The 216518-nt window shown below is 66.2% G+C and carries 221 protein-coding genes, 1 tRNA gene, 2 pseudogenes and 1 riboswitch; of the genes and pseudogenes, 107 read left to right on the forward strand and 117 right to left on the reverse strand.

The window, feature by feature from the left end:
- From ACED67_RS17120 to ACED67_RS17135, 4 genes and pseudogenes are all read left to right on the forward strand, one after another.
- A pseudogene (locus ACED67_RS17120) lies at positions 1–114 on the forward strand (S-(hydroxymethyl)glutathione dehydrogenase); the annotation flags it as partial.
- Between the two features lie 40 nt (positions 115–154).
- Positions 155–625 (forward strand): YbaK/EbsC family protein, encoded by a 471-nt coding sequence (locus ACED67_RS17125; RefSeq protein ID WP_395542935.1) that lies wholly within the window; start codon positions 155–157, stop codon positions 623–625.
- Positions 626–679: 54 nt separating this feature from the next.
- On the forward strand, positions 680–1438 hold the full coding sequence (locus ACED67_RS17130) for an NYN domain-containing protein (protein WP_395542936.1): 759 nt from the start codon (positions 680–682) through the stop codon (positions 1436–1438).
- A 93-nt stretch (positions 1439–1531) separates the two neighbouring features.
- The gene (locus tag ACED67_RS17135; RefSeq protein ID WP_395542937.1) at positions 1532–2557 is read left to right on the forward strand and encodes an LLM class flavin-dependent oxidoreductase; all 1026 of its coding nucleotides are present in this window, start codon (positions 1532–1534) and stop codon (positions 2555–2557) included.
- A 75-nt stretch (positions 2558–2632) separates the two neighbouring features.
- Here ACED67_RS17135 and trhO read toward each other — a convergent pair whose 3' ends face one another.
- Entirely contained in the window at positions 2633–3544 is a 912-nt protein-coding gene (gene trhO, locus ACED67_RS17140; protein ID WP_395543145.1) for an oxygen-dependent tRNA uridine(34) hydroxylase TrhO, read from the reverse strand.
- Between the two features lie 100 nt (positions 3545–3644).
- On the opposite strand from trhO, the gene pncA reads away from it, so the two are divergent.
- Both pncA and pncB read left to right on the forward strand, forming a co-directional pair.
- Positions 3645–4253: a bifunctional nicotinamidase/pyrazinamidase gene (pncA, locus tag ACED67_RS17145; protein ID WP_395542938.1), complete on the forward strand. Its 609-nt coding sequence runs from the start codon at positions 3645–3647 to the stop codon at positions 4251–4253.
- 4 nt (positions 4254–4257) lie between these two features.
- Positions 4258–5550, forward strand: a complete 1293-nt coding sequence (gene pncB / locus ACED67_RS17150; protein WP_395542939.1) for a nicotinate phosphoribosyltransferase — start codon at positions 4258–4260, stop codon at positions 5548–5550.
- A gap of 7 nt (positions 5551–5557) precedes the next feature.
- Here pncB and ACED67_RS17155 read toward each other — a convergent pair whose 3' ends face one another.
- The 7 genes from ACED67_RS17155 to ACED67_RS17185 all read right to left on the reverse strand — a co-directional run bounded on the left by ACED67_RS17155 (position 5558) and on the right by ACED67_RS17185 (position 12419).
- Positions 5558–7036, reverse strand: coding sequence for an inorganic phosphate transporter (locus ACED67_RS17155; protein ID WP_395542940.1), 1479 nt, complete (start codon positions 7034–7036; stop codon positions 5558–5560).
- A 108-nt stretch (positions 7037–7144) separates the two neighbouring features.
- Positions 7145–7567, reverse strand: coding sequence for an alternative ribosome rescue aminoacyl-tRNA hydrolase ArfB (gene arfB, locus ACED67_RS17160; protein WP_395542941.1), 423 nt, complete (start codon positions 7565–7567; stop codon positions 7145–7147).
- A 278-nt stretch (positions 7568–7845) separates the two neighbouring features.
- Entirely contained in the window at positions 7846–8478 is a 633-nt protein-coding gene (locus tag ACED67_RS17165; RefSeq protein ID WP_395542942.1) for a queuosine precursor transporter, read from the reverse strand.
- Positions 8479–8587: 109 nt separating this feature from the next.
- A complete protein-coding gene (locus tag ACED67_RS17170; protein ID WP_395542943.1) occupies positions 8588–9487 on the reverse strand; it encodes an esterase-like activity of phytase family protein in 900 nt (299 codons plus the stop codon).
- Positions 9460–10353 carry a penicillin-insensitive murein endopeptidase gene (mepA, locus tag ACED67_RS17175; protein WP_395542944.1) on the reverse strand — a complete coding sequence of 298 codons (894 nt, stop codon included), beginning with the start codon at positions 10351–10353 and terminating at the stop codon, positions 9460–9462. The genes ACED67_RS17170 and mepA overlap by 28 nt, the downstream gene beginning before the upstream one ends.
- A complete protein-coding gene (locus ACED67_RS17180; RefSeq protein WP_395542945.1) occupies positions 10350–11714 on the reverse strand; it encodes an MFS transporter in 1365 nt (454 codons plus the stop codon). The genes mepA and ACED67_RS17180 overlap by 4 nt, the downstream gene beginning before the upstream one ends.
- A gap of 174 nt (positions 11715–11888) precedes the next feature.
- Positions 11889–12419 carry an acyl-CoA thioesterase gene (locus ACED67_RS17185; protein ID WP_395542946.1) on the reverse strand — a complete coding sequence of 177 codons (531 nt, stop codon included), beginning with the start codon at positions 12417–12419 and terminating at the stop codon, positions 11889–11891.
- A gap of 126 nt (positions 12420–12545) precedes the next feature.
- Here ACED67_RS17185 and ACED67_RS17190 point away from each other — a divergent pair, with 126 nt between their 5' ends.
- From ACED67_RS17190 to ACED67_RS17200, 3 genes are all read left to right on the forward strand, one after another.
- Positions 12546–12833, forward strand: a complete 288-nt coding sequence (locus ACED67_RS17190) for a YggT family protein (RefSeq protein ID WP_395542947.1) — start codon at positions 12546–12548, stop codon at positions 12831–12833.
- Positions 12833–14878: a DNA helicase RecQ gene (recQ, locus tag ACED67_RS17195; protein ID WP_395542948.1), complete on the forward strand. Its 2046-nt coding sequence runs from the start codon at positions 12833–12835 to the stop codon at positions 14876–14878. The genes ACED67_RS17190 and recQ overlap by 1 nt, the downstream gene beginning before the upstream one ends.
- Before the next feature lie 81 nt (positions 14879–14959).
- Positions 14960–15565 (forward strand): dimethylsulfonioproprionate lyase family protein, encoded by a 606-nt coding sequence (locus ACED67_RS17200; RefSeq protein ID WP_395542949.1) that lies wholly within the window; start codon positions 14960–14962, stop codon positions 15563–15565.
- On the opposite strand, the gene ACED67_RS17205 is transcribed toward ACED67_RS17200, so the two are convergent.
- Both ACED67_RS17205 and ACED67_RS17210 read right to left on the reverse strand, forming a co-directional pair.
- Complete coding sequence (locus ACED67_RS17205; protein ID WP_395542950.1) at positions 15532–15951, reverse strand: GtrA family protein; 420 nt, start codon at positions 15949–15951, stop codon at positions 15532–15534. The genes ACED67_RS17200 and ACED67_RS17205 overlap by 34 nt on opposite strands.
- The gene (locus tag ACED67_RS17210) at positions 15948–17822 is read right to left on the reverse strand and encodes a hypothetical protein (RefSeq protein WP_395542951.1); all 1875 of its coding nucleotides are present in this window, start codon (positions 17820–17822) and stop codon (positions 15948–15950) included. The genes ACED67_RS17205 and ACED67_RS17210 overlap by 4 nt, the downstream gene beginning before the upstream one ends.
- 194 nt (positions 17823–18016) lie before the next feature.
- On the opposite strand from ACED67_RS17210, the gene ACED67_RS17215 reads away from it, so the two are divergent.
- Complete coding sequence (locus tag ACED67_RS17215; protein WP_395542952.1) at positions 18017–19213, forward strand: glycosyltransferase family 2 protein; 1197 nt, start codon at positions 18017–18019, stop codon at positions 19211–19213.
- A 3-nt stretch (positions 19214–19216) separates the two neighbouring features.
- Here ACED67_RS17215 and gnd read toward each other — a convergent pair whose 3' ends face one another.
- Complete coding sequence (gene gnd, locus ACED67_RS17220; protein ID WP_395542953.1) at positions 19217–20623, reverse strand: NADP-dependent phosphogluconate dehydrogenase; 1407 nt, start codon at positions 20621–20623, stop codon at positions 19217–19219.
- Positions 20624–20731: 108 nt separating this feature from the next.
- Here gnd and ACED67_RS17225 point away from each other — a divergent pair, with 108 nt between their 5' ends.
- Positions 20732–21469, forward strand: coding sequence for a metallophosphoesterase (locus ACED67_RS17225; RefSeq protein ID WP_395542954.1), 738 nt, complete (start codon positions 20732–20734; stop codon positions 21467–21469).
- Here ACED67_RS17225 and ACED67_RS17230 read toward each other — a convergent pair.
- On the reverse strand, positions 21466–21987 hold the full coding sequence (locus tag ACED67_RS17230; protein WP_395542955.1) for a DinB family protein: 522 nt from the start codon (positions 21985–21987) through the stop codon (positions 21466–21468). The two genes, ACED67_RS17225 and ACED67_RS17230, sit on opposite strands and share 4 nt — an antisense overlap.
- Before the next feature lie 89 nt (positions 21988–22076).
- Here ACED67_RS17230 and ACED67_RS17235 point away from each other — a divergent pair, with 89 nt between their 5' ends.
- Positions 22077–22646: a DUF2585 domain-containing protein gene (locus ACED67_RS17235; RefSeq protein WP_395542956.1), complete on the forward strand. Its 570-nt coding sequence runs from the start codon at positions 22077–22079 to the stop codon at positions 22644–22646.
- On the opposite strand, the gene ACED67_RS17240 is transcribed toward ACED67_RS17235, so the two are convergent.
- Positions 22643–23716 (reverse strand): MFS transporter, encoded by a 1074-nt coding sequence (locus ACED67_RS17240; RefSeq protein ID WP_395542957.1) that lies wholly within the window; start codon positions 23714–23716, stop codon positions 22643–22645. The genes ACED67_RS17235 and ACED67_RS17240 overlap by 4 nt on opposite strands.
- A 161-nt stretch (positions 23717–23877) precedes the next feature.
- On the opposite strand from ACED67_RS17240, the gene ACED67_RS17245 reads away from it, so the two are divergent.
- Together ACED67_RS17245 and bktB are read left to right on the forward strand one after the other, a co-directional pair.
- Positions 23878–24309 carry a MarR family winged helix-turn-helix transcriptional regulator gene (locus ACED67_RS17245; RefSeq protein WP_395542958.1) on the forward strand — a complete coding sequence of 144 codons (432 nt, stop codon included), beginning with the start codon at positions 23878–23880 and terminating at the stop codon, positions 24307–24309.
- A gap of 105 nt (positions 24310–24414) precedes the next feature.
- Positions 24415–25584: a beta-ketothiolase BktB gene (gene bktB / locus ACED67_RS17250; protein WP_395542959.1), complete on the forward strand. Its 1170-nt coding sequence runs from the start codon at positions 24415–24417 to the stop codon at positions 25582–25584.
- Positions 25585–25590: 6 nt separating this feature from the next.
- Here the strand turns inward: bktB and pbpC are convergent, their stop codons facing one another.
- Both pbpC and ACED67_RS17260 read right to left on the reverse strand, forming a co-directional pair.
- Positions 25591–27630 carry a penicillin-binding protein 1C gene (gene pbpC / locus ACED67_RS17255; RefSeq protein WP_395542960.1) on the reverse strand — a complete coding sequence of 680 codons (2040 nt, stop codon included), beginning with the start codon at positions 27628–27630 and terminating at the stop codon, positions 25591–25593.
- A gap of 1 nt (position 27631) precedes the next feature.
- Positions 27632–33085, reverse strand: a complete 5454-nt coding sequence (locus ACED67_RS17260) for an alpha-2-macroglobulin family protein (RefSeq protein ID WP_395542961.1) — start codon at positions 33083–33085, stop codon at positions 27632–27634.
- A gap of 194 nt (positions 33086–33279) precedes the next feature.
- Between ACED67_RS17260 and ACED67_RS17265 the strand changes: the two genes are divergently transcribed.
- Positions 33280–35841 carry a hybrid sensor histidine kinase/response regulator gene (locus ACED67_RS17265; protein ID WP_395542962.1) on the forward strand — a complete coding sequence of 854 codons (2562 nt, stop codon included), beginning with the start codon at positions 33280–33282 and terminating at the stop codon, positions 35839–35841.
- Between the two features lie 59 nt (positions 35842–35900).
- Here the strand turns inward: ACED67_RS17265 and serA are convergent, their stop codons facing one another.
- The 4 genes from serA to ACED67_RS17285 all read right to left on the reverse strand — a co-directional run bounded on the left by serA (position 35901) and on the right by ACED67_RS17285 (position 40955).
- Complete coding sequence (gene serA / locus ACED67_RS17270; protein WP_395542963.1) at positions 35901–37496, reverse strand: phosphoglycerate dehydrogenase; 1596 nt, start codon at positions 37494–37496, stop codon at positions 35901–35903.
- A gap of 86 nt (positions 37497–37582) precedes the next feature.
- The gene (locus ACED67_RS17275) at positions 37583–38737 is read right to left on the reverse strand and encodes a phosphoserine transaminase (RefSeq protein WP_395542964.1); all 1155 of its coding nucleotides are present in this window, start codon (positions 38735–38737) and stop codon (positions 37583–37585) included.
- A gap of 146 nt (positions 38738–38883) precedes the next feature.
- Positions 38884–39477 (reverse strand): hypothetical protein, encoded by a 594-nt coding sequence (locus ACED67_RS17280; RefSeq protein WP_395542965.1) that lies wholly within the window; start codon positions 39475–39477, stop codon positions 38884–38886.
- A 248-nt stretch (positions 39478–39725) separates the two neighbouring features.
- Positions 39726–40955: a zinc-binding metallopeptidase family protein gene (locus ACED67_RS17285; RefSeq protein WP_395542966.1), complete on the reverse strand. Its 1230-nt coding sequence runs from the start codon at positions 40953–40955 to the stop codon at positions 39726–39728.
- Here ACED67_RS17285 and serB point away from each other — a divergent pair.
- The gene (gene serB / locus ACED67_RS17290) at positions 40948–41823 is read left to right on the forward strand and encodes a phosphoserine phosphatase SerB (RefSeq protein WP_395542967.1); all 876 of its coding nucleotides are present in this window, start codon (positions 40948–40950) and stop codon (positions 41821–41823) included. The two genes, ACED67_RS17285 and serB, sit on opposite strands and share 8 nt — an antisense overlap.
- The gene (locus ACED67_RS17295) at positions 41820–42299 is read left to right on the forward strand and encodes a GNAT family N-acetyltransferase (protein WP_395542968.1); all 480 of its coding nucleotides are present in this window, start codon (positions 41820–41822) and stop codon (positions 42297–42299) included. Before serB ends, ACED67_RS17295 begins: the two co-directional genes overlap by 4 nt.
- A gap of 34 nt (positions 42300–42333) precedes the next feature.
- Here ACED67_RS17295 and zapE read toward each other — a convergent pair whose 3' ends face one another.
- Positions 42334–43410 (reverse strand): cell division protein ZapE, encoded by a 1077-nt coding sequence (gene zapE / locus ACED67_RS17300; protein ID WP_395542969.1) that lies wholly within the window; start codon positions 43408–43410, stop codon positions 42334–42336.
- Positions 43411–43571: 161 nt separating this feature from the next.
- Here zapE and ACED67_RS17305 point away from each other — a divergent pair, with 161 nt between their 5' ends.
- Positions 43572–45491, forward strand: coding sequence for a methyl-accepting chemotaxis protein (locus ACED67_RS17305; RefSeq protein ID WP_395542970.1), 1920 nt, complete (start codon positions 43572–43574; stop codon positions 45489–45491).
- Between the two features lie 54 nt (positions 45492–45545).
- Here ACED67_RS17305 and ACED67_RS17310 read toward each other — a convergent pair whose 3' ends face one another.
- From ACED67_RS17310 to ACED67_RS17320, 3 genes are all read right to left on the reverse strand, one after another.
- Positions 45546–46748, reverse strand: a complete 1203-nt coding sequence (locus ACED67_RS17310) for a winged helix-turn-helix domain-containing protein (protein ID WP_395542971.1) — start codon at positions 46746–46748, stop codon at positions 45546–45548.
- A gap of 43 nt (positions 46749–46791) precedes the next feature.
- On the reverse strand, positions 46792–47973 hold the full coding sequence (gene rlmN, locus ACED67_RS17315; RefSeq protein WP_395542972.1) for a dual-specificity RNA methyltransferase RlmN: 1182 nt from the start codon (positions 47971–47973) through the stop codon (positions 46792–46794).
- 119 nt (positions 47974–48092) lie between these two features.
- Positions 48093–48620 carry an invasion associated locus B family protein gene (locus ACED67_RS17320; RefSeq protein ID WP_395542973.1) on the reverse strand — a complete coding sequence of 176 codons (528 nt, stop codon included), beginning with the start codon at positions 48618–48620 and terminating at the stop codon, positions 48093–48095.
- A gap of 169 nt (positions 48621–48789) precedes the next feature.
- Here ACED67_RS17320 and ACED67_RS17325 point away from each other — a divergent pair, with 169 nt between their 5' ends.
- Both ACED67_RS17325 and ACED67_RS17330 read left to right on the forward strand, forming a co-directional pair.
- Positions 48790–49803 carry an asparaginase gene (locus tag ACED67_RS17325; RefSeq protein ID WP_395542974.1) on the forward strand — a complete coding sequence of 338 codons (1014 nt, stop codon included), beginning with the start codon at positions 48790–48792 and terminating at the stop codon, positions 49801–49803.
- Between the two features lie 54 nt (positions 49804–49857).
- The gene (locus ACED67_RS17330) at positions 49858–50205 is read left to right on the forward strand and encodes a DUF2794 domain-containing protein (RefSeq protein ID WP_395542975.1); all 348 of its coding nucleotides are present in this window, start codon (positions 49858–49860) and stop codon (positions 50203–50205) included.
- A 63-nt stretch (positions 50206–50268) separates the two neighbouring features.
- Here ACED67_RS17330 and ACED67_RS17335 read toward each other — a convergent pair whose 3' ends face one another.
- From ACED67_RS17335 to ACED67_RS17345, 3 genes are all read right to left on the reverse strand, one after another.
- Entirely contained in the window at positions 50269–51084 is an 816-nt protein-coding gene (locus ACED67_RS17335; protein ID WP_395542976.1) for a C40 family peptidase, read from the reverse strand.
- A 2-nt stretch (positions 51085–51086) separates the two neighbouring features.
- Positions 51087–52490, reverse strand: a complete 1404-nt coding sequence (locus ACED67_RS17340) for a leucyl aminopeptidase family protein (protein WP_395542977.1) — start codon at positions 52488–52490, stop codon at positions 51087–51089.
- 77 nt (positions 52491–52567) lie between these two features.
- A complete protein-coding gene (locus ACED67_RS17345; RefSeq protein ID WP_395542978.1) occupies positions 52568–52948 on the reverse strand; it encodes a hypothetical protein in 381 nt (126 codons plus the stop codon).
- Positions 52949–53107: 159 nt separating this feature from the next.
- Here ACED67_RS17345 and ACED67_RS17350 point away from each other — a divergent pair, with 159 nt between their 5' ends.
- The 6 genes from ACED67_RS17350 (at position 53108) to ACED67_RS17375 (ending at position 59290) form a co-directional block, all read left to right on the forward strand.
- Positions 53108–53758, forward strand: coding sequence for a carbonic anhydrase (locus ACED67_RS17350; RefSeq protein WP_395542979.1), 651 nt, complete (start codon positions 53108–53110; stop codon positions 53756–53758).
- An 89-nt stretch (positions 53759–53847) separates the two neighbouring features.
- Positions 53848–54735 carry a DMT family transporter gene (locus ACED67_RS17355; RefSeq protein ID WP_395542980.1) on the forward strand — a complete coding sequence of 296 codons (888 nt, stop codon included), beginning with the start codon at positions 53848–53850 and terminating at the stop codon, positions 54733–54735.
- A gap of 60 nt (positions 54736–54795) precedes the next feature.
- The gene (gene gpmI / locus ACED67_RS17360) at positions 54796–56319 is read left to right on the forward strand and encodes a 2,3-bisphosphoglycerate-independent phosphoglycerate mutase (protein WP_395542981.1); all 1524 of its coding nucleotides are present in this window, start codon (positions 54796–54798) and stop codon (positions 56317–56319) included.
- Positions 56319–57452 carry a murein hydrolase activator EnvC family protein gene (locus tag ACED67_RS17365; protein WP_395543146.1) on the forward strand — a complete coding sequence of 378 codons (1134 nt, stop codon included), beginning with the start codon at positions 56319–56321 and terminating at the stop codon, positions 57450–57452. Before gpmI ends, ACED67_RS17365 begins: the two co-directional genes overlap by 1 nt.
- A gap of 7 nt (positions 57453–57459) precedes the next feature.
- Positions 57460–58809, forward strand: a complete 1350-nt coding sequence (locus ACED67_RS17370; protein WP_395542982.1) for a S41 family peptidase — start codon at positions 57460–57462, stop codon at positions 58807–58809.
- Positions 58810–58816: 7 nt separating this feature from the next.
- The gene (locus ACED67_RS17375; RefSeq protein WP_395542983.1) at positions 58817–59290 is read left to right on the forward strand and encodes an RNA pyrophosphohydrolase; all 474 of its coding nucleotides are present in this window, start codon (positions 58817–58819) and stop codon (positions 59288–59290) included.
- Positions 59291–59293: 3 nt separating this feature from the next.
- Here ACED67_RS17375 and ACED67_RS17380 read toward each other — a convergent pair whose 3' ends face one another.
- Genes ACED67_RS17380 through ACED67_RS17395 form a run of 4 tightly spaced genes read right to left on the reverse strand, consistent with a single transcriptional unit; the run spans position 59294 to position 63057 of the window.
- Entirely contained in the window at positions 59294–60310 is a 1017-nt protein-coding gene (locus tag ACED67_RS17380; protein ID WP_395542984.1) for a histone deacetylase family protein, read from the reverse strand.
- A complete protein-coding gene (locus ACED67_RS17385) occupies positions 60307–60783 on the reverse strand; it encodes a GNAT family N-acetyltransferase (RefSeq protein ID WP_395542985.1) in 477 nt (158 codons plus the stop codon). Before ACED67_RS17385 ends, ACED67_RS17380 begins: the two co-directional genes overlap by 4 nt.
- Complete coding sequence (gene kce, locus ACED67_RS17390; RefSeq protein WP_395542986.1) at positions 60780–61706, reverse strand: 3,5-dioxohexanoate:acetyl-CoA acetone transferase; 927 nt, start codon at positions 61704–61706, stop codon at positions 60780–60782. Before kce ends, ACED67_RS17385 begins: the two co-directional genes overlap by 4 nt.
- Position 61707: 1 nt before the next feature.
- Positions 61708–63057, reverse strand: coding sequence for an aminotransferase family protein (locus ACED67_RS17395; RefSeq protein ID WP_395542987.1), 1350 nt, complete (start codon positions 63055–63057; stop codon positions 61708–61710).
- 162 nt (positions 63058–63219) lie between these two features.
- Positions 63220–63322, forward strand: a riboswitch (TPP riboswitch).
- A 37-nt stretch (positions 63323–63359) separates the two neighbouring features.
- Between ACED67_RS17395 and thiB the strand changes: the two genes are divergently transcribed.
- From thiB to ACED67_RS17410, 3 genes are read left to right on the forward strand one after another with little or no spacing between them, the layout of a single operon-like run.
- A complete protein-coding gene (gene thiB / locus ACED67_RS17400) occupies positions 63360–64340 on the forward strand; it encodes a thiamine ABC transporter substrate binding subunit (protein WP_395542988.1) in 981 nt (326 codons plus the stop codon).
- A complete protein-coding gene (locus tag ACED67_RS17405) occupies positions 64316–65833 on the forward strand; it encodes an ABC transporter permease family protein (RefSeq protein ID WP_395542989.1) in 1518 nt (505 codons plus the stop codon). The genes thiB and ACED67_RS17405 overlap by 25 nt, the downstream gene beginning before the upstream one ends.
- Positions 65820–66533 (forward strand): thiamine ABC transporter ATP-binding protein, encoded by a 714-nt coding sequence (locus ACED67_RS17410; RefSeq protein WP_395542990.1) that lies wholly within the window; start codon positions 65820–65822, stop codon positions 66531–66533. The genes ACED67_RS17405 and ACED67_RS17410 overlap by 14 nt, the downstream gene beginning before the upstream one ends.
- Positions 66534–66567: 34 nt before the next feature.
- On the opposite strand, the gene ACED67_RS17415 is transcribed toward ACED67_RS17410, so the two are convergent.
- From ACED67_RS17415 to ACED67_RS17450, 8 genes are all read right to left on the reverse strand, one after another.
- Positions 66568–67419, reverse strand: coding sequence for a cytochrome c1 (locus tag ACED67_RS17415; protein ID WP_395542991.1), 852 nt, complete (start codon positions 67417–67419; stop codon positions 66568–66570).
- A 14-nt stretch (positions 67420–67433) separates the two neighbouring features.
- Positions 67434–68747, reverse strand: a complete 1314-nt coding sequence (petB, locus tag ACED67_RS17420; protein ID WP_395542992.1) for a cytochrome b — start codon at positions 68745–68747, stop codon at positions 67434–67436.
- A 13-nt stretch (positions 68748–68760) separates the two neighbouring features.
- Positions 68761–69327, reverse strand: a complete 567-nt coding sequence (petA, locus tag ACED67_RS17425; protein ID WP_395542993.1) for a ubiquinol-cytochrome c reductase iron-sulfur subunit — start codon at positions 69325–69327, stop codon at positions 68761–68763.
- A gap of 533 nt (positions 69328–69860) precedes the next feature.
- Entirely contained in the window at positions 69861–70466 is a 606-nt protein-coding gene (locus tag ACED67_RS17430) for a glutathione S-transferase (protein ID WP_395542994.1), read from the reverse strand.
- Positions 70463–70768, reverse strand: coding sequence for a hypothetical protein (locus tag ACED67_RS17435; RefSeq protein WP_395542995.1), 306 nt, complete (start codon positions 70766–70768; stop codon positions 70463–70465). The genes ACED67_RS17430 and ACED67_RS17435 overlap by 4 nt, the downstream gene beginning before the upstream one ends.
- A gap of 152 nt (positions 70769–70920) precedes the next feature.
- Complete coding sequence (locus ACED67_RS17440) at positions 70921–71559, reverse strand: FMN-binding negative transcriptional regulator (RefSeq protein ID WP_395542996.1); 639 nt, start codon at positions 71557–71559, stop codon at positions 70921–70923.
- A gap of 81 nt (positions 71560–71640) precedes the next feature.
- Positions 71641–71766: a type B 50S ribosomal protein L36 gene (gene ykgO, locus ACED67_RS17445; RefSeq protein ID WP_202686358.1), complete on the reverse strand. Its 126-nt coding sequence runs from the start codon at positions 71764–71766 to the stop codon at positions 71641–71643.
- A 79-nt stretch (positions 71767–71845) separates the two neighbouring features.
- Positions 71846–71920 (reverse strand) — tRNA-Val (locus tag ACED67_RS17450).
- 218 nt (positions 71921–72138) lie between these two features.
- Between ACED67_RS17450 and ACED67_RS17455 the strand changes: the two genes are divergently transcribed.
- Positions 72139–73011 (forward strand): N-formylglutamate amidohydrolase, encoded by an 873-nt coding sequence (locus ACED67_RS17455; protein WP_395542997.1) that lies wholly within the window; start codon positions 72139–72141, stop codon positions 73009–73011.
- Between the two features lie 69 nt (positions 73012–73080).
- Positions 73081–73914 carry an alpha/beta fold hydrolase gene (locus ACED67_RS17460; RefSeq protein WP_395542998.1) on the forward strand — a complete coding sequence of 278 codons (834 nt, stop codon included), beginning with the start codon at positions 73081–73083 and terminating at the stop codon, positions 73912–73914.
- Here the strand turns inward: ACED67_RS17460 and ACED67_RS17465 are convergent.
- Together ACED67_RS17465 and ACED67_RS17470 are read right to left on the reverse strand one after the other, a co-directional pair.
- The gene (locus ACED67_RS17465) at positions 73911–75164 is read right to left on the reverse strand and encodes a DNA polymerase IV (protein ID WP_395543147.1); all 1254 of its coding nucleotides are present in this window, start codon (positions 75162–75164) and stop codon (positions 73911–73913) included. The two genes, ACED67_RS17460 and ACED67_RS17465, sit on opposite strands and share 4 nt — an antisense overlap.
- Before the next feature lie 163 nt (positions 75165–75327).
- Positions 75328–75510, reverse strand: a complete 183-nt coding sequence (locus ACED67_RS17470; protein WP_395542999.1) for a hypothetical protein — start codon at positions 75508–75510, stop codon at positions 75328–75330.
- A gap of 510 nt (positions 75511–76020) precedes the next feature.
- Between ACED67_RS17470 and ACED67_RS21670 the strand changes: the two genes are divergently transcribed.
- Positions 76021–78351: a DEAD/DEAH box helicase gene (locus ACED67_RS21670; protein WP_508436224.1), complete on the forward strand. Its 2331-nt coding sequence runs from the start codon at positions 76021–76023 to the stop codon at positions 78349–78351.
- 57 nt (positions 78352–78408) lie between these two features.
- Here the strand turns inward: ACED67_RS21670 and ACED67_RS17480 are convergent, their stop codons facing one another.
- From ACED67_RS17480 to ACED67_RS17495, 4 genes are all read right to left on the reverse strand, one after another.
- Entirely contained in the window at positions 78409–79212 is an 804-nt protein-coding gene (locus ACED67_RS17480; protein WP_395543000.1) for an inositol monophosphatase family protein, read from the reverse strand.
- Entirely contained in the window at positions 79199–80545 is a 1347-nt protein-coding gene (locus ACED67_RS17485; RefSeq protein WP_395543001.1) for a TldD/PmbA family protein, read from the reverse strand. Before ACED67_RS17485 ends, ACED67_RS17480 begins: the two co-directional genes overlap by 14 nt.
- 65 nt (positions 80546–80610) lie before the next feature.
- Complete coding sequence (locus ACED67_RS17490) at positions 80611–82170, reverse strand: hypothetical protein (RefSeq protein WP_395543002.1); 1560 nt, start codon at positions 82168–82170, stop codon at positions 80611–80613.
- A 100-nt stretch (positions 82171–82270) separates the two neighbouring features.
- Positions 82271–83785 (reverse strand): DUF2125 domain-containing protein, encoded by a 1515-nt coding sequence (locus tag ACED67_RS17495; RefSeq protein ID WP_395543003.1) that lies wholly within the window; start codon positions 83783–83785, stop codon positions 82271–82273.
- A gap of 147 nt (positions 83786–83932) precedes the next feature.
- Between ACED67_RS17495 and ACED67_RS17500 the strand changes: the two genes are divergently transcribed.
- The 4 genes from ACED67_RS17500 (at position 83933) to ACED67_RS17515 (ending at position 87574) form a co-directional block, all read left to right on the forward strand.
- Entirely contained in the window at positions 83933–84559 is a 627-nt protein-coding gene (locus tag ACED67_RS17500) for an enoyl-CoA hydratase/isomerase family protein (protein ID WP_395543004.1), read from the forward strand.
- 80 nt (positions 84560–84639) lie between these two features.
- The gene (locus ACED67_RS17505; protein WP_395543005.1) at positions 84640–85959 is read left to right on the forward strand and encodes a mechanosensitive ion channel family protein; all 1320 of its coding nucleotides are present in this window, start codon (positions 84640–84642) and stop codon (positions 85957–85959) included.
- A gap of 5 nt (positions 85960–85964) precedes the next feature.
- Positions 85965–87143, forward strand: a complete 1179-nt coding sequence (locus ACED67_RS17510) for a BaiN/RdsA family NAD(P)/FAD-dependent oxidoreductase (protein WP_395543006.1) — start codon at positions 85965–85967, stop codon at positions 87141–87143.
- A gap of 20 nt (positions 87144–87163) precedes the next feature.
- Entirely contained in the window at positions 87164–87574 is a 411-nt protein-coding gene (locus tag ACED67_RS17515; RefSeq protein WP_395543007.1) for a DUF1801 domain-containing protein, read from the forward strand.
- Here ACED67_RS17515 and ACED67_RS17520 read toward each other — a convergent pair.
- The 10 genes and pseudogenes from ACED67_RS17520 to pyk form a co-directional block, all read right to left on the reverse strand.
- Positions 87571–87933 (reverse strand): cupin domain-containing protein, encoded by a 363-nt coding sequence (locus ACED67_RS17520; RefSeq protein ID WP_395543008.1) that lies wholly within the window; start codon positions 87931–87933, stop codon positions 87571–87573. The two genes, ACED67_RS17515 and ACED67_RS17520, sit on opposite strands and share 4 nt — an antisense overlap.
- Positions 87930–89009, reverse strand: coding sequence for a phenylalanine--tRNA ligase subunit alpha (gene pheS, locus ACED67_RS17525; protein WP_395543009.1), 1080 nt, complete (start codon positions 89007–89009; stop codon positions 87930–87932). The genes ACED67_RS17520 and pheS overlap by 4 nt, the downstream gene beginning before the upstream one ends.
- A 68-nt stretch (positions 89010–89077) precedes the next feature.
- Entirely contained in the window at positions 89078–89584 is a 507-nt protein-coding gene (locus ACED67_RS17530; RefSeq protein WP_395543010.1) for a hypothetical protein, read from the reverse strand.
- Positions 89585–89779: 195 nt separating this feature from the next.
- On the reverse strand, positions 89780–90262 hold the full coding sequence (gene dps / locus ACED67_RS17535; RefSeq protein WP_395543011.1) for a DNA starvation/stationary phase protection protein Dps: 483 nt from the start codon (positions 90260–90262) through the stop codon (positions 89780–89782).
- An 89-nt stretch (positions 90263–90351) separates the two neighbouring features.
- Positions 90352–91817, reverse strand: a pseudogene (locus ACED67_RS17540) (alanine/glycine:cation symporter family protein).
- Positions 91818–91915: 98 nt separating this feature from the next.
- Positions 91916–92317: a hypothetical protein gene (locus tag ACED67_RS17545; RefSeq protein WP_395543012.1), complete on the reverse strand. Its 402-nt coding sequence runs from the start codon at positions 92315–92317 to the stop codon at positions 91916–91918.
- A gap of 115 nt (positions 92318–92432) precedes the next feature.
- Positions 92433–92798, reverse strand: coding sequence for a 50S ribosomal protein L20 (gene rplT, locus ACED67_RS17550; protein ID WP_395543013.1), 366 nt, complete (start codon positions 92796–92798; stop codon positions 92433–92435).
- A gap of 12 nt (positions 92799–92810) precedes the next feature.
- On the reverse strand, positions 92811–93011 hold the full coding sequence (gene rpmI / locus ACED67_RS17555; protein WP_395543014.1) for a 50S ribosomal protein L35: 201 nt from the start codon (positions 93009–93011) through the stop codon (positions 92811–92813).
- A gap of 139 nt (positions 93012–93150) precedes the next feature.
- The gene (locus ACED67_RS17560) at positions 93151–93375 is read right to left on the reverse strand and encodes a hypothetical protein (RefSeq protein WP_395543015.1); all 225 of its coding nucleotides are present in this window, start codon (positions 93373–93375) and stop codon (positions 93151–93153) included.
- Between the two features lie 38 nt (positions 93376–93413).
- On the reverse strand, positions 93414–94859 hold the full coding sequence (gene pyk / locus ACED67_RS17565) for a pyruvate kinase (protein ID WP_395543016.1): 1446 nt from the start codon (positions 94857–94859) through the stop codon (positions 93414–93416).
- Positions 94860–95085: 226 nt separating this feature from the next.
- On the opposite strand from pyk, the gene ACED67_RS17570 reads away from it, so the two are divergent.
- Positions 95086–95832 carry an N-formylglutamate amidohydrolase gene (locus ACED67_RS17570; protein ID WP_395543017.1) on the forward strand — a complete coding sequence of 249 codons (747 nt, stop codon included), beginning with the start codon at positions 95086–95088 and terminating at the stop codon, positions 95830–95832.
- Positions 95829–96161, forward strand: a complete 333-nt coding sequence (locus ACED67_RS17575; RefSeq protein WP_395543018.1) for a DUF1244 domain-containing protein — start codon at positions 95829–95831, stop codon at positions 96159–96161. The genes ACED67_RS17570 and ACED67_RS17575 overlap by 4 nt, the downstream gene beginning before the upstream one ends.
- Before the next feature lie 69 nt (positions 96162–96230).
- Here the strand turns inward: ACED67_RS17575 and ACED67_RS17580 are convergent, their stop codons facing one another.
- From ACED67_RS17580 to dgcA, 4 genes are read right to left on the reverse strand one after another with little or no spacing between them, the layout of a single operon-like run.
- Positions 96231–96527, reverse strand: coding sequence for an AzlD domain-containing protein (locus ACED67_RS17580; RefSeq protein WP_395543019.1), 297 nt, complete (start codon positions 96525–96527; stop codon positions 96231–96233).
- Positions 96527–97228 carry an AzlC family ABC transporter permease gene (locus ACED67_RS17585; protein ID WP_395543020.1) on the reverse strand — a complete coding sequence of 234 codons (702 nt, stop codon included), beginning with the start codon at positions 97226–97228 and terminating at the stop codon, positions 96527–96529. The genes ACED67_RS17580 and ACED67_RS17585 overlap by 1 nt, the downstream gene beginning before the upstream one ends.
- 6 nt (positions 97229–97234) lie before the next feature.
- Complete coding sequence (locus ACED67_RS17590) at positions 97235–98092, reverse strand: D-amino-acid transaminase (RefSeq protein ID WP_395543021.1); 858 nt, start codon at positions 98090–98092, stop codon at positions 97235–97237.
- 3 nt (positions 98093–98095) lie between these two features.
- Positions 98096–99058, reverse strand: a complete 963-nt coding sequence (gene dgcA / locus ACED67_RS17595; RefSeq protein WP_395543022.1) for an N-acetyl-D-Glu racemase DgcA — start codon at positions 99056–99058, stop codon at positions 98096–98098.
- A gap of 138 nt (positions 99059–99196) precedes the next feature.
- Between dgcA and ACED67_RS17600 the strand changes: the two genes are divergently transcribed.
- The 3 genes from ACED67_RS17600 to ACED67_RS17610 all read left to right on the forward strand — a co-directional run bounded on the left by ACED67_RS17600 (position 99197) and on the right by ACED67_RS17610 (position 101929).
- Complete coding sequence (locus ACED67_RS17600) at positions 99197–100156, forward strand: L-malyl-CoA/beta-methylmalyl-CoA lyase (RefSeq protein WP_395543023.1); 960 nt, start codon at positions 99197–99199, stop codon at positions 100154–100156.
- 319 nt (positions 100157–100475) lie between these two features.
- Positions 100476–101435: an acetyl-CoA carboxylase carboxyltransferase subunit alpha gene (locus tag ACED67_RS17605; protein WP_395543024.1), complete on the forward strand. Its 960-nt coding sequence runs from the start codon at positions 100476–100478 to the stop codon at positions 101433–101435.
- Complete coding sequence (locus tag ACED67_RS17610) at positions 101432–101929, forward strand: hypothetical protein (RefSeq protein WP_395543025.1); 498 nt, start codon at positions 101432–101434, stop codon at positions 101927–101929. Before ACED67_RS17605 ends, ACED67_RS17610 begins: the two co-directional genes overlap by 4 nt.
- A gap of 6 nt (positions 101930–101935) precedes the next feature.
- Here ACED67_RS17610 and ACED67_RS17615 read toward each other — a convergent pair whose 3' ends face one another.
- From ACED67_RS17615 to ACED67_RS17640, 6 genes are read right to left on the reverse strand one after another with little or no spacing between them, the layout of a single operon-like run.
- Complete coding sequence (locus ACED67_RS17615) at positions 101936–102487, reverse strand: hypothetical protein (RefSeq protein ID WP_395543026.1); 552 nt, start codon at positions 102485–102487, stop codon at positions 101936–101938.
- Entirely contained in the window at positions 102484–103089 is a 606-nt protein-coding gene (locus ACED67_RS17620) for a pyridoxamine 5'-phosphate oxidase family protein (protein WP_395543027.1), read from the reverse strand. The genes ACED67_RS17615 and ACED67_RS17620 overlap by 4 nt, the downstream gene beginning before the upstream one ends.
- Complete coding sequence (locus ACED67_RS17625) at positions 103089–103412, reverse strand: TfoX/Sxy family protein (protein ID WP_395543028.1); 324 nt, start codon at positions 103410–103412, stop codon at positions 103089–103091. Before ACED67_RS17625 ends, ACED67_RS17620 begins: the two co-directional genes overlap by 1 nt.
- 4 nt (positions 103413–103416) lie before the next feature.
- Positions 103417–104142 (reverse strand): lysophospholipid acyltransferase family protein, encoded by a 726-nt coding sequence (locus tag ACED67_RS17630; RefSeq protein ID WP_395543029.1) that lies wholly within the window; start codon positions 104140–104142, stop codon positions 103417–103419.
- A 1-nt stretch (position 104143) separates the two neighbouring features.
- A complete protein-coding gene (locus ACED67_RS17635; protein WP_395543030.1) occupies positions 104144–105046 on the reverse strand; it encodes a cell division protein FtsX in 903 nt (300 codons plus the stop codon).
- Positions 105043–105714: a cell division ATP-binding protein FtsE gene (locus tag ACED67_RS17640; RefSeq protein ID WP_395543031.1), complete on the reverse strand. Its 672-nt coding sequence runs from the start codon at positions 105712–105714 to the stop codon at positions 105043–105045. The genes ACED67_RS17635 and ACED67_RS17640 overlap by 4 nt, the downstream gene beginning before the upstream one ends.
- Before the next feature lie 167 nt (positions 105715–105881).
- Between ACED67_RS17640 and ACED67_RS17645 the strand changes: the two genes are divergently transcribed.
- Complete coding sequence (locus tag ACED67_RS17645) at positions 105882–106886, forward strand: zinc-ribbon domain-containing protein (protein ID WP_395543032.1); 1005 nt, start codon at positions 105882–105884, stop codon at positions 106884–106886.
- Between the two features lie 36 nt (positions 106887–106922).
- On the opposite strand, the gene ACED67_RS17650 is transcribed toward ACED67_RS17645, so the two are convergent.
- The 5 genes from ACED67_RS17650 to argH form a co-directional block, all read right to left on the reverse strand.
- Positions 106923–109391 carry a DUF4175 domain-containing protein gene (locus tag ACED67_RS17650; protein WP_395543033.1) on the reverse strand — a complete coding sequence of 823 codons (2469 nt, stop codon included), beginning with the start codon at positions 109389–109391 and terminating at the stop codon, positions 106923–106925.
- Between the two features lie 27 nt (positions 109392–109418).
- The gene (lysA, locus tag ACED67_RS17655) at positions 109419–110687 is read right to left on the reverse strand and encodes a diaminopimelate decarboxylase (RefSeq protein WP_395543034.1); all 1269 of its coding nucleotides are present in this window, start codon (positions 110685–110687) and stop codon (positions 109419–109421) included.
- Positions 110688–110828: 141 nt separating this feature from the next.
- Positions 110829–110981 (reverse strand): argininosuccinate lyase, encoded by a 153-nt coding sequence (locus tag ACED67_RS17660; RefSeq protein WP_395543035.1) that lies wholly within the window; start codon positions 110979–110981, stop codon positions 110829–110831.
- A gap of 7 nt (positions 110982–110988) precedes the next feature.
- A complete protein-coding gene (locus ACED67_RS17665) occupies positions 110989–111117 on the reverse strand; it encodes a hypothetical protein (RefSeq protein WP_395543036.1) in 129 nt (42 codons plus the stop codon).
- Positions 111118–111148: 31 nt separating this feature from the next.
- The gene (gene argH, locus ACED67_RS17670; protein WP_395543037.1) at positions 111149–112552 is read right to left on the reverse strand and encodes an argininosuccinate lyase; all 1404 of its coding nucleotides are present in this window, start codon (positions 112550–112552) and stop codon (positions 111149–111151) included.
- Positions 112553–112556: 4 nt separating this feature from the next.
- On the opposite strand from argH, the gene ACED67_RS17675 reads away from it, so the two are divergent.
- Entirely contained in the window at positions 112557–113117 is a 561-nt protein-coding gene (locus tag ACED67_RS17675; RefSeq protein ID WP_395543148.1) for a TlpA family protein disulfide reductase, read from the forward strand.
- 48 nt (positions 113118–113165) lie between these two features.
- On the opposite strand, the gene ACED67_RS17680 is transcribed toward ACED67_RS17675, so the two are convergent.
- A complete protein-coding gene (locus ACED67_RS17680) occupies positions 113166–113954 on the reverse strand; it encodes an exodeoxyribonuclease III (protein WP_395543038.1) in 789 nt (262 codons plus the stop codon).
- A gap of 405 nt (positions 113955–114359) precedes the next feature.
- Positions 114360–115046, reverse strand: a complete 687-nt coding sequence (locus ACED67_RS17685) for a response regulator transcription factor (protein ID WP_395543039.1) — start codon at positions 115044–115046, stop codon at positions 114360–114362.
- 180 nt (positions 115047–115226) lie between these two features.
- On the opposite strand from ACED67_RS17685, the gene ribA reads away from it, so the two are divergent.
- The gene (gene ribA, locus ACED67_RS17690) at positions 115227–116315 is read left to right on the forward strand and encodes a GTP cyclohydrolase II (protein ID WP_395543040.1); all 1089 of its coding nucleotides are present in this window, start codon (positions 115227–115229) and stop codon (positions 116313–116315) included.
- On the opposite strand, the gene ACED67_RS17695 is transcribed toward ribA, so the two are convergent.
- From ACED67_RS17695 to ACED67_RS17710, 4 genes are all read right to left on the reverse strand, one after another.
- Positions 116312–116707: a nuclear transport factor 2 family protein gene (locus ACED67_RS17695; RefSeq protein WP_395543041.1), complete on the reverse strand. Its 396-nt coding sequence runs from the start codon at positions 116705–116707 to the stop codon at positions 116312–116314. The two genes, ribA and ACED67_RS17695, sit on opposite strands and share 4 nt — an antisense overlap.
- 71 nt (positions 116708–116778) lie before the next feature.
- Positions 116779–117432: a YggS family pyridoxal phosphate-dependent enzyme gene (locus tag ACED67_RS17700; protein ID WP_395543042.1), complete on the reverse strand. Its 654-nt coding sequence runs from the start codon at positions 117430–117432 to the stop codon at positions 116779–116781.
- 2 nt (positions 117433–117434) lie between these two features.
- On the reverse strand, positions 117435–119609 hold the full coding sequence (locus tag ACED67_RS17705) for a tetratricopeptide repeat-containing sulfotransferase family protein (RefSeq protein ID WP_395543043.1): 2175 nt from the start codon (positions 119607–119609) through the stop codon (positions 117435–117437).
- A 128-nt stretch (positions 119610–119737) separates the two neighbouring features.
- Positions 119738–120688, reverse strand: coding sequence for a porin (locus ACED67_RS17710; protein WP_395543044.1), 951 nt, complete (start codon positions 120686–120688; stop codon positions 119738–119740).
- A 267-nt stretch (positions 120689–120955) separates the two neighbouring features.
- Here ACED67_RS17710 and ACED67_RS17715 point away from each other — a divergent pair, with 267 nt between their 5' ends.
- The 4 genes from ACED67_RS17715 (at position 120956) to holA (ending at position 125694) form a co-directional block, all read left to right on the forward strand.
- Positions 120956–121513 carry a DUF3576 domain-containing protein gene (locus ACED67_RS17715; RefSeq protein WP_395543045.1) on the forward strand — a complete coding sequence of 186 codons (558 nt, stop codon included), beginning with the start codon at positions 120956–120958 and terminating at the stop codon, positions 121511–121513.
- Between the two features lie 77 nt (positions 121514–121590).
- Positions 121591–124221 (forward strand): leucine--tRNA ligase, encoded by a 2631-nt coding sequence (gene leuS / locus ACED67_RS17720; RefSeq protein ID WP_395543046.1) that lies wholly within the window; start codon positions 121591–121593, stop codon positions 124219–124221.
- On the forward strand, positions 124208–124696 hold the full coding sequence (gene lptE, locus ACED67_RS17725; protein WP_395543047.1) for an LPS assembly lipoprotein LptE: 489 nt from the start codon (positions 124208–124210) through the stop codon (positions 124694–124696). The genes leuS and lptE overlap by 14 nt, the downstream gene beginning before the upstream one ends.
- Entirely contained in the window at positions 124693–125694 is a 1002-nt protein-coding gene (gene holA / locus ACED67_RS17730; RefSeq protein WP_395543048.1) for a DNA polymerase III subunit delta, read from the forward strand. Before lptE ends, holA begins: the two co-directional genes overlap by 4 nt.
- An 18-nt stretch (positions 125695–125712) precedes the next feature.
- Here the strand turns inward: holA and ACED67_RS17735 are convergent, their stop codons facing one another.
- Positions 125713–127407 carry an acyl-CoA dehydrogenase family protein gene (locus tag ACED67_RS17735; RefSeq protein ID WP_395543049.1) on the reverse strand — a complete coding sequence of 565 codons (1695 nt, stop codon included), beginning with the start codon at positions 127405–127407 and terminating at the stop codon, positions 125713–125715.
- Between the two features lie 113 nt (positions 127408–127520).
- Here ACED67_RS17735 and ACED67_RS17740 point away from each other — a divergent pair, with 113 nt between their 5' ends.
- On the forward strand, positions 127521–128468 hold the full coding sequence (locus ACED67_RS17740) for an L-threonylcarbamoyladenylate synthase (RefSeq protein WP_395543050.1): 948 nt from the start codon (positions 127521–127523) through the stop codon (positions 128466–128468).
- 1 nt (position 128469) lies between these two features.
- Here the strand turns inward: ACED67_RS17740 and ACED67_RS17745 are convergent, their stop codons facing one another.
- Positions 128470–129165, reverse strand: coding sequence for a glutathione S-transferase N-terminal domain-containing protein (locus tag ACED67_RS17745; protein ID WP_395543051.1), 696 nt, complete (start codon positions 129163–129165; stop codon positions 128470–128472).
- Positions 129166–129315: 150 nt separating this feature from the next.
- Here ACED67_RS17745 and mscL point away from each other — a divergent pair, with 150 nt between their 5' ends.
- Positions 129316–129687, forward strand: a complete 372-nt coding sequence (gene mscL / locus ACED67_RS17750) for a large conductance mechanosensitive channel protein MscL (RefSeq protein ID WP_395543052.1) — start codon at positions 129316–129318, stop codon at positions 129685–129687.
- A 47-nt stretch (positions 129688–129734) separates the two neighbouring features.
- Here the strand turns inward: mscL and ald are convergent, their stop codons facing one another.
- Complete coding sequence (gene ald, locus ACED67_RS17755; protein WP_395543053.1) at positions 129735–130853, reverse strand: alanine dehydrogenase; 1119 nt, start codon at positions 130851–130853, stop codon at positions 129735–129737.
- 153 nt (positions 130854–131006) lie between these two features.
- Between ald and ACED67_RS17760 the strand changes: the two genes are divergently transcribed.
- The 5 genes from ACED67_RS17760 (at position 131007) to ACED67_RS17780 (ending at position 134967) form a co-directional block, all read left to right on the forward strand.
- Positions 131007–131471 carry an Lrp/AsnC family transcriptional regulator gene (locus ACED67_RS17760; protein ID WP_395543054.1) on the forward strand — a complete coding sequence of 155 codons (465 nt, stop codon included), beginning with the start codon at positions 131007–131009 and terminating at the stop codon, positions 131469–131471.
- A 106-nt stretch (positions 131472–131577) separates the two neighbouring features.
- Entirely contained in the window at positions 131578–131946 is a 369-nt protein-coding gene (locus ACED67_RS17765) for an ArsR/SmtB family transcription factor (RefSeq protein WP_395543055.1), read from the forward strand.
- A 9-nt stretch (positions 131947–131955) separates the two neighbouring features.
- Positions 131956–132447, forward strand: a complete 492-nt coding sequence (locus ACED67_RS17770; protein WP_395543056.1) for an arsenate reductase ArsC — start codon at positions 131956–131958, stop codon at positions 132445–132447.
- Positions 132444–133106 (forward strand): aquaporin, encoded by a 663-nt coding sequence (locus ACED67_RS17775; RefSeq protein WP_395543057.1) that lies wholly within the window; start codon positions 132444–132446, stop codon positions 133104–133106. The genes ACED67_RS17770 and ACED67_RS17775 overlap by 4 nt, the downstream gene beginning before the upstream one ends.
- A gap of 70 nt (positions 133107–133176) precedes the next feature.
- Entirely contained in the window at positions 133177–134967 is a 1791-nt protein-coding gene (locus ACED67_RS17780) for a monovalent cation:proton antiporter-2 (CPA2) family protein (RefSeq protein WP_395543058.1), read from the forward strand.
- Here the strand turns inward: ACED67_RS17780 and ACED67_RS17785 are convergent.
- Together ACED67_RS17785 and rpsU are read right to left on the reverse strand one after the other, a co-directional pair.
- Positions 134964–135614, reverse strand: coding sequence for a DUF2161 domain-containing phosphodiesterase (locus tag ACED67_RS17785; protein WP_395543059.1), 651 nt, complete (start codon positions 135612–135614; stop codon positions 134964–134966). The genes ACED67_RS17780 and ACED67_RS17785 overlap by 4 nt on opposite strands.
- A gap of 99 nt (positions 135615–135713) precedes the next feature.
- Positions 135714–135920, reverse strand: coding sequence for a 30S ribosomal protein S21 (rpsU, locus tag ACED67_RS17790; RefSeq protein WP_023666753.1), 207 nt, complete (start codon positions 135918–135920; stop codon positions 135714–135716).
- A gap of 112 nt (positions 135921–136032) precedes the next feature.
- On the opposite strand from rpsU, the gene ACED67_RS17795 reads away from it, so the two are divergent.
- Both ACED67_RS17795 and ACED67_RS17800 read left to right on the forward strand, forming a co-directional pair.
- Entirely contained in the window at positions 136033–136740 is a 708-nt protein-coding gene (locus ACED67_RS17795; protein WP_395543060.1) for a COQ9 family protein, read from the forward strand.
- Between the two features lie 15 nt (positions 136741–136755).
- Complete coding sequence (locus ACED67_RS17800) at positions 136756–137748, forward strand: NAD(P)H-quinone oxidoreductase (RefSeq protein WP_395543061.1); 993 nt, start codon at positions 136756–136758, stop codon at positions 137746–137748.
- Between the two features lie 270 nt (positions 137749–138018).
- On the opposite strand, the gene ACED67_RS17805 is transcribed toward ACED67_RS17800, so the two are convergent.
- Positions 138019–138660, reverse strand: a complete 642-nt coding sequence (locus tag ACED67_RS17805) for a ribonuclease T2 family protein (RefSeq protein WP_395543062.1) — start codon at positions 138658–138660, stop codon at positions 138019–138021.
- A gap of 124 nt (positions 138661–138784) precedes the next feature.
- On the opposite strand from ACED67_RS17805, the gene ACED67_RS17810 reads away from it, so the two are divergent.
- From ACED67_RS17810 to ACED67_RS17820, 3 genes are all read left to right on the forward strand, one after another.
- Complete coding sequence (locus tag ACED67_RS17810) at positions 138785–139543, forward strand: DUF1013 domain-containing protein (protein WP_395543063.1); 759 nt, start codon at positions 138785–138787, stop codon at positions 139541–139543.
- Positions 139544–139751: 208 nt separating this feature from the next.
- The gene (locus tag ACED67_RS17815; RefSeq protein ID WP_395543064.1) at positions 139752–139910 is read left to right on the forward strand and encodes a hypothetical protein; all 159 of its coding nucleotides are present in this window, start codon (positions 139752–139754) and stop codon (positions 139908–139910) included.
- A 168-nt stretch (positions 139911–140078) separates the two neighbouring features.
- Complete coding sequence (locus tag ACED67_RS17820) at positions 140079–140411, forward strand: type II toxin-antitoxin system HicB family antitoxin (RefSeq protein WP_395543065.1); 333 nt, start codon at positions 140079–140081, stop codon at positions 140409–140411.
- A gap of 45 nt (positions 140412–140456) precedes the next feature.
- On the opposite strand, the gene ACED67_RS17825 is transcribed toward ACED67_RS17820, so the two are convergent.
- The 6 genes from ACED67_RS17825 to ACED67_RS17850 all read right to left on the reverse strand — a co-directional run bounded on the left by ACED67_RS17825 (position 140457) and on the right by ACED67_RS17850 (position 146483).
- Positions 140457–140933: an ester cyclase gene (locus tag ACED67_RS17825; protein WP_395543066.1), complete on the reverse strand. Its 477-nt coding sequence runs from the start codon at positions 140931–140933 to the stop codon at positions 140457–140459.
- Between the two features lie 27 nt (positions 140934–140960).
- Positions 140961–142382 carry a gamma-aminobutyraldehyde dehydrogenase gene (locus ACED67_RS17830; RefSeq protein ID WP_395543149.1) on the reverse strand — a complete coding sequence of 474 codons (1422 nt, stop codon included), beginning with the start codon at positions 142380–142382 and terminating at the stop codon, positions 140961–140963.
- 29 nt (positions 142383–142411) lie between these two features.
- The gene (locus tag ACED67_RS17835) at positions 142412–143233 is read right to left on the reverse strand and encodes an ABC transporter permease (RefSeq protein WP_395543067.1); all 822 of its coding nucleotides are present in this window, start codon (positions 143231–143233) and stop codon (positions 142412–142414) included.
- Positions 143223–144158 carry an ABC transporter permease gene (locus tag ACED67_RS17840; protein ID WP_395543068.1) on the reverse strand — a complete coding sequence of 312 codons (936 nt, stop codon included), beginning with the start codon at positions 144156–144158 and terminating at the stop codon, positions 143223–143225. The genes ACED67_RS17835 and ACED67_RS17840 overlap by 11 nt, the downstream gene beginning before the upstream one ends.
- 76 nt (positions 144159–144234) lie before the next feature.
- Positions 144235–145224 (reverse strand): ABC transporter ATP-binding protein, encoded by a 990-nt coding sequence (locus ACED67_RS17845; RefSeq protein ID WP_395543069.1) that lies wholly within the window; start codon positions 145222–145224, stop codon positions 144235–144237.
- 92 nt (positions 145225–145316) lie between these two features.
- Positions 145317–146483 carry an ABC transporter substrate-binding protein gene (locus ACED67_RS17850; RefSeq protein ID WP_395543070.1) on the reverse strand — a complete coding sequence of 389 codons (1167 nt, stop codon included), beginning with the start codon at positions 146481–146483 and terminating at the stop codon, positions 145317–145319.
- Between the two features lie 268 nt (positions 146484–146751).
- Between ACED67_RS17850 and ACED67_RS17855 the strand changes: the two genes are divergently transcribed.
- Positions 146752–147207, forward strand: coding sequence for a CAP domain-containing protein (locus ACED67_RS17855; protein ID WP_395543071.1), 456 nt, complete (start codon positions 146752–146754; stop codon positions 147205–147207).
- Between the two features lies 1 nt (position 147208).
- Here ACED67_RS17855 and ACED67_RS17860 read toward each other — a convergent pair whose 3' ends face one another.
- From ACED67_RS17860 to ACED67_RS17875, 4 genes are read right to left on the reverse strand one after another with little or no spacing between them, the layout of a single operon-like run.
- Positions 147209–148111, reverse strand: a complete 903-nt coding sequence (locus ACED67_RS17860; protein ID WP_395543072.1) for a LysR substrate-binding domain-containing protein — start codon at positions 148109–148111, stop codon at positions 147209–147211.
- 3 nt (positions 148112–148114) lie between these two features.
- Positions 148115–148564, reverse strand: a complete 450-nt coding sequence (locus tag ACED67_RS17865) for a GAF domain-containing protein (RefSeq protein ID WP_395543073.1) — start codon at positions 148562–148564, stop codon at positions 148115–148117.
- 4 nt (positions 148565–148568) lie between these two features.
- Positions 148569–149093 (reverse strand): HPP family protein, encoded by a 525-nt coding sequence (locus tag ACED67_RS17870; RefSeq protein ID WP_395543074.1) that lies wholly within the window; start codon positions 149091–149093, stop codon positions 148569–148571.
- Positions 149090–149425, reverse strand: a complete 336-nt coding sequence (locus ACED67_RS17875; RefSeq protein ID WP_395543075.1) for a hypothetical protein — start codon at positions 149423–149425, stop codon at positions 149090–149092. Before ACED67_RS17875 ends, ACED67_RS17870 begins: the two co-directional genes overlap by 4 nt.
- Before the next feature lie 135 nt (positions 149426–149560).
- On the opposite strand from ACED67_RS17875, the gene ACED67_RS17880 reads away from it, so the two are divergent.
- Genes ACED67_RS17880 through ACED67_RS17915 form a run of 8 tightly spaced genes read left to right on the forward strand, consistent with a single transcriptional unit; the run spans position 149561 to position 154441 of the window.
- Complete coding sequence (locus ACED67_RS17880; protein ID WP_395543150.1) at positions 149561–150595, forward strand: MBL fold metallo-hydrolase; 1035 nt, start codon at positions 149561–149563, stop codon at positions 150593–150595.
- 5 nt (positions 150596–150600) lie between these two features.
- Positions 150601–151011, forward strand: a complete 411-nt coding sequence (locus ACED67_RS17885; RefSeq protein ID WP_395543076.1) for a DUF6173 family protein — start codon at positions 150601–150603, stop codon at positions 151009–151011.
- 60 nt (positions 151012–151071) lie between these two features.
- On the forward strand, positions 151072–151221 hold the full coding sequence (locus tag ACED67_RS17890) for an aa3-type cytochrome c oxidase subunit IV (RefSeq protein WP_395543077.1): 150 nt from the start codon (positions 151072–151074) through the stop codon (positions 151219–151221).
- Between the two features lie 28 nt (positions 151222–151249).
- Positions 151250–151873, forward strand: a complete 624-nt coding sequence (locus ACED67_RS17895) for a hypothetical protein (protein WP_395543078.1) — start codon at positions 151250–151252, stop codon at positions 151871–151873.
- Positions 151874–151922: 49 nt separating this feature from the next.
- On the forward strand, positions 151923–152495 hold the full coding sequence (gene mobA / locus ACED67_RS17900) for a molybdenum cofactor guanylyltransferase MobA (protein WP_395543079.1): 573 nt from the start codon (positions 151923–151925) through the stop codon (positions 152493–152495).
- Positions 152492–152992 (forward strand): molybdopterin-guanine dinucleotide biosynthesis protein B, encoded by a 501-nt coding sequence (gene mobB, locus ACED67_RS17905; protein ID WP_395543080.1) that lies wholly within the window; start codon positions 152492–152494, stop codon positions 152990–152992. Before mobA ends, mobB begins: the two co-directional genes overlap by 4 nt.
- Positions 152982–153869, forward strand: coding sequence for a molybdopterin guanine dinucleotide synthesis (locus tag ACED67_RS17910; protein WP_395543081.1), 888 nt, complete (start codon positions 152982–152984; stop codon positions 153867–153869). The genes mobB and ACED67_RS17910 overlap by 11 nt, the downstream gene beginning before the upstream one ends.
- Positions 153857–154441 (forward strand): GNAT family N-acetyltransferase, encoded by a 585-nt coding sequence (locus tag ACED67_RS17915; RefSeq protein WP_395543082.1) that lies wholly within the window; start codon positions 153857–153859, stop codon positions 154439–154441. Before ACED67_RS17910 ends, ACED67_RS17915 begins: the two co-directional genes overlap by 13 nt.
- 43 nt (positions 154442–154484) lie before the next feature.
- On the opposite strand, the gene ACED67_RS17920 is transcribed toward ACED67_RS17915, so the two are convergent.
- The gene (locus ACED67_RS17920) at positions 154485–155501 is read right to left on the reverse strand and encodes a hypothetical protein (protein WP_395543083.1); all 1017 of its coding nucleotides are present in this window, start codon (positions 155499–155501) and stop codon (positions 154485–154487) included.
- A 4-nt stretch (positions 155502–155505) separates the two neighbouring features.
- A complete protein-coding gene (gene greA / locus ACED67_RS17925) occupies positions 155506–155976 on the reverse strand; it encodes a transcription elongation factor GreA (RefSeq protein WP_395543084.1) in 471 nt (156 codons plus the stop codon).
- Positions 155977–156234: 258 nt separating this feature from the next.
- Here greA and ACED67_RS17930 point away from each other — a divergent pair, with 258 nt between their 5' ends.
- The 3 genes from ACED67_RS17930 to ACED67_RS17940 all read left to right on the forward strand — a co-directional run bounded on the left by ACED67_RS17930 (position 156235) and on the right by ACED67_RS17940 (position 160604).
- Positions 156235–157881, forward strand: a complete 1647-nt coding sequence (locus tag ACED67_RS17930) for an electron transfer flavoprotein-ubiquinone oxidoreductase (RefSeq protein ID WP_395543085.1) — start codon at positions 156235–156237, stop codon at positions 157879–157881.
- 130 nt (positions 157882–158011) lie between these two features.
- Complete coding sequence (locus ACED67_RS17935; RefSeq protein ID WP_395543086.1) at positions 158012–159781, forward strand: tetratricopeptide repeat protein; 1770 nt, start codon at positions 158012–158014, stop codon at positions 159779–159781.
- Complete coding sequence (locus ACED67_RS17940) at positions 159771–160604, forward strand: 4-(cytidine 5'-diphospho)-2-C-methyl-D-erythritol kinase (RefSeq protein ID WP_395543087.1); 834 nt, start codon at positions 159771–159773, stop codon at positions 160602–160604. Before ACED67_RS17935 ends, ACED67_RS17940 begins: the two co-directional genes overlap by 11 nt.
- On the opposite strand, the gene ACED67_RS17945 is transcribed toward ACED67_RS17940, so the two are convergent.
- Positions 160601–161608 (reverse strand): polyprenyl synthetase family protein, encoded by a 1008-nt coding sequence (locus ACED67_RS17945; RefSeq protein ID WP_395543088.1) that lies wholly within the window; start codon positions 161606–161608, stop codon positions 160601–160603. The genes ACED67_RS17940 and ACED67_RS17945 overlap by 4 nt on opposite strands.
- A 60-nt stretch (positions 161609–161668) precedes the next feature.
- On the opposite strand from ACED67_RS17945, the gene ACED67_RS17950 reads away from it, so the two are divergent.
- The 3 genes from ACED67_RS17950 to ACED67_RS17960 all read left to right on the forward strand — a co-directional run bounded on the left by ACED67_RS17950 (position 161669) and on the right by ACED67_RS17960 (position 162927).
- Entirely contained in the window at positions 161669–161890 is a 222-nt protein-coding gene (locus ACED67_RS17950; RefSeq protein WP_395543089.1) for a putative signal transducing protein, read from the forward strand.
- 3 nt (positions 161891–161893) lie between these two features.
- The gene (locus tag ACED67_RS17955) at positions 161894–162655 is read left to right on the forward strand and encodes a tRNA1(Val) (adenine(37)-N6)-methyltransferase (protein ID WP_395543090.1); all 762 of its coding nucleotides are present in this window, start codon (positions 161894–161896) and stop codon (positions 162653–162655) included.
- Between the two features lie 101 nt (positions 162656–162756).
- Complete coding sequence (locus ACED67_RS17960; RefSeq protein WP_395543091.1) at positions 162757–162927, forward strand: YdcH family protein; 171 nt, start codon at positions 162757–162759, stop codon at positions 162925–162927.
- On the opposite strand, the gene yddG is transcribed toward ACED67_RS17960, so the two are convergent.
- The 5 genes from yddG to ACED67_RS17985 all read right to left on the reverse strand — a co-directional run bounded on the left by yddG (position 162924) and on the right by ACED67_RS17985 (position 168075).
- Positions 162924–163808, reverse strand: a complete 885-nt coding sequence (gene yddG / locus ACED67_RS17965; RefSeq protein WP_395543092.1) for an aromatic amino acid exporter YddG — start codon at positions 163806–163808, stop codon at positions 162924–162926. The genes ACED67_RS17960 and yddG overlap by 4 nt on opposite strands.
- The gene (locus ACED67_RS17970; protein ID WP_395543093.1) at positions 163805–164920 is read right to left on the reverse strand and encodes a sugar-transfer associated ATP-grasp domain-containing protein; all 1116 of its coding nucleotides are present in this window, start codon (positions 164918–164920) and stop codon (positions 163805–163807) included. Before ACED67_RS17970 ends, yddG begins: the two co-directional genes overlap by 4 nt.
- Before the next feature lie 130 nt (positions 164921–165050).
- Positions 165051–165776, reverse strand: coding sequence for a beta-ketoacyl-ACP reductase (locus tag ACED67_RS17975; protein ID WP_395543094.1), 726 nt, complete (start codon positions 165774–165776; stop codon positions 165051–165053).
- Positions 165777–165908: 132 nt separating this feature from the next.
- Complete coding sequence (locus tag ACED67_RS17980; RefSeq protein ID WP_395543095.1) at positions 165909–167084, reverse strand: acetyl-CoA C-acetyltransferase; 1176 nt, start codon at positions 167082–167084, stop codon at positions 165909–165911.
- Between the two features lie 136 nt (positions 167085–167220).
- Positions 167221–168075, reverse strand: coding sequence for an EAL domain-containing protein (locus ACED67_RS17985; RefSeq protein WP_395543096.1), 855 nt, complete (start codon positions 168073–168075; stop codon positions 167221–167223).
- A gap of 102 nt (positions 168076–168177) precedes the next feature.
- On the opposite strand from ACED67_RS17985, the gene ACED67_RS17990 reads away from it, so the two are divergent.
- From ACED67_RS17990 to ACED67_RS18005, 4 genes are all read left to right on the forward strand, one after another.
- Positions 168178–168750 (forward strand): DNA-3-methyladenine glycosylase I, encoded by a 573-nt coding sequence (locus ACED67_RS17990; protein ID WP_395543097.1) that lies wholly within the window; start codon positions 168178–168180, stop codon positions 168748–168750.
- Positions 168751–168823: 73 nt separating this feature from the next.
- Complete coding sequence (gene trxA, locus ACED67_RS17995; RefSeq protein ID WP_395543098.1) at positions 168824–169732, forward strand: thioredoxin; 909 nt, start codon at positions 168824–168826, stop codon at positions 169730–169732.
- 14 nt (positions 169733–169746) lie between these two features.
- Positions 169747–170400: an LON peptidase substrate-binding domain-containing protein gene (locus tag ACED67_RS18000; protein WP_395543099.1), complete on the forward strand. Its 654-nt coding sequence runs from the start codon at positions 169747–169749 to the stop codon at positions 170398–170400.
- Positions 170397–170588 (forward strand): Trm112 family protein, encoded by a 192-nt coding sequence (locus tag ACED67_RS18005; protein ID WP_395543100.1) that lies wholly within the window; start codon positions 170397–170399, stop codon positions 170586–170588. Before ACED67_RS18000 ends, ACED67_RS18005 begins: the two co-directional genes overlap by 4 nt.
- On the opposite strand, the gene ACED67_RS18010 is transcribed toward ACED67_RS18005, so the two are convergent.
- Both ACED67_RS18010 and ACED67_RS18015 read right to left on the reverse strand, forming a co-directional pair.
- Complete coding sequence (locus tag ACED67_RS18010) at positions 170576–171226, reverse strand: 5-formyltetrahydrofolate cyclo-ligase (RefSeq protein ID WP_395543101.1); 651 nt, start codon at positions 171224–171226, stop codon at positions 170576–170578. The genes ACED67_RS18005 and ACED67_RS18010 overlap by 13 nt on opposite strands.
- A gap of 2 nt (positions 171227–171228) precedes the next feature.
- Entirely contained in the window at positions 171229–172452 is a 1224-nt protein-coding gene (locus tag ACED67_RS18015; RefSeq protein WP_395543102.1) for a UbiH/UbiF/VisC/COQ6 family ubiquinone biosynthesis hydroxylase, read from the reverse strand.
- An 86-nt stretch (positions 172453–172538) separates the two neighbouring features.
- Here ACED67_RS18015 and ACED67_RS18020 point away from each other — a divergent pair, with 86 nt between their 5' ends.
- The 3 genes from ACED67_RS18020 (at position 172539) to ACED67_RS18030 (ending at position 178371) form a co-directional block, all read left to right on the forward strand.
- On the forward strand, positions 172539–173870 hold the full coding sequence (locus tag ACED67_RS18020; protein ID WP_395543103.1) for an amidase: 1332 nt from the start codon (positions 172539–172541) through the stop codon (positions 173868–173870).
- Between the two features lie 223 nt (positions 173871–174093).
- A complete protein-coding gene (locus ACED67_RS18025) occupies positions 174094–175272 on the forward strand; it encodes an aminotransferase class I/II-fold pyridoxal phosphate-dependent enzyme (protein ID WP_395543104.1) in 1179 nt (392 codons plus the stop codon).
- A 12-nt stretch (positions 175273–175284) separates the two neighbouring features.
- Positions 175285–178371 (forward strand): DNA translocase FtsK, encoded by a 3087-nt coding sequence (locus ACED67_RS18030; protein ID WP_395543105.1) that lies wholly within the window; start codon positions 175285–175287, stop codon positions 178369–178371.
- Between the two features lie 23 nt (positions 178372–178394).
- Here ACED67_RS18030 and ACED67_RS18035 read toward each other — a convergent pair whose 3' ends face one another.
- Both ACED67_RS18035 and ACED67_RS18040 read right to left on the reverse strand, forming a co-directional pair.
- Positions 178395–179006 carry a class I SAM-dependent methyltransferase gene (locus ACED67_RS18035; RefSeq protein WP_395543106.1) on the reverse strand — a complete coding sequence of 204 codons (612 nt, stop codon included), beginning with the start codon at positions 179004–179006 and terminating at the stop codon, positions 178395–178397.
- A gap of 147 nt (positions 179007–179153) precedes the next feature.
- Positions 179154–179714, reverse strand: a complete 561-nt coding sequence (locus ACED67_RS18040) for an SIS domain-containing protein (RefSeq protein ID WP_395543107.1) — start codon at positions 179712–179714, stop codon at positions 179154–179156.
- A gap of 150 nt (positions 179715–179864) precedes the next feature.
- Between ACED67_RS18040 and ACED67_RS18045 the strand changes: the two genes are divergently transcribed.
- Complete coding sequence (locus ACED67_RS18045) at positions 179865–180470, forward strand: LolA family protein (RefSeq protein ID WP_395543108.1); 606 nt, start codon at positions 179865–179867, stop codon at positions 180468–180470.
- A gap of 30 nt (positions 180471–180500) precedes the next feature.
- Here the strand turns inward: ACED67_RS18045 and ACED67_RS18050 are convergent, their stop codons facing one another.
- Positions 180501–181085 carry a transglycosylase SLT domain-containing protein gene (locus ACED67_RS18050; protein ID WP_395543109.1) on the reverse strand — a complete coding sequence of 195 codons (585 nt, stop codon included), beginning with the start codon at positions 181083–181085 and terminating at the stop codon, positions 180501–180503.
- Positions 181086–181375: 290 nt separating this feature from the next.
- On the opposite strand from ACED67_RS18050, the gene hspQ reads away from it, so the two are divergent.
- From hspQ to ACED67_RS18095, 9 genes are all read left to right on the forward strand, one after another.
- Entirely contained in the window at positions 181376–181702 is a 327-nt protein-coding gene (hspQ, locus tag ACED67_RS18055) for a heat shock protein HspQ (protein ID WP_395543151.1), read from the forward strand.
- A gap of 96 nt (positions 181703–181798) precedes the next feature.
- On the forward strand, positions 181799–182134 hold the full coding sequence (locus tag ACED67_RS18060) for an STAS domain-containing protein (protein WP_395543110.1): 336 nt from the start codon (positions 181799–181801) through the stop codon (positions 182132–182134).
- Positions 182135–182237: 103 nt separating this feature from the next.
- Positions 182238–182660: an ATP-binding protein gene (locus ACED67_RS18065; protein ID WP_395543111.1), complete on the forward strand. Its 423-nt coding sequence runs from the start codon at positions 182238–182240 to the stop codon at positions 182658–182660.
- Between the two features lie 284 nt (positions 182661–182944).
- Positions 182945–184519, forward strand: coding sequence for a gamma-glutamyltransferase family protein (locus ACED67_RS18070; protein WP_395543112.1), 1575 nt, complete (start codon positions 182945–182947; stop codon positions 184517–184519).
- 15 nt (positions 184520–184534) lie between these two features.
- A complete protein-coding gene (gene msrC, locus ACED67_RS18075; protein WP_395543113.1) occupies positions 184535–184987 on the forward strand; it encodes a free L-methionine (R)-S-oxide reductase MsrC in 453 nt (150 codons plus the stop codon).
- The gene (locus ACED67_RS18080; RefSeq protein WP_395543114.1) at positions 184987–185751 is read left to right on the forward strand and encodes a GFA family protein; all 765 of its coding nucleotides are present in this window, start codon (positions 184987–184989) and stop codon (positions 185749–185751) included. The genes msrC and ACED67_RS18080 overlap by 1 nt, the downstream gene beginning before the upstream one ends.
- 57 nt (positions 185752–185808) lie before the next feature.
- Entirely contained in the window at positions 185809–186708 is a 900-nt protein-coding gene (locus ACED67_RS18085; RefSeq protein WP_395543115.1) for a homocysteine S-methyltransferase family protein, read from the forward strand.
- The gene (locus tag ACED67_RS18090) at positions 186705–187358 is read left to right on the forward strand and encodes an RluA family pseudouridine synthase (RefSeq protein ID WP_395543116.1); all 654 of its coding nucleotides are present in this window, start codon (positions 186705–186707) and stop codon (positions 187356–187358) included. The genes ACED67_RS18085 and ACED67_RS18090 overlap by 4 nt, the downstream gene beginning before the upstream one ends.
- Before the next feature lie 78 nt (positions 187359–187436).
- Positions 187437–189065: an FMN-binding glutamate synthase family protein gene (locus tag ACED67_RS18095; RefSeq protein WP_395543117.1), complete on the forward strand. Its 1629-nt coding sequence runs from the start codon at positions 187437–187439 to the stop codon at positions 189063–189065.
- Here the strand turns inward: ACED67_RS18095 and ACED67_RS18100 are convergent.
- Complete coding sequence (locus ACED67_RS18100; protein WP_395543118.1) at positions 189062–189823, reverse strand: DeoR/GlpR family DNA-binding transcription regulator; 762 nt, start codon at positions 189821–189823, stop codon at positions 189062–189064. The two genes, ACED67_RS18095 and ACED67_RS18100, sit on opposite strands and share 4 nt — an antisense overlap.
- A gap of 180 nt (positions 189824–190003) precedes the next feature.
- On the opposite strand from ACED67_RS18100, the gene ACED67_RS18105 reads away from it, so the two are divergent.
- The 5 genes from ACED67_RS18105 (at position 190004) to ACED67_RS18125 (ending at position 197299) form a co-directional block, all read left to right on the forward strand.
- On the forward strand, positions 190004–190945 hold the full coding sequence (locus ACED67_RS18105; RefSeq protein ID WP_395543119.1) for an ABC transporter substrate-binding protein: 942 nt from the start codon (positions 190004–190006) through the stop codon (positions 190943–190945).
- Positions 190946–191014: 69 nt separating this feature from the next.
- On the forward strand, positions 191015–192028 hold the full coding sequence (locus ACED67_RS18110) for a quaternary amine ABC transporter ATP-binding protein (protein WP_395543120.1): 1014 nt from the start codon (positions 191015–191017) through the stop codon (positions 192026–192028).
- Positions 192025–193989 carry an ABC transporter permease gene (locus ACED67_RS18115; RefSeq protein WP_395543121.1) on the forward strand — a complete coding sequence of 655 codons (1965 nt, stop codon included), beginning with the start codon at positions 192025–192027 and terminating at the stop codon, positions 193987–193989. Before ACED67_RS18110 ends, ACED67_RS18115 begins: the two co-directional genes overlap by 4 nt.
- Positions 193986–194858, forward strand: coding sequence for a phosphotransferase (locus ACED67_RS18120; RefSeq protein WP_395543122.1), 873 nt, complete (start codon positions 193986–193988; stop codon positions 194856–194858). The genes ACED67_RS18115 and ACED67_RS18120 overlap by 4 nt, the downstream gene beginning before the upstream one ends.
- Positions 194858–197299, forward strand: coding sequence for a GcvT family protein (locus ACED67_RS18125; RefSeq protein WP_395543123.1), 2442 nt, complete (start codon positions 194858–194860; stop codon positions 197297–197299). The genes ACED67_RS18120 and ACED67_RS18125 overlap by 1 nt, the downstream gene beginning before the upstream one ends.
- A 55-nt stretch (positions 197300–197354) precedes the next feature.
- On the opposite strand, the gene ACED67_RS18130 is transcribed toward ACED67_RS18125, so the two are convergent.
- The gene (locus ACED67_RS18130) at positions 197355–197903 is read right to left on the reverse strand and encodes an NADPH-dependent FMN reductase (RefSeq protein WP_395543124.1); all 549 of its coding nucleotides are present in this window, start codon (positions 197901–197903) and stop codon (positions 197355–197357) included.
- Positions 197904–198003: 100 nt separating this feature from the next.
- Here ACED67_RS18130 and ACED67_RS18135 point away from each other — a divergent pair, with 100 nt between their 5' ends.
- The gene (locus ACED67_RS18135; RefSeq protein ID WP_395543125.1) at positions 198004–199662 is read left to right on the forward strand and encodes a thiamine pyrophosphate-binding protein; all 1659 of its coding nucleotides are present in this window, start codon (positions 198004–198006) and stop codon (positions 199660–199662) included.
- On the opposite strand, the gene ACED67_RS18140 is transcribed toward ACED67_RS18135, so the two are convergent.
- Genes ACED67_RS18140 through ACED67_RS18155 form a run of 4 tightly spaced genes read right to left on the reverse strand, consistent with a single transcriptional unit; the run spans position 199649 to position 201595 of the window.
- Positions 199649–200353, reverse strand: a complete 705-nt coding sequence (locus ACED67_RS18140) for an LrgB family protein (RefSeq protein WP_395543126.1) — start codon at positions 200351–200353, stop codon at positions 199649–199651. The genes ACED67_RS18135 and ACED67_RS18140 overlap by 14 nt on opposite strands.
- Positions 200350–200712 (reverse strand): CidA/LrgA family protein, encoded by a 363-nt coding sequence (locus tag ACED67_RS18145; protein ID WP_395543127.1) that lies wholly within the window; start codon positions 200710–200712, stop codon positions 200350–200352. The genes ACED67_RS18140 and ACED67_RS18145 overlap by 4 nt, the downstream gene beginning before the upstream one ends.
- The gene (locus ACED67_RS18150; RefSeq protein ID WP_395543128.1) at positions 200709–201179 is read right to left on the reverse strand and encodes a GNAT family N-acetyltransferase; all 471 of its coding nucleotides are present in this window, start codon (positions 201177–201179) and stop codon (positions 200709–200711) included. Before ACED67_RS18150 ends, ACED67_RS18145 begins: the two co-directional genes overlap by 4 nt.
- Complete coding sequence (locus tag ACED67_RS18155; RefSeq protein ID WP_395543129.1) at positions 201176–201595, reverse strand: GFA family protein; 420 nt, start codon at positions 201593–201595, stop codon at positions 201176–201178. The genes ACED67_RS18150 and ACED67_RS18155 overlap by 4 nt, the downstream gene beginning before the upstream one ends.
- 151 nt (positions 201596–201746) lie before the next feature.
- On the opposite strand from ACED67_RS18155, the gene ACED67_RS18160 reads away from it, so the two are divergent.
- The gene (locus ACED67_RS18160; RefSeq protein WP_395543130.1) at positions 201747–205202 is read left to right on the forward strand and encodes a chromosome segregation SMC family protein; all 3456 of its coding nucleotides are present in this window, start codon (positions 201747–201749) and stop codon (positions 205200–205202) included.
- Here ACED67_RS18160 and ACED67_RS18165 read toward each other — a convergent pair.
- The 4 genes from ACED67_RS18165 to cbiB are packed head-to-tail and all read right to left on the reverse strand — an operon-like array spanning position 205199 to position 207799.
- On the reverse strand, positions 205199–205750 hold the full coding sequence (locus ACED67_RS18165; RefSeq protein ID WP_395543131.1) for a hypothetical protein: 552 nt from the start codon (positions 205748–205750) through the stop codon (positions 205199–205201). The two genes, ACED67_RS18160 and ACED67_RS18165, sit on opposite strands and share 4 nt — an antisense overlap.
- Before the next feature lie 32 nt (positions 205751–205782).
- Positions 205783–206667, reverse strand: a complete 885-nt coding sequence (locus tag ACED67_RS18170; protein WP_395543132.1) for a glycosyltransferase family 2 protein — start codon at positions 206665–206667, stop codon at positions 205783–205785.
- Positions 206664–206894: a hypothetical protein gene (locus ACED67_RS18175; RefSeq protein WP_395543133.1), complete on the reverse strand. Its 231-nt coding sequence runs from the start codon at positions 206892–206894 to the stop codon at positions 206664–206666. The genes ACED67_RS18170 and ACED67_RS18175 overlap by 4 nt, the downstream gene beginning before the upstream one ends.
- Positions 206873–207799: an adenosylcobinamide-phosphate synthase CbiB gene (cbiB, locus tag ACED67_RS18180; protein ID WP_395543134.1), complete on the reverse strand. Its 927-nt coding sequence runs from the start codon at positions 207797–207799 to the stop codon at positions 206873–206875. The genes ACED67_RS18175 and cbiB overlap by 22 nt, the downstream gene beginning before the upstream one ends.
- 214 nt (positions 207800–208013) lie before the next feature.
- Here cbiB and ACED67_RS18185 point away from each other — a divergent pair, with 214 nt between their 5' ends.
- Positions 208014–208367, forward strand: a complete 354-nt coding sequence (locus ACED67_RS18185) for a hypothetical protein (protein WP_395543135.1) — start codon at positions 208014–208016, stop codon at positions 208365–208367.
- 84 nt (positions 208368–208451) lie between these two features.
- Here the strand turns inward: ACED67_RS18185 and ACED67_RS18190 are convergent, their stop codons facing one another.
- Positions 208452–210050, reverse strand: coding sequence for a phosphoenolpyruvate carboxykinase (locus ACED67_RS18190; RefSeq protein WP_395543136.1), 1599 nt, complete (start codon positions 210048–210050; stop codon positions 208452–208454).
- 349 nt (positions 210051–210399) lie between these two features.
- On the opposite strand from ACED67_RS18190, the gene ACED67_RS18195 reads away from it, so the two are divergent.
- From ACED67_RS18195 to ACED67_RS18225, 7 genes are read left to right on the forward strand one after another with little or no spacing between them, the layout of a single operon-like run.
- Positions 210400–211101 (forward strand): response regulator transcription factor, encoded by a 702-nt coding sequence (locus ACED67_RS18195; RefSeq protein WP_395543137.1) that lies wholly within the window; start codon positions 210400–210402, stop codon positions 211099–211101.
- A gap of 40 nt (positions 211102–211141) precedes the next feature.
- Complete coding sequence (locus ACED67_RS18200) at positions 211142–212836, forward strand: sensor histidine kinase (RefSeq protein WP_395543138.1); 1695 nt, start codon at positions 211142–211144, stop codon at positions 212834–212836.
- Between the two features lie 2 nt (positions 212837–212838).
- Positions 212839–213270, forward strand: coding sequence for an HPr kinase/phosphorylase (locus tag ACED67_RS18205; RefSeq protein WP_395543152.1), 432 nt, complete (start codon positions 212839–212841; stop codon positions 213268–213270).
- Between the two features lie 3 nt (positions 213271–213273).
- Positions 213274–214182, forward strand: a complete 909-nt coding sequence (gene rapZ / locus ACED67_RS18210) for an RNase adapter RapZ (protein ID WP_395543139.1) — start codon at positions 213274–213276, stop codon at positions 214180–214182.
- Positions 214179–214574 carry a PTS sugar transporter subunit IIA gene (locus ACED67_RS18215; RefSeq protein ID WP_395543140.1) on the forward strand — a complete coding sequence of 132 codons (396 nt, stop codon included), beginning with the start codon at positions 214179–214181 and terminating at the stop codon, positions 214572–214574. Before rapZ ends, ACED67_RS18215 begins: the two co-directional genes overlap by 4 nt.
- 20 nt (positions 214575–214594) lie before the next feature.
- Positions 214595–214864, forward strand: a complete 270-nt coding sequence (locus ACED67_RS18220; RefSeq protein WP_395543141.1) for an HPr family phosphocarrier protein — start codon at positions 214595–214597, stop codon at positions 214862–214864.
- 49 nt (positions 214865–214913) lie between these two features.
- On the forward strand, positions 214914–215795 hold the full coding sequence (locus tag ACED67_RS18225) for a lysophospholipid acyltransferase family protein (RefSeq protein ID WP_395543142.1): 882 nt from the start codon (positions 214914–214916) through the stop codon (positions 215793–215795).
- Between the two features lie 50 nt (positions 215796–215845).
- Here ACED67_RS18225 and ACED67_RS18230 read toward each other — a convergent pair whose 3' ends face one another.
- Both ACED67_RS18230 and ACED67_RS18235 read right to left on the reverse strand, forming a co-directional pair.
- Positions 215846–216214 (reverse strand): DUF6188 family protein, encoded by a 369-nt coding sequence (locus ACED67_RS18230; RefSeq protein WP_395543143.1) that lies wholly within the window; start codon positions 216212–216214, stop codon positions 215846–215848.
- A 58-nt stretch (positions 216215–216272) separates the two neighbouring features.
- Positions 216273–216518: 3-hydroxyacyl-CoA dehydrogenase family protein (locus ACED67_RS18235; protein ID WP_395543144.1), on the reverse strand; the 246-nt coding region annotated here is incomplete at its 5' end.

Genomic DNA, 216518 nt, shown 5'->3' on the forward strand with positions numbered 1-216518 from the left:
GGCAAGATCGAGATCGATTCGATGATCACCCACACGCTGAAGCTCGAGGACATCAACAAGGGCTTCGACCTGATGCATGAGGGCAAGTCCATCCGCGCCGTCGTCGTGTATTAGAGACGTTTCTAGAAGGAGTGGGGGTGACCCCCGCCCGCGCATGGCATCAACCCAAGGGCTGAAATTTCTGGCGGATCAGGGCGTGGCGGTGACGCTGCATCCGTATGACTACGACCCCAATGCCGATGCGGTGGGCCTGGCCGCTGCGGCAGCCCTGGGGCTGGACCCCGCGCTGACCTTGAAGACCTTGATGGTCGAGGTGGACGGCATGCCCGGCTGCTGCGTGCTGCCGTCGGACCGGCAGTTGTCGATGAAGAAAGTGGCGGCCGGGTTCGCGGCCAAGGCGGCGGCGATGATGCCGCCCGCCAAGGCCGAGAAGCTGACAGGCTATCGCGTCGGTGGCATCTCTCCCTTCGGCCAGAAGCGTGGGGTGCCGACCCTGTTCGATGCTGCGTCGATGGGCGCGCCAAAAGTCTGGATCAATGCTGGCCAGCGCGGGCTTCTTCTGGGGATCGCCCCGACCGAGGCTTTGCGCATCCTGCGGGCCCGTGCGCTGACTCTGACCGCCTGAGCCTTTCCGATTCCGGCGGAACCTGCGAGACTGTGGGCCAGAATGGAGGCCCCGATGCCCGACACCACCCGCGCGCCGCGCCTTTGCGTGCTGATCGACGCCGACAATGTGCCCGCCGCCTATGCCGAGGCAATCTTCAAGGAAATCGCCGCGCTGGGCGAGGCCTCGGTCCGCCGCATCTATGGCGACTGGTCGGCCCTGCGGTTGAACGCCTGGGCGCGCAAGGTGGCGGCGCTGGGCATGGTGGCCGACCAGCAATTCGCTAATACCAAGGGCAAGAATGCCAGCGACATCGGCCTTGTCATCGCGGCGATGGACTTCCTGCATTCCGGGCTGTTCGACGGGTTCGTGCTGGTCAGTTCCGACAGCGATTTCACCCGCCTGGCCGCGCGCATCCGCGAGCAGGGGCTGGATGTCTATGGCATCGGCGAGAAGAAGACGCCCGAGGCCTTCCGCATGGCCTGCAAGCGCTTCATCTATGTCGAGAACCTTGGCGCTGCTACCGACGAGCCGCGCCCGGATAAGACCACCCGCGACATGCCCGACCCCGAACCCAGCGAACCCGGTCCCCGGGCGAACACGAAAGAGGCGCCGACCGGGGCGATCCCGCTGATCGCTGCCGCCATGCGCGCCATCGACCCGGAAGGCGAATGGTATTCCCTGGGCCAGATCGGCCAGTTCATCACCCAGGCCAATCCCGATTTCGACACCCGCACCTATGGCAGCGCGAAACTGTCAGACCTGATCCGCAAGCTGCCCCGCTTCGAGGTGCGCCAGGACGGCACCCAGCTTGTCGCCCGCGACAAGGCCTGATCCCACCCTGCGCCGCCGCGCAGAACCCCTCTCGGAATCGGCGTTTGCCTGTGCGCGCCGCACCCCTATCTTGGCGTCGAACAGGAGGCGACCATGACCCTATCCCTTGGCCTTGATACATTCGGCGATGTGACCCATGGCGCCGACGGCGCGCCCCAGCCGCAGGATCAGGTCCTGCGCGATGTGGTGGAACAGGCCGTTCTGGCCGATCAGGTGGGCGTCGATTTCATCGGCCTGGGCGAGCATCACCGCCCCGATTTCGCGATTTCCGCCCCGGAAATCGTGCTCGCCACCATCGCGGGCCGCACCAGCCGCATCCGTCTTGGCACTGCCGTCACCGTCCTGTCGACCGACGATCCCGTGCGCGTCTTCCAGCGGTTTTCCACCCTCAACGCCCTGTCGAATGGCCGGGCCGAGGTGATTCTGGGCCGCGGCTCCTTTACCGAAAGCTACCCGCTCTTCGGCTATGAGCTGGAAGCCTATGAACAGTTGTTCGAGGAGAAGCTGGATCTCTTCGCCCGCCTTGTGCGCGACGAGACCGTCACCTGGTCGGGTGAAACCCGCACGGGCCTGATCGACCAGCGCGTCTATCCGCCACTAGGCCCCGAGGGTCTGACCGTCTGGGTGGGCGTCGGGGGCAGCCCGGAATCGGTGGTGCGCGTGGTGCGGCAGGATCTGCAACTGATGCTGGCGATCATCGGTGGCGATGCCCGCCGCTTCCTGCCCTATATCGATCTTTACAAACGCGCCTGCGCGCAACTCGGCCGCAAGGAAAAGCCTGTCGGCGTGCATTCCCCCGGCTTCGTGGCCGAAACGGACGAACAGGCGCGCGAGATCGCCTTCCCGGCCCACGCCGAGATGTTCGGCCGCATCGGCCGCGAACGCGGCTGGCCGCCAGTGACCAAAGAGCGCTTTCTTGATGAGGTCGAGAATGGCGCGCTCTATGTCGGCAGCCCCGAGACGGTCGCCCGCAAGATCGCGGCCACGGTGCGCGACCTGGGCCTCGACCGTTTCGACATGAAATACACCACCGGCCCGATCCCGCATGCGGCGCAGCTGGAATGTATCCGGCTGTATGGCGAAAAGGTCATTCCGCGGGTGCGGGACCTGCTGGCCTAGGGCTTGCCCCCGGCCCCGGGGGTTTCCCCCCCCCGGCCCCCGGAGTTATCTTCACCAAGATGAAGCGGCGCGGGCTTACTGCGGCCCCTGACTCAGATGGCTTTCGCCCCTTGCGGCGGCAAGTTGCATCTGGCGCTGCCGTTCGCGGAACCGGGCGCGATCGGCCTGGGAATATTCGCCCGCGCAGGCAGCGCAGCAGACGCCTTCTTCATAATCGGGATGGGTGCGGCCTTCCGGCGTGACCGGACGGCGGCAGGCGCCGCAGCTTGAATTCCGGCCGGGCGTCAGGCCGTGGCCGACCGAGACGCGCCCGTCGAAGACATAGCATTCGCCCTGCCACATCGACTGCTCGACGGGCACGTCCTCGAGATATTTCAGGATGCCGCCCTTGAGATGGAAGACATCCTCGACCCCTTGCGAGAGCAGGAAATTGGTCGATTTCTCGCAGCGGATGCCGCCGGTGCAGAACATGGCGATGCGCTTGCCGGCGAAACGGTCACGGTTGGCCGCCCACCAGGCGGGAAAGTCGCGGAAGGCGCGGGTCTGCGGGTCTACCGCACCCTGGAACGTGCCCAGCGACACTTCGTAATCGTTGCGCGTGTCGATCACCGCCACATCCGGCGCGGCGATCAGGGCGTTCCAGTCTTTCGCCTGAACGTAGCGCCCCACGGCGGCGCGGGGATCGACGCCCGCGACGCCCATCGTCACGATCTCGCGCTTGAGCTTGACCTTCATCCGTCCGAAGGGCTGGGCCGCATCGTAGGACGTCTTCCACTCCAGCGCCTCAAAGCCCGGCCAGGCGCGCAGATGGCCGATCACCGCGGCGATCCCGTCAGCGGGGCCGGCAATCGTGCCATTCAGCCCTTCCTGTGCAAGAAGGAGAGAGCCCTTCACCCCCTGCGCCAGACACAGATCCAGCAGCGGCGCGCGCCGGGCGGCCGGATCGGGCAGGGGGGAGAAATGGTAGAGCGCGGCGACGGTCAGCATGGCCGGGTGAATGACGCCGATCCTGCGGGATTTCAAGCGCTTCGCTTGACGCCCCCCGGGCCGGGACTTACGCAAGGGTATCCGGGACAGGAGAAAGCCGATGCGCAACCCCACCGAGGCGCTGATCGTGATCGACGTGCAGAATGATTTCTGCCCGGGCGGCGCGCTGGCCGTGCAGGGCGGCGATCAGATCATCCCCGCAATCAATGCGCTGATGGATGATTTCCCCTGTGTGGTGCTGACCCAGGACTGGCATCCGAAGGACCACGCCTCCTTCGCCGCCAATCACAAGGGCGCCGAACCCTTCTCGGTCACCGAGATGCCCTATGGCATGCAGGTCCTCTGGCCCACCCATTGCGTCATCGGCAGCAAGGGCGCCGATTTCCACAAGGATCTGCGCAGCGATCCCGCGCATCTGGTGATCCGCAAAGGCTTTCGCCCGCAGATCGACAGCTATTCGGCCTTCTTCGAGAATGACCGTACCACCCCGACCGGGCTGGAGGGCTATCTGCGCGCCCGCGGCATCACCACGCTGACCTTTGTCGGATTGGCCACCGATTACTGCGTGGCCTATTCAGCGATGGATGCGGTGCGGCTGGGCTTTGATGCGGTGGTGCTGCGCAGCGCCAGCCGGGCGATCGACCTAAATGGCAGCCTGATCGAGGCCGAAACTGCGATGATCGACGCCGGCGTCGTGCTGGAGGGCTGATCCGATGGTCGATATCGCCACCCGCGTGCACAACCACAATTGGAAGATCGATCCGATCGTCCGGTCGCTGATCGACACTGACTTTTACAAGCTGTTGATGTGCCAGTCGATCTTCCGCAACAAGCCGGACACGAATGTCACCTTCAGCCTGATCAACCGCACGAAATCGGTGCGGCTCGCCGATCTGATCGACGAGGGAGAGTTGCGCGAACAGCTTGACCATGTCCGGTCGCTGTCGCTTAAACGCGGCGAAAGCACCTGGCTGCGCGGCAATACCTTCTACGGCAAGCGCCAGATGTTCCGTTCGGATTTCATGGAATGGTTCGAGGCCCTGCGCCTGCCCGCCTATCATCTGGAAAAGCGCGACGGGCAATATGAGCTGACCTTCGAAGGCAAATGGCCCGAGGTCATGCTCTGGGAAATTCCGGCGCTGGCCGTGCTGATGGAGCTGCGCTCGCGCGCGGTCTTGCACGACATGGGCAAGTTCGAATTGCAGGTGCTTTACGCCCGCGCCATGACCCGGGTCTGGGAAAAGCTGGAACGCCTGCGCCAGATCCCGGATTTGAAGCTGGCCGATTTCGGCACGCGGCGGCGGCACAGCTACCTGTGGCAGGACTGGTGCGTGCAGGCGCTGATGGAGGGGCTGGGGACGAAATTCACCGGCACGTCCAACTGCCTGATCGCGATGAAGCGTGACATCGAGGCGATTGGCACCAATGCGCATGAACTGCCCATGGTCTATTCGGCCCTGGCCAACTCCGATGCCGAACTGGCGCAGGCGCCGTATCAGGTTCTGGCCGACTGGCATGAGGAACATGACGGCAATCTGCGCGTCATCTTGCCCGATACATACGGAACCGAAGGCTTCCTGAAGCGCGCGCCCGACTGGCTGGCAAGCTGGACCGGCATCCGCATCGACAGCGGCGATCCGGCGGCGGCGACCGAAATCGCCATCAAATGGTGGAAAGAGCGCGGCGAAGACCCGACGAAGAAGCTGGTGATCTTTTCGGACGGGCTGGATGTCGCGGAAATCGAGCGCCTCTACGCCCAGTTCCACGGCCGCGTCCGCGTGTCCTTTGGCTGGGGCACCATGCTGACCAACGATTTCCGCGGCCTCGTGCCCGGCGATGCGCTGGCGCCTTTCTCGCTCGTCTGCAAGGCGGTGTCGGCCAATGGACGGCCCACGGTCAAACTGTCGGACAACCCGAACAAGGCGATGGGCCCCGCGACCGAGATCGCGCGCTACAAGCGCGTCTTCGGCGTGGGCAAGCAGGTGGCCGAAGAGCTTCTGGTCTGAAGCGGTCCTAGAAGGCCGCGTTCATCGCCAGGAACAGCAGGGCGGAAAGGCCGGCAGACACCGGCACCGTCACCACCCAGGCCGCGCCGATGCCCAGGACATGCGCCCGCCGGACCAGTTTGCGACGGCGGCGTTCCTCGGCGGTGAGCGGCTTGCCCTTTTGCAGCTTCAACTGCCGCGCCCGCCGTTCGGCATGCCATTCGCGGTAGAAGCCCACACCGAACACGGCCCCCACGGCGATATGCGTGGACGAGACCGGCAGCCCCAGCCAGGACGCCACGATCACCGTGATCGAGGCCGAAAGCGCGACGCAGAAGGCACGCATTTGGTTCAGCTTGGTGATTTCCTGCCCGACCATGCGGATCAGCTTTGGTCCGAACAGCAGCAGGCCAAACGAGATTCCGGCCGCCCCGATCATCATCACCCAAAGCGGGATCGTCACCTTTTCCGCCGTGCCCGCATCCTGTACGGCATGGACGATGGCGGCCAGAGGGCCGACCGCATTGGCCACGTCATTCGCGCCATGGGCAAAGGACAGAAGGGCCGCCGAGATGATCAGCGGCACGCTGAAAAGCTTCTTGAGCGACCGCTTGCGGTTCTCCATCCCTGCCGACTGGCGGCGCACCACGGGGCGCATCGCGAAAGTCACCGCCAGGCCGACGATCAGGCCCAGCAGCATGGCCTGGCCAAGGCTGACCTCGAACAGCTTCTTCAGCCCCTTCAGAGACAGATAGGCGGCGAAGGCCCCGGCCATCACGCCGACCAGCACCGGCACCCAGCGCCGCGCTGCGCCAAGCTTGTCCGGCACGTCGTTGATATAGGCCTTGATGAAGGCCAGGAACAACGCCGCGATTGCGCCGCCCAGCAGCGGCGAGATCACCCAGGACGCCGCGATCTGGCCCATTGTCGGCCAGTTCACGGCCGAGAAGCCTGCGGCAACGATGCCGGCCCCCATGACGCCGCCGACGATGGAATGGGTGGTGGAAACCGGCGCGCCCAGCCAGGTCGCAAGGTTCAGCCACAGCGCCGAGGCGATCAGCGCCGCCATCATCGCCCAGATGAACGTGTTCGGATCGGCCACTGCCTCGGGCGCGACGATCCCGCCCGAGATGGTGGTGACCACATCACCGCCCGCGATCAGCGCGCCCGCCGTCTCGAAAACGGCGGCGATGACCAGCGCGCCCCCCATCGACAGGGCGTTCGCCCCCACTGCCGGGCCCATATTGTTTGCCACGTCATTGGCGCCGATGTTCAGCGCCATATAGGCACCGAAGACGGCAGCGGCGACGATGATCGCCGTGCCGCTGCCCTGCCCGGTCAGCCCCAGCGCGGCCAGGCCGCAGATCAGGATGAAGACAAGGGAAATGCCGATGGCAACCGTGGGTTTCGAGATGGCCGCCGCCGCCTGTTCCAGAAGGACGATGCGGTCAAGGTCCTTGTCCAGCGTCTTCCAGCGGTTGATCGGCCCGGTCGGTTGGTCGGTCATGGCATGCCTGTCGCTAAACTGTCGCCGCTTCGTCACCAAAGCGTCATGTCCCGCGCTGGCTAGCCTGTCATCCGCCCCGACGCAAACGATTCCCCCCCGCAGAACGGGCTATTCGCCGTCGTCCACCTTGCCGCGCAGCGCCTTGACCTCGCCGCGCACCGCTTTGGCGACCAGCCTGCGTTTCTGGCTGCCGAGCGTCGGCTTGGTGGCGATCCGCCGCTTGGGCGCGACCAGCGCCGCACGGATCAATTCGACCAGCCGCTCGCGCGCGATCTCGCGGTTGCGGGCCTGGCTGCGCGTCTCGTCGACCTGTAACACCAGCGCGCCTTCCTGGGTCCAGCGCCGCCCCGCCAGTCGCTTCAACCGCGCCTTCACCGGCGCGGGCAGATGCGGAGAGCGTTCCGCCTCAAAGCGCAATTCGACGGCGGTGGAGACCTTGTTCACATTCTGCCCGCCCGGCCCCGAGGCACGCATGAAGCTTTCGGTCAGCTCCCAGTCGGCAAGGGCGATGGTTTCGGTCACATGCAGCATGGCGGGCAGGTTCGCATCGGCGCGGCCTGTTCACAAGCCCTTGCGCCACAAGAGAAAGGGCCGCCCTTTGGGCGACCCTTTCCGAGTTCCAAGGAGATGGGCCAGTTAGGGAAAGGCCCAATCGGTGGTCTGTTTCACCAGGGGGCTGCCCCTAGAAAACACTCCTCCCGACTGTCCGGACACCTCTCTCCAATATCACTCTAGACACTGGATCACCTCCTTTCAAAAGATTGCCGATAAGGCGAGCGTGACACAGATTTTGTGTTCGTCAACAAAAATCACGCAACCCTTGCGACGAGTTTTCCAACGATGATGCGAAAAGGAACAAGCGCGATCACGGCGAGCGCAATCTTCACGCACCAGTCCGCCGTGGCGAGCGAAATCCACAGCGGTACGACCGGACCCTGACCCAGCAGCGGCACCGCTTCGGTTGCCCAGGATGTGTCATTGCCCGGCTCGAGAAAGGTCAGGAAGCCCGCGAAGGCGGTGGTGAAGAACAGGCAGGTGTCCAGTGTCGCGCCCACCAGTGTCGAGACGAAAGGCGCGCGCCACCAGCTTCCATCGCGCAGCCGGTTGAAGACATGCACATCCATCAGCTGTGCCACAAGGAAGGCCAGGCCCGAGCCCAGCGCGATACGCAGGGTCACGGCCGGATAGTCATAGCCATCGCCGTGCAACATGATCTGCGTGCCGATGAGCGAGCAGATTACCCCCACGACAAAGCCCGCGATCACCACGATGCGGGCGGCGCGGGCACCTTGCAGGCGGTTGGTCAGGTCGGTGACCAGAAAGGCGAAAGGATAGGTGAAGGCACCCCAGGTCAGCCACTGACCGTAAAGGAACTGCACAAGGATGTTCGAGGCCACGACGATGATGGCCATGGCAAGGATGCCAGGGAGAAGACGGGTCATTGATCGGTTCCGTTTTGACAAGGTAGCGGACACTTGGCCCCGTTCGTCAGGGGACGGCGCGCTTTAGCGGCAGCGTGGCAACAGGTCAACGGCTTCCTTGGCCCAAGGGTTACTGGGGCAGCCGGTATTCGACGATCTCCGTCCGTAGCAGGAAGCTGAAATTGTCATCTGACACCATGGTCAGCCGGATCGCGCCCGCGCCGTCGCGCCACACCGCAAGCCCTTCCAGATTGTCATGCAGGCCGGGAGGGGTTTCCAGAACGGTCTGGACCTCTGGCGCACCCCCCGGTTCGGGGATGTAAAGCGCGCGCACGCGGCTGGCAAATCCGCCCAGTCCCAGAAATCGGCGCTCAAGGATGTACAGCCGTCCGTCCGGCCCGAAATCCGCGCCAACCGGCAGGAAATTGCCCTCGCGGGGCAGCCGGAAGATCTGGATCCACTTGCTGCCGTCAAAGCGCAGCACAGGAAAGGGGAGGGTCTGGCTGTCGGTGGTCTCGGGCAGGGTATAGAGGCGACCCTGATCGTCAATCGCCAGCGCCTCGAGCGATCCGTTGAACGGGAACTGCGCGAAAGAACGATGCAGGGGCAGGTCGATTCCGGGCCCGTCCAGCCGTTCATACCGCATCACCCGTGTCTCGGCCTCGAAGGACACATAGGCTGTGCCATCTGCCGCGATGGCCAGACCTTCGCTGTCCATGCGCGGCCATTTCAGGGGCCGTCCCTTTGGGCCTTTCAAAGGCCCCATCTGCCCCTGTCCGATCTCGGTGATCTTGCCTTCCGCATCCCGTGTGATCTTCGCGGTCAGCCAGTTGGCGCTGTCGGAAATCGCGGTCAGGTTCAAGCCGTCACCGGAAAGTTCAAGGCCAGACAGGCCACCGAAGCGGCGGTCGTCCATGCGCCAGCGATAGGCCGAGATGAAGCCCACCGGTTCTTGCGGCGACGCAGCCCCCTGCAAGCCGCAGAGCAGCGCGAAAAGCGCGGTCAGTCCGAGGCGAGCACGGATTTGCATTGGCCCGGCAGGTCCGCCATCGTGTATTCGCGGGGCCCCTTCTTGCGCGGCGCATCAGGGTCTTTCGGTTTGCCGCTGCCCTTGGGCGGGTTCAGGTAATCGGTCACCCACCACATCAACGTATCATCGCAGCCATTGCCACCCTTGGACAGCTCGGCCACCGTGGGGGTCTGCGTCTCGCACAGGCGTGAGCCCTTGGGGCATTTCAGCCGCACATGGAAATGGGTGTCATGCCCGGCCACGGGGCGCAGCTTCTGCAACCATTTCTTGTCGCTGTTCTTGGCGGTCTTGCAGATTTCGATCTTGATCGCCGCCGCCACGAAGATCCGGTCCACCCGCGGATCGCTGGCCGCCACTTTCAGCAGCGCCCGCGCCTTAGGCCCCCAGCTCTTGGTGACCGAAAGCTGGTCGGCGGACCGCATCGGGATGGACGAGATATTCTCGCGCTCCTTCACGCTCAGGTTCAGCCGCTTGGGCGCCAGCCACCAGATATCGGCATCCAAGCCGATTTGATGGCTGGCATGTCCGCTGGTCATCGGCCCGCCGCGCGGCTGGCTGATATCGCCAATATACAGGCCCTTGCCCCAGCCCAGCGCCTTGGCCTCTTGCGACAGGTCGACCAGGAATTGCACCATCACGGGCTGCCCGTAATGGCGGTTGCGCGACAGCCGCATCGCCTGCCAGGTCGGCCCGGTCTCGGGCAGCTCCATCAGCCCCGCCGCGCAGCCCCGGGCATAGGATCCGATCGGCATCGCATCCTGCCGGCTGGGCGCCTGCGCCGCCCCGAACAGCTTGTTGGCCAGCGTCTCGGCCATGGCGGGGGCGGGCAACAGAAGGGCAGCGCAAAAGAGGGCGCGGAAGATCATCTTGCGGTCTCGCCTTTGGGATGGACCCAGACTAGCAGGACAAGCCCCAGAAGGAAGAGCCCGATCAGCGGCGCGATGCCGATGCGCGCCGAGCCGCTTGCCAGCGTCGCCAGCGTGATCAGCCCGGGGGCCAGGAAGGCCGTGGCCTTGCCCGACATGCCGTAAAGCCCGAAGCCGCTAGCCGCCGTCTCGGGCGTGACGTGATAGACCATCAGCGTCCGGCTGGCCGCCTGCACCGTGCCGCCCGCCGCCCCGATCACCGCGCCGCAGATGTAGAAAATCACGTTCGGCAGGGCCGAGCCGGGGGCGAAAGCCATGCCGTAGAACTGATCCGGCGTCAGCCCGACCATCACCACGATCACCGCCGTCAAGGCCAGGATCGACCAGACGATCACCGCCTTCGGCCCATAGCGCGCGTCGAACCGCCCGCCCAGCCAGGAAAACACCGCCGCCGTGATGGCGGCCAGGATGCCGAAGATGCCGCTCTGCACCACCGACCAGCCCATGACGTTCGAGGCATAGGCCCCGCCCAGGCCGTAGACCGCGTTCAGCGAGTCCCGATACAGCATCGAGGACAGCAGGAATGCCGCCAGGCTGCGCCGCGCCCGCAGCGCCTTGATCGACTGCCACAGCCCGCGCAGCGATTGCGCCACATTCTGCCGCGCCCCGCGCAGCACCGGCTCGCGCACCCACAGGAAGAAGGGGATCATGAAGACCGCATACCAGATCGCGGTGAACGGCCCGACCGACCGCGTCCCCTCGCGCGCGGCGGCATCCAGCCCGAACAGCGGCGACAGGCCGATGAAGGTCTTTCCGGTCGCGCCATCCTCGGCGAAGAACAACAGAACGATGAACAGCGCCAGAACGCCGCCGGCATAGCCGAAGGCAAAGCCCGTGCCGGAGATTTTGCCCATCTCGTCCTGCCCGGTCAGGTCGGGCATCAGCGCATTGGTGAAATTCGTCGCCATCTCCATGCCGATGAAGCCCAGCGAGAACCAGAAGACCGGCCAGAACAGGCCCGGCACTTGCGGAAAGGTCCACCACAGCATCCAGGCCCCGGCGAAATACATCACCGAGAAGATCCAGATCCACAGCAACCGCCGCCCCGACCCATCGGCGATGGCGCCCAGGATGGGCGACAGGACGGCGATCAATAGGCCGGTGACGGTCTGGCCCGTGGTCCAATAGGCCTGCGAATGGGCGGCGGCGGTTTCGGCATCGGCGCCCCCGGCGGCGAAATAGCCACGCGCCACCTCGGCGAAATAGGGACCGAAGATGAAGGTCAGAAGAAGCGTGTTGTAGGGCTGGCTGGCCCAGTCAAAGAAGTACCAGCCCCAGATGCGTTTCTTTGCGCTGACCATTGCCCGCCCCATCTGCCCGCCCCGTCTTTGGCGCGGAGTGAACCCCGAAACCCGGCGACAGGCAACCCGCCTTGGCCGCGCCCAAAGGCGTCCTCGCCCCTTCTTCTGTTCTCAAATATCCCGCGGGGGTCCGGGGGCGCGAAGCCCCCGGGAGGCGGCCAGCAGGCCCCCCCGTTACCGAACAGGCGGCCAGGGCCGCTCGGCATCGGCCGCGATCCAGGCCTGCACCCAGCCGGGCAGGGCGGGGCTTTCCGGCGGCAAGCCCATGGCCTGCACCAGCTCGGCGGGCGGCAATATGCCGGTCCGCCCCCGCGTCGCCGCCATGCGGATCAGCGCCTGCGAGGCACAGTCGCCGCCGCGCCACATGCTTTGTTCGAAATAGACGAAGCGCGCATCCCAGCCCAGCATCCGCGTCTTCATGGTGAAGGCCTGGAAGGCGGTGATCCGCTTGCGATAGCGCACCGAAACCCCCGCCACCGCCATGCCCCAGCCCCGCGCCTTGACCACCTGATTGACCCCGGTGCGATAGCCAAAGGGCAGGCGGCCCAGGTCATAGAGCGTCAGGGTGCGCCCGTTGTTCAGCTCCAGGAACGGGTCGATGTCCCAGGGCCAGCAGCGATGGGTGCTGACATGGGTGTCGAAAGCGCCAAGCGTGGTCTTGCGGAACTTCCACAATTCCTTGGCCATGCGGAACCAGGGATACATGCGCCTCTCCTTTGCGCCTTGGCTGCAATCTTGCGCAATGAAGGTCAAGCGTGACCCTGCGTAGGGATTGCCCTTGGACCGGCCCCGCGCTACCTCAGGTCAATTGCCATACAGACCGGGGGACCCATGCAGTCGCTGTTCCAGATCCTGATGCTGATCCTGAACATCATCTACTATGTGATCCTCGTGCATGTGATCATGTCCTGGCTGATCAACTTCCAGGTCCTGAACCTGCGCCAGCCGCTGGTCGCCCAGATTTGGTACGGGCTGAACCGCGTGCTCGACCCGATCTACAGCCGCGTCCGCCGCATCCTGCCCGCGATGAGCGGCATCGATTTCGCTCCTCTTGTCGTGCTGATCGTCGTCATCGCCCTGCGCATCATCCTTGCCAACAACGTGGCCTATTTCCTCTGATGTCCACGCCGCAGGCGCTTCTGGCCCGGGTCTTCGGATTCCCGGGGTTCCGGCCGGGGCAGGAAGAGATCGTCGCCTCGGTTACCGCCGGAACGAATACCCTTGCCATCATGCCCACCGGCGGCGGCAAGTCGCTGTGCTTCCAGCTTCCCGCCCTGTGCCGTCAGGGCGTCACGGTTGTCATCAGCCCCCTGATCGCGCTGATGCGCGACCAGGTTCGCGCGCTGCGGGCAGCCGGGGTCGAGGCCGGGGCGCTGACCTCGGGCAATACCGATCAGGAGACCGAAGAGGTCTTTTCGGCGCTGGATGACGGGCGACTGAAACTTCTCTACATCGCGCCCGAACGGCTGGCTGCTGCCGCCACGCTGCCGATGCTGCGCCGCATCGGCGTGTCGCTGATCGCGGTGGACGAGGCGCATTGCGTCTCGCAATGGGGCCATGATTTCCGCCCCGATTACCTGCGCATCGGCGCCCTGCGCCGCATGCTGGACGTGCCGCTCGCCGCCTTCACCGCCACGGCGGATGAGGAGACGCGGGCCGAGATCGTCACCCGCCTGTTTGACGGCAGCGTGCCTGCCACTTTCCTGCGCGGCTTTGACCGGCCCAACATCCACCTCGCCTTCGCCGCCAAGGATGCCCCGCGCGAGCAGATCCTGCGCTTCGCCGCTGCCCGCAAGGGCCAGTCGGGCATCGTCTATTGCGGCACAAGGTCAAAGACCGAGGTTCTGGCCCAGGCCCTCTGCGCGGCGGGCCACCACGCGCTGGCCTATCATGCGGGGCTTGACCCCGATCAGCGCCGCGAGGTGGAAACCCGCTTCCAGCGCGATGACGGGCTGATCGTGGTGGCGACGGTCGCCTTTGGCATGGGCATCGACAAGCCTGACATCCGCTGGGTCGCCCATGCCGACCTGCCCAAATCGATCGAAGGTTATTACCAGGAAATCGGCCGCGCCGGGCGCGATGGCAGCCCCGCCGAAACGCTCACCCTGTTCGGCGCCGATGACATCCGCTTCCGCCGCCAGCAGATCGACGAAAGTGCCGCGCCCATCGAACGCAAGCAGGCCGACCATGGCCGCTTGAACGCGCTTCTGGGGCTGGCCGAGGCCATTTCCTGCCGCCGACAGGTCCTTCTGCGCTATTTCGGCGAAACGCCCGAGCCTTGCGGCAATTGCGACCTCTGCGACCGACCGGCCGAAGTCTTTGACGCCACCGATGCCGTGCGCAAGGCGCTGTCGGCGGCGCTGCGCACCGATGAAAGCTTCGGCAAGGGCCATCTGATTGACATCCTTGTCGGCAATGCCACCGAAAAGGTCCGTGACCGTCGCCATGACACCCTGCCAACCTTCGGCGTCGGGCGCGACTTTTCCAAGGGGCAATGGGATGCGGTCTTCCGCCAGATGATGGGGCGTGACCTGCTGCGTCCCGATCCCGAACGCCATGGCGCCCTGCGCATGACCGAAGCCGCCCTCCCGGTGCTGCGCGGCGAGGTGCAGGTGGTGCTGCGCAAGGATGCCATGCAGGCCACGGGCAAGACACCTCTGAAGACTCTGGTCTCGGAAGAGGACGCGCCGCTTCTGTCGGCGCTCAAGGCCAAGCGCCGCGCCTTGGCCGAGGCCGCCGCTGTGCCCGCCTATGTCATCTTCGCCGACCGCACCCTGATCGAGATGGCCGAGAAGCGGCCGCAGACCTTGGACCAGATGGCGGGGATCACCGGTGTGGGCGCGAAGAAGCTGGAAAGCTACGGGCGTGAGTTCCTCTCGGTCATCCTGGGCGCCAGCGCGCCCGAACTCCACCCCGCCCGACGCGCATTGGCGGGCCGGGCCGAGGGCGCGGTCTATGACCGTCTGGCTGAAGCGCAACTGGCCCTGCAACGCGGGCCGGAGGGAATCGACAAGCCGCTCTCCTGCACCCAATCCACCCTGCGCCAGATCGCCGAGCGCCGCCCGCGCAGCCTGGCCGAATTGCAGCGCGTTCAGGGTATGGATGCGCAAAAGGCCGACCGGTTCGGTGCGGTCTTCCTGGCCATTCTGGCCGAGGCGGGCTGATCGGGCCGCGACCGGCCCTTCGCCCCCTTTCCTTTTGTGCCGCGCTGCGAAATTCTGCGGCGAAACGAATGGGGGGGCGATATGCGCGATCAGGCGATGGACCGGCTGCTGGCGGCGCTGGCCGACCTTTATGGGACCGAGGGGCGGGCCGAAGCGATCCGCACGGCCACCCTTTTGCGCGGCGGGCTGGGCGGCGATCTCTGGGCGGCCCAGCCCGCCCCTGGCTTTGGCGCGGCCTTGGTGGCGCTGGCGGGGGCAGAGGGCGCGCATCCCCTGGCCGCCCTGGTCGCGGCGGCGCTGCCCGTCCTGCCCTGGGGAACCAATCCCGCGGATGGCAGGATGAGCGCGGATGCCGCCAAAGCCACCGCCTCGGCCACGCTTCTGGGACCGACAGACCCGATCCGCTGCGACAATCTGCTTCTGGGGCTGTTCTGGCAGAGGCCCGATACCTATTACGCCCTGCACAACCATGATGCTGACGAGACCTATGTGATCCTTGCGGGCGGGGCAGAGTGGCAGGCAGGCGAGGACAAGCGCTGGCGCGGGCCAGGCGAGATGATCCACCACCCCTCGCTGATGCCCCATGCCTTCCGCGCCGGGCCGCAGGGATTGCTGGCGGCCTGGCGCTGGTCGGGCGACGTGAATTTCCAGTCCTACAAGATGTTGCCTGACCCCGAAGCCGGGTGATCGCGGAAGACGAGCAGGTGGTTCAGCGCATAGCTGGTGATGGCGGCAAGGGCCGAGGCGGCAAGGTAAAGCCCGGTGTCGAGCAGCATATCGCGGGTCACGAACAGCGCGCCCGCTGCTGAGACGATGGTCAGGCTTATCCCCTGCGTCAGCGCGTAAAGGCCCAGCGCGCCACGGCGCGGGGCGCGGGCGCGGAAGGTGAAGCGGCAGTGGCACCAGAAGACCGGCGGGATGAAGGCCAGCCAGACCAGCGCCGAGGTCAGCGCGGGCGGCAGCGGCAGGCGCGAAACCAGCGCCGCCGTCACCAGCGCATAGGCCAGGGCCGCCGTGCCTCCGACGATCAGAAAGCGGAAAAGGCCCCCGGCATGGTCGCCCTTCTTGCTCATTGTGTGACCTGGGCGGCGGCTTCGCCTTCCGGCGTGGCAGGCAGGGTGGCGAGGTCGGGCTTGTCGACCTTCAGAAGCAGGACCTCCTGCGCGTTGCCTTGTGGCGCGGACAGCCAGGCCGGCAGATCGCCCGCAAGAAGCTCTGCGCCAAAGCGGCCGCTTCCGCCGCCCGCGCGGCAGACCATGACGTAATCTGCGCCGGTCTTGCGCAGCATGCGGATCATGCCCTCCGCGCGCTGGAAGGGGATCACCCCGGCGACGAAGGCATCGCCGCTGCGGTGATACCCCGCCGAGGTCGCGCCAAAGGGGGTATAGGCAAGGATCATCGAGCCGAAATTCAGCTCGCTCAGGATAATCGAGCCGGTCGGCAGCTGCGACGACAGCGCGGCCAGTTGATCGCGCACGCCCTGGGTGCGGCAGGAACCGGAAAGGGGTTGCCAGGCATCGGGGTCGTTCGGCTCGGTCGAGCCTTTGTCGGGAAGCCAGCCGGTTGCCAGTATGCCGAAGGCAAGCGGAACCTGCGGCACGGCGATGAACAGGACGGCAAGAAGCGCCGAAAGCGCCGCCGTGCGGCTGCGGCCGCCGCTGAAAAGCGCGGCGATGCGCCACAGGACGAAGCCCGCGAGGAAGGGAATGGCCGGGGCCGAAACGGCCAGCGCGCGGATTTGCACCATGCTGATCACAAGGCCGGTCACCGAGATCGCCAGAAGGATGGTCAGCGCCTGACGCTGAGCTGCGGTCAGCGCGCGGCGGGACGACCAGCCCAGCGCTGCCGCCAGAAGCGTGACCGCTATGGCCGGGGTCATCAGCGCGTTGACACCGAAGGGCAGGATCTGGAACGAGCGCCAGGCGGGCTGTGCCTCGGCGATGCGTTCCTCGATGATGCGGCGGGCCTCTTCCGGCATCGCGCCATAGGGGCCGTTCAGGCAGGCGGCGGTCAGCGGGGCAGAGAGCCAGAGGCCGATCCCGGCAATGGCGGCCATGATCGCGAAAAGCGCGAGGGGCGAGGAGATGCGGCGGGCGGCGGCCACGCCCGCCAGCGAGGCCGCGATGCCGGCCGCGATCACGGCCAGAAGCGGTGGGGCAAGCTCGTCGCACCAGGGCAAAAGCCATTCGGCGGGCGCGGTCTGCCCGATCATCAGCAGGGGCGCCGAGAGGCCGAGCGAGAGCGAGAAGCCGGTCAGCCAGGGTGCGCTGCCCGGTGTGCCGAAAGCAAGGCGCAGCGCGGCAAGGCCCCAGAGCAGGAAGAGCATCGGCAGCATTTCCAGCCCGACGGCAAGGGCGAAGGCGGTGGCCGCGCCGGCCAGCGCCCCCATCAGCGCAGCGCCGCGGCGCAGATCGCGCGGCGGCACGATGGCCAGGGCCAGCGCGATGGTCGAGAACAGGACCTGGACATTGTGATGGTCAAGATTGCCGGGACCGAACTTGCCCGGGCCGATCTTGGCCCAGAACACCGCCATCAGCCCGGCGCCGATCGCCGCCGCAGGCCCGAGCAGCCGGTTGCCGCCCCAGGCGACCACGACGCAAAGCGCGACAAGAAGAAGCGAGGGCCAGAGCACCTGGGTCAGCATCTCGGCCGTGGCCATGGGAAAGATCCAGGACAGCGGCACCAGAAGGGCGGCGATGCCCGCATCGACATAGCGCGACCAGTGCATCGACACGCCGCCGGGCGGCAGCAGCCGGTGCTGCATCAGATCCGCCCAGCCCTGTCCGCCCAGCCAGTCGCGTACCTCGACCAGACGCATCAGATTGTCCGAGAAGCCGGAATTCAGTTTGTCGAGCGAGTTCACCGCCTGCGCCGCCACGAGGATGCACAGAAGAAGAACGATATGGGCGAGGCGCGGGGTGGCACCGGAAATTTTCAGCTTCACGTCGTTTCCGCCTTCGTATCAAATCGTCACCAATTGCTGGATAGCGCTAAGGGTGGAAACGGTCAGGATCATGACAATTTCGCGCATCTTCCGGGGCCATGCGGGGCTTGCGCCGCCAAACCTTCCCGCTTCCGCCCCAATTCCGGCCCAATCCGCCGGAAGAGTGCAGCGAAAGAGTTTCCGGGGGGTTTCCCATGACCGAGTTGACGATTCTGATGCCCTGCCTCAACGAGGCCGAGACGCTGGCCGCCTGCATCGTGAAGGCGCGCGGCTATCTGGAACGCTCGGGCGTGTCGGGGGAGATCGTCATCGCCGACAATGGCTCGACCGATGGCAGCCAGGCGATTGCCGAGGGGCTGGGCGCCCGCGTCGTGCCCGTGCCGCGCCGCGGTTACGGTGCGGCGCTGATCGCCGGGATCGAGGCCGCCGAGGGCCGCTATGTCATCATGGGCGACAGCGATGACAGCTATGATTTCTCGCGGCTCGACGGTTTTGTCGAGGCGCTGCGCGGCGGCGCCGATCTGGTGATGGGCAACCGCTTCAAGGGCGGGATCGCGAAGGGCGCCATGCCGCCTTTGCACCGCTATCTGGGCAATCCGGTTCTGTCGACCATCGGCCGGGTGCTGTATCGTACGCCGGTGGGCGATTTCCATTGCGGGTTGCGCGGCTTTTCCCGCGCCTCGGTGCTGCGGCTGGGCCTCTCCTCGCCGGGGATGGAGTTTGCCTCGGAAATGGTGATCAAGGCCTCGCTGGCGGGGCTGCGCATTGAAGAAGTGCCGACGACGCTGTCGCCCGACGGCCGGTCGCGTCCGCCGCATCTGCGCAGCTTCCCCGATGGCTGGCGCCATCTGAAACTGCTGCTGACCTTTGCCCCGTTCAGCCTGTTCCTGTTGCCGGGTCTGGTGCTTCTGGCCACCGGCGGCGCGGGCTTTGCCGCGCTGATGTTCGGGCCTTTGACGCTTGGTGGCGTGACCTTCGACATCGGCGCGGTGATCCTGGCCGCCATGGCGGCGCTGACAGGCGCGCAGATGGTGTGGTTCCATGTGCTGGCGCGGACCTTCGCGGTGCGCTTCGGCCTTCTGCCCACCTCCGAGCGCTACGAGCGGCTGCAGGGCCGCCTGTCGGTGGACCGCGCCTGTCAGGCTGGCGGCGTTCTGTTCCTGCTGGGCCTTGGCGTGGCGGCGGCAAGCCTGACCTATTGGGGCCTGCATGACTTTGGCGATCTGAATCCCTCAATCATCGCGCGATCGACCTCGCTGGCGGCGGTTCTGGCGGCGCTGGGCGCGCAGGCGGTGGCCAATGGCTTCCTCTGGGGCCTGCTGAACCAGAACCTCACCGCGAAACCCGCGCCCGAGGCTGCGCTGCGCCCGGCCTATGCGCTGGCGCGCTAGGGGCTACGCCCCCTGCCCGGCCCAGGGGCCATGCGGCAGGGGTTTTCCATCCAGACGCTGAAAGCCATGGGCGCCGAAATAGTCGCGCTGGCCCTGGATCATGTTCGCTGTGCCGCGCGCGGTGCGCATGGTGTCGAACCAGGCGAGACCCGCTGACAAAGCCGGCAGGGCATGACCCCGCAGCGCGGCTTCGGCCACCACGCGGCGCAGGGCGCCGTGATGCTGGCGCAGCAGATCCGCAAAGGCCGGGGCGAAGATCAGGTTGCGCGCCGGATCGTCGGTCAGGGCCTGGGCCATGTCATCCAGCATGGCCGAGCGGATGATGCAGCCCGCCCGCCAGACCTTGGCGCATTCCGGCAGCGGCACGCCCCAGCCATAGCTTTCAGAGGCGGCCGCCAGCATGGTGAAGCCCTGCGCGTAGCACAGGATCTTGCCTGCGATCAGGGCCCCTTCGATGTCCTCGAGCGGTAAGGACAAGGGCTGCGGTCCGGCACCGAAGGCCGCCTGCCCCGCCGCACGCTCCTCGCGCCGGGCCGAGATGTTGCGCGCGGCCACCGCCGCCTCGATCACCGGGATGGGGGCGGCCAGATGCTGCGCCTCGATGGCGGTCCACCGGCCGGTGCCCTTCTGTCCCGCCGCATCGACGATGACATCCAGCATGGCTGTGCCGGTTTCCGGGTCTGTCGCGGCGGCGACCGCGGCGGAAATCTCGATCAGATAGGATTTGAGGATGCCGCCGTTCCAGCGGGCGAAGACCGGGGCGATCTGCGCGGCGGTAAGGCCAAGCCCGTCGCGCATCAAACCATAGGCCTCGGCGATCATCTGCATGTCGGCATATTCGATGCCGTTATGCACGGTCTTGACGAAATGCCCGGCCCCGCGCGGCCCCATCCAAGTGGCGCAGGGCGCGCCCTGATGCCGGGCGGCGATACTCTCCAGCACCGGGGCCACGCGGTCCCAGGCGGCGCGTGGCCCGCCGCCCATGATCGAGGGGCCATGGCGCGCGCCTTCCTCTCCCCCGGAAACGCCCATGCCAAGGAAAGCCTCGCCCGCCGCTTCGGCCGCGGCCGCCCGGCGCTCGGTGTCGTGGAAATTGGCATTGCCCGCATCGATGATCAGGTCTTCAGGGGCAAGAAGCGGTCGCAGGGCGGCAATCTGGTCATCGACCACCGGGCCCGCCGGAACCATCAGGATGATGGCGCGGGGCGGCGCAAGCGCGGCAACCAGATCGGCCAGCGACTCGGTCGGAACGATCTGGGGGGCCAGCGCGCCCGCGCCCGCGTGGAACTCGCGCGTGACCTGCGAGGTACGGTTCCAAACGGCGATGCGGTGGCCCTTTTCCGCGATGTTCAGGGCCAGCGCCGCGCCCATTGTGCCAAGGCCGATCAATCCGATGCGGGCTAGGGTCATCATGGGCCTCCTGTCTGTGATGTTTGCGCTGACATAGCACTCGGGCCGCGCCATCGGAACCGCTGCATTGCCCTTGTCACGCCTTTGGCACCGGGCTAGGCAGGCGGCATGCACATTTACGCCATTGGCGATATTCACGGCCATCTTGACCTGCTGGAAGCCGCCCATGCCCGGATCGCGGCGGATGCGGCGGTGCATGGCCCCGCCACGGTGGTGCATGTCGGCGATCTGGTGGATCGCGGGCCGGACAGCCGGGGCGTGATCGACCATCTGATGCGCGGGATTGCGCGCGGCGAAGACTGGGTGGTGCTCAAGGGCAATCACGACCGCATGTTCAGCCGCTTCCTGCGCGCGCCTGACGAGCCCGAGCCGGGATTGCGGCCCGATCTGTCCTGGCTGCATCCGCGTCTGGGCGGGGCCGAGACGCTGGCCTCCTACGGGGTGCGCAGCGCGGGCGACCGTCCGGTGAAGGCGGTGCATGACGAGGCGCTGGAGAAGGTGTCGCAGGCCCATCGCGATTTTCTGGCGGCAAGTCCGACCTGGCACCGCATCGGCGCGACAGTGTTCGTCCATGCGGGCATCCGCCCCGGCTTTGCGATGGAAAAGCAGACCGAGACCGACCTTGTGTGGATCCGCCAGCCCTTTCTTGAGGATACGCGCGACCATGGATTTCTGGTCGTCCACGGCCATACCGCCATTCCCGCCCCGCATCACCATGGCAACCGGGTGAACATCGACAGTTCCGCCGCCTATGGCGGGCCGCTGACGGCAGTGGCGATCGAGGGGCGCGATGTGTTTCACCTGACCGAAGCCGGGCGCGTGCCGCTGTTGCCCGACCCGGGTTAAGCGCCGCGCCAATGGGTCGCCCGGGGAACCCGCCCGAAGGCGAGATGGAAATCGTCAAGCTGTGGCGGGGCGATTCCGAGGTGGTGCAGCTGCACATGGGCCTGGCCGCGATGGTGGACCTGATGCTGGAAGAGATGCAGCAGCAGACCGTCCACCCGTTCGGGCACCCGGTCGTCGCGCCGGATCGTGTCGATGCTCGCGGCAAGTCGTGCCGGGTCGAGACCGCGGCAGAGGCCGATCAGCCGCAGATCCTCGGCCTGTTGCGCCGCGGCAAGGGTGGTGGGGTCGGTCAGGTCGGGCTGTTCCAGCATCGCATAGGGCAAGGGGCGGCCTTGCAGCGCGGCAAGGTAATAGCGGTCCACCGTCAGGATATGGTTCAGGGTTTGCGCCAGCGATGGGAAGAAGCCCACATTCGGCGCGGTAAAGCCGCCAGGCGGCAGCCCGGCAAGGGCTGCGTGCAGCGTCTCGTTCGCCCAGGCATTGTTCTGCGCCATCCGCAGGAAGGCGGTTTCCGTCATGCTCTCTCCTGTCGCGCGGGTCAGGGCTTCCGCACCTGCCCGTCATTTCGCTTTACCAAATCCCTCACGCGTGATTCCGTGCGGCCATGATGACCCATGCCCGCCGCGCCTGGCTGCCCTATCTTGTGACTGCGCTGGTCATCGCCGCCGCGGCGGTCTGGCTCTGGGCCGATGGCCGGGTGCTGATCTGCAAATGCGGCACGGTGAAACTGTGGCATGGCGCGGTCGTCAGCTCGGAAAACAGCCAGCATATTGCCGATTGGTACACGCCCAGCCATATCATCCACGGCTTCCTGTTCTTTGGTGCACTGTGGCTGGTGGCGCGGCGGCTTTCGCTGGGATGGCGGCTGGCGATCGCCACGCTGGTCGAAAGCGCCTGGGAACTGGTCGAGAACTCGGATGCCGTGATCGAGCGCTATCGGTCGGTCACGATCAGCCTGGATTACTTTGGCGATTCGGTGATCAATTCGGTCAGCGACATTCTGGCCATGGTTCTGGGCTTCTGGCTGGCGGCGCGCCTGCCGGTCTGGGCTACGGTCGTGATCGCCCTGGCCTTCGAGGCGACCACGATCTGGCTGATCCGCGACGGGCTGGCGCTGAATGTGCTGATGCTCTTGTGGCCGATCCCCGAAGTTGCGGCCTGGCAGGCCGGACGCTAAGGGGCCGCGCCCGCAGGGCGCAGCATCGGGCGCAGGGTCACAAGGCCCGCGAGCGCCGCCACTCCGGCCAGACCGGCCACCAGCCAGAAAAAACCCCTGTCCCCCAGCCGCGCCATCAGGGGCGACAGGATCAGCGGCAGGAAGATGCCGCCCACCAGCCCGGCGCCGATGATCGTTGGCGGCACGCGCGGATCGGCGCCCATATGCTGGCTGGCCGTCACGAAATAGCTGGGGAAGAACACACCCGCCGAGGCCCCCATGGCGACGAAGGCCCAGGCCGCTGAGACCGTGGCACCCAGAAGCGCAAAGCATGAGACGGCGCAGATCGCCGCCAGAAAGAGCATGAAGCTGGGCACCAGATGGGCGGTGAAGGTCAGCACGATCCGGGCGGCCAGGAAGACCACGAAGAAGATCGAAAGAAATTCTGCCGCGTGCGTCTCGCTCTCGCCCGCCGCGATCAGTGCGGTGGGGCCAAGGCCGATCAGGCTCGCCTCGATGCCGATGGCGGCGGCGCCAAAGGCCAGAATGGGCAGGCGGGGGCGAAAGCCGCGCGCGCTGCCGGGGGCGGGGGCAGGGGCCGCGCCGCCCGACCCGGGCAGGAACCAGATCGCCAGGGCAAGACCGGCAGTGACCAGGAAGGCCAGGCGCGGATCCTGGCCGAAGCGCACGAAGGCGAGGGGCGCAAGAATCGCGCCGATGCCGAAACAGGCGTTCAGGAGGCTCAGCATCGAGGCGCCGCGCGGCCCGAAGGCCGCAAGGACGCGCGGATTGAAGACGGCGGTGGCCATGGCATAGCCAGTGCCAAAGACGAAAGCAGAGGCAAGCGTCGCCCACCAGCCTGCCAGACTGGCCAATCCTGCTGCCCCCATGGCCATGATCGCCAGGGCGTGGCGCGGCGAGATGCGGCCGCCAAAGGCGAACATCGCCGCGATGCCCAGCGCGCATCCCGTCCAATGCGCCGAGATGAGAAGGCCGGTCTCGGCCTGCGGCACCCCAAACATGCGCCCGAAAACCGGCAATGTGGGCCCATAGAGCGACTGACCGACCCCCATCATGGCGAAACAGGCCACTCCGGCGATCAATAACCCCCGTCGGGCCTGCGGCAAATCGCTCAATTCGGTCTCCTGATATTCTGTTGCCGGATGTGCCGTCTGCTTGCGGGAAATGCGTCTCAGCGCTTGCAGCTGCTGGGCTTTCGTGCAGTCATTGGTTTCGTGGTGGGGTGCCTGGAATGAAATACGAGTCTTTTGAGCTTAATGGTTTTCTGCCGTATCAGCTTTCGGTCATGTCTGAAAGGATACGCAAGGAGCTAACAAGCCGTTTCGTGTCCGAGTTCCAGCTTTCGATCCCGGAATGGCGCGTCTTGGCGCAATTGTGGGGACGCGAAGGCATATCGGTTCGCGAATTGCATGCGGCGGTTGCAATGGATAAGTCCAAGGTCAGCCGGGCGGCGAGCCGGCTTGAAAGCGCCGGGCTGGTCGAAAAGCGCGAGAATGCCGATGATCGAAGGCTTCTGCAAATCCGTCTGACGCAAAGTGGCAATGCGTTGGCTGTACGGCTTTTCCCGATCGCCCATGCCTTCGAGAGCGAGCTTGCCGATCGTCTGGGTGAGGATGCGCCGGCTTTCCGCCGCGCCATTGAGCGATTGATGGCCTGGGAATGACGCTGCGGTGCAGGGCGGCCTGACGGCTTGCGCCGCGCGCCGTGAAAGCCAAGACTGTCTCCTGATCCTGCGGCACCGCCGCAGCACGAACAGGAGATTCCACCCATGACCGATATCTACATTCTCTCGGCCGCCCGCACGGCAATTGGCGGCTTTGGCGGGGCGCTTGCGGCGCTGCCGCCGATCGAAACTGCGACCGTCGCCGCCAAAGCGGCGCTGGCCCGCGCGGGCGTCGAGGGCGGACAGATCGGCACGGTGGTCTTTGGTCATGTCATCAACACCGAACCCCGCGACATGTATCTGTCCCGGGTCGCCGCGATGCAGGCGGGCGTGCCGGAAACCGCCCCGGCAATGAACGTGAACCGGCTCTGTGGTTCGGGTGCGCAAGCGATCGTCTCGGCGGCGCAAGCCTTGATGCTGGGCGATGCCGATCTCGCGCTGGCGGGCGGGGCGGAAAGCATGAGCCGCTCGCCCTATGCGCTGACCAATGCGCGTTGGGGGCAGAAGATGGGGGACACCAAGGCGTTGGACATGATGACCGGCGCGCTGACCTGCCCCTTCGGCACCGGCCATATGGGGGTGACGGCGGAAAACGTGGCGGCGCGCGACGGGATCACCCGCGCGACCCAGGATGAATTCGCGCTGGAAAGCCAGCGCCGGGCGGCGGCGGCGATCGCCGAGGGGCGTTTTGCCGAGCAGATCGTGCCGGTCGAGATCGCCAGCCGCAAGGGGCCGGTCAGTTTCGCGCTGGACGAGCATCCCAAGGCCACCACCGCCGAAGGCCTCGCGGGTCTGCGCCCGGCCTTCCAGAAGGACGGTACCGTCACGGCCGGCAATGCCAGCGGGCTGAACGATGGCGCGGCGGCGCTGGTTCTGGCGCGCGGCGATGCGCTGGGCGGGCTCAAACCGCGGGCGCGGATCATGGGCTATGCCGTGGCGGGGGTGGACCCGAAGGTGATGGGCATCGGGCCGATCCCGGCGGTGCAGGCCCTGTGCCGCAAGCTGGGCGTGACGCCGCAGTCTTTTGACCTGGTGGAATCGAACGAGGCATTCGCGGCCCAGGCGCTGGCGGTGACGCGGGCGCTCGATCTGGACCCGGCCAGGGTCAACCCCAATGGCGGCGCGATTGCGCTGGGCCATCCGGTGGGCGCGACCGGGGCCATCCTCACCACCAAGGCGCTCTATGAGCTGGAGCGGACAGGGGGGAAAACGGCGCTGGTCACGATGTGCATCGGCGGCGGTCAGGGCATTGCCCTGGCGATCGAAAGGGTCTGAATCCCCTTACCAGAGGCGGACGGTGGCGCGGGCCGAACGGCCTGCGGCATCGATCACCGACAGGGTGACAAAGCCGATGCCGGGGCTGGGCAGCATCGCCTCGCGCTCGCGCATCGCGACGGCGACGGGCATGCCGTCAAGCAGCCAGGTGAAGGGCGCGGTGCCGCCGCGGACAGAAACCTTCAAGCCCGAAGGCAGCAGTTCGACCTCGGACCCGTCGGGCGGGAAGGCCACGGCGGGTGCGTCCGGCGCGGCGGCAAAGACCGCGCCGCGCGGGCGGAAACGTTGCAGCGGCAGGGGAAGCTGCGGGTTCGACACCAGAAGCGTCGCGGCGGGGGCGGGGGGCTGCGGGTCAAGCTGCGGCTTCAGCCGGTTGAAGGCCTGGAACAGCACCGGCGCAGCAACTTCGGCGCCAAAGGCGCCCGGGACCGGCGTGCCATCGGCCCGCCCCATCCAGACCCCGATCACATGCCTGCCGTCAAAGCCGATGGCCCAGGCATCGCGATGGCCATAGGACGTGCCGGTCTTGTAGGCCAGCCGGTTCGACGGCGCGCCGGGCGGCGGGGCAAGACCGGCCAGGATGTCGCCCACTTCCCAGGCAGCGACGGCGGAGATCAGTCTTTGCCCCTCAGCCCGCTCGCCATCCTTGCGCCAGGTCAGCGGCAGGGCAACGCCGCCGCGCGCGATGGCGGCGTAAAGCTGCACCATGTCCTGCAATGTGACGCCCACGCCCCCCAGCGCCACGGCCAGACCGGGCTGGTCGCCGGGAATCTTGTAGGCCACGCCTGCCTTGCCCAGAGCCGACAGCAGCTTGGCCGGCCCCAGCGCATCGGTCAGTGCGACGGCGGGAATGTTCAGCGACATCTGCAACGCCTCGCGCAGACGGATCTCGCCATGGAAGAGCTTGTCGAAATTCTGCGGCGCGTAAGTGCCGAAGACCATGGGCCGGTCGTCGATCATGGTTTCGGGATGGGCGAGGCCCTGGTCGAAGGCGAGGCCGTAGACCAGGGGCTTCAGCGTCGATCCCGGGCTGCGCAGCGCGATGGTCATGTCGACATAGCCCTGCCGGGCATCGGCGGTGAAGGCGGCGGAACCGACCGAGGCCAGGATCTCGCCCGAGGCATGGTCGGCCACGACGATGGCGATCTGCAACTGGTCGCCGCGCCCCTGCACCGATTGCAGCGCCAGCTTTTCCAGCTTCTTCTGCAGGTCAAGATCGATGGTCAGATCCTGCGTGGCGCGCGCGGGGTCTTCGGCCCGCGCCCGGTCGGCCAGATGCGGGGCATAGGCCGGAAAGGGCTGCCGCGTGCCGGGGATATGCTCGGACAGGGCCGCCGTCGCTTCGTCTTCGTCGATCAGGTGAAAGCGCACGGCCCGGGCCAGAACGCGGTCGCGCGCCGCCTCGGCCCGATCGGCGGCCCGGTCGGGGCGGCGGGTTTCCGGCGATTGCGGAATGGCGACCAGCAGCGCCGATTCCGCCGGGGTCAGGCGGCGGGGCTCCTTGCCGAAATAGGAAAGCGACGCCGCCCGCACGCCTTCCAGATTGCCGCCGAACGGCGCGAGCTGCAGGTACAGCGACAGGATCTGGTCCTTGCTCAGCCGCCGCTCCAGCGCCAGCGCCACCCGCATCTGGCGCAGCTTGCCGCCGACCTCTCCGGTGGTGCCTTCCTCCAGAAGGCGCGCCACCTGCATGGTCAGGGTCGACCCGCCCGACACGATTCGGCCCGATGTCGCCGCTTGCCACAAGGCCCGCGCCATCGACCGCAGGTCCACCCCGGCATGGTCGTAGAACCGCCGGTCCTCATAGGTCAGCAGCATGTCGATATAGCGCGGATCGACATCGTCCAGATCGACCGCCAGCCGCCATCGGCCATCGGCAACCGTATAGGCCCGCAGAAGCGCGCCCTTGCGGTCAAGCACCTGCACCGAAGTCTCGACATGCAGGGATGGCAGGTCGGTCGCGTCGACCCAAGCTTCGAACTGGTCACGGCCCGTCGCGGCCAGCCAGAGGCCGGCCGCAAGGGCGATGAACCAGCGCGCGCGCATCCTACTTCGCGGCGATGGTGACCGTGCCCACATCGCTGCGGGCGCGGTAATCGGGGCGGTACATGTCCTCGACCGAGGCCGCCGGATGATGGAAGGTGCCGGGGCTGATGGCCCGCACGATATAGGCCAGACGGAAGCTTTCCGCCGAGGACCAGTCCACCGCCGCCACAAAGCGCTCTTGGCGGAATTCGGCATGGGCAATGTCGCTCATCGCATCCAGCCAGCCCAGCTGCGAGGTCGAACCCGAGGCCATGAGGTTCGGATTGTCGATCTCGAACCCGGCGGGCAGCGGATCGGTGACCAGAAGCCGCCCCTCGGAATAGGCGAAGGGCGTGACCTCGACCACCACGACCAGCCGGTCCCCGGCGGTCACGTGATCCAGCGTCACCTCTTCGCCATCCATCGTGTAATAGGTCCGCTTGATCGCATAGCCATTGCCGCCTGCCGGTTCGGGTTCGGCCGGCACGCCATAGGTGGTGATGGTGACGAAGGTGTCCTGCCCGTCATTCTTCACCGCCACGGGCGTACCGCCATCGGCCAGGACCTTGACCAGCGGGCCGGTCGCTGGCTGTCCGTCGATCAGCACCCCGGCACTGTCGGGCCGGTCGATCAGGGCATTGGTCGCCATCAGCGCCCAGGTCGCCTCTTGCGTCGACAACCGTCCGTTCGCCGTGGCCAGCCGGTCGACCAGCGCCTCACGGTCCACCGCGTTCGATCCGGCCTCGACCGCCAGCGTCAAAAGCGCCGCCACATCGCGATAGGCGGTGCCGTAATCGGCGCGCCAGACCTGCGCCTCGGTCCCGAAAGCCGCCGGAACCCGGGCGGCGGCCTTGCGGAACATCGCATCGGCCCGGGCCTGGTCGCCATAGGCGGCCAGCGCCGCGCCAAGCTGCGCCTGCGCCAGGGGCGAACCGAAATCATCGCCCTTCACATCGACATAATAGCGCAGATCGCCCACCGCCGCCGCGCCTTCGCGTGCCAGAACCATCAGCGCATAGGCCAGCGCGGTTCCGCCGCCATTGGTGCTGGCGTCGAAATCGGGCGCGTAATTCACCTGGTTGCGCAGGTTCGCCAGCGCGTTCTTGAAGGCCAGATCGGGCACCGCATAGCCCTGCGCGCGGGCACGGCTCAGGAAATCGGTGACATAGGCATCCAGCCACAGATCGCCCGAATAGGGGCCCCAAAGACCGAAGCCGCCATCGCTCGCCTGATTGCCCAGGATTTCCGCCACCGCCTGGTCGATGCGGGTCTGGATATTCTCGGCCCCCTTCAGCTCCATCACCCGCGCCACTTCGTCGAAGTAAAGCAGCGGCAGGGCCTTGGATGTCATCTGCTCGGTGCAGCCATAGGGATAGCGGTCCAGGCTGGCCAGAAGCCCCGGCGCGTTCAGCCGAGCGATGGGGCCGATGGCCATGACCGATTTGCCGGTGCCGGGGATCATGTCGGCAAAGACCGACTGGTCAAAGGTCAGGGTCTGGCCCTTGGCCAGATCGAGACGGCTGATCTTGGCAATCTCGGGATCGTTGACCTCGATCGGCAGGTTCAGCGATTTCTTCAGCTGCTTTCCATCGGGCGTGGTCAGCGCGACCTCGATGGTCGCCAGACCCGCCGCGCCCGCCGTCACCGGCACTTCAAGCACGGCCTTGCCCTTGTCGGCCAGATCCACGCCCGAGGCGACCTGCCCCAGCGTGACGCCCTGGCCGGTGATGTCCAGCCCCATCCGGCCCGAAGGCCCGGTGGCATGGACGATCTCCAGCAGAACGCGGCTCTGGTCTCCCGGCGCCATGAAGCGCGGCAGGCTGGCCGTCACCACCACCGGGTCGCGCACCAGCACCTCTTTGTCGGCCTGGCCCACGCCGGTCTTCGACCAGGCGACAGCCATCACCTTCACCGTCCCGTTGAAGGACGGAATGTCGAACGAAGTGCGGGCATAGCCGTCTGCGCCCACCGCCAGCGGTCCCGAGAAATACGCCACCAGTTCTTCCGTGGGCGGCGGCGATTGCAGCCGCGCCTGCGCGCCCGCATCGCCGCCCGAGCGGACCTCGCCCTGCGCGCCGTTCAGCCCGTCGATCAGGCGACCATAGACATCGCGGATGCCGACGCCCAGTTTGCGCTGGCCGAAGAAATGGCCCTGCGGATCGGGCGACTTGAACCCGGTCAGGTTCAGGATGCCCACATCCACGGCGGCAACGGTCACATAGGCGGTCTCGCCCGCCTCGATGCCCTCGACCTTCACCGCCACGTCCATCGGGCCGCGCGGGGCGGATTCATCCGCCGTCTCGACCGTGGCTTTCAGCGCATGCTTGCCCGGGTCGATGCTGGCATAGGCCAGGCCCAGCGCGCGGGCCGGGTTGCGCCCGGCCGCCACATCCATCGGCCGCAGCACGGATGCCGTGACATAGACGCCCGCGCCCCAATCATCGGTGACGGTCAGGGGAATGGTGTTCTCGCCTTCCTTCACCTCGATCGCCTGCATCGTGACCAGCCGGTTCGACAGCACGGTGATCAGCGCGGTTCCCGCCGCACGCGGCACGATGCGCAGCGTCGCGGTATCGCCCGACTTGTAGGCGGGCTTGTCCAGCGACAGGTCCAGCGTATCGGGGCTTGAGACGGTATCGGCGGGCGCATACCAGCCCGACCAGAATTTCGCCGAGGAAACCGCCAGCGTGCCATCGGTCGATTCCACCACCAGCTCATACTGGCCCCAATCGACCGAAGCGCCCAGCTCCACCGGCGCGCTGCCCAGGGTGGCCTCACCCTCGGCCACAAGGCTGCGATAGGTCACCGGCTCCCAGCTCCAGGTGCCATAGCTCTGATACCATTGGTAATCGGTCTCGATCCGGTTGACCTTCCATTTGACCGGCATGTCGGCCACGGGCGCCAGATCGGGGCCAAGGGCGATGACCTGGAAACGCGCCTCGGTGTTCATCGGCACGACATCGCCCTCGAACAGCGGCTTGAGGCCGATCATCGATTCATTCGGCACCACAAGCTGGCTGGCGCGACGTTCGACCGGGCGGCCCGAGCCTTCGGCGACACGCACCGTCACCACCGCCTCAAGCGGGCGACCGACCGGGCCAGGATCGGGCAGCGCCACGTCCAGCGTGGCATTGCCCTCCGCATCCGTCTCGGTCCCCGGCAGCGAATTCATCAGTGCCGAAAAGGCCTGATCATGCCGACCGAAGACATAGCCGGGGAAATCGGGCAGGGCTTGCGCAGCCCGCAACAGAACCTCACCCTCGACTTGCAACCCAGCGCCAGGCGCGCCGAACAGGTATTTGGCGGCAAGGCTGACCATCGGGGCCTCTTCCGCCAGCTTGATCGGGCCGGTGCCGAAATCGAGGGTAAAGTCGATGCGTTCGGGCAGGAAATCCTCGACCAGGAAGGTCTTGGTGGTCAGGGGGGCGGCGTCCAGATCGGCCAGGATCTGCACCGTCCAGACCCCGCGCGGCGCGGTGTCGGCGACCGGCATCTGGAAGACATGGCCGCCCGCGCCGGAATCGGCGACAAGCTGGCGGGAATATTCCACCCCGTCGGGCCGCAGCAGGATGGCGGTCAGCGGCACGCCTTCCACCGCATCGGCGGCAGGATCGCGCGACAGCGCCGTGGCATAGACCGTTTCGCCAGCACGATAGGCGCCGCGATCGGTGGTCAGGAACATGTCGATCGGCGGGGCAGGCTCGCGCCCCTCGACGCCACGGTCGGACAGGTCGAATTCCGGGTCGGTCAGCGACAGGAAGGTGATGTCGCTGTCACCATTCTTCACCACGACCATTGCCGGGGCAGCGGCCCCCGTGCCGCGCGTTAGACCGGCATCGAACCGGGCATAGCCCTGATCGTCGGTCGTGGCGGTGCCCAGAATGGCATTGGCGCGGTTCAGAAGCTCCACCGTCAGCCCCGGCATGGCCTTGGCCTCGCCCAGGCTGCGGGCAAAGACATGCAGCCCGTCAACGCCCGACATGGTGGTCAGGCCGATATCCGACACCACGAACCATTGCCAGCCCGAGGGCACGACATAGGGGTCCACGCCCGGCACGGCGGCCTTGAGCACATAGATGCCGGCCTCCTGTCCGGCCAGCGCCTCGGCCATGGGCAGGCGGGTGGTGACATCCTTGTTCACCTCTTGCGCGACCTTGGCCGTGCCTTGCCAGATCTTCTCGCCGATCTCGTCGGTGAAATAGCTTTCGTCATAGTCCTGCAGCGGCCAGCCGAAATAATTGTTCTGGATCGAGCGCAGCATGTTGCGGTCGGTGACCTTGAACAGCGTGAGATCCAGCTTCTCGGTGTTGACGGTCTGCACCGGCAGGGCGGCATCGGCCATCTTGGGCAGCACATAACCCCGACCGGCAAAGCTGACGCCGGGGTTGCGGTCGCGGATGTAAGAGGTGATCGCCACATCCTTGGCCAGCACCTGGCCATCCGCCGAGGGCAGGCCCTCGCGGAAGGTGATTGTGCTGCGCGAGCCGTGGGTCAGCCCCACGATGCAAAGCCGGTTGAAATCGGCGATCTCGACCGCAAGATCGGCCTGCGGCAGCTTCACATAGGTCGAATAGTCGACGCCCGAGGGCACCAGGTTTTCCGAGAAGGCGGCGCAGATGCGCGGGCGAGCCAGATCCGCCTCGACCGTGTTGTCGGTCAGGCGGAAGCCGTATTTGCCGATGGCCACGTCCAGCAGCGCCGCCGTATCGTCGCGCGGCTGCAACTGCTGCGCCAGCCGCAGCGCCTGCACCATGTCGCGGCCCCGGCCCATCTGTTCCTGGACCTCGCTCATCTGCACCAGGATCGAATGGCGCAGGGCGGGGCTGTCTGCCCGCAGATAGGCGTTCACCGTCGCCAGATAGGCCCGGTTCTCATACCAGTAGCGGTCATTGCCATTCTGACGCGAGGCCGCCAGCGCCCGGCGGGCATATTCCAGCCAGGTCCCGGCATCGTCGGTGATGTTCAGCGCGGCGCCGGTAAAGGCCGTGGCCATCACCCAATTGCCCTGCGCCTCGTTCTCGGACGCGGCCTGAAGATGTTCCGCAGCACTCCAGGCCCCCGAGGTATGGGTCCGGCCCATCGTGGCCGCCATGTCGACGGCATTGGTGATCTCGTAATCATAGACGAAGGTCAGGTCGCGCCGCCGTTCGGCCGCCGCCGCCCGCATCGCCGGATCGCCCGCCACCACCACGCCCGACATGGCGCCCTGGAAAAAGGCCGGCGCGCCGGGATCGGCCTTCAGGAAGCACGACCCGTTCTTGGTGTTGAACGTATAGGCCTCGCAGCGGCTATTGGTCAGGCAGGCGCGTTCGCAGGCCTCCTGGCTCGTGTCGAAGATCGAGGCAATGTCGCCCCCCGGCAGGTCGGCATCCTGGGTCACGATGGAGCGCTTCTCGGGAATCAGATCCTGCGCGGCGGCAAGACCCGGAATCGCAAGAAACAGGGTCGCGGCGGCGACCTTGGCAAAACGGACCATCGAAATATCCTCCTGTCTTATGGCCGGAAGCGTCGCACGCAGCAAAGATTCCAGCAAGGCGTGTCGCCACCCTTTCCCGTTAAGTCTTGGTTCACCCAGCCCGGGGAAAATAGTCGTGAAAACCGGACGTGGCGGGCATTTGCGTGTCTTTCGGCGCGCCGGCGGGCGGGCGGAAGGTCGGCGCAGGGCGCGGAATGGATCTGACGGAACGGTTGGCCAAGGAAAGGCGGGCAAGGCTGGCGGCGGAACGGCTGCTGGAACAGAAGACGCGCGAACTGTTCGCCGCGAACGAAAAGCTCGCCCTGCACGCGCGGTCGCTGTCGGACCAGATCGTCGAACAGCGCGAGGTCGTGCGGACCGCCAAGACCGAGGCCGAGACCCTGAAAGGCCAGAACCACCGCTTCCTGCACGATCTGGAACGCGCCCATACCGCCGCCGTCATGGCCGAACGGCGCCTGTGGGATTCGATCAACACCATCCGCGACGGCTTTGCCGTCTATGACGGCAATCTTCGTCTTGTCACTGCCAACCACGCCTATAAGGCGATTTTCACCGCCCATGGCATCAACGCGGGCGACAGCTATGCCGACCTGATCGCCATGGCCGCGCGCGACGGGATCATCGACCTCCAGGGTGAGGATCAGTCCGCCTGGACCGCCCGCATGATGGCGCGGCTTGAGGATGATCCCGTCGAAACCGAAACCGCGCGGCTGGCCAACGGCACCTGGATCCGCGTCGTCGACCGCCGCGCCCGCGACGGCGACATGGTCAGCCTTGTCTTCGACATCACCGAACAGATGCGCATCTGGGCCGCGATCGAGGCCCTGCCCGATGCCTTCGTCCTTTTCGACCGGGAGGAACGTCTTTTGACCTGCAACCAGCGCTACCGCGACATGTTTCCCGATTCCGCCCATAACATGGTGCCCGGCACGCCCTTCGAGGCGCTTCTGCGCCAGGGGCTTGCGGCGGGCCATGTCCCCGAAGCCAAGGGGCACGAGGAGGACTGGCTGGCCAGGCGCCTCGCCCAGTTCCGCAAGGCCGGGGTCAGCGAATGCCGCCTCTCCGACGGGCGCTGGATCCGCGAGACCGACCATGTCACCCCCGATGGCGGCCGAGTCGGGCTCCGCACCGACATCACCCAGTTGCGCGACCAGCAGACCGCGCTGGAAGCCGCCCGTCGCGCCGCCGAGGCCGCGAACCGCGCCAAATCGGCCTTCCTGGCCAATATGAGCCACGAAATCCGCACGCCGATGAATGGCGTTGTCGGCATGGCCGAGCTTTTGTGCGACACCACCCTGTCCGATGAGCAAAGGCTTTTCGCCGAAACGATCCGCTCTTCGGGCGAGGCGCTTCTCGTCATCATCAACGACATCCTCGACTATTCCAAGCTCGAGGCCGAGCGGATGACGCTGCATCCCGAACCCTTCGATCTGGAACGCACCATCCATGAGGTGACCATGCTCTTGCAGCCCCGCGCGCGGGCCAAGGGCATCGACATGATGATCGACTACGACATGTTCCTGCCCACCCGCTTTGTCGGCGATCCGGGGCGGCTGCGCCAGGTGCTGACCAACCTGATCGGCAATGCGGTGAAATTCACCGAGCAGGGCCATGTGCTGACCCGCGTCGTGGGGATCGAGACCGAGGATGGCCGGGAACAGCTGCACGTCACGGTCGAAGACACCGGCATCGGCATCGCCCCCGAACACCTTGACCACATCTTCGGCGAGTTCAACCAGGTCGAGGATGAACAGAACCGCAAATACGAAGGCACCGGCCTGGGCCTGGCCATCACCCGCCGCCTGATCGAACGCATGGGCGGCGCGGTCTGGGTCGACAGCGAAACCGGCAAGGGATCGGCCTTCGGTTTCCGCGTCACGCTGCCCGTGGCCGAGGCCGGGCAGGCCGTGCGCCCGCCGGTCAGCCTGCGCCGGGCGCTGGTGGTGGATGACAAGTTCATCAACCGCACCATCCTGGAACGCCAGCTTGCCCCCTGCGGCATCGAGGTGACGCTCTGCCGGTCGGGGGCCGAGGCCTTGGCCGCGGTCGAGGCTGCGGGGGCCACGCCCTTCGACGTGATCCTGACCGACCATGATATGCCGGAAATGGATGGTGTGACGCTTGCCCTGCGGCTGCGGCAGGCGGGGCATCTGATGCCGATTCTTCTGCTGTCCTCCAGCCCCTCGCTGGCACGGGAACGCGAAGGCGTGGTGGCGCTGGACGCGATCCTGCAAAAGCCGGTCCTGCGGGCCGAGCTCTATCGCCGCCTGCACGACCTGTCCGCCCCGCCCGAGGAAGAGGCCGAGGTGACCGCCCCGCCGCCTCCGCCGCCCGCGGCGGAACTGCGCCAGATGCGGGTTCTGGCGGCCGAGGACAACAAGACCAACCAGCTTGTCTTTCAAAAGATGGTGCGCGGCCTCGATATCGACCTGGTCTTCGCCAATAACGGGCGCGAGGCGCTGGATCTCTGGCGCAGCTTCGCGCCCGATCTGATTTTCATGGATATTTCCATGCCCGAGATGGACGGCAAAGAGGCCGCAACCGCCATTCGCGGTGGAGAACCGCCGGGCCGACACACGCCCATCGTCGCGATGACCGCCCATGCGATGGAAGGCGATGCCGATGCGATCCTGGCCTCGGGCATCGACCGCTATCTGACCAAACCCCTGCGCAAGGCCGCCATCACCGAAGCCCTGGCCGAGTTCTGCCCGCCGGACGCGCGCCCGCTCGGCACGCTGGCCGAGGATGCGGCCTAGACAGCCGCATCCCGAAGCCTGCTTGGTCCGCCCCGGCGCCGGGGCTTCCCTTGCGGCGCCTATGCGCCTTCGAAATGCAGCGACTTGACCTGCTGGAACATGCCCGTCGCATTCAGCGTCTCGACCACTTTCGGGTCGATCTGCTGGTCCAGATACAGGATCGCGATCGCATCCTGCCCCACGCCCGACCGGCCCAGGGTAAAGTTCGCGATGTTCACTCCGTTCTTGCCCATGGTCATGCCCAGAAGACCGATGATCCCCGGCACGTCCTCATTGGTGGTGTAGAGCATATGCTCACCCACTTCGGCGTCGATATTGATGCCCTTGATCTGGATGAAGCGCGGCTTGCCATCCGAGAAACACGTCCCCGCGACCGAACGTTCGCGCTTGTCGGTCACCATCGTCACCTTGATATAGGCGTCGAAGACCCCGGTCTTGTCCTGACGCGTGGTCGAGATCTGGATGCCCTTGTCCTTGGCCACGACCGGGGCCGAGACCAGGTTCACATCCGGGTTCTGCGCCTTCAACACGCCCGCGATCACCGCCTGATTCAGCGCGGCAATGTTCATGTCGGCGACCTTGCCGTCATAAAGGATGTTGATCGCGCGGATCGGCTCATCCGTCATTTGGCCGATGAAGCTGCCCAGATGGCCGGCCAGCTTGATCCAGGGCCCCATCACGGCCGCCTCTTCCGCCGTCACATTCGGCATGTTCAGCGCGTTCTGCACCGCACCCGTCAGCAGATAATCCGACATCTGCTCGGCCACTTGCAGCGCCACGTTTTCCTGCGCTTCGGTGGTGGACGCGCCCAGATGCGGCGTCACCACCACATTCGGCAGGCCGAACAGCGGGCTTTCCGTCGCCGGCTCCACCTCGAACACGTCAAAGGCCGCGCCCGCGACATGGCCCGATTTCAGCGCCTCGGCCAGCGCCGCCTCATCGACCAGCCCGCCCCGGGCGCAGTTGATGATCCGCACGCCCGCCTTGGTCTTGGCGATGTTTTCCGCATTCAGCACGCCGCGCGTCTTGTCGGTCAGCGGCACATGCAGCGTGATGAAATCGGCCCGGGCCAGCAGCTCGTCCAGCTCTACCTTCTGCACGCCCAATTGCTTGGCGCGCTCTTCCGACAGGAAGGGGTCATAGGCCACGACCTTCATATGCAGGCCCACCGCGCGGTCGCAGACGATGCCGCCGATATTCCCCGCCCCGATCACGCCAAGCGTCTTGTTGTAGAGCTCGACCCCCATGAACTTCGACTTTTCCCATTTTCCGGCATGGGTGGAGGCCGAAGCCTCGGGAAGCTGACGCGCCACGGCGAACATCATCGCGATGGCATGTTCGGCGGTCGTCACCGAATTGCCGAAAGGCGTGTTCATCACGATCACGCCCTTTTTCGACGCCGCCGGAATATCGACATTGTCGACGCCAATCCCGGCGCGGCCCACCACCTTCAGATGGGCGGCCTTCTCCAGCAGCTTCTCGGTGACCTTGGTCGCGGATCGGATCGCAAGCCCGTCATATTGGCCGATGATCTCGGCCAGCTTTTCCTTGTCTTTGCCCAGTTTCGGCAGGTAATCGACCTCGACGCCACGGTCGCGGAAGATCTGGACGGCGGTTTCACTCAATTCGTCGGAAACGAGAACGCGGGGGGCCATCATGGGGCTCCATTCTTGAATGGGGGGAAAGCGTCGGGGCTGGGCCCCGGGCTATGAAGGTCGGGGTTCGCCCCGACCCCTGTTGCTCAAGCGGCTTGTGCCAGCGCCGCGATCTCGGCATCGAACGCATATTCGACCCAGGGCATCAGCGCCTGCACGTCCGAGGTTTCGACCGTCGCCCCGCACCAGATCCGCAGGCCGGGGGGGGCGTCGCGATAGGCGCCCGCATCCAGCGCCACGCCCTCTTTCTCCAGCCGCTTGGCCACCGCCTTGGCGAAAGCCGCCCCGTCGGTGATGCGCGGATCGGTGAATTTCAGACAGACCGAGGTGCAGGAGGCCGTCGCCGGGTCCACCGCCAGATTGGCGATCCAGTCCTTGCCCTTGATGAAATCGGCAATCGCCTTGGCATTGGCTTCCGACCGGGCGATCAGCCCCTTCAGCCCGCCGATGGTCTTGGCCCATTTCAGCGCGACCAGGTAATCCTCGACGCACAGCATCGACGGCGTGTTGATCGTCTCGCCCACGAAGATCCCTTCGGAAATCTTGCCCTTCGAGGTCAGGCGAAAGATCTTCGGCAGCGGCCAGGCTGGCGTATAGGTCTCCAGCCGTTCCACGGCGCGCTGGCTCAGGATCAGGACACCATGCCCGCCCTCGCCGCCCAGCACCTTCTGCCACGAGAAGGTAACGACATCGAGCTTCGCCCAGTCCATCTCCATCGCGAAGGCGGCCGAGGTCGCATCGCAGATCGTCAGCCCCTTGCGGTCGGCCGGGATCGCATCGGCATTGGGCAACCGCACGCCACTGGTCGTGCCGTTCCAGGTGAAGACCACATCCTTGTCGAAATCGACCGTCGCGAAATCCACGATCTCGCCATAGGGGGCCTTCTTCACGGTGGCATCCAGCTTCAGCTGCTTGACCACATCGGTCACCCAGCCTTCGCCGAAAGATTCCCAGGCCAGCATTTCCACCGGGCGCGCGCCCAGAAGCGACCACAGCGCCATCTCGACAGCGCCGGTATCCGAAGCAGGAACGATGCCGATGCGGTACTCCGCCGGCACGCCCAGAATGTCACGGGTCAGGTCGATCGCCTCTTTCAGCTTGGCCTTGCCCACCGCAGCGCGGTGCGACCGCCCCAGGGGCGCGTCAGCCAGCATGTCAAGGGAATAACCGGGGATCTTCGCGCAAGGGCCCGAAGAAAAACGCGGGTTTGCCGGCCGCGTTGCCGGAGCGGTATTCGCCATATCTGGTATCCTTACAGATATATGCCCTTCGTTGGGGAAGGGTGTCCCGCCGCCGCAGATACAGCCGCTCGCGACGCTTTGCAATCGGATTCCGACAGGCCGGGCTTCGACCTTGGTCGGTCCCCGGGGTCCCCCTGCGTCCCGCGCTAGCTCCCCACTACCCCTGCCACCAGCACCAGCGACAGGCAGCCCAGCCAGAGGGCGGCCACCCTCTGCACCAGGAAGACCGGATCGTTCAGAGCCCCCTGCGCCGCCGTCGCCTTGCCGATGCGGCCCAGCACGCGACCCGCGCCGCCCCAGATCAGTGCCACGGTCACGACGCAGGCCAGGAACAGCGCCAGCCGGGCCGGGAAGGCCGGATCGGCGGGGGCGGGCAGCAGGACAAGGCCGAAGACCAGCGCCTTGGGGTTCAGAAGCGTGGTGACGAAGACCCGCCGCGCTGTCACCGGCATGTCCTCTCCAGCCGCCGGGCGCCGCCACAGCCGCAGGGCCAGGCTCAGCACCCACAGCGCCGCCACCAGCTTAAGCCCCGGGGCCAGTGCGGGCAGACGCTCCACCAGCCCCGCGCCCATCCAGGCCAGCGGCAATACGGCCAGAGCATAGCCCGCCAGTTCAGCCGGGATCAGCCGCACCACCCGGCGCAGGCCGGATCCGGCCCCGGCCAGCCCCATCAGCGTATTGGTCGGGCCGGGTGCCAGCAGCAGCGTCAGCACCGCCGAGAGGAAAAGGGAAAGCGCCATCACGACTCCACGATCTGTCTGTTCATCCCGTCCGCTCTAGTCCGGGGCGGGTCGTGCCGCCTTGATGCCGATCAACTGCCGCCGGCGGAAGCAGACGCTTTGTCACCCCGATTCGCAAACAGGGTAAATCGCTCTCCGGCGGGCTTGCCGCAAGACGTTCGGAAGACAAAGGGAAGACGTTGGGAAGACGTGCCAAACGCCCCGGATGCCAAAAATTAACCCAGCGTTCCCAATCCCTTGTACGCGCCTTACCCCTCGCGCCCGGCCCGCACCACCTCATGCACGAAATGCAGCTTCGCGATCACCGCTTCGGTCAGCGAGAACGGATACAGATCGGGCTGGCCCATCGAGCGGTTCATCGTGTTCAAGGCCACGGTCAGCGGCGGCCAGGCATGGATCAGCCGCCCCATTCGACGCGCACGGTAGGGGTCGAAATCGACCTCGGTGGTCAATTCGCCCTCGTCGTCGATGCCCGGATCGATCCGCATCCCCAAAGCCGCCGCCGTCTCCAGCGTATCGACCATATGCAGGTAATGCGCCCAGGTCTCGGCCCAGTCCTCCCAGGGGTGCATCGTGGCATAGGCCGACACATGTCCCGCCTCCCAGCCCGTCGGCGCGCCCTCGGCATAGTGGCGCTGGAGCGCGGCGGAATAATCCGCACTCTCATCGCCGAACAGGTCGCGGAACGGCTGAAGGCGATCGCTGCCGCCCACCAGCAAGTCCCAGTAATAATGGCCGATTTCATGGCGGAAATGGCCCAGAAGCGTGCGATAGGCCTCGCCCATGTCGCTGCGCATCCGCTCGCGCACGGCATCATCGGCCTCGGTCAGGGCGATCGTCACCACGCCATCGGCATGACCCGTCAACACCCGACTTGCCGCACCTGGATCATCGGCCAGGAAATCGAAGACCAGCGGCTCGGCATGGCCTTCGCCGGGCCGGGGCATCGGCAGGCCCAGCCGCATCAATGTGTAGATCAGCCGCCGCTTCGCCACCTCGATCTTCTGCCAGCGCAGATGGTTCAACGGGTCCGAAAGATCGGGCACGAACCGGTTATGCGCACAGGCCGGGCAAAAGCCCGTTCCGTCATTCTCGACCGGAATCAACCAGTTGCAGGCCGACAGCTCCCAGTTGCGGCAGAACCGCCAGCGGTCCGGCCCATCCTCTCCACCCTCGGGCTGGGCACGCAGCCAGACCGCGCCTTCGGGTTCGACCGCGGCCATTTCCGCCCGCTCCGGCAGATAGCCGACCGCCCGGCCACAGCGCAGGCAGACCGTGTTCTCGAAATGCAGGACCTGCCCGCAGCACTGGCATTTGAAGATCTTCATTCCGGTCCCCAGAGGTCTTTGGCCAGTCAACGCCTCGCCATCCTGCTTGTTCCCTGCGGCAGAGGCCAGCATGACGCGCACTAGCGCGGCCCGCAGAAATTCCGTATCCCCTGCCGAACCGCCCCCAACGTCCCGGTCGCCCATGTTCATCGCCACACTTCTGACCAATCCCGAAACGCCGGTGCTTGACCGCGCCACCGTGGAATCGCTGCGCAATGCCTGGGGCGGCGGCGCGGCGCGTTGGCTCGATCCCGGCGTCGCGGCCGAGTTCGAGCTGGCCCAGGCGCCCGAGAATCTCTGGCAGGTCTGGCAGGATCTGCAGGGCCTGCGCATCGACCTTGCCCTACAGCCCGCCGAGGGCCGCCGGAAGCGCCTGCTGATCGCCGATATGGACAGCACGATGATCCGGCAGGAATGCATCGACGAGCTGGCCGACGAAGCGGGCGTCGGCGCGCATGTGGCGGGCATCACGGCGCGGGCGATGAATGGCGAGCTGGATTTCGAAGAGGCCCTGCGTGAAAGGGTCAATCTGTTGAAAGGCTTGCCGGAAACGACAATCTCCAGCGTGCTGCGCGACCGCATCACCCTGATGCCCGGCGGCCCTGTCCTGTTGGCCACGATGCGGGCGCAGGGGGCCTATGCGGCGCTTGTCTCGGGCGGCTTCACCGCCTTCACCTCGGCCATCGCGGCGAAGCTGGGGTTTGACGAGAACCGTGCCAACACGCTTCTTGCCGAAGCCGGCCGGCTGACCGGCACCGTCGCCGATCCGATCCTGGGCAAAGAGGCCAAGCTTCAGGCGCTGGAGGAGATCACCGCCCGTCTGGGGCTTGTGCCCCAGGATGCCATCGCCGTGGGCGACGGCGCGAATGATCTGCCCATGCTCCTGCGCGCGGGTATGGGCGTGGCGCTGCACGCCAAGCCAAGGGTGCAGGAACACTGTGCCCTGCGGGTGAATCATGGCGACCTTTCCGCCCTTCTCTACCTTCAGGGCTATAGCCGTGACGAGTTCGCCGCATGATCGTGCGTTCCGCCAGCCCGCAGGATGCGCCCGCGATGGCGTCCCTCTTGAACCGCATCATCCGCATCGGCGGCACCACCGCGCATCAGCATGAAAAAACGCCGCAAAAGGTGCGGACCGACTATATCGACGGCCCCGATGCCCTGTGCTGCCATGTGGCGGAAGAGGCCGGGCAGGTGATCGGCTTTCAGGCACTGGGCCGCCATGACGGCCTGCCTGCGGGCTGGGGCGATATCGGCACTTTCGTCACGCCGGATTCGCAGGCGCGCGGCACCGGTGCGGCGCTTTTCGCTGCCACCTCTGCTGCGGCACGGGGGCTGGGCCTGACCACGATCAACGCCACCATTCGCGCCGACAACGTGCCGGGCCTTGCCTATTACGCCCGGATCGGCTTCACCGATTACGCCCATGAACCGGACTGGGCGCTGCAAGACGGCACCGTCACCGGCCGCATCAGCCGTCGCTTCGACCTCTGACCGGTCGGCCGCGCAGGCCCCCCTGCCGACCCGCCTAGCCCCAGTCCGCGCCCTGCATCTCGCGCAGGCGGCTGGCGGTGCGCTCGAATTCGAACGACCCCTCGCCCTCGATATACAGCCGTTCCGGCTCATCGGCAGCCGAGCAGATCAGCCGCACCCGTGCCTCATACAGCGCGTCGATCAGGGTGACGAAGCGCTTGGCTTCATTGAAGTTCGACGAGGAAAGCTGCGGAATGTCCTCAAGAATCAGCACGCGCACCGCTTGGGCGATGGCCAGGAAATCCGCCGGGCCAAGCGGACGGGCGCATAATTCCCAGAACGTCGCCCGCCCGACGCCATTGGCAAAGCGTGGCAGCACGATCTCGCGCCCGTTCACCGGCAGTTTCAGCGGCTGGCCGGGCGCCGTGCCGGTCAGATCGTCCCAGATCGCCTGGATCTGCCCGCGCGCGCGGCCGGCCGGGTGGAAATAGGCCTGCGCTCCTTCCAGCCTGTGCTGGCGATAGTCCGTGGGGCTTTCCAGCGCCAGGACCTGCATCTTCTCGTTCAGCATGGCGATGAACGGCAGGAACAGCGCCCGGTTCAGCCCGTTCTTGTACAGATCCTCGGGCGGCCGGTTCGAGGTGGTCACGATCACCACGCCCCCCGCGATCAGCTTTTCGAACAGCCGCCCCACGATCATCGCATCGGTGATGTCGGTGATCTGCATCTCGTCAAAGGCAAGAAGCCGGACCTCTCGAAGCACCGCTTCTGCCACCGGCTCCAGGGCATCCTCGACGCCCTGCTTGCGGGCCTCGTGCATGCCGTGATGGATTTCCTGCATGAAGGCGTGGAAATGCACCCGCCGCTTGGCCACGCCCCCGCAGGACGCGACGAACAGATCCATCAGCATCGACTTGCCGCGCCCGACGCCGCCCCAAAGATACAGACCCTTCGGCGCGGCGGCGGGCCGGGCGAACAGGCCTGCGAAAAGGCCGACCTTGCGGGTCGGATTGGCCTCAAGCCAGCGGCGCAGCTCTTCCAGCCTGGGCAGGACGCCGCGCTGCGCCGCATCGGGCCGCAGCGTCCCGGCCTGCACGCGGGCGTCGTAAATCTCGGTCAGCGTCTGTCGCATGCCTGCGTATCGGGTCTCGGCGTATCGGGGGGAAGCGGGGCGCGATTGTCGCGCATTGAACGGAAATCGAAGGATCGGCGGCGGGGCAGGGCGGGCCTGCTAACCGAATCTATACGCGGCCACGGCAGAGTGCCGCAACCCATGCCCATGATGAGGCCGCTATGTCGTTCTTCCGATCGCTGAAACTCTCTGCAAAACTTTCGGTCCTTTCGATCCTTATGTTCCTTGCAGTCGATGTCGCCGGGTTCCTCGTGGCAAGCCATTTCCTCGCGAAATTTGCTGAGGGCCAGTATGACCAGCAACTCTACAGCGCAGCGCGGACTTCCGCCGACATCACGCAGGATGTCTTCCCCGGCATGACCTATGCCTTCTCGGACGCGGGTGATCTCGATGTCGTGCACATGAACGCCATTCCCGATGTGATCGACCAGTCCATCGCCGACCAGATCCTCAGGGTTTCGGAACAGGATTTCACCCTGTTCAAATTCGATGCCGCCAATCAGGATTTCCTGCGCGTGGCCACATCGATCCGCGAAAACGGCCAGCCGATCCTTGGCACCCATCTCGGCAAGGATCATCCGGGCTATCCCCATCTGATCAAGGGCGAATCCTATGTCGGGCCCGCGGTGGTCGATCGCGTGAGGCATCTCGTCGACATGACGGTGATCAAGAACGATGCCGGCCAGGTGATCGGGGCCTATGCCTCGGCCGTGTCTCAGGACGAAATGTATGCCAGCCTGGGCCAGGCGCGGCTGGCCATCGGCCTTGCCCTCGGCGGTCTGACCCTGGCGGGGGGAATCGCGCTTTTCCTGATCAACCGGTCGTTCCTGCGCCCGCTCGGCGGCCTGAGCGCGGTGATCGCCCGGGTCCGCCAAGGCGATCTCGACGGCGATGTGCCGGGGTCGGCCCGCCAGGACGAGATCGGCGGCTTCGCCCGCGGGGTGACCGACTGGCGCGAATCGATCCAGAAATCCGCCGAACTGGCGGAAACCGCCCGGACCATCGAAGCCGAACAGGCGCGTGTGGTCGAGAATCTGTCGGGCGGGCTGGCCGCCCTTGCGGCGCTGGATCTGACCACCAAGATCCAAAGCCCGCCGGACGATCCCTTCCCGGCGCGCTACGAGGAATTGCGTCACAATTTCAATGGTGTGGTCGATACGTTGGCGGAAACCATGCGGATGATCCGCGAAATCGCCACCTCGATCGACGAAGGCGCCTCGGCCTTCAACGGCATCGCGCAGGACATGTCGAACCGCACCGAGACCCAGGCAGCCACGCTAGAGGAAACTGCCGCTGCGCTGGATGAGCTGACAGCCTCGGTGCAATCCACGGCCGAGAATGCGGCGAATGCCGATCGCCAGATGGCCGAAAACGGGCGTCAGGCGCAGGAAAGCGGCGAGGTGGTGCATCGCGCCATTTCCGCCATGGAACAGATCGAACAGAGCTCGCGCCAGATCACCCGCATCACCGATGTGATCGATGACATCGCCTTCCAGACCAATCTTCTGGCCCTGAATGCCGGGGTCGAGGCAGCACGGGCGGGCGAGGCCGGCAAGGGCTTTGCCGTCGTCGCTTCCGAGGTGCGGTCCCTAGCACAGCGTGCATCAGAATCTGCAAAGGAAATCAAGCGCTTGATCAGTCAATCCAGCCAGCAGGTCGAAGCGGGCAGCGCCCTTGTGCATGAAACCGGCGATGCACTGAGCAAGATGATCGAGCGGATCGGCGGCGTCACCGCCATGATCGGCGACATCGCCGGTTCGGCCAGGGAACAGTCGCTCGGCCTGTCCGAAATAAACACTGGCGTGAAGCAGCTTGACGAGGTGACCCAGCGCAATGCCGCAGTGGTCGTGCAATCCTCGACTTCGGCCGATGCGCTGCACAATGATGCCGGGCGGCTGAGCGAGAGCCTGTCCCGTTTCACCGTGCCGGGCCTCACGGCGGCGGCGCGCGGCAGGCCAGCCGCAGCGGCGCCGTTCGCGGCAGAGCCTGTTGCCGCCTCCGCTTCGGGCGGGCTTGGCTTCCAACCGCTTCCCGTGCGCGCAACCGGCACCGACTCCTCCGCCGGATGGGAGGATTTCTAACTCGGGACCAGGCGGGTGGGGTCGTGCGCCTCCTTCGCCGCCTTTCGCCACCGCTCAGGCGGCGTCTCGCTGCCAGCCCGGCAGGAATTCCACCGCGCTGCACCCGGAAAACCGCGCCAGGCGGTCCAGCTCGGCCTCGAGCCGCGCCTGGCGCCCGGCGCCGAACCTGACACCGGCCTCGGGCCACAGCGCCCGCACCCGCAGCACCTTCGCATCGCGATGCGCTTTGGCATCCAGCCGCCCGACCAGCCGGTCGCCTTCCAGCAGCGGAAAGACGTAATAGCCATATTGCCGCTTCGGCTCGGGCACGAAGACCTCGATCCGGTAGAAGAACCCGAAAAGATGCTCGGCCCGCTTGCGGTCGCGCAGGGCCGGGTCAAAGGGCGACAGCACGCGCAACCGTGCAGGCGGGGCGGGCGGCACCTCCTCCAGCAGGTCGGGACGGCAGAACATCTTGCGCCGTGTGCCGGCCCAACCTTCGACTTCTGCCTCGACCACAACCCCCCGCGCCAGAGCCGCGCGGCACCATTCCTTGGCCGCCTCGGGTCCGATCAGCGCCCAATAGGCCGCCAGTTCGCCCGAGGTCGCAAAGCCCAGCCGGTCCAGCGCCGAGGAACAGGCCCAGTCCAGCGTCTCTTCCGCCGAAGGATCGGGGCGCCGCGCCGTCTCGGGGATCACCCGTTCCGACAGGTCATAGACCTTCTTGAACCCGTCGCGGCGGCAGACCGCCAGCTCGCCCACATGCCACAGGTATTCCAGAGCGGCCTTGGACGGATGCCAGTCCCACCAGCCGCCCTTGCCGCGTTCCTCGCCCTCGCCCACATCGCTGGACGAAACCGGCCCGCCCTCTTGCACCCGCTTCAGCACATCGTCGAATTTCTCGTGAAATCCGTCGCGCTGCCAGCCGGTCCAGCGGTCGACCAGCCGCGCCCGCTGACGGGCGAAACGATGCTTCCAATGGCCATAGACCGAGACCGGCAGGATCGAGGCGTCATGCGTCCAATGTTCCCATAGCTGCCGGTCCCGCTCCAACAGCCGCTTCAGCGACGCCGGATCATAGCTTTGCCGCCGCGACCACAGGATCATCTGATGCGCGCGTTCCACGGTGTTTATGCTGTCGACCTGCACGAAACCGATCCGGTCGATCAGCCCGGCCAGCGCCTCGCCCCTGGCCGGGCCGGTGGGCGGCTCGGCCAGGGCATGGCGGTCCAGGAACAGGCGGCGGGCGGTCTGGTTGGGGATCAGGGGCAAGGACATGCGCCATCCTTGCCTCAGTCGGGTTTGTTCGTCAAACGTTCCGTCAGAGTCCCGCTTCGGCGGCGATCTCGGCCCGCGATTTCCGCGCCCGTTCGGTGGCCGATTTCAGCTGGCCACAGGCCGCCATGATATCCTCGCCGCGCGGGGTGCGGATCGGGCTGGCGTAACCGGCCTTGTAGATGATGTCGGCGAAAGCTTCGATCCGCTCCCAGTCCGACCGCTGATAGGGGCTGCCGGGCCATTCGTTGAAGGGGATCAGGTTGATCTTGGCCGGGATGCCCGCGATCAGCTTGACCAGGCGGCGGGCATCGGCGTCGCTGTCATTCACGCCTTTCAGCATGACATATTCAAAGGTGATCCGTTCGGAATTCGACAGGCGGGGATAGTCGCGCAATTCGCCCAGCAGCGTGGCGATGTTCCAGCGCTTGTTGATCGGCACCAGCATGTCGCGCACCGCATCGGTGGTGGCATGGAAGGAAATCGCCAGCTGGCAGCCGATCTCGGTCGCGGCGCGGGCAATCTCGGGCACCACACCCGAGGTCGACAGGGTGATCCGGCGGCGGCCAAGGGCGATGCCTTCGCCATCCATCACAATCAGCATCGCGTCGCGCACGGCATCGAAATTGTACAGCGGCTCGCCCATGCCCATCAGCACGATGTTCGACACCAGCCGCCCGGCCTCGGCGCCTTCGCCCGGCTGCGGCCATTCGTCCAGGTCGTCGCGCGCCAGCATGACCTGGCCGACGATTTCCCCGGCGGTCAGGTTGCGCACCAATTTCTGCGTCCCGGTATGGCAGAAGGAACAGGTCAGCGTGCAGCCGACCTGGCTGGAGATGCACAGCGTCCCGCGCCCCTCCTCGGGGATATAGACCACCTCGACCTCATGCCCGCCGGCGATCCGCACCAGATATTTGCGCGTGCCATCGGCCGAGATCTGGCGGCTGACCACTTCGGGCACTGCGATCTCGAACCTGTCGGCCAGAAGCGCGCGGAAATCCTTGGCCAGGTTGGTCATCGCCGCGAAATCGCGCACGCCCCAGTAATAGACCCATTGCCAGATCTGCCCGACCCGCATCTTGGCCTGCTTTTCCGGCGTTCCGGCGGCAATCAGCGCCTCGCGCAGCTGCGCGCGGGTCAGGCCGACGATATTGGTGCGGGCGGTTTCGGGCAGTTTGCGCGGGATGGTCAGGACATCCTGCGTCACAGGGGAAAGCGGCGTATCCATGGGCAGATCCTTGGGTGGGGCCTTGTCACAGGCGATCTGAGTCTGGCGGCGATATAGTCGATCGCGCCGCAAAAGAAAACGCCCCGGAGAACCGGGGCGTCCGTCGACGGGCGCGGCGCTTACTTGCAGCGCGCGCCGGCGTCTTCCATCGCGGCGGTGAAGCCGCGCAGCGAGAAAGTGTCCTTGGTCTGGGTGCCCTTGCCCGAGCGTGCGGTGATCACCGCATCCGACCCGGCCTTGAGCGCGGCCAGCAGGGCGGCGTCATCCTGGGCGGAACCCGGCCAGGCCCATTCGCCATCGGTGAAAAGATCGAAGGACTTGCCGCCCACATCCACCTTGACGGTCGAGCCACCCGCAAAGGGGTAGCCGCCGGTAAAGCTGATCTCGCCCGGCTTGCCTGGGCGGAAGGTCACGAAAAGCAGGATATCGCCCCGGCGCACCGAGACCGGCTTGCCATCGCGCGAATTCACCGTCTCTTTCGGCTTGGACACGCCCCAGCATTCCTTGGGGCTTTCCTCGACGAAGACGTTCCAGTCGGTGATCGTCGCGACGCGGTTGGTCGATTCCTGCGCATGGGCGGGAAGAGCGGTCATGGTGGCAAGGGCCACCGCGGCAGCCCAGGGGGCGCGGCGAGAGAGGAAAGTCATGTCAGCGCAGCCTCCAAGCTGTCTTTTGCCTCGGCCCCTTGCCGCCACGGGTTTTGGCCTTTTTCGGCTGGAAGGGGCGCTCTGAACTCGATACTCCAGCTTTACGCAAAAACGCCATTCCGCGAAAGCCCTCTGGGCAGAAAATCGCACATCTGTGAGGGAGGATGCCATGGCACGGGTTGATGAGGGTGCGGTTCCGCTGGCCGAATTGTGGCGCGGCGGTGTGGTGGAAAGCACCCATCTGGGTCACGCGGTGATCTGCGATGCCAAGGGAATTGTCGCCGCCTGGGGCAATCCGGCGGCGGTGATCTTCCCGCGCTCCTCCTGCAAGATGATCCAGGCGCTGCCATTGCTAGAAACGGGTGCGGCCGATGCGCGCGGCCTGTCCGAGGCGCATCTGGCCCTGTCCTGCGCCAGCCACCAGGGCGCGCATCTGCATGTCGATATGGCCGGGCGCTGGCTGGCCGATCTGGGTCTGGGCGAGGCCGACCTGCGCTGCGGCGCGCATGAGCCGCTGGACCATGGCGAACGCGACCGCCTGATCGAAGCCCATGAAAAGCCCTGCCAGTTGCACAACAATTGCTCCGGCAAGCATTCCGGCTTCCTGACCGTGGTGCAGCACCTCAAGGCCGGGCCGGAATATGTCGAGATGGATCATCCCTTGCAAAAGGCCATCCTTGCCGCGACCGAGGAAGTGACCGGCGAAAGCATTTCGGGCTGGGGGATCGACGGCTGTTCGGCGCCGAATTTCGCGGTTTCCGTCGTCGGCCTGGCCGGGGCGATGGCGAAATTCGCTGCCGCCAAGCCGGGGGCCGGGGCGCGCGAGGATGCGATGGCTCGTTTGGCCCGCGCGATGGCGCGCTACCCGGAACTGGTTGCGGGCGAGGGCCGGGCCTGCACCGAGTTGATGCGGGCCATGGACGGACGCGTCGCGATCAAGACCGGGGCCGAAGCAGTGTTTGTGGCGATCATCCCCGAAAAGGGCCTGGGCATCGCGCTCAAGGTGCTGGACGGCAATTCCCGCGCGTCGGAAGCCGCGATTGCCGGACTTCTGGTCAAGCTGGGCGTGCTGGAGGCGGCGCATCCCGCCACCGTCAAGCGTCTCAATCCGGTGCAGAAGAACTGGCGCGGGCTCGTTACGGGCGAGGTCAGGCTTGCCCCCGGTTTCGCAGCCAGCCTGTAACGCCCGCGCAACGCCGCGCTTGATTTGGGCGGCGTTCTGCCGCAGGCTTGTCCCATGAACATGGAAGCGCCTGTCCCTTTTCCGGCGGGGCAGGGGGGCCTTGAGCAGGTGGCCTTCGACCGCCGGGAACTATCTCTGATCCTGCGGCTTTATGGCCAGATGGTCGCCGCGGGCGAATGGCGCGATTACGGCTTGTCGCATGGCCGCGAGGCCGCGACTTTCGCCGTGTTCCGCCGCACGGCCGAAGTGCCGCTCTACCGGATCGAAAAGCGCCCCAAGCTTCGCGGCAAGCAGGGGATTTACGCCGTGCTTGGCGCGGCGGGTCAGGTGCTGCGCCGCGGGCATGACCTGGCCGCCGTGCTGAAGGTGCTGGAGCGCAAGCTGATCCGCCCGGTCGACTAGGCTGATCGCGGCGGAGGGCACACCCCCGCACCCGTGTGGGGTATTGGGACCAAGAGGAAGGGATCAGGGGCGACGCCGCGCCGTGACCGGGCCTTCCCCTTTGGAAAGGATTCGGGCAATGGCGGCGTCGAGCGGTTCGGTGATCACCCGCATCCTGTGCGCGGTGGCGTGGATCATGGTCATGCCGTCCAGCATCATCGCGACATGGCCCTTCCAGAAGATCAGGTCGCCGCGTTGCAGCGGGGCGTCTTCCGCCAGCGCGCGGCCCAAGGCCTGTTGCAGGTCGCTGTCGCCGGGACAGGGGCGGCCCGCCGCCAGCATCGAAAGCTGGACAAGGCCGGAACAATCCAGCCCGGAAATCGCATTGCCGCCCCAAAGATAGGGGGCGCCAAGAAACATCTGCGCGACCGAGGCCGGATCGGCGGCGGGCTGGGGCAGGGGCGCAAGATGGGTCGCCGGCACGAAGCCCAGCGCTGTCTCGGCCCAGGTGCCGTCATCGGCCAGAACCTGCACCATACTGTTGAGATAGAGCGGATGGCGCATCTCGGCCTGTACTTTCGGCCCGGCATAAAGATGGGTCGCAGGCGTGGCGACGCGGTGGGTGACCGGGCTGTCCGGGCCGAGCGTGGTTTCCTCGACCCAGCCGCAATAGCCATCTTTCGCCGCTTGTACGAAGGCATGGCCCTGATCGTGGTCGATCACCGTCACGGCATCGCCGAACAGAAGCGTGCGGTCCAGCGCCCCGCCGGGGCTGCGCAACAGGGGGACAAGGGGGCGGGTCAGGCGGGCGGCCTTCCCCTCGGTCAGGGGCGCGTCGATCTGGCCGCGCAGCGAAACATGCGCGATGCGACCTGAAAACGGGGTAAGACGGCGGTCCACTGTCACAACCCCAGCATCTGCGGCAGCGCGTTCAGGATCGCCCGCGCGCCTTGCCCGCTGCCGCCCTTGGGCCGGGCGGGCGCATCGCTGGGCACATGACCATAGATGTCGAAATGCATGTAGCGCGGATGATCGGCAAAGCGGCGCAGGAACAGCGCGGCGGTGATCGCCCCGGCAAAGCCGAAGCCCGGAGAATTGTCGAGATCGGCGATGCCCGGTTCGATCACCGGGTCATAGGCGTCATGGAAGGGCAGGCGCCAGACCGGATCGAAACCCTGCACCGCCCCGGCCTCCAGCGCCGCCGCCAGGGCGGGATCATCGGTCCAATAGGGGGCGAGGTCGGGGCCGACGGCAACGCGCGCCGCCCCGGTCAGCGTTGCCATCGAGATCAAGAGGTCGGTCTCTTCCTCGGTCGCATAGGCCAGCGCGTCGCCCAGTACCAGGCGGCCCTCGGCATCGGTGTCATTGACCTCGACCGTCAATCCCTTGCGGCTGGTCAGGATGTCTTTGGGCTTTTGCGCATTGCCCGCGATCACATTCTCCACCGCCGGGACCAGCACCCGCAGCTGGAGCGGCAGATCCAGTTGCATGATCATCTGGGCGAGGCCGAGCACCGTGGCTGAGCCCCCCATATCCTTCTTCATCAGGCTCATGCCATTGCTGGGCTTGATGTTCAGCCCGCCCGTATCGAAACAGACGCCCTTGCCCACCAGCGTGACGCGCGGCCCGGCGGTGCCCCAGTGCATGTCCAGAAGGCGCGGCGCGCGCGGGCTGGCGCGGCCCACGGCATGGATCATCGGAAAATTCTGCGCCAGCAGGTCCTCGCCCTTCACCACCTGCGCCTTTGCGCCAAACCGGGCGGCAAGGTCCAGGAAAGCGGCTTCCAGCTCGTCCGGCCCCATATCCTGTGCGGGCGTGTTGATGAGATCGCGGGTCAGAAACTCGCCCGCCGCCATAGCCTCGACCCGCATGGCCGCGACGCCGCTGGGGGGCACAAGCAGCGGCTGGGCCGACGCGGTCTTGCCGGGGCGGTAGCGGTCGAAACGGTACAGCGACAAAAGCCAGGCGAGCGCCGCCTCCTCCAGCAGCGCCTGGGGCTGATCGCCGGTCAGCGCCCAGGCCCCGGCAGGCAGGCCCGCCACCGCCTTGGCGATGCCAAAGCGGGTCCGCGCGCGGCTTTTCGCGCTGCCAAGCCCTGCCACAGCACCGGCAACCTCGCCCGCCTCTCCGGGCAGAAGCCGCAGCTCTCCCAGAGCGGCCTCAAAGCCGGTCGCCTTCAACCAGGCCGCATCGCGGGCGGGAAGGCTGTCGAGGAAGCCGGCCAGGTCCGCTGACTGCACCAGATGCAGGGGCAGGGCTTTCGCATCATCGGGCGCGAAATGCGGGGCGGTCGGGGAAGGGGTCATGGCAGGGTTCCGCATAAGGCAGGTTTCCTGGAACCCTAGCCCTTGCATCCGCGACCGCAAGGGGGCGCGGATGTGCCTTAGCGCGACAGACCCGCGGTGCCTTGATCGGGTGCCAGAGAGCATTCCGCCACCCGCAACAGCCGCGCCCAGACCGCGGCAAAACTGGTCGCATCGCCGCGTTCAAGGCAATCACGTGCGTCCTGGCCCACGGTGCCAAGGCTGACCATGCCCAGCCCTTCGGCCATGCGTTGCAGCTTTTTCAATTGCCGCGACAGATCGGCAAGCTCATGCGCACGCACTTGCGCGGCGATTCCGGCCATGGCCAACGCCAGCTCTCCCAGGGCCCGCGCGACCATCTGCTCGGCCACGGCAGGGCCGAGGTTGCGATAGATCGCGGCGATGGCCTCGCCATCCTGCCGAACCCGCTCGCGCGGGGTCAGCACGTCGAGAGTGGACATTCGATCACCCACACGTTTCACACCCGGCACGATCCTGACCTCTCCGTGCTTTCCACTTCGCTAAGTCGGGTGTCTTTCGGCCCCAAATTGCCTCTCGCATTTTCTGCGAATGCATCGTACCTCTGCGCGACCGCAAGACAGCGCAATGGAGCCCGCCCGATGATCCATGCCCGCCCGCTTCCCGCCTATCTGATCCAGCGTTTCCATGGCTGGCGCGCCACCGCCTATCAGGACAACCGCGCCTGGTATCGCCGTTTGGCCGCCTCGGGGCAGCATCCGCGCGCGATGGTGATTTCCTGCTGCGACTCGCGCGTTCACGTGACCTCGATCTTCGGTGCGGACGAGGGCGAGTTCTTCATCCATCGCAATATCGCGGGCCTCGTGCCGCCCTATACGCCAGATGGCAAGAATCACGGCACTTCGGCGGCGGTGGAATATGCTGTCACCTCGCTGGGCGTCGCGCATATCGTGGTGCTGGGTCATTCCAATTGCGGCGGGGTCAAGGGCTGCCATGACATGTGCACCGGCCATGCCCCGCAACTTGAGGAAAAGACCAGCTTCGTGGGCCGCTGGATGGACATCCTGCGCCCGGGCTTTGAAAAGGTCGCCCATATGCCGGCCGACACGATCCTGCCCGCGCTGGAAAAGCAGGCCGTGCTGACCAGCCTTGAGAACCTGATGACCTTCCCCTTCGTTGCCGATGCGGTGAAGGACGAGACGCTGACTCTGCATGGCTTGTGGAACAACACCGGCGAGGGCGAGCTGGAGCATTACGACGCCACGCGCGACGCTTTCGTTCCGGTTGGCTGATCCGGTTTGCCGGGGACGGGCAGAAGCGCCCCTGTTCCCCACCCGCGGCCCATGCTAGGCGGACGTGTCACGCCCTTTGAGCCGCAGCCATGACCAGCCCGCAGAATACCCGCCTTGGCATCTGGCTGATGATCGCCACTTCGGCCGTCTTCGCTCTGCAGGACGGCTTGTCGCGCCATCTGGGCGAGGCGACGAATGTCTATATGGTCGTGGCCATCCGCTTCTGGTTCATGGCGATCTTCGTCACCGCCCTGGCCCTGCGCAGCCCGGGCGGCTTGCGCGCCGCCTTTGCCAGCGCCCATCCTGTGATCCAGTCGGTCCGCGGCCTTCTGCTGATCGCCGAGATCTGCCTGATGGTGGTCGCTTTCGTGAAATTGGGCCTGATCGAGACCCATGCGGTCTTTGCCTGCTATCCGCTGCTGGTCTCGATGCTCTCGGGTCCGATCCTGGGCGAGAAGGTGGGCTGGCGGCGCTGGATGGCGGTCGGGGTCGGTTTCATCGGCATGCTCGTCATCCTGAATCCCGGCAGCGGGGTCTTTTCGGTCTGGGCGCTGTTCCCCTTTGCTGCGGCCTTGATGTTCGCCGTCTATGGCCTGCTCACCCGCTATGTGGCGCGGCGCGACAAGGCCTCGATCAGCCTGTTCTGGACCGGGATCGTTGGCGCCATCGGCATGACGCCCTTTGGCCTGATGCATTGGCAACCGATGTCGGCGACCGATTGGGGCATGATGGCGATGCTGTGCTGCACCGCCGTGCTGGGCCATGCCCTGCTGATCAAGGCCTATGACCTGGCCGAGGCCTCGGCCATCCAGCCCTTCGCCTATTTCCAGCTTCCCTTCGTCTCGCTGCTTGGCTTCCTGCTCTTCTCGGAAACCCTGCGGCTGAACGTGGTCATCGGTGCGGCCATCGTGGTCGGCGCTGGGCTCTTCACCCTGTGGCGTCAACGTCTGCGTGAAAAGCAGGGGCGCGCGGGATAGCGGCGTTGCCGTGGCAGGCCGGGCGGCGTAGAACCGCCCCGGAACCGCAAGGAGACCCCCATGCCCGCGCCGAAACCTGTCGTGCTCTGTATTCTCGACGGCTGGGGCATCGGGCCTGACCCCAAGGTCTCGGCCCCGGCTCAGGCGCAGGTGCCAACCTTCAACCGGCTGTGGCGGGACTGCCCGCATGAGACGCTGACCACCTTCGGCCCCGATGTCGGCCTTCCGACCGGGCAGATGGGCAATTCCGAAGTGGGCCATACCAATATCGGCGCAGGCCGGGTGGTGGCGATGGATCTGGGTCAGATCGACCTCGCGATCGAGGATGGCAGCTTTGCCATCAACCCCGCCTTGCGCCAATTCATCGCGGCTTTGGAGGCGTCAGGCGGCACCGCACATCTGGCCGGGCTCACCTCGCCCGGCGGGGTCCACGCCCACCAGGCGCATATGATCGAGGCGGCACGGGTGATCGCGGCCGAGGGCGTGCCGGTGGTGATCCATGCCATCACCGACGGGCGCGACGTTCCGCCGAAATCCGCCGCAGGGCAGGTGGCGGCGCTTGAGGCCGCGCTGCCGCCGGGGGTGAAGATCGTCACCGTGACCGGGCGCTATTACGCGATGGACCGTGACAACCGCTGGGAGCGGGTGGAACAGGCCTTCCGCGCCATGGTGCAGGGCCGCGGTCAGGCCAGGGCCGACAGCGCGCAAGCGGCCATCGCCGCGGGCTATGCTTCGGACAAGACCGATGAATTCCTGCCCGCCACGGTGATCGGCGATTATGCGGGGATGCAGGATGGCGACGGGCTGTATTTCCTGAACTTCCGCGCTGACCGCGCGCGAGAATTGCTGGCGGCCATAGGCGATCCGGCTTTCGATGCCTTCCCTCCTGGCCCGCGCCCGCTGCTGGCGGCGCGGCTGGGCATGGTCGATTATTCCGAGGCGCATAATGCCTATATGACCACGATGTTCCCCAAGCAGGACATCGTGAACACGATCGGCGAATGGGTGGCCAAGCAAGGCCTGACCCAGTTCCGCCTGGCCGAGACCGAGAAATATCCGCATGTCACCTTCTTCCTCAACGGTGGCCGCGAGGCGCCTTTCGTGGGCGAAGACCGTTTCATGCCGAAATCGCCCAAGGTCGCGACCTATGACCTGCAACCCGAGATGAGCGCCGCCGAGGTCTCGGACCAGTTCGTCGCCGCCATCGAGAAGGGCTATGACCTGATCGTGGTGAATTACGCCAATCCCGACATGGTGGGGCATACCGGCAGCCTGCCCGCGGCGATCAAGGCCTGCGAGGCGGTGGATGCCGGGCTGACCCGCGCGGTCGCCGCGCTGGAACAGGCGGGGGGGGCGATGCTGGTCTGCGCCGACCATGGCAACTGCGAGGTCATGGTCGATCCCGTGACCGGGGCGCCGCATACCGCTCATACGATCAATCCCGTGCCGGTGATCCTGGTCGGCGGGCCGCAGGGCGCGCGGCTGCGGCCGGGTGGCAGGCTGGCCGATCTTGCCCCCACGCTTCTGGCGCTGATGGGCCTGCCGCAGCCGTCCGAGATGACCGGGAAAAGCCTGCTGGCATGATCCTGCGCACGGCCCTTCTTGCCTTCGTCCTGCTCGCGCCCATGGCGCAGGCCCAGGATGTTGCGGCCCAGGCGGCAAAGGCCTCGGCCGATCTGACCGCCGCCATTGCCGCGCTGCAAGAGGCGGGCGGCGCGCGCGACCGGGTTTCGGCCCTGACCGGCACGATCCGCGCCTATGAAGAAGGCCTTGCCGCCCTGCGCGAAGCGATGCGCCAGGCCGAGCTGCGCGAGGCGACGCTGAAGATGTCCTTCACCGCGAAGCGCGACCGTATCGCCCAATTGGTTACCGTGCTGGCGGGGATGGAAAAGAATCCCGGCCCCCTCCTGCTGCTGCATCCCGATGGCCCCCTGGGGACGGCGCGGTCGGGAATGATCCTGGCCGATGTCGCTCCGGCGCTTCAGGCCGAGACCGAGGCGCTCAAGGCCGAATTGCAAGAGCTTTCCGACCTGCGCGCCCTGCAGCTGTCCACGGCCAAGACGCTGTCTTCGGGGTTGCAAGCTGCGCAGGATGCGCGCACGGCGCTGTCCAAGGCGATCTCGGACCGCACCGATCTGCCGAAGAAGTTCACCGAAGACCCCGATGTGATGAACGCAATCCTGCAATCGGCGGCGACATTGGATGATTTTGCGGCCCTTCTGTCCACCGATGGCGGCATCGACAGCGGCGCGGTCAGCCAACCCTTCGCCGGGGCCATGGGCGCATTGCCGCTGCCTGTCCTTGGCACGCTGATCCGCCGCCCCGACGAGGCCGATGCCGCGGGCGTCCGCCGCCCCGGCATAACTTTGGCCACCCGCCCTCGCGCGCTGGTCACCGCGCCCTGGCCCGCGACCATCCGCTATCTCGGCCCGTTGCTTGACTACGGAAATGTGATCGTTCTCGAACCCGGCGACGGCTATCTTCTGGTTCTCGCCGGGCTTGGAACGCTTTACGGCGAGGTTGGAGACATCGTGCCTGCGGGCGCACCCTTGGGGCTGATGGGGGGGGCCGAAGCCGCAGACCCCGATCTTGCCGTTTCGACAGAAGGCGCCACTGGCGCTTCCGATACGGAAACGCTTTACTTGGAACTCAGACTGGGCGCTTCGCCCGTGGACCCCTCGGAATGGTTCGCCGCGACCGCCACGACCGGAGAATGAGATCGCAATGAAGAAACTCGTCTTGGCCGCCCTGGGCGGTTCGCTTGCCGGCGTGATCCTGACCACCCAGGTCGGCCCGCTGATCGCCGAAACCGCCAGCAATGACAGTACCGTCTATGAGCAGCTTGATCTGTTCGGCGATATCTTCGAGCGCATCCGCGCCCAATATGTCGAGCCGGTCGAGACCCAGAAGCTGGTCGAGGCGGCGATCAACGGGATGCTCACCTCGCTTGACCCGCATTCCTCATATCTCTCCGCCAAGGATTTTGAGGATATGCAGGTCCAGACCAAGGGCGAGTTTGGCGGGCTTGGGATCGAGGTCACCCAGCAGGATGGTTTCGTCAAGGTCATCTCGCCGATGGACGGCACACCGGCCGACAAGGCGGGCATAAAGGCCGGCGACTACATCACCCATGTCAATGGCGAGGCGATCCTTGGCCTGACGCTGGACCAGGCGGTCGACATGATGCGTGGTCCGATCGGCAGCGAGATCGTCGTCACCGTGGTCCGCGAAGGCGTGCAGGATCCGTTCGATGTCTCGATCATCCGCGACAAGATCAAGCTGACGGCGGTCAAGGGCCGCGTGGTGGGCAAGGTTGCCGTGCTGCGGATCACCACCTTCAACGACCAGACCACGCCCGGAATGCGGGACGAGCTGAACAAGGCGATCGAGCAGCTTGGCGGCAAGGAAAACCTGGAAGGCGTGGTCATCGACCTGCGCAACAACCCGGGCGGCCTGCTGAACGAGGCGATCTCGGTCTCGGATGATTTCCTTGAATCCGGCGAAATCGTCTCGACCCGCGGCCGCAATCCGCAGGATGGCGAACGTTTCAACGCCAAGCCGGGCGACCTGATCGACGGCAAGCCGATCGTCATCCTGATCAATGGCGGCTCGGCCTCGGCGTCGGAAATCGTCACCGGCGCGCTGCAAGACCATCACCGCGCGATCGTGGTCGGAACCAAGAGCTTTGGCAAAGGCTCGGTCCAGACCCTGATCCCGCTGAAGGGCGATGGCGCGATGCGTCTCACCACGGCGCGCTATTACACGCCCTCGGGCCGGTCGATCCAGGCGCTGGGCATTTCGCCCGACATCGTGGTCAAGCAGCCCGACAAGCCCCCGGTCGATCCGAACGCCGCGGAGCCGGCCAGCGAGAGCGCGGCCAAGACCCGCAGCGAGGCCGATCTGCGCGGCGCGATCAGCAACGATTCGATGACCGAGGACGAGAAGAAGCTCTATCTCGAAGAACAGGCCGCCGCCGAGGAATCGGCCAAGCTGCGGGATGAGGATTATCAGCTCGCCTATGCCGTCGATATCCTGAAGGGCCTGTCCACCCTGGCCCCGGCCGAGGCGCCCTGAGGCGCTGATGGCCGAAGACCTTCCCTATCGCCCCTGCGTGGGCGTCATGCTGATGAACCGCGAAGGCCGTGTCTTCGCGGGGCGTCGCATCGACAATCCCGGTCCCGCCTGGCAGATGCCGCAAGGCGGGATCGACCCGGGAGAGAAGCCGTCCGAGGCGGCCTATCGCGAGCTGTGGGAGGAAACCGGAGTCACCCGGGATCTGGTCGAAAAGGTCGCCAAGACCCATGGCTGGGTGACCTATGACCTGCCGCCGGAACTGCTGGGCAAGGTCTGGGGCGGCAAATATCGCGGGCAGAAGCAGAAATGGTTCCTGTTCCGTTATCTGGGCCGCGACGACCAGATCGCCATCGCGACCGAGCATCCCGAGTTTTCGGAATGGTGCTGGATCGACGTCGACGAGATGGTCGCCGCCATCGTGCCCTTCAAGCGCGCGGTCTATGAAGAGGTTGTCCGCAGTTTCCGCGCCTATCTGGCCTGACGGCTACATGAACTCGGCCAGAACGGCGGCCAGGTTGTCACCCAGCTCGGGGCAAAGATAGCCGCCTTCCTGCACGATCAGCGTGGGCAGACCCAGCCCCGCCACGGCGCGGGCGATCTGGCTGAAGCCCGGCGTCGTGACCGCCAGCCCGGCGAACGGGTCGCCGACAAAAGCGTCCAGCCCCAGAGCGAGCACCAGCGTATCCGCGCCCCAAAGCGTGATCCGGTCCAGCGCGCGGTCCAGCGCCGCCAGGAAAGGCGCGTCGCCCGCCCCGCGCTCAAGACACAGGTTCAGGTTGGTGCCTTCGCCGTCTCCCGCGCCGGTCTCGCCCTCATAGCCCCAGAAGAACGGGTAGAAGCGTTCGGGATGGCAATGCAGCGACACGGTCAAGACACTCGGGTCCTCGTAGAACACCCCCTGCGTGCCGTTGCCGTGGTGCAGGTCCACGTCCAGAACGGCCACCTTGCGCCCCGCCTGTTGCAGCAGCCGCGCCGCGATGGCGCTGTTGGCCAGATAGCAGAACCCGCCCGCCAGTTCCGGGAAACAGTGATGGCCCGGCGGGCGGCACAGCGCATAGGCCACCTTGTCGCCTCCCAGCACCAGCCCGGCGCCATGGATCGCCGTCTGGGCCGAGGCGTAGGCTGATCCCCAGGTCGGACCGGAAATCGGGCAGGAGGTGTCGGTCATATGGAACCCGGCCTGGCCCACCGCCGATTTCGGATAGCCGTCCAGCCGGCTGCCGGGATGGATATTCGGAATGACTTCGGGCGAGGCACCGTCGATCAGGCGCCAGCGGTCGTGGATGTTCTGCAGGAAGGTCAGGTAGCGCGCCGGATGAACCGCAGCGATCGGCGCCATCCCGGCGTCCTCCGGCGCGATCACCGGCAGGTCCAGCTTGCGCACCCCCGACAGCAGCGCCTCGATCCGCGCCGGTTTTTCCGGGCAGGGTTTCGGCGCCCCTGAGGACAGGAACATCTGCGGGTCATGGGCCCGCTGGGTGTCGCTGAATACGACCTTCATTCTTTCAGCGCCTCCAGCGCCTTGCCTTCCAGGATCAGATACTGGCAGTCCTCGCGCAGGACAAAGCCCATGGCCTCATAGAAGCCGCGCCCGCCATCGTTGTCGCTATGAACGTTCAGCGATACGAAAACCGCGCCCCAGCGCCGCCGCGCCTCGGCCTCGGTGGCGCGGATCAGCCCTCGGCCAAGACGCAGCCCGCGCGCTTCGGGGCGGATGTAAAGATCAGCGATATAGGTGCCGACCACGGCGCGATAGGCCGAGAAATCCGGCGTGAAGGTGGAAATTCCCAGAACCTCGTCCGTGTCCCGCACCGCCAGCAGCACCCCGAGCCAGCCCTGCGGATCGCTGCCAAGCGCCGCCAGCAGCGCCTCGTTGCGGGGTGAGGCGAGGCCGCCATCCGCCGCCGCGAGATCGCAGAGAAGATCCTGCGCCAGGGACCATTCATGTGGCCGGGGGGCACGATAGGCGATCAAATCGCTGTCTCCTTCCGGCCCTTGAGGCCCAGCATCGCCCGTGCTTCGTTGGGTGTCGCGATCTCGCGCCCCAGCCCCTCGACAATGCCGCGGATCAACCGCACCTGGCTTGCATTCGACTCCGCCAGCACGCCTTTGGCGATATAGAGATTGTCCTCTAGCCCGACGCGCACATGCCCGCCCATCGCCGCGGCCATCGTGGCCATCGGCACCTGCGCCCGACCCGCGGCCAGAACCGAAAACTGGTAATCCGAGCCGAACATCCGGTCTGCCGTGCGCTTGAGATGGGTCAAGGTGTCGGGTTCCGCGGCCATGCCCCCCAGGACACCAAAAACGAATTGCAGGAAATAGGGCGGCTTCACCGCGCCGCGCGCGATGAAATGCTGAAGCATCGTCAGGTGACCGATGTCATAGCATTCGAATTCGAACCGCGCGCCGCGCTCGGCGCCCATGACCTGCAAGACCTGCGCGATGTCGCGCGGCGTGTTCTTGAAGATCATGTCCTCGGTGCCCTCGAGGAAGGGCTTCTCCCAATCGTGTTTCCAGGCCTTTATGCGCTGCACCATCGGGTAGAGCGCGAAGTTCATGCTGCCCATGTTCAGGCTGCACATCTCGGGCCGGAACTCCTTGGGTGCCGCCAACCGCTGCTCCAGCGTCATGATGGCCGATCCGCCGGTTGTCATGTTGATCACGGCATCCGTCGCCGCCGCGATCCGGGGCAGAAAGCCACGCCAATGTGCCGAATCGGCCGAGGGCCGCCCGTTCGCCGGGTCTCGGGCGTGCAGATGCAGGATGGCCGCCCCGGCTTCTGCCGCGCCGATGGCGCTTTGGGCGATCTCCTCAGCCGTCACAGGCAGATGCGGCGACATGGACGGTGTGTGGATCGACCCGGTGACGGCGCAGGAAAGGATGATCTTCGACATCTCAGCCCGCCATCCGCGCCAGCGCCTCGGGCGCAAAGGCCCGCAGCGCGCCCGTCAGTTTCTCGATGATTTCGTCGACCTGCGCGGGGGTGGTGATCATCGGCGGCGCGACAAGGTAATGGTCGCCCGCATATCCCCCGCGCGACCGGCGCGGATAGATGATCAGGCCACGGGCATAGGCCTCTTCGGTCAGCCGGTCATAGGCCTTGAAGGCCGGATCAAAGGGGGCCTTGGTCTTGCGGTCGGCCACCACTTCGAAGGCAAGGAGCATCCCGATCCCGCGCACCTCGCCGATGAAGGGAAATTCGTCCATCAGGCCGGTCAGCCGCGCCTTCAAGAGATCGCCGGTCGAGACTGCGTTCTGCATCATCCCATGCCGCTCGATCTCTTCCAGCACCGCCAGCCCCGCCGCGCAGGCCAGCGGGTTGCCCGCATAGGTGAAGCCATGCGCGAAGGGGCCCTTCTTCAGCACCGCCTCGACGATCTCGCCCCGCGCGATCATCGCGCCCAGGGGCACATATCCCGCGCCGAAACCCTTGGAGATGGCGATGATGTCCGGTGCGTCGCCCCAGTTCTGGCCGGCGAACATATGGCCCGTGCGCCCGCCGCCGGACAGGACTTCGTCATGGATCAGCAGGATGCCATGCCGGGTACAGACTTCGCGCACCGCCTCCATATAGCCCTTTGGCGGCACCAGCGCCCCGGTCGAGGCGCCGCCCACCGGTTCCATGATGAAGGCCAGCACAGAATCCGCGCCTTCCTCAAGGATCTGCGCCTCCAACATCTGCGCGTAATGCGCGCCCGTGGCCGGATCATCGGGGTCCAGCCCGTCCAGCCACCAGCGCGGGGCAGGGACCTTGGGCATCTGCACCATCATCGGCAGATAGGGGTCGGTCAGCGCGTCATAGCCGGAAACCGACAGCGCCCCCAGCGTGCAGCCGTGATAGGATGGGTAGCGTGAAATCACCTTCCACCGGCTTGGCTGCGCGGTCGCCACGGCCCATTCGCGGGCCAGCTTGATCGCCGATTCCACCGCCTCGGACCCGCCCGAGACGAAGAAGACCCGGTCCATTCCCGGCCAGGCCAGTTCCGACACCTTGGCGGCCAGCGCCTCGGACGCCTCTGTCACGAAATGCAGCCGGTAGCCGAAGGTCGATTTCTCCATCTGCCTGCGCATCGCCTCAAGCACATGCGGGTTGGAATGGCCGATATTGCAGACCATGGCGCCCGACGATCCGTCGATGAAACGGTTGCCCTCGATGTCCCACATGTAGATCCCCTCGGCGCGGTCTAGCACCGGACGGGGATGGTCGGTCTGGTAGAAAAGATGCGAGCGGCTGTTTTGCAGCATCGGCGGCACTCCGGTTTTTTCCGGACCATAGAAGCCCGGCGCCGGAAATTGATCAAATGGATTATTTCCTGGACTTGCCGATTGCGCAGCGACCCTGTCGGGCAGATGTGGAAAGCGATGACAGGGCCCCCTTGCGCCGGCTGGCCAACCTGCCTAGTCTCCGGCCTCACCTCGGGGTGCCCTGCCAAGGGCTGAGATGCAGCGATGCGAACCCGTCGAACCTGAACCGGATCATACCGGCGGAGGGAAGGTGCATCGGTTCCCCTATGCCCGACCATCCGTCGCATCATTGGAGGACCAAGATGAAAGCCCCCCTGATCGCGACCGGACTTCTTGCCTTTTCGGCCCTTGCGGCCCGGGCGGAACTTCCTGTCCTGACAGTGCTGACCTATGACAGCTTCACTTCGGAATGGGGCCCTGGCCCCCAGGTGGAAAAGGCCTTTGAAGAGGCCTGCGCCTGCGACCTGCGCTTTGTCGCGGCGGGCGATGGAGCAGCCCTTCTGGCCCGCGTGCAGCTGGAAGGCGCGTCTTCCGAGGCCGATATCGTCCTGGGTCTTGACACCAACCTGACCGCCAAGGCCGCCGCCACCGGGCTTTTCGCGCCGCATGGCCAGCCCGCCGCCACCGCCCTGCCCGTGGCCTATGACGATCCGTTGTTCCTGCCCTATGACTGGGGCTGGTTCGCCTTTGTCTATGACAAGACCAAGATGCCCAAGCCTCCCGCGTCTTTCGAGGAGCTTGCCGCCAGCGGTGCCAAGGTGGTGATCCAGGACCCGCGTTCCTCGACCCCCGGCCTCGGTCTTCTGATGTGGGTCAAGGCGGCCTATGGCGAACGCGCGGCCGAGATCTGGAAGGGATTGGCCGACAATATCGTCACCGTGACCCCCGGCTGGTCCGAGGCCTATGGCATGTTCCTGGCCGGCGAGGCCGACATGGTCCTGTCCTACACCACCTCGCCCGCTTATCACCGCATCGCCGAACAGGACGACAGCAAAGACTGGGCGCCATTCTCGGAAGGACATTATCTGCAGGTCGAGGTCACCGGCATCCTTGCCGCGACCGACCAGCCCGAACTGGCGAAGCAGTTCCTCGCCTTCACCCAAAGCCCGGCCTTCCAGGCGGTGATTCCCGAGACCAACTGGATGTACCCGGCCAGTGCCACCAAGCTGCCGGACGGTTTCGAGGATAGGCGGCCCGAAAAATCCCTTCTCTTGACCGCTGATGAGGCCGAGGCCGCCCGCGGCCCGGCGCTGGAAGAATGGCAATCGGCGCTCGCGCGCTAGCCGCGCTGATCCTCCTCTTGGTTGCGGCGCCCCTGGGCGCCGTAGCCTGGCGGGCCGAGGGACTTTCCCTCTCCGCCGCCGATCTGGCGGCGCTGCGCTTCACGCTCATGCAGGCGGCGCTTTCGGCGCTGATCTCCTGCGCGCTGGCGGTGCCTTTGGCCCGAGCGTTGGCGCGGAGGCGCTTTGCCGGCCGGGGGGCGCTGATCACTCTTCTCGGCGCGCCTTTCCTTTTGCCGGTGATCGTGGCGATCATGGGTCTTCTGACCATCTTCGGCCGCGCCGGTCTGGTGAACATGGCTCTGCGGCCGTTGGGACTGCCCGAGGTGTCGATCTATGGCTTGCAAGGCGTCCTGCTGGCCCATGTCTTCCTGAATCTGCCGCTGGCGACGCGTATGGTGCTGCAAGGATGGCAAGCCATTCCGGCCGAGCGGCTGCGCCTGGGCGAAAGCCTGGGCTTCGCGCCCGCCGACCTTGCCCGCCATCTGGAACGTCCGATGCTGCGAGAGGTTCTGCCCGGCGCACTGGCGACCGTTTTCGCCATCTGCCTGACGTCTTTCGCTGTCGCGCTGACGCTGGGTGGCGGGCCGCGCGCCACCACGCTGGAACTGGCGATCTATCAGGCGATCCGCTTTGATTTCGACCTGTCGCACGCCGCCGGGCTGGCACTGACCCAGACGGCTTTCGGCGGAATTGCCGCCCTTTTCGCCTGGCGGCTGACCTCGCCCGCAGGCTTTGGCGCGGGGTTGGACCGGCCCTGGCCCATCGTCGCGCCCGGCGGCTGGCGCTGGGGGCTGGATAGCGCGCTGATCGCCCTTGCGGCGGCTTTCCTTCTTTTGCCGATGACGGCCATCGCCCTTACCGGCCTGCCTGGCTTTGCCGATCTGCCTGTTTCGGTCTGGGCCGCAACGGGGCGCTCGCTTTCGGTGGCGCTACTGTCGACCGCCGTGACCCTTGCACTCGCCCTGGCGCTCGTGCTGACCCGCTGCCCGCCGCCGTGGCTGGGCCTTGCCGCCGTGCTGCCGCTGGCCACATCCAGCCTCGCGCTCGGCACGGGTCTTTTCCTTTTGCTGCATCCGCTCGTCGCGCCGGGCCGCCTGGCGCTGCCCGTCACCGTTCTGGTCAACGCGCTGATGACCCTGCCTTTCGCGTACCGCCTGCTTCTGCCCGAGGCACGGGCGCTGAATGCCGACTATGGCCGTCTGGCCGACAGTCTGGGCCTGTCCGGCCTGTCACGCCTGCGCCTGCTGATCCTGCCACGCCTTGCCCGTCCGCTGGGCTTCTCGGCCGGTCTGTCGGCGGCGCTGTCGATGGGCGATCTGGGCGTGATCGCGCTTTTCGCGGGGGAACGCGAGGCGACGTTGCCATTGTTGATCCAGCGCCTGACGGCAGCCTACCGGATCGAAACCGCCGCCAGTGCCTCGCTTCTTCTGGTGGTGATCAGCTTTGCCCTGTTCTGGGCCTTTGACGCAGGGGGCCGTCGTGCTGCAGCTTGACCGAGTGGTGCTGGAACAGGACGGCTTCCGTCTGACTGCCGACTGGACCCTTCCACTAGGCGCCCGGGCGGCGGTGATCGGGCCATCTGGCGCGGGGAAATCGACGCTCCTTTCAGCCATCGCGGGCTTTCTCGCCCCCGCTTCGGGTCGCATTCTCTGGCATGGACAGGATATCGGCCTTTTGCCCCCAGGGCGCCGCCCGATCTCGGTCCTGTTCCAGGACCAGAACCTGTTTCCCCACCTGACCGTCGCGCAGAATATAGGCCTTGGCCTGCGCCCCGATCTGCGCCTGTCGCCAGACGACCGCGCGCGGGTCGAGGCCGCGCTTGCCCGCACCGGCCTTGCCGGGCTTGGCGATCGCAAGCCCGCGCAACTGTCGGGCGGCCAGGCCAGCCGCGCCGCGCTGGCGCGCGTTCTTCTGCGTGCCCGGCCGCTGCTGCTGCTGGATGAGCCCTTCGCCGCGCTTGGCCCGGCGCTCAAGGTCGAGATGCTCGATCTGGTCGCCACGGTCGCCGGAGAAACCGGCGCGACCGTCCTGATGGTGACGCACGACCCCGACGACGCCCTGCGCCTGACCGACCAGACCGTGCTGGTGGCTGATGGCCGGGCCGATCCGCCCGTGCCGACGCAGGCGCTGTTCGCCGCCCCGCCCCCAGCTCTGCGTGCCTATCTGGGAGAAACGAAAAACCCCGCCCGGTAAGGGGCGGGGTTGTCGATTTCAGCGAAGGCCGGGATCAGGCTTCGAAGGCTTTGCCCTTCACGCCCGACCACAGCTTCTTGTTGGTCAGATAGAGCAGCGCCGAGAGCACGATCAGGAAGGTCACGGCAACGAAGCCGGCCTGCTTGCGCGCCATCATCTTCGGCTCAGCCGCCCACATCAGGAAGGACGCGACGTCCTCGGAAATGTGGTGCTTGCTGTTGTCATGGCCGTCCTGATACTCGACCGAGCCGTCGTCGATCGGCGGCGGCATGGCGATCCAGCTTCCCGGCACGGTCGACAGGCCATGCTCGTCCTTGCAGCTGGCCGGCACGCCGCCCGCGGCGAAGGCGGTGTTGTAATAGTAGCCGTCAATGCCATCGGGCGCGCAATCCGGGTTCGGCGCATAGCCGTTCAGGATCGAGACGATGTATTCCGGCCCGCCGATGCCCTTCATCAACTGGTTGATGCCGGTGCCATAGGGCCCGTGGAAGGCGGCGCGCGCCTTGGCCATCAGCGACAGGTCCGGTCCCATCCCCTCGCCCGAACGGGCGGGGAACTTGTCGGTCCATTCGCGCGGACGCTCGGTGCCGTCGGGGTTGACCACCGGGTCAAGCGAGGCCGCGTAGGCGCGGACCTGGTCGCCCGGAAGCTCGGGCCCGCCCTCATCCGCGAGGGTACGGATCGGGACGAATTTCAGCCCGTGACAGGCCGAGCAGACCTCGGTAAAGACCTGGAGGCCGCGCTGCAGCTGGTGCTGGTCGAACTTGCCGAACGGGCCTTCATGGGCGAAGGCCACGTCCTCGATATGGGCGGCCGCGCCTTCGGCATGGGCCGCGCCAGCCAAGGCCAGCACCGAAGCCGCGGTGAGTGCGATCTTCTTGAACATCTCTTGTTCCTCTCTCACTCGGCCGCGTTCGGGTAGTGGGACTTGAAGTCTTCTTCGATGGTCGCCGGTTGCGGCAGCGGTTTCTCGATCACGCCCAGAAGCGGCAGGATCACCAGGAAATAGGCGAACCAATAGGCCGAGGCGATCAGCGAGATCGTGGCATAGGGCTCTTCCGCCGGCATCGCGCCACACCACATCAGCACGACGAAGTCGATCACCAAGAGGGCGAACCACCATTTGAACATCGGGCGATACTTGCCCGAACGCACCGACGAGGTGTCCAGCCAGGGCACCAGCGCCATGCAGAGGATGGCGCCGAACATCGCGACCACGCCGAAGAACTTGGCGTCGATGATGCCGAACGAGATCCAGCTGGCAAATTGCACCACCCAGACATCGGCGGTGAAGGCGCGCAGGATGGCGTAGAAGGGCAGGAAGTACCATTCCGGCACGATATGCGCGGGCGTTGCCAGCGGGTTCGCCTCGATATAGTTGTCGGGGTGGCCCAGGTAGTTGGGCATGAAGCCCACGATCGCGAAGAACACGGCCACGATCACGGCAAGGGCGAACAGATCCTTGATGACGTAATAGGGCCAGAAGGGAACGGTATCCTTCTTCACCTCTTCCTTGCTGCCACGGCGCACTTCAACACCCGTGGGGTTGTTGTTGCCGGTGGTGTGGAAGGCCCAGATGTGAACGGCGACCAGCGCGGCGATCACGAAGGGCAGCAGGTAATGCAGCGAGAAGAAGCGGTTCAGCGTGGCGTTGTCGACCGCCGGTCCGCCCAGAAGCCAGGTCTGGATATCCGGGCCGATGCCCGGAATGGCGCCGAACAGGCCGGTGATCACAGTCGCGCCCCAGAAGGACATCTGACCCCAAGGCAGAACATAGCCCATGAAGCCCGTGCCCATCATCATGAGGTAGATGAGCATGCCGACGATCCAGGTCACTTCGCGCGGCGCCTTGTAGCTGCCGTAATAGAGGCCGCGGAAGATGTGCATATAGACGGCAAAGAAGAACAGCGAGGCGCCGTTGGCATGCAGGTAACGCAGCATCGCGCCGCCATTCACGTCGCGCATGATATGCTCGACCGAGGCGAAGGCCAGGTCCACATGCGGCGTGTAATGCATCACAAGGACGACGCCGGTGGCGATTTGCAGCACCAGGCAGAAGGCCAGGACGATGCCCCAGATCCACATCCAGTTCAGGTTCTTGGGCGTGGGGATCATCAGCGTGTCATAGACAAGGCTCACCACCGGCAGGCGGCTGTGAAGCCATTTCTCGAAGCCCGACTTGGGCTCATAATGGTCGTGCGGAATTCCGGCCATGTTGTTTCTTCCCTCAGCCCAGCAGGATCGTGGTCTTGGATTCGTCGGTGAATTGCGTCAGCGGCACTTCGAGGTTGCGCGGCGCAGGCCCTTTGCGGATGCGGCCGGCAGTGTCGTAATGCGAGCCGTGGCAGGGGCAGAACCAGCCGCCGAAATCACCCGAGCCATTGCCGATCGGCACGCAGCCCAGATGGGTGCAGACGCCGATCATCACCAACCATTCGCCTTCGGCGTCCATGGTGCGGTTCTCGTCCTTGGCGTCGGCGTCGGGCTTGTTCTCGTTCTCGGCATGCTGGTCGATCAGGTCGGTCACCGCAACGGCACGCGCGGCCTCGATCTCGTCGGGGCTGCGGCGGCGGATGAAGACCGGCTTGCCGCGCCATTTCACCGTAAGCTGCGTGCCGACTTGAACGCCCGACACATCGACATAGATCGAGGCCAGGGCGCGCGTATCGGCCGAGGGGTTCATTTGGTTGACCAGCGGCCAGACAGCGGCGCCCGTGGCAACCGCGCCGGCCCCGGCCGTGGCGTAATACAGGAAATCGCGGCGGGTGCCTGCGGGGTTTTCAGCGTGGGACACGAGTTCCTCTCCCTGGCCTGGCCACCGGCACGGCGGCCAAATTGACTTGGGGGCACTGGCGGTTTCCCGCCGGCCCAGCACGAGGCGCTTTTAGACAAGCCCCGCGCGCCAGTCCAGCGGACAAACGCGCGCAGGGCAAGGCTCTTACGCGACTGAAGCAGCTTGGCCACCGAAGCGCACCTTGGAAAGGCCCGACGGAGGTTTCGTGACCTCTGCCAGGGCACTTGGGCGCCGGGAAGTCTTTCAGCCTGCCTGGGCGGTGGATCACGCCAAGGGTCCTGTGCCATTGGTGCTGGCCGCGTCCTTGGCCCTGCCAATCCTTCGGGGTGCCCTGACGACAACAGCTTCAAGCGGCGCCAGCCTGCCCGGACCGGGGCAGAACGGCGGCCCGAGGGTGCGGTGTGGCGTTCGCGCGGCAGGGGCGGCAATCGGAGCACCCGCCTGACAGCATGGCGATTCTCGTCTCTGCCATCCTGGCGGCGCTGCAGCGACGGCTCGTCCGAAAGGGAAAGCCTGCGCGTTTTCTCGCAGACCTATGCGACCGGCGCAGTGGCCTGCATCGCGGTCCGGGCCGCGAAGCCCTGTTCCCAGGCCGTCAGCTTAGGATGCCCTGCCCGCCAGCCCCGCGCCTCATGCCGGAAATCCAGATAGCCAAGCGCGCAGCCGACCGCGATCTGGCCCATGTCCAGCGGACCGGCCAGATGGTCAATCCAGCGGCTTTCCAGCGCGTCAAGCGCGCGGGCGACCTTGGCCCATTGCCCCTCGACCCAAGCTTGGTGGCGGCGATCCTCCGGGCGGACGCGCGTCTCATAGACCATGAGAACTGCGGCCTCCATGATCCCGTCTGCGGTCGCCTCGACCACCAGCGTATCCCACAGGCGCGGCGCGGCGGGGTAAAGCCCGGCCCCGGCCAGCGAATCGAGATAGCGGCAGATCACCCGGCTGTCATATAGCGCCGGCCCGTCATCGGGCAGCAGGCAGGGGATCTTGCCCAGCGGGTTCTGGTCCACGGGCATCGTGCCGGGATCGACCGGCGTGCCGCCAACGGGCAGGAAGTCGATGCCGGTCAGCCCGACCTCATGGATCAGGGTCGTCACCTTGCGCACGAAGGGCGAGGTGGCCGAAGAAAACAGCTTCATTCCGTAACGTCCTTCAGGCGAAAGCGCGCCAGAAGGCCCGCGTCGAGTTCATAGGCCTTACCGCGAAAGCGGATCACCCGGCGCAGGCGGGCGCCCGCATTGGTCTGGCGGGTCTCGGCGCGGTCGGCCGGGCGATGAAGCGACAGGCCCTCGCCCAGATCGTCCAGCGCATCCTCGGCGCGCTGGTCGGTGCGGCCCGGATGGCTGCGCCGCGCGACCCATATCTTGGCAGCAAGGCCCACGGCGGCAACGGCGCCCAGACGCAGGGCGATGGGAACAAGCGGCGCAAGGGGCAGGGGCATGGCGACCTCCGAAGGGACAAAGCCGGAGAGGATGCTAGGACGCGCATTGGCGGCTGTAAATCGCCTGCCGCGCCCGGCATGGATGTCTCACGCAGGGACAGGGGGCGAAGAGACGTGAAATCAAAGGCTTGTCGTTTTTTGTTCACCTTTCCTTAAGGGTTTCCCGACCCCTCAAGGCCTTCGCGCATCAGCGTCGCGATGCCCCGCGCCCCACCATTCCCGGTCGCCAGCGCCCGCACCACGCCCGCGCGCATCGCGACCTCCTTGTTCTGGTTCAGCTTCCAGGTGCCGTCCACCGCCTCGACCCGGAAGCGGAAGGGCAGGATCATTCGCATCAGGCGCTCGATCGCGCCATCGGTCATCTTGGCGCTGGTCCAGGGCTGCTTGCCCGCGATCCGGCCCTCATGCTCGGCCGACAGGGCGTCGACATGGGGCCGCAGCGCCTCGGGCGGCAGCGGCTCCAGCACACCGCGCAGATGCACGGCGACATAGTTCCAGGTCGGCACCTGATCGGGCACCTGCTCATGCGGGCCATACCAGTCGGGCGAGATATAGGCGTCCGGGCCGGAGACCGCGATCACCGCGGGCGCTGGCAGCGCCGCCCGGCAGATCGGATTGCCGCGTGACAGGTGCAGTTCGGCCACCGCCCCCTCGGCATCAAGAAGGAAGGGCACATGCGCGACCAGCGGCCCCGCCTCGCCATTCAGCATCAGAAGGCCAAAGCTGCGCGTCCGGGCGAAGGCCAGGCTGTTGGCCGCGGGCGTCTGGCGGAAGGCGGGGTTCGGGTGCATGGCAAAGGCCTTGTGCAGGAATGGAAAAGGCCGCCCCGGTTTCCCTTGGGCGGCCCTATGATCCGGCTTGCTGAAAGCAACTCAACCCTGGCGGGCCTTGAAGCGCTTTTGCGTCTTGTTGATCACGTAGACCCGGCCTTTGCGGCGCACGACCTGGCAATCGCGGTGACGCGTCTTCAGCGAGCGGAGCGAGTTCGCAACCTTCATGGTGGTCCCCTTTCCTGTTCGCGGCGCATCACGCGCCAGATTGCATCATGCCCCGGGGCTGGCCCCGAAAGCGGTGGAATGGTGGGCGGTACTGGGATCGAACCAGTGGCCACTACGATGTCAACGTAGTGCTCTACCGCTGAGCTAACCGCCCCCCTGTCCGTCGCGATTCGCCCCCGGCATCCTTCTCAAAAGAAAAGGACGCGGAACAAGCCGCGTCGGCGTGGGCGGGTCTATACTCAGAGTCGCAGGGGGCCGCAAGGGGTTTCGGCTTGTCTGCGAATAGGCTTATATCTTTCCGACGCCGATCCGTCATCGCCCTGTCACCTGGTTCTGCCGATCCCCGATCTGCCCCATTCGCCCGAGGTGCCCTTGTCCCAGACCGCCCGGACCGAGACCTATATATTGGCGCGGCCCGCCCGGCAGACCGTGGCGGCGGTGTTTTCCTCGCCCCATTCCGGGCGGGACTATCCGGCGGAGTTCCTGTCGCGTTCGGCGCTGGATGCCCGCGCGATCAGATCGTCGGAAGATGCTTTCGTCGAGCGGCTTTACGACATGGCCCCGGGCATGGGGGCGCCGCTTCTGTCGGCGCTTGTGCCGCGCGCCTATATCGACCTCAACCGCGCGGCGGATGAACTGGACCCCGGTGTGATCGAGGGGGTGATGCGGGTGCCGCATAATCCGCGCGTGTCGTCGGGCCTGGGCGTGATTCCCCGCGTCGTCGCCGGGGGGCGGGCGATCTACAGCGGCAAGCTGCCTCTGGCCGAGGCGGAAGACCGTATCCGCCGCTGCTGGCATCCCTATCACGAAGCGCTGCGTGGCTTGGTCGAAGAGACGCGCGCCACCTTTGGCGAAGTGCTGCTGATCGACTGCCATTCCATGCCGCATGAGGCGATCGACGCCCATGCGAGGCCGGGCCAGCCCCGGCCCGAAGTGGTGCTGGGCGACCGTTTCGGGGCTTCGGCGCGGCGCGATCTGATCGAGGCGGTCGAGGCGGCGTTTTCGGCGGCGGGCCTGCGCACCGTGCGCAACGCGCCTTTCGCCGGCGCCCATATCACCCAGGCCTATGGCCGCCCCTCGCGCGGGATGAGCGTGATCCAGGTCGAGATCGACCGTTCGCTTTACATGGACGAGGCGAGGATCGAGCCGCGCGCCGATTTCGACGCCTTCCGAGCGCTGATGGCGGGTGTGGTGGGCGAGATCACCGGGCTGATGCGCCGCGACGCGGCGCTGGCGGCGGAATAGAACGCGCGCCGCTTGACAGCCCGCCGCGCGCGGCAGCAGCCTTGCCGCATCCAAAACCAGGAGGTCTCGATGCGTGCCTGTGCTGTCTCGCTCCTTGTTCTTCTTGCCGGTCCCGCCCTTGCCGAGGATCGCTGGATGTCGATCCCCCATCCGCCCGCCATGCCGCAGGCCGTGGCCTCGGGCCTGGCGCCGGTGAACGGGATTGAAATGTATTACGCCACCTATGGCGCGGGCGACCCGGTGCTGCTGATCCATGGCGGTTTGGGCAATGCCGATATCTGGGCCAATCAGGTGGCCGATCTGATGAAGGACCATCTGGTGATCGTGGCCGACAGCCGGGGCCATGGCCGCTCGACCCGGACCGAGGCACCGTTCGGCTATGACCTGATGGCCGAGGATTATCTGGCGCTGCTGGATTATCTCAAGATCGACAAGGTCGATTTGGTGGGCTGGTCCGATGGCGGGATCATCGGGCTGGACATCGCGATGACCCACCCTGAGCGGCTGGACCATCTGTTCGCGCAGGCCGCTAATATCACCACGGACGGGGTGGACCCGGCGGTTGCCACCAATGAGGTCTTTGGCAGCTATATCGGCTGGATGTCTGAGGATTACGCCCGGCTCTCGCCCACGCCCGATCAGTTCGATGCCTTCGTCACCCAGATTTCCGGCATGTGGGCCAGCCAACCCAACTGGACCGATGCGCAGGTGGCCGCGATCACCGTGCCCACGGCCATCGTCGCGGGTGACCATGACGAGGCAATCCTGCGCGCGCATACCGAGAAGATGGCGGCGCTGATCCCGGGCGCGACGCTGGTGATCCTGCCGGATGCCAGCCATTTCGCCATGCTGCAGGCGCCGGAAGACTATACCGCGGCCGTGCGGGCCTTTATCGACGGCTAGCGCAGGGCGCGGCCCTTGATGATCGCGTCCTGGCCGAACCGGGCGCGGATCGCGTCGGTGGCGCGTTCCGCGCCTTCGCGCTTGCGGGCATCGGGGTCCAAGAGATCGGCGGTCGCATCCGCATCGGCCCCGCGCGTCAGTTCGGCGATGCCCACGCCGATCAGGCGGAACGGCCCCTTCGCACCCGCCTGGTCGAACAGCGCGCGGGCGGCGCGGTAGATGCGGTCGGCCAGTTGCGTTGGCCCTGTCAGCGCGTGGCGGCGGCTGATCAGCTGGAAATCGCCGCGCTTGAGCTTCAGCACCACGACCCGGCCTGACAGATCCTTGGCCTTGGCCCGGTCCGACACCTGTTCCGACAGCCGCCACAGATGGCCGTCCAGCAGGTCGGGGTCCGAGGTGTCCTCGAAAAAGGTCGTTTCCTTCGAGATCGACTTGGGCATTTCGTCGCGCATCACGCGGCGACGGTCCTCGCCGCGTGCCAGGGCGTGAAGCCTGTCGCCCATGCTGCCGAAGCGGGCCACCAGATCGGCGCGGTCCCAGCGCAGCAGATCGGCAATGGTGCGGATGCCCGCAGCCTCCAGCGCGGCTTGCGTCGCTGTGCCGACGCCCCAGATGATCCGCACCGGCTTTTTCGCCAGGAAAGCCTGGGTCTCGGCGCGGCCAATCACCGAAAATCCGCGTGGCTTGTCCAGGTCGCTGGCGATCTTGGCCAGGAACTTGTTATGCGACAGGCCGATGCTGCCGGTCAGGCCCAGCTCGTCCTCCATGCGCCTGACCAGCCGCGCCAGAACCACGGCGGGTGGCGCGCCATGCAGGCGGTCCGTTCCGGTCAGGTCGAGAAAGGCCTCGTCCAGCGACAGGGGTTCGATGGCGGGCGTCAGCGCCTCCATCATGGCGCGGATGGCGCGGCTCGCCTCGACATAAGCCGCCATGCGCGGCTTCACCACCGTCGCCTCGGGGCACAGTTTCAGCGCCTGGAACATCGGCATGGCTGAGCGCACGCCCTTGATCCGCGCCAGATAGCAGCAGGTCGAGACCACCCCGCGCGTGCCGCCGCCGACGATCACGGGCAGATCGCGCAGGGCCGGGTTGTCGCGTTTTTCGACGCTGGCATAGAAGGCGTCGCAATCCATATGCGCGATGGACAGGCTGTCCAGCGCCGCATGGGCCAGCACGCGCGGCGACCGGCAGGCCGGGCAGCGGGTGCCGGTCTCGAAACGGGTCAGGCAGTCGCGGCAAAGGGCGGGCATGATGGGTCCATGATAGGCCCGCGCCGCCCGGAACTCCACGTCCAGCTTGATTGCCCTGTCAGGCACGGGCGCTACCTGTCGCGGGCACAATCCGGAAGACCGCATCTGCCCGGTGATGCGCAGCCCGGCCCCGTTGAGAGCGGAACAGAAGCTGCGCCTATGATCACTCTTTCGGCGCGGCGGGCGGCTGGTCGTTCTCAGGGTATTCCGTTGCATCCGCCTCTGCCACCGCCTGCGACCCAAGACGGATATTGGCGGGGAATCTGCGCTTGGTGACGCGGCGCGTCGCCTTCTGGCTCAGGAATTCGGCAAGGTTGAACGGGGGTTTGGCGACGTTGTAGCCCATGAGGGACCCTTTCCATTTGGGAAGGCCACGAGGCGATCATCACCGCACCAGGCGGCGGAGAACTCGGGCCGTGATGCAGCAAGGCGTTGCAAAGGGCGTTGCCTTTGCCTTTTCGGGCCGGACAGGGCGCTTCACTGCGCGCGGGACGAGGAGCGGGTGGCAATCGAAGGCCGGGTCCGCCGGCTGGCCGCTATCCCTCCGGGTGATCCTCTGGGCATGGGCCATACCACCCCCTCAGGTCAACGTAATTCTGCGCATTTGCGCACAAATCGCCAACAGGTCACGGAATTCTGTGCCGCTGATCGCAGATTGAACCCTGCGTCAGCCGCAGGTCCGTCGCGACGCATGGCCTGTACAGCGGCTGCAGAACCGTGTAGGGGCCTGCGGATGGCCTGAGGATTCCCAGGATCGCGCCCGTATGGGAGGGGCGCGTTGGGGGCGATGAGGCCTGATTTTGGCTTTATCGCAGGGGCGGCCGATCTGGTCGCGCGCGCCCCGGACAGGAAAATGATGAACGATCTGGCATTGGCCGGGCCGCTGCAAGCGGCTTTGGCGGACAAGGGCTATGCGACACTGACCCCCGTGCAGGAGGCAGTGATCAAGGAAGACACGGCAGGCCGCGACCTTCTGGTCTCGGCGCAGACCGGCTCGGGCAAGACGGTGGCCTTTGGCCTTGCGATCTCGCCCGAGGTTCTGGGCGGCGTGGACCGGCTTCTCCCGGCTGAAAAGCCCATCGCCCTGGTCGTCGCGCCGACGCGCGAGCTGGCCTTGCAGGTCAAGGCCGAATTCGAATGGCTTTATGGCCCTGCCGGGGTGCAGTTGGCATCCTGCGTCGGCGGCATGGACTATCGCACCGAACGCCGGGCGCTGGATCGCGGCGCGCATATCGTTGTCGGCACGCCGGGCCGTCTGCGCGACCATATCGAGCGCGGCTCGCTTGACCTGACCGAGGCCCGCGCCGTGGTTCTGGACGAGGCGGATGAGATGCTGGATCTGGGCTTTGCCGAAGATCTGGAATTCATCCTTGGCTCGGCCCCGGAAACCCGCCGCACGCTGATGTTCAGCGCCACCGTGCCCAAGGAAATCGAAAAGCTCGCCCGCACTTTCCAGCGCGATGCGCTGCGTCTTGTGGTGCAGGGCGAGGCGCGCCAGCATGCCGACATCGCCTATCAGGCGCTTTCGGTGCAGGCGCGCGACAAGGAACACGCGATTTTCAACGTGCTGCGCTTTCACGAGGCGCAGACCGCCATCGTCTTCGCCAAGACGCGGGCCAATGTGAACCACCTCTTCGCCCGCATGATCAACCGCGGCTTCCAGGCCGTCGCCCTGTCGGGCGAGCTGACCCAGTCGGAACGGATGCACGCGCTTCAGGCGCTGCGCGATGGTCGCGCCCGCGTCTGCATCGCGACCGATGTCGCCGCGCGCGGCATCGACCTGCCGGGTCTGGAACTGGTGATCCATGCCGATCTTCCGACCAATTCGGAAACCCTGCTGCACCGCTCGGGCCGGACGGGCCGTGCGGGGCGGAAGGGCACCTCGGTCCTGATCGTGCCGCCGGCCGAATACCGCAAGGCGCAGCGCATCCTGCAAGGCGCCAAGGTCGAGGCGGCCTGGGGTTCGCCCCCCGGCGCCGATGATGTTCAGGCGCGCGAGGATGAGCGGCTGATGGAACATCCGATGCTGGCCGAAGGCGCAGGCGATGAGGCCGAGATGGCCGGGGCGCTCTTGGAGCGCTGGGGCGCCGAAGCGGTTTCTGCGGCTTTCGTGCGGCTTTGGCGCTCGGGCCGCAGCGCGCCCGAAGTTCTGTCGGATGCGCTTCCCCCCGCCGCGCCGCAGCCGCCGCGCGAACGCGGCGCCTTTGGCCCGGCGGTCTGGTTCCGCCTGACCGTGGGCCATACCGGCCGCGCCGAGGCGCGCTGGCTTTTGCCGAAGATCTGTGATGCCGGCGGCATCACCAAGGACGGCATCGGTGCCATCCGCGTGCAGCAGGACGAAACCTTCGTGCAGATCGCCGAAAACCAGGCCGGGCGCTTTGGCGCCGGGCTGGAGATCGAGCCGGGCCTCAGCATGGAAAAGCTGGATGGCGAACCGGATATGAGCCGCCCGCAGCGCAGCTATGAGCCGCGCAGCCCTCGCATGGGGGCCGCCTCGGAAGGCCGCGCGCCCGAGCGGCGGGAGAAGGCCCCTTACAAGCCCAAGCCCGCGCGCATCGTCGAGGATGAGGGCGGTGAGCCCGATGAGGCCCCGGCCCGCAAGGCCTGGCCGCGCCCGTCCGAACGCGAGGCGCGCAAACCCTATGCCGCCCGCGAAGACGCCCCGCGCAAGCCCTGGGCCGAACGCGAGGCAGGCGATGCGCCGAAGAAGCCCTGGCGCAAGGCCGAAGACGCCGCCCCGCGCGAAGGCGGCTACAAGCCTCGCGCGGAAGGTGGCTACAAGCCGCGTGCCGAAGGCGAATACAAACCACGCGCGCCGCGAGGCGACGGGGAATATAAGCCGCGCACTCCGCGCGCCGAAGGAGAAAGCGGCAAGCCCGCCTATCGTTCCGCCGGGTTCAAGTCGCATGGCGGCAAGGAAGGCCAAAGCCGCGCAACGGGCTATAAGAGCCACGCTGCCGAAGGCACGGCCGTGCGTGGCGAGGGCCGTCCCTACACCCCGCGTGACGGCAAGCCCGCCGGGGCACGGCCGGAAGGCGGCAAAAGCTGGGGATCGAAGTCGCAGGGTGACAAGCCCTATGGCGCGAAATCCTATGGGGCCAAGCCCGCGGGCAAGCCGCCCCGCCCGGCCGGCGATGCCAAGGACACCTCCAAGCGCTTCACCCCGCCGAAAAAGCCGCGCGGCTGACGTGATGTGAGCGAAAGACGGAAAAGGCCCCTCGCCCCTGGCGCGGGGCCTTTTCTGTTACGGCAGCAGGGCCGCCAGGATCTGCCTGTGCAACGCGGGCGGTGCGCAGATCGTGCCATCGGCCTCGGGGATCGGCGCGTTGAACGCGATTGTCTCGCCGTGCCGGTCGCTCAGCACGGCCCCCGCCCGTTCAGCGATCAGCGCCCCTGCCGCGATGTCCCATTCCCGCGCCCCGCGCAGCGTAATCATCGCATCGAAGCGCCCCTCGGCCACCAGGCACAGCCGCCAGGCCAGCGAGGCGCGGAAGCTGCGCTTCACCTCGGGTACCCCCTTCGGCCAAAGCTCGGGTGCCATGGTCGGTCGGGTTGCCAGCACATCGGCACCCGCAAGTTCTGATCGATCCGAAACCGCCAGCACCGCCCCGTCGCGCCGGGCCGGACCCTGGGCAGTGGCGCTGTAGGTGCGTCCCATCGCAGGAAGATGCACTACGCCCGCCAGCACGCGCCCGCCTTCGACCAGCGCCAGCGAAACGGCAAAGGCCTCTTCCCCGGCCAGAAAGGCGCGTGTGCCGTCGATCGGGTCAAGGATGAACACGCGCCGCGCCGCCGCCCGCGCCGCCTGTTCCGCGGCCCCGTCCGGGCTTTCCTCGGACAGCCAGCCATAGTCTGGCCGTTCCGCCGCCAGCAGCACGCGCATGGCCGCGTCCACCGCCAGATCGGCCTCGGAAACCGGGCTGGCATCCGCCTTGTCCCAGGCCTTGGGGTCGCGCCGCCAGAAGCCAAGCGCGATCTTGCCCGCGGCTTCCGCCGCTTGCACCAGCAGCGTCAGTTCTTTCTCGGGTGAAGGATCAGGCCCCGGCAAGGGTCATCCCGTCGATCAGCAGGCTGGGCACGCGCATCGCCAAATGGGGGCGCGCGTCATTGGCGGGCACGATCCGGCGCAGCATGTCGCGCAGGTTCCCCGCGATGGTGCACTCATTGACCGGGTGGCTGATCCGGCCGTCCTGGACCCAGAACCCTGAGGCCCCGCGCGAATAATCCCCTGTCGTGGCGCTGATCGTCGATCCGATCATCGAAGTGACCAGAAGCCCCGTCCCCATCTGCGCGATCAGGTCCTCGCGGCTGGCGGTGCCTTGCGTCAGTTCGACATTGGTGATCCCGGGCGAGGGCGGGGCCGACGGCCCGCGCGCCGCATTCGCCGTCGAGCGCAGCCCCAGCCGCCGCGCGGTGGCAAGGTCCAGAACCCAGCTTGCCAGGCGTCCGTCCTGCACCAGCGCCTTGGCCTGCGTAGGCAGGCCCTCCGCATCGAATGGGCGCGAGGCGGAACTGCGCAGCCGCAGCGGATCTTCGACCAGAGACAGCCCGTCGGACAGCACCGGCCTGTCCATCAGATCGCGCGCCCAGGACGCGCCGCGCGCGATGGCGGCGCCGTTGATCGCACCCAGAAGATGGCCGATCAGCGAGGCCGCGACCCTTTCGTCATATAGAACCGCGTAGGTTCCGGTCGGCGGCTTGACCGCACCCAGCCGCTCCAGCGCCCGTGTCGCCGCACGCTGGCCGATGTCCTCAAGCCCCGGCAGGTCGGCGGCGAAGATACGCGCCTCGCCCGCGTAATCCCGCTCCATCGCCGTGCCGCTGCCGCAAAAGGCGGTGACCGAGCGGGAATGCGACGTGCGCCCGTAGCTGCCGGAAAACCCGTTCGACTGGGCGATGGCGATGGCCCGGCGCGAAAAGGCGGCCGAAGCCTCGGCCTGGGTGATGCCCTGCGCCGACAGGGCCGCCGCTTCCAGCGCCCGCGCCGCCGCTTCCAGCGCGCCTGCTGCCGGATCGGGGCCGCCATCTTCAAGTTCCAGCGCCGCCATATCCCAGCTCTGCGCCAGCTGCGCCGGATCGGCCAGCCCGGCGCTGGGGTCTTCCGGGGCCTCGCGCGCCATGGCGACGGCCCGTTCCGCCAGCGCCGCCAGCGTGGCCGGCGATGTGTCCGAGGCCGAAACGCAGGCCTGGCGTCCGCCGATCAGCACGCGCAGGCCCAGATCGGTGCCCTCGGCGCGCTCGGCCTGTTCCAGCTTGCCCTGCCGGATGTCGATCGACAGCGACGTGCCCGCGACCGCCATGGCATCGGCGGCTTCGGCCCCGGCTTTCAGGGCGGCCTGCATCAGGGCCTGGGCAAGGGCGGGCAGGGCGGTGTCGGTCATCATCTTCCTTCCGGGGTCTGCCGGTCAGAGGTAGCCCTGCCCCGGGCCCTGTGCAAGGCGCGGCGCTATTTTATGCTCTGGCCGTTCAGGCTGAAGCTGCCGCCCTTGCCGAACTCCATCGTCGTTTCCAGCGTGTCGGGCGCGGCTCCGGCGCGGCCGATGAACAACAGGCCGAAGCGCAGGCTTTGCAGCTCATCCGCGCCGAGAAGGCCCGAGGCCGACAGCCGCTCAAGCAAAGCGTTGGCCCCTTTGGTCAGCATCGATACGCTGCCGACGGGTTCGGGCGGATCGGCAGGGGTTTTCACGGCCGAAAAATCCAGATCAAGCGCGCCATCGGCGGTGATTTCGACCCCCAGGGCCGACAAGAGCACCTTGTCCAGCGCGATCGACAGCGCCGAGAGCGGCATATCCTCTCCCGTCTGCCAACCGCCCGGTGCCAGGGCCTTGCGGTCGGCGGCATACTGGCCCGACAGGTTCACGATCAGCGTCGCTGGATCATGCGGCAGGGCGGATTTCGGATCGGCCAGCCCCCAGAGCTGGTCCGACAGTGACACGCCCAGCAGGTCCAGGCCCAGGCTCCAGGGCTGCGGATCGACCATCGTACCCAGACCCATGCGCAGGCTGCTGCGATAGCCATCCCAGGACAGGCCAACATCATCCAGCGGCTGATCGGGGATCTTGCCGCTGATCCTGAGCCGGCCCTTGCCCAGCGAAGAGGCGTAGTCGATCGCCTGGGCATCGATGCCAAGGCGCGCGTCCGAGCTTTCGGCCTGCGCCTCGAATCGGATCGGCCCGCCGTCCGGCGCGCCTGACGGTTCCTCGACCGATCCCGTCAGCGCGAAGGCCCGGGTTGCGGCCGAGAGGTCAACATTGGTGCCAAGACCCAGCACATGCAGGAACTCTGCCGCGTCGCGGCCTACGGTCGAGCTGGGCCCGATCAACTCGGGCGGCAGGGCGACGTCCACCCCGGCGGTCAGCCCGGCCAGATCAAAGGCGATCTCGCCGCGCGACCGGCCCTTTGCGGGGTCAAGAAACAGATAGGACAGATCGGCATGGACCGTGCCCAGATCGGCGCGGGCGGCAAGCCGCTCCATCCCGCCGCGCGGTGCCTGATCCCAGACCAATGCCAGATCGGCGGCGGCAAGGGCGAAGCTCAGGCTCTGACCCGCGGGAAGCGCAGGCTCCACCCTGTCCAGTGTGACCGAGACGGAGGCGGCCTCGACCTCGATCCCCGTATCCTTGGGGGCAAGGCTGCGGATGCGGGCCTGGAAGCCCGGCATGGCGATGGTCAGAACGATCTGCTTGACCGCGCCGGGCGCAAGCTGCGGGGCGGGCAGCACGGTCAGGTCGAAGCGTTCGGGCAGGGTGACGACCACCGCACGGTCCGGGGTTTCCGTCAGCCTGACCGGGCCGAAGACGACGCGGGTTCCGTCGCGATGGGTGAAGGTCAGCTCGTGAAGCACCAGCTTTCCCGGGCTGGCCTGTTCCCGCGCCGACAGCGTGCCCTCGGCGGCGCGCGCCAGCCCATCCAGGGCTGCGTAAAGCTCGGGCGCGGTGATTTCGGCCGCGACCGGCGTGGCGGCCCACAAAAGCGCGCAAAGGGGCAGGGCAGGGACAAGACGCATGGGATGCCTCGCTTGTCTGGGGACTATACAGATCAAAAGATCGGGGGCGCGGCCAGCCTTGCGGATCGCCGCGCCCCCCGTTTGTATCACCGCGCGGCGGTTACATCGGCATCGGCTGACCGTTCACGAGAATTGCCTTGTCCTTGAACTCGATCTCCGAGATCAGCTCATCGGGGCCAGCGCCGGGCTTGGCGAACATGGCCAGCATCATCCGCGCGCCCATGACCTGATCTTCCGGCACCAGACCCATGCTGACCAGCGCGTCGATCAGTGCGTTGACGCCCTTCATCGTGACGGTGATCTTGCCGGTCGGCGCCGGAATCCCGCCGAAGGTGAACAGGTCGCTGTTGTCGAAGGTCAGCCCGCCCGTTGCGCCGATCTCGGTGCCGACGGCCTTGGCCAGCACCTCTTTGAGATCCAGCGAGAACAGCTGCGCCGGCATGTTCGAGCTTTCCAGCGCGCCCGGCTCAAGAATATCCACCGTCCAGGCCATGCCACCGGCAAGGTCAAGGATCAGCGTGACCGGATCATGTTTCAGCGCCGCACCCGGATCGAACATCGACCAGATCGCCTCGTCCACCGTCACATCCACCAGCTTGACGGTGGCGGCATAATCCTGCGGATCGGTCGTCTGGGCGATGGGCAGCGCCAGATGCATGCTGGTCTCACCCCAGCCCGCCTTGACCGGCATCGGCAAGTCGGGCACCGAGGCGTCAATCGCAGCGCCAATCAAGCCGAACCCGTAATCGACCCGGTCCTTGTCAAGCTGCAGGCCGAAATTGCTGCCGGCGAAGCTGGCTTTCACGCTGACCGGCCCCTGCGGATCGCTGCCCGACAGGTTGAAGTCGATCTTGCCCGTCGACAGCGCAGATTTCATCATGAACCCGGCCTTGAGCGCGGCGCTGATGTCCTTCATCGCCTCGCTGCCCAGCATCACGGTGTTGCTGTCCGCCTTGAGATCGGCGACCGAGCCGGTGATCGCCACATTGCCCGCACCCTGCGGATCGCTGCCGCTGATCTCGTAGCTCACGCCCTCGATCGTCGCCGTGCTTGTCACGCTGGTCTTGCCGTCTGCGGTGGCGACGACGTAATGGCCGACCATATTGGTGCCCGTGCCCTTGGCCTTGAAATCCGACGGAGTCGGTTCATCCGGCACCTTGAGGCTTGTCACTTCGAAGGCAAAGGTCGGCGCGCTGAAATCATAGGTGGTTTCGGCCGCCGTGCCCGAAGCGATGATCGACATGCCCGGCTGGCTGATCGTCATGCCGACCTCGACCGGGGCCTTGCCCGGCTCCGGCACGATGGTCAGCACGAAGGGCACCGCATCCGAAGCCTTCACCTCGACCGTGCCATCGCCCTTGTCGGTGAAGGTCATCTTGTCGACCGTGGCGGTATAGCCGCCCTCGTCCATCGGCGCCTTGAAGGCGACGCTGATGCCGCTGACTTCAAGCGTGGGGCCATTCGTGACGGTGCTGGCCGCGGTGATCGTCGCCCCGGTGGTGGCCGACATGGCCTGCCAATTGGCCCAGACCTCGTCAGGGGTCAGGGCGAAGGCGGCGGGGGCAGAGAGGGAAATCGCAAGGAACGAAGCGCCGAAGAGATGACGGTGTTTCATAATGAAGCCTTTCGGGTGAAATCTGCGCCGCATGGTTCCCCTTGGCGACGAGGGCGTCAAGGGGGCAGAACCTGCCCTTTTGCATGGGCTTTCGCCCTGGGTCCGGGCGGGGTATTGGCGGAAGGGCCGGGCAGATGGAGGGGCAGCATGATCAGCGTCGAGGATGAGGGCGCGGCAGGGGCGCGGGCGCGGGTGATCCGGCTGGATCGGCCTGACAAGGCCAATGCGCTGACGCGCGAGATGTTGCAGTCCGTGGCCGATGCGGCGGCGGGGGCCTGGGCGGCGGGGGCCAAGGTCCTGATCCTGACCGGCAGCGGCAAGGTCTTTTCCGCCGGCGCCGATCTTGAGGCCGCCAAGGCCGGCCTGGCCACCGATCCGGTCTGGGACATCGCGTCCAACGCCGTGGCCGCCTTTCCGGGCCTGTCCATCGCCGCGCTGAACGGCACCCTGGCGGGCGGCGCCTTCGGCATTGCCCTGGCCTGCGATTGCCGCATCGCGGTGGACGGCGCGAATTTCTTCTACCCGGTCATGCGGCTGGGCTACCGCCCGCAACCGGCCGATCCCGCGCGGCTGAAGGCGCTGATCGGCCCGGCCCGCGCCAAGATGATCCTGATGGGCGGCGCGCGCATTGCCGCCGCCGAGGCGCTGGCCTGGGGGCTGGTCGACCGGTTGGTCCCGCCGGGCGAGGCGCTCGCGGCGGCCCGGGCGCTGGCGGCAGATGCGCTGGCGGCCGACCCCGCCCATGTCGCGGCGATCCGCGCCATGCTGGGCTAGGCTTCCGCGGTCCTGCGCCCTTGTGCGCGCGGCGGTTCCTTGGCACGAGAGTGCCAGAGGAACAGTGGTGCAGGTGTATGATGGACGGGCATTCCGAATTTGCCGGGCGTGTGCTGTCTTGGCTGGAGCAGGGGCTGGCGATTGCCGAAGGCTGGTTGCGCTCGCCGGCTGCCTGGTCGCAATTCGCGCTGCTCGCCGCCGCCTATCTGGTGGCGCGGCTGATCGCGCGACGGCTTCAACCCCGGCTTGTCACGATCATCACTCCGAAGGCGGCGAGCGAGGGCCTTCTTCCCGACCTGCGCCGCTTCCTCCTGCGCTTCCTGCCGCTTTTGCTGCCGCTTCTGGCCTATGGGTTGACCGCGCTCGGCGAGAGCCTGACCCGCGCGACCTTCGGCTCGGGCGAGGTCATCGCCTTCGGCAAGCGGGTCTTCCTCTTCCTGGCCGCCCGCACGCTGGTGCGCGACGTCGTGACCGACGCCTTCCTGCGGCTGCTTGGCCGCTATGTCCTGGTCCCTGCCGCCGCCCTATACGCGCTCGGCCTGCTGGACCCCGCGATGGAACGGCTGGCGGCGGCCGAGGTCGTGCTTGGCAATATCCGTTTCTCGCTGCTGACCCTGATCCGCGGCGCCATTGCGGGTTCGCTTCTCTTCTGGCTGGGCGCTTGGTCGAACCGGCAATCGGCCGATTACATCAAGGCCCAGCAGGAGCTGCGCCCTGCCACGCGTGAACTCGCGGTCAAAGCGGCGGAAATCGCGATTTTCGGCGCGGCCTTCCTGCTCTTGATGTCGATCCTGGGCATCGACCTGACCGCCGTCGCCGTTCTGGGCGGCGCGCTGGGCGTGGGAATCGGTCTGGGCTTGCAGCAGATCGCGGCGAATTTCGTCTCGGGCATCATCCTTTTGCTCGAGGGCCAGACCACGGTGGGCGATTACGTCGAACTGGATGGCGGCGAGAAGGGCACGATCGTCAAGATGACCGCTCGGGCCTGCATCCTGGAAACCTTCGACGGCAAGTGGATTGTCGTCCCGAACGAGGATTTCATCACCTCGCGCGTCGTCAACTACTCCGACCAGGGCAGCGCCAACCGCTATGAGGCGGCTTTCTCCGTCAGCTACGAGACCGATATCAACCTTGTGCCAGGGATCATCGAGGCGGCGGTGGCCGCATTGCCCTTTGTCCTGAAAGCGCCGGACGGGCCCGATTGCGAATTGCGCGGCTTCGGCGAATCAAGCGTGGATTTTGCCGTGGAATTCTGGGTGAACGGCATTGACGACGGCAAGAACCGCTATGGCTCGCCGGTCCTTTTTGCGATCTGGAACGCGCTCAAGGTGGCCGAGATCGAGATGCCCTATCCGCAGCGCGTGGTCCATCTGCGTCCCGCCGCGCCGGCCCCGGCGTGACAGCCATGCCCGAGGCGCTGGTGATCGGGGCCGGGCCGGCCGGGCTGATGGCGGCCGAGGTTCTGGCGCAGGCGGGCCATGCGGTGCTGGTGGCCGAGGGCAAGCCCAGCCCGGCGCGGAAATTCCTGATGGCGGGCAAGTCCGGCCTGAACTTGACCAAGGCCGAGGACCAGGCCTGCTTCGAAGCCGTCTATCGCGCGCCCTTTCTGCTGCCAGCCCTGCGCGCCTTTGGCCCCGATGCCGTGCAGGATTGGGCGCGGGGCCTGGGGCAAGAGGTTTTCACCGGCTCCTCCGGCCGCGTCTTCCCCAAGGCGATGAAGGGCTCGCCCCTGCTGCGGGCCTGGCTGGCGCGGCTGTCGGGCCTGGGGGTGGAGCTGCGCAGCCGCTGGCGCTGGGCGGGGTTCGAGGGCACAGCGCTGCGCTTCGAGACGCCCGAGGGTGCGCGGCTGCTGGCGCCGCGGACAACGGTGCTGGCGCTGGGTGGCGCAAGCTGGGCGCGGCTGGGCAGCGACGGGGCCTGGGTGCCTTGGTTGACGGCGAAGGGCGTGCAGATCGCGCCTTGGCAGCCCGCCAATATGGGCTTTCGCATCGACTGGTCGCCGCAGATGGCGCGGCAGTTCGGCCAGCCGGTGAAGGGCGGATTGCTACGGGTTCTGGACGTCGGCTCGGACAGGCCGCTCGACGCGCAGCGCGGCGAATTCGTGATTTCAGCGCGGGGGTTGGAAGGCGGCGGCATCTATGCCGTTTCGCGCGCGCTGCGCGATGGCGGGCGGCTTGAGATCGACCTTCTGCCCGATCTGAACGACGAGGCAATCACCACGCGCCTGGCGCGGATGAAGCCGGGGGAAAGCACGGCGAACCGCCTGCGCAAGCTGGGCCTTGGCGCCGCCGCTGTCGCGCTGGTGATGGAATTCGCCCGCAGCACCCCCTTCGCCGCGCTCAAGCACCTGCACATCCCGCTGCAAGGCCCCCGCCCGCTGGACGAGGCGATCTCGGTCGCGGGGGGCATCGCGGCGGCCAGCCTGACCGAAACTATGGAATTGCGCGCGCTGCCCGGCATCTTCGCCGCGGGAGAAATGCTCGACTGGGAAGCGCCGACCGGGGGCTATCTGTTGACCGGTTGCCTTGCCACCGGGCGCTGGGCCGGGCAGGCTGCGGCACGGTATCTGGCGCAGATGGGGTGATCACGCCCTTGGGAGGGCAAATGACCGAGGTGAAACTTCTGTCAGGCGGCAATCCGCAGATCGCCAAGGGCGACGGGCCGGGACCCGTCAAGGCCTGGCTTGACGCGGCCCCCGATTGGCGCGGAGATCACGCCAGAAGGGTAGATGAGCTGGTATCAGAGCTTGTGCCGGGTGTGCAAAGGGCTGTGCGCTGGAACTCGCCCTTCTACGGGGTCAGCGGCAGGGGCTGGGTCCTTTCGTTGCATTGCTTCACCCGCTTCCTGCGGCTGACCTTCCTGAATGGCGCGCATCTGTCGCCCCCGCCGCCCGGCCCCTCGAAAGACCCCAATACCCGCTATCTGGACATTCCCGAGATGGGTATCGCCGATCTGGCCCAACTGAAGGACTGGATCACCCAGGCCGCAGCCCGCCCCGGCTGGGAAGGGTTCTAGATCCGAATCTTGGCCGTGGCCGTGGCTTCATTGCCGGTGTTCGGCGTGCCTTCCGGCTCGATCAGCAGCAGGCAGGCCTCTTCCGCCGCCATCGGGCAATGCTCGACACCCTTGGGCACCACGAACAACTCGCCGGGATTCAGGAGGACATCGCCCTCGCGCAGCTGGATCGTCACCTGCCCCGACAGGCACAGGAAGAAATCGTCGGTCTCGGCATGTGAATGCCAGACGAATTCGCCCTTCACCTTGACGACGAAGATGTCATGCCCGTTGAACTCGGCCACGATCTTCGGCGACCAGTGTTCGGAGAACAGGGCCAGCTTCTCGGACAGGTTGACCTTGGCTGGCAGGCCGCTCACCGCGACAGCCCGCCCGGCAGGCCCGGCACGTCCAGCGCGCTGAAGCCGTAATGGCGCAGCCAGCGCAGATCGGCCTCGAAGAAGGCGCGCAGATCGGGGATGCCGTATTTCAGCATGGCGATGCGGTCGATGCCCATGCCGAAGGCAAAGCCCTGCCATTGCTCGGGGTCCACGCCGGCCGCGGCCAGCACCTTCGGATGCACCATGCCCGAACCGAGGATCTCCATCCACTTGTCGCCTTCGCCGATGCGCAGCTGCCCACCCACGTTGGAATAGCGGATATCCACTTCGGCCGAAGGTTCCGTGAAGGGGAAATGCGAGGCGCGGAAGCGCAGCTCGACGCGGTCGACCTCGAAGAAGGACCGGCAGAATTCCTCAAGGCACCATTTCAGATTCGCCATCGAGATGTCGCGGTCGATCGCCAGACCCTCGACCTGATGGAACATCGGCGTATGGGTCTGGTCCATGTCCATCCGGTAGACGCGGCCCGGCGCGATGATGCGGATCGGCGCGCCATTGGCCTGCAAGGACCGGATCTGCACCGGCGACGTATGGGTGCGCAACACATGCGGCGGGCGGTTGTCACCCTCGGCCCGCGCCATGAAGAACGTGTCATGCTCCTGCCGGGCGGGATGTTCCGGCGGAATGTTCAGCGCGTCGAAATTGTACCAGTCGCTTTCGACCTGCGGGCCTTCGGCGACCGAGAAGCCCATATCGGCGAAGATCGCGGTCAGCTCGTCCCAGACCTGCGAAATCGGATGGATCGTGCCCTGGCGGCGCGGGCGGCCCGGCAGTGTCACATCCAGCCATTCCGATTTCAGCCGCTCGTCCAGCGCGGCATCCGCCAAGGCGGTCTTGCGGGCGCGCAGCGCGGCGTCGATCTCGTCCTTCAGCACGTTCAGCCGGGCGCCGGTGGCCTTGCGCTCTTCCGGGTCCATCTTGCCCAGCGTCGCCATCAGGGCGGAAATCTCGCCCTTCTTGCCCAGGGCCGCGACGCGCACGTCTTCCAGTGCCGCCTCGCCCGAGGCTTTTGCCACGGCTTCGATATACTTGTTCCGAATGTCGCCCAGATCCATCGCCGCGCCTCTTGCCGATGCGTCCCGGGGTTACCGGGGCGGGGGCGCGATTGCAAGAGCGCGGGCGTTCAGGCCGCGCACCGGCCCAGGGCGCTGCGCAGATGGGGGCGCAGCCCGGCAAAGCCATAGGGCGGGTCATGGGGCGCCTGACCCAGCGCCGGCGGGGGCAGAGCCAGCGGGCCGCGTGACCCGGCCAGAAGGGCAAGGCGGCGGTCGTCCTGCGGCGGCAGGGCAAAGCGGGCGGCGGCATAGCGGCCCTCGCGCAGCGCCTTGGCCAGACCGAAGGTGAAATCCCGCGCCGCATAGGCATCGAAGCCCGGCGGCACAACGCCGCGATGGAGACCCGCCGACACCGCGCGGGCCAGGATCAGCGCTGCGGTCGCGCGGTCGCATTCCGGCCGGGCGCAGATGCGGTCGGCCGCAAGGAGAAGGTCGATCGTCACGCCGGACGCCCGGAAATCCAGACCAAGTGCGAATTCGTGCCACATCGCCGGCCCTTGGGCGATCAGGAAGGCGGTCAATCCCTCGGGCAGCGCGACCAGGGCAGCGGGGGCGGGAAACGAGCTGTGGATCATGACGATACCGGAAAGCTGGATGATTGTTCCGGTTTCATCGACAATTCGGGCGGGATTGCGGCCCGTTCCGGGCCTGTTCCCGGCTTGGAAACATAAGTTTCGCGAATGGCGTGCCCCTCGCGGAAAGGCGGCGCAGGGCGGAGGCAAGGACCAGCCCCGCGCCCTGCGCCTCTCGCATCGGGCGAAACGGCGGCTTCAGCGCAGATGCGATTCCAGGAAGTACAGCTGCTTGTCGAGATCGCCCGACACGCCGGTCAACAGGTCCGAGGTCACCATGTCCTTCTCTTCCTCGGCGGTCTCGATCCCCTCGCGCGCGGCGTTGGACACGATGGCCAGCGCTTCGGCCAATGCCTTCACCACGGCCATGCCTTCGCGGGCGGATTGCGGAAATTCGGGCAGGCGCGTGGCCTTGGCGGCATCCGACAGGCGGCCCGGAACGAACCCGCCCAGGGCGGCGGCGCGTTCGGCCACGGCATCGACATGGCCCTGCAACACGTCATAGAGCCCGTCGAAATGTTCGTGCAGCGCAATGAAATGCGGCCCCGTCACATTCCAATGCGCATGCTTGGTGCGCAGCGCCATATCGGTCAGGTCGGCGAGCATCTGGTTCAGCAGCGTCTCGACCTTTTGACGGTTGGGGCGGGAAATATCGATGCGGGTGGCGGATGTCGCGGCCATGTCATGTTCTCCGGCAAAGGGAATATCGTTGCCGGAAGAACGCCCGGGGCGACGGGACGGTTCCGTCGACGCCCCGGGACAGGCGGAAATCAGCGCCAGATCTCGGGATCGACGCCGCGCGCGATTCCCGGATGCTCGCCCAGGTGGAAGACCGGCTGCTCGCCCGCCTTGCGCTGGTCGAAATAGTTCCGGGTCAGCGCGACCACCGTGCCCGACAGCGCGACGATGGCGATCAGGTTGATCGTCGCCATCAGCCCCATCGAGGCATCGGCCAGATTGAAGACCGTGGAAACCGCCTGCAAGGCGCCCCAGATCACCATCGCGATCACCGCAAACCGCAGCACCATCAGGCCGGTGCGGCTGCCCACGCCCAGGAAGGCCATGGCCATTTCCGAATAGGCGTAATTGCCGATGATCGAAGTGAAGGCGAAGAAGAAGATCGCCACCGCCACGAACCAGGGCCCGAAGCTTCCGACATGATCGGCCAGCGCGGCCTGGGTCAGCTGCGTGCCCGTAACCTCGCCTCCCGGCACATAGACGCCCGACAGAAGGATCATCATCGCGGTGCAGGTGCAGATCAGGATAGTGTCGATGAATACGCCCAGCGCCTGCACGAAACCCTGCGACGAAGGATGATGCGGATTGGGCGTGGCGGCGGCGGCGATGTTCGGGGCCGAGCCCATGCCGGCCTCGTTCGAGAACAGGCCGCGCTTGACGCCATTAAGCATGGCGGCGGTGATCCCGCCTGCCACGCCGCCCGTCGCTTCGGCCAGACCAAAGGCATTCGCGACGATGTTCCAGAGCATGGTCGGAACTTCAGTGATGTTCAGCACGACGACGATGATCGCCATCAAAAGATAGACGCCCGCCATGAAGGGCACCACATATTCGGCCACAGTGGCGATCTGGCGGATGCCGCCAAAGATGACCACGCCGGTCAGCACGGCCAGGCCCAGCCCCGTGGCCAGTTTTGGAATCCCGAAGGCGCCAACCATGGCATCGGCGATGGAATTGGCCTGCACCGCGTTGAAGACCAGCCCGAAGGACAGGATCAGGCAAAACGAGAAAACCGCGCCCAGCCAGGGCAGGCCAAGCCCGCGCGCGATGTGGAAGGCCGGGCCACCACGATAGACGGCGCTGGAATCGCTGTCATCCTTGACCTTGTATAGCTGCGCGAGGGTGGATTCCGCATAGGCCGTCGCCATGCCCAGGAAGGCCACGACCCACATCCAGAAGATCGCGCCCGGCCCCCCAACACCAGGGCCACCGCGACCCCGGCGATATTTCCGGTGCTCACGCGCGAGGCAAGGCTGGTGCACAGGGCCTGAAACGGCGAAATCCCCTGCCGGTCGGTGGCAGGCGCGCTGGTGACGGAGCGCACCATTTCGCCGAAATGCAGGATCTGCTGGAACTTCAGCCGCAGGGTAAAGAAGACGCCCACGGCCAGAAGGCCGTAGATAAGCACATAGCCCCAGAAGACGGTGTTCAGGAAATCGATGATCGCAGTCACGCCAGAACTCCTTTGTCGCAAGGTTTCCGGGGCCTGGCGGCCCATGCCCGGAACCGTGTCACGAGGAGTTTCCGGCGGGCAATCTTAAATATTGATCTCGGAGATCCGTTTCGCGCGGCGCGCGATATCCCGGCTTCTGCGTCTCAGTCCAGCAGGTCCGAGATGTCGTTGCTGTTCCAGGGATCGGGCAGCGCGTTCTGCGGGCAATAGGCCATTGTGACCTCCCAACCCTCGCCGAAAAGACGAAAGCGATCTTCGGCCAAAAGCTCGATATCGCCTTCATTGTCATAGGCCTCGCCCGAGGTGATGTCGGTGCAGCGCTCGGTATAGTGATAGATGTTGTGCCCGGTCGCGGTGAAGCCGGTAAAGGCGCAATCCGTGCGCGCGCTGTTCAGGCCGGTCTTGTGCAAAAGCCCCAGTGTGGCGTTCGAGGCATTGGCGCAGCCGACGCTGACATCGACGTAAAAGCCCAGCGTCAGATTGCCCTGCGCCAAGGCGGGCAGGGCGGTCAGCGCAAGAACGGCGGGAACGAGGGCGGCTTTCATGCGCTATATTGGCGACCGATCGCGGCGCCGGTCAACGGTGCAGCCGCGCCAGAAAGGAAAAACCCCGAACCTTGCGGTCCGAGGTTTCCGAAGCTTGCCGAAAATTCGGTCTGGCTCAGGCGGCCAGCGCGTCGCGGGCCTTGCCGGCGATGGCGTTGAACGCTTCGGGCTCATGCACCGCCAGATCGGCCAGAACCTTGCGGTCCACTTCGATCCCGGCTTTCGCCAGGCCGTTGATCAGGCGCGAATAGGTGAAGGCCGGGTCGAACAGGCGGACGGCAGCGTTGATGCGCTGGATCCACAGGGCACGGAATTGGCCCTTCTTGGCCTTGCGGTCGCGGGTCGCGTATTGCTGGGCCTTGTCGACGGCCTGGGTCGCGGTGCGGAAGTTGGTCGAGCGGGCGGCATAGTAGCCGGACGCCTTGGCAATCACCTTGCGGTGGCGGGCGTGGGTAACCTTGCCGGATTTGACGCGGGACATCTCTGGCTCTCCTTAGCGGTTATACGGCATGTATTTCTTGACGATCTTCGCGTCCGAGTCGTCGAGCAGCATGGTGCCCGTCGCCTGGCGCGTGAATTTCGTCGTGCGCTTGATCATGCCGTGGCGCTTGCCGGCCACGCCGGCCTTCACATGGCCATTGGCCGTGAAGGAGAACCGCTTCTTCGCAGCGGATTTGGTCTTCATCTTGGGCATTTCACTCTCCAGTGTTCATCGCGCGCCAAGGCATGCCACTGATCGCCCAGCGCGCGGGTCTTTCCGAAGCCCGCCCTATAGGGGGCGCATGGCGAAGGTGCAAGTGGATTCGCGTCGGTGGCTGTCTGGCGCGCCTGCCCTAATGCGTATAGCGGCCCGCGACCGACATCATCACCCGCGGGATATCCGCGAACGCATAACCGCCGGGTTTCTTCAGCAGCGCCGTTGTCACCAGCACCGCCGCGGCCAGCAGCATGATCGCCCCCAGCCTGGGTGGCCTGCCCTCGGTCCAGGCGGACAGAAGCGAGGGCAGGGTGAGGATGGCAAGGATGATCCCGATCGTCAGAAGCAGGTCAGTGTCCATGGCGCACCCGGAACCGCAAGGGGTTGGCTGAGCAGACGTTAACCGGGGTCGACGCGGGAAATCAACTTTTCATTGCAGGGCGCCACGCGAAGGATGTTGGTCGTCCCCTGCACGTTGAAGGGCACGCCCGCGGTCACCACGATATGGTCGGTCTCTTCGGCGAAACCATCCGTGCGCGCGGCGCGGATGGCCGACAGCACCGCGCCCTTGAAGCGCTCCTGCTCGGGCACGATCACGCAATGCACGCCCCAGGTCAGCGCCATCCGCCGCGCGGTTTCCACCAGCGGCGTCAGGCCCAGGATCGCGACATGCGGCCGCTCGCGCGCCACCAGGCTCATCGTGGTGCCCGACTGGCTGAAGCAGACGATGGCCTTGATGTCGGTCGCCTCGGCGATCTCGCGCGCGGCGGCGACGATGCCGTCGGCCACGGTCTCGCGCTTGACCACGCGACTGGCGTCGATGACCTGAATATAGGTCGGGTCGCTCTCGACCGACTTGGCCACATTGTCCATCGTGGTCACGGCCTCGACCGGGAACTTGCCCGCCGCCGATTCCGCCGAAAGCATCACCGCATCGGCGCCCTCATAGATCGCCGTCGCCACGTCGGACACTTCGGCCCGGGTCGGCATCGGGTTCTCGATCATCGATTCCAGCATCTGCGTCGCCACGATCACCGGCTTGGCCGCCGCCCGCGCCTTGCGCACCAGCCGTTTCTGGATCGGCGGCACCGAATGGACCGGCAGTTCCACGCCCAGATCGCCCCGCGCCACCATGATCCCGTCCGAGACCTTGAGGATCTCGTCATAGGCCTTCACGGCGGCGGGTTTCTCGATCTTCGACAGGATCGCGGCACGGCCATTGGCCAGGGCGCGGGCCTCGATCACATCCTCGGGGCGCTGCACGAAGGACAGGGCCAGCCAGTCGACCCCCATCTCGCAGGCGAATTCAAGATCCTTGCGGTCCTTGGCCGACAGCGCCTTCACCGGCAGCACCACATCGGGCACGTTCACGCCCTTGCGGTTGGAAATCGTGCCGCCCACGATCACGGTGCAATCGGCGAAATCGGCGCCGCAGGCCTCGACCCGAAGGCGGATCTTGCCGTCATTGACCAGAAGCGTCGAGCCGACCTCGAGAGCCGCGAAAATCTCGGGATGCGGCAGCTGCACACGGCTGCTGTCCCCTTCGACGGGGCTCAGATCCAGCCGGAAGCTGTCACCATCCTCAAGGTCATGCGCGCCGGCGGCAAAGCTGCCCACGCGCAGCTTGGGCCCCTGAAGATCGGCCAGAATGCCGATCGGACGGCCAAGGTCTTCCTCGACCTTGCGGATGATGCTGTGGCGGGCGCGGATGTCATCATGGGTGCCATGCGACATGTTCAGGCGGAACACGTCGGCCCCGGCGATGAACAGCGCCCGGATCATGTCATAGTCGCTGGATGAGGGGCCCAGAGTGGCCACGATCTTCACGTTGCGGTGGCGGCGCATAGGCCATCCTCCTTCTAAGATTTCGTGTTCGCGGTGGGCCGCCTGCCTTATGGCGCAAAGCCATTGGGCAGGCAACTGCCACATTGACAAACTTCTGCGACAGAACCGGGCCGTCTGGGCCCGCCACGGCCCTGCCCGGTTTTTTGGCAGATGACACGGATTTGGCCCAAGCGGTCGCCTGCGGCCATGGACGCCGCCCGGCCGATGCGCTAACTCCGGGCCTGCAATGCAAGGTGATGACACGGCTTTCCTGATCGAGGGTGCGGCGCGGCCTGGCCGGTGGCTGGTGACCTGCGACCACGCCTCGAACGCGGTGCCGCCCTGGGTGGCGGGCGGCGATCTTGGACTTCCCGCTGCCGATATGGCCCGCCACATCGCCTGGGATCCGGGCGCCGCGGGTGTCGCCCGCGCTCTGGGGCGGTCGCTCGACAGCCCGGTCATCCTGTCCACCTTCTCGCGCCTGGTGATCGACCCCAACCGGGGCGAGGATGATCCGACGCTGGTGATGCGGCTTTATGATGGCTCGATCATCCCGGCCAACCGCCGCATCGATTGCGCCGGCATCGGCGAAAGGCTGGACCGGCTCTATCGCCCCTATCACGACGCTTACGAGACGCTGGCCGCCCGACGCCCGGATACCGTGGTGCTGGCGATCCATTCCTTCACCCGTTGCCTGAACGGTCGCCAACCCCGGCCCTGGCATGTCGGCGTGCTCTATTCCCATCTCGACGCGCGGCTCTCGCGCCCGCTTGTGGTGCGGCTGATGGCCGAGGCGGATCTGTGCATCGGCGACAACGAACCCTATTCCGGCCATCTTCCCGGCGATGCGATTGACCGCCATGCCCTTGAACCGGGGCGGTTGAATACCCTCATCGAGGTCAGGAATGATCTGATCGGCGATGAGGCCGCGCAAGAGGCTTGGGCCGCGCGGCTGGCGCCGATTCTGACCGAGGTTCTGGAGGATCTGGAATGACCAGGGAAATCGACCCCGCGACGCAGGTGGAACTGGAGGCTGCGGCCTTCCGTGCGCTGATGCATCATTTGCTGCAAAAGCGGCCCGAGGTGCAGAATATCGACCTGATGAACCTGGCCGGCTTCTGCCGCAACTGCCTGTCGCGCTGGTATCAGGAAGCAGCGGCCGAACGCGGGATCGGCTTGTCGAAGGACGAGGCGCGCGAGATCGTCTATGGCATGCCCTATGCGGATTGGGTGGCCCAGAATCAGACCGAGGCCGACGCCGCCAAGCAGGCGGCCTTCAAGACCGCCTTCGCGCAGAATGTCGGGGACGCGGCAAAAGGTTAACCCCGGGTTAATTCGGCAGGGTCAAGTCCTTGAAACCATTCAGGCGGGCATTTGTCCCGGCGTGGGACATCACAGCCCCAGCCAGCGCAGCCCCGCCGCCACCGCGACGCCCGCGATGGCCGCGCCCACGTCGTTGCGGGTCAGAAGCGACAGGCCGACCGCCGCGCCCAGGGCCAGCGCCTCGACCATCCCGCCCGCCGCCAGCGCCTGCGCGGTGATCCCCGCCATCACCGCCAGCGGGGTCGCCTTGAGCGCCGCGTCTAGGCGGGCCGAGGGCGGCAGGAAACGCATGGCGAGATAGCCTGCCATCCGGCAGAACAGCGCCGCCGCCGCCATCACCAGAAGCATCGCGGTCATCGAAGGCATCAGCGCAGCCCCCCCGGTCGCGCGGTCAGCGCCGCGACCGCCCCGCCCGCAAGCCCCGCCGCCACGATCCCCCAGCCCGACCCGGCCAGCTTGCCCACCGCCAGCGCGGCCAGCGCCCCCACCGCCACCGGCACGAGCGCCGCTTTCGACCGGATCATCACCGCCATCATCGCCGCGGCAAAGGCGGGCAGCATCAGGTCGGCACCGAGGGCGCGCGGATCGGGCAGCACCGCCCCGAACAAGACACCCACCAATGTGCCGCCCAGCCAGGCCCCCACCAGCGGTACGCCGGTGCCGATCAGGAAGGCGCGGTCCTCCTCGCCCTTTTCGGCTGCCCGCATCGTCGCGATCCAATTGGCGTCGCCGATCAGAAGAAGGCTTGAGATTCCCCGCAACGGCCCCGCTTGCGACAGCCAGGGCTGGATCGTGGCCCCGAACAGCAGGTAGCGGGCATTCATCACCAGGACCGTCGCCGCCAGCGTCAAGAGTGTTGCCTCGCCCGCCTGGATCAGGGAAAGGGCGGCAAGCTGGGCCGAACCGGAAAAGACCGTGACGCTCAACGCCAGGGCCCAGCCCCAGCTCAGGCCCGCCTGCGCCGCGACCAGGCCGAAGGCGAGCCCATAGATGAAGATCGCCGCCCCCAGCGCCAGCCCGACACGGGCGCCGCGGCGAAATCCGGCAAGGCCGAAGGGCGCGCGCATGCCGCTTTAGACAGCCGCCTTGCGCATCTCGTCGAGATAGATCTCGCGCAGTCGTGCGGTGAGGGGGCCGGGCTTGCCATTGCCCAGCGCCGCGCCGTCGATTTCCACCACCGGCATCACGAAGGCCGAGGCCGAGGTGATGAAGGCCTCATCGGCCGCCTTCGCCTCATCCACGGTGAAATTGCGCTCTTCGACTTCCATCTGCGCCTCGCGGGCGAAGCGCAGCACCGCGGCGCGGGTGATGCCGTGGAGAATGTCCGAGGACAGGGCGCGGGTGATGATCTTGTTGCCCTTGACGATATAGGCGTTGTTCGAAGTGCCTTCGGTGACAAAGCCATCCTCGACCAGCCAGGCATCGTCGACACCCGCCTTCTTGGCCATCATCTTGCCCATCGACGGGTACAGCAGCTGCACCGTCTTGATGTCGCGGCGTCCCCAGCGGATGTCGGGCACGGTGATGATCTTGATGCCGGTCTTGGCGACGGGGTTGTCGGCCAGCCCGCTCTTGGCCTGGGTGAACAGCACCACCGTCGGCGCCACGTCATCGGCCGGATAGGCAAAATCGCGGTCGCCCGGATTGCCACGCGTGACCTGCAGATAGACCATCCCCTCTTCCACCGCATTGCGCGCGACGAGTTGGCGATGAACCTCAAGCCATTCCTCGGCTGAAAGCGGGTTTTTCATTTCCAGCGCATCAAGGCTGCGCTGCAGCCGCGTCAGGTGGCCGCCAAAGTCGATGAGCTTGCCGCCCAGCACCGAAGTCACTTCATAGACCCCGTCGGCCATCACGAAGCCCCGGTCGAAGATCGAGACCTTGGCCTCGGTTTCAGGCAGATAGTCGCCGTTCAGATAGACGGTGCGCATGGATCATCCCCAAAGCTGCGGGCTGGCTGGATGGATATGGCGGTCGTCATAAACCACCGCAGGGTTGCGGTCTTCGGCCATATCGGCCGGACCGTCAAGGTCCGACCACGCCGCCCCCTGCGCCACAAGCACCGCCGGTGCCATGGCGAGACTTGTCGAGATCATGCAGCCGACCATCAGTTTCAGGCCCAGCCGCCGCGCTTCGTCGCGGGCGCGCAGGGCCTCGGTCAGCCCGCCGGTCTTGTCGAGTTTCAGGTTCACCACGTCATAACGCCCCAGAAGGCCGGGCAGCGAGGCCGCGTCATGCGCGCTTTCATCGGCGCAGACCGGCAGCGGGCGGGCGATTTCGGACAACATCTCGTCGGCGCCCTGGGGCAGGGGCTGTTCCACCATCTCGACGCCAAGGCGGAGCAGATGCGGCGCGAGGTCGGTATAGATCTCGGGCGTCCAACCTTCATTGGCATCGACGATCAGCCGCACTTGCGGCGCGCCCTGACGCACGGCCTCGATCCGGGCCATGTCTTCCGGCGTCCCAAGCTTGACCTTCAGCACGGCACGATGGGCGTTGCACGCGGCTGCCGCGCGCATCTTTTCGGGCGTGTCCAGCGACAGGGTGAAGGCGATTTCCACCGGCTGCGGGCGGGCCAGTCCGGCCAATTGCCAGACCGGGTGGCCCGAAGCCTTGGCCTCGAGATCCCACAGCGCGCAATCGACAGCATTACGCGCCGCGCCTGGCGGCAGGGCCTTTTGCAGCGCCTTCCGCGTGATGCCTTCGGGCAGCGACAGGATCGCGGCGACAGTGTCCTCGACCGTTGCGCCATAGCGCGGATAGGGCAAGCCCTCGCCCCAGCCGCGATGGCCGGCGCGGGATATCGTGCAGGTCACGACCCGGGCTTCGGTCTTGGACCCACGGGAAATGGTGAAGGGATTGCGGAGGGGAAAGGTTTCGGAGATGGCAGTGATCATGCGGGAATTGGTAGCAGGGCGCCGGGCCTTCTGGAAGCCGCGGGTCATGCTGCGACTGCAAAGGGATGTTGCGCTGCGGCGCGCAATAATCTAACTCTGCGGCGAAGAGTCGTGAAATATCCTTGCCGAGAGGTCCAGATGAGCTTCCGCATCCAGCCCGCCGCCCCCGCCCGCCCCAACCGCTGCCAGCTGTTCGGCCCGGGCTCTCGCCCGGCCTTGTTCGAAAAGATGGCGGCAAGCGCTGCGGATGTGATCAACCTGGACCTGGAAGATTCGGTGGCTCCGGGCGACAAGCCGCAGGCGCGGGCCAATATCATCCAGGCGATCAATGAGATCGACTGGGGCAAAAAGCATTTGTCAGTGCGGATCAACGGGCTGGACACGCCCTATTGGTATCGCGACGTGGTCGAGGTGCTGGAACAGGCCGGGCCTCGCATCGACCAGATAATGATCCCCAAGGTCGGCTGCGCTGCCGATGTTTATGCGGTCGATGCGCTGGTGACGGCGGTTGAACGTGCCACCGGACGGCAAAAGCCCATCGCGCTGGAAGTGATCATTGAGACGGCGGCGGGCATCGCCCATGTCGAGGAAATAGCGGCCTCGTCCCCCCGGCTTCAGGCGATGAGCCTGGGGGCGGCGGATTTCGCGGCCTCGATGGGGATGCAGACGACCGGGATCGGCGGGACGCAGGAGAACTACTACATGCATCGCGAGGGCCAGAAATACTGGACCGATCCCTGGCACTGGGCGCAGGCGGCCATCGTCGCGGCCTGCCGGACGCATGGCGTACTGCCGGTCGACGGGCCATTCGGCGATTTTTCGGATGACGAAGGCTTCAAGGCGCAGGCGCTTCGCTCGGCCACGCTGGGCATGGTTGGCAAATGGGCGATTCACCCCAAGCAGGTGGCGCTGGCGAACGAGGTCTTCACGCCTTCGGAAACCGCTGTGGCCGAGGCCCGCGAGATTCTGGCGGCGATGGAGGCGGCCAAAGCCGCCGGGCAGGGCGCCGCGACCTACAAGGGTCGTCTGATCGACATTGCCTCGATGCGTCAGGCCGAAGTGATCGTGCGTCAGGCCGAGATCATCGGCGGAGAATGACAAATGCGTGACGGGAATCGTTGACAAGCTGCTTGTCGATTGGTCAGGTTTGACGCAAGGGAAGCCTGTATTTCAGGCGATCTGCGAATGTACCCGGCCGTGACACATGGGGAGAGGAGGCCCCGCACGGCATATCGGGAGGACGCGCGCCCCGTAGCCCAGGCTGCGGGGCGTTGCTGTTTTCGGGTCGGCTTTCGCCAGTGACTTGTCGGGTGCTTGATGCCCTTGGCGCGGGAGCGGCGCCTGAGTCCTGTGTGGCGAGTTGCATCTTGCCCCCCGCCCGGCCATATAGAAGCCGATCCGCAGAAGGGGCGACCCGATGAACTACCTCGAATTCGAAAAGCCCCTGGCCGAGATCGAAGGCAAGGCCGAAGAGCTGCGCGCGCTGGCCCGCACCGACACCGGCATGGATGTCACGCGCGAGGCCGAACAGCTGGACCGCAAGGCCGAAGCTGCGCTGCGCGACCTCTACAAGAACCTGAGCCCCTGGCAGAAATGTCAGGTGGCGCGCCACCCCGACCGGCCGCATTGCAAGGATTATGTCGAGGGGCTGTTCACCGAATTCACGCCGCTGGCCGGCGACCGCGCCTTTGCCGATGACCATGCTGTCATGGGCGGCCTCGCGCGCTTCAACGACAAACCTGTCGTGGTGATCGGCCATGAAAAGGGTCATGACACCAAGACGCGTATCCAGCACAATTTCGGCATGGCGCGGCCCGAGGGTTATCGCAAGGCGATCCGCCTGATGGATCTGGCGGACAGGTTCCGCCTGCCGGTCATCACCCTGATCGACACGCCCGGCGCCTATCCCGGCAAGGGCGCGGAAGAGCGCGGTCAGGCCGAGGCCATTGCGCGGTCGACCGAGAAATGCCTGTCGCTGGGCGTGCCGTTGATCTCGGTGGTGATCGGCGAGGGCGGCTCGGGCGGGGCGGTGGCCTTTGCCACCGCGAACCGCATCGCCATGCTGGAGCATTCGGTTTACTCGGTGATCTCGCCCGAGGGCTGCGCTTCGATCCTGTGGAAAGATGCCGAGAAAATGCGCGAAGCGGCCGAGGCGCTGCGCCTGACCGCGCAGGATCTGCAGAAGCTGGGCCTGATCGACCGGATCGTGGCCGAGCCGGTGGGCGGCGCGCAACGCGCCCCGCAGGATGCGGTGGCGGCGGTGGGCAAGGCGATCGAGACCATGCTCAAGGAACTGGGCTCGAAAAAGCCCGAGGCGCTGATCCGTGACCGGCGGCAGAAATTCCTCGACATGGGGTCGAAGGGCCTGGCGGCGTGATCCGTGCCGCCCTTGCGGCCCTGCTGATCGCTGCCCCGGCGGCGGCGGGCACGCTGGAGGGGCGGCTTGTAACCTTTACCGTGATGACCTGGGACGATCCGGCCCAGCCCTACCTTCAGGCGCGCGGCAAGACCGTGACCGTGGGCGAGGGCGTGGAGTTCGGCCTTGGCCCCGAGGGCCTGACCGGCGGGCTGGATGTGGTGCCGGTCGAGGTCGAGATCGCCCCGCAGCGGGTGGAGATCACCTATCCCATTGTCGCCGGTCAGGGCCAGTTCTACACGGCGGGTTTCAATGGCTATGTGCTGCGCTTCGAGACGGAATGCGCCCTTTTCGCCGGCTATCGGCTGGACGAAGCCTTCACAACGCTGCCGGTGAAGAATGCCGACATCTTCACCGACAAAGGCGCGCTTTACATCAATGTCTCGGGCATGACCTATGGCCCCGAGGCGCGACTGGCCATCGATCTGGATGTGACGGACTGTCCGCTCAGTTAAGGCCGATCAGTTAGCCAGCAACACCGGACCGCTTGCACCAAGCGCCAGGACATGTTCGGTTTCGCTGCCCAACGGGCCGACCGAGACCGACAGAACGATCCCCTTCTGCGGGTCCTCGGCAAAGCGCGGCTCGATCCAGCGCCCGTCGCGGCGGGAATAGGCCTCGTGCACCATCTCGTTGGCCAAGCCCTCAGCCTGCGCGCGGGCGGTCACGCGATCCGTGAAATCGGGGCCAGTGCGCATTCCGTCCGGGGCGTCCTGATCAGCCTCGATCAAGGCGCAGAACCGCTTGCCGCCCTCGGTGCCCCAGAAGCCAAGATAGGCCCAGTCGTTCAGGCGCATCGCATGGGAGCTTGCCGGAAACCAGGGAGCAAGCGCCGCCAGCGCGGCATCCCTGGGGGCGGGGGCGGCAATGCCCGTGAAAGGCGTTGTCCCGTCGCGCACGAAGGCGAGGCAATGGTCAAAGATCAGCGCCAGCGCAAAGTCCTCGTCCCGCCCCGCCTCCTCGGCGCGGGCGGGCAGGGCGAGGGCAAGGACCAGAAGGGCGGCGCGGATCACCACATCGTCCCTGCGGCGCGGGCGGGCCAGGCCGCGTCATAGGCGGCGCCGTCGATGCGGCCTTCCGTGATCTCGCGCAGCATGTCGCCCACGCTGGGCAGACCTGCCGACTGGTCGCCCCCCGTCCAAAGAGCCGAGCGGATCAGGGCGCGGGCGCATTGGGAATAGACCTCTTCCACCGCGATCACGATGACCGTCCGGGGCAGTTTGCCCGCGCGCTCGAACCGGCGGCGCAGGCCCGGATCGGCTGTGATGCGGGCGCGGCCATTCACCCGCATCGCGGTGTTCGATCCGGGGATCAGGAACATCAGGCTGACCCGCCCGTCCCGCAGGATGTTGCGCAGGGAATCGATCCGCTCATTGCCCTTCCAGTCGGGCAGGGCCAGGGTTCGGGCGTCCAGCACCGTCACTAACGGCCCCTCATCACCGCGCGGGCTGCCATCGGTGCCTTCCGGGCCGACGGTCGATAGAACGCAGAACCGCGCCCGTTCGATATGGGCGCGATAGGCCGCGGTCAGGACAGGCGTGACCTTGACCTGGGCCGCCTCGCCCGGCGTGCCGTAATGCGCGTGCAACTCGTCCAGCGTGGTCAGGAAATCCATCAGCTTTTCCGCTTTTTCGGTTTGGGGGGCGGGCGCTCGCGGGAAATGCGGCGCAGGATGTCGATGGCCTGCTCGGGTTCGTCCAGCAGCGCATCGGCGTTGCGATAGCGTTTCGCGCCGGGAAAGGGATCTCCCGGGGGGCAGACCTCAAGATCGGCCTCGGTGCCTGGCGTCGGCTTGATCCACAGCATGTCATCGCAGACCAGCGCCACGACCACTCCATCCAGATACAGCGCCCATTCGCCGAACATCTTGCGGGCAGAAAGCGCAAGCGGCGCCAGAGTGTCGATCAGGTGGTCTACCGTCTGCTTCTGGCTGCCCATCGCCCTATCTCCTGTGGCCGGCCTCTTCCATCAGCCGGGTCGAGCTGGTCTCGACCGCGGTTTCCATCCGTTTCATGAATTCGCCCATCGGCAGGCCGGGCGGGATTTCCGGCAGGAACTCGACCACGGCGGTGCCGGGATGGCGCAGGATGCCGCGCTTGGGCCAGAACAGCCCGACATTCGTGCCCACCGGCACGCAGGGCTGGCCAAGCTGTTCATACAGAACCCCGGTGCCCTGCTTGTAGGGCCGCTTTTCGCCCGGCGGCACGCGGGTGCCTTGCGGATAGATGATCAACTGGCCCGGCCAGGCGGCGCCACGCGCCACATCTTCCTTCATCTTCACGATGGCCGCACCGCGCTTGCCCCGATCGACCGGGATGCAGCCGATCTTCAGCGCATATTGCCCCAGGAAGGGCGTGAAGATCAGCTCGCGTTTCATGATGAACTTGCCGTGGGGAACGGCGTGGAAGATCGCGATGATGTCGAGAAAGCTCTGATGCTTGGCCGCGATCATCACCTCGCCCTGGGGTGGTGTGCCGCGCAGGTCGACACGCAAGCCGCACAGAAGCCGCAGGGTCATCAGGACCCAGGCGCAATAGGCATGGCAGGCGACCGAGGCCCCGCGCCGCGAAAACAGCGCCCAGGGCGCGAAGATCACCGCGATCACGGCCATCGCCAGATACATCTGGACGATGAAGATCAGGGACAGCACCCAGCGGATCGCAATCATGTCAGGTCAGCTCCTGCAATTTGCGCAGCGCGGCGCGGCGGGTGGCGGCAAAGGCAACGGCGCCCGCCAGAGGGGGTAGGACAAAGGGCCAGAGCCAACCCGCGCCCTGGAAGCCGAGGCCGGTCAGAAAGCCCCCGGCGGCATCCGCACTGGGCAGGAGGAGGACGCCGAAAATCCCCGCAAGTGCCCCTGCAGCCGCCCCACCCAATGCGCGCAGGGTAAAGCGGCGCACGAAGGCGCGGGCGATATAGCTGTCGCGCGCCCCGACCAGCCGCAGCACCTTGATCACCTGGGCATTGGCCGCCAACGAGGCATTCGCGGCCAACGTGATCATCGCGGCCATGGTGGTGCCGATCAGCACGATCGACAAAAGACCCAGAAGCCGCAGCCGCCCCGCCGCTTCGGCCAAGGGGCGGCGCCAGCGGGTATGGTCGTCCAGCATCGCGCCGGGCGCCTCGGCGGCAAGGCGCTGGCGCAGGCCCTCGCCATCATATCCCGGATCGCCCTCGACGATCTCGATCAGCCGGGGCAGGGGCAGGTCGGCGATGGGCAGGTCGGGACCGAACCAGGGTTCCAGCAGTTTGCGGTTTTCCTCATCGCTCAGCGCGCGCGAGGATTCGACGCCCGGCGTGGTGGACAAAAGCGCCAGCACGGCCTTGGTTTGCAGGTCAAGTTGTTCGGGCGGCGCGGACAGGCGGATGGTGGCGGTGCGCGCCAGCGCATCCGACCAGCGGCTGGCCAGCCGGCCCGAGGCCAGCGACAGCGCCAGCGCGAAGACGCAGAGAAAGGTCATCGCTCCGGCGGTGAAGGTGGTCAGCCAGGCGGTGTGGCCGGACGGCGGCACCACGCGGTCGGCATGGCGGGAATTGTCGAAGAAGGCGGCGATGGCGGGGGGCAGAGTCACAGGTCGGCCCCCGCAAGCTGGATGCGCCGCCTGGAGATCCGCAAGACGCGGGCGGCGATCTGAGCCTTGGCCTGACGGATCAGGTTCAGGTCATGGGTGGCGACGACGATGGTCTTGCCCATCCGGTTCAACTCGACCAGCAGCGCCAGAAGCCGCAGCGACATTTCCCAATCCACATTGCCGGTGGGTTCGTCGGCCAGGATCACATCCGGCCCCATGATGATCGCGCGCGCCAGCGCTGCCCGCTGCCGCTCTCCGCCCGAAAGCGAGGGCGGCCGGGCATCGGCCAGATGGCCAAGCCCCACCCAGCCCAGAAGATCGGTCAGATCCTGCGCGCTGCCCTTGCGGCCCGAGACGGTCAGCGGAAGCTGCACATTGGCGGCAAGCGGCAGGTGGTCGAGGAATTGCACATCCTGATGAACGACGCCGATCCGCCGCCGCGTGTGGGCGATATCGTCGCGTGACAGGCTTTTCACCTCGCGGTCGAAGATCGTCACATGGCCGCTTGTCGGCATCAGCTCGGCATAGGCCATCTTGAGGAATGTCGTCTTGCCCGCCCCGGAAGGCCCGGTCAGGAAATGGAAAGACCCTGGTGCGAGGCGCAACGTCACTTCCGACAGAAGCTCGCCCCCGCCGTAGTTATAGGCCGCATTTTCGAAGGCGATCACGCAATCGGTCCTGTTTTTTCACCTGCCGCGCGGCAGAATGACCCGTTGTTGTTGCGCTTTCAATCGCATGAGGGTTAACCATTGCACAAGGGCGGGACACAAAGCATTGGAGAAAGCCGGTTTCGTTGCTAAGAAGCAGGGAACCGGCACCCGGAAGGAGTTCAGGAATGCGGCTGGCATGCCCGAATTGCGATGCCAAGTACGAGGTGCCGGATGACGCGATCCCCGAGGCCGGGCGCGATGTCCAGTGTTCGAACTGTGGCCACACCTGGTTCCAGCTTCACCCGGCTGCCGAAGAGGCGGCCGAGGCCGAGGCCGATCTCTATGGCGATGACCTGTCGCCCGAGCCCGAACTTACCGCTCCTGCACCCGTGTCGGCATCGGCGCCGGTGGCCGGTCCTGCTGCGTCAACGCCCCTCAGCGATGCCGATCTGAATGCGGCTCTGGCCGCTGCCCTGGCCGATCCAGCCCCGGTTTCGCCTGCACCACCCGCACCGCCTGCGGCAGCCGCACCGGCCTTCTTCCCCGAAGAGGAGGAAGACGAGGCTTCCGCCCCCCCGCCCCCCGCCGCTCCGCCGCGCCGCGAGTTGGACGATGCGGTGCTGAACGTGCTGCGGGAAGAGGCCGAGCGCGAGGCCGAGGCCCGCCGTGCCGAAGCCCGGCACGAGGCGCAGCGCGCCGAGACCCGCCGCGCCGATGCCGAAGAACAGATGCAGATCCAGCCCGACCTGGGCATGGATGACGCCCCGGTGGCAGGTGCGGCTCTGACCCCGACACAGCGCCGCCTGGCGATGCTCAAGGGCGAGGATCCCGACGCCCCGCCGCCCGAGCCGCCCCGGCCCGCCGCCCGCCGCGACCTATTGCCCGATGTCGAAGAGATCAACTCGACGCTGCAACCGGGCGACGATGGTCCTGATCCCGATGCGATGGTCGATCAACTGCCAGACCTGACCCGGGGAGGTTCCGGCTTCCGCACCGGTTTCCTGCTGATGATCTTCCTTTTGATCGTCGCGGCGGTGGTCTATGTCGCAGCTCCAAGCCTTTCGGCCGCCATACCGGCGCTTGAGGCCCCGCTTGCGGCCTATGTCACCTTTGTCGACGGGCTGCGGACCTGGCTTGACGGGGTGATGAATCAGGCGACCCGGGCGCTGACTGGCCCAGCGGCCGAATAGGCCCCGCCCGGCCTCTGCCGTCTTGCCAAACCTTCGCTAGAAGAAGTCCAGCAGCCGCTTGAGGTAATCCAGCTCTTCGGTGGGGCGCTGTGCCTCGCCCGACCGGCGGCGCAGTTCTTCAAGCAGGTCTTGCGCCCGCTTGTCGGGGTCGTTCTGAACCATGTTCTGATCCGATCCGATCCGGGCGGAATCCCCGGGTTCCCGGCCCAGCGGGTCCTTGCCATTGGGATCGGCGCGGCCGGCCTCTTGCGTGCCGCCGTTCTTTTCGCCCTCTTGTCGCTGCTCCTCGGCCAGGGCATCGCCGAAATCCTTCATTCCGTCGCGCATGGCTTCCAAGGCATCGGCCTGATGGTCCAGCGCGCCATCGAGATCGCCCTCTTCCAGCGACTTCTCGGCCTGGCGCATCGCCTCTTCGGCGCTGCCCAGCTTGTCGCGGCCCGATTCGCCTTTTTCCGTGCCATCGCCCGGCAGCTGGCCGTCCTGCAACTGGCCAAGGCGGTCGCGCAATTCCTGCTGGCGATCGGCCAGCTCGCCCGGGTCCTGCCCCGGCTGTTCGCCATTGCGGCCCTTCTGCATGTCGCGATAGGCGTCGTCCGACAGGTCCTGCTGGTCGCGCAGCGTATCGCCCAGTTCCTGCATCGACTGTTCGCCCGGGCTGCCCTGCCCCTTGCCGCCCTGGCCCTGGGTGACCTGCATGTTCTCCATCAGCTGGCGCAGCTGTTCCATCAGCGCCATCGCCTCGGCGGTCTTGCCCTCTTCCATCAGGCGCTGGATCTCGTCCAGCATCTGCTGCAGCTGGTCGCCGGTGATTTCCTGGCCCTCGCCCGATTGCGGCATGCCTTCGGGGTTGCGCTGCGCCTCTTCGGCAAGTTCGCGCGTGTAGTCGCGCATCGCCTGCTGCATGTCCTTCATCAGTTCCTGGATTTCCTCGGGCGAGGCACCGTTCTTGATCGCCTCCTGCAGCCGGTCCTGCGCGCGCTGCAGCCGGTCCAGGGCCGAATTCAGATCGCCCGTCTCGAAGATCAGGGCGATCTGCCACAGTTCCTCGGCCACCTCGTCGCGCTTTTCGGTCGTGATCGGCCCGGCCAGCTTGTCAAGGTCGCGCACCAGGACCCGCAGCCGCCGCACCGCGGATTCCGACCGCGACAGGTCTTCGGGCCGGTAGAGCATGGCCTTCAGGATCTCGGTGGCGCGGGTCAGGTTGCTGCGGTTCCACAGGATGTCGCGGCGCATCTCGACCACCGCCGCCGCCATCGGGTCGAAGAAGCGCAATCCGGGCAAGGTCACGGCATAGGGCGCGGCGCTGCCCGACTGGCCGGGTGCATCCGACACTTCGAACAGCATCGTCACCGGCATGTTGGCGAGGATCGACTTCGACACGTCATCGACCAGCAGTTCGGTGAAGTCGGCGCGGCTGCCCTTGACCGGCATCGGCAGGTCGAGCACCACCGGCGCGATCGGCTCGGGGTCGACGGCAAGGCCGTGGTCACGGGTCACCTTGGCCAGATCGAGGCTGATCGTCACCCGCCCGCCGGTCACGCCGTAATCGTCGCTGGCCTTGAAATTCTGCTTGAAGCGGCCATCCGCCTCGCGTCCTATCTCGCCCGAAACCTCAACAGCGGGAAGCCCGTCGGGCAGCGCGGTGATCTGCCATTCGCGCCCACCCGGGCCGGTGATCGCCAGCTTGCCCGACTGGCTGATCACAAGATCCGTCACGCCGGGCGTGCCCTGCGGAAGCGCGGTCTCGCCCGGCGCGGGCGGCGGGGCGACCTGGGCGACGGTCTGCTCGACCGTCACGCCGGTCTCGCCATAGGACCGGATCTGGAGGCGGGTGCCGACGGGAACTTCAAAGGATTCGGCGGTGATCTCGTTCAGATAGAGCGTGGGCTTGCCGGTATAGGCGGGCGGCTGCGCCCAGCCTTCCCAGACCGGGCCGCCGGGCATGGCCTCGGCTGGGCCGGGGGCGATGCCCGCAACCTCGGTCACGCGCCACAGGCTGCCGAACAGGGCCGCCATCACCGCAGCGGTCAGCGCGACATAGCGAAGGGAATAGGGGTCGCGGCTCGACAGCCGCAGGTCGGGCGAAACGGGCCTGGCCTCGGCGGCGCGGCGGGCCATGCGGGCCCGATGCACCTGCCAGACGCCCTGTGCCCCGGCATCCTCTTGGCCAATCGCCATCGCGTCCTGAAGCGCAGCGATCGGTCGGCCCGGCATGGTGGCGTCCAGCCGCGCCAGCGCCTCGGCCTGGGTCGGCCTGCGGAAGCGCATCAGCCCCCAGACCACGGCGGCCAGCGCCGCAAGCCCGGTGACGCCCGCGCCGATTTGCGTCCAAAGCAGCGGACCAAGCTCATGCACGCCAAAGGCCGCGGCAGAAAAGGCCAGCAGAAGGATCGTCCACAAGGGCCAGAAGGCACGGCACAAACGTTCGGCCCAAAGGCCAAGCTGCGTCAGCCGCCGGGCAAGGGCGAGACGTTCAAGGGCCTTGTCCGGGGTGTCTGCGGCCATCCGGCTCTCCCGCAAGGGCTGCGCAAGTCACAGCCAGGGTGGAAGTCTATCGCGGGAAAGGATTTCGTCAAAGGTCGGCCTTTCCCGAATGACGGCATAGTGATCCCCATGGACCAGCACTTCGGGAATAAGAGGCCGCGAATTGTATTCGCTGGCCATCACCGCGCCATAGGCCCCGGCGCTGCGGAAGGCGACAAGGTCGCCCTCGCCCAGCCCCGCTGCCATTTCGCGGCCGCGTGCGAAAGTGTCGCCCGTCTCGCAGACCGGGCCGACCACGTCGAAGGTCTGGGTCGCGGTGCCGGGGGCAGGTTCGGTCACCGGCAGGATGTCGTGATGCGCGTCATACATGGACGGGCGCACCAGATCGTTCATCGCAGCATCGAGGATCAGGAAATCCCGCCCCTCGCCCTGCTTGAGATAGATTACGGAAGCAACCATCAGACCGGAATTGCCGGAGATCAGGCGGCCCGGCTCGATCTCGATCTCGCAGCCCAGATCACCCAGGATGCGCTGGATCATCGCGCCATATTCCACGGGCAGGGGCGGCGCCTCGTTCGAGCGGGTGTAGGGAATCCCAAGCCCGCCGCCCAGATCCAGCCGTTCGATCTGGTGGCCATCTTCGCGCAGCGCCAGCGTCAGCTCGCGCACCTTCTGGAAGGCGGCCTCGAAGGGGGCAAGCTCGGTCAACTGGCTGCCGATATGCACGTCGACGCCAATGACCTGAAGCCCCGGCAGGCGGGCGGCCTCAGCATAGACGGCGCGGGCCTTGGCAATGGGGATGCCGAACTTGTTCTCGGACTTGCCGGTCGCGATCTTGGCATGGGTCTTGGCGTCGACATCGGGGTTCACCCGCAGGGCGATGGGGGCCTTGGTGCCAAGCGCGGTGGCGATCTCGGAAATCGCCCGCAGCTCGGGTTCCGATTCGACGTTGAACTGGCGGATGCCCCCTTCCAGCGCCGCGCGGATTTCCGCGCGCGTCTTGCCGACGCCGGAAAAGACGATGCGAGTGCCGGGTACGCCCGCCGCCTTGGCGCGGAGATATTCTCCCAAGGACACCACATCCATCCCGGCGCCCAGATCGCCCAGCGTCTTCAGCACCGCAACGTTCGACAGCGACTTGATCGCGAAGCAGACGAGATGGGGCAGGGGCGACAGCGCCTCGGTGAACAGGCGGAAATGCCGGGTCAGCGTGGCGGTGGAATAGACATAGAAGGGGGTGCCGACCTTGGCTGCGATCTCGGGGATGGCCACGTCCTCGGCATGAAGAATGCCGTTGCGGTAGAGGAAATGGTCCATGGTCTTTCCTTTGCGGGCGCCTTTGCGTCGGCAGGGGTATAGACCCGCTGCCGCGCTGCTGCAAAGTACCGATTTCTTCGAGGAAATCGGGCCGAAGACTTGGAATACTGTGCCGCGGAGTTTTGAAAACCCCGCCCGCGCTCAGCTTCCGACGATGCCGACCGAGGCCTTGCCCTCGATGGTGACGCCGGGCTGGGTGGAGGATTGGCTGGGGGCCACGGGGGTGCCGTCGGCGCCGCAAGCGGCAAGGACGGGAAGGGAAAGCAGAACGAAGGTCACGCGCAGAAGCATCATCTATACCTCAAAACGACAGGGAAAGCTCTGACCCGCCATCCTCACCCAAGCCGACCGTCATCCCCGCATTCGGCGAAGGGTCGGAACAGGCCGCCAGCAGCAAGGCCAGCGCAAGAAGAGCGGGTCTCAGCGTCATACCGCCCTGATGCCCCAGCCGAAACCGCGCGTCACGTCACGATTTCTTTCCAACGTGCAATCTGCGCCCGCACCTGCGCAGGCGCCGTACCGCCATAGCTCTGGCGCGAGTTGACCGAATTCTCGACCCCCAACACCGCATAGACCGACTGGTTGATGCCGGAATGGATCGAATTCATCTCGGCCATCGAAAGGTCGGGCAGGTCGCAGCCTTTCTTCTCGGCCAGCGCGACCAGCGATCCGGTCACATGATGCGCCTCGCGGAAGGGCAGGCCCAGTTCGCGCACCAGCCAGTCGGCCAGATCGGTGGCGGTCGAGAACCCGCTGGCGGCGGCGGCCTTCAGCACCTCGCGGTTGGCGGTCATGTCGCCGACCATGCCGGTCATCGCGGCCAGGCCCAGCATCAGGCTGTCGGCCGCGTCGAAGACCTGTTCCTTGTCTTCCTGCATGTCCTTGGAATAGGTCAGCGGCAGGCCCTTCATCACCGTGAACAGCGCTACCGTCGCGCCCAGGATGCGGCCGATCTTGGCCCGCAGCAGTTCCGCCGCATCGGGGTTCTTCTTCTGCGGCATGATGCTGGAGCCGGTCGTCCATTTGTCCGAGAGGCGCACGAAGCGGAACTGCGCCGATGACCAGATCACCAGCTCTTCGGCGAAACGCGACAGGTGCATGGCGCAGATCGAGGCGGCAGACAGGAATTCCAGCGCGAAATCGCGGTCGGAAACCGAATCAAGGCTGTTCGCGGTCGGCCGGTCGAAGCCCAAGGCCGCCGCCGTCATGTGCCGGTCGATCGGGAAGCCGGTGCCGGCCAGCGCCGCCGCGCCCAGCGGGCATTCGTTCATCCGCTTGCGCGCATCTTCAAAGCGCGCGCGGTCGCGGGCGAACATTTCCACATAGGCCAGCATGTGATGGCCCCAGGTCACCGGCTGGGCGGTCTGCAGATGGGTGAAGCCCGGCATCACCCATTCGGCGCCGGCTTCGGCCTGCGCGACGAAGGCCCGGATCAGCGCCGTCAGGCCGGAAATCGCCGCATCGCATTGATCGCGCACCCAAAGCCGGAAATCCACTGCGACCTGGTCATTGCGGCTCCGCGCCGTATGCAGCCGCTTGCCCGCCTCGCCCGCGATCTCGGTCAACCGGCTTTCGATGTTGAGATGGATATCCTCCAGCTCGACCCGGAACGGGAACTGGCCCGCCTCGATCTCTGACAAGACCGTGAGCAGCCCTTCCCCGATGGCTTCGGCGTCTTTACTGCTAAGGATGCCCGTTGCCGCCAACATGGCAGCATGGGCGCGCGAACCTGCGATATCCTGCGCGTATAGCCGCTTGTCGAACCCGATCGAGGCATTGATCGCCTGCATGATCGCGTCCGGCCCCTCGGCGAAACGCCCGCCCCACATCTGGTTGGCGGCCTGGGTCTTGGGGTCAGCGGTCATGGGGATGCCTGTCGGAGGAAGTTTCGTGCGTCTGGTTCATGCGGTGCTTTATACGGCCTTGGCTTTCGGCGCAAATATGGGCCATGCGCAGGACGTGTCGGCCCTGCTGACCGGCGACATGAAGAAACTGACGTTGTCGGAACCCGCAGACCTGCCCGCCGCCGATCTGGTGACGCTGGAGGACAAGCCCGCCTCGCTGGCCGACTATCGGGGCCAATGGGTGGTGCTGAACTTCTGGGCGACCTGGTGCGCGCCCTGCCGGGCCGAGATGCCCTCGCTCGACGCACTCGCGGGGTCGATGCCCGGGCTGGCCGTCGTGCCGGTGGCGACGGGCCGCAACGCGCCCGAGGCGATCAGCCGGTTTTATGACGAGCTGGGCGTGAAGCACCTGCCGATCCTGCGCGATCCAAAGTCGGCCTTGTCGCGCCAGATGGGCATTGCGGGCCTGCCGGTGACGGTGATCCTGAACCCCGAAGGGCAAGAGGTTGGCCGACTGATCGGCGATGCCGATTGGAACGCGCCTGAAGCCCGGGCCGTCCTTGAGGCGCTGATGGCCGGCGGCTGACCGGCGCATGCCCTTGGACAGAGGGCACGCGCAGGCCACTCTGCGCGCCTACAGATCGAAACTCGCAAAGACTGGCGCATGGTCGCTGGGTTGTTCCCAGCCGCGCGCATTGCGCAGGATGCGGCTGCCATGGGCGGCACTGGAAATGTCGGGCGTGGCCCAGATATGGTCCAACCTGCGGCCCTTGTCGGCGGCGTCCCAATCGGCGGCGCGATAGGACCACCAACTGTAGAGCAGGCCGGACGGAATATCCTGACGGGTGATGTCGACCCAGCGCCCCGCATCCTGCGCCGCGCCGAGATGTTCGACCTCGATCGGCGTGTGGCTGACGATCTTCAACAATTGCTTGTGTGACCACACGTCATCCTCGCGCGGGGCGATGTTCAGATCGCCGACCAGAATGGCCTTTTGCGGCGCATCGGCGTGAAAGGCGTCGCGCATCTCGGTCAGGAAATCGAGCTTCTGGCCGAATTTCACATTCTCGTTGCGGTCGGGAATGTCGCCCCCGGCGGGGACGTAGAAATTGTGGATCGTGACGCCATTCTCAAGTCGCGCCGCGACATGGCGGGCATGACCGAGCTTGGCATAGTCGCGGTCGCCGGCATCCTCGATTGGCAATTTCGACAGGATCGCCACGCCATTATAGCCCTTCTGCCCGCGCGCCACCATGTGGCGGTAACCCAAGGCGGCAAAGCCCTCGCTCGGGAACTTGTCGAGCGGTGTCTTGATCTCTTGCAGGCACAGGATGTCGGGCGCTTCTTCGGAAAGAAGCTTCTGCACGATGGGCTCACGCAGGCGGATCGAGTTGATGTTCCAGGTGGCGATGGTGAAGGGCATGGTCGGCCTGCGCGTCGGGGAGGGGGAAGGACGACCCTAGGCAAGCCGGCGACAAAAAGAAAGCCCGGGCGGAACCCAAAGCCCGGGCCGAAGTCCAACAGGGAGGTAAATCTTGTTTATCATACTCTGGCCGGCTTCTCGCCGATTGCCGCACCCGCGATCGTTCAAAAACCGAGAGCATGGCTTTTTCGTCACAACCCGGGATTGAGCCGCCGTGGCGCCAACAGAACAAAAAAAGGCCGGGCGCGTTGCCCGGCCAGTCCAACAGGGAGGAAGCCGTGTCATGACCCCGACACGACAAGGGGAACTCTACACCGTCAATCTGGCCTTACGGTGTTAATACCGCGTGAATCTGGCGGCAATTGGACCTTTGGCTGACATCCGGCAGGCGATTGCCCGCGCGATTTACGCAACCAGCCGGTATCCGCCGCTTTCGGTGACCAGAAGCCGCGCATTTCCGGGATCGGGTTCGATCTTTTGGCGCAAGCGGTAGATATGGGTTTCCAAGGTATGGGTGGTGACCCCCGCATTATAGCCCCAGACCTCGTGCAGCAGCACATCCCGCGCCACCACGCCGGTCTGGGCGCGATAAAGGAATTTCAGGATATTGGTCTCTTTTTCGGTCAGGCGGATCTTCTTTTCCTTCTCGTCCAGCAACAGCTTTTGTGCCGGGCGGAACGTGTAGGGGCCAAGCTGGAAGATCGCGTCTTCCGACTGTTCGTGGGTGCGAAGCTGGGCGCGGATGCGAGCCAAGAGGACCGGGAACTTGAACGGCTTGGTCACATAGTCGTTCGCACCCGAATCAAGGCCAAGAATTGTATCGGCATCGGTGTCATGGCCGGTCAGGATCATGATGGGGCATTTGACGCCCTGCTTGCGCATCCGGCGGCACAATTCGCGCCCGTCGGTATCGGGCAGGCCCACGTCCAGAATCACCAGATCGTAGATCGCGGCCTTGGCCTTCTCCATGCCCTCGGCCCCGGTGCGGGCTTCGAAGACATCGAAATCCTCGGTCATCACCAGCTGTTCCGACAGCGCCTCGCGCAGGTCGTCATCGTCATCCACCAGCAGGATCTTGCGAAGTTGCGCCATGGTCAGGCCTCCTCGTTTCGCTCTTGCCCTCCGAGATGCGCCCCGATCACGAAGCCCGCAAGATTTGCGACAGGCTTTTCACAGGCTCGTGTCGCCGGGCGGGCATATGTTTCAGACCTGTCATCGGGAGAGCTGCGCATGGCCGCTTCCGCCGCCACGAAATGCAGCCTAGATAGGGGCATGGCCCTGGGATTGAACATCGTCGAGCGATTGGCCCGGGCGCGGGGCGACCTGCGCATGGGCGTGCCCATCGTGCTGGCGGGCGAGGGGGGCGGGGCGTTGGCCGTAGCCGTCGAGGCGCTGGACCCCACGCGCCTGGCCGATCTGCGCGCTCTGGGGCCTGTCGAACTTGCCCTGACCGCGCGCCGGGCGGAGACGCTGAAGACCCCGCCCTATGACGGCGATGCGCTGCGCGTGTCAGTGCCGGTCGAGGCGGGCGTCGACTGGCTGACCGCTTTGGCCGATCCGGTCGATGATCTGCGCGTGCCGCTGAAGGGTCCCTTGCGCCCGATCCGCGGCGGCGGTGCAGGTCTGCACCGCGCCGCGCTGGCGCTGGCCAAATCGGCACGCCTTCTGCCCGCGGCCGTGCTGGTGCGGATCGACGTGCCGATGCTGGTGTCGGTCGAACACAGCCTGACTTTCCTGTCGCTGGATGAGATCGCGCCGGAACTCGCCCGCCTGTCGCCGCTGGACGAGGTGGTCGCGGCGCGCCTGCCCATGGCGCTGGCCGGGGCGGGGCGGGTGCATATCTTCCGCCCCGAAGACGGCGGCGACGAGCATTACGCCATCGAGGTCGGCAATCCCGACCGGGCGCAACCCGTGCTGGCGCGGCTGCATTCCGCCTGCTTCACCGGAGACGTTCTGGGCAGCTTGAAATGCGATTGCGGCCCGCAGCTTCATGCCGCTCTGGCGCAAATGGGCGAGGAAGGGGGCGGCATCCTGCTCTATCTCAACCAGGAAGGCCGCGGCATCGGCCTTGCCAACAAGATGCGGGCCTATTCCTTGCAGGATCAGGGCTTCGACACGGTCGAAGCCAACCATCGTCTCGGCTTCGAGGATGACGAGCGCGACTTCCGCATCGGCGCCGACCTCCTGCGCCGCCTGGGGTTTTCATCGGTCCGCCTGCTGACCAACAACCCGCGCAAGGTGGCGATGCTGGAAAGCTGCGGGCTATCCGTGGTCGAGCGGGTGCCGCTCAGGGTGGGTCTGACGGCCGAGAATGCGAATTATCTGGCGGTCAAGGCCCGCAAGTCAGGCCATCTGCTTTAGGTCTTTCCCAGCACCACTTCGCTATGGGCATGGCATTCCCAGCCTGCCGCACCCAGCACCCAGGTCGAGCAATCCGCCGCTTCGAAGCTGCGGGTCTTGCCGCCCATTGTCACCGTCTGCCGCGCCCTGTAGGCAATGATTGCCACATCCGGCGCGGGCAGCGCGATCTGAACATCGTCAAGGCTGTAATCCTCCAGCGTCCAGCTGCTATCCTCGGTCATCGCGCCCATCTTTTCCTTGGCGATGGCCGAGACACCGTGACTGTTGGTGACAAGGCTGGTCGCGCCCGACAATTCGGCCGAGCGTTTGCCGTCCTTGCGTTTCATCGCCTCCCAATAGTCCTTTTCAAGACCCAGGATGATTTCCTCGCGGGTGTTCCTCACGCGTGTCATGGCGGCCCTCCGGTCCGTGGCTGATCGACCGGGGAACGCGTGGCAGCGCGGCGGGGTTCCAGGCGAGTGCCTCAGGCGTAGCTGCGTGCGCCGAAAATCGCGCTGCCGACGCGGACATGGGTGGCGCCGGCTGCAACCGCTGCCTCGAAATCGGAACTCATGCCCATCGACAGGCCGCTCAGTCCGTTCCGCGCTGCCATGTCGCGCAGGGTGGCGAAATGGGGGGCGGGGTCTTCGGCTTCGGGCGGGATGCACATCAGGCCCTGCACCGGCAGCGACAGGCCGCGGCACTGGCCGACGAAGGCGTCAAGATCGGCAGGCAGGATTCCGGCCTTCTGCTCCTCTTCGCCGGTGTTCACCTGGATGAAAAGCTGCGGGCAGACCCCCTGCACCTCGGCGAGACGGGCGAGCTTTTCTGCCAGCGACAGCCGGTCGACAGTATGGATCGCATCGAACAGCTCGACTGCGAGTTTGGCCTTGTTGGTTTGCAAGGGGCCGATCATATGCAACTCCACCCCCGGAAAGGCAGCCTTCCATACGGGCCATTTTCCGGCAGCCTCCTGCACGTAATTCTCGCCAAAGACGCGATGGCCCTCGGCCAGAACTGCCTTGACCCGATCGACGGGCTGCACCTTGGAGACGGCGATCAGCGTGACCGCGCCTTCCGGCCTTCCGGCCGCCTTTTCCGCCTCGCGCAGCCGCGCGGTGATCTCTGCCAGTGCCATGGTCAATCCTTGATATGCCCGTCGCGGCGCAGCTGGTCGAGCATGGGTGCCAGCCTGTCGCCATAGCGTGCCCAGGCCTTGACCGAGCCTGTCGAGATCGGCTGGCGGACCTGAAAGACGCTCAGCGTCTCCACCTTGCGGGTGTTCTGGTGAAAGTTCAGACAGGCCTCTTCCCAGTCCAGCCCGCAGGCCGCGATCAGCGCCCGGCTTTGTGGTTCGGGATCGGAGACCAGCTCCTCATACTGGATTTCATGGAACCAGTCCGGCACCAGGCTGCGCCAGAAGTCGATCATCCGCACGAAGGTGGTGTAGTGGCGGGCGAGGTCGACCTGGTCATAGGCATATAGATGCGTGCCGGTCGGGAAGACGTTCTTGTAGATCGACAGCAGTGTGTCGCGGGGATCGCGGCGCACCACGATGAAGCGGGCATTTGGCATGGCCAGCTTGGCAAGACCCAGCGTCAGATAGGTCTGGATCGACTTGTCGGTGATCCGTTCTGCGCCCGGAAAGCGGCTGCGGATCATCGCGGCATAATCCTGCCCCAATGTCGCGAAATCGGTCGGGGGGATCGAGCTGGCCTTGCGGAACCCCTTGGGCGCGATCAGCAGGCGCAGGGCCGAGACAGTGCCATCGGCCAGCTCTCCCGCGCCGGTCACCGTGGAATGGCTGGCGATGATCTGTTCGACCAGCGTCGTGCCCGAGCGCGGCATCCCCGTGACAAAGATCGGTGCGGCCTCGGTCGCATCGGGCACCTGGACCCCGCGCCAGTCCATGCCGGCCAGCGCCTCCATCAACCGCGCGACCTGATCCTCGCGTTCGGCGATGTCATAGGGGTTGGCTTTGCGCATCAGCACATTCGCCGGGTCGAGATAGTCGAAGACGTGGGCGTGATCCTTCACATCTTCCAGCGCCTTGGCCAGCGCGAAGCCGAAGGCCATCCGGTCGCGCTCTCCCGTGGCGGGGTCGGCGAAGCGCCGCTCCATCTCGGCGATCAATGGCTCGCCCGGCTTGGCCTTATGCGAGGCATAATAGAGTCTGTAATTCTCGCCCACTGCGGGGGCTGCCTTGATGGCGGCAAGGAAGGCCGACTCGGCATCGGCAAAACGTCCGAGTCCTTGCAGGAAAACCCCTTTCGCGCCCAGGATTGCCGCATTCGCCGGCGCAAGTGTCAGCGCGGCATTGAAATGGGCCTCGGCCTTGTCATCCAGGCCGAGATGGGCCTCGGCCTGGGCCAGCATCATCAACGGCATGGGCGCGCGGCCGCCCGCCACCTTTACCGCGGTGTCGAAGGCCGCGCGCGCGCCTTCATAGTCGCGCAGGGCGGTCAGCGCATTGCCGCGCGCCTGGTGCAGCTCGGCCCTTTTCGGCGCCAGAGCGGCGGCACGGTCCAGCCAGTGCAGCGCCTGTTTCGGTTGGGATTCCGCCAGAAGCTGGGTGCCAAGCCCCGCCAGCGCCGGGATCAGGTCGGGGGCCAGCGCGATGGCGGCGCGCCAGGCGGTCTTTGCCTCATCGGTCCGGCCCAGCCGCAACAGCACCGGGGCCAGATTGGCCTGCGCTTCGGCATAGGCGGGATCGGTGGCTATGGCGCTGCGGAAGGCAGCGACTGCTTCCTCCATGCGGTCCTGGGCGGCGAGGGCCGAGCCAAGGACATTGGCGGCAAGCGCACAGCCGCGATGGCTGCTGAGGATACGTATTGCCGCGGCTTCGGCCTCGGCCTGCTTGCCCGCGGCAGCCAGCGCCAACAGGGATTTCAACGCAGCGGGCGCCGCGCCGCCCGTCGCTGGGCGGGTTTCGCCCGACCGGGCGCCGAAACGGTCGATCAGCGGTTGCTTCTGGCCGGGGGGCAGCGGGCTGGCGCGGAGTGCGGCAACAAAGGCGGCACGGACAGCGGGAGTGCCTTCAAGGGCGGTGGCGTCGGCATAGGTGGCCCAGACCGCGGCTTGCGCTGGGGCCAGCCGGGCAGCGGCGGCGGCATGGTGCAGCGCACGATCCAAGCGGTCGGTGCGGGCAAAGATGCGGGCGATCTGGTACTCGACTTCCGCGATGTTCGGGTTGGTCTCGTGAATGCCGCCGAAGATTTCCAGCGCGCGCGCGGTCTGGCCTGCATTCAGCGCGGCAAGACCCTTGGCATAGGCTTCTTTGACGCCAATGGGGCCGGGCGCGGTTTCGGTCGCCATGCTGATCTGCCTTCTGCCGGTTGCGCGCCGACCCTAACCGGCGCGGCGGGGGAAGGAAAGAATCCGTGCGCACCAAAGGAAAAGGGCAGGCCACTGGCCCGCCCTTTCCTGATCCGGGGATCGTTCGATTAGAACGACATCCCGATACCCAGCGACCACTGGTCGTCGCCGAGGCCGTTCACGTCCGAGCCGTAGCCGAACTCAACCTTGGCGCCGCCGCCGAGGTCGTAGTTCGCAACAGCGCCCCACGAGTCGTAGGAGTCGCCAACGACTTGCTCGACCTTACCGTAGTTGACGCCAACACCGATCGGGCCCGACACGTAGGTCAGCTCAGCACCGATGTGGCTGTCGAGGTTGCGCGAGCTGTCGTCGAACGAGATGTAGCCGATCTTACCGGTGAAGGCGCCGCCGAAGGTCGCAGCAGCCGACACACCGATGGCCGAACCATCACGGTCGCCCGAGTCTTGGTAGCCGAGGCCCAGGTTGACGTCGGTGCCACCGAGGTTGGCGGTATACTTCACACCGATGCCGAAGGTGTCATCGACAAGGCCTTCGCCTTCATCGGCCTGCTCCAGCGACACCGCGAAGCCGAAGGCACCAAAGGTGTTTTCGTAGCGCAGGATCTGGCCATCAGCGCCAGCCTTGCCGTCCATGTCCGAACCGCCGAACCAAGCCACGTGGGTGGTGTGGTCATCGGTGATCGAGGTCAGGCCGTTGTCCATGTCGGCCAGAGCCCAATCCAGAGCGCCGTCAGTGTCGCCCAGGGTCAGCTTACCAAACGAGCCCGAGATGTAGACCGAGGTCCCCGAGTCGTCATTGTACGCGCTCGGGTAATCTTGGCCCGAAGCGGCATCGACATTGGTCTCGTCCAGATCGATCACGGCGCCGAATTCCAGGCCGCCATCGGTGGTGCCCGACATCGTGAATTTCACTTCGACGTCTTGCCAGAATTGCAGGTCGCCGTAAGCGTCGGACCAGATGCCCATTTCGGCCGAGCCGGAAAGCGCCACAGCACCTTCAGCGGCGGCGAAACCAGCGGTGCCAGCCAGCATGGTGGTGGCGAGAAGAATCTTTTTCATCGTTTTCCCTCGTTGTCTCAAGGATGGCCCAACTCAGGGGAATCCGAATTGGGTATGAAGTGTATTTCGTCGGATGTGGCCGGGATTGCAACGCTTCCGGGCGGCAGGTAGGCAAAGCGCGGGGCAATGGTGCAGCGAAGACACAGTGCGGTTCGCCCCACCCATCTGGCCCCGCCCCTGCGCGGAAGCGGGCGCAGGCGCGGGGAAAAACCTTGTTCAGCCCAAGGCGCTCGGCTACAGAACCCCTATGAAAGACCGGAGAGCCTGATGCCCCCGACCCTGACCGCGCGCCTTGTGCTTGCCGCGAGCCTTCCTTTCTTCCTCGCGGCCTGCGGTGGCCTTGCCTCGGGTGATTCCGGGCTGTTCAAGCGCGGCGGACGCGATGGCGTGGTCACAGCGGACGAATTCGAAAGCCGGCAAGCCGCGGATGAGAAGCGGGCCGCGCTGGACGCGCTGAACGATGACGGGCGGCGCAACCGGGGCACGATCTGGGATCTGTTCAGCAATTCCAAGGACCCGAACACCACGGTCGAGGTGAACAAATATCTCTGGCAGGCCAGCCTTGAAGTGCTGAATTTCCTGCCGATCGAATCGGTCGATCCCTTCACCGGCGTCATCGTGACCGGCTATGGCACGCCTCCCGGCGGCGGCCGCGCCTATCGCGCCACGATCTATGTGCAGGACCCGGCGCTGGATGCGCGCAGCCTCAAGGTCTCGTTGCAGACCAAGGGCGGCGGTGCGGTCTCGGCCGATACGCTGCGCGCGGTCGAGGATGCGATCTTGACCCGCGCCCGCCAATTGCGGATCCGCGACAGCAAGCTCTGATCCCTTCTTGCGCGAGGGGTGGACCTTTCCGTCCGCGCGGGTGTAATTCCGCGCGGAACGGTGAATGAGGCCCCCTGATGTCGCGCTATGACCCTTCGGTGATCGAACCCAAATGGCAACAGGCCTGGGACGCAGCGGGGGCCTTCACCGCGCGGCATGACCCCGCGAAGCCCAAATATTACGTGCTCGAGATGTTCCCCTATCCGTCGGGGCGCATCCATATGGGCCATGTCCGCAATTACACGATGGGCGACGTGGTGGCGCGGTTCATGGCGGCCAGGGGCCATTCCGTGCTGCACCCGATGGGCTGGGACGCCTTCGGAATGCCGGCCGAAAACGCCGCGATGGAACGCGGCGGCCATCCAAAAGACTGGACCTACGGCAATATCGCCGACATGAAGGCGCAGATGAAGCCGCTGGGCCTGTCGATCGACTGGTCGCGCGAATTCGCCACCTGCGACCCGGAATATTACGGCCAGCAGCAGGCCATGTTCCTCGACATGATGGAAAAGGGCCTGGTCTATCGCAAGGCGGCGATGGTCAATTGGGACCCGGTCGACATGACGGTTCTGGCCAATGAGCAGGTGATCGACGGCAAGGGCTGGCGGTCCGGCGCGGCGGTGGAGCGCAAGGAACTGACCCAGTGGTTCTTCAAGATCTCGGACTATTCCGAAGACCTGCTGAACGCCTTGGACGGGCTGAAGGACTGGCCCGAGAAGGTGCGGCTGATGCAGGCCAACTGGATCGGTCGTTCGCGCGGCCTGCAATTCGCCTTTGAAACTGTTGACGCGCCGCAAGGGTTCGAGACGCTCGAAGTCTACACGACCCGGCCCGACACGCTGATGGGCGCGTCTTTCGCGGCGATCTCGCCCGATCACCCCTTGGCGAAAGAGCTGGAGCGGGACCCGAAAGTCGCCGATTTCATCGCCGAATGCCGTCGGGGCGGGACCAGCGCCGAAGAGATCGAGACGGCCGAGAAGATCGGCTTCGACACGGGCATAAGGGTGCGGCATCCGCTGGATCCCACTTGGGAACTGCCTGTCTGGATCGCGAATTTCATCCTGATGGATTACGGCACAGGCGCGATCTTCGGCTGCCCGGCCCATGACCAGCGCGATTTCGATTTCGCCACCAAATATGCCTTGCCGATCCAGCAGGTCTTCGTGGCCGAAGGCGCCGAAGAAGAGGGCCTGGACGCCGCTTTCGTGCCGATGAAATCGGAAAAGGTCCGCTATGTCCGCGGCTTCGCCGGCGCCGAAACCCAGACCGGCGACGAAGGCGTGGCCGCCGCCATCGCCCATGCCGAGGCGCAGGGCTATGGCCGAGGGGTCACCAAATACCGCCTGCGCGACTGGGGCGTCTCGCGCCAGCGCTATTGGGGCGCGCCGATTCCGGTTATTCACTGTGCCAAATGCGGCGTGGTGCCCGAGAAGAAGGAAAACCTGCCGGTCGAGCTGCCCTATGATGTCAGCTTCGACAAGCCCGGCAATCCCTTGGATCGTCACCCGACCTGGCGCGACGTGCCTTGCCCCGCCTGCGGCGAACCGGCGCGGCGCGAGACGGACACGATGGACACGTTCGTCGATTCGTCCTGGTATTTCGCCCGCTTCACGGCGCCCCGCGCGGCCACGCCGACCGACCTGGCCGAGGCCGAGTACTGGATGAATGTCGACCAGTATATCGGCGGCATTGAACACGCGATCCTGCACCTGCTTTACTCGCGTTTCTTCGCCCGGGCGATGAACGCCACAGGCCATCTGCCGGAAAAAGCCCGCGAGCCGTTCAATGCGCTGTTCACCCAGGGCATGGTCACGCATGAGATCTACAAGACCACCGATGACAAGGGGCGCCCGGTCTATCATCTGCCCGAGGATGTGACCGTCTTCACCATCGCCGACCGCCGGATCGTCGTTCTGGGCGATGTCGAGCCGCCCTTGGATATGGTGGACGATGTCGATGCCTGGATCCGCGCCCTTGCCGATGAAGGCTTGCTGGTCGAGGTGATTCCTTCGGCCAAGATGTCGAAATCGAAGAAGAATGTTGTCGATCCGATGAACATCATCGCCCAGTTCGGTGCCGATACGGCGCGCTGGTTCGTGATGTCCGACAGCCCGCCCGAGCGGGATGTCGAATGGACCGCCTCGGGCGCCGAAGCCGCCTTCAAGCACCTTTCGCGCGTGTGGTCCCTGTGTTCGCGCATCGGCGAGATGCCCGCCGATCACAAGGGCGAAGGCGATGCCGACCTGGCCCGCGCCACCGCCCGCGCCATTGACGAGGTCACCAAGGGCATCGAGGGCTTCGCCTTCAACAAGGCCATCGCCGCGCTCTACGGCTTCACCAACACCCTGTCGCGCGCCAATGCCTCGACCCCGGCGATGAAGGAGGCGATCCGCACCCTGGCCAAGCTGATGTCGCCAATGGTGCCGCATATCGCCGAATCGATCTGGACCTATCAGGGCGGCGCGGGCCTTTGCGTTCAGGCGCCCTGGCCCAAGGCGGATCCGGCGCTTCTGGTCGATGACACCGTGACTCTGCCGATCCAGATCAACGGCAAGCGTCGCGCGGAAATCAGCGTGGCCAAAGACATGCCCGCGCCAGAGGTTGAAAAGCTGGCGCTGGCGCATGAGGATGTGATCAAGTTCCTGGCTGGTCAGCCGGTCAAGAAGATCATCGTCGTGCCGGGCCGCATCATCAATGTCGTCGTGTAACCGCCGCCTGTTCCTGCTCTCGCCGCTGGCGCTTGCCGCCTGCGGCTTCACCCCCGCCTATGCGCCAGGGGGCGCGGCGACGCTGTTGACCAACACAGTGCGCGCCGCCGATCCGACCGACCGCAACGGTTTCGATTTCGTCGAGAGGATCGAGGAACGCATCGGCCGCCCGCAGGATCACCGCTATGATCTGGCCTATCGCATTCAGACCGAGGCGATCGGCGTCGGCCTGACTGCGGACAACAAGATCACCCGCTACAATCTCAAGGGCGTGATCGACTACACGCTGACCCGTGCCGGATCAGGCGAGAAAATCGCCTCGGGCCGGGTGCAAAGCTTTACCGCCTATGCCGCCACCGGATCGACCGTGGCGGGGCTGGCTGCCGAGGAAGACGCCGCCACGCGGCTGATGCGCATTCTCGCCGACCAGATCGTCGCGCGTCTGATCGCCGAGGTTTCGGCGGCGCAGCAATGATCCTGCGCGGGGCCGATGCCAACCGCTATCTGGCCAAGCCCGACCCGGCCCGCCCGGGCCTGCTGATCTTTGGCGCCGATGCGATGCGGGTGGCGCTGAAGCGGCAGGATGCGATTCTGGCGCTGGCGGGCCCCGATGCCGAGGCCGAGATGCGCCTGTCGCGCATCGCCGCGGGCGATCTGCGCCGCGATGGCTCGCTTCTCGCCGATGCAATCAAGGAAGTGGGCTTCTTTCCCGGGCCGCGCGTCGCCTTTGCCGAAGACGCGACCGACGGGCTCGCCCCGGCCATCGCCACGGCGCTTGAGGCCTGGAAACCGGGCGATGCGACGATTGTGGTGACGGCGGGCGAGCTGAAGGGCAAGTCCGCGCTGAAGACCCTGTTCGAAAAGCATCCGGCTGCGGTCTGCATCGGCTTCTATGACGAGCCCCCCTCGCGCGAAGAGATCGAAGCCGAGCTGAAAAAGGCGGGGCTGACCCAGATCTCGCCCGAGGCGTTGGCCGATCTGCACACCCTTGGCCGCGCGCTGGACCCCGGCGATTTCCGCCAGACATTGCAAAAGCTGGCGCTCTACAAATGGCAGGATGCCACGCCCCTGCAACCTGCCGAAGTGACGGCGCTGGCGCCGTCTTCCATCGAGGCCGAGACCGATGACCTGACGCATGCGGTTGCAGAACGCAGCGCCGCGGCCGTTGGCGGGCTGATGCGACGGCTGGAAGGGCAGGGCGTGGGCGCGGTGGAAATCTGCATCGCGGCGACACGGCATTTCCGCGCCCTGCATACGGCCAAGGCCGATCCGGGCGGTCTGGCGAAGGCCCGCGTCTTCGGCACCCGACGCGACCGGATGCAGCGCCAGCTTGGCCAATGGCAGCTGCGCGCCCTGGAACAGGCGCTGGCAACGCTGGTGCAGACCGACCTTACGCTACGCTCCGCCTCACGCGCGCCCGGCCATGCGCTGATCGAACGCGCCCTGATCCGCATCGCGATGACGCGGGGCTGATCCGTTCCGGCGCGCGGCTTACAGCGCCAGCGCCTCGGGCGTCAGCGCATACAGCCCCTCGGCCCCTTCGCGCGCTTCGGCCAGATACGCCGCATGGCGCGGCAGCAAGCGGCGGATCATCACCCGCGCCAGCGGCAGGCGGGCCGGATCGGCCAGCGCGGCCTTCAGATGGGCATGGCCGCCCAGAACCAGCGCGAACCCGGCCAGATAGGGCACGGCCCCGGCGAAACGGTCGTTCATCCCGGCGCCCAGCAGCGCCTCGGTTGTCCCGCGCAGCGTCTCGACCGCCTGCCAGATTTCTTCCGCCAGATCGGGCAGCGCCGCGCGGGCGGCGCGGGCATCCTGCTCGATCTCGCCGATCAGCCGGAAGGCCGCCTCGCCGCCATCGGCCAGCTTGCGGCCGACAAGGTCCATGGCCTGAATGCCGTTGGTGCCTTCATAGATCGCGGTGATCCGCACATCGCGCAGATATTGTGCGGCGCCGGTTTCCTCGATGAAGCCCATGCCGCCATGGACCTGCACGCCCGTATCGGCAACGCGGATGCCGACATCGGTGCCATAGGCCTTGGCGATGGGGGTCAAAAGCGCCGCCCGGGCCTGCCAATGGGCATCGCCGGTCGCAGTGGCCATGTCGCCGGCCTTGGCGCAGGCCAGCGCGATGGCGCGGGCGGCAAAGACCTCGGCCCGCGCCTCGGCCAGCATCCGCCGCACATCGGCATGGCCGATGATGCCGGGCACGCCTTCGGCTGTTGGCCCCTGCACCCGGTCCGCCGCGAAAGCCACCGCCTTTTGCAGCGCCGCCTCGGCCACGCCCACACCCTGCACCCCCACACCAAGGCGGGCGTTGTTCATCATGGTGAACATAGCCGCCATCCCCTTATGCGGCGCGCCGACCAGCCAACCCTTCGCCCCGTCGAACTGCATCACGCAGGTGGGGCTGCCGTGGATGCCCAGCTTGTGCTCAAGGCTCACCACCTTCAGGCTGTTGGCGACACCCGGATTGCCCTGATCGTCGGGCAGGAATTTCGGCACCAGGAACAGAGAGATACCCCGCGTTCCCGCCGCCCCGTCGGGCAGGCGTGCCAGCACAAGATGGCAGACATTGGACACAAGGTCATTGTCGCCCCAGGTGATGAAGATCTTCTGCCCGGTGACGGCATAGCTGCCATCCTCCAGCGCCTCTGCCCGCGCCTTCAGCGCCCCCACATCGCTGCCCGCCTGCGGCTCGGTCAGGTTCATCGTGCCCGACCATTCGCCCGAAATCAGCCGGGGCAGATACAGCGCCTTGAGCGCGTCGCTGGCATGATGCTCCAGCGCCTCGATCTGGCCCTGGGTCAGAAGCGGGTTCAGTTGCAGCGACAGGCAAGCGCCTGCGAGCATCTCGTTGACGCAGGTTGCCAGCACATGCGGCAGGCCCATGCCGCCATATGCGGGGTTAGAGGACACGCCGATCCAGCCGCCCTCGGCGATCGCGCGATAGGCCTTGTCGAAACCGGGCGAAGACCGCACCACCCCGTTTTCCAGCCGTGCCGGGGTCAGGTCGCCCGCGCGGTTCACCGGGGCCACCACATCGTCGCACATCCGCGCCGCCTCGGTCAGGATCGCCGTCACGGTATCCCCGGTCGCTTCAGAGAAGCGGTCGGTCGCGGTGACATCGGCGAAGCCGACCACATGGTCCAGGATGAAGCGTTGGTCAGCGGCGGGGGCGGGCATGGTCAACCTCTGGTCGTGGCAGCAATTGGGCGCGGGCTTGTGAACCGATGGCGGCTCGACTAAGGGGCAGGCTAGCCCAGATCGCAACCCCTTCAAGCCGGACGCTGCGTCAGATGGACAGAACCGAGACCTTGGTGGCAGACGATTCCGGCGTTGCTCGGGCAGCCGCGCTGCTGCGTGCTGGCGCGTTGGTCGCCTTTCCGACCGAGACGGTCTATGGCCTGGGCGGCGATGCAAGAAACGACACGGCGGTCGCGCACATCTTCGAGGCCAAGGGGCGGCCCCGCTTCAACCCCTTGATTGCGCATGTCGCCGATCTGGACGGGGCCGAGGTGCTGGCGGTGTTCGACCCGCAGGCCCGCGCCATTGCCCAGGCCTTCTGGCCCGGCCCGCTGACACTGGTTCTGCCGCTGCGGCCCGAGGCCGGGGTGTCGCCCTTGGTCACGGCGGGGCATGAGACAATTGCCGTCCGCCTGCCCGCGCATCCTTTGGCCCGCGCGCTGCTGCGCGCCTTCGGCGGGCCGCTGGCCGCCCCTTCGGCCAATCCTTCGGGCCGCGTCTCGCCCACGCGGGCCGAGCATGTTCTGGCGGGCCTGTCGGGCCGGATCGCCGCTGTGCTGGATGGCGGGCCCTGCGCGGTGGGGGTGGAAAGCACGATCCTGTCGCTGGGGCCAGAGCCACGCCTGCTGAGACCGGGCGGCATTCCGGCCGAGGTGCTGGAAGAGGCCCTGGGCCGCCCGCTGCCCCTGGGCGGCAGCGAGACCGCGCCCAACGCGCCGGGGCAGCTTGCCTCGCATTACGCGCCGGGGGCGGCAGTGCGGCTGGGCGCCCATGCGGCGGAGACGGGCGAAATCCTGATCGGCTTCGGGCCGGTGAGAGGAGATCTGACGCTTTCCGCCACTGGCGATCTGGTCGAGGCGGCGGCGAGCCTGTTCCACATCCTGCGCGAAGCCGATGTTCTAGCCGGGCCAGAGGGACGCATCGCCTTTGCGCCCGTGCCGGAGCGGGGCCTGGGCCGGGCGATCAACGACCGGCTGCGCCGGGCCGCCGCCCCGCGCTGAGTTAGGTCCGCGACGGAATGTTGATCGCGCGCTGCACTGCAGGGCGGGCGAGGAAGCGGTCAAGATAGCCGGGCACGTTCTTGAGGCTGCCCCAGCCCGCGATATCCGCCGCCTTGTAGAAATCGCGCAGGCCGCGCAGCCAGGGGCCGATGGCCATATCGGCGATGGAATAGTCGCCGGCCACCCAGTCGCGCCCTTCCAGCGCGCCGTCCAGCACTTTCAGCAGACGCTCGGCCTCGGCGCGGTAGCGCTCCTTCGGGCGCGGGTCCTCGATCTCTTTCCCGGCGAAGTGGTGGAAAAAGCCCAGCTGGCCGAACATCGGCCCGATGCCGCCCATCTGGAACATCAGCCATTGGATCACCTCCCAGCGGTTGTCTTGCGGCAGGAATTTCCCTGATTTTTCGGCCAGATACATCAGGATCGCGCCGCTTTCGAACAGGGTCAGCGGCTTGCCGCCCGGACCCTGCGGATCAAGGATGGCGGGGATCTTGTTGTTGGGATTCAGCGACAGGAATTCCGGGCTGAACTGGTCACTCGTCGCGAAACTGATGAGATGGGCGTCGTAGGGCAGCCCCGTCTCTTCCAGCATCAGCGAAACCTTGATGCCGTTCGGCGTGGGCAGTGAGTAAAGCTGGATCGCACCGGGTGTGCGCGGCGCCCAGCGGCTGGTGATCGGAAAATCGGCAAGCGCGTTCATGGCGGGTCCCTCGCATGGCACAGGTCTCAGATAAGCAGAATTTCCCCGTTAAGAAGTGGCTAAACCTGTGCGATATTAAGGGCGCGCCTGTGCGACGGCGCATGGGACAGCGCGTCCGGGTAGAGGCCGGGCCGTCAAGGGGACAGTAGAATGATAAATGAATTCAAGGCTTTCATCGCAAAGGGCAATGTGCTTGACCTTGCCGTCGGGATCATCATCGGGGCGGCCTTCACCGCCATCGTGACCTCGCTGGTGGACGATCTGGTCAATCCGCTTCTGGGCCTGGTCATCGGCGGCATCGACTTCAGCTCGATCAGCTTCGGTCTGGGCGATGCCCAGTTCATGATCGGCAACTTCATCAATGCCGTGATCAAGTTCCTGATCATCGCCTGGGTCGTGTTCCTGCTGGTCAAGGCCGTGAACCGCATGATGCCGAAGAAGGTCGAACAACCCGCGCCGCCGCCCGGCCCGACCGAGACGCAGCTTCTCCAGGAAATCCTGCTCGAGCTTAAGAAGAAGTGAAGAGCAAGGCCCGCCGCAGTCCCGGCGGGCCTTTTTCCTCGAGGCGGTCAGAGGTTCAGCGCCTCGGCGGCGGGGATCGACGGCAGGCCCAGCGCGGCGCCGACCGCCGCATAGGTCAGCTTGCCCGCATGGACATTCAATCCGTTCAAGAGGTGCCGGTCCTCGGCGCAGGCGCGTTTCCAGCCCTTGTTCGCCAAGGCGATCATGAAGGGAAGCGTCGCGTTTCCAAGGGCTTGGGTCGAGGTGCGCGCTACGGCGCCGGGCATGTTCGCGACGCAATAGTGCAGGATGCCGTCGACTTCGTAGATCGGGTCCTGGTGGGTGGTGGCGCGGCTGGTCTCGAAACACCCGCCCTGGTCGATGGCAACGTCGACCAAGGCCGCGCCGGGCTTCAACTCCTTGAGCTGGGCCTTCGAGATCAGCTTGGGCGCCGCGGCGCCAGGGATCAGAACCGCGCCGATGATCATGTCGGACTCGCGCGCCAGCGCGATGGTGGTGGCGGCGCTGGCATAGGCGTTCTTGAAGGTGCCGCCATAGACATCGTCCAGATATTTCAAACGGTTGATCGAGCGGTCGATGACGGTGACATCTGCGCCCATCCCCGCTGCGACGCGGCCTGCATGGGTGCCGACGACGCCGCCGCCGATGACAAGGACCTTGGCCGGCAGCACGCCCGGCACGCCGCCCAGAAGGACGCCGCGGCCGCCATTGGCCTTTTGCAGCGTCCAGGCGCCGACTTGCGGGGCAAGCTTGCCGGCCACTTCGGACATCGGGGCCAGCAGCGGCAACCCGCCGCGGTCATCGGTGACGGTTTCATAGGCGATGCAGGTGGCGCCGCTGGCGAGCAGATCCTTGGTCTGGGCCGGATCGGGGGCGAGGTGCAGATATGTGAAGAGAACCTGGCCCGGCCGCAACATCTTGCGTTCGCCAGCCTGGGGTTCCTTGACCTTCACGATCATGTCGGCCTGGGCGAAGACCTCTTCCGCCGTGCCAAGGATCTTGGCCCCGGCCGCCGTGTAGTCGGCGTCGGTGAAGCCCGCGCCAAGACCCGCACCGGACTGGATTACCACGTCATGCCCGTGGGTTACGGCCTCGCGGGCGGCGTCGGGGATCATGCCGACGCGGAATTCCTGCGGTTTGATTTCTTTTGGACAACCGATTTTCATGCGTTCCTCCCTGCGGGCCGCACGGGTGACCGGGGCCCCTGTGGCGATCATCCTGATCGCTTTGCGGCGCCGATGCTTTGAAATCTTGCTGGCGTGGCGGGCATCTGTTCGAATATTCTTCGACAAAATGGCTAAGCAGTCGAAGGAAACGCCGTGTCTTCCGATCTGGACGCAACCGACCGCCGCATTCTTGCTGCATTGCAGAATGATGGGCGCATGACCAACGCCGATCTGGCCGAACGGGTGAACCTGTCACCCTCGGCCTGTCACAGGCGGGTGCAGCGGCTGGAGGAAGAGGGGTTCATCGCCGGATATGTGGCGCTGCTGGACCCGCGCCGCATGGGCCTTCAGACAACGGTTTTTGTCGAGATCACATTGGAATCACAGGCAGAAGATCTGCTCGACGCGTTCGAGCAGCAGGTGGCGCGGGTGCCGGAAGTGCTGGAATGCCACCTTACGGCGGGGACGGCGGATTACCTGCTGAAAGTCGCGGTGGGCGATACGGAAGACTTTGCGCGGCTGCACCGTCGGTTCCTGTCGCGGCTGCCGGGGGTGGCAAAGATGCAGTCGAGTTTCTCGCTCAAGACCGTCGTCAAGACCACGGCGCTGCCGGTCTGACCAAGGTCCGAGAGGCGTCTTCCAAAGGTCTTCCGAACGTCTTCCAAACGTCTTCCGCTTTGTCTTCCGCCGCGCGGCATTTTCCGACCCCATATTGCGCCCTGTCATGCGCCTGTCACATCGCTTCGATATTTCCCGAATCATGGAAACGATCCGCGCCCTGTCCTGTCTGTCCGCCCTGTCGCATGCCTCGCGGCTGGAGGTGTTCCGCCTGCTGGTCCAGACCGGACCCGGGGGCCTTGCGGCGGGCGAGATCGCGCGGCGGCTGGATCTGCCACCCTCGACCCTGTCCACCCACCTGGCGCTGCTGGAAGGGGCTGGGCTGCTGGCCGCCGCGCGTGAAGGCCGGGTGATCCGCTATTCTGCCGATCTGGAGGGCATCCGTGCCCTGGTCGGCTGGCTGTTGCAGGATTGCTGCGGCGGCGCCCCGGAAACCTGCGCGCCGATCCTGGAGAAGATCGGCTGCGCCTGCTGAGAGACCTTGATGAGCGAACCCTTGAACGTCCTGTTCCTGTGCACCGGAAATTCGGCACGCTCGATCCTGGCCGAGGCGCTGATGAACCGCGCCGGAGAGGGCAAGATCCGGGCCTATTCGGCAGGGTCGCGCCCGACGGGTGCCCCCAACCCCTACGCGCTGGACCTTTTGCGGCGCGAAGGGTTCGACACGAGCTTTGCCCGGTCGAAAAGCTGGGACGAGTTTGCCGGGCCGGATGCGCCGAAAATGGACTTCGTCTTTACCGTCTGCGATTCCGCCGCCGCCGAGGAATGTCCGTTCTGGCCGGGCCAGCCGATGACGGCGCATTGGGGCCTGCCCGATCCGGCGGCGATCGAAGGCAGCGAGGTGGAAAAGGCGCTGGCCTTCGCCGAGACCTATCGCGCGCTGTCGCGCCGGATCGGCGCATTCACCGCGCTTCCCCTTGCCGCGCTGGACGCGATGTCGCTTCAGCGCAAGCTGCGCGAGATCGGGCAGCAATGAGCGCGCGCAGGATCACGGCCGAGGCGCTGGCGACCGGGATGCTGGTCCTGGCGGTGGTCGGGTCGGGCATCATGGCCGACCGGCTGACGCAGGATACGGGCCTGGCGCTTCTGGCCAATACGATCGCCACGGGGGCGGTGCTGTATGTGCTGATCTCGGTCTTCGGGCCGGTTTCGGGGGCGCAGATGAACCCGGCGGTGACGCTGGTCTTCGCGCTGCGCGGCGAGATCGCGCCGGGGCTGGCGCTGGCTTATATGCTGGCGCAAGGCGCGGGGGGCGTGGCGGGCACGCTTCTGGCCCATGCCATGTTCGAGCTGCCCCTGGCGCAGGTGTCGCAGACGGTGCGCACGGGCGCGGCGCAGGGCCTGGCAGAAGGAGTGGCGACTTTCGGGCTGGTGCTGGTGGTGCTGGGTGCGCTGCGCGGCGGTGCGCAGGTCGCGGCTGTGGTGGCCTGCTATATCACCGCGGCCTATTGGTTCACCGCCTCGACCAGTTTCGCCAATCCGGCGGTGGCGCTGGCCCGCGCCTTCACCGACACATTCGCCGGCATCCGGCCCGCCGATCTGCCGCTTTTCTGGGCGGCGCAGGGTGCAGGCGCACTTTTGGCGGCGGCGGTGGCGGGCTGGTTCTGGCCGCGGACCGCGAAATCGGCGGGCTGAGCGCGGCGGCGATCTTGCGCCTGTCACGGGCCGGGCCGCATGATGGCGACAGGGCAGTGAAAGGTGCAGCATGGCAGACCCGGTTTCCCACGCGGCCGAGGCCGCGCATCACGGCGTGGACCTTGTGCCGGTCGTGGTGCTTCTGGCGGGGGCCGTGCTGGCCGTGCCGCTGTTCCGCCGCGCGGGGCTGGGCACAGTTCTGGGCTATCTGGCGGCGGGGCTGGCGATCGGGCCCTACGGCCTTGGCGTCTTTCAGGATGCGAACACCATCCTGCCGGTGGCGGAACTGGGCGTGGTTCTGTTCCTGTTCATCATCGGGCTGGAGATGCAGCCGAGCCGCCTTTGGGCGATGCGGGGCGAAATCTTCGGTCTGGGCGCCGTTCAGGTTGGTCTGGCGATCTTTGCCCTGATCTGGGTGGGCATCCTGCTGGGATATCCGTTGGCGGCCAGTTTCGTGTCGGGCACCGGCTTTGTTTTGACCTCGACCGCCATCGTCATGCAGATGCTGGAGGAGCGGGGCGAGCTGGGCCAGCCCAAGGGGCGGCGGATCGTGGCGATCCTGCTGTTCGAGGATCTGGCCATCGTGCCGCTGCTGGCGCTGGTGGCCTTTCTGGCACCGAGTGGGCAGGACAGCACGCTGGCGGACCGTTTCCTTGGCATCGGGCTGGGGCTGGCGGTGATCGTGGCGCTGGTGGTGGCGGGCCGCTATCTGCTGAACCCGATGTTCCGGCTTCTGGCGCGGTTCGGCGCGCGCGAGGTGATGACGGCGGCGGCGCTGCTGGTGGTGCTGGGCGCCGCGCTGATGATGCAGCTGGGCGGGCTGTCGATGGCGATGGGGGCTTTCCTCGCCGGGGTTCTGCTGTCGGAATCGAGTTTTCGCCATCAGCTTGAGGCGGATATCGAGCCGTTCCGCGGCCTGCTTCTGGGCCTGTTCTTCATCGGTGTCGGCATGGCGCTGGACCTGAAGATCATCGCCGCCAACTGGCAGGTGATCGTGATTTCGGTGCCGGCTTTCATGGCGTTGAAGATGCTGGTGATCTTTGCCGTGGCGCGGCTGTTCAAGGCCGGTCGGCAGGAGGCGATGGAACGCGCCGTGCTGATGGCGCAGGGCGGCGAGTTCGCCTTCGTGCTGTATGCGGCGGCGGTGCAATTCGGCATTCTGGAAGCCGAATGGAATGCCAATCTGACGGCGATCATCATCATCTCCATGGTGCTGACGCCCTTGATGGTCATTCTGATGGACCGGCTGCGCCCGGCGCCTGCGCCGGACATGGAGGGTGTCGAGGACGTGGCGGCCGCGGGAGGGCTGCGCGGCAATGTGCTGCTGATCGGCTTTGGCCGGGTGGGGCAGATCGTCAGCCAGCCCCTCCTGGCGCGGGGGCACAGCATCTCGGCCATCGACAATGATACCGAGATGATCCAGGCGGCGGCGAGTTTCGGCTTCAAGGTCTGGTATGGCGATGGCGCGCGGCTGGACATCCTGCATGCGGCGGGGGCGGGCAATGCCGATCTGGTGGTGGTGGCGACCGACAAGCCTGCGGTCACGACGCGGATCGTCGAGATGCTGAAGCACGAGTTTCCGCTGGTGCCGGTGATGGCGCGGGCCTTTGACCGGGGGCATGCGATTGAGCTGATGGCGAAAGGGGTGGAGTTCCAGCTGCGCGAAACCTTTGAAAGCGCGCTGGTCATGGGGCGCAAGGCGCTGCTGCAGATGGGGGCGAGCGAGGAAGAGGCGGACGAGTTGCTGGACGCCGTGCGCAGCCGCGACCGTGAGCGGCTGGCGGTGCAGTCGGTCGAGGGGATCTATGCCGGGCGGGATCTTCTTCTGGGCAATCGGGGCGCGCAGGCGCCGGGGCATTAGGCCAGATCGGCAAGGGCCGCGCGGCCCTGTGGCGTCAGGCCGTAAAGCCCGCGTTCGATCCTCTCGAACCAGCCGTAGTGATCGTCGCGCAGCATGTCGCCGGCGCGGGGGATGGTCAGGGATTTGGCGAGGGTGGCGGGCTTTTGCGGGCCATCCGCCAAGGCCTGCGCCAGCCGGATCGCGTCTTGCCGATAGGCGGTCATGCGCTTGACCCGGGTGGAGCCGCCCAGGTTGGGGTCGCCGACCCGGCGGTCGAATTCGCGCAACAGCCGCCCGGCGCGGGCCGTGTTGCGGCGGGGCTGGTAGGGGCCGGGGTCGAGATGGGCCTCGACCGTCGCTTCGCGACCGATCCGCACCGCCAGCAGGCCAAGGCCCAGGCGGCGGCACAAGGCCAGAACATCGCGGTAGCGCGGGCCCCAGCCGGATGTTTTCAGCGGCACGGCAAGATAGACATGTTCGAACAGGCCCTGCCGGGCCACGCCCTGCAAGACCAGAGCCAGCGAGAAGCTGGTCTTCAGCTCGACGATCACGGGCGCTTCGTCGCCGCGCCGGGCCATCAGGTCGCAGGCGCCGATCTCGGCCTTGACCTCATAGCCCTGGGCTTCGAGGAAGGCTTTCACCGGCAGATAGAGATCGGTCTCGCGCATGGTCCCTTGAACCACGGCCCGGGCCAATGAAAAACCCCCGGCCTTGCGGACGGGGGCTGATCTTGGCGGGGCTTGCGCCCCCAGTGTCGGAAGAACGTCTTAGAGAGCGCCTTCGCGTTGCGCCTTCTTGCGCGCGAGTTTGCGCGCACGGCGGACGGCTTCGGCTTGCTCGCGCGCTTTTTTGACGGAGGGCTTCTCGAAATGCTGCTTGAGCTTCATTTCCCGAAACACGCCTTCGCGCTGGAGCTTTTTCTTCAGGGCCCGGAGGGCCTGTTCGACGTTATTGTCACGAACGCTGACCTGCATGTGGTTGTCACCACCTTCCTAAGCTAGAGTTGCACTGATGTGCAGGCGGGGCAGCCCATAACAGGCGGGAGACCACTTGTCCACCTGCGGCACCGAAAGGAAGGCCCGAGCGATGGAAGACGACGCGAAAACCCGGATTCTGGCGGCGGCGCTGCCGCATGTGCCCTTTGAAGGCTGGTCCGAGGCGACGCTGCGCGAGGCGATCGCCGATTCGGGCGTGGCGCCGGGGCTGGCGCGCGCGCTTTACCCGCGCGGCGGGGTGGATCTGGCGCTGGCCTATCACCGGCAGGGCGATGCGGCCATGGTCACAGCGCTGGCCGCATCCGATCTGTCGGCACTGAAATTCCGCGAGAAGGTGGCGCTGGCGATCAAGCTGCGCCTGCAAGCGGTGGACCGTGAACTGGTGCGGCGCGGGGCGGTGCTGTTCGCCCTGCCGCAGCATGCGGCCGATGGTGCGGCGGCGGTCTGGCATACGGCGGATGCGGTCTGGACGGCGCTGGGCGATACGTCGCAGGATATCAACTGGTATTCCAAGCGCGCCACGCTCTCGGCCGTTCATGCGGCGACGGTTCTGTTCTGGCTGGGCGATGACAGCCCCGAACATGAGGCGAGCTGGGCCTTCCTTGATCGCCGGATCGAGGGTGTGATGGCCTTTGAAAAGGCGAAAGCCGCTTTTGCGGGCAACCCGATCGGAAAGGCGCTTCTTGCCGGGCCTTTCAAGATGTTGGAAAGGATTCGTGCGCCAAAACGGCAGGATGACCTTCCGGGCCGCGATGCCGCGCCGGGGGGCGCATCCGAGGCCCCGCCGCGCGCGTTCTGAGGACAGGAAACAAGTATGACGCTTTCCCATTCGATGCTGGCGATGGAAATCTCGGCCCCCGGCGGGCCGGATGTGCTGAAACCCGTCTCGATGCCGGTGCCGGTGCCGGGCCATGCGCAGATCGTGATCCGCATCGCCTGGGCCGGGGTGAACCGGCCCGATGCGCTGCAGCGCGCCGGGGCCTATGCGCCGCCGCCCGATGCCTCGCCCATTCCCGGTCTGGAATGTTCCGGCACCGTGGTCGAGGCCGGGCCGGGCGTCACCCGCTGGCAGATCGGTGACAAGGTCTGCGCTCTGCTGCCGGGGGGCGGCTATTCGGAATATGCCATCTGCCACGAGGCCCATGCCCTGCCGATACCGCCGGGGCTGTCGATGCGCGAGGCGGCCTGCCTGCCGGAAACCTGCTTCACGGTCTGGACCAATGTCGTCATGCGCGGGAAGCTGAAGGCCGGGCAGACCCTGTTGGTGCACGGCGGCACATCCGGCATCGGCACGACGGCGATCCAGATCGCCAAGGCGCTGGGCGCGCGGGTCTTTGCCACAGCCGGGACAGATGAGAAATGCCAGGTCTGCACCGATCTGGGCGCCGATCTGGCCTTCAACTACCGCTCGCAGGACTGGTCCAAGCTGGTGCGCGGGCAGGGCGGCGCGGATGTGATTCTCGACATGGTGGGCGGGTCCTATATCGAGAAGAACATCAAGGCGCTGGCCGATGACGGGCGGCTGGTGCAGATCGCGTTCCTGCAAGGGGCAAAGGCAGAGGTGAATTTCGCAGAAGTGATGATGCGGCGGCTGACCATCACCGGATCGACCCTGCGCCCGCAGTCGGAAAACGAGAAGGCGCGGATCGCGGCGGCGGTGGAAACCCATGTCTGGCCGATGATCGAGCGGGGGGCCTTCAAGGTGGTGATGGACAGCGAATATGCCCTGCCCGACGCGCCCTCGGCCCACTGGCGGATCGAGACGCCGGGCCATGTCGGCAAGATCGTGCTGAAGGTCGAGGAATAGGCCGCGGGGCGCCCCGCCGCCTTGCGCCGGCAGGCAACGCGAATCTGACGCTGCGTCAGAAGATTGACGGTTCTTTCACGCGCAAGCGTGAGAAGCATTTGTTAACAAGGGCTTCAGGCGGGGCCGGATTTTTCATCCTCCCCTTTTTTGCCGGCAGGTGTCGATCCCCAGTTGTGCCGACCGGAACATGTATTGTGCCAAGGTTTTTCTGTTCGATCTTCCCCTTGATCGCCTTTTTCAGCCCTGGTCCCGCCGCCTTCTCCCTGTCCCTTATCTGACCGCATCCAGAATGGCGTCTGTCAGGCGGCAATCGCGGATCGTGTCATCGCCGCAGCGCCGGGGTTCAAGGTCTTTGGTCAGGCAGAGCCGGACCTCCTGGATGCGGCCCTTGTCGCAGGTCACGGTGATCTGGTCACGGACGAGGCCGGTATTGGCTTCGAGGAACGCCCCTTCGACGACCTCGGCGGGAACCTTGAGCGTTTTCGACATCTTGGCGAAGACAGGTGGGATTGTGACCGAGGCAAAGGCCCGCCGCGCCGTGGCGTAATAGTCGGTCGGCGACAGGCCCGCGCAGCGCCCATGTTTCTTCCATTGGTAGAAGGCCAGACCGGCGCCGCCCATGATATCGGCCATGGCGGCGGTTTCGGCCCGGGTCGGGTCGCGCGCGACGGTGCGGCAATAGCTGGGCCAGCCCCGTTCATATTGCGGCCAAAGCCCGTGCAGCACGAAGGTCAGCCCGCGCCCGACATCGCATTGCGGATCGTCGCGGGCATCGCCTTCCAGCGCGCACCAGCCCGAGGACCAGGACAGCGACATCACGTAATAGTCGAAATCGCCCGCCTTCTCGCCCTCGGCCCGGGCGACGGAGACCGCCAGAAAAAGGGCCAGCAGGGCCGCGAAAGCCTGTCTCATTTGCACTTCCCCTGGGCGGTGAAAGGGTCTATACGGGCGCCCAATTCCCCGACATCGGAGAACCGCGGGCAAGGGTCCGCAGCCGTTTTCCCGGCACGGGAGAGATTTGTAAAGGAGCCGGATGATGAACAAGCCGATCATGGCCCGCGCCACCGCCGTTTGGCTCGTGGACAATACGACGCTGACCTTCAGGCAGATCGCGGATTTCTGCGGCATGCATGAGCTGGAAGTGCAGGGCATCGCCGATGGTGATGTCGGCGGTGGCGTGAAGGGTTTCGACCCGATCGCAAACAACCAGCTCGAGCCCATCGAGATCGAGCGCGGCCAGGCCGATCCGCTGTACAAGCTGAAGCTCAAGTTCAACGCCGCCGCCGTGGGCGAGGAAAAGCGCCGCGGCCCGCGCTACACGCCGCTGTCGAAGCGCCAGGACCGCCCGGCGGCGATCCTGTGGCTGGTCAAGTTCCATCCCGAACTGTCGGATGGCGCGATCGGCAAGCTGGTCGGCACCACCAAGCCGACGATCCAGGCGATCCGCGAACGGACCCACTGGAACATCCAGAACATCGCGCCGGTCGATCCGGTCGCGCTGGGCCTGTGCCGCCAGTCGGAACTGGACAGCGCGGTGCAGGCCGCGGTGCGCAAGAAGGCGGCCGAGGGCGGCGTGATGAGCGATGACGAGCGGCGCAAGCTGGTCTCGACCGAGCAGTCGCTGGGCATGGATGCCGAGGCGCCCAAGCAATCGACCGGGCTGACCGGGCTGGAAGTCTTTGGCGACGAGGAGAAGGACGAGGTTTCGGCCCGCGACTTCTCGGATGCGGAGAGCTTCTTCTCGCTGCCCGCCGCCGACGAGGATGACGAGGACGAGGAAGACAGCCGCCGCTGAGGCAGGCTGCCTTTTCAGGATCTCGGCCCCGGAGGTGAAAGCCTCCGGGGCTTTTTCTTGCATGACAGGCTTTGTCATTGGACCGCAAGGCGGGATCGCGGCATAGTCACTTCATCGAAACGGACAAGACAAGATACTGATTTCATTGGAGTGTATGATGACTTCCCCGCAATCCCCCCGCGCCGCTTTTCACGGTCTTGCGGCGGAGATGTCCCAAGGCTTCACGCAGGGCGCCTATCTTTTGGCCCGTGCGACCGAGGGGCGCCTGTCGGGCGCGGGGATCGCGCTTTTCCTGTTTGCGGCCGCCCATACCGCGCTTTTCACCCTGTTCCTTGGCGAGACATTGCTGCGCCGCATCACCGGCTGACACTTCCCCTGTTCCGGTCAGCCGTCTGACCCCCCGGTCCGCTTCCTCTCCCGGACCGGGGGTATTCTTTTGCCGGTGGGGTCGTCGGGGAACTTCTCCCGTGTCGTGCGCTTGCAAAATCTGCAAGCAGTCATAGCATGAAGCAGGAAGCCCTGGCGGGGTAAGGCCATGACCAATGCGATGAGTTACCGGGGCTATGCGGCCCGGATCGATTATGACGACGCGGACGGCATCTTCACCGGCCGGATCGCGGGCATCCGCGACGGCGTGGGGTTTCACGCCGACACGGTGGAAGGGCTGCGCGAGGCGTTCCGCGAGGCGGTGGAGGATTATCTAGAAACCTGCGCGCGGATCGGCAAAGAGCCGCAGAAGACCTATTCCGGCCAGATGATGTTCCGGGTGGACCCGGAGGTGCATCGCAAGGCGGCGCTGGCGGCGGAACTCGCCGGCAAAAGCCTGAACGCCTGGGCGGAAGAGGTGTTGGAGAAGGCGGCGGGGTGAAGCCCCGGCCCGCCAGCAGGGTCGGGCCGGGGCCTTTCTGAACCGTCACATCAGCCCAAGCTGTTTGTAAAAGCCGAGCGCGTCGTAATAATCGCTCTGATGGGTGATCTTGCCGCCCTCGACCACGAAGACCGAGGCGCCGGTAAAGCTGAAGGCCTTGCCTGTCGCGGCGGTGCCATCGGCCCAGGGGCCGGTATTGGTGCCCGAGAAGGTCCATTCAAAGGCGACCTTGCCATCCTGCACCACAGGCGAGCCTTCCATTTTCCAGACCGCATCCGGGGCGGCGGTCAGGAAATTGTCGATCACGCCGGTCTTGGCGGCTTCGGCCCCGGTGATCGGCGTGCCGACAGAGGCGTCGTAATAGACCACTTCGGGGGCGAACTGGCTGGCGGCGGCGGCGCTGTCATGGGCGTTCCAGCCCGCAAGATAGGCCTCGACCACTGACAGCGCATCGTCGGCGGCGAAAGCGGGCAGGGGCAGGACGGCCAGAAGCGGCAGGGAAAGAAGGACGCGGCGGTTCATCGAAGGTCTCCTTTCAGGGGTTAAAGATCAGTGCTTCACCATCACATGCCGGACCACGGTGTAATCCTCGAGCGCATAGGCGCTCATGTCCTTGCCATAGCCCGACTGTTTCAGCCCGCCATGCGGCATCTCGTTGACCAGCATGAAATGGGTGTTGATCCAGGTGCAGCCATAGCGCAGCCGTGCGGCGGTCGACATGGCGCGGCCGACATCGCGGGTCCAGACCGATGAGGCGAGGCCGTAATCGCTGTCATTGGCCCAGCCCACCACGTCATCCGCATCCGAGAAGGGTGTGACCGAGACGACCGGGCCAAAGACCTCGCGCCGGACGATCTCGTCTTCCTGTCTCGCACCCGCGACCACGGTGGGGCGGTAGTAGAAGCCCTGGTCCATGGTCTCGCCACCCGTCGTCACCTCGACATGGGAAAGCTCGCGGGCGCGGTTGACGAAGCTGGCGACGCGGTCGCGCTGGCGCTGGCTGATCAGGGGGCCGATCTCGTTCAGGCCGTCATCGGCATCGGCAAGGGTGATGCTGGCGGCGGCGGCGGTCAGGTCTGCGACGAGGTTTTCATAGACTTTCCGGCCCGCATAGACGCGGCAGGCGGCGGTGCAATCCTGGCCGGCATTGTAGAAGCTGAAAGCGCGCAGCCCTTCGACGACCGCCGGAATATCGGCATCGTCGAACACCAGCACGGGGGCCTTGCCGCCCAGTTCCAGATGGGTGCGCTTCACCGTCTTGGCGGCGGCGTCGAGCATTTTGCGGCCGGTCGCCACATCGCCGGTCAGGCTGATCATGTCGACGCCCGGATGGTTGATCAGGTAATTGCCGACGGTCTGGCCGCGCCCGGTGATGATCGAGACCACGCCTTCGGGCAGTTCCTCGGCCAGAATCCGCGCCAGTTTCAGGGCGGTCAGCGGCGTCTGCTCGCTGGGCTTGAACACGACGGTATTGCCGCCCCCCACCGCCGGGGCCAGTTTCCAGGCCATCATCATCAGCGGATAGTTCCAGGGGGCGATGCTGGCGACCACGCCCACCGGATCGCGGCGGATCATGCTGGTATGGCCGGCAAGGTATTCGCCCGCGACCTGGCCGTGCTGGGTGCGCACCGCGCCCGCGAAGAAGCGGAAGCAATCGACCACCGCGGGAATTTCGTCATTCAAGGCGGCGTTGATCGGCTTGCCGCAGTTCAATGCCTCGAGCGCGGCAAACTCCTGCGCCTCACGCTCGATCCGGTCGGCGATGCGCAGAAGCGCGGCAGCGCGTTCGGAAGGCGTGCTGTGCGACCAGCTGTCAAAGGCAAGGCGGGCGGCGGCAAGGGCGCGGTCGACCTGCGCCGTCGAGGCTTCGGGCACATCAAGGATCAGCCCGCCGGTGCGGGGGTTGAGGATGGCTTCCTTCGCCTCCTGGCCCGCCTCGAAGGCGGAACCGATCAGGAGCGCGGTGTCGATGGTGGTGCGGGTGTCCATATCTCTCTCCCTCATTTCCCCATGCCGGCGGTCTCGGAACCGCCGCGGGTCAGGTAATAGGCGGCCAGGATGGGCAGGAAGGTCGCGGCGAAGACGACGATGGCGACCACATTGGTGACCGGGCGCTGACGCGGGCGCACCAGCTCGTTCAGCATCCAGATCGGCAGGGTGGATTGCTGGCCCGCGGTGAAGGTGGTGACGATGACCTCGTCGAAACTCAGCGCGAAGGCCAGCATCCCGCCCGCCAGAAGCGCAGAGCCGAGATTGGGCAGCAGCACATGGCGGAAGGTCTGGAAGCTGTTGGCGCCCAGATCGGCCGAGGCCTCAAGGATGCCGCCCGACAGGCGGCGGAAGCGGGCGACGGCATTGTTGTAGACGATGACGATGCAGAAGGTGGCGTGACCCAGGACGATGGTCCAGGTCGAGAAGGGGATGTCCATGATCCCGAAGGCCGAGCGCAGCGACATGCCGGTGATGACGCCGGGCAGCGCGATGGGCAGAAGGACGAGAAGGGTGATCTGGTCGCGCCCGAAGAAGCGCGCGCGCGCCATGGCGGCGGCGCAGAGCGTGCCAAGGATCATGGCCAGCAAGGTCGAGATCGCGGCGACCTTGAGCGACAGGTAGAGCGGTGGCCAGATGTCGGGCCGGTCGAACCAGGCCACGGCGAACCATTTCGTGGTCAGGCCGGGGGGCGGGAACTGATAGCTGCGCTCCTCGGTCGTGAAGGCGTAGAGGAAGATCAGAAGGATCGGCAGGTGAAGGAACAGAAGCCCGCCCAGGGCCGCGAGCTTCAGCGACAGCGGGGGCCGATCCGACCGGGTCTCAGAGCGCATCGAAAGCCCCCGCGCGTTTGGCCAGCCAGAGATAGACCAGCATGATCAGGATCGGCACCACGGCGAAGGCCGCGGCGAGCGGGATATTCCCGGCGGTGCCCTGCAGCTGATAGACCGCCATGCCGATGAAATTCGCCGAATTGCCGACGATCTGCGGGATGATGTAATCGCCCAGCGTCAGCGAGAAGGTGAAGATCGACCCGGCGATGACACCCGGCAGGGCCAGGGGCAGGATCACGGTGCGGAAGGCCTGGGCGCGGGTGGCGCCAAGGTCGGCGCTGGCCTCGAGCATGGCGGTCGGCACCCGCTCCAGCGCGGCCTGCATCGGCAGGATCATATAGGGCAGCCAGACATAGACGAAGACGAGGAAGGTGCCGATGGGCGAGGTGGAAAGGCTTGATCCCTGCAGTCCCGGCAGCGACAGAAGCCCGTCAAGGACGAAGGTCGTGTGCGTGCGTTCCGCCGCCCAGCCGAGGATGCCTTCCTTGGCAAGGATCAGCTTCCAGGCATAGACCTTGACCAGATAGCTGGACCACAAAGGCAGCATGACGCCCAGGTAGAAGGCAGCCTTCCAATGCCCCTTGGCATAGCGCGCGGCGTAATAGGCGACGGGAAAGGCCAGAACCGCGCAGGCCAGCGTGACGGCGCCGGCCATCCAGACGGTGCGCAGGATGATGTCGAGATTCTGGGCGCGGAACAGCTCGGCATAGGTCTTGAGCGTGAATTCCGGCACGACGACGCCGGAAAATTCGTCGATCGCATAGAAGCTTTGCAGCAGGAGCGCCGCCAGCGAGCCCAGATAGACCACGCCCAGCCACAACAGCGGCGGCGCGATCAGCAGGAGAAGCAGGAGCCAAGGCCAGCGCCAGAACAGGCCGGTCAGCCGGTCGGCCGGGCCACGCGGGGAAAGGACCGCGCCGCTCATGCCGGGGTCCTCATGGCGGGCGCGGCAGGGGGGCTGTCTGTCCCCCTCGCGGCTGGCATTCGTGGGTGGCGCGCAGTCATTTCGCGTCCCCCATCACGTGCAGGGCGGCCGGATCGAAGGCGATGGCGGCGGTCTCGCCCTCGGCGGGCAAGGGCTGTCCGGCCGGGATCAGGGCGGCGACCTCGGTCTCGCCCAGGCGCAGGGCGACGCGGGTGCCGGCGCCAAGATAGCGCAGGGCGGTGACGGGGCCGCTGACCGGGCCGGTTGCGGCCAGGCGCACCGCCTCGGGGCGCAGCGAGGCCCAGGCCTCGGGGCCGCCCAGCGCGCGGGTCAGGGCCGGGGGCAGGACATTGGAAGAGCCGACGAAATCGGCCACGAAGCGGGTGGCGGGGCGGTCGTAGATATCCTGCGGCGTACCGATCTGGGCGATTTTCCCTTCGTTGAAGACGGCAAGGTGATCGGCCATGGACAGAGCTTCGTGCTGGTCATGGGTGACGAAGACGAAGGTCAGGCCAAGGCGGTGTTGCAGCGCCTTCAGCTCGTCCTGCATCGCCTCGCGCAGCTTGAGGTCCAGGGCGCCCAGGGGTTCGTCGAGAAGAAGGACGCGGGGTTTGTTCACGAGCGCCCGCGCGAGCGCCACGCGCTGGCGCTGGCCGCCGGAAAGCTGGGCGGGCTTGCGGTCGCCATAGCCGTCAAGCTTGACGAGGGACAGCATCTCTTCGGCCTGGGCATGGCGCTGGCTGCGGCCCATGCCCTTGACCATCAGCCCGTAGGCGACGTTGTCGCGCACGTTCATATGCGGAAACAGCGCATAGTCCTGAAAGACCGTGTTCACGTTGCGCAGATGCGGCGGCACGGCCGAGACATCCTCGCCGAAGATGCGGATCTGTCCGGCGCTGGGCTGTTCAAAGCCCGAGATCAGCCGCAGGCAGGTGGTCTTGCCCGAGCCGGAGGGGCCGAGCATGGCGAAGAACGATCCTTCGGCGATGGCGAGATCCACGCCGTCCACCGCCTTGACGGGGCCGAAATGGCGGGAGACGGCGCGGAATTCGACGGCTGGGGGCATGGCAGATCATATCCGTAGGGTGCGCCGTCACGGGCGCACCGCTCGTTGAAGAAGGGCGGGTGCGCCCCGGAGGCGCACCCTGGAAGTTGTTGTCAGCGGCCGCCGATCACGCCGATATAGTCGGATACCCAGCGGTAATAGGGCACGCAGGCGCCGTCGCCCTGGCTGCAATTGGCGACCGGGGTGGTCCAGAAGCGGATCTTCTCGAAATCGTCCATGCCATTGGCGGTGCAGCTTTCGGCGGTGGACATGCCCGATCCGTCGGTACAGGCGGCGGGAACGCTGGGATTGGCGCCGAACCAGACCGCAAGGTCGGATTGCAGGTTCGAGGACAGCGTGTGCTCCATCCACATATAGGCGCAGTTCGGATGCTCGGCCTCGACATGCATCATCGTCGTGTCGGCCCAGCCAGTCGCGCCTTCCTCGGGGATCGTGCTGGCGATCGGCAGGCCCTCGGATTTCAGCAGGCCGACCTGGAAGGGCCAGGAGCCCGAGGCGACGACGCCCTCGTTCTTGAAGTCGTCCATCTGGATGAAGGCGTCATGCCAGTAACGGGCGACAAGGGTGCGCTGGGCGCGCAACAGGTCGAGCGCGGCCTTGTACTGATCCTCGTTCAGCTCATAGGGGTTGGTGATCTTCAGCTCGGGCTTGTGGAACATCAGATATTGCGCAGCATCGGCGATGTGGATCGGGCCGTCATAGGCCTGCACCCGGCCTTCGTTCGACTTGCCATCGGGCAGGTCCATCTTCTCGAAGACGACGTTCCAGGATTTTGGCGGCTCCTTGAAGACCTCGGTATTGTACATCAGCACGTTCGGGCCCCACATATAGGGCACGCCGTAATGGACGCCGTCGACCGTGTGCCAGCCGGCATCCTTGAGCCGGTCATCCACCTTGGACCAGGAGGGGATCAGGTCGACATTGATCGGCTGCACACGCTTGCCCGCGACCAGGCGCAGCGAGGCGTCGCCCGAGGCGGTGACAAGATCGAAGCCGCCTTCGTTCATCAGGGCGACCATCTCGTCCGAGGTATTCGCGGTCTTGACCTTGACCTTGCAGCCTGTCGCGGTTTCGAACTTGGTGACCCAGTCGAAGGCCTTGTCGGTTTCGCCGCGCTCGATATAGCCGGGCCAGGCGACGATGTTCACCTGGCCTTCGCCCGCACCCAGTTCGGTGACCTGGGCAAGCACGGGGCTGACGGCGGTGGCCAGACAGAGCGCGCTGGTGGCCATGAGCTTCATGGTCGTCTTCTTGGTCATCTGGAACTCCCTGTGGATGGCCCGCCGGACGGGCGGGGTGCCGGTGGTCCGGTCATGGCAAAAGCCTGAGCCGCGGCGCAGGACTTCGCAATAACAAAACGCGGATGCGTGATATCGGTAAAGCCGATAGGTCGGCGGCGCCGATCCGCCAAACCACCACATGTTGTTTGCGACTTTCCGCCCGCCCCAAGGCGGCCGTCTTGCAAGGCCGAATCGCGCGTTGCAGGATTCCCGGCAAGGCAGAAAAACAAGCGGACCGAGGGGCAGGATGCGGAAATTTCTGACGATTGCGGCTTGCGCCGCATGGCCATTTGTCGGCGGTGCCGGGCAGGCCATGGCCTGCAGCACGCCGATGGGGGCGCAGGGGATCGAGACAGCCTTGCTGGGATGGATCAATGCCGAACGCGACAAGAAGGGGCTGGCGGCATTGGCCCCGATCTCGTCGCTGGAGACGGCGGCCGGGCGTCATGCCTGTGCTTTGGCCAGCCAGGGCAAGCTGTCGCATCGCAATTTCGCCCAGCGCATGCATGGCGCGGGCTTTGGCGAGGGCGTCGAGAATGTCGCCATGTCGACCGAAAGTTCGGCGGCCGCGGCGGCGCGGATCTGGAAGCGGTCAGGCGGGCATTGGGCCAATATCCTGAACCGCAACATCAGGCAGATCGGCCTGGGCACGGCCACGGCCGAGGGGCGGACCTATTACGTCCTGATGGCGGGCGCGCCGTAAGCTAGCGTTCCGCGATGGCCCCCTGGGCCGAGCGGATGAAATTATGTGCGGGCTGCGACAGGGGCGCCCCGCGCCGCCAGGCCAGACCCACCTGCACCGAGGGCAGATCGCCCGAGACGTCGCGGATCTCGATCCGGTCGCCTTCCAGCGACCAGGGCCGGTAGACAAGGCTGGGCAGGATCGCCAGGCCCGCGCCGGTGGCGACCAGCGAGCGGACCGCCTCGACGCTGCGGGTGCGGAAGGCGACCTGCGGTTTCACCGGCAGGGCGGCGGTCAGGCGGCGGGTGGATTCCTCAATCTCGTCCACCATCAGCTGGATCAGCGGCTGGCCGGCCAGTTCCTCAAGCGCGATCGCCTCTTGATCCGCCAGCGGATGGCCGAGTGGCAGCCAGAGCCGGTAGGGCGAGACGACCAGCGTTTCCACATTCAGCGCCATGCGGTCCTTGACCGAGGAGGTCAGCAGCACGGCCACGTCCAGTTCCCCGCCGATCAGCAAGTGCTGGAGATAATCGCCATTGTCCTCGGTCACGTTCAGATCGACGCGCGGATGGGCGCGGCGGTAGCGCGACAGGATGTCGGAGAGGACATAGCCCGCGACCAGCGAGGTCACGCCCAGCGACAGGCGGCCCGGCGGGCTTTCCGCCTCGTCGCGGAAGGCGGCGCGGGCGCTGGCCACATCGGCCAGGATGGTGCGCGCATGGCGCAGGAAGGCGCTGCCCTTGTGGGTGATCAAAAGGCCGCGCGCCTGCCGGTCGAACAGCATCACGCCCAAATCGTCCTCGAGGGCGCGGATTGCCTCGGTGATCGAGGATTGGCTGATCGACAGGGCGCGCGCGGCGCCGGTCACCGATCCGGCCTCGGCCGCCGCGACGAAGAACTGCAACTGTCGCAGCGTGAAGGCCATGGTTCAGACGAGGCGGGGCAGAGCGGCCAGCAGCGCCTCGCGATGCGCTTCGACAAGGGCGTGATAGGCGGCAAGTATTGGTGGCGTGAAATGGCCAGGCCCCGCCAGCAGGTTGACCGTGGCCGTGACCGGCGCGTCGGGTGTGGCGGAAAGCGGGATGTTGACGGCGGAGCCCAGCCCCATGCTTTCGATCAGCGCATGGTCGAAGAAATGGGCGCGGAAACCTTCAGGCGTGTTGGCGACGAATGTCCGGCGGCCCGCGACGCAATGGGCAAACCAGGCGTCATGCTCCATCGGCTTGGTGCCCTGGGCGGGATATTCCACCGGATGCGAGGTATAGGCCCGGCGCGAGACGCCAGCGGCGGGGTCCAGCACCGAGACGGTGAAGAGGATGGTTCCAAGCTCGGCGCAGGCGGCATGCAGGTCGCGCAGGACGGTCGGGGTGTCGGTCATCTGATCAGCTTTTCATCGGATAGCGGTTGCCAAGAAGAAGGTGCCAGACCAGAGCCAGTGCCACCAGAAGGGCGGAGGCGGCTCCGATCTGCAGCAGAAGGTAGGCCGTGTCGGCGGCGCGGCCGGCCGAGCCGGCGCCAGCCAGGGCCAGGGCCAGAATTCCGGCGGGCGCATGGATCGCGCGGGCGCCCGCCATCAGGGCTGTCGCAAGCGCCAGGGCGACAAGGCCCGACCATTGCGCCAGCGCGGCAGGGGCAAGATGCAGCACCAGTTCCGCCGCCCCCGCCGCCAGCACCGTGCCAAGCACCACGGACCAGGGCTGGGATTGCGGGCTTTGCGGCAGGGCGGCCAACATGAGCGCGCTTGCGCCCAGCGGCGCAAGCAGCGCGGGCGGGACCGCCATGCCGGTGGCCCGCGGCAGGAGCCACAGCGTCGCCGCCAGCAAAAGCGCCGCGCCCAGGCCAGAGGTCAGGACCGCCCGCAGGTCCATCTGCGGATGGGCCGGGCCGAAGCCCCTGAGGAAATTCATGCCGGGTGCCTTTTCCCGTCGATCACGGCCCAGCCCAGCCCGTCCTCGGGGGGCGTCTCGGACCCGTCTTCCCAGACGAAGATGCGCAGATGGTCGGGCTGGCCAGGGGTTTCGGCCAGCGCCAGAAGGCGCCATTCCAGCCGGAAGCCCTCGTCCAAGAGGCCTTCGAGATAAAAGATGATCTCTTCGGGCTCAAGAATCTCGGCCGGGTCTTCCGGCCAGCCCTCGCTTTCCCAGAACACCGCCGCCTCAAGCTGGCGCAGCTTGGCCAGACGCGCGGTCAGCGGGGCGAGAAAGGCGTCGGTATCGGGGCCTTGCGCGGGGCGGGTCATCGCTTGTCCTTGCCTGACGGCCCTTGTCACAGGGCGCGGCGGGTGCCGAGTCTGGCCCTCTGCGGGGCCAAGGTCAAGCGGCGACGAAGCGTCGGACCCCTTGCCCTTGCCGCCGCTCTCGCCCATCCCTGTGGCATGAGCGATGCGATCGACCACCCCTATGCCGAGCCGCCCGCCGAGGGCTGCGCCACCGAAATCGCGCCCGGCCTGTTGTGGATGCGCCTGCCGCTGCCCTGGGGCCTGGACCATGTGAATGTCTATGCGTTGGAGGGCCCCGGCGGCTGGACGCTGGTCGATACCGGGATCGACAGCCGCCGGACCCGGGCAATCTGGGAGACACTGCTGGCCGGTCCTTTGCGCGGCAAGCCGGTCGAACGGCTGATCGTGACCCATCACCACCCCGACCACGTCGGTCTTGCGGGCTGGTTCCAGGCGCGGGGGGCCGAATTGTGCATGACGCGCACGGCCTGGATCATGGCGCGGATGCTGGTGCTGGATGTGCAGGAAACGCCCAGCCCGCAGGCCATGATCCTGTGGCAACGCGCCGGGCTGCCGCCCGAGGCACTGGCGCGCCGCGCGGGAGAACGGCCCTACAACTCGGCCGATGTCGTGCACGCGATGCCGCCGGGGTTCAGCCGGATCACCGAAGGCCAGCGCCTGCATCTGGCCGGGCGCGACTGGCTGGTGCGGATCGGCCATGGCCACGCGCCCTGCCATGCCACGCTGTGGACGGTGGATGACGGCCGCTCGCTGGTTCTGGGCGGCGACCAGTTGCTGCCCGGTATCTCGGCCAATATCGGCGTCTATCCGACCGAGCCCGAGGCCGATCCGCTGGCCGACTGGCTGGAAAGCTGCGCGAGGCTGGCGATGCATGCGACACAGGATCAGCTTGTGCTGCCCGGCCACAAGCTTCCGTTCACCGGCCTGCCCTTCCGCCTGCGCCAGATGGCCGAGAACCACCAGACCGCGCTGACACGGCTACTGGAGCATCTGGCAGTACCGCGCCGGGCGGTGGATTGCTTCCCCGTCCTGTTCAAGCGCAGGATCGGCCCGGCGGAAGAGGGACTCGCGCTGGCCGAAAGCCTGGCGCATCTGAACCACCTGCATCGACGCGGCCTGGCAGGCCGCAGCCTGGCCCCCGACGGGGCCTTCCTGTGGCAAAGGAGCTGAGAGACATGGCGAAACCCGCTGCCCCCAAGACCCCCGCCAAGAAGGCGGCGCCGCCGCCGGCCAAGGTCGAGAAGAAGCCCAAGAGCCCGGCCGAATGGGCGCATGACCGGCTGGTCCTGTATATCCGCAATTTCGAAGGCCAGCTTGATGCGAGCCAGGAAATCGCCATGGGTTTCGCGGGGGGCGAGGCGGGCGTGCTGAGGATCGAAGGGATCGGCTATTTCGACCCAGACATGATCACCTTCTACGGCCGGGACGAGGATGGGTTGAAAACCCAGCTTGTCCAGCATGTCAGCCAGCTTTCGGTGATGCTGCGCGCCGTGCCTAAATTCGAGCCGGAAGAGCCGCCCCGCCGGATCGGATTCGCGCTGCGGCCGGGCTGGATCGGCGGCGAATCCGGCGACGCTTCCGCGTGACAGGGGGCGGGGAATCGGCTAAGGGCAGGGAAAGCGAGTGAAAACAGGAAAGCGCGCGACATGGCCGATCACGGACATACCGAATACAAGCACGGCTCGATGGACATCCGTGAGCAGGAGAAGACCTTCGCGGGCTTCGTCAAGCTGTCGACCTGGACCGTGATCCTGACGATCGCCATCCTGATCTTCATGGCGCTGGCCAATTCCTGATCCCCAAAGCTTCTTCGGAGTCCGAGTGATGCTGCGCCTTCTTGCCGCGCTGGCCTGCGCCCTGACCCTGGCCGCCTGCGGCGCGGACCGCACCTGGGCGCCGGATGACAAGGTCGCGGCGGCGCATTACGTCGCCGGGCCGCCGGCCTCGATCACGCTGGTCACGGTCATCAATGACCGCAACGGCTCGGGCGCGCATTCGGGGCTGATCATCAACGGGTCGGAGCGCGTGCTGTTCGACCCGGCAGGCACCTTCTATCACCCCTCGATGCCGATCCGAAACGATGTGCATTACGGCCTGACCGACCGGATGTATGCCTTCTACCTTGACTATCACACCCGCGACAGCGCGACCGAGGAATTCCACGTCATCGAAAGCACCAAGATCGTGTCGCCCGAGGTGGCCAATCTGGTGCTGCAGCGCGCCAAGGATTACGGCGCGGTGCCCAAGGCCTATTGCTCGACCTCGATCAGCAATATCCTGAACGGGGTGCCGGGCTTCGAGGGGTTGAAGGGCAGCATGTTCCCCAAGGCGCTGGGCCGGTCCTTCGATCAGCTTCCCGGCGTGACCGCGCGGGTGATCACCCAGCAGACAGATCTGGGCCATCACGGCGTCAAGATGGTGGATGACGACGGAAATCTGGTGAACTGAGGCTTGCCGGGGCCGCAGCTGCGGCCTAGGCAGGCGGCAGGAGGAACCTATGCGCATCGCAGCCGTGATCTTGGCCGGGGGACAATCACGCCGGATGGGGCAGGACAAGGCGCTGGTGCGCCTGGCCGGGCGCCCGCTTCTGGCCCATGTGCAGCGCGCGCTTTCCCCACAGGTGGCCGCTTTGGCGCTTTCCGCCAATGGCGACCCTGCGCGCTTTGCGGAATTCGGTCTGACCGTCCTGCCGGACAGCGAGTCGATCGGACCCTTGTCGGGCGTGCTGGCCGGGCTGCGCTGGGCGGCGGCGCAGGGGGCGCAAGCGCTGGTCTCGGCCCCGGTCGATGCGCCCTTCCTGCCCGAAGACCTTGTGGCGCGACTGTCTGAAGGGGGTACCGATGCCCCGGCTTTGGCCGAAAGCGGTGGCGTGATGCATCCGGCGGTGGGGCTGTGGCCGGTGGCGCTGGCCGACGCGCTGGAGGCGTTCCTGGCCTCAGGCGCCAAGGCGCGAGTCCGCGACTTTGCCTTGTCGCATGGCGGCCGGGCGGTGGCGTTTCCAGATCCCGCTTGCTTCCTGAACCTGAACACACCGGAAGATCTGGCCGGGGCAGAGGCGCGACTGTTATGAAGATCTATGGCGTCATCGGTTGGAAGAATGCCGGCAAGACCGGGCTGATGGAGCGGCTGGTGGCCGAGATCGCGGGGCGCGGGCTGACCGTCTCGACCGTCAAGCATGTGCATCACGATGTCGATCTGGACCAGCCGGGCAAGGATACGTTCCGGCACCGGCAGGCGGGCGCGTCCGAAGTGGTGCTGGCTTCGGCCCATCGTTTCGCCCTGATGCGCGAACATCGCGGACCCGAGCCGGAGCTGACCCAGGTTCTGGCGCGGCTGGCCCCGGTCGATCTGGTGCTGGTCGAGGGCTACAAGCGCGACGCGCATCGCAAGGTCGAGGTCTGGCGGGCCGAGACCGGACATCCGCTGATCCAGCCGGGCGATCCGCTGGTGCGGGCGGTGGCGACCGATACGGCCTTGCCGCAGGACGTGGCGGTGCCGGTGCTGGACCTGAACGACACCGCCGCCGTCGCGGATTTCATCCTGCGGGATCTGGGCCTTGCGCTTTGACCGGGTGATTGTGGCCGACTGGTCGGCGGCCAACCTGCCCACTTCGGCCCGCCATCGTGCCAATGCGATCTGGATTGGCTGCCATGATGCTGAAGGCGGCGCCGAATGGCACCACCGCACCCGCGCCAGCGGCGAGACGCAGCTTGTCGAGCTGATCGAGGCGGCGACCCTCGCGGGCGAACGGCTGCTGATCGGCCTGGATTTTGCCTTTGGCTATCCGGCGGGCTTTGCCGCAGCCCTGACCGGAGAGGCGCGCGCGCCGGCGGTCTGGCGCTGGCTGGCCAGGGCGATCGAGGACGGGCCGGACAACCGCAACAACCGCTTTGCCGTGGCGGCGCGGATCAATGCGCTGATCGCAGGCGGGCCGGGGCCGTTCTGGAGCCATCCGTCGAACCAGAGCTGGCAGGGCCTGCCCGCGCGGCGGGCGGGGATCGACCTTGCCGCGCTGGGCCTGGCCTCGGTGCGCGCGGCCGAGGCGCTGTCGCCGCCCGCCAAATCGCCGTTCATGCTGTTCAACCCCGGCGCGGTCGGCTCGCAAAGCCTATTAGGCCTGCCGATGCTACACCGGCTCGCGCAGCGCCCGGGCCTGGCGATCTGGCCTTTTGCGCCCCTCGATGGGGCCAATGTGGTCGTGGCCGAGGTCTATCCCTCGCTTCTGGCCGGGCCGGTGGCGCGGCTGGCGCAGGCCGAGGGTCTGCCCAGCGATCAGGCGCAGGTGCGGCTTCTGTCGCGGGCGCTGTGGCGGCTGGGGCAGGCGGGGCGGCTGGCGGATCTGATGCAGACCCCGCCCGAGGCGCAGGAAGAGGGCTGGATCCTGGGCGCGGGACAGGCGGCCATGTTGATCGCGGCGCTGGAGGCGGAAGAATGCCCCGCGTGATCCGGGGCTTCCCCGAGGCGCAGCGCGCCCAGGCGGCCCGGCTGTATTGGGAGGCTTTTGGCGGCAAGCTGGGCGCGGTTCTGGGGCCGGAGAAGCGGGCGCTTGCTTTTCTGACCAGCGTCTTGCGGTCTGATCACTGTTTTGGCGCGCTGGACGATCAGGGGCGCCTGATCGGCGTGGCCGGGTTCAAGTCGCCGCAGGGCGCCTTTGCCGGGGGTGGCTTCAACCGTCTGCGCGCCGCCTATGGCCTTCCGGGCGCGCTCTGGCGCAGCCTGGCGCTCTGGGCGCTGGCGCATGAGGTCGACAATCACCGCTTTCTGATCGACGGCATTGCCGTGACGCGGGCCGAGCGCGGCAAGGGCGTCGGCCATGCGCTGATCGCGGCGCTGTGCGCCGAGGCGCGCGCGCGGGGTTATGATGCGATCCGGCTTGAGGTGATCGACACGAACTGGCGCGCAAGGGCGCTGTATGAGCGCGAGGGCTTTGTCGCCACGCAGACCGAAAGGCTGGGCTTGCTGTCGCTGGTCTTCGGCTTTCGCGCGGCGACGACGATGGTGCGCCCGCTGGGCTGAAACCCCGGCTTTTCCATGAGAAAGCGACGTTGCGCCGGGGGCCTCAGTCGAAGACGCCCGCGACCCGGCCGAACAGCATGAAGGCGCGCGCGGTGCGGGTATCGGCCAGATCCGCCAGTTCGGCATCGCTGGCGTTTTTCTCGAAGGCCTGGAAGACCTTGTCGAAGGTGCGCAGGAAGTGGTGCGCCGCGTCGCGGAAGATCGTGTCCTCGCGCATCCGGCTGGCGGTCAACGCCAGAGACGAGCGATCGCGGATGCCGCCCACAGCGGCGACGGTACGGCCGCGTTCCCCGGCGGCGAAGCGGCGCCACAGATCGGGCCGCGCCATTTCCGGGCGCAGGTCATCCATATAGATGCCTTCCTGCGACAGAAGCGTCAGCACATCCTGCGCGGCGCGGATCAGCTTGGCGACCTCGCGATCCTCGAGCGCCAGGCGCAGGGCGCGGAAACCGGCCTTGTCCTCGGGCGTCTCGGGGAATTGCAGCGCGCGGATGAAATCGCTGACCGACAGGGGCGGTCGCAGCGCATCGGCCGGCGTGCCCAGCGCAAGACCCGGCTGTTCGGCTGCGGGGTCGGGGCGCGGCACGGCCAGGGCGGCCTTGCGGTCGGCCGAGGGCTGGGTCAGCCCGGCATCGCGACGCGAGGTGAAGGTCGCGAGCGCGTTCTGCGCTTCCCGCGTCTGCGCGGCGATCTGGTCCAGCTTCTTCTCGACCGAGGGTTTCATCGCCGCCGCTTCGACCTGGGCCGCGGTCTGCACATAGCTTGCCCGCATCGCATCGACGGCCTGTTGCAGCCGCGCCGCCTCGGCCCGCAGATCGCGCACCGAGCGCAGGGTGACAACGGCGGCCCAGAGCAGCACCAACGGCAGGAAGACGATGAGAAGCGTCATCACCAGCCCCAGCGTGCGCATGTCGTCGCCGGGCGGCGAAGAGAAGACATAGGCCAGAACCGCGATCACCCAGACCAGGCTCAGGACCCCGGCGGTGATCTCGGTCACATGCCGGGCGCGGACCGAGGCGGCCAGTCCGGGCAGGGCAGACCTTTCGGGCGGCGGGGCCATGGCTTCAGAGATAACGGACCGAGAGGATCTCATAGTCGCGCCGCCCGCCCGGCGTGACCACCTCGACGCTGTCGCCCTCGTCCTTGCCGATCAGGGCGCGCGCCAGCGGCGAGCGGATGTTCAGGAGGCCCAGCTCGATATTCGATTCGACTTCGCCCACGATCTGATAGGTCTTTTCCTCGTCGGTTTCCTCGTCGACCAGCGTGACGGTCGCGCCGAACTTGATCGAGCCTGACAGTTTGCTGGGGTCGATGACATCGGCGAGCGAGAGCGTGCCCTCAAGCTCCTTGATGCGGCCCTCAATGAAACCCTGCTTTTCTCGGGCGGCATGGTATTCGGCATTTTCCGACAGGTCGCCATGGGCGCGGGCTTCGGCGATATCCTTGATGATCGCCGGCCGTTCGACTGTCTTCAACTGCTTCAGTTCCGCGTCCAGCACGTCAAACCCGCGCCGGGTCATCGGGATCTTGTCCATCGCTCTTCCCGTCGTAATCAAATAAAGAAGTCACGGCCCGGGTTACGGGCCATGACTTCGCATGTCTTCCAAGCTCAGATCACCCCATGGGCGCGGGAAATGCAAGCCCGTTGCCGCAAGCGGTCGGCGGCGCGTCGCCTTCGGGCAAGAAAATTGCGGCAGCGCGGCGATGCAGCGATGGGATGTTGCGTCACGGTTGACCTCGGGTCGGGCATCAGGCAACAGGAACCGCCACCAGAGCGGAAGGGGAAGCAGGGTATGACGGCGATCCAGCGCGAGTCGATGGAATACGATGTGGTGATCGTGGGCGCAGGCCCCGCGGGCCTGTCCGCCGCCATCCGGCTGAAGCAGCTTGACCCCGATCTGTCGGTCGTGGTGCTGGAAAAGGGCTCGGAAGTCGGCGCGCATATCCTTTCGGGTGCGGTGCTCGACCCTTCGGGGCTGGACGCGCTTCTGCCCGACTGGCGCAGCATGGATGCGCCGATCAAGACCGAAGTGACGTCCGACAATTTCTACCTCCTCGGCCCGGCGGGCCAGATCCGCATCCCGAATTTCCCGATGCCGCCGCTGATGAACAATCACGGGAATTACATCGTCTCGATGGCGAATGTCTGCCGCTGGATGGCGGGCGTGGCCGAAGGGCTGGGCGTGGAAATCTTTCCGGGCATGGCCTGTTCGCAGCTGGTCTATGACGGCGACCGTGTTGCGGGCGTCGTGGCGGGGGAGTTCGGGCTTGACCCGGAAACCGCCGAACCCGGCCCGTCCTACGAGCCGGGGATGGAGCTGCGCGGCAAGTATGTCTTCCTGTCGGAGGGCGTCCGCGGCTCTCTCGCCAAGGAAGTCATCGCGAAATACGACCTGTCCAAAGGCCATTGCCCGCAGAAATTCGGCATCGGCATGAAGGAGATCTGGGAGATCGACCCCGCCAAGCACCGCGAGGGCACGGTCACCCATACGATGGGCTGGCCGCTGGGCGGCAACGCGGGCGGCGGCAGCTTCATCTATCACCTTGAGAACAATCAGGTCTATGTGGGCTTCGTGGTCCACCTGAACTACAAGAACCCCTATCTTTACCCCTATGCCGAATTCCAGCGCTTCAAGCATCACCCGATGGTGGCCGAGCTGCTGAAGGGCGGCAAGCGTGTGGCCTATGGCGCCCGGGCAATCTCCGAGGGCGGCTGGCAGTCGATCCCCAAGATGGTGGCGCCGGGCGTGGCCTTGCTGGGTTGTTCCGCCGGTCTGGTGAACGTTCCGCGCATCAAGGGCAACCACAATGCCATGCTGTCGGGCAAGGCCGCGGCCGAGGCGGCCCATGCCGCGATCAGGGCGGGCCGGATGGGCGACGAGCTGACCGCCTATGAGACCGAGGTGCGCACGGGCGCCATCGGCAAGGATCTGAAGAAGGTCCGCAACGTGAAGCCCGCCTGGTCGAAATGGGGCCTGACCGCCAGCCTTCTGCTGGGCGGCGCGGATATGTGGGCCAATACTTTCGGCCTGACCGTTCTGGGCACGCTGAAGCATGGCAAGACCGATGCGGCGGCGACCGAGCCTGCCGCCAATCACAAGCCGATCGACTACCCGAAGCCCGACGGCAAGCTCTCTTTTGACCGGCTGACCAATGTGGCCTTCAGCTTCACCAACCATGACGAGAACCAGCCCGCCCATCTGCGGCTGAAGGACAAGTCGATCCCGATCGCGGTGAACCTGCCGAAATTCGCCGAACCGGCGCAGCGCTATTGTCCGGCGGGGGTCTATGAAGTGCTGGGCGAGGGCGCGGATGCGACCTTCCGCATCAACTTCCAGAACTGCGTCCATTGCAAGACCTGCGACATCAAGGACCCGTCGCAGAACATCGTCTGGACCACGCCCATGGGCGGCGGCGGGCCGAATTATCCGAACATGTAGGGGCAAAAGGGGCCGCAAGGCCCCTTTTTTCTGACATTGCCGCGATCCCCTGCCGGTCGGGTCCGCCCTACATGGACAGCGCGCTTGCGCCCGGCTAGCCTGCGGGCCTGGGACTTGCCCTGGGAGACGCATGACGATGATCCGGTCCGCCCTTCGCCTTACCTCTGCCGCGCTGGCTCTTTCGGTTGCCCTTGCGCCGCCGCTTCGGGCCGAGGGCGAGGCCGCAAACGGTGCCAGCGTCGCGGCCTCGGTCGAAAGCGCCACGCCGGATTCAGGCGCCTATCTGGCGGCCCGCGCTGCCGAGGCGGGCGCGGATTTCCGCGTTGCCGCCGGCTGGTACGCCCGGGCGTTGATGTCCGACCCGTCCAACCTGAGCCTGATGGAAGGCTCGATCTATTCGAACCTGAACCTGGGCGAAATCGGCCTTGCCGCCGAAGTGGCGCAGCATATCAAGGCCAAGGGTCAGACCAGCCAGCTTGCCGACATGGCGCTCTTGGCCGACGAGGCCCAGCGCGAGGATTACGCCGCCATCGTCAAGGGCGCCGAGGAGGGCCGCAAGGCCGGTGCGTTGATCGACGAATTGTCGCTGGCCTGGGCGATCTTCGGCGAGGGCCGCATGTCCGATGCGCTGGCCGCATTCGACAAAGTGTCGGAAACCCAGGGCGGCGAGGCCTTTGGCCTGTATCACAAGGCCATGGCGCTGGCGTTGGCGGGCGATTTCGAGGGGGCGGATGCGATCCTCTCGGGCAAGACCAACCCGGCGATCAACCTCAACCGCCGCGGCGTCATCGCCCGGATCCAGATCCTGTCTCAGCTTGAGCGCCGGGATGAGGCGCTGAAACTTCTGGAACAGGCCTTCGGCACCGATCCTGAGCCGGGGATCGACGCGATGCGCGACACGCTGAAGGCGGGCGAGGCGCTGCCCTTCACCGCGATCCGCAGCGCGCGCGACGGCATTGCCGAGGTTTTCTTCACCGTTGCCACGGTCACGAACGGGGAAAGCGATCCCGGTACCACACTTCTGCATGCCCGCGTGGCCGCGGCGCTGCGCCCCGACCATGCCGAGGCGCTGTTGCTGGCGGCGGCGATGCTGGAAGGGCTGAACCGCTATGACCTTGCGGCCGAGGCCTATGCCGCCTTTCCGGCAGATGACCCATCCTTCTATTCGGCCGAGATCGGCCGGGCGGATGCGCTTTATGAACTTGGCAACAAGGATGCCGCGATCGAGGCGATGCAAGGCGTGGCGCGGCATTACCCGCAGCTGATCGTGGCGCAGACCGCCTTGGGTGACATCCTGCGCCGGGACGAGCGCTGGTCGGCGGCGCTGCCCGCCTATGATGCGGCGATCAAGCTGGCGGGGGAACCGCAGCGCCCCCATTGGATCCTGTTCTTCTCGCGCGCGATCTGCCAAGAGCGCCTGGGTAACTGGCCGGCCGCCGAAGCCGATTTCCGCAAGGCGCTGGCGCTGAACCCCGGCCGGCCCGAGGTGCTGAACTATCTGGGCTACGCGCTGGTCGAGCGGGGCGAGAAGCTGGACGAGGCGTTGAAGCTGATCCAGGAGGCGGTCGCCGCCGCGCCGCGCCAGGGCTATATCATCGACAGCCTGGCCTGGGCCTATTTCACGCTGGGCCGCTATGACGAGGCCTTGGCGCCGATGGAGAAGGCCTCGCTCCTGGAGCCGGTCGATCCGATCGTCACCGACCATCTGGGCGACGTGTACTGGGCCGTGGGCCGCACGCGCGAGGCGGAATTCCAGTGGCATCGGGCGCTGTCCTTCAGCCCGGAAGAGAAAGAGGCCGTCCGTATCCGCCGCAAGCTTGAGATCGGGCTGGACGCGGTGCTGGCCGAGGAAGGGGCCACGCCCTTGGCCGAGGTCAAAGCCGCCAAGAATGGCAACTGAGCCCGTCACCGAATTCGCCCCCGCCAAGATCAATCTCTGCCTGCATGTCATCGGGCAGCGGGCGGATGGCTATCATCTGCTCGACAGCCTGGTCGCGTTTGCCGGTATTGGCGACCGGCTGGTGGCGCGGCCTGCCTTGGATGCCCGGCTGGGGTTGGAGGGGCCTTTCGGCGCGGATCTGTCCGCTGGGCCGGACAATCTGGTGCTGCGCGCGGCGGCGGGTTTCGGCGCGGCGGCGGCCTTTACCCTCGATAAGCGCCTGCCCCCCGCCTCCGGTATTGGCGGCGGCTCGGCCGATGCGGCGGCGGCGCTGCGGGCCTTGGCCAGGCTGACCGGCAAGGCCGTGCCCGAAGGCCTGGCGATGCGGCTGGGCGCGGATGTGCCGGTCTGCCTGGCGTCGCGGCCCGCCCGGATGCGGGGCGTGGGCGAGGTGCTTGATCCTGTGGCCCTGCCGCCGGGGTGGATCGTGCTGGTCAATCCGCGTGTCGAGGTGCCGACCCCCGCCGCTTTCCGCGCACTGGCCCGCAAGGACAATGCGCCCCTGCCCGCAACCCTGCCGCATTGGTCCGATCTGGGCGTCCTTACGGACTGGCTTGCCACGCAGCGCAACGATCTGGAGACGCCCGCGCTGACCATCGCGCCGGTCATTTCTGATGTGCTGGCCGCGTTGCGGGCGCAACCTGGCCGGCGCATCGCCCGCATGTCCGGTTCTGGCGCCACCTGCTTTGCGCTTTTCGACGCGGAAGCACCCGCCCGTGCCGCGCAGGCTGCCATCACGGCGGCACAACCGGGCTGGTGGGTCGCGGCGGGGCCGCTTCTCTAGGTCAGGCGCGACACAACATAGGCGGCAAGGTCCGACAACATGCCGCGCAGCGGATGGTCGGGCAGGGCCTCCAGCGAGGCGCGTGCGCGGGAGGACCAGTCCAGCGCATCGGCGCGGGCGGCCTCCATCGCGCCATGGCGGGCCATCAGCGCCAGGGCATGCTGAAGATCGCCCTCGCGCTGGTCGCCCTTCTCGATCACCCGAATCCAGAAGGCGCGTTCCTCGGCATCGGCCTTTGCGACGGCCTTGATCACCGGCAGCGTCAGCTTGCGCTCGCGGAAATCGTCGCCGGTGTTCTTGCCGATGGCGGCGGCGGAGCCGCCGTAATCCAAAAGGTCATCGGCGATCTGGAAGGCGATGCCCAGCGCATCGCCATAATCGAACAGCGCGCGCACCTGTGCTTCGGGCGCGCCCGCGATCACGGCGCCCGCCTCGGTCGCGGCGGAAAACAGCGCCGCCGTCTTGCCGCGCACGACCTGCAGATAGGTCGCCTCGGTGGTGCGCAGATCCTGCGCGGCGGTCAGTTGCAGCACTTCGCCCTCGGCAATGGTCGCCGAGGCATTGGCGAGAATGTCGAGCACGCGCAGCGAGCCCGGTTCCACCATCAACTGGAAGGCGCGGGCGAAAAGGTAGTCGCCGACCAGCACCGAAGACTTGTTGTCCCACAGAAGGTTGGCCGTCGGGCGGCCCCGGCGGCGCTGGCTTTCATCGACCACATCGTCATGCAGAAGCGTTGCGGTGTGAATGAATTCGACCGTCGCGGCCAGCTTGACCGCATCGGGGCCGGGACTGCCACAGACATGCGCCGCCGCCAGCACCAGCATCGGCCGCAGCCGCTTGCCGCCCGCTTCGATCAGATGGGCCGTCACTTCCGGGATGCGTGGTGCATGTTCGCTGGACATGCGCTGGCGGATCAGCACGTTCACCGCTGCCATATCTTCGGCCAAAGCCGCGGCCAGCCGGTCCTGTGGCCCGTCCTTCGGCTTTTCCGAAGCCCCGTCCATCTGCATTCCTTGTCCCCGGTGCGCTTGCCCAGCAGGCAGGGTCGCGCTTATCTCATCCCCATGAAAGAGCTTTTGCGCACGACCGATCCCACCGAGATCGCCTTTGCAACCGCCCTTCTTGAGGGCGAGGGTATAACGGCCTTTGCCATGGACGTCCACATGAGCGTCCTGGATGGGTCCTTGGGAATTTTGCCGCGCCGCCTGATGGTTGCTGATCGCGATCTGTTTCTGGCCCGCGCGATCTGCCGCGACAATGGCATCGCGCTGGCGTCTGGGGCCTGAGCCATGACCTTTGCCGAGGATACGTTGACCGACGACAAGTTCCTCAGCGGCAGGCTGCGGCTATGGCAACCCAGCCGCGGCTTTCGGGCCGCGACGGATGCCGTGCTTCTGGCCGCCTGCTGCCCGGCCAAGGCCGGAGAGTCGGTGCTCGATCTGGGCTGCGGAGCGGGAGCTGCGGCGCTTTGCCTCGGGCTGCGGGTGCCGGGCCTGGCGCTTGCGGGGCTGGAGCTTCAGGCAGATTATGCCGACCTGGCCGTGCGCAATGCCGCCCGCAATGGCATCGCCATGGACGTGGTAGAGGGCGACCTGACCCGGATGCCCGCCCGCCTGCGGCGCGATTTCGACCATGTCATCGCCAATCCGCCCTGGTACCCGGCGGGGGGCACACCCTCGCCCGTCGCGGGGCGGGCGCGGGCGCTGGCGGCGCATCTGCCGCTTGATGCTTGGATTGCCGCCGCCGCCCGTCGGCTGCGGCCCGGCGGCACGCTGACGCTGATTGCCGGCACCGACAGCCTGCCGGTGCTTCTGGCCGCGCTGGCGCCCAAACTGGGCTCGGCCGCCGTGCTGCCTTTGGCCCCGCGCGAGGGGCGTGCGCCGCCCCGTCTGATCCTGCACGCCAAGAAGGGCGGCCGCGCGCCATTCCGTCTTTTGCCGCCCTTCGTGCTGCATGCAGGTGCTGCCCATGATGGCGACCGCGAAAGCTATACCCCGGCGGCAAATGCCGTCCTGCGCGAGGCGGGCGGCCTCTTGCCGCTTTTCGGATAATAGGTGGCTTTTCTTTGCCCTCTCACGTTGTTTCGAGGTGACACGACTCAGCCTCTGTGATCGACTTTGTTACGTGGGTGTCACAACGATGGAGGACGAACATGAGCATGGCTTCGCATCTGCAGGAACTCCGCAAGAAGCACGAAACGCTTTCTACCATGGTCGAGGAGGCCCAGCGCCAGCCCGCAACGGATGACCTGAAGATCGCCGAGTGGAAGAAGCAGAAACTCCGCCTCAAGGAAGAGATTTCGCGCCTCGCCAGCCAGCACTAACCGGCGGAATCGGTGCTGCGCGCCCCGTCCTGTTTGCGGGGGCGCGCGGCCATAGCCGCACCGCCGGCAATCAGCACCGCAGCCAGAAGGATCATGTAAGACGGTGCTGTGATGCCCGCGAGCACCAGCGCAAGGGTTGACAGCAAGGGCGCTGCATAAGAGGCGACACCCAGAATCTGGATGTCGCCTTTTTTCATGCCCATATCCCAGGTGAAGAAGGCCGCGCCCACCGGACCAAGGCCCAGCACCAGAACCGCCCCCCAGCCCAACACGCCCTGCGGCCAGATCGTCTGTTCCAGCGCCAGATGCGCGATCAGCGACAGCGCCGCCGTTGCCAGGCAAAAGACGGTCACGCTTTCGGTGGGCACGTCGCCCAGCCGCCGCGACAGCACGGAATAGGCGGCCCAGGTCAGGGCGCAGGCAAAGGCCAGGACAAGGCCCAGCGCAGAAACCTCGCCCTCGCTGCCCCGCCCCAGCACGATCAGAGCCGCCCCGCCAAAGGCGACCAGCGCACCGATGATATGCTGCGCGGCCAGCTTCTCGCCGGGCAGAAGACCGGAAAACAGCACGATGAACAACGGCCAGAGATAGGCGATCAGTCCGGTCTCGGCCGTGGGCGCGATGCGGAAGGCGGTGAAATACAGGAAGTGATAGCCGAACAGGCCCAGAGTGCCGAAGGCATAAACCTTCCAGGACACGGTCCGCAGCACGGAAAGCCCGCGCCGTGCCGTCCAGATCAGACCAAGCGTGCCGCCAATGGCAAAGCACAGCGCATTCAGCAGGAAGGGCGGCACCGGGGCCGAACCGATGGTCAAAAGCGCCAGAAGCGCCCACATGAGGACGGCGGTGAAGCCGATGGCCGTGGCCTTGGCGCGGGTCATTTCAGCGGGCAATCCTTGGGACGGGGCACCTGAGCGCGGAACCTGTCGCGCACGGCTTTCAGTCGGGGCAGGAAGTCGGGGTTCAGCACGCCATGGGCATGCGACTCCTGATAGCAGGAATGATGGGGATTGCCGTTGATCTCGGTGATCAGGGGGCCACGGTCGCTTAGGAAGATGTCGCTGCCGGTGATGCCATAAGCGGGAAATGCCGCATGGGCTGCCCGGGCCAGTGCAAGGGCAAGGTTGAAATCGGGCAGTTGCGCCCCGGGCCAATCGGCCCCGGTCACGATGCTTTTCTCAAGGCTTGCACCGCCAATCTGGCGGCGATCCTGCGCGCGGATCACCTTTCCGGTCACCGGATCGACGGCGATATAGGATCCCAGCTGGCCGGCGTTGGAATCGACCATCGCGCCAGCGGCGGGGCCTCGCAGCACCGTGTAAAGCACTTCCGGCTCTGTCCCCGCCAGGGTGGTGACGATGCGAACCGAGCCGATGACCGGGCCGATCAGCGCTTCCAGGTCTCTGTGCGGGCGGACCAGCTCCTGGAACATGAAGCCGCGGGCATGGTCACGCCAAATTTCGGCGACCAGGTCGCGGGTCGCAACCTCGGTGCCATTTCCCAGCCGCACTCTGCCGGGATCGGTCTGTTCGATGATCGAGACACCGCCGATCGACTGGCTGCCATGCACCGGCTTGCCGAAACAGGGCAGGTTGTCTGAGCGCGACAGAAAATCCAGCGTCGCGTCCGGCGAGGACAGCCAGGTTTCGCCCGTGACGGGCTTCTCGGAGGCGGCAACGGCAAGGATGCGGGGCTGCGGCAGCCCGGCTGCGGAAAAGCGGGCGTGGCATTCCAGCTTGTCGCTCAGCGCCGATCCGGGCCCGTCCGGGGCCGGCGGGTTCAGGGCCGAGTTCAGAGCGACAAAGGCGCGCGGGCCAAGGAAGGCACGCCGGGCGGCGAAGGAAATGCCCGGTTGCCAGGCCCCGGCAAGGAAGTATTCGTTGATGGTCAGCTTGCCACGGCCACGCCTGAGCAGGCTCGACTCGATGGCGATCCGCAGCGGAGAAACGCCCCGCGCCTTGGCCGCGTAGCCAATCGCGGAAGCAATATCCAACCGGCGGCCCTGCGGCGGGTGGGAGAGTAGGGAAGGGGACACCGGAGGCCTTTCGGATTGCGCACGCGCCCGAAGCTAGCCAGCGCCTCGGGCGGGTGCAATCTCTGGTTTCAGGCCTCCGGCGAGGGATTTACACGACGAACTGGCCGCCATTGGCGCTGATGGTCGAGCCGGTGATGAAGCCTGCATCGTCCGAGGCCAGGAAGGCCACGATCCGCGCGATCTCCTCGGGTTCACCCAGGCGCCCGACCGGAATCTGCGGGATGATGCGCTCGTTCAGCACTTTCTCGTCGATGGCGCGCACCATTTCCGTGCCGATATAGCCCGGACAGATCGCGTTGACGGTGATGCCCGCCCGTGCACCTTCTTGGGCCAGCGCCTTGGTGAAGCCAAGATCGCCCGCCTTTGCTGCCGAATAATTGGCCTGGCCCGCCTGGCCCTTCTGACCGTTGATCGACGAGATATTGATCACGCGGCCGAACTTGCGGTCGCGCATCCCGGTCCAGAGCGGATGGGTCATGTTGAACAGGCCCGAGAGGTTGGTGTCCATCACCTCTTTCCACTGGGTCGGAGTCATTTTGTGGAACATGGCGTCGCGGGTGATGCCCGCATTATTCACCAGCACGTCGATCGGACCCAGATCGGCTTCGACCTTCTTGATGCCCTCGGCGCAGGACTCGTAGTCGGCCACCGACCATTTGTAGGTCGGAATCCCGGTTTCCTTCGTGAAAGCCGACGCCGCCTCGTCATTCCCGGCGTAATTCGCGGCCACCTTGTAGCCCGCCGCCTTCAGCGCCACCGAAATCGAGGCTCCTATTCCCCGAGAGCCACCCGTCACCAATGCAACCCGAGCCATGATTCCTCCTCTTCAGGTATGCTTTCGTCTTCCGTTGAAATCCTGTTACCCAAATGAAGATCGGCGCGCAACAATATTGCGCGCCGATTTGCGGGTGCAGCAAGATGCCGCGCCTGCGCGGCCACTATCGGCTCAGACGCCTTCGAGGCACATGGCCACGCCCATGCCGCCACCGATGCAAAGCGTCGCCAGGCCCTTTTTCGCACCGCGACGGCCCATCTCGAACAAGAGCGTGTTCAGGATGCGCGCGCCCGAAGCGCCGATCGGGTGGCCGATGGCAATGGCGCCACCGTTGACGTTCACGATCGACGGATCCCAGCCCATGTCCTTGTTCACCGCGCAGGCCTGGGCCGCGAAGGCCTCGTTCGCCTCGACCAGATCCAGATCGCCGACCTTCCAGCCCGCCTTGTCCAGCGCCTTGCGGCTGGCGAAGATCGGACCGACACCCATGATCGAGGGGTCAAGCCCTGCCGTCGCGTAAGAGGCGATGCGTGCCAGCGGTTTCAGCCCGCGCTTCGCCGCCTCTTCCTCGGTCATCAGCAGAACGCCCGCCGCGCCGTCATTGATGCCCGACGCATTGGCGGCGGTGACCGAACCGTCCTTGACGAAGGCGGGCTTCAGCTTCTGCATCGCTTCGATCGTCGCGCCATGACGGATGTACTCGTCCGCATCGACCACCGTGTCGCCCTTGCGGGTCTTGATGGTGAAGGGGATGATCTCATCCTTGAACTTGCCGGCCTTCTGCGCCGCCTCGGCCTTGTTCTGGCTGGCCAGCGCGAATTCATCCTGCATGTCGCGGCTGATCTGCCACTGGTTCGCGACATTCTCGGCGGTCTGGCCCATGTGATAGCCGTTGAAGGCATCCCAGAGCCCGTCCTTGATCATCGAATCGATGAAGTTCAGATCGCCCATCTTCTGGCCCGCGCGCAGATGCGCGACATGGGGCGACAGCGACATCGATTCCTGGCCGCCCGCGACCACGATCTTCGCATCGCCCAGCGTCACATGCTGCGCGCCCAGGGCCACCGCCCGCAGGCCCGAGCCACACACCTGGTTCAGCGACCAGGCGCTGGCCTCTTTCGCCAGACCCGCCTTGATCGCGGCCTGCCGCGCGGGGTTCTGGCCCTGACCGGCGGTCAGCACCTGACCCAGGATCGTCTCCTCGATCTCGGCCTTGTCGATCCCGGCGCGGGCCACCACGGCCTCGATCACCGCGGCGCCCAGATCATGGGCGGGGGTATTGGCGAACGAGCCGTTGAAGCTGCCCACGGCAGTCCGGCCCGCCGCGACGATTACGACATTGGTCATGCTGATTTCTCCCTTGCGGCCTGCGCATCCGCGCGCCATCGGCTTACGGTCCCAATGTCATGATCGCAAGTTTGTTGCGCAAGCGATTTGACGCAGGTCAGAAGGAGGAAGATTTCCCTAGGGCGGCGGCGCTCCCTCAGCCCAGGCCCTTGCTGCGACCCTTGCGGAAGCGGCCGAAATCCGGGGCAACTTCGGGCTTGCCGAACAGATAGCCCTGCAGGCAGCCGACGCCATGGTCGCGCAGCCAATTGGCCTCGGCACTGGTTTCCACCGACTCGGCCACAAGGAACATGTTGAATTCCCTTGCCATTGCGATGGCGGCACGCACCAGCGGCTGACAGTCTGCATTGCGGTCGATGCCGCGGATGAACTGCCCGTCAAGCTTGGCAATATCGAAGCGGAAGGCGTTCAGAAGCGAAAGCGAAGTCATGCCAGCGCCGAAGTCATCCAGCGTGACGGCAATGTGCTTGCGGCGCAAATCCGCCATGAAGGGGATCAGCACATCGGGCATCTGCATGGCCGAGGTCTCGCTGATCTCGAGAATCAGGCCCCTGCCGATCGCGGGGTGGGTGGCCAGCGCGCGAGCCAGCATGTCCTGCCATGGCTTGTAGCCGACCGAGCGCGCCGACATGTTCACCGCGATGCGGAGCTGCGGATGGCGTTGCAGGGCCATCAGGCCCAGCTGCAAGGCCGCGACATCGATCTCGCGCCCCAGTTCCTGGGTTTCGGCCACGGGCATGAAATCCCGGGCGGGGATCACGCGGTCCAGCGGGTCGAGCAGGCGGATATAGCCCTCGTAAAAGCCGATGATCGAAGGGTCGGCGGCATAGACCGCGGGCTGGAAGGCCAGTCGCATCCGTTTCAGCGCCAGCGCGGCGCGGACCATCGCCAGCGTTTCACGGTCGGCCGAGGAAACCGCCGCCGCAAGCGGCGTTGCCTGATCGGCCTCAGGATCGAACCGGGGCCGCTTCGGCCCGCGCAGGAAACTCATCGGCAAAACCCCCGCTTGCGCCCGCAGGCTTGACGCGAAATGGTAAAGCCGCGCTGAAGTTTCGGCCGTTGCGTCGAGTTTGCAGGAAATTCCGGAGGAAGCATGGACGGCACAAGATGTAGCTGGTGCGGGACCGATCCGCTATATGTGGCCTATCATGACACCGATTGGGGCCGCCCCGAACGCGATCCGCGCGCGCTGTGGGAAAAACTGATCCTTGATGGCTTTCAGGCCGGGCTGAGCTGGATCACCATCCTGCGCAAGCGCGAGAATTTCCGGCGCGCCTTCAACGGATTCCACCCGGAAGAGATCGCGCTTTGGGGCGAGGCCGACGTTCAGCGGCTTCTGGGCGATGCCGGGATCATCCGCCATCGCGGCAAGATCGAGGGCACGATTGCTTCGGCCAGGGCCTATCTCGAGATTGAGGCGGAACAGGGCTTCTCGCCCTTCCTCTGGTCTTTCGTCGGTGGTGCGCCGGCGCAGACGCTGCGCGCCAGCATGGCCGAAGTGCCGACCGAAACGGCAGAAAGCCGGGCCATGGCCAAGGCGCTCAAGGCGCGCGGCTTCAAGTTTTGCGGTCCGACGATCACCTATGCCTTCATGCAGGCCGTGGGCATGGTGAATGACCATATGGTGCACTGCCCCGCCCATGCCGAATGTGCCGCCATGGCCTGAAGACCGCCCGCCCCCTTGGCGAAGCGGCGGTCAGGGCGCATATAGGGCGCGACAAAAGGATGATGAGGACGACATGCTTGGTCTTGGCGAAGCCCCGCTTTCCCCCGCAGCCGACGATCTGATCAAGGACAGCTCGGAAGCCACCTTTATGCAGGATGTGATCGAGGCCTCGCGCGAGGTGCCGGTCATCGTCGATTTCTGGGCCACCTGGTGCGGCCCGTGCAAGACGCTTGGGCCGGCGCTTGAAGCGGCTGTGCTGGCCGCCAAGGGCAAGGTGAAGATGGTCAAGGTCGATGTCGACCAGAACCAGCGCATCGCGGCGCAGCTGCGCATCCAGTCGATCCCGACGGTCTATGCTTTCTGGCAGGGTCAGCCGGTCGATGGCTTTCAGGGTGCGCTCCCGGCCTCGGATCTGAAGAAATTCGTCGACAAGCTTTCGGCCATGGGCGGCGACGGCGGTCTGGCCGATGCGCTCGCCGCCGCCGAAGAGATGCTGGAGCAGGGTGCGCTGGCCGACGCGACCGAAACCTTTGCCGCGATCCTTGGGGAAGAACCGGAAAATCCGGTCGCCTATGCCGGTCTTGCGCGCACCCATATCGCCGCCGGCAATCTGGATCAGGCCGAGGCCTTCCTGACCGCCGCCCCTGCCGCCATCGCCAAGGCCAAGGAGATCGAGGCCGCGCGGGCCCAGATCGAACTGGCCCGTCAGGCCGCCAATGCCGGCCCCGAGGCCGAACTGCGCGCGGCCGTGGCCGCCGACCCGTCGAACCATCAGGCGCGGTTCGATCTGGCGGTGGCGCTGAATGCGGGCGGCAAGGTCGAGGAGGCGGTGGATGAGCTGCTGGACCTCTTCCGCCGCGACCGCGAATGGAATGACGGCGCCGCGCGGGCTCAGCTCTTCACCATCTTCGAAGCACTGAAACCGCAGGACCCGATCGTGCTCAAGGGCCGTCGGCGCCTGTCGTCGATGATCTTCGCCTGACGGCGGGGCAGGGGATGCCGACCCCCGCGATCACCGCTGCCGACCTGCCCGATGTGCTGGCGCTGTTCCCGCTTCCCGGCGCGCTTCTGCTGCCGCGTGCGCGGCTGCCGCTGCATATTTTCGAACCGCGCTATCTGGCGCTGCTGGAAGACGCATTCAAGACACGGGCAAGACTGATCGGCATGATCTGTCCGACCGCGACGCCCTCGGGGGCAAGGCGGTTGTCCGCCATCGGCTGCGCCGGGCGGGTCACGTCCTTTTCCGAGACGGAAGACGGGCGGTACATGATCACCTTGACCGGAATCTCGCGCTTTCGCCTGCGCGATGAGGTGCAGGGCTTCACCCCCTATCGCCGGGCGCAGGTGGATTGGGCGCCCTTTGCCCGCGACCTTGGCCCGGCCGAGGAAGACCCCGGGCTGGATCGCGCGGCTTTCCTCGCGATCCTTGCCCGCTATTTCGCAGCCGAGAACCTGTCGACCGACTGGGGCGGTCTGAAAGAGGCCGAGCCGGAATTGCTGATCAATGCCATTTCGATGCTCGCCCCCTTCGCTCCCGAGGACAAGCAGGCGCTTCTGGAAGCGCCGAGCCTTGCGACCCGGCGTGAGACGTTGCTGACCCTTATCGAATTCGCCCTGCGCGGCGGCAAACCGGAAGACCTGATCCAATGACCGAGCCCGTCCCCGTTCCCGCCTTCGACCGCCGCATGCTCGAGGCGCTGGTCTGCCCGGTGACCAATGCGGTCCTGACCTATGATGAAGAGGCGCAGGAATTGATCTCGCGCGCGGCGCATCTGGCCTTTCCGATCCGTGACGGCATTCCGATCATGCTGGTGGCCGAGGCCCGTCAGATCGACTGAGTGCCCGCTTCGGTGACAATGGCCGACATCGGAATGTCGTGCCATTGCGGGAAGACGGTTGCCAGCCGCGCGGCTTGCAGACCCACCCCCACCACGAAAGGCCTGTAGGGTCGCAGAGAGGCCAGCGTCCGGTCGAAATAGCCGCCTCCATAGCCCAGCCGGTAGCCTGCACCATCCCAGCCGACCAGGGGCGCCAGCGCAAGATCGGGGATCGCCGTTCCGGCACTGGCGGGGGGCACCGGAATGTTCCAGTCGCCGCGCTCCATTGCCTGACCGGGATGCCAGGGCCGCCAGACCAGCGGCTGGCCCTTCTGAACCACCACAGGCAGCGCGACCTGCGCGCCGCGCGCGTGCAGGCTGGTCAGCCAGGGCCGCAGGTCGGCCTCGCCCTTGATCGGCCAGTAGCCCCCGATCACGCGACCGGCGACCGGCCCGGCCAGCCAGGTCTCCAGCCCTTCGTCCAGATGCTCCCTCAGGGCGGCGGCCCAGTCGCTCCGCGCGGCGACCGACAGCGCCATCCGTTCGTCCCGCAGCCTTTGCCGTTCCGCCTTGCGCCAGCGCGCCACTTCCAGCGCCTGTTGCGGGTCATGTCCTGCATGTTCGGCCATCTGGCAGGGGGCGGAGGCGGGTTCGGCCATGGCTATACTGGCTTGCCTTGCAACAGGCGCGGCAATTCGCCCTCAAGTCCCGCCGCCTGCCGGATAAAGCGCCGCCGCAACCCGGGCAGGGCATTCACCAGCCCAAGGCCAAGGTCGCGCCCCAGCCGCAGCACGGGATTGTCGTTCGAAAACAGCCGGTTGACCGCATCCATGCCAAGGGCGAGCGCGGTGGAATCGAACCGCCGCCAGCGCTGATATTCCTCAAGCGTGACCGGGCTGCCGATATCCTCGCCCCGCCGGGTCGCGCCTGCCAGCACCTCGGCCAGTGCCCCCACATCGCGCAGGCCCAGGTTCAGCCCCTGGCCCGCAACCGGATGCACCCCATGCGCCGCGTCGCCCACCAGCGCCACGCGCGGGGCGATGAAATGTTCGGCCAAGGACAGCGACAGCGGATAGGTGAAGCGCACGCCGGCCAGGGCGATCTCGCCCAGATAATCACCGAAACGCGGCCGCAGCGCCGCAAGGTAGGCGTCATCGTCCAGGGCCTGTATCTCGGCGGCGCGGGCTTTGGTCTCGCTCCAGACGATGCTGGAATGGTGGCTGCCGGGCAGGGGCAGGATGGCAAGCGGGCCGGAGGGCATGAAGAATTGCTGTGCCGTGCCCCCATGGTCGCGCTCGTGCCGGATCGCGGTGACCAGCGCGGTCTGGCCATAGCCCCAGCCCTGCCGCCTGATTCCCGCCCGTTGCGCCACGCCCGAGCCGCGCCCGTCGCAGCCGACCAGCACCCGGCCGGTCAGAACGCGGCCCGAAGCCAGCGTCACCGACACGCCCGCAGGCCCGGGCTCCTGCGCCACGACCGTCTCGCCCGAAAGAAGCGTCACCTCCGGTGCGGCGGCCATGGCCTCAAGGAAAGCCGCATAAAGGAAGCGGTCTTCCAGCATGAAGCCCATCGGGCCTTCCTCGATCTCGGCGGCATCGAAGGTCAGGAAGAAGGGTGCAGGACCCCGGCCTGCATGGCCATCGCTGGCCTTGATTTTCAGGATCGGCTGAACGCGGTCCGCAACCGCCTGCCAGACGCCCACTGCTTGCAACAGCCGCTTCGAGGCGATCGCCAGGGCATAGGCGCGGCCATCGAACCCCGCCTCGGCGCGCGTATTGGCCGGGCGCGCATCGATCACCACGACCCGCAGGCCCGCCTGGGCCAGAGCCAGCGCCAGGGCCGGGCCATTAAGGCCGCCACCCGCGATCAGAACATCCGCATCCATGGCCTCAAGGCTAGGCCTGTCGGGCGGGATTGTCCATGCGGTGCCAAGTCGCTACCGTCGCCGCCGCAGCATATGGGGGGATGGGCATGAGCGGGACGTGGTTCCACATGACGGCGGCAGAACTGGGCCGCGAGATCGGCGCCGGGCGGATCAATCCGGTCGCGTTGACCGAGGCGTTCCTGGACCGGGCCGCGACCTACCCGCTCTCGGCCCGCATCTTCGCCCGCATGACCGAGACCCGCGCCCGTGGCGAGGCCATGGCAGCCGCGCGGCGGGCGCAGCAGGGCTTTCGCAAGGGGCCGCTGGATGGGGTGCCGCTGTCCTGGAAAGACCTGTTCGACACGGCGGAGGTGGAGACCGAGGCGGGTTCGGCCCTGTTGCGGGGGCGTGTGCCCAAGGCCGATGCCGAGGTTCTTCGGGTGGCGACGCTGATGGGCTCGGTCTGTCTGGGCAAGACGCATATGTCGGAGCTGGCTTTTTCGGGCCTGGGCCTGAACCCGATCACCGCGACGCCGCCCTGCCTGAATGACGATGCGGCTGTGCCGGGCGGGTCTTCCTCGGGCGCGGCGGCCTCGGTCGCCTTCGGGCTGGCTCCGGCGGCGATCGGCTCGGATACCGGCGGGTCCGTGCGGATCCCGGCCGCGTGGAACGATCTGGTGGGGTTGAAGACCAGTTCGGGGCGGTTGTCGCTGCAAGGCGTCGTGCCGCTTTGCGAAAGCTTCGACACGGTCGGACCGCTGGCCCATTCGGTCGAGGATTGCAGCCTGATCCTGTCGCTGCTGGAAGGGCGCAAGCCCGATGCCCCCGCAGCGGAGAGCATTTCGGGCGCGAGGTTGGCGGTGCTGGAGACGGTGGCGCTGGAGGATCTGCGGCCCGGTCCGGCCAAGGGTTTCGAGGATGCCTGCACAAGGCTGACCCGGGCGGGCGCGCGGCTGGAACGGCTGCGGGCGCCGGAAGTGGCCGAGGCGATGCAGCTTGCCGGCATTCTTTTCACTCCAGAGGCTTATGGGATCTGGAAAGACGTGATCGAAGCCGCGCCGGACAAGATGTATGCCCGTATCCTGGAACGTTTCCGGTCGGGCGCGGCGGTTCCGGCGACCGATTATGTCGCCGGCTGGCGGCGGCTTGAAGTGTTGCGCAAGCAATGGCAGGCCCGCGCGGCGGGGTTTGACGCGGTGCTGGTGCCGACCGCGCCCATCCTGCCGCCCAATGCCGAGCGGCTCTTGTCGGACGAAGCCTATTACGTCACCGAAAACCTGCTGGCCCTGCGCAACACGCGGATCGGCAATATGCTTGGCCTTTGTGCCCTGACCCTGCCGACCTCGCAGCCGTCCTGTGGCATCACGCTGATGGGTCCCGCGATGGGCGAAGAACGCCTGTTGCGGCTTGGTGCGGCGGCCGAGCGCGCCCTGCAATAGCCCGGGAACCCTTGGCCGTCCGGGTTCATCCTGGGGCCAAATACTCATGCCGGAGGTCACGGCCCGTCGCGGGTGCGTTGTCGGGCGCGATGGCCGGGACATAAAAGCCACAACCACGGCCCCCAAGCCCTTTTGCCCGCCACGGAAATTCTGGACCATGGGGCGAGGGGCGGCTATCCTTTGTTCCAATCGGGACGCAAACGATCCCGGACCTGAGGCACAGATGGCGTTTCCTGAGCGGTTTTCGAACCTGCCAGATTATGCGTTTCCGCGCTTGCGGAAACTTCTCGATTCGCACGCTCCCGGCGGCGAACCCATTTCCATGACCATTGGCGAGCCGCGCCATGCCATGCCGGATTTCGTGGGTCCGATCCTGGCCGCCAATCTGGCGGGCTTCGGCGTTTATCCGCCCAATGACGGCACGCCCGAACTGCTGACCGTGATCTCGGGCTGGATCGCCCGGCGCTATGGGATCGAGGTCGCGCGGGACCGGCTGATGGTGCTGAACGGCACCCGTGAGGGCCTGTTCAACGCCACGATCGCGCTTTGCCCGGAACAGAAGAATGGCCGGCGCCCGACCGTGCTGATCCCGAACCCGTTCTATCAGGTCTATGCCGTGGCGGCGCTGACGCTGGGCGCCGAGCCGGTCTATGTGCCCGCAACCGCCGCCACCGGCTTTCTGCCCGATTATGCCAGCCTGCCGCGCGATGTGCTGGACCGGGCGGCGATCGCCTTCATTTGCTCGCCCGCGAACCCGCAGGGCGCGGTGGCGCCATCCGAATATCTCGCCGATCTGCTGGCTTTGGCCGAGAAGCACGATTTCCGCGTCTTCGCCGATGAATGCTATTCCGAGATCTGGCGCGAGGCGCCGCCGCCCGGTCTGATCCAGGTCGCGCAGGCGGTCGGTGCCGATCCCGAACGGGTGGCGATCTTCCATTCGCTGTCGAAGCGGTCGAATCTGCCTGGCCTGCGCTCGGGCTTTGTCGCCGCCGGCCCGCAATCCATGCTGCGCATCCGCCAGTTGCGGGCCTTTGCCGGGGCGCCGCTGCCCTTGCCCTTGCAGAAGGTGGCCGAAGCCTGCTGGCAGGATGAGGGCCATGTTGCCGCCTCACGCGCGCTGTATCATGAGAAATTCGCCGATGCGGCGCAGGTCTTCGCGGGGATTCAGGGGTTCCAGCTGCCGGATGGCGGCTTCTTCCTGTGGCTTCCGGTCGAGGATGGCGAGGCGGCGGCGCTGAAACTTTGGCGCGAGACGGGGGTGCGGGTTCTGCCCGGCGCCTATCTGTCGCGCGACGCGGCCGGGGGAAATCCCGGCACAGGGTATATCCGCGTGGCGCTTGTGGCGCCCCGGCAAGAAACGCAGCGCGGGCTGACCCAGCTTCGCGACTGCCTTTACGATTGAGGACAGGCGAGAATGGCATCCTATCAGGTTCGTCAACGCGACCCGCTTCTGGACCAGGGCACCCAGGCCATGCTGGAGCGCCGGGGCCGCGAGCTGCTGGGCCTGGCACTGATGGGCGTCGGGCTGATCTTCGCGCTGATGCTGGCCACCTATTCGCCGAATGATCCGGGTTGGATGGTCGCGACGGATGAGCCTGCCAGCAACGCGCTGGGCCGTCTGGGCGCAGCCATCGCCTCGACGCTGGTGATCCTGATCGGGCGCGGTGCCTGGGCCATTCCGCTGATCTGCCTTGCCTGGGGGTTGCGCTTTGCGCTGCATCGCGGGGCCGAGCGGGTGCTGTCACGGCTGATCTTCGCGGTGATCGCCGTCGCTATGGCCGCGACCTATGCCGCGACGCTGGCCGCGCCGGTAAGCTGGCCCCATGCCTTCGGTTTGGGCGGGCTGTTCGGCGATACCGTGGCCGGGGCGCTGTTGAACATCATCCCGGGCGGCGCGGGGTTCGGCCTGCGCTTCGTCTCGATCCTGGCCTTCGCCGCCGCGATCTCGATGCTCTTGTTCGTGACCGGCTTTGACTGGGCCGAGTTGCGTGCGATCCGCCGCGCGCTGATCACCGGCTCGATCATGGGTTATGCGGCGCTTCTGTCGCTGCTCGGTCGCGGTGCGACAGGGGCACTTCACAGCGCCCGTGCCGGGGCGGCGGCCATTGCCGAGCGCCGCGCCATGGCCCGCGATGCCATGCGCGACGGAGACTGGCATGACCATGAGCCGCTGGTCATGGCGGAATCCTACGCAGCCCCGGCCCAAGAGGCCCGCTCGGTCGTCCGTCGTCCGGCGCGCGGCCTTGACCCAGCGCCGCTCGCGCCCGAACCGCTGGGCGCCGATCCGGCCTGGAACGCCCCGGCGACGCTGCGGGCCGAGCCGCGCCATTTCGCTCAGCCCGCCGATCTGCCCAAGGAGAAGCTGGGCTTTCTGGCCCGGATGCGCCGGGTGGTCGATCCGCAGCCGGAACTGGTGGAAAACATTCTGCCGGCAGGGCTGGCCGATGCCGATCTGCCCGCCGAAGACCGCATCAAGGCGCGCATCTCCGACGTGATCCGCGCCCGTGCCCGCCATGTGCCGGGCGCTGCCGCTGCCGCCGCGGGCCTGACGCCCTTGCAGGCCGCCGTCGCCGCCCGCCGGGCCGAGCCGCCGGTGATGCGCGCTGCCGCCAAGCTGCGCGGTCCTGCGCCGCTGGTCGCCGATACGCGCCAGGGCAGCCAGCCCCCGGCCCGGGCCGGGCAGATGGCCGCTCCGCCGGTTGCCGCGCGCACGCCCTTTCTCGACGAGCCTGAACTGACGGCCGCCGAGGCGTTGGCCCGGGCCGACAACATGTTCACCACGGATGAGGAAGACTGGGACGCCGCACTGGAGGCCGAATGGGACGAAGGCCTGCCCCAAGACGAGAGCTTTGCGACGCCGGCACCCATTCCGCAGATTGAACGCCGCGCGATCGTCCAGGCGCCTGCCAAGAAGGCGCCCGCACCTTCGACCCGCGCCATGGCCGAGGCGCAGCCGCGCCTGCGCTTTGACGACCCGTCCCCGGCATATGAATTGCCGCCGCTTTCGCTTTTGGCCAATGCGGCCACCGTCCAGCGCAGCCAGCTTTCCGACGAGGCGCTGGAAGAAAACGCCCGGATGCTGGAATCCGTGCTGGACGATTACGGCGTGAAGGGCGAGATCGTTTCTGTCCGCCCCGGCCCGGTCGTCACCATGTATGAGCTGGAACCCGCGCCGGGCCTGAAGGCCAGCCGCGTGATCGGCCTGGCCGACGACATCGCGCGCAGCATGTCGGCCCTGTCGGCCCGCGTCTCGACGGTGCCCGGACGTTCCGTGATCGGGATCGAACTGCCGAACGCGACGCGCGAGAAGGTGGTGCTGAAGGAAATCCTCGCCGCCCGCGATTTTGGCGACAGCAACATGCGGCTGCCACTGGCCTTGGGCAAGGACATCGGTGGCGACCCGATCGTCGCGAACCTGGCCAAGATGCCGCACCTGCTGATCGCCGGGACCACCGGTTCGGGGAAATCGGTCGCGATCAACACGATGATCCTGTCGCTGCTCTACAAGCTGACGCCCGAAGAATGCCGGTTGATCATGATCGACCCCAAGATGCTGGAACTTTCCGTCTATGACGGCATCCCGCATCTGCTGTCGCCCGTCGTCACCGACCCGAAAAAGGCGGTCGTCGCCCTGAAATGGGTCGTGGGCGAGATGGAAGAACGCTATCGCAAGATGTCCAAGATGGGCGTGCGCAACATCGAGGGCTACAACGGCCGCGTCCGCGAGGCGCTGTCGAAGAACGAGATGTTCAAGCGCACGATCCAGACCGGCTTTGACGAGGAAACCGGCGATCCGGTCTTCGAGACCGAAGAATACGCCCCCGTCGCCTTCCCCTATATCGTCGTCATCGTCGACGAAATGGCTGACCTGATGATGGTCGCGGGCAAGGAGATCGAGGCCTGCATCCAGCGTCTGGCGCAGATGGCGCGGGCCTCGGGTATCCACCTGATCATGGCAACGCAGCGGCCCTCGGTCGATGTCATCACCGGCACGATCAAGGCGAACTTCCCGACCCGGATCTCGTTCCAGGTCACCTCCAAGATCGACAGCCGCACGATCCTGGGCGAACAGGGAGCCGAACAGCTGCTGGGGCAGGGCGACATGCTCTACATGGGCAATGGTCAGCGCATCACCCGGATCCACGGCCCCTTCGTCAGTGACGAGGAAGTCGAGGAGATCGTGAACCACCTTAAGAGCTTCGGCCCGCCGACCTATATGTCGGGCGTGGTCGAGGGGCCCGATGAGGACTCTGCCTCGGATATCGACATGGTGCTGGGGCTGGGCGGGTCGGGCGAAAGTGGCGGCGACGACGCGCTGTATGATCAGGCGGTGGCGATCGTCGCCAAGGACCGCAAATGCTCGACCTCCTACATCCAGCGCAAGCTGGGCATCGGCTATAACAAGGCCGCGCGGCTGGTCGAGCAGATGGAAGAGCAGGGCGTCGTCACCCAGGCGAACCATGTCGGCAAGCGCGAGATCCTGGTGCCCGAGGCGCATTGAGCCTCGGGCGCAGGTGCAGGGTCCTAGACCCGTTCCAGCACCAGCCAGGTAAGGATGCCCAGGGGGGGCAGCGGGGCGCAATCGACCATGCGCAGCCGCGGATCACCCAGCACCCGCGACATCGGGAAATCGGCGCGCCAGCCAAGCTGGTGCTGCAAGGGCTGGATCAGCCGCTCGGCCAGCCGAAGCGCCCCCTTGGCGGCGGCGAAATGGTTGGTGATCAGCACATGCGCGCCAGGGCGGCAGACCCGCGCGATTTCCGACAGGGCGCGTTCGGGGTCGGGCACGACCGACAGGACATGCATGACCGAAACGCTGTCAAAACTCGCATCGGGGAAGTCGAGCTTCTGCGCATCCATCTGGCGCAGGGTGACATTCGCCAGCCGGTGTTCGCGCACCTTGTCTTCGGCACGGGCCAGCATATCGGCCGAATAGTCGATTCCGGTGATTGTCACTCCGGGACCGTAGAGCGGCAGGGCAAGTCCGGTGCCGACGCCGACCTCCAGAACATGACCGCCGCGTTGGGTGGCATGGCGGGTGGCACGGATGCGCCCCTCCTGGAAAAGTTTGCCAAAGACGGAATCATAAACGGGCGCCCACCGCTTATAGGACGCGGTCACGCTTGCAGCTCTCATTCTATTCTCCGTAAGGCACTGCGGAATGGGCAGGATACCCGACCCCTTTGCGCGTGAAACTCTTGGTTGAGTGCCGTGGCGTCAAGTCACTTTCGCTGCCCTGCAGCATGTTTGCGCTACCCGTGCTGGTCAGGCCGGAACCCGGTGTCATTCCAGATTGGTGTGCCGGAACCGCATCGCTTCGGGCGTGACTTCCAGGCGCGCCCGCAACTCCAGGATCATCAGTTCGAAGGCCAGGAACATCGCGCCCTCAAAAAGACTGCCCATGGGCAGAAGCGAGGTGGCAGCGCCGTCCTGATCGCGCGCCATGGTCTGTGCCGGAATGGTCAGCACCAGGTCGGCCGCATGGGGGGCAGGGCCGCCCGGCTCGGCCGTGATGCAGGCCACGCCGGCATCGACGCCACGCGCCACACCGATCAGGGCTTCGGCACTGGCAAGCGTACCAGGCCCGCAGGCGACCAGGAACAGGTCGCCTTCACCCACTGGCGGGCAGGTCATCTCGCCCAGGACATGCGCATCAAGGCCCAGATGATACAGCCGCATGGCAAAAGCCCTCATCATAAGGCCTTCGCGCCCAAGCCCGTGGCACACGATCCGCCGCGCGCCCTGCAAGGCGGCCAGGATCGCCTCCCATTCCTCAGGATTGATCGCCGCCACGGCAGCATGCATTTCCTGGGCTGCTCCCGCCGCCCGTTCCGCCAGGGACATTGCCGCCTCCTTCTCCGCTTCTGGCACAAGGATAACACCTCTGCGGTCCTGCGGGTCCATCCCCCTTGCGCTCTTCACGGCCCGGCACAATGTCGCGAAGGATCCAAACCGGGGATTTCGCGTTGTTGTCAGACAACCTATATCGAAGTCATGAACCGTCGCACCCTGATCCTTGCCCAGCTCGCCCTGATGCTTCTTGGACCGCGCGCCGCGCTTGCCGAGAAACTGCCCCTGGACACGCTGTCGAAATACCTCAACGACCTGACCACCGCTGAGGCTGACTTTACCCAGGTGAACAGCGATGGCTCGGTCTCGACCGGCAAGATCTTCATCAAGCGCCCGGGCCGGGTGCGCTTTGAATATGCACCGCCCGACAAATCGCTGGTGCTGGCCTCGGCCGGGCAGGTGGCGGTGTTCGACGGCAAATCGAACCAGGCGCCCGAGCAATATCCGCTGACGCGGACGCCGCTGAACCTGATCCTGGCCGAAAATATCAATCTAGGCCGGGCCAAGATGTTGGTGGGTCACAAATCCGACGCGACCTCGACCAGCGTTGTGGCGCAGGACCCCGAGCATCCAGAATACGGCACGATCGAGCTTAAATTTACCGCCAATCCTGTGGAACTGCGGCAGTGGATCATCACCGATGATCTTGGCAAGCAGACGACGGTCATTCTGGGCACGCTGAACAAAGGTGGGAATTACGGCACCAGCCTGTTCTCGATCACCCGCGAGATGGAAAAGCGCGGCCTTTAAGGGACGCGCCGACCATAGTTCGTGCTCCGCTCAGCGGCGGCAGGTCTGAAGCTGGGTGCGATACAATTCGGCGCGCGCGCCGACCTTGGCCGCAACCTCGACCAGCCAGGGCTTGGCAAGATGGCTTTGATTGGCAAAGCCGGTCCGGCCTTCGTGATAGGCGAGATACTGATCTGCGGCGTCGTCCAGCGGGATGCCAAGCTTGGCGCGCGTCTCGGTGAAATACCAGCCCATGAAATCGGTCGCGGCGCGGATATCGTCGCGCTTGGCGCCACGGCGCCCTTCGGCCTTCTGATATTCCTCCCAGGTGCCGTTCAGGGCCTGGCTGTAGCCATAGGCCGTGCTTTGCCGCCCCATCGGGATCACCCCCAGGGCAAAGCGATGTGGCGTCTGGGCATTGCCGATGAACTTGGATTCCTGGTGAATCACGGCCATCTGAACCCAGATCGGCACGCCCCATTTGCGTTCGGCCGCCCGCATGGCCGCGCGATATTGCGGCCGTTCGGCCAGGATCGCACAGGCGTTGTCCAACTGGCGCGGTGCTGCGTAATGCCCGCCGCCCCCGCAGGAGGCAAGGAAGAGCAGCACCAGTGCTGCACGGAAATACCTGCTCATCTGCCCCTCGTTTTTGATCTTGGGCTGTTCTTTTGCGCGAGAACATACTCGATCCGGGCACCGGGGAAAACAGGGGAAATCCGAGACTTGCGCGAGGGTGATCAGTTTTGCGCGAGGATTGAACGAAGCCTATTCGCAGCCCGATCTTCCCGTTGGCTGCTTTGGTGCCCTTTCCAGTCCATGGCCCTGCGTTTACAGACTGTTTCCCTGATTCGGGGTGCTCTGGGACGCTGGTCTGTGGACAAGTCTGCCACACGAGGATTACACCCGATGCTGGGGGCCTTATCATGATGCTGAAGACAGAAGCCAAATATCACATCGGCCAGATTCTGCGCCATCGCAAGCACCCGTTCCGCGGTGTCGTCTTCGATGTCGACGCGATGTTCTCGAATACCGAGGAGTGGTATCAGAATATTCCCGAGGAAAGCCGACCCTCGAAGGATCAACCGTTCTATCACCTGCTGGCCGAGAACGACCAAAGCTATTACGTCGCCTATGTGTCCGAGCAGAACCTCGTTCCGGATGACACAGGCGAGCCGGTCGATCACCCGGACCTGCCCGATCTCTTCGGCGATTTCACCGATGGCCGCTATCCGCTCCAGTTCCAGCTGAACTGAGCGCCGGAAAAATTCGCGCCGCAGAACCAGGCGCGCTTACCCCTTGATAACCCTTCGGCCCTAGTCTTCAGGCAACTGAAACAAGGAAAGCCGACCATGCCGCTCAAAGCCTCCATGCAGGGGTCCACCCTGGTCATCCGCGCCCTTGACGATCGGATCGACGCCGCCGGTGCCATCCAGTTCAAGGAGCAGATGCGCGACCTGACCGCCACGCCGTCGGCGCGGGTCATCCTTGACCTTTCCAAGGTGCAATTCCTTGATTCCTCCGGTCTTGGTGCCGTTGTCGCGGTGATGAAGCTGCTGGCGCCCGAGCGGAAGCTGGAACTGGCCGGCCTAACCCCGACCGTGGAAAAGGTCTTCCGCTTGACACGGATGGACACGGTTTTCACCATCCACCCTGCTGTCGAGGCTGGCCTGCGCCAGGCGGGGTGATCATGTGGTCGCAGACAGGGCGGGGGCCGCGCCCCTGTCACGGGGGCGGCTCGAAAGCAACTGGCTGCCACAGAGGCTGCCGGATATGATCAGGACAGCAGAGATGGCCGGCCCCTACTTGATTGAAATGTCGGGAAATCCGGCCTCGGTCCGTGATGGGCTGCGGCGGGCTCTGGGCCAGACCCCTCTCGCAGCATTGTCACAGGACGACCGCTCGACCGCCGAGATCGTTCTGGCCGAGGTTTTGAACAATATTGCCGAGCATGCCTATGCCGACGGCGATGGCCCGATCCGCCTCTGGCTGGGCTGGGCCGCGGGGCGCCTGGTTTGCCGGATCGAGGATGAAGGCAGTCCCATGCCCGGGGGCATGCCGCCGCAAGGCCGACCGCCATGCCCCGAGGAGCTGGCCGAGGGCGGCTTCGGATGGCATTTGATTCGGAGTCTGGCTGACGATCTGGCCTATCAAAGGGCTTGGGGGATAAACCGGCTCTATTTCACCTTGCCTGCCGAACGGTCGCCTGGGTGATCGCGCTTTGTCTTGAAACCTTCTGAAATGACGCGATCTCGCCACAATTTCCCCCTAATTCCGCCGGGGCCCAAGGGCCTTATTGGGGCCGTAGCTGCATAAGGCTTCACCTCGGCGCCGGGATCAACAGCCCCCACCCAGTTTCGGCGCCGAGGTTCTTCGCATGGGCATCGCAGTTCCCCAATGCCGCCACACGCCCCTTGGCTTAGCCACTGAAACGCACGCTTGTCCGCTTGGCACTGCCCTTACGCGCCCTTAGGCTGCCCGCCAAAGGAGCCCAGCACATGCGCGATTTTCATCTTCCCGGCCGATCGGCCGTTCACGGCACGAACGGGATGGCCGCCACGTCGCACCCGCTTGCAAGCCTGACGGCGATCGAGACGCTCAAGGCCGGGGGCAATGCGGCCGATGCAGCAATCGCGGCCGCCATGGTGCTGAATGTGGCCGAGCCGCAGATGTGCGGCCTGGGCGGCGATTGCTTCGTTCTTCTGAAGCCGCCCGGGGATGAGCGGGTGCTGGCGCTGAACGGCTCGGGCCGCGCGCCGCTTGGTCTTGATGCCGAGAAGATCCGCGCCGAAGGCCACAAGGTCGTACCAATCCATGGCATTCATGCCGTCACCATGCCTGGCGCGGTCGATGCGCTGTGCCGTCTGAATACCGATTGGGGCCTGTTGGGTCTGGAGCAGATCCTAGCACCGGGCATCCGCTATGCCGAAGAGGGAATTCCCGTCGGCGCCCGCACCGCCTTTGACTGGGCGACTGACATCAACGACCTCCAGGGCGACGCGCTTCCCTTCTACAGCCTGGGCGGCAAGGCGCCGACAGCCGGCCAGGTGTTCCGCGCCCCGGGCCTGGCGGAGGTCATGCGCCGTATCGCCGCCGAGGGCCGCAAGGGATTTTATGAAGGCGAGATCGCCGAGGACATGATCTCTTCCCTGCGGGCCTTGGGCGGCAGCCACCGGCAGGAGGACCTGGATGCCACGCGCTGCGATCTGACACAGCCGATCTCGGGTCCGTATCGCGGCGTCGAACTTGTCGAACATCCGCCGAACGGGCAGGGCGCGACCGCGATCCTGATGCTGAACATCCTGTCGCATTTCGATCTGGCCGGCCTTGATCCGCTGGGCAGCCAGCGCGCGCATCTTGAGGCCGAGGCAGCGAAGCTGGCCTACGACGCCCGGAACCGCTTTATCGCCGACCGCACCGCGCGCCTGGATCATATGCTGTCGCCAGGGACGGCGGCGAAGTTGGCCGCCCTGATCGATCCGAAACGAGCCCGCGCCCATATCCAGGCCGCTACCGAGGCGATCCACAAGGAAACCGTCTATCTGACGGTGGTGGACCGTGACGGCATGATGGTGTCGCTGATCTATTCGGTGTTCTGGGGCTTCGGCTCGGGCCTTGCATCCCGGAAGTTCGGCATCAACTTCCAAAACCGTGGCGCGGGTTTCACGCTGGAAAAGGACCATCCGAACGAGGCCGGTCCGGGCAAGCGCCCGATGCATACGATCATCCCGGCGATGATGCGCCAGGGCGGCCGCGTGACGATGCCCTTTGGCGTAATGGGAGGTGGCTATCAGCCGAACGGCCACGCAAGACTGGTCTCGAACCTGGTTGATTTCGGCATGGAGCTGCAAGAGGCAATGGATGCCCCGCGCAGCTTCGGCGCCGATGAGGCCAGCATGCAGGTCGAGCGCGGTTATTCCGACAAGGTCCGCGCCCAACTGGCGGAGATGGGACATCCGGTGACGGTTCCCGACACGCCCTTGGGCGGCGCGCAGGCCATCGTGATCGGGCAGGATGGGGTGCTGACCGGCGCCTCTGACCCGCGCAAGGATGGCTGCGCGCTGGGATATTGAGGGCAGGGGCGGAAGATGGATTATGATGAGGCGACCCAGGCGATCCTGGCGCTGACCCGGGGCGAAACGGATGCCGTCGCGCTGATGGCGACCCTGGCCTGCGAGATCCATGCCCGCCATCCGCTGTCGGACTGGACGGGCTTCTATCGTGTTGTCGCCCCCGAATTGCTGAAGATCGGTCCCTATCAGGGCGGTCATGGCTGTCTGGTGATCCCCTTCGCGCGCGGTGTCTGCGGCGCCTGTGCGCGGACGGGCGAAATCCAGAACGTGCCCGATGTCGATGCCTTCCCCGACCATATCGCCTGCGCGTCTTCGACCCGGTCGGAACTGGTGCTTCCGGTGTGGAACGGGCAGGGGAAGCTCTTGGGAGTGCTTGACCTTGACAGTGACACGCCCGCTGCCTTCACCAAGGCGGATGAAGACTGGCTGGTGCCGCTTCTGGCCCAGGTCTTCCGGGACGCTGCGTGATGCGCGGCTCCTGCCTCTGCGGCGGCGTTGTCTTCGAGGTGACGCCGCCCCTGCGCGAAGCCGCGATCTGCCACTGCGGCCAATGCCGCAAGCAATCGGGCCATGCCTGGGCGGCCTCGGCCGTGCCGCTGGATCGGTTCCGGCTTACCCGCTCTGACGGTTTGCGCTGGTTCAAGGCTAGCGAAAGCGCCAGCCGCGGCTTTTGCAAGGATTGCGGCGCGACGCTGTTCTGGCAGCCCCATGGCCGCGACCAGATGTCCTTCTCGCCCTCGGCGCTGGATGAACCTTCGGGCATCGGCACGGCCGAGCAGTTCATGCCCGAATTCGCGGGCGATTATTACTGTCCCGAAGGCCCGCCCCCCGCACCCGCAAAGGGCGTGAGCCGCCTGCGCGGCTCTTGCCTGTGCGGCGCGAACCGCTTCACCCTGCCCGGCCCGATGGGTCCGGTCACCGCCTGCCATTGCACGCAATGCCGCAAGCTGTCGGGCCATTACTCCGCGAGCTTCGATGCCAGTGAAGCCGACCTTGACTGGCAGTCGCGCCACCTGGCGGAACATGTCGCACCAGGGGGCGGCCGGCGCGGCTTTTGCCCGGATTGCGGATCGTCGATGTTCTTCCGCGCGGCGGATGGCAGCTTCTCGGTCGAAGCGGGCTGCATCGACGCGCCCACGGGCGGGCGGCTGGAGAGCCATATCTTCGTGGCTGACAAAGCCGATTACTACACGATAGACGATGACTTGCCTCAGCATCAGGGTTGGGACTGAGCTTGCGCCCATCTGCGCGCCAGCTTACCTCGAAGGCGCGAACACAGGGAGCGGGTCATGGCGAAAATCACTCTTCTCGACGGCGGCATGGGTCAGGAACTGGTCGCGCGCAGCGGCGGCAAGGATCCCGGTGCGCTCTGGGCCACGCGGGTGATGATCGATCATCCCGGCATGGTCGGCGCGATCCATGACGATTACTTCGCCGCAGGTGCCTCGGTCGCCACCACCAACACCTATGCCATTCTGCATGACCGGCTGGTCAAGGACGGGATGGACGCTTTCTATCACGCGCTGCATCTGCGCGCGCTGGCCGAAGCGCATGAGGCCCGGGCGCGGGCCGGGCGGGGCATCATCGCGGGTTCGATGGGACCCCTGGGCGACAGCTACCGGCCCGACCTGACGCCGGATGTCAGCATCTCGGCCCCGCTTTACGCCGAAAAGGCCGCGCTGATGGCGGCACATGTTGATGTGATCCTGATCGAGACCATCTCGTCGCTCGATCTTGCTCGGGGCGCGCTCAAGGGCGCGCGGGCGGCGGGCAAGCCGGTCTGGCTATCGGTCTCGGTGCATGACCGCGATGGCACGAAGCTGCGTTCGGGCGAAGCGGTCGCCGATCTGCGCGCCGTGCTGGACGAGACGCCCGCTGCCGCCGTTCTGGCCAATTGCTCAATGCCCGAGGCGATGGAAGCGGCCATGGCGGAGCTGAAGTCTCTGGGCCTGCCCTTCGGCGCCTATGCCAATGGCTTCTCCGAAATCTCGCACCTGCCTTTGCCCGAGGATGGCACCGCCCCCGCCTATTGCGCCCGCCATGATCTGACGCCGGAACGCTATGCCGATTTCGCTCTGCGCTGGGTGGGGCAGGGCGCGACCATTGTCGGCGGCTGCTGTGAGGTCGGTCCCGCCCATATCCGCCATCTGGCCGAGAGGCTGCGGGCCGAAGGCCATACGATCGCATGATCCCCGACTTTGACTATCGCCCGCCGGATGTGCCGCTGAAGATCATTTTCGAAGATGCGCAGCTTCTGGTGTTGGACAAGCCCGCCGGGCTTCTCTCGGTGCCGGGCAAGCTTGAAGGACGGCAGGACTGTCTGCTCTCGCGGCTACAGGCGGAACGCTGGGATGCGCTGTTGGTGCACCGGCTGGATTGCGACACCTCCGGCGTGATGATCTTTGCCCGCACCAAGCCGGCGCAGGGGTTCCTTAGCCAAGAGTTCGAGAAACGCAGGGCCGAAAAGACCTATCTCGCGCGGGTGGCGGGCGAGATGGCCGAAGACAGCGGCCATGTCGACCTGCCGCTCTGCGCCGACTGGCCGAACCGCCCGCGCCAGATGGTCAGCCCCGCAGGCCGCCCGGCCCAGACCGATTGGCAGGTCATCGGCCGCGCGCCGGGGGAAACCCGGGTCCGCCTGACGCCCCATACCGGGCGCAGCCATCAGCTGCGGGTGCATATGCTGGCGCTGGGCCATCCGATCCTGGGCGATCCGATCTATGCCACCGGCCCTGCCCGTGACGACCATCCACGCCTGATGCTGCATGCCGAGACCCTGTCGCTGCACCATCCGTCCACCGGCGCACGGGTGCATTTCGCGGCACCTCTGCCATTCTGACGGCTGTACGCGCGATAATTTTAACCCATCTGACAAGATTACTGGTTAATCCTGCGCCAAGCCGCCAAGGGACACCCCATGCTTGCCAGTGCCTTCCAGACCCGCTTCGCCCTGATCACCTGGCCTGCCCTCGCCATTCCGGCCCTGCTCGGGCTGATGCTGATCTTCCCGGGGCAGGATTGGTGGTTCATCCCGCTGGCGCTGCTCTGCCTCGCCTGCGTTCTAATCGGTGTGCACGACCTGACCCAGACCCGTCATGCCGTGTTGCGGAACTACCCGGTCGCCGCCCATCTGCGCTTTCTGTTCGAAGGCATCCGCCCCGAGATGCGGCAGTATTTCTTCGAGGGCGACAAGGACGGCACACCCTTTCCGCGCGATCAGCGTGCCATCGTCTATCAGCGCGCAAAGCACGAGTTGGAGACGCGGCCTTTCGGCACGCAATACAATGTCTACCAGGAACAATACGAATGGCTGCACCATTCCATCGCGCCGAAACCGCCCCTGCCGCATGACCACATGCGGGTGACGATCGGGGCGGACAGCAAACATCCCTATTCGGCCTCGCTTCTGAACATCTCGGCGATGAGCTACGGCGCACTTTCGGCCAATGCGATCCGGGCGCTGAACAAGGGCGCAAAGGAAGGCGGCTTCTACCACGACACGGGCGAGGGCGGGGTGTCGCCCTATCACCGCGAGAATGGTGGCGATTTGGTCTGGGAGGTGGGGTCTGGCTATTTCTCCTGCCGCGCCAAGGATGGCGGCTTCGATCCGGGTCTTTTCGCCGAGGTTGCGACCGATCCGCAGATCCGCATGGTCGAGCTGAAGTTGTCGCAGGGGGCCAAACCCGGCCATGGCGGCGTGCTGCCCGCCGCCAAGATCACCGAGGAAATCAGTCGCATCCGGGGCGTGCCCATGGGGCAGGACTGCGTCTCGCCACCGCATCACCGGGTCTTCGACACGCCGCGTGGCTTGCTGGAATTCATCGCCAGGATGCGCGAGTTGTCGGGCGGAAAACCCGCCGGCTTCAAGCTGTGCATCGGCCATCCGTGGGAGTTTCTGGCGATCTGCAAGGCCATGGTCGAGACCGGCATCACCCCCGATTTCATCGTAGTCGATGGCAAGGAAGGCGGCACCGGCGCCGCGCCGATGGAATTCATGGACCATATCGGTATGCCTCTGCGCGACGGGCTGACCTTCGTGCACAACGCCCTGGTGGGCGTTGGCCTGCGCGACCGCATCCGCATCGGCGCCTCGGGCAAGATCACCTCGGCATTCGACATGGCCAAGGTGCTGGGCCTGGGCGCCGACTGGTGCAATGCCGCGCGCGGCTTCATGTTCGCCGTGGGCTGCATCCAGGCCCAGTCCTGCCATACCGGGGCCTGCCCGACCGGCGTCGCCACGCAGGACCCGAAACGGTCGCGTGCCATCGTGGTGCCGGACAAGGCGCTGCGGGTGACAAATTTCCATCGCGGCACGCTGCACGCCCTGTCGGAACTGGTGGCCGCGGCCGGGCTGGCCCATCCGTCCGACCTGCGCCCGCATCATTTCCTGCGCCGCACCGACAGCGATCGGGTCCTGTCTTTTGCCGAACTGTATGAACAGGTCGCCCCTGGCCAGCTTCTGGCTGACCCATTGTCCTCGCGGCTGTTTGGCAAGGCCTGGGGCCATGCCAGCGCCGAAACATTCTCGCGGGTCGAACCCGCCTAATCCGCCAGAACCAGCGCGATCCCGGCGCGGGCCAGCATCGCGGCCTCGGCTTCGGGCGGGGCCAGATCGGTCACCAGATGGGTGAAGGTCTCGGGCGGGGCGATGGCGATGGGCGCGCCGCGGCCGAATTTCGATCCATCCGCCGCGACGATCCGCACTTCGGCATGGGGCAGCATGGCACGGCTGAACTCGGCCTCGCGCAGATCCTGCAACAGAAAGCCCGCCGTCGCGTCGATGGCCGCCGCCGACAGCACGGCGTGGCTGACGCGGAACTGCTGAAGGAAGGCCAGCGCCTCGGCCCCGAAAGCGCCGCCATCATGGCTGCGCAGCTCTCCGCCCGCCATGAAGACCCGGTTGCCGTTCACCCCCGTGAGAGCCTGCGCCACCGGCAGGGAATTGGTCACCACCAGCAATTCGCGCCGCAGCCGCAGCGCCTGGGCGGCATAGGCGGTGGTCGACCCAACATCGAGAAAGACCGAGGCCCCATCGGGCACCAGACGCGCGACCGCCTCACCGATCCGCCGTTTGGCGCCGGGGTTCTGCACCATACGCTGGGCGAAGGTCGCCTCCGGCCCCCAGTCCTTCAGATGCACGCCGCCATGCACCCGTGTCACCATGCCCTGCGCCTGCATCCGCTTGAGATTGCGGCGGATCGTTTCATCCGTCACGCCCAGAAGCGCGGCAAGCGCCTCGACCCGGGCCGAGCCACGGTCTTGCAAAAGCTCAAGAATCGCGCGTTCGCGCTGGCTGGACAACATGGAATTGGGATTTTCTGTTGGTTTCCACGAATGAAGCGTGGAAATCAAAGAATGTCCAACAAGAATCCACAAATTCCCACATTTGGTTTGACAGGTGGTGGGATTCGGCCGCAGCTTTTGCGGCAAGGGCACCGTCGGCGAACGGCGGGCTGGATCATTCCGACAGGAAGGGGCTGCACAATGAGGAACATATTGCTCACGGCCGCTGTGGCCCTGGCATTTGGCGGAACCGCCGCGCTGGCCGAGGTGGAATCTACCGATCCGATCAAGCTCACGCTGCACGACTGGACTGGCCAGCTGATCACCACGAACATCATGGCCGCCGTGCTGGAAGAGGCGGGCTATAATGTCGAACTCGTGCAGGCCGATTACCTGGCCCAGTTTGCTGGGCTTGAAACCGGCGATCTCGACGTCGCGATGGAAATCTGGGCCACCACCGGCCAAGAGGCGCTGGATGCCGCCGTTGCCACTGGCAATGTGGTGAATCTGGGCGAGACCGGAATGCTGGCCAAGGAAGAGTGGTGGTATCCGCTCTATATGAAAGAGAAATGCCCGGGCCTGCCCGACTGGAAGGCGCTGAATGATTGCGCCGCGGCCTTTGCCACGCCCGACACCGCGCCGAAGGGCCGCTACCTGGGCGGGCCGGTCACCTGGGGCGGTTTTGATGAGGAACGCATCGCCGCTTTGGGCCTGAATTTCGAGGTGATCCATGCCGGCACGGATGCCGCCATGTTCGCCGAGCTTGAATCGGCCTATCAGCGCAAGGATCCGATCCTGCTGTGGATCTACGCGCCGCATTGGGCGCCGCAGAAATACCAAGGCGAATGGGTGGCATTCCCCACCTACGAACCCGCCTGCTACACCGATCCGGCCTGGGGCATCAACCCGGATGCGACACATGATTGTGGCAAGCCCTTCGGCCCGATCTGGAAAGCGGGTTGGGTCGGGCTGGAAGGCAAATGGCCGGGCGCCGCAAAGGCGATCAAGGCCTTCACCATCGACAATGACACGATGGGCGCGATGATCGCCAAGGTCGACCTTGATGGCCAGTCGATCGATGACGTTGTCAATGAGTGGATGGATGCGAATGAGGCCGTCTGGTCGGCTTGGATCGCCCAGTAAGCCTCGCAGCGAAAGGGTGCGGGCTTGATCCCCTCGCTCGCACCCTTTCGCTGACAGTTTGACCCTGCCATGACCCGCCCCCTCAAGCTGGAATGCCGCAACGTCTGGAAGCTGTATGGTCCACACCCGGACCGGCTTCTGAACGGGCCTGCCCCCACCCTCGACACCATCCGCGCCTCTGGCCATGTCGGCGCGGTACGTGACGTCTCGCTTCACGTGGGCGAGGGCGAGATCTTCGTCATCATGGGCCTGTCCGGGTCGGGCAAGTCGACGCTGGTGCGCTGTCTGTCGCGCCTGGTGGAACCCACGGCCGGTCAGATCCTTTACGACGGCGAGGATTTGCTGAAGGCCAGCCCCGCCCGCATGATCGAGATCCGCCGTCACCGCATGGGCATGGTCTTCCAGCATTTCGCGCTGTTGCCGCATCTGACAGTACTGGAAAACGTTGCCTTTCCGCTGGAAGTGCAAGGCACGCCGCGGCCCGCACGCGAGACCCGAGCGCGCGATGTGATCGCGCTGGTGGGGCTTGATGGCCGCGAGGGCCACTATCCCCGCCAGCTTTCCGGCGGCCAGCAGCAGCGGGTCGGCATCGCGAGGTCACTGGCGGTCGAGCCGGACCTGTGGTTCCTGGACGAACCCTTCTCGGCGCTCGACCCGCTGATCCGCCGCGAGATGCAGGAGGAATTCCTGCGCATCCAGCGCCAACTCAAGAAGACCATTGTCTTCATCACCCATGATTTCGACGAGGCGATCCGGCTGGCCGACCGCATCGCGATCATGAAGGATGGCGCGCTGGTGCAGGTGGCGACGCCGGAAGAGCTGGTTCTCGCGCCCACCGATGACTATGTCCGCGCCTTCACCGCCCATGTCTCGCGCGCCAAGGTGGTCACTTTGGGCCGCATTGCCACACCGCCCACGGGGGCAGCGGTCGCAGGCAGGCTGCCCGCGACGATGCGGGTCGAAGAGGCGGCGGAACGGATCGTCTCGGCCAACGCGTGTTTCGCGGTGGAGCAGGATGGGCGGCTTCTTGGCGAAGTCACGCCGCAGGCGGTGATCGCGATCCTGATCGGGCGTGGCACATGATCCGCCCTGCGCTCCTGCCCTTGGCGCTCCTCGCCTTTGCGCTCGCGCTGGCCGCCCTGTCGGGCCTGCTGCCGCCCGGCCTTCTCTGGCCGCCTGCAGAAATGCAGCTTCCCCTTGCGGGCTGGATCACGGCGGCGATGGCCTGGCTGACCGACAGCGCCCATCTTGGCCCTGTCAGTTTCAAGGATATGACGCGCGGCTTCGCGGCGCTAATCGAGGCGCCCTACAATGCGGTTCGCATCCTTCTGGTCGAGGGGATCACCGAAGGGCGCGGCCGCCGCGCGACGGTGATCGTGCCGCCGATCTCCTGGCTTGCGGTGACCGTGGCGGTCGTGGCGCTTGGTCACTATGCCCGCGACCTCTGGCTTGGCCTGCTGGCCGGGGCGCTGATGCTCTATCTCGCGGTGTTCGGACAATGGGAAAGCGCCATGGTCACGCTGGCCTCGATCGCCATTGCCGTGCCTTTGGGCGTCGCCGGGGGGCTGGCGCTGGGCATCGCTGCCTGGCGCTGGCGCTGGGCCGAGCGTGCGTTGTGGCCGCTGCTTGATCTGATGCAGACCGTTCCGACCTTTGCCTATCTGGTGCCGGTGCTGGTTCTCTTTGGCTTCGGCCCGGTTGCGGCCCTGCTGGCGACCGTGATCTACGCCATGCCGCCCATGGTGCGGGTCACGCTGGTGGCGCTGCGCGCGGTGCCGTCCGAGATCCTCGACTTCGCCCGTATGGCTGGCTGCACCCCGCGCCAGACCCTGCGCAAGATCATGCTGCCCGTGGCCCTGCCCGATCTGATGGTCGGCGTGAACCAGGTGATCATGCTCAGCCTGAACATGGTCATCATCGCCTCGATGATCGGGGCAGGGGGCCTGGGCTTCGACGTGCTGAACGCCCTGCGCCGGCTGGATATCGGCGGCGGGGTCGAGGCGGGCATCGCGATCACCGCGCTGGCCATCGTGCTGGACCGGCTGGGGCAGGCACTGGCGGCCCGCAGCGGCGGGGCGGCGCTGGCGCAAGGCCCGCTCTGGCGGCGCCACCCGCGCACCGCCTTGGTGCTGGCGGTGATCCTGATCACGATGGCGCTGGGCTATCTGATCCCGGCCCTGCACCTTTACCCGAAGGACTGGCAGCTTACCACCAAGAGCTTCTGGTCAGACCTGATGAAGTCCATCAACATCAATTACTTCGATCAGCTCGAGGCGATCCGCACCTGGCTTTTGGAGAACCTGCTGATCCCGGTGAAGCGCTTCTTTCTGGCGCTGCCCTGGCCGCTGGTTCTGGCGCTGGCCACCTTCGCCGGGTGGCGCCTGGGCGGGATGCGGCTGGCGGCGCTGGCGCTGGGCCTCTCGGCCTTCATCGCCGTCTCGGGCCTGTGGGAGCAGGCGATGACGACGCTGTATCTATGCGGCGTCTCGGTGGTGATCGCCATGGCGGTGGGCCTGCCGCTGGGCATCCTTGCCGCCTCGAACGAGGTGGCAGGCAAGATCATCGGCGCGGTGATCGACACGCTCCAGACCTTGCCGAGCTTCGTCTACCTGATCCCGGTGGTGATGCTGTTCCGGGTCGGCGATTTCAGCGCCATGATCGCCGTGGTGCTTTATGCGCTGGTCCCGGCGGTGCGCTACACGGCTCATGGGTTGCGGGCTGTGGCACCGGAACTGGTTGAGGCGGCGGTGGTCTGCGGCTGCAAGCCCTGGCAGATCCTGACCAAAGTGCGTCTTCCGCTGGCGGTGCCGATGATCCTGCTAGGGCTGAACCAGACCATCCTCCTTGCCCTGTCGATGCTGGTGATCACCGCGCTGGTCGGCACGCGCGACCTTGGGCAAGAGGTCTATATCGCCCTGACCAAGGCCGATGTCGGGCGCGGACTGGTGGCCGGTCTGGCGGTTGCCGCCATCGCCATCATCGCCGACCGGCTGATCGGCGCCGCGGCCAAGGACGCGCGGGCAAGGCTGGAGGGTGCGGCATGACCCCAGAAGACCGCATCCGTCACTTGCCCCTCTGGCAGGGCAGGCTAGAGATCGCGCCCCTGGGCGGCGGCATCACCAACCGCAATTTCGTGGTGAGCGACGCCACCCGCCGCGCCGTGGTGCGGATCGGCGACGACATTCCCGTTCACCAGATCCTGCGCTTCAACGAGTTGTCCGCCAGCCGTGCGGCCCACGCCGCAGGCGTCTCGCCCGAGGTTCTTCACCATGAACCCGGGGTTCTGGTGATCGATTTCATCGACGGGCGGACCCTTGCTGCAGAAGACCTGCAAAAACGTCCGATGCTGGAACAGGCGCTCGCTCTTGTCGCCCGGGCGCATCGCGACATCCCGCGCTATCTGCGCGGCCCGGCGCTGGTCTTCTGGGTCTTCCACGTCTTGCGCGACTATGCCGCGACGCTGGCCGAAGGGGACAGCCCGTATGTGCCGCGCCTGCCCGCGCTGATGGCGCAGGCCCAGCGGCTTGAGGCGGCGGTCGGCCCGATCGAGATGGTCTTCGGCCATAACGATCTTTTGCCGGCCAATTTCCTGCATGACGGCACCCGCCTCTGGCTGATCGACTGGGACTACGCCGGTTTCAATTCGCCGCTGTTCGATCTGGGCGGGCTGGCCGCCAACAATGGTCTTGCGCCCGAGGACGAGGCCTGGCTGCTTCAGGCCTACTTTGGCCGACGCCCCGACGCCGCGCTGTGGCGGCGCTACCGCGCCATGAAGGCTGCGGCGGCGCTGCGCGAGACCCTGTGGTCCATGGTCTCGGAGCTGCATTCCGAACTGGATTTCGATTTCACGGCCTATACCCGGGCCAATCTGGAAATATTCGCGGCCGCGCTTGCCGCTTTCGAGGGGGCATGATGTCCGGGCTTCCAACCACCGCCAAAGCGGTCATCATCGGCGGCGGGATCGTCGGCTGTTCCGTGGCCTATCACCTGGGCAAGCTGGGCTGGACCGACACGGTCCTTCTGGAACGCAAGAAGCTGACCTCGGGCACCACCTTCCATGCCGCGGGTTTGGTGGGTCAGTTGCGGACCAGTGCGAACATCACCCAGCTTCTGGGCCATTCCGTCGCGCTGTACCGCACGCTCGAGCAGGAGACCGGGCTTCAGACCGGCTGGAAGATGAATGGCGGGCTGCGGCTGGCCTGCAATGCCGAGCGCTGGACCGAGGTGAAGCGGCAGGCGACCACGGCGCATAGTTTCGGGCTGGAGATGCATCTTCTGACCCCGCGAGAGGCGCAGGATCTGTGGCCTCTGATGACCATCGACGATTTGGTTGGCGCGGCCTATCTGCCGACCGACGGTCAGGCGAACCCGTCGGATATCACGCAAAGCCTTGCCAAGGGCGCGCGCATGGCCGGGGTCAAGATATTCGAGGACACGCCCGTCACCCGCATCATCGTCGAGGCGGGTCGCATCCGGGCGGTGGAAACGCCTCACGGCAGGATCGAATGCGAGAAAGTCGTCCTTTGTGCCGGGCAATGGACCCGCACCCTGGCCGCGACAGTTGGGGTGAATGTGCCCCTGGTCTCGGTCGAGCATCAATACATGATCACCGAGCGGATCGAGGGCGTGACCCCCGGCCTGCCGACGCTGCGCGATCCCGACCGGCTGACCTACTGGAAAGAGGAGGTTGGCGGTCTTGTCTGGGGCGGATATGAGCCGAACCCCAAGCCCTGGGCGGTGGAAGGCATTCCCGAAGGCTTCCATTTCGAGACCCTGACCCCCGACTGGGAGCATTACGAGCAGTTCATGGAGAACGCCATCGCGCGCGTTCCCGCCCTGGCGCAGGCCGGGGTGAAGCAGTTGCTGAATGGGCCGGAGAGCTTCACGCCGGATGGCAATTTCATCCTGGGCGAGGCGCCGGAACTGCGGAATCTCTATATCGGCGCAGGCTTCAACGCTTTCGGCATCGCGTCGGGCGGCGGGGCGGGCATGGCGCTGGCGGAATGGGTGGCAAAGGGTGAGCCGCCCTTCGACCTCTGGCCGGTCGACATCCGCCGCTTCGGCCGCGTTCACCGCGCGACCGACTGGGTGCGCAACCGCACGATGGAAGCCTATGGCAAGCATTACACCATCGCCTGGCCCTCGGAAGAAATGCGCTCTTGCCGCCCCACGCGCCGCAGCTCGCTTTACGCCCATCTGAAAGCGGCCGGGGCCTGCTTTGGCGAAAAGCTGGGCTGGGAACGCCCGAACTGGTTCGCCGATCTGGCTGCGGGCGAGGAACCCGTGGACCGCTATTCCTATCAGCGCCCCGGCTGGTGGGGCGCGGTGCGGCGCGAGCATCAGGCCTGCCGCGAGGCGGCGGTGCTGATCGACCAGACCTCTTTCGCCAAATTCCTGCTCAAAGGCCCGGATGCGGCCGCGGCCATCTCGCGCATCGCGGCGGGCCGGGTCGAACGTGCGCCGGGCGCGCTGACCTATACCCAGCTGTTGAATCGCAAAGGCGGGATCGAGGCCGATGTGACCGTGGCCCGGCTGTCCGACGACGAATTCTACATCACCACCGGCACCGGCTTTGCCACCCATGATTTCGACTGGGTCAGCCGCAACCTGACGGGCGATTGCCAATGGGTCGACGTGACGTCGGCCAATGCCGTCCTGTCGCTGATGGGGCCAAAGGCGCGGGACATCCTGTCGCTTGTCTGCTCGGATGACCTGTCCAATAGCGGCTTCCCCTTCGGTACGGTGCGCCAGATCACCGTCGCCGCCTGCCCGGTCACCGCGCTGCGCGTGACCTATGTGGGGGAGCTGGGCTGGGAATTGCATATGCCGGTCGATCTTGCGGTGACGGTATATGAGGCACTCATGTCGGCGGGGGCGCCTGTCGGTCTGGTCAATGCGGGTTACCGCGCCATCGAGACGCTGCGGCTGGAAAAGGGCTATCGCGCCTGGGGGGCCGAGATCGGGCCGGATCATACGCCGGTCGAGGCGGGCCTGGCCTGGGCGGTCAAGACGAAGTCCAATGCCGATTTCATGGGACGGGCCGCCATTGAGGCGCAGCTGTTGGATGGGGTGAAGAAGCGGATGGCAACATTCACCGCCGCGTCGGACGTGGTGCTTCTGGGCCGCGAGACCATCTATCGCGACGGCGCGCGGGTGGGCTGGCTGTCTTCAGGCGGCTATGGCCATACGGTCGAGAAGGCCATCGGGATGGGCTTTGTGCGCCATCCCGACGGGGTTTCCGAGGAATTTGTCCTGTCCGGGCGCTACGAGCTGGAGGTCGCGTCAGAGCGCGTGCCGGCGGAGGTGCATCTGGAGCCGCTTTACGACCCGACCGGTGCGCGGGTGAAGACGTGACAGCGGGGGTTTCACACCCCTGCACCCCGGTGGGATATTTAGGAACAGAAGATAGTCAGGTCTTGCGGTGCAGTTCCGCTTCGCTGCGCAGCAATTGCATCATCTCGTCCAGCGCTTTCTGGTAGCGCGCATCCTTGAGCTTGCCCGCTTCGTCGAAGGCGTTGGAACTGTCGGCGACCATGACCTCGGGCCCGGTCAGCAGGCGCGGCTGGAACGGCGTCAGCATCAGGCGCAGCGCGAATTGCGACCGGTCGCCGCCGCCCCGGCCGCCGGCGGCCGAGATCACCGCGACGGGCTTGCCCTTCCACGGCCCGCCCTTGGTGCGGCTGACCCAGTCGAGCGCGTTCTTCAAGACGCCGGGCGGGGCCTTGTTATATTCGGGTGTCGAGATCACGATCGCATCCGCCGCCGCGATCTGGTCGGCCAGTTTCTGGACCTTGGCCGGAATCCCCTTCTCGCTTTCCAGATCGCCATCATAAAGCGGCAGGCGCAGATCGGCCTCGATATGCCTCGCCTTGCCAAAGGCGAGCCGGGCCTGCGCCAGAAGAAGCCGGTTGGTCGATCCTTTGCGCAAGGCGCCGGGGATGCCGAGAAGGGTAAGCATGCGGGGTCTCCTGATTGCGCAGCCACCATTCCCAACCGCCCGGCCTTGTGCAAGGTTCCGCGACGCGTCAGGAAGGCGCAACGACTGTGCGGAGGGGAACATGCGGCAGGGCGGGCGGATTCTGGCGGATCATCTGGCGGCCTATGGGGTCGCGCGGGTCTTTTCGGTGCCCGGCGAAAGCTTTCTCGCCGCGCTGGATGGGCTCTACGAGCGCGGCATCCCGAACATCGTCTGCCGCCATGAAGGCGGGGCCGCGATGATGGCCGAGGCGACGGGCAAGCTGACCGGGCGGCCCGGCATCGCCTTTGTCACCCGCGGGCCGGGGGCGACCAACGCGGCAGCGGGGGTGCATGTGGCGCGGCAGGATTCGACACCGATGATCCTATTCGTCGGCCAGATCGCGCGCGGCCATCGCGACCGCGAGGCGTTTCAGGAAATCGACTATCGTCAGGTGTTCGGCGGGCTGGCGAAATGGGCGACCGAGGTGGATCAGGTGGAACGCCTGCCGGAATATGTCAGCCGCGCCTTCCATGTCGCGATGACAGGGCGACCCGGTCCCGTGGTCCTGGCCCTGCCCGAAGACATGCTCTCGGACCATGCCGATGTGCCCGACATGCCGCCGCCCGCCCTGCCGGAAAGTACCGTTTCGCCCGCCCAGGCCGAAGCCATCGCCGTCATGCTGCGAGGGGCTGAACGGCCGCTGGTGGTCCTCGGCGGTCCGCATTGGGATGCGCAGGCATCGGCCGAGCTGCAGAGCTTTGCCGAAAGCTGGGGCCTGCCGGTCGCGGTGTCCTTCCGCCGTCAGGACCGCCTCGACAACCGGTTGAGCTGCTATGCTGGCGATCTGGGCGTGGGCGGCAATCCGAAGCTTCAGGCGCGGCTCAAGGCGGCGGATCTGATCCTTGCGATCGGCACCCGCTTCGGCGACATCGTGACCGGCGGCTATGAGATCGTCGATCCCGCCCATCCGCCGCGTCTGGTGCATGTTCATGCCGATGCGGGCGAACTGGGCCGGGTCTACCGACCCGAACTGGCCGTGCAGGCCACGGCACCCGCGATGATCGCGGCACTGGCGGCGGTGACACCCCCCAATGCCCGCCCCTGGGCCGATTGGGCGGCGCATGCGCGGGCCGAGTATCAGGCCTGGCAGAAGCCCGTGGCGACGCCGGGCGCGGTGCGCATGGAAGAGGTCATCGGCTGGCTGGCCGAGACGCTGCCGGAAGACGCGGTGGTCACGAATGGCGCGGGCAATTACGCGGCCTTCCTGCACCGCTACTACCGCTATCGCCGCACCGGCACTCAATTGGCCCCGACCTCGGGGTCCATGGGCTATGGCTTCCCCGCCGCCATCGCAGCCAAGCTGCACGACCCGTCGAAAACCGTCATCTGTCTGGCGGGCGACGGCTGTTTCCAGATGACGTTGAACGAGATGTCGACCGCCCGCCAGCATGGGGCGGCGGTGATCACCCTCGTCGCCAACAATGGCCGCTATGGCACGATCCGCATGCATCAGGAACGCGAATATCCTGGTCGGGTTTCGGGCACGGATCTGTTCAACCCCGATTATGCCGCGCTGGCCCGCGCCTATGGCGGGCATGGCGAAGTGGTGGAGCGGCAGGACGAATTGCCCGAGGCCTTCGCGCGCGCCCAGGCCTCGGGCCTTCCGGCGGTGATCGAGCTGCGGCTTGACCCGCGGATGCTCACCACTGGCCAGACGCTCGAAGAGGTGCGGGCCGCTGCGCGGCTTAAAAAAGCCTGAGCAGGATCGGCGCAAGAATCGCGGTCAGAAGCGCGTTCAGCCCCATGCCGAGGCCAGCGAAGGCCCCGGCCGTGGGGTGGACCTGAAAGGCCCGCGCCGTGCCGAAACCATGCGCGGCGACGCCGACCGAAAAGCCTCGCCCGCGCCAGTCGCGCAGGCCAAGCGCGTTCAGAATAGGGGTCACGGTGATCGCTCCGGTCAGGCCCGTCAGCATGACCATCATCGCGGTCAGCGTGGGCGACCCGCCCAGTTGCTCGGATACACCGATCGCCACCGCCGCCGTGGCCGATTTCGGGGCCATCGACGCGAGGATCATCTGTGGCAAGCCAAAAGCCTTGCCGATGGCCAGAACGGCAAGGATGCCCGTGACAGAACCGACAACCAGCGCCACCACCAGCGGCAGCGCGGCCTGTCGCACTTTGGGCAGGTTGTCGTACAGCGGCAGGGCCAGGCAGACCGTCGCCGGACCCAACAGGAAATGCACGAATTGCGCGCCTTCGAAATAGGTGGCGAAGGGTGTGCCGGTGATGGCCAGCAGAACGGCCAGAAGGATCATCGCGATCAGCGAGGGGTTCGCGAGCGGTCTTTGCCCCGATGCCCGGAAGATCGCCTGCCCGATCAGAAAGGCAGCCAGCGTTGCGGTCAGCCACAGAAGCGGTTGTTGCGCGAGATAGGACCAGATCTCGGTCATTCGCCCGCCTCCGCCGTCACGTTCACGGCACGTGCCGCCAGCTTGTAGGCGAGGGCCCCCGCCGTGATCGCCAGAACGGTTGATCCCGCCACTGCCACCAACACCGGCACGAGATTACCGCCCAAAGTTACCAGATGCGCCGCCGCCCCAACGCCTGCCGGGACGAAAAGCAGGAGCAGGTTCTTCAAGATGCCCTCGGCCACGGGGCGTACGATTTCGCGCAGCCAGGGCGAGAGGCGCAGGCCCAGCAGCATCAGCGCCATGCCGATGACCGGGCCGGGGATGGGCAGTCCGGTCAGCCGGGCGGCGACTTCGCCTGCCAGCTGGCACGCCAGAATGATCAGGAAGGCGGGGATCATGGTTCTTTTGCAAGCCTTTTTCGGTAGGTGACGGAGGTTGGCCTGTCATAGCCCGGATGCGCGCTGCGCCCGGTCTCGACAAAGCCCATGGCCAGATAGGTGAGGTGGTTCTCAACCAGTTCGACTCGGGTCTGCAACTCCAGGGCGGCAAGGCCCAGGGCATGCGCGCGCGCCTCGGCCACGGCCATCAGGGCGGATGCGAGGCCCTTGCGCCGATGCTGCGCAGAAACCGCCAGCTTGCCGATATAAAGCGCGTCGGCCTTGTAGGTGAAAAAGACGCAGGCGACGGGCGGCAAGCCGATGGCCCAGACCTCTCCGCGTTCTGCCTGCCCGGCAATCTCTGCTTCGGTCAGGCGGGTCAGGGAAGAAGGCGGATCGACCACGCCGTCCATATAGGCGAACTCGGCCCACAGCAGCGCAAAGATCGCGCCCCAGTCATAGGGGGCAGTGCAGCGATAGGGTGTCATCTCCGGGCCAGCCCATCGGCAAAGTGCAGCCAGGGCAATTGCTCGGCGCTGAAGTAGTGGGTTGTCGGCTGATAGTCCTCGGGCCGGTCCAGCGTGGCCGCGTAGAAATGAATCTCATGCGGGAAACGCTCGGCGCGGAAGGCCATCTGCGTACCGCAGGTGCCGCAGAAGCTGCGCGTCACTCCCGGGCTGGAGGCATAGGTCGCCGGGGGGGCGCCGGTCCAGGCCCAGGCCCCATCCCGGACGCCCAGAAACGACGTCATGGGCGAAGCCGTCGCCCTGCGGCAGCTTTCGCAATGGCAATGACCCTGCCAGAGCGGCGCGTCCGTGCACCGGAACGTGACGGCGCCGCAAAGGCAGCGGCCAGTATAGGGGGGCGTCATGGCATATGTCCTGTGGCATCGGTTTCGCCCCATCCGGGGCCGCTTTCGCCTTGGATTCAAGGGGGAAGATTGCCGCAAGATGTTGTGGATAAATTGGTGCCAACCGCCAACCGTTGATGTGTCCCGGTTGACTTGGGCGACCAAATCCCGACCATAGGCAGACTGTGAGTCGAGAGGCCGGATTTTGCGCTTCACCAAGCTGCGGCTGAACGGGTTCAAGTCTTTTGTGGACCCGACGGATCTGGTGATCCATGACGGGCTGACCGGTGTGGTCGGCCCGAACGGCTGCGGCAAGTCCAATCTTCTTGAAGCCCTGCGCTGGGTGATGGGTGAAAACCGCCCCACTGCCATGCGCGGCGGCGGCATGGAAGACGTGATTTTCAACGGCGCCGCCACCCGCACCGCGCGCAATTTCGCCGAAGTCTCTCTGGTCATCGACAATCAGGATCGGCTGGCGCCGTCGGGCTTCAACGATGCTGACCAGATCGAGATCGTGCGCCGGATCACCCGCGATGCGGGCTCGGCCTACAAGGCCAACAGCAAGGATGTCCGCGCCCGCGACGTGCAGATGCTGTTCGCCGATGCCTCGACCGGCTCGCATTCCCCTGCGCTTGTGCGGCAGGGCCAGATTTCCGAACTGATCAACGCCAAGCCCAAGGCACGCCGTCGCGTGCTGGAAGAGGCGGCGGGGATTTCCGGCCTTTATGCGCGGCGGCACGAAGCCGAGTTGAAACTGGCCGCGACCGAACAGAACCTGACCCGCGTCGACGACGTGCTGGAACAGCTGGCGCAGCAATTGTCGGTGCTGACCCGGCAGGCCAAGCAGGCGGAGCGCTATCGGGAACTGTCGGAGGACCTGCGTTCGGCCGAAGGGATGCTGCTCTATCGCCGCTGGCGCGAGGCCGATGAGGCCCGCGCTCAGGCCGAGGCGGCGCTGCGCGAGCGGCTGGTCGCAGCGGGGCAGGCCGAGGCGGCGGCGCGGGCCGCGGGCAAGGCGCGGGAAGGGGCGGAAGACGCGCTACCGCCGCGCCGCGAGGAGGAGGCAATCGCCAGCGCCATCCTGCAACGCCTGATGTTGCAGCGCGACGCGCTTGGCGACCAAGAGGCGCGTGCGCTGGCCCTGATCGAGACGCTGCGCAGCCGGATCGCCCAGCTGGGCGCCGATATGGAGCGCGAGGCAGGGCTGAACCGCGACGCGGGCGAGGTGATCGAGCGGCTGGATTGGGAAATCGCCCAGATCACCAAGGCGCATGAGGGCCATGACGCCCGGCTCGCGGAAGCGGTCGAGGCTGCGAAAGAGGCGGGCACGATCCTAACCGACCGCGAGACGCTGCTGTCCGAGGCGACCGAAGACGCCGCGCGCTTGGCCGCCCGCCACCAGTCGGCCGCGCGCCTTGCCGCCGAAACCCGTACCGGCCTGGATCGCGCCGAGGCCGAGTCGGCCCGCGCGCGCGCGGCGGTTGCGGCGGCGGATGAAGCTGTCGAGGCGGCGGCTGAGGCCTTTGAGGCGTCGCAGGAAGCGCGCGAGGCCGCCGCCGAATTGACGGAGCGGACCGAAGCTGCACTGGAATCCGCTGAAGAAGCCCGTGCCGAAGCGCAGATGCGTGAATCGGATGCCCGCGCCGCCCGGTCCGAAGCGGAAGGCGAGGCTTCGGCTTTGCGCGCCGAAATGCAGGCCTTGGCGCGGCTTGTCGACCGGGAGGCGCAGGCCGGTCACCAGATCCTCGACCGGCTGGTGGTGGAACCGGGGCTGGAGCAGGCGCTGGGCGCGGCTTTGGCTGACGACCTGCGGGCGCCCGAAGCGGGTGCGGGCGACCGTTCGGGCTGGGGACTTCTTGAACCCTATCTCGCGCCGCAGCCGCTGCCTGCCGGGGCCACGCCCTTGGCCGATCATGTCGACGCCCCGGACGTGCTGGCGCGGCGCCTGTCGCAGATCGGTCTTGTCAGTCGTGATGCAGGTTTTCAACTTCAGGAGCGCCTGCTTCCCGGACAGAGGCTCGTCTCTCGCGAAGGCGACCTCTGGCGTTGGGATGGTTTCCGCGCGGGGGCCGACGACGCGCCTTCCGCCGCCGCCCTTCGCCTTCAGCAACTGAACCGGCTTCAGCAGCTCAAGGGTGATCTGTCGCAAGCCGAAGCCCGGGCCGCGGGCGCCCGCTCGGCGCATGAGGCGCTGCAGGCGCGGCTCTCCGATCTTGCCCGCTCTGATCAGATGGCGCGCGAAGCCCGCCGCTCGGCCGATCAGAGGCTGGCCGAGGCCGACCGCGCCATGTCGCGGGCCGAGGCCGAGCGTGCGCTGGCCGAAGGCAAGCGCGAGGCGGCGCGGCTTTCGGTCAGCCGCTATGAAGAAGAGGTTTTCGCCGCCCGCACCCGTCTGCGCGAGGCCGAAACTGCCGCCAAGGATCTGCCTGATCTCGATCAGGCCCGCTCGGCCGTAGAGGCGGCGAAGATCACGGTCGAAGCCGCGCGCATCGCAATGCTCACCCGCCGTTCTGCCCATGACGAGGTGCGCCGCGAAGGCGAGGCGCGCACGCGGCGGCGGCAAGAGGCGGCCAAGGAATTGTCGGGCTGGAAACACCGGCTGGAGACGGCGGAAAAGCGCAGCGCCGAACTGGCGGCCCGGCGCGAAGAGGCCGAGGCTGAGCTGGATGATGCTTCGGCTGCGCCCGAGGAGATTGCCGCCAAGCGCGAGGAATTGGCAGATGCCGTTGCCGCCGCTGAGGCGCGGCGGATCGCTGCGGCCGAGGCCCTGGCCCAGGCCGAGACGGCGCTGCGCGATGCGGCCCTGGCCGAGCGCGAGGCCGAGCGGCTGGCAGGCGAAGCGCGCGAGGGTCGCGCCCGGTCCGAAGCCCGGTTGGATGCCGCACGCGAGGCAGTGGCGCTGGCGGCCGAGCGGATTGCGGAAGAGGACGACCGCACGCCGCAGGAATTGCTGATCTCGCTGCGCAGCGATCCTGACAAGATGCCCGATGCCGAGACCTTGGAAATCGAGGTCGCCCGGTTGAAACGCACTCGTGAGGCGCTGGGGGCGGTGAACCTGCGCGCCGAGGAAGACGCGCGCGGTGTGGCCGGGGAACATGATGCGCTGGCGGCGGAAAAGGGCGATCTGGAAGAAGCGGTGCGCAAGCTGCGCGCGGGCATCGCCGGGCTGAACAAGGAAGGCCGCGAACGCCTGCTGACCGCTTTCGAACAGGTGAACGCCAATTTCGCGACCCTCTTCACCCATCTTTTCGGTGGCGGCGAGGCGCGGCTGGTGCTGGTCGAATCCGACGACCCGCTGGAGGCGGGTCTTGAAATCATGTGCCAGCCGCCCGGCAAGCGGCTTGCCACCCTGTCGCTTCTGTCCGGCGGCGAGCAGACATTGACCGCGCTGGCACTGATTTTCGGCGTCTTCCTTGCCAATCCCGCGCCGATCTGCGTGCTGGACGAGGTTGACGCGCCGCTGGACGATGCCAACGTGACGCGCTTCTGCGATATGATGGATGAGATGACCCGGCGGACTGAAACGCGATTTCTGGTCATCACGCACCACGCCGTCACCATGGCGCGGATGGATCGGCTGTTCGGCGTGACCATGCAGGAACAGGGCGTGAGCCAGCTTGTCTCGGTCGACCTCAAGAGGGCCGAGGCCCTGGTGGCCTAGTCCGGCCGTGCGACCACTGCCAGATCGTCGCCCCGCTTCACTTCGCCATCCTGCATCACGGAACACAGGACACCCCGCAGCCGCAGTTCGGGATGGCCCGGCGCGGTGATCCAGTCCTTCGCGGCCGTGCCGTAGCGCACTTTCCACTTCACGCAGGCATCATTGAAAACCGAGGACACGCGCAGACGGGCTGTCCCGGCCTGCAACACGGTGCCCGGCGGCAGGTTCGCCACCGAACAGTCCAGATCGGCGACGATGGTATCTCCCGGATGGGGCTGGCTGCGGTCGCGCCAGACCAGTTCCATGACTCGCAGCGGCAGGATCGACACCTGAATGTCGGGATCCGGGCTGCCATCGGCCAGCTTCAGCCACGGCGCGGTCAGCCAGCGTTCGCCCGGAACGCCTTGATCGCGTGTCAGGGTCAGCTTCTCGGGGTGCTCGCGCTGACCATATCCAGGGCGAAAGGTCAGATGGTCGATCTGGGTCCGATCCTTGGGGGCGGACAGTACGTCCGACAGGGCTTCGGCCAGCTCGGCTTCGGTGATCATTTCGGCCCTTTCTGCAGCCTTGCTGCGTAGCATCAGAAGATTTGCGCCACCTTGTCGCGCAGGGCAAGCCGGGCCTCGATCAAGCGGCCTTCGCTGCGCAGCAATGCGCGTTTCTGTGGCGCAAGCATCTGGGTCTCGGCGTAGAAGGCTGCAACCTCGTCGGGCCTGGCCGAAGCGAGGAACGCCTGCAATTCAGAGTGATACTGATAGGCGCCGCGGGTCAGGCGAAAGGGTAGGGCGGCAGACCAGGCAGCGCGGTCCTGGGCGTGGAAATGCAGAAGCGCCAGGCCGGGCTGGAAGGGGGGCGCCTCCAGTCTCTGCCCATCGCGAAAGGCGCCGTGCAGCCGGGGGCTCAGGCCCGGAACGCCCGTGCGGAAGAAGGCCTTGCCATTGGCATGGCTCAGCATGGCTTCGGGCAGCACATCCTTGAAACGACCCAGAACCGGGGCACGTAGTGCGGCATGGCGTGGTTTCAACGCACCGCGAAAGGCTGACGCATTGTAGATATCATCTGCAAGGTCGGGGTCGTGCATCGCCTCGAACGGTTCGGCGCGGCACAGGATCTGGTCGTGCGTCAGACCCGACAGAATCTGCGCCATGGGCCTGTCGGGAAACAGGAATTCGTCGACATCAACATGCGCGAGCCAATCCAGCCGCGCCTGCCGGTAGACATGCGCCGCGTTCTTGGACTGGCGGTTCTGGTGCCGGTCAGGCCGGCCTCCAAGCCGCCGCCAATGCGCGGCATCGCACCGCAGGATGGTCACGCGAGGATGCGCGAGATGATCAGCAGCAGGGTCCCCAGGATCATCGAAGCACAGGGCAATCTGGGATGCGCCCAGATGCAGATGCCAGGCCACGAAGGCCCGAACCTTGTCGAGCGGGGCCTTGACCGTGGCGACGATGCCCCAGTCTGTCACAGCAGGACCAGCGACCCGGCAGTTGACCGGGTAGTAGCGGCAAAGTCGAACCTGCCCCGCTCATCCTGCCGGGCGTCCAGGATGAAGGGGCGGGCCGCCTGGTCCGGTACATCTGCGACGACCGCCCCGGTCACCAGGGCCGGAAGGAAGCAATAGAAAGCGTCGCCATAGGGCGCGGCGGCCGCGGGCTTGGCAGCAAGAAGGCCTAGAAGAAGAAGGGCACGCATCCCGGCCAGATTAGGGTCAGAACCACGGTCAGGGCAAGCATCCCCGCCCAGCAGCGCCAGAGGGCGCGCGCCGCCGCCTCGATATCGGCGGGACCGGGGTCGCGGCGACCCTCGGGCCAGACCCAGGGGTAATCGGTCATCACGCCATTATAGCTGCGCGGACCGGCCAGCGATACGTTCAGCACCGGGCCAAGCACCGATTCCGGCCAGCCCGCATTGGGGCTGCGGTGCTTGGGCGCGTCGCGCAGCACCGGGCGCGGATCGACCCAGCCATCGGTGATCGCCATCAGCAGTGCCGTCAGCCGGGCCGGGATCAGGTTCAGGACATCGTCCCAGCGCGCCGAAGCCCAGCCGAACTCGCGATGGCGGGGCGTCATGTGACCCACCACGCTGTCGGCCGTATTGGCCATCTTGTAGATCATCAACCCCGGCAATCCGCCCACCAGATACCAGAAGGCGGGCGCGATCACCCCGTCCGACATATTCTCGGCAGCGCTTTCAATGGCCGCGCGGGCGACGTCCGGCTCGCGCATCGGCGCGATGTCGCGGCCCACGATCATCGCGACCGCGGCCTTGCCCTCGTCCAGCGAGCGGCGCAACCCGCGCGCCACGGCCAGCACATGATCCGAGAGGCTGCGTTGCGCCAGAAGGATCGCGGTGAAAATTATTTCTACAATTCCGTGATCCGGAAGGGCATGGATCAACCAGCCGGTCAGACCCGCCACGAGGGCAAGCCCAACGGTCATCGCCACGCCCTTGGCCTTGCGTCCGCGCCCCTGGTTCAGCCGCTGGTCCAGCGCGGCGATCAACCGACCCATGACCACTGCCGGATGTGTCACGCGCGACCACAGCCAGGCCGGTTCACCCAGCGCGGCATCCAGGAGCATCGCGAGAATCAGGATCATGGCTCAGGGCCTTTCCACGGGCAGTCCGGGGTCGTTTGGACCGGATCGGACCCGTCGCCGCAAGGGGGCAGGCGCAGACTCTCCCTGCGCGGGAAAAACCCTGCGGCAAAGCCGCAACGCTGCGGTTACAAAGTTGAAATAGCTTTGAAGGATCAAAAACCTGCCTTGATTTTGGCCGGATCGAGACCAGTCTTGTAAAGGGGGAGGCCGCGCCATGTTGGAGTTTCTGCCGAAAGAAGTGAGAGAGGGTCTGGAAGCCGCACGTCTGCGCGACCTGCGCAAGCGCGCCAAGCTGCGCGTACAGGTGGGCGAGGCGGTGTTTCCGGTGCTACGATTCTGGCATGATGGCTTCGCGCTCGATGCCTCGCTGACCCCGGCCCAATTGCGCGGTCTGGTCGATATTCACGAAGGCCCGCGCCACATCTTCCAATGTCTGATCGTGGCGACCTCGATCGAGAATGGTGAGCTGGTCTGTGATTTCAAACGCGTGACCCCGGTCTCGGACAAGGCCCCGCTTGACTATTGGCGGCCCGAGGATGCGCCGGTCGGCTACCTGCCGCGCAACTGACAGGAAAAGCTTTTCAGGAATGCGAAAGGCCCGGGCGCGCTCCACGCCCGGGCCTTTGTCATGCTGCGCAGCATCGCGCCTGGATCAGCCGATGGCGGCGGCCTTCACGTCCTCGTCGATATAGGGGACGTATTGGGCGAAATTCTTCGAGAACATATCGACCAGCTTCTTGGCTTGCGCATCGAAGGCGGCCTTGTCGGCCCAGGTGTCGCGCGGGTTCAGAAGGGCGGCATCCACACCCTTCACAGCCACCGGAACCTCGAAGCCGAAGAACGGATCGCGGCGGAACTCGACCTTGTCCAGCGACCCGTCCAGCGCGGCCGACAGAAGGGCGCGGGTAGCCTTGATCGGCATCCGCTTGCCCGTGCCATAGGCGCCCCCGGTCCAGCCGGTATTCACCAGCCAGCAGGATGCGCCGGTCTTGAGGATCTTTTCCTGCAACAGCTTGCCATAGACCTCGGGGCGACGCGGCATGAAGGGTGCGCCGAAGCAGGTGCTGAAGGTCGGCTGCGGCTCGGTGATGCCGCGCTCGGTGCCCGCAACCTTCGAGGTGAAGCCCGACAGGAAGTGGTACATCGCCTGCGCCGGCGACAGGCGCGAGATCGGCGGCAGCACGCCGAAGGCATCACAGGTCAGCATGACGACATGCTTCGGATGACCGCCCAGAGCGGTGTCCGAAGCATTCGAGATCGCGTCCAGCGGATAGGCGCAGCGCGTGTTGTCGGTCAGGCTGTTATCGGCGAAATCCAGCTCCAGCGTCTCGGGGTCGAAAACCATGTTCTCGACCACGGTGCCGAAGCGGCTGGTCGTGGCATAGATCTCCGGCTCGGCTTCGGCCGAGAGGTTGATGGTCTTGGCGTAGCAGCCGCCCTCGAAGTTGAAGATGCCGCGATCCGACCAGCCATGTTCGTCATCGCCGATCAGCGTGCGGTCGGGGCTGGCCGAAAGCGTGGTCTTGCCCGTGCCCGACAGGCCAAAGAAGACCGCGGCGTCGACCGGATTGCCGATGGCATGGTTGGCCGAGCAATGCATGGCCATGACGCCCTTGCCGGGCAGAAGGTAGTTCAGGATCGTGAAGACCGACTTCTTGTTCTCACCCGCATAGGCCGTGTTGGCGATAAGAACGGTCTTCTCGTCAAAGTTCAGCACGATGGCAGTGTCGGTGCGGCAGCCATGTTTGGCCGGATCGGCCTTGAACGAGGGGCAGTTCAGGATGGTCCATTCCGGGGTGAAGCTGTCCAGCTCCTCGCGCGCCGGTCGGCGCAGCATGTGGCGCATGAAAAGCCCGTGCCACGCGAGTTCGGTGATCACCCGCACATCGATCCGGTGGACCGGATCGGCGCCGGCATACAGGTCTTCGACGAACAACTCGCCCCCCTTCACATGCTCCAGCATGTCGGCCTTGAGACGGGCATAGGCATCGGCGGTCATCGGCGCATTGTTTTCCCACCAGATGGTGTTCTCCACCGCCGGGGTGCGGACGACGAACTTGTCCTTGGGGGAACGGCCGGTGAACTGGCCGGTCGAGCAGAGGAAGGCCCCGCCAAGGCCCAGAGTGCCTTCGCCGCGGGCAACGGCGGCCTGCACAAGGGCGGGTTCGATCAGGTTGTAATGGACGACCGACGCGCCCTTGATGCCCTGACTGTCCAAGGTCTGTTTCGGGTTCACGCGACCGATCATCATCCTCAAGCTCCCTCGGCCGCGCATGGGACGCGCAGCCTGAATATCGGTTGGATTTACGGCGCCCGGGCCTGGGGGGCCGACAGAGCCCACTGCCACGGGCCCTGTCTGCCGCGTATAACATGCGGATTTTGCGAAGGAACAGGACGGTTTGGCGCAGTTAGCGCAACCAGATGCAAGTTAGCGCAACCAAGCGGCGACGATCCGCTGGACTGAGGCAAATTAGCCATTGGTTCGGAATTTTGACGTTGTCTGAAGGCATGAAGGGCTGGGGTGATTCGTTTTGTGTTGATTCCAGCCCCGGCTTTGCGGAGAATGTGGCAAAGAAAAACAACAGAGCAGGAACGGGAACATGTCGAGGATCGCCCTGGTTGATGACGACAGGAATATCCTGACGTCGGTCTCGATGACACTCGAAGCCGAGGGGTTCGAGGTCGAAACCTACAATGACGGCCAGTCCGCGCTGGACGCCTTCAACCGGCGCATGCCCGATATGGCAGTGCTGGACATCAAGATGCCGCGGATGGACGGCATGGATCTGCTGCAGCGTCTGCGGCAGAAATCCTCGATGCCGGTTATCTTCCTGACCTCGAAAGATGACGAGATCGACGAAGTTCTGGGCCTGCGCATGGGCGCCGACGATTACGTCAAGAAGCCCTTCTCGCAACGCCTCCTGGTCGAGCGCATCCGGGCGCTTCTGCGCCGGCAAGAGGCGATCACCACGGGCGAGGCCCCGGTCACCGAAGAAAACAAGATCATGGAGCGCGGCAATCTGCGCATGGATCCGCTGCGCCACGCCGTCGCCTGGAAGGGCCGCGACGTCTCGCTGACCGTTACGGAATTTCTGCTTCTGCAGGCGCTGGCCCAGCGTCCGGGCTTCGTCAAAAGCCGCGATCAGCTGATGGATGTGGCCTATGACGATCAGGTCTATGTCGATGACCGCACGATCGACAGCCATATCAAGCGTCTGCGCAAGAAGATGCGCACGGTCGATGATGATTTCTCGGCCATCGAAACACTGTATGGGATCGGCTACCGCTACAACGAAGAATGACCCGCTTTTCACGGCTCTGACGATACAGCGATAGAAAAAGATGACCGCCGCGCCGCGTATCTCTGCCGATGACGCCCGACCCCGCAAGTCGGGCGAAGTCCTTCTGGGTGAAGACTGGGTCTCGCCCGACACCACGGTCGAGGAGCTGCGCGACGCGAGGCCGCGCGGCGGTCTTGTCGGGCTGAACCGCAGCCCGCTTGCGCGCAAGATCATCATCTTCAACCTGATGTCGATCGTCGTGCTGGTTGCGGGTGTGCTGTTCCTCAACCCGTTCCGTGACGGGCTGGTCAATCTGCGCGAGGCGATGCTGGTGCGCGAGGCCGAGCTGATCGCCAATGTCTATGAAGCGCGTCTGCCTCACGCCGAGCCCGGGTTCGACCTCGCCGTCGTGCTGGATGACGTGCAGTTGACGGGCGGGGTCGAGGCGATGGTCTTCGACACGGCGGGCGGCCTGACCGCGCAGCGCACCGGCCCCAAGGATCGCAGCCTGATGCCGGGCGAGGACCTGCGTTCGACTGCGATCACCGATTTCCTCAATGCCGTCTGGGACGGTGTGTCCAGCATCCTGACCTTTGGCGAGGAACCGGCCGGCAATCCGGGCGGCACAAGCCTCGCGCGCGAGGTTTTTCCCGAAGCCCGGGCCGGTAAAACCGCCTCGAGCACGGGTCAGGATTCCGAGGGCAGCACGTTATTCGCGGTCGCGACGCCGATCTGGTCGGCAGGAGAGGTCGTAGGCGTGGTCGCCTTGACCAGCGCGGCGGGCGAGATCGACCATCTCGTCCGGGCCGAGCGCGAGCAGATCCTCCAGATGTTCGTCGTGGCGCTGATGGTCTCGATCGGTCTCAGCCTCGTTCTGGCCTCGACCATCGCCAATCCTTTGGCTGATCTGGCCACCGCCGCCGAGATCGGCCGCGACCGCGACAACCGCCGTATGGCGCCGGGGCGCGTGCGCATCCCCGACCTCGCGGCCCGGCCAGACGAGATCGGGCGTCTTTCCGTCGCGATGCGCGGCATGGTCGCCGCTTTGTATGACCGGATCGACGCCAACGAACAATTCGCCGCCGATGTGGCGCATGAGATCAAGAACCCCCTCGCCAGCCTGCGTTCGGCCGTGGGATCGCTGCGCTTCGTCAAAAAGGAGGAACAGCGCGAGAAGCTGCTCGACGTGATCGAGCACGATGTCCGCCGCCTCGACCGGCTGGTCAGCGACATCTCGAACGCCTCGCGTCTGGACAGCGAGCTGGTCAAGGAAGACGAGGAAGAATTCAATCTTCTCAAGACTATCTCGAACCTCGGTCAATATCTTGGTCAGCAGGCCGCCGAGAAGGGTGTTGATTTCATCACGGATCTTCCGGCCGAACCCATTGTCATCCGCGGGCTTGAAGCGCGTCTGGCGCAGGTTTTCGTCAACCTGATCACCAATGCGATTTCCTTCTGCGAAGAGGGCGACGCCGTCCGCGTCTGGGCGCGACGGCGAGACAACCGCGTGCTCGTGGTGATCGAGGATACCGGCCCCGGCATCCCGGAACAGGCGCTGACCAAGATCTTCAAACGCTTCTACTCGGAACGGCCATCGGGCGATTTCGGCAATCATTCCGGCCTTGGTCTGGCAATTTCGAAGCAGATCGTCGAGGCGCATGGCGGCGTGATCTGGGCTGAAAACATCCGCCCGACCTCGGCCGACGTCAGTTCCGAACCGCTGGGCGCCCGCTTCGTGGTCGGCCTGCCGGTGTGACCCTGCCAGGCCCCGAAGAAACCATCCTCCATGCCAGTACCGTCGCGCTGGACGGCCTGGGCCTGCTGATCCTGGGGCCTTCCGGCTGCGGCAAGTCCACGCTCGCCATCAATCTTCTTGCTCGCGGTGCAAAGCTGGTGTCGGATGATCAGACCTGCGTGGTCGCGACCGCCACAGGGCTGGCCGCCCGCTGTCCGACCCCGGCCCTGGCCGGGGTGATCGAGGCGCGGGGCCTCGGCCTTCTGCGTGCGGATCATATTCTGGAGGCGCCGCTCGTCCTTGCCATTGACCTGGGCCGGGACGAGCCTGACCGCCTTCCCCCCCGCCGCAGCCTGCGGCTGCTGGAGCGCGAGCTTCCGCTTGTGCTGCGCCCGCAAAATCCCCATCTTGCGGACGCGCTTGCCCTTTGGCTTCGGGGCGGGCGGCAGGAGTAGCTCATGGCGCCCGCGGCGCAGGAACATCGTCTCGTCCTTGTCACCGGCCCTTCGGGCGCCGGACGGACCACGGCAATCCGCGTGCTGGAAGACCTGGGCTATGAAGGGATCGACAATATTCCCCTCAGCCTCGTGCCCCGGCTGATCGACGGTCCGCCGCTCGACCGCCCCATCGCGCTTGGCCTCGATGCCCGCAACCGCGATTTCAACGCCACCGCGCTGATCGAGCTGATCGACACTCTGACGCGCGATCCGCGCGTGTCCCTTCAGGTCCTCTATCTTGATTGTGCCGTCCCCGAGCTGATCCGCCGCTTCTCGGAAACCCGGCGACGCCATCCGCTGGCCCCCGCCGAAACCCCGGCCGAGGGAATCGAACGAGAAATTGATCTCCTCGCGCCGATCCGGGTGCGCGCCGACCACCTGATCGACACCTCCGACCTGACGCCCCATGATCTCAAGGCCGAAATTGCGCGCTGGTTCGATGCCGACGCGACGGGGCGGCTGTCGGTCTCGCTGCAGAGCTTCAGCTACAAGCGCGGCGTCCCGCGCGGCGTTGACATGATCTTCGACTGCCGCTTCCTGGCGAATCCCTATTGGGAAGCGGGCCTGCGCGCGCGCGATGGCCGCGATGCCGAGGTGGCCGCCTTCATCCGCCGTGACCCGCGCTTCGCGGAATTCTTCCACAAATTGCAGGATCTTCTGCTCTTTCTCCTTCCCGCCCATCTTGAGGAGGGCAAGGCGCATCTTTCGGTGGGCTTCGGCTGTACCGGCGGGCAACACCGTAGCGTCGCCATGGTGGAAATGGCTGGCGCAGCCCTTGCAGAGGCCGGCTGGCCAGTGTCAAAACGGCACAGGGAACTCGAACGCAAGGGCCAGGGTCTGGCCCCAGCTGGCAAGGTGTCTGTCGCTTGATCGGAATCGTCATCGTCGCTCACGGGGGCCTGGCGCGGGAATATCTTTCCGCCGTCGAGCATGTGGTCGGCAAACAGGATGGCATGCGCGCCATCACCATCGAGGATGAGCATGACCGGGCCGCCAAACAGGCGGAAATCGCGGCGGCGGCGGATGCGGTCGATTCCGGCCAGGGTGTTGTGGTGGTGACCGACATGTTCGGCGGCAGCCCGGCCAATCTGTCGCTTCCGGCCTGCGTCAAGGGTGGGCGGCGGATTCTCTATGGCGCAAACCTGCCCATGCTGATCAAACTGGCCAAATCCCGCGATCTCGGCCTGCCCGAGGCGGTTTCGGCCGCGCTGGATGCGGGCCGTAAATACATCAACAGCCTCGACCTTGGCGGCGGGGCCTGACGGGGCGACCCGGGGGGATCATGGCAAGCCGCAGCTTCCGCATCGTCAATGAAAAGGGCCTGCATGCCCGGGCCAGCGCGAAATTCGTCGAGGTGGTCGAGGCGCATGACGCCCGCGCCCAGGTCGCGAAGGATGGGATGGAGGTCTCGGGGGATTCGATCATGGGTCTTCTGATGCTCGCCGCCTCGCGCGGCACCGAGATTGACGTAACGACCAGCGGACCCGAGGCGGAGAAACTTGCCGACGCGCTGGAGGCCCTTGTTGCGGCCCGCTTCGGAGAGGATTATTGAGCGGGATGGCCCCGGTCCGCTCCGGGGCGCCGTTAGGGACGCCCGCTCCGTGACCGAACAAGGACAGATCGCCGCCAAGGCAGGCGGGGCCGCCCAGGCGGCCGAGCGGCAGTATGACATGCGCCGCCTGTCCTATGCCGGCACGTTCAAGAATCCGTTCAAGGCCGGCACGATCCGCGCCATCGAATGGGTCACCGCCAAGATCCAGCTTCTGCGCCTGATCCGCAGCTTCGAGAAATCTGGCGCCCCCTTCGGCGCGCCCTTCTGGCCCAAGGCGATCCGCCATATGGGCATCCGCATCGACACGCCGGCCGAGGAAATCGCCCTGATCCCGCCCACCGGCCCGCTTGTCGTGGTGTCGAACCACCCTTCGGGCCTGGTCGACGGCATGGTCCTGGCCGAGATGGTCAACCGCGTGCGCTCGGATTTCAAGATCCTCACCCGCTCGCTTCTGACCGGCATCCCCGAGGTCGAGGAATTCATGATCCCCGTGCCCTTCCCGCATGAGGACAATGCCCGCGAACTGGGCCTGCAGATGCGCAACGAGACCATGGCCCATCTCAAGGCCGGGGGCGTGATCATCCTGTTCCCGGCCGGCAAGGTCGCCATGTCCGAAGGCTGGTGGGGCCCCGCGGTCGAGGGCGAATGGAACGTCTTCACGCACAAGATCGTCAAATCCTCGGGCGCGACGATCCTGCCGGTCTATTTCCCCGGCCAGAACAGCCGGATGTTCCAGATCGCCAATCAGCTGTCCGACACGATCCGGCAGGGGCTGCTGCTCTATGAAATCAAGCGCTGCCTGTTCAAGCCGACCCGGCCGGTGATCGGCGCGCCGATCCCGGCGGAAGAGCTGAAGAACTGGGAGGGCAACCCGAGGGGCTTCCTGGCCTGGCTGCGCGAGCATACGCTGGGGCTCAAAGACCGGGCTTAGGGTGGCTGTGACCCAGCATCTCGGAATTCTATCGCGCGCATCTTCACGGGCTACACTACGTAGACTTCGTCCGCTCGCCTTACTTGATAGCTCTCGAACATATCCGAGTCTTTGTGGATAAGGAGGGTGCAACCTGCTCGAAAGTGCAGGATCAACGTGCCATTTTCTTCCATCGACAACCAATCAACGCTGCTGGGCAACAGCGTCACGAGCGCGGACGCGGCGGATCGCAAATTTGAATAGTTTACTTCGTTCCCGCTGGTGTCTCGAAAGGAAATCATGGCCTCTATGGTGATCGAAACCTCGCCATCAAAGTTGAGGATGACTTCGTTCGCGCCCATGCAAACTTGAAGAAGTGGTAATCCAAGCAGAAAGTTGAGTTCGCCTACGGCCGGTTCGTTGCCCTTGAGAAACTTCATTCCGGTTCCCTAAACAGCTGGAAGCGCGACGATGGGCTCTATCCAAACCTTCATTCGCTCATCGCGTCGGCACCGGCACCTCGCCCCGGTAATCGTAGAATCCCCGCTGCGACTTGCGGCCCAGCCAGCCGGCTTCGACATATTTGGTCAGCAGCGGGCAGGGGCGGTATTTCGTATCCGCCAGCCCGTCATAAAGCACGTTCATGATGGCAAGGCAGGTGTCGAGACCGATGAAATCGGCCAGTTCCAGCGGCCCCATCGGATGGTTGGCCCCGAGCTTCAGCGCCGTGTCGATCGACTGCAC

Source organism: Neotabrizicola paludis, assembly GCF_044142105.1.
GTDB lineage: Bacteria > Pseudomonadota > Alphaproteobacteria > Rhodobacterales > Rhodobacteraceae > Pseudogemmobacter.

Bases quoted from the DNA above. Each gene is read 5' to 3' on its own strand.
- ACED67_RS18105 (WP_395543119.1), top strand. From the start codon at position 190,004: ATGAGGAACATATTGCTCACGGCCGCTGTGGCCCTGGCATTTGGCGGA.
- ACED67_RS18195 (WP_395543137.1), top strand. From the start codon at position 210,400: ATGTCGAGGATCGCCCTGGTTGATGACGACAGGAATATCCTGACGTCG.
- ACED67_RS18120 (WP_395543122.1), top strand. From the start codon at position 193,986: ATGACCCCAGAAGACCGCATCCGTCACTTGCCCCTCTGGCAGGGCAGG.
- ACED67_RS17485 (WP_395543001.1), bottom strand. From the start codon at position 80,545: ATGACCGACACCGCCCTGCCCGCCCTTGCCCAGGCCCTGATGCAGGCC.
- holA (WP_395543048.1), top strand. From the start codon at position 124,693: ATGATCCTGCGCGGGGCCGATGCCAACCGCTATCTGGCCAAGCCCGAC.
- ACED67_RS18080 (WP_395543114.1), top strand. From the start codon at position 184,987: ATGCGCGGCTCCTGCCTCTGCGGCGGCGTTGTCTTCGAGGTGACGCCG.
- pbpC (WP_395542960.1), bottom strand. From the start codon at position 27,630: ATGCGCGCGCGCTGGTTCATCGCCCTTGCGGCCGGCCTCTGGCTGGCC.
- ACED67_RS17785 (WP_395543059.1), bottom strand. From the start codon at position 135,614: ATGCGCGAGACCGATCTCTATCTGCCGGTGAAAGCCTTCCTCGAAGCC.
- ACED67_RS17530 (WP_395543010.1), bottom strand. From the start codon at position 89,584: ATGATCCACAGCTCGTTTCCCGCCCCCGCTGCCCTGGTCGCGCTGCCC.
- ACED67_RS17915 (WP_395543082.1), top strand. From the start codon at position 153,857: ATGCCCCGCGTGATCCGGGGCTTCCCCGAGGCGCAGCGCGCCCAGGCG.
- ACED67_RS17885 (WP_395543076.1), top strand. From the start codon at position 150,601: ATGGCGAAACCCGCTGCCCCCAAGACCCCCGCCAAGAAGGCGGCGCCG.
- ACED67_RS18000 (WP_395543099.1), top strand. From the start codon at position 169,747: ATGCCGACCCCCGCGATCACCGCTGCCGACCTGCCCGATGTGCTGGCG.
- rpsU (WP_023666753.1), bottom strand. From the start codon at position 135,920: ATGCAGGTCAGCGTTCGTGACAATAACGTCGAACAGGCCCTCCGGGCC.
- hspQ (WP_395543151.1), top strand. From the start codon at position 181,376: ATGCTGAAGACAGAAGCCAAATATCACATCGGCCAGATTCTGCGCCAT.
- ACED67_RS17370 (WP_395542982.1), top strand. From the start codon at position 57,460: ATGAAGAAACTCGTCTTGGCCGCCCTGGGCGGTTCGCTTGCCGGCGTG.
- ACED67_RS17825 (WP_395543066.1), bottom strand. From the start codon at position 140,933: ATGAACCGCCGCGTCCTTCTTTCCCTGCCGCTTCTGGCCGTCCTGCCC.
- cbiB (WP_395543134.1), bottom strand. From the start codon at position 207,799: ATGATCCTGATTCTCGCGATGCTCCTGGATGCCGCGCTGGGTGAACCG.
- ACED67_RS17380 (WP_395542984.1), bottom strand. From the start codon at position 60,310: ATGAAGGTCGTATTCAGCGACACCCAGCGGGCCCATGACCCGCAGATG.
- ACED67_RS17880 (WP_395543150.1), top strand. From the start codon at position 149,561: ATGAGCGATGCGATCGACCACCCCTATGCCGAGCCGCCCGCCGAGGGC.
- ACED67_RS17515 (WP_395543007.1), top strand. From the start codon at position 87,164: ATGACCGAGGTGAAACTTCTGTCAGGCGGCAATCCGCAGATCGCCAAG.
- ACED67_RS17350 (WP_395542979.1), top strand. From the start codon at position 53,108: ATGATCCATGCCCGCCCGCTTCCCGCCTATCTGATCCAGCGTTTCCAT.
- ACED67_RS17650 (WP_395543033.1), bottom strand. From the start codon at position 109,391: ATGGCCGCAGACACCCCGGACAAGGCCCTTGAACGTCTCGCCCTTGCC.
- ACED67_RS17600 (WP_395543023.1), top strand. From the start codon at position 99,197: ATGAGCTTCCGCATCCAGCCCGCCGCCCCCGCCCGCCCCAACCGCTGC.
- ACED67_RS18090 (WP_395543116.1), top strand. From the start codon at position 186,705: ATGATCCCCGACTTTGACTATCGCCCGCCGGATGTGCCGCTGAAGATC.
- rlmN (WP_395542972.1), bottom strand. From the start codon at position 47,973: ATGGATACGCCGCTTTCCCCTGTGACGCAGGATGTCCTGACCATCCCG.
- ACED67_RS17505 (WP_395543005.1), top strand. From the start codon at position 84,640: ATGGACGGGCATTCCGAATTTGCCGGGCGTGTGCTGTCTTGGCTGGAG.
- ACED67_RS17985 (WP_395543096.1), bottom strand. From the start codon at position 168,075: ATGAGTTTCCTGCGCGGGCCGAAGCGGCCCCGGTTCGATCCTGAGGCC.
- ACED67_RS17895 (WP_395543078.1), top strand. From the start codon at position 151,250: ATGCTGCGCCTTCTTGCCGCGCTGGCCTGCGCCCTGACCCTGGCCGCC.
- ACED67_RS18020 (WP_395543103.1), top strand. From the start codon at position 172,539: ATGAGCGGGACGTGGTTCCACATGACGGCGGCAGAACTGGGCCGCGAG.
- ACED67_RS17345 (WP_395542978.1), bottom strand. From the start codon at position 52,948: ATGTCCACTCTCGACGTGCTGACCCCGCGCGAGCGGGTTCGGCAGGAT.
- mscL (WP_395543052.1), top strand. From the start codon at position 129,316: ATGATAAATGAATTCAAGGCTTTCATCGCAAAGGGCAATGTGCTTGAC.
- ACED67_RS17205 (WP_395542950.1), bottom strand. From the start codon at position 15,951: ATGAGCAAGAAGGGCGACCATGCCGGGGGCCTTTTCCGCTTTCTGATC.
- ACED67_RS17285 (WP_395542966.1), bottom strand. From the start codon at position 40,955: ATGAACATGGGCGACCGGGACGTTGGGGGCGGTTCGGCAGGGGATACG.
- ACED67_RS17645 (WP_395543032.1), top strand. From the start codon at position 105,882: ATGCGGCTGGCATGCCCGAATTGCGATGCCAAGTACGAGGTGCCGGAT.
- ACED67_RS17225 (WP_395542954.1), top strand. From the start codon at position 20,732: ATGCACATTTACGCCATTGGCGATATTCACGGCCATCTTGACCTGCTG.
- rplT (WP_395543013.1), bottom strand. From the start codon at position 92,798: ATGTCCCGCGTCAAATCCGGCAAGGTTACCCACGCCCGCCACCGCAAG.
- ACED67_RS18185 (WP_395543135.1), top strand. From the start codon at position 208,014: ATGTTGGAGTTTCTGCCGAAAGAAGTGAGAGAGGGTCTGGAAGCCGCA.
- ACED67_RS17700 (WP_395543042.1), bottom strand. From the start codon at position 117,432: ATGGCACTGGCAGAGATCACCGCGCGGCTGCGCGAGGCGGAAAAGGCG.
- ACED67_RS17660 (WP_395543035.1), bottom strand. From the start codon at position 110,981: ATGATGCTTCTGCGCGTGACCTTCGTTCTGCTTTCCCTTCCCGTCCTT.
- ACED67_RS17865 (WP_395543073.1), bottom strand. From the start codon at position 148,564: ATGACCGACACCCCGACCGTCCTGCGCGACCTGCATGCCGCCTGCGCC.
- ACED67_RS17405 (WP_395542989.1), top strand. From the start codon at position 64,316: ATGGCAATCGGCGCTCGCGCGCTAGCCGCGCTGATCCTCCTCTTGGTT.
- ACED67_RS17710 (WP_395543044.1), bottom strand. From the start codon at position 120,688: ATGAAAAAGATTCTTCTCGCCACCACCATGCTGGCTGGCACCGCTGGT.
- ACED67_RS18085 (WP_395543115.1), top strand. From the start codon at position 185,809: ATGGCGAAAATCACTCTTCTCGACGGCGGCATGGGTCAGGAACTGGTC.
- ACED67_RS18230 (WP_395543143.1), bottom strand. From the start codon at position 216,214: ATGAAGTTTCTCAAGGGCAACGAACCGGCCGTAGGCGAACTCAACTTT.
- ACED67_RS17770 (WP_395543056.1), top strand. From the start codon at position 131,956: ATGAGCGAACCCTTGAACGTCCTGTTCCTGTGCACCGGAAATTCGGCA.
- ACED67_RS17705 (WP_395543043.1), bottom strand. From the start codon at position 119,609: ATGGCGACCGAAACCGCGCCCGGCCCCATTGGCGTCAAAGAAGCCTAT.
- argH (WP_395543037.1), bottom strand. From the start codon at position 112,552: ATGACCGCTGACCCCAAGACCCAGGCCGCCAACCAGATGTGGGGCGGG.
- ACED67_RS17330 (WP_395542975.1), top strand. From the start codon at position 49,858: ATGAACATGGAAGCGCCTGTCCCTTTTCCGGCGGGGCAGGGGGGCCTT.
- ACED67_RS17890 (WP_395543077.1), top strand. From the start codon at position 151,072: ATGGCCGATCACGGACATACCGAATACAAGCACGGCTCGATGGACATC.
- ACED67_RS18145 (WP_395543127.1), bottom strand. From the start codon at position 200,712: ATGATCCCCGCCTTCCTGATCATTCTGGCGTGCCAGCTGGCAGGCGAA.
- ACED67_RS18015 (WP_395543102.1), bottom strand. From the start codon at position 172,452: ATGGATGCGGATGTTCTGATCGCGGGTGGCGGCCTTAATGGCCCGGCC.
- ACED67_RS17185 (WP_395542946.1), bottom strand. From the start codon at position 12,419: ATGTATCCCTGGTTCCGCATGGCCAAGGAATTGTGGAAGTTCCGCAAG.
- ACED67_RS17800 (WP_395543061.1), top strand. From the start codon at position 136,756: ATGACGCTTTCCCATTCGATGCTGGCGATGGAAATCTCGGCCCCCGGC.
- ACED67_RS17820 (WP_395543065.1), top strand. From the start codon at position 140,079: ATGACCAATGCGATGAGTTACCGGGGCTATGCGGCCCGGATCGATTAT.
- ACED67_RS17200 (WP_395542949.1), top strand. From the start codon at position 14,960: ATGCGCGATCAGGCGATGGACCGGCTGCTGGCGGCGCTGGCCGACCTT.
- ribA (WP_395543040.1), top strand. From the start codon at position 115,227: ATGGCCCTGGGATTGAACATCGTCGAGCGATTGGCCCGGGCGCGGGGC.
- leuS (WP_395543046.1), top strand. From the start codon at position 121,591: ATGTCGCGCTATGACCCTTCGGTGATCGAACCCAAATGGCAACAGGCC.
- kce (WP_395542986.1), bottom strand. From the start codon at position 61,706: ATGTCGAAGATCATCCTTTCCTGCGCCGTCACCGGGTCGATCCACACA.
- mobB (WP_395543080.1), top strand. From the start codon at position 152,492: ATGAAGATCTATGGCGTCATCGGTTGGAAGAATGCCGGCAAGACCGGG.
- ACED67_RS17630 (WP_395543029.1), bottom strand. From the start codon at position 104,142: ATGATTGCGATCCGCTGGGTGCTGTCCCTGATCTTCATCGTCCAGATG.
- ACED67_RS17320 (WP_395542973.1), bottom strand. From the start codon at position 48,620: ATGACTTTCCTCTCTCGCCGCGCCCCCTGGGCTGCCGCGGTGGCCCTT.
- recQ (WP_395542948.1), top strand. From the start codon at position 12,833: ATGTCCACGCCGCAGGCGCTTCTGGCCCGGGTCTTCGGATTCCCGGGG.
- mepA (WP_395542944.1), bottom strand. From the start codon at position 10,353: ATGATCTTCCGCGCCCTCTTTTGCGCTGCCCTTCTGTTGCCCGCCCCC.
- ACED67_RS18110 (WP_395543120.1), top strand. From the start codon at position 191,015: ATGACCCGCCCCCTCAAGCTGGAATGCCGCAACGTCTGGAAGCTGTAT.
- ACED67_RS17190 (WP_395542947.1), top strand. From the start codon at position 12,546: ATGCAGTCGCTGTTCCAGATCCTGATGCTGATCCTGAACATCATCTAC.
- ACED67_RS17795 (WP_395543060.1), top strand. From the start codon at position 136,033: ATGGAAGACGACGCGAAAACCCGGATTCTGGCGGCGGCGCTGCCGCAT.
- ACED67_RS17855 (WP_395543071.1), top strand. From the start codon at position 146,752: ATGCGGAAATTTCTGACGATTGCGGCTTGCGCCGCATGGCCATTTGTC.
- ACED67_RS17575 (WP_395543018.1), top strand. From the start codon at position 95,829: ATGACCAGGGAAATCGACCCCGCGACGCAGGTGGAACTGGAGGCTGCG.
- dps (WP_395543011.1), bottom strand. From the start codon at position 90,262: ATGGCCGCGACATCCGCCACCCGCATCGATATTTCCCGCCCCAACCGT.
- ACED67_RS17810 (WP_395543063.1), top strand. From the start codon at position 138,785: ATGAACAAGCCGATCATGGCCCGCGCCACCGCCGTTTGGCTCGTGGAC.
- msrC (WP_395543113.1), top strand. From the start codon at position 184,535: ATGGATTATGATGAGGCGACCCAGGCGATCCTGGCGCTGACCCGGGGC.
- ACED67_RS18220 (WP_395543141.1), top strand. From the start codon at position 214,595: ATGGCAAGCCGCAGCTTCCGCATCGTCAATGAAAAGGGCCTGCATGCC.
- ACED67_RS17440 (WP_395542996.1), bottom strand. From the start codon at position 71,559: ATGCACCCGAACCCCGCCTTCCGCCAGACGCCCGCGGCCAACAGCCTG.
- ACED67_RS17265 (WP_395542962.1), top strand. From the start codon at position 33,280: ATGGATCTGACGGAACGGTTGGCCAAGGAAAGGCGGGCAAGGCTGGCG.
- ACED67_RS18115 (WP_395543121.1), top strand. From the start codon at position 192,025: ATGATCCGCCCTGCGCTCCTGCCCTTGGCGCTCCTCGCCTTTGCGCTC.
- ACED67_RS17500 (WP_395543004.1), top strand. From the start codon at position 83,933: ATGATCAGCGTCGAGGATGAGGGCGCGGCAGGGGCGCGGGCGCGGGTG.
- ACED67_RS17155 (WP_395542940.1), bottom strand. From the start codon at position 7,036: ATGACCGACCAACCGACCGGGCCGATCAACCGCTGGAAGACGCTGGAC.
- ACED67_RS17235 (WP_395542956.1), top strand. From the start codon at position 22,077: ATGACCCATGCCCGCCGCGCCTGGCTGCCCTATCTTGTGACTGCGCTG.
- ACED67_RS18050 (WP_395543109.1), bottom strand. From the start codon at position 181,085: ATGAGCAGGTATTTCCGTGCAGCACTGGTGCTGCTCTTCCTTGCCTCC.
- ACED67_RS18130 (WP_395543124.1), bottom strand. From the start codon at position 197,903: ATGCTTACCCTTCTCGGCATCCCCGGCGCCTTGCGCAAAGGATCGACC.
- ACED67_RS17625 (WP_395543028.1), bottom strand. From the start codon at position 103,412: ATGGGCAGCCAGAAGCAGACGGTAGACCACCTGATCGACACTCTGGCG.
- ACED67_RS17560 (WP_395543015.1), bottom strand. From the start codon at position 93,375: ATGGACACTGACCTGCTTCTGACGATCGGGATCATCCTTGCCATCCTC.
- mobA (WP_395543079.1), top strand. From the start codon at position 151,923: ATGCGCATCGCAGCCGTGATCTTGGCCGGGGGACAATCACGCCGGATG.
- ACED67_RS18150 (WP_395543128.1), bottom strand. From the start codon at position 201,179: ATGACACCCTATCGCTGCACTGCCCCCTATGACTGGGGCGCGATCTTT.
- petB (WP_395542992.1), bottom strand. From the start codon at position 68,747: ATGGCCGGAATTCCGCACGACCATTATGAGCCCAAGTCGGGCTTCGAG.
- ACED67_RS17955 (WP_395543090.1), top strand. From the start codon at position 161,894: ATGACCTTTGCCGAGGATACGTTGACCGACGACAAGTTCCTCAGCGGC.
- ACED67_RS17845 (WP_395543069.1), bottom strand. From the start codon at position 145,224: ATGCCCCCAGCCGTCGAATTCCGCGCCGTCTCCCGCCATTTCGGCCCC.
- ACED67_RS18095 (WP_395543117.1), top strand. From the start codon at position 187,437: ATGCTTGCCAGTGCCTTCCAGACCCGCTTCGCCCTGATCACCTGGCCT.
- ACED67_RS18140 (WP_395543126.1), bottom strand. From the start codon at position 200,353: ATGACCGAGATCTGGTCCTATCTCGCGCAACAACCGCTTCTGTGGCTG.
- trhO (WP_395543145.1), bottom strand. From the start codon at position 3,544: ATGCTGACCGTCGCCGCGCTCTACCATTTCTCCCCCCTGCCCGATCCG.
- ACED67_RS17805 (WP_395543062.1), bottom strand. From the start codon at position 138,660: ATGAGACAGGCTTTCGCGGCCCTGCTGGCCCTTTTTCTGGCGGTCTCC.
- ACED67_RS17715 (WP_395543045.1), top strand. From the start codon at position 120,956: ATGCCCCCGACCCTGACCGCGCGCCTTGTGCTTGCCGCGAGCCTTCCT.
- ACED67_RS18125 (WP_395543123.1), top strand. From the start codon at position 194,858: ATGTCCGGGCTTCCAACCACCGCCAAAGCGGTCATCATCGGCGGCGGG.
- ACED67_RS17930 (WP_395543085.1), top strand. From the start codon at position 156,235: ATGACGGCGATCCAGCGCGAGTCGATGGAATACGATGTGGTGATCGTG.
- ACED67_RS17765 (WP_395543055.1), top strand. From the start codon at position 131,578: ATGCGCCTGTCACATCGCTTCGATATTTCCCGAATCATGGAAACGATC.
- ACED67_RS17935 (WP_395543086.1), top strand. From the start codon at position 158,012: ATGACGATGATCCGGTCCGCCCTTCGCCTTACCTCTGCCGCGCTGGCT.
- ACED67_RS17840 (WP_395543068.1), bottom strand. From the start codon at position 144,158: ATGAGCGGCGCGGTCCTTTCCCCGCGTGGCCCGGCCGACCGGCTGACC.
- ACED67_RS17125 (WP_395542935.1), top strand. From the start codon at position 155: ATGGCATCAACCCAAGGGCTGAAATTTCTGGCGGATCAGGGCGTGGCG.
- ACED67_RS18005 (WP_395543100.1), top strand. From the start codon at position 170,397: ATGACCGAGCCCGTCCCCGTTCCCGCCTTCGACCGCCGCATGCTCGAG.
- pncB (WP_395542939.1), top strand. From the start codon at position 4,258: ATGGTCGATATCGCCACCCGCGTGCACAACCACAATTGGAAGATCGAT.
- ACED67_RS17940 (WP_395543087.1), top strand. From the start codon at position 159,771: ATGGCAACTGAGCCCGTCACCGAATTCGCCCCCGCCAAGATCAATCTC.
- ACED67_RS17685 (WP_395543039.1), bottom strand. From the start codon at position 115,046: ATGGCGCAACTTCGCAAGATCCTGCTGGTGGATGACGATGACGACCTG.
- ald (WP_395543053.1), bottom strand. From the start codon at position 130,853: ATGAAAATCGGTTGTCCAAAAGAAATCAAACCGCAGGAATTCCGCGTC.
- ACED67_RS18060 (WP_395543110.1), top strand. From the start codon at position 181,799: ATGCCGCTCAAAGCCTCCATGCAGGGGTCCACCCTGGTCATCCGCGCC.
- arfB (WP_395542941.1), bottom strand. From the start codon at position 7,567: ATGCTGCATGTGACCGAAACCATCGCCCTTGCCGACTGGGAGCTGACC.
- ACED67_RS17875 (WP_395543075.1), bottom strand. From the start codon at position 149,425: ATGACCCGCCCCGCGCAAGGCCCCGATACCGACGCCTTTCTCGCCCCG.
- ACED67_RS17990 (WP_395543097.1), top strand. From the start codon at position 168,178: ATGGACGGCACAAGATGTAGCTGGTGCGGGACCGATCCGCTATATGTG.
- ACED67_RS18045 (WP_395543108.1), top strand. From the start codon at position 179,865: ATGAACCGTCGCACCCTGATCCTTGCCCAGCTCGCCCTGATGCTTCTT.
- ACED67_RS17860 (WP_395543072.1), bottom strand. From the start codon at position 148,111: ATGGCCTTCACGCTGCGACAGTTGCAGTTCTTCGTCGCGGCGGCCGAG.
- ACED67_RS17260 (WP_395542961.1), bottom strand. From the start codon at position 33,085: ATGGTCCGTTTTGCCAAGGTCGCCGCCGCGACCCTGTTTCTTGCGATT.
- ACED67_RS17870 (WP_395543074.1), bottom strand. From the start codon at position 149,093: ATGAATTTCCTCAGGGGCTTCGGCCCGGCCCATCCGCAGATGGACCTG.
- pheS (WP_395543009.1), bottom strand. From the start codon at position 89,009: ATGGATCTGGGCGACATTCGGAACAAGTATATCGAAGCCGTGGCAAAA.
- ACED67_RS17490 (WP_395543002.1), bottom strand. From the start codon at position 82,170: ATGCGTCTTGTCCCTGCCCTGCCCCTTTGCGCGCTTTTGTGGGCCGCC.
- lptE (WP_395543047.1), top strand. From the start codon at position 124,208: ATGTCGTCGTGTAACCGCCGCCTGTTCCTGCTCTCGCCGCTGGCGCTT.
- ACED67_RS17740 (WP_395543050.1), top strand. From the start codon at position 127,521: ATGGACAGAACCGAGACCTTGGTGGCAGACGATTCCGGCGTTGCTCGG.
- ACED67_RS18010 (WP_395543101.1), bottom strand. From the start codon at position 171,226: ATGGCCGAACCCGCCTCCGCCCCCTGCCAGATGGCCGAACATGCAGGA.
- ACED67_RS17980 (WP_395543095.1), bottom strand. From the start codon at position 167,084: ATGACCAATGTCGTAATCGTCGCGGCGGGCCGGACTGCCGTGGGCAGC.
- ACED67_RS17215 (WP_395542952.1), top strand. From the start codon at position 18,017: ATGACCGAGTTGACGATTCTGATGCCCTGCCTCAACGAGGCCGAGACG.
- ACED67_RS18155 (WP_395543129.1), bottom strand. From the start codon at position 201,595: ATGGGGCGAAACCGATGCCACAGGACATATGCCATGACGCCCCCCTAT.
- ACED67_RS17585 (WP_395543020.1), bottom strand. From the start codon at position 97,228: ATGCGCGCGCCCTTCGGCCTTGCCGGATTTCGCCGCGGCGCCCGTGTC.
- ACED67_RS21670 (WP_508436224.1), top strand. From the start codon at position 76,021: ATGAACGATCTGGCATTGGCCGGGCCGCTGCAAGCGGCTTTGGCGGAC.
- serB (WP_395542967.1), top strand. From the start codon at position 40,948: ATGTTCATCGCCACACTTCTGACCAATCCCGAAACGCCGGTGCTTGAC.
- ACED67_RS17620 (WP_395543027.1), bottom strand. From the start codon at position 103,089: ATGGATTTCCTGACCACGCTGGACGAGTTGCACGCGCATTACGGCACG.
- ACED67_RS18040 (WP_395543107.1), bottom strand. From the start codon at position 179,714: ATGTCCCTGGCGGAACGGGCGGCGGGAGCAGCCCAGGAAATGCATGCT.
- dgcA (WP_395543022.1), bottom strand. From the start codon at position 99,058: ATGATCACTGCCATCTCCGAAACCTTTCCCCTCCGCAATCCCTTCACC.
- ACED67_RS18035 (WP_395543106.1), bottom strand. From the start codon at position 179,006: ATGAGAGCTGCAAGCGTGACCGCGTCCTATAAGCGGTGGGCGCCCGTT.
- ACED67_RS18065 (WP_395543111.1), top strand. From the start codon at position 182,238: ATGGCCGGCCCCTACTTGATTGAAATGTCGGGAAATCCGGCCTCGGTC.
- yddG (WP_395543092.1), bottom strand. From the start codon at position 163,808: ATGACCCGCGCCAAGGCCACGGCCATCGGCTTCACCGCCGTCCTCATG.
- ACED67_RS17780 (WP_395543058.1), top strand. From the start codon at position 133,177: ATGGCAGACCCGGTTTCCCACGCGGCCGAGGCCGCGCATCACGGCGTG.
- ACED67_RS17590 (WP_395543021.1), bottom strand. From the start codon at position 98,092: ATGCGCACCGTCTATCTGAACGGCGACTATCTGCCTGAAACCGAGGCC.
- ACED67_RS17375 (WP_395542983.1), top strand. From the start codon at position 58,817: ATGGCCGAAGACCTTCCCTATCGCCCCTGCGTGGGCGTCATGCTGATG.
- ACED67_RS17165 (WP_395542942.1), bottom strand. From the start codon at position 8,478: ATGACCCGTCTTCTCCCTGGCATCCTTGCCATGGCCATCATCGTCGTG.
- ACED67_RS17130 (WP_395542936.1), top strand. From the start codon at position 680: ATGCCCGACACCACCCGCGCGCCGCGCCTTTGCGTGCTGATCGACGCC.
- ACED67_RS17340 (WP_395542977.1), bottom strand. From the start codon at position 52,490: ATGACCCCTTCCCCGACCGCCCCGCATTTCGCGCCCGATGATGCGAAA.
- ACED67_RS17495 (WP_395543003.1), bottom strand. From the start codon at position 83,785: ATGAAACACCGTCATCTCTTCGGCGCTTCGTTCCTTGCGATTTCCCTC.
- ACED67_RS17135 (WP_395542937.1), top strand. From the start codon at position 1,532: ATGACCCTATCCCTTGGCCTTGATACATTCGGCGATGTGACCCATGGC.
- ACED67_RS17415 (WP_395542991.1), bottom strand. From the start codon at position 67,419: ATGTTCAAGAAGATCGCACTCACCGCGGCTTCGGTGCTGGCCTTGGCT.
- ACED67_RS17920 (WP_395543083.1), bottom strand. From the start codon at position 155,501: ATGGCCCCGCCGCCCGAAAGGTCTGCCCTGCCCGGACTGGCCGCCTCG.
- ACED67_RS18190 (WP_395543136.1), bottom strand. From the start codon at position 210,050: ATGATGATCGGTCGCGTGAACCCGAAACAGACCTTGGACAGTCAGGGC.
- gpmI (WP_395542981.1), top strand. From the start codon at position 54,796: ATGCCCGCGCCGAAACCTGTCGTGCTCTGTATTCTCGACGGCTGGGGC.
- lysA (WP_395543034.1), bottom strand. From the start codon at position 110,687: ATGGACCATTTCCTCTACCGCAACGGCATTCTTCATGCCGAGGACGTG.
- ACED67_RS17675 (WP_395543148.1), top strand. From the start codon at position 112,557: ATGCCTGTCGGAGGAAGTTTCGTGCGTCTGGTTCATGCGGTGCTTTAT.
- ACED67_RS17960 (WP_395543091.1), top strand. From the start codon at position 162,757: ATGAGCATGGCTTCGCATCTGCAGGAACTCCGCAAGAAGCACGAAACG.
- ACED67_RS17275 (WP_395542964.1), bottom strand. From the start codon at position 38,737: ATGGCGAATACCGCTCCGGCAACGCGGCCGGCAAACCCGCGTTTTTCT.
- ACED67_RS17850 (WP_395543070.1), bottom strand. From the start codon at position 146,483: ATGACCAAGAAGACGACCATGAAGCTCATGGCCACCAGCGCGCTCTGT.
- ACED67_RS17510 (WP_395543006.1), top strand. From the start codon at position 85,965: ATGCCCGAGGCGCTGGTGATCGGGGCCGGGCCGGCCGGGCTGATGGCG.
- ACED67_RS17945 (WP_395543088.1), bottom strand. From the start codon at position 161,608: ATGGACGGGGCTTCGGAAAAGCCGAAGGACGGGCCACAGGACCGGCTG.
- ACED67_RS18100 (WP_395543118.1), bottom strand. From the start codon at position 189,823: ATGTTGTCCAGCCAGCGCGAACGCGCGATTCTTGAGCTTTTGCAAGAC.
- ACED67_RS17815 (WP_395543064.1), top strand. From the start codon at position 139,752: ATGTCCCAAGGCTTCACGCAGGGCGCCTATCTTTTGGCCCGTGCGACC.
- ACED67_RS17680 (WP_395543038.1), bottom strand. From the start codon at position 113,954: ATGCCCTTCACCATCGCCACCTGGAACATCAACTCGATCCGCCTGCGT.
- ACED67_RS17580 (WP_395543019.1), bottom strand. From the start codon at position 96,527: ATGCCTTCGATGACCGCGATGCTTCTGGTGATGGCGGCGGCGGCGCTG.
- ACED67_RS17665 (WP_395543036.1), bottom strand. From the start codon at position 111,117: ATGACGCTGAGACCCGCTCTTCTTGCGCTGGCCTTGCTGCTGGCGGCC.
- ACED67_RS17245 (WP_395542958.1), top strand. From the start codon at position 23,878: ATGAAATACGAGTCTTTTGAGCTTAATGGTTTTCTGCCGTATCAGCTT.
- ACED67_RS17975 (WP_395543094.1), bottom strand. From the start codon at position 165,776: ATGGCTCGGGTTGCATTGGTGACGGGTGGCTCTCGGGGAATAGGAGCC.
- ACED67_RS17775 (WP_395543057.1), top strand. From the start codon at position 132,444: ATGAGCGCGCGCAGGATCACGGCCGAGGCGCTGGCGACCGGGATGCTG.
- ACED67_RS17570 (WP_395543017.1), top strand. From the start codon at position 95,086: ATGCAAGGTGATGACACGGCTTTCCTGATCGAGGGTGCGGCGCGGCCT.
- ACED67_RS18165 (WP_395543131.1), bottom strand. From the start codon at position 205,750: ATGATCACCGAAGCCGAGCTGGCCGAAGCCCTGTCGGACGTACTGTCC.
- pncA (WP_395542938.1), top strand. From the start codon at position 3,645: ATGCGCAACCCCACCGAGGCGCTGATCGTGATCGACGTGCAGAATGAT.
- ACED67_RS18070 (WP_395543112.1), top strand. From the start codon at position 182,945: ATGCGCGATTTTCATCTTCCCGGCCGATCGGCCGTTCACGGCACGAAC.
- ACED67_RS17470 (WP_395542999.1), bottom strand. From the start codon at position 75,510: ATGGGCTACAACGTCGCCAAACCCCCGTTCAACCTTGCCGAATTCCTG.
- ACED67_RS17280 (WP_395542965.1), bottom strand. From the start codon at position 39,477: ATGGCGCTTTCCCTTTTCCTCTCGGCGGTGCTGACGCTGCTGCTGGCA.
- ACED67_RS17305 (WP_395542970.1), top strand. From the start codon at position 43,572: ATGTCGTTCTTCCGATCGCTGAAACTCTCTGCAAAACTTTCGGTCCTT.
- zapE (WP_395542969.1), bottom strand. From the start codon at position 43,410: ATGCGACAGACGCTGACCGAGATTTACGACGCCCGCGTGCAGGCCGGG.
- ACED67_RS17180 (WP_395542945.1), bottom strand. From the start codon at position 11,714: ATGGTCAGCGCAAAGAAACGCATCTGGGGCTGGTACTTCTTTGACTGG.
- ACED67_RS17295 (WP_395542968.1), top strand. From the start codon at position 41,820: ATGATCGTGCGTTCCGCCAGCCCGCAGGATGCGCCCGCGATGGCGTCC.
- ACED67_RS17430 (WP_395542994.1), bottom strand. From the start codon at position 70,466: ATGAAGCTGTTTTCTTCGGCCACCTCGCCCTTCGTGCGCAAGGTGACG.
- trxA (WP_395543098.1), top strand. From the start codon at position 168,824: ATGCTTGGTCTTGGCGAAGCCCCGCTTTCCCCCGCAGCCGACGATCTG.
- serA (WP_395542963.1), bottom strand. From the start codon at position 37,496: ATGGCCCCCCGCGTTCTCGTTTCCGACGAATTGAGTGAAACCGCCGTC.
- ACED67_RS17325 (WP_395542974.1), top strand. From the start codon at position 48,790: ATGGCACGGGTTGATGAGGGTGCGGTTCCGCTGGCCGAATTGTGGCGC.
- ACED67_RS17395 (WP_395542987.1), bottom strand. From the start codon at position 63,057: ATGCTGCAAAACAGCCGCTCGCATCTTTTCTACCAGACCGACCATCCC.
- ACED67_RS17230 (WP_395542955.1), bottom strand. From the start codon at position 21,987: ATGACGGAAACCGCCTTCCTGCGGATGGCGCAGAACAATGCCTGGGCG.
- rapZ (WP_395543139.1), top strand. From the start codon at position 213,274: ATGGCGCCCGCGGCGCAGGAACATCGTCTCGTCCTTGTCACCGGCCCT.
- thiB (WP_395542988.1), top strand. From the start codon at position 63,360: ATGAAAGCCCCCCTGATCGCGACCGGACTTCTTGCCTTTTCGGCCCTT.
- ykgO (WP_202686358.1), bottom strand. From the start codon at position 71,766: ATGAAGGTTGCGAACTCGCTCCGCTCGCTGAAGACGCGTCACCGCGAT.
- ACED67_RS17310 (WP_395542971.1), bottom strand. From the start codon at position 46,748: ATGTCCTTGCCCCTGATCCCCAACCAGACCGCCCGCCGCCTGTTCCTG.
- ACED67_RS17435 (WP_395542995.1), bottom strand. From the start codon at position 70,768: ATGCCCCTGCCCCTTGCGCCGCTTGTTCCCATCGCCCTGCGTCTGGGC.
- ACED67_RS17745 (WP_395543051.1), bottom strand. From the start codon at position 129,165: ATGAACGCGCTTGCCGATTTTCCGATCACCAGCCGCTGGGCGCCGCGC.
- pyk (WP_395543016.1), bottom strand. From the start codon at position 94,859: ATGCGCCGCCACCGCAACGTGAAGATCGTGGCCACTCTGGGCCCCTCA.
- ACED67_RS17545 (WP_395543012.1), bottom strand. From the start codon at position 92,317: ATGAAAGCCGCCCTCGTTCCCGCCGTTCTTGCGCTGACCGCCCTGCCC.
- greA (WP_395543084.1), bottom strand. From the start codon at position 155,976: ATGGACAAGATCCCGATGACCCGGCGCGGGTTTGACGTGCTGGACGCG.
- ACED67_RS17460 (WP_395542998.1), top strand. From the start codon at position 73,081: ATGCGTGCCTGTGCTGTCTCGCTCCTTGTTCTTCTTGCCGGTCCCGCC.
- rpmI (WP_395543014.1), bottom strand. From the start codon at position 93,011: ATGCCCAAGATGAAGACCAAATCCGCTGCGAAGAAGCGGTTCTCCTTC.
- ACED67_RS17465 (WP_395543147.1), bottom strand. From the start codon at position 75,164: ATGCCCGCCCTTTGCCGCGACTGCCTGACCCGTTTCGAGACCGGCACC.
- ACED67_RS17605 (WP_395543024.1), top strand. From the start codon at position 100,476: ATGAACTACCTCGAATTCGAAAAGCCCCTGGCCGAGATCGAAGGCAAG.
- ACED67_RS18025 (WP_395543104.1), top strand. From the start codon at position 174,094: ATGGCGTTTCCTGAGCGGTTTTCGAACCTGCCAGATTATGCGTTTCCG.
- ACED67_RS17950 (WP_395543089.1), top strand. From the start codon at position 161,669: ATGAAAGAGCTTTTGCGCACGACCGATCCCACCGAGATCGCCTTTGCA.
- ACED67_RS18030 (WP_395543105.1), top strand. From the start codon at position 175,285: ATGGCATCCTATCAGGTTCGTCAACGCGACCCGCTTCTGGACCAGGGC.
- ACED67_RS17355 (WP_395542980.1), top strand. From the start codon at position 53,848: ATGACCAGCCCGCAGAATACCCGCCTTGGCATCTGGCTGATGATCGCC.
- ACED67_RS18200 (WP_395543138.1), top strand. From the start codon at position 211,142: ATGACCGCCGCGCCGCGTATCTCTGCCGATGACGCCCGACCCCGCAAG.
- ACED67_RS18135 (WP_395543125.1), top strand. From the start codon at position 198,004: ATGCGGCAGGGCGGGCGGATTCTGGCGGATCATCTGGCGGCCTATGGG.
- ACED67_RS17695 (WP_395543041.1), bottom strand. From the start codon at position 116,707: ATGACACGCGTGAGGAACACCCGCGAGGAAATCATCCTGGGTCTTGAA.
- ACED67_RS17835 (WP_395543067.1), bottom strand. From the start codon at position 143,233: ATGCGCTCTGAGACCCGGTCGGATCGGCCCCCGCTGTCGCTGAAGCTC.
- ACED67_RS18175 (WP_395543133.1), bottom strand. From the start codon at position 206,894: ATGCGTGCCCTTCTTCTTCTAGGCCTTCTTGCTGCCAAGCCCGCGGCC.
- gnd (WP_395542953.1), bottom strand. From the start codon at position 20,623: ATGACCCTAGCCCGCATCGGATTGATCGGCCTTGGCACAATGGGCGCG.
- ACED67_RS17170 (WP_395542943.1), bottom strand. From the start codon at position 9,487: ATGCAAATCCGTGCTCGCCTCGGACTGACCGCGCTTTTCGCGCTGCTC.
- bktB (WP_395542959.1), top strand. From the start codon at position 24,415: ATGACCGATATCTACATTCTCTCGGCCGCCCGCACGGCAATTGGCGGC.
- ACED67_RS17735 (WP_395543049.1), bottom strand. From the start codon at position 127,407: ATGCCCGCCCCCGCCGCTGACCAACGCTTCATCCTGGACCATGTGGTC.